Here is a 230,686-nt window from a genome sequence, read left to right on the forward strand (position 1 = left end):
CCGCGGTCTGTGAGTATTCTGCAAGCTATTTCCTGAAAACAAATAAATATTCATGAGCAATCAGCAAAAAATTTTATAGAAAATAAAAACACAAAACGCGGCACAGAAACGTAGGTTATGTAAAAAACTACGTACTGTACCGCGTATTTGCAAAACAGCTTAATAATGTATTTTATTAAGCGGCAATAGTTAAGGCGTTCGCTGCTTTACGTTTTGCAATGAAACGAAGCACGCATTTACGCAATTCGGAAGCAATTAACACGACCATTGAAAGACCAAGGCACTCAAACCATTCCGTTACACTCAAAGGAACAGTGCCAAATGGCTCATTCAAGAACGGTATGTAAATTACAGCCAACTGAAGCACAATAGAAACTGCTATAGCACCCCAAAGCCAACGATTTGCAAATAAGCCTACAAATACGCTTTGTGAGTCTGAACGAGATGCTAACGCATTCAGCATTTGCGCAAACACAAGAATTGTAAAGCCCATTGTGCGAGCGTGAGTAAGCTGAGCAGCGTGATCCATAATTCCAACAGAACGGTCCGTAAAGAATCCACCTGCCAAATGCATATCCATACCGATTAACGTAATAGCAGCCATGATTATGCCGATAAATACAATATCTCCCCACATTCGTCGGTCAATAACGCTATCGGTAAGCTTTCGAGGCTTTCGATCCATTACGTCGTCAGTTTGCGGATCAACGCCCATCGCGAGTGCAGGAGCTGCATCCGTAAGCAAGTTAATCCACAAAAGCTGAGTTGCAAGCAAAGGCAAAGTTACACCAACAGAGTTTGGCTGTGTAATTCCCAGTGCGCCAGCGAAAACAACGCCGCCGAAAACAGTACAAACTTCGCCAACGTTAGAACTGAGCAAGTATCGCAAGAATTTACGAATATTGTCGAAAATTCCGCGACCTTCGCGCACTGCTGCAACAATTGTAGAGAAGTTATCGTCAGCCAAAATCATCTTGGCAGACTCTTTAGTTACTTCTGTACCAGTAATGCCCATAGCAACGCCAATATCGGCAGACTTTACGGCTGGAGCATCGTTTACGCCGTCACCAGTCATAGCAACAATGTTTCCTTGACGTTGAAGCGAAGAAACGATAGCTAACTTGTGCTCAGGGGCTACTCGCGCGTACACGCTAGTTTTACTGATAGCTTCATCAAAAGCAATATTATCGTCGTTGCGTGAAAGCAATTCGTCAAGTTCGTCGCCTGTAAGTGCATGCTCATCTTTTCCAATAATTCCAAGATCTCGAGCAATACGCGTAGCCGTAAGAGGATGGTCGCCTGTAATCATAACAGTACGGATTCCAGCGCGATGAGCTTGAGCTACACTATCTCGAACTTCAATTCGCGGAGGATCAATAATTCCAACCATACCATTCCAAATCAAATCAGATTCTAGTACGTCACTTTGTTCCGCAACGTCCGCGATTTGACCTGCAGCGTTAGAAACCATGCCATCAACTTTTGAAAGACTATCGACTCCAAGCGGCCTATAAGCCATTCCAAGCGTGCGGTAGGCTTCTCCAGAAAGACGTTCAACAGTTGCTAAAATATCTTCGCGATCGCCGTCAGTAAGCGGACGCACGGCACCAGCTACTGCAATACGCGTGCAATAAGAAAGCAACACGTCCGGAGCGCCCTTAGCGCAAACAATCAGATTTCCAGAATCTGAACCATCTTTAACAACAACAGACATACGTTTGCGTTCAGAAGTAAAAGGTACTTCCGCAACTCGAGTCAAATGAGCGTAACGTTTGTCCGCTTTTGTTTTACGAGCTGCTACTACTAGCGAAACTTCTGTAGGGTCTCCCACGGGCTGCCAACTTTTAGTAGTTTCGTCATAATGCAAATCGCCGTCGTTAGCCAAACATCCGGAGCCTAACGCGCCTAATACTTCTGTAGCAAGATTTTGTGGTACTGCTAAATCTGCGTCCGCAGAACCAATTAATATCATGCGTCCTTCAGGCTTGTAACCGCTTCCTGTAAGCTGAACTTCGCCGCTAGGTGTTACTACGCGTTCAACAGTCATCTCGTTTCGAGTTAAGGTGCCTGTTTTATCGGAGCAAATAACAGAAGCAGAACCAAGTGTTTCCACGGATGAAAGCTTTTTTACAACAGCATGATGCTTCACCATTCGTTGCACGCCAAGCGCAAGAACTACTGTCAAAATCGCAGCTAAACCTTCTGGAACAGCAGCAACAGCTAGGGAAACAGAAAGCAGCAGAGAATCAATAATATCTTGAATACTGTGGAAGCCTTCAATCAGCCACATGGAAGCAAGAACAACAGCTGCAATAATGCACACCGCAATTCCAAGAACTTTAGAAACGTGTACCATTTCTTTCTCGAGAGGTGTTGCTTCGTCATCTGATTTTGAAAGCATATCCGCGATTTTGCCAACTTGTGTGCGCATACCTGTAGAGGTGACTACAGCGCGACCGGTTCCTTGCGTAACAGCAGTTCCGTTGAAAACCATATTTGTGCGATCGCCTAAAGCTTTTGCAGACGAAAGCGTATTCGGACGTTTGCTTACTGCAACAGATTCGCCTGTAAGACTTGCCTCAGCTACGCGTAATGAAGCCGCTGCTATAAGTCGACCGTCTGCAGACACGGCATCTCCTTCGCCAAGCACTAAGATATCGCCTGGCACAACTTCTGCAGTATTAATGCGCACCACGCTACCATCGCGCAAAACTGAAGTTTGCGGAGCACTCATTCTAGCTAAAGCTTCGACTGCTTCTTCTGCTCGCGACTCTTGAATGTAGCCAAGCACTGCGTTTGCAATCAAAATAATGATAATTACGATTGAATCAAACGGCAGAATCTCTCCACCGCTGTTTCCTTTATGTTGTGCGCGCTCAACAAACCACGCAATTGCAGAAATAATAGTTGCTGCAATAAGCAAGTAAACGAGCGGATCTTTAAATTGATCAAGGAACCGTTTCCATGCTGGAATTTTAGGAGCAGCAGCAAGTGCATTTGGGCCGAATTGATTAAGTCTTTTTGCAGCTTCCTCAGAGCTTAAACCGCATGTAATATCTACGTTAAGTGATTTAGCTACTTGCTGAACATCGCACAATGATGGATCTTTGCTATTAGCTGAAGAGTCAGCTGTTTTATTGGATTGATCAAGAGCGTGATCAACCATATCTTCCCCCTTGGGAGTGCCGCGGAGTAGTCAATAATCGCAATGCTAACGCTATTTTTAGCGCTTCGTATTGTAACTATTGCGCGGTTGTGGAATATTGCAATAGTTTGCAACAATTAAGTACCGTTCTATTATGCCATACAACGCGCCGAGCTTAGAATCAGCAGACTTTGCCAGCTTCAGAAAGCTATTAAACAATGCCTTGGGGGCATGTGAGAATAGGAGTATGACTACGAAAAAAGGGCCGACCAAGGGGTCGGGTGGAAAACATCGCAATGCTTTGCGCGGAAAAGGTCCTACTCCGAAGGCTGAAGATCGCGTGTATCACAAAGCTTATTTTGCTAAGAAAGCTGCTATTAAGCGCACATTTGCAGATCCGCGTTTGGCTGCGCGCCGCAGAGTGGATAAGCTTGGTAGTGATTCAGATGAGTTAGTAATTGGTCGCAATGCTGCTTTAGAGGCGTTAAGAGTTGGAGTTCCAAGCACTCAATTGTATGTGGCTAATCGCATTGAGCATGACGATCGCACGCGCGAAATCGTGAAGTTAGCAGGCATGCAGGGTTTGCGTTTGCTTGAAGCGGATCGCCTTGAAATGGATCGTATTGCGCATAGTACGAATCATCAGGGCATTATTTTGAAAGTTCAGCCTTACCAGTATCACTCTTTGCAAGAATTGGTTGAACGAGCGGAAAAGAAGGCGCGCGCAATGGAAGCTGCTGATTCAGATTCTGCTCGCATTAATGCTCGACCATTGTTTATTGCTTTGGATGGCGTTACGGATCCTCAAAATTTGGGTGCTGTTATTCGTTCTGCAGCAGCTTTCGGTGCTAATGGTGTGATTTTGCCTGAGCGCAGAAGTGCTTCCGTAACTGCTGCTGCTTGGAAGGTTTCTGCTGGTGCTGCAGCTCATTTGCCAGTTGCTAGAGTTGTTAATTTAAATAAGGCAATTCAAGGTTTGCGAGAGCGCGGATGGTATGCAATTGGTCTTGATGGCGGCGGCGATAAGCTTGTTGGAGAAACTGGCTTTGAAACTGATCCGTTAGTTGTTGTGCTCGGCTCTGAAGGTAAGGGCATGAGTCGCCTTACGAGAGAAGCGTGCGATGCTATTGCTGGAATCCCAATTTCTAGCGCGGTTGAATCTCTTAACGCTTCTGTTGCAGCAGGCATCAGTTTATACGCTGTTGCTAACGCTCGTCGTTTGGCTGCATTGAATCAAAACTGAAATTTTCAAACTTTAAAATCACGCTTGCACTGTATTGTTACGGTGTTAGCGTGATTTTATTTGGTTGGGGCTTTGGATTTGCTGAAGTTTAGTACTTACGCAATTTTGAAAGAAATAATTAAATAGAAATATGCATATTAGCGAAAATACTATAGAAGAAAATAAAACACTTATGAACGAAAATACTGTTACAAATACAGGTACAAATACGAACACAAGTACGTCAAAAACAAAAAAAACTTTAAATGTGACAAAAACTTTAAAAACAACAAATAAATTATGGTTCGTAAAGAATGCTCGTTCGCTTATTTTTATTGCATACCTATCTGTCGTCGTAGCAGTTATGTGCTTCCACGAGCCTTGGTTTGATGAAGCTCAAAGTTGGCTTATTGCACGCGATTCTTCGTTTGCTGATTTGTTAACTCTTCGACCACATTATGAAGGCCATCCGCCGCTTTGGACTTTGCTTCTTTCCATACCTGCAAAAACAGGAGTTCCATACGAAATTGGTCTTAAAGGCGTGCAACTTCTATGCACTGCGCTTTTGGGTGGCTGGCTTATTTTCCGCGCGCCTTTTAGTAAATTGGCTGTGTTTTTGCTTCCGTTTACGTATTTTTTGTGCTTCCAATATGGCGTTACTTCACGCCCGTATGCTCTTCTTTGCGCAGCTTTGTTCATGGTTGCGCATTATTGGAAACAATCTGATTCTAAGTCTTCTGATACTTGGAAACTCGCTTTAAGTCTTGTACTTTTATGTGCAATCAGCGCGTATGGCATTGCTTTAGCAGCAGGTTTTGCTTTTGCGTGGATTTGGAGAGTTGTAAAATCTGCAGGAATTAAAAAAGCCTTCGCTGAAATAGTCTCTAACACTAACAGATTAGTAAGCTGGATAATCCTTGCTTTAGTTGGAATTGCAAGCATTATTTGCATTTGGCCTGCTGCTAACGCTTTCGCATCGCGTGAAACATTCGACGGAAATTCTCCTCTTACGCAATTCTTGTCATTTATTTTCGTTATGCCATCAGAAAGTATGTTCACTCAATTTGCCGGCGATGTTTCTTTACGTAGACTTATGCTAAGCGTACCTTCCGCGATTATTTGCGTTATTATTTCGATTTTAATATGGTCTTTCGCTGTAAGAATCGCTTATCGAAGAGGCATGCTTGTTTCTTTGATACTTCCTTACTTGACTTTTGCGGCAATTGCCACGCAATATTTCACTTTGCATCACGCAGGAATCGTTTTTGCATTCTTCGTATCTCAACTTTGGATGTGTATTGCGCGTAAGCCACTGGAATCTAAAGATATTCCGGCGATTATTTTTAGGTTGTTCAAAGCTGCAAATAAAGCTGAAAATAGCAATAGTAAATCTGCAAGTAAATCTGCCGGAAGTAAAGTTATTGCTGGCATTATTATTGTTGTTTTATTGTCCCCAAGCTTGATTTGGAACGTGTATTCTTGCGTTAACGATATTCGATTCGACTATTCGGGCTCGCGTGCACTTGCGCAATTTATTAAGCAAAATCATGCTGAAAACATGCGATTCGTAACGTCTTGGCTACATCAAGATGAAAAAACGGATAAACAAGGTAATGTTATCGTTCCTGAATTTGAAGATATTCATCAATATTCGTGGCAGCTTATTACAGCAAATCCTTATTTCTCAAAGAATCTTATTGATTGCAGTTATAAGAATAGCTCGTTTATTACAAATGAGCAGCCATCTCAAGAACAGGCATCAAATGAAATGGGTGCTTGCAAAGCAAAGAAAGAACCTAAATTCTTTGTCACAGAATCAGATAAGCCTTGGTATTATTTTGTGTATTTAAACTACAATATCGACCATTATACTGAGCATACTATTGCTAAAACAAAATCATCTTGGAAAGCAGGAGTCTCAGAAGGAAGAATTATTGTATATGAGCGCAAAAAATAATTAGCGCATTTATATAATTATATTTAAATATATTTAATTACATTATGAAAATGCCCCTGCGTAAGTTAACTAACTTATTTAGGGGCATTTTTATTACAGTGTCTTACTTTTTAATAGTAAAACATGCGGTTTTATTTACCAGAAACCGAATGGATCAAATATTCCACCATCGTCACCATCGTCATCTCCACGTTGTTGTAAATCGTCATCGTCACCATCGTACGAGTTACTTCCGCGTTTTTTACCAGGCTTCTTTTGGTTTTTCTTTAATTTCTTTTCTTGCTTATTTGTGCCATTAACAGCAGTTTCTTCTTGGTTGAATGTAACTTGCAACTTAAGTGTGTTGCCGTTACGAACTATTGTGAGCGTAGCTTTTTGATTGAACGCTGTTGCTCTCACATACCCGAGGAGTGCGTAATTATTGGATACAGGCTTATCGTCAAAGGCAACAATAGTGTCATTGGCTTTGAGTCCGGCTTTTTCAGCAGGGCTTCCTTGATTGACAGAAACAATTTGAGCTCCTCCGCGAGTAATTCCTTCGGACTCAACTGCTGTGCTTTTAATCATGATCCCTAGTGCTACGTGCTTTACAGAACCATTCTTAATAATTTCTGTAACTACTCGTTTCACCAGATTTGCTGGAATTGCAAAGCCGATGCCGATAGATCCTGTAGTCTCCCCTTGAGCTGATGTCGCTGCAATAGAAGAATTAATACCTATGACCTTTCCGGCAGCGTTAAAAGTTGGGCCGCCTGAATTTCCTGGATTAATAGCTGCATCAATTTGTACTGCATTAGTTACAATTTCAGAGCGGCTTTGGTCGTCCATAACTGATACTGGACGATTTAAAGCCGAAACAATGCCTGTGGTAGCTGTATCGTCATATCCAAGCGGATTTCCGATTGCCATAACCGGTTCGCCAACGGAAAGCAGATTAGAATCTGCAAATTGGACTGTCTTTAAATTATTTGGTGAATTGTCTAATTTAAGTACTGCCAAATCAGTAGTTTTATCTGCTCCGACTAATGTAGCTGAATAAATTTGACCATTAGAAAGGGTTACTTGAATTTCTTTTGCATTAGCAATTACGTGATTGTTTGTTACAACATAACCTTTTGAATCAATAATTGCTCCAGAACCCTTCCCCATGCCTTTCTCTAAACGAGTTTGTATAGAAACAACGGCTCCGGAAACATTTTTTGCAACTCCTTGCCAATCCGGAGATTGTCCGCCTTTAACTACTGCGGTCCCAGGGCCAGAAGAATGAGAGCCGATGTTTGCGAAAGAGCCGCTTTGTGGAATTGAAATAAGACCTTGCGAGATTACAAATAGAACTACAACTACGCAAACTATTGCAGAAATTGCGGAGGATAAAATGGCAACAAAAGCAGTTGACGAAGAGCTTTTTGTTTTTCTTTTGTTACCTTTTTTGTTTGTGTCGTTTGTATTTGCTGCATTTGTGCTAATAATGCTTGTTTTTGCTATATTTTCATTTTCTTCGTTACTTGCATTATTGTTAAAATTCTGTTGCGCTGGTGTTTGATTGCCAACTTCATTATTTGGGTAAGAATTATTGTCTGTGCCGTAATTATACGGATTTCCGAAGCCGTTAAAATTATTATTTCCGTAGTAATTTTGTGATCCAATGTATTGCGTAGGAGCATTGTTGATATTTGTATTATCCGCATCGTTATTTTGGTTTACGGCGTAATTGTTAGCTGGATACTGTGTAGTGTTTGTACCAACTTCATTTTCGTTATTTGTTGGGCCGTAAGCTCCGAATTCAGGAGCTGGGCTATATGTTTGTGCTGGTTGCGTTGTTTGCGTTGGTTGTGCTGGTTGCGTCGGTTGTTCCTGCTGCTCGTAATATCCATTATTTGCAGTTTCATTGGATTCCTGCTGATTTGCACCATACATATCGTCAGCCATTCATCCTCCTTACAAAAGACTCTTAACACACCATAATAAACCATGCCATTATCTATGTAAGAGATAGTATGTTTTTTTATAATTTTTTAAATAATTTGCCTTGTAAATTTCATAAATTTTGCAAATTAATTTGGATATTGTCACAGAAAAATATAAATTGTGTGTGTTTTTTATTTATACTCGTCATGCCTTCTAATAAAGTAAATGCTATGACAAGTCTTCTTGAACATCCACGCGGAGCTGAGCCTGGGAAGCCTGGTGACCGCAAAGAATTTTCGTTTACAACTAAAACGCGACTTTCCAATACTGCTGAAGGTAAAGGTCGTGACGGTGCTCGCTATGGGCGCACCGGCGTAATTCACACGCCTCACGGAGATATTCAGACCCCAGCATTTGTACCTGTTGCAACGCAAGCTGCAATGAAGGCAGTGTTGCCAGAAAGCATTAAGGATTTGGGCGCTCAGTGCATGCTTTCAAACGCTTTTCATTTGTACGAACGTCCTGGCGCGGATGTTCTTGACGAAGCTGGCGGATTGGGAAAGTTTATGAACTGGGATAAGCCAACCTTTACGGATTCTGGCGGTTTTCAGGTTCTTTCTTTGGGTGCTGGTTTTAAGAAGACCCTTGCAATGGACGTTACTGGCATGAAGTCGGATGATGTTATTGCAGCCGGTAAGGAGCGTATGGCTTTTGTTGACGAGGATGGCGTAACTTTTAAGTCTCCTCTTAACGGAGCTAAGCACCGTTTTAGTGCTGAAATTTCTATGGGAATCCAGCATAAGCTGGGCGCGGATATTATGTTTTCTTTCGACGAGCTTACTACTTTGATGAATACTCGCCGATATCAAGAGGAATCTGTAGAGCGCACTTTCCGCTGGGCAAAGCGTTGTGTTGCAGAGCATCAGCGTTTAACCGAGGAGCGTGTAGGCAAGCCGTATCAAGCATTGTATGGCGTTGTGCAGGGTGCTAATTATGAGGATTTGCGTAGGCATGCGGCCGAGCAGATTGCTTCTTTAGATTTTGATGGCGTAGGCATTGGTGGCGCTATTGAGAAGCGAATTATTGGTGATACTTGCGCTTGGATTTGCGATGCTATGCCGGAAAATCGCCCACGCCACGTGCTTGGTATTGCAGCCGTGGATGATATTTTTGCTTGCGTTGAAAACGGCGGAGATACTTTCGACTGCGTGGCTCCAGCTCGCTGCGGAAGAAACGGAGCAATTTTTACTCGTCATGGTCGCTACAACGTAAAACGTGCAGAGTTTAAGCATGATCAGCGTCCGCTTGAAGAAGGCTGCGATTGCTACACTTGCACGCATTATTCCAGAATGTATGTGGATCATTTGTTGCGCGCTAGTGAAATGAATGGATTTACGCTTGCAACCATTCATAATGAGCGTTTCTTTGTGAAGCTGCTCGACGATATTCGAGCTTCTATTGACGGCGGATATTTTGAAGAGTTCCGCGATGAGACTCTTGCACACTATTACGAAAACGGTTCTAAAGGCTGAGAGTAGTTTTGAGCGCAAAATGCTAGGTTAAATATTGCGAATTTATGTTAAATATGATAGCCTTGCACTTTGTATGCGAACGTGGCGGAATGGTAGACGCGCTGTCTTCAGGTGGCAGTGAGCGTATGCTCGTGCGGGTTCAAGTCCCGCCGTTCGCACTAGTTAAAAAGGCTGGAATTGCAAGGGCTTTGCCTCTTACTATTCTGGCCTTTTGTGCAAATATAAGGCAACTATATTGCAACTGCAATGCAAAAAAGTGCGAGTATTGTACAAACTTTTATTTATTACAAGCGACGGTGATGTAATGAACACTAACGATGAACTAAATATCAATAATGTAGGTGACAATTCTTACGATCCACATATTGGTCGCGAATCTCACGTTGTGCCGGGTCGTTTTGGTGAGCCTTTAAAAGTTATGAATGCACAGTATTCGCAAGGGAATGCTTCAGCTCATCCAACGCATCCGCTGCTTTTGCTCCTTCACGGTTGGGGTTCTAACGAGGAAGATTTATTGGATTTGTTGCGAGTAGTTGCACCATATAATGATGCAATCGCTTTACGTGCTCCACTTAAGCTGGCAGAAGGCGCTTACAGTTGGTTCCACGATGCTGTGCCGCAGCGAGAAGATTTAGATTACGATATGTATGCTGCTGCTGTAGCAATTGACGAATGGGTGCATGAAAATATTCCAGCGAATCGCGACATTGTGCCATTTGGTTTTTCGCAAGGCGCTGCGCTCGCGGTGCACGTTTTGCGTTTGAATCCTTCGCGCTACCGTGCGGCCGTTTCGCTTTCCGGGTTCATAGCGCCTAGTGTTCCTGCTTCCTCGGAAGAAATCGCATTACAAGATAACGATTTAGCTGAGCGTAATACTCCTGTATTTTTCGGCTACGGATTAGAGGATGGCGTGATTCCTCCTTACGAATTCTCGGCTGCTGCAGCGTGGCTTGAGGAGCACACTTGGCTTGAAGAACGTCGTTATCGCGGGTTGGATCACGCTGTTGATATGAACGAAATTGGCGATATTCGCAAGTGGTTCGTAACTCACGATATTTCTTCTGGGCTTATGTAAATTTACTTAGATTTATGTAAATTTATTCGATTTTGTTTTTTCTTAATCTGTAAATTAATTTGTAAAGTGATTTCATGAATATGCGCGATGAGATAGTATTTGCAATGAATCAAGCCTTGAATTTGGCTCGAGAGTCTGCTTCTGCAGGCGAAGTCCCAGTTGGAGCAGTTGTGCTTGATGGTAGCGGTAATATTATTGGCAAAGGCGCAAATATGCGAGAGCAGAGCGCTGATCCTTTGGCTCATGCTGAAGTGCTTGCTATGAAAGATGCTGCTACCTCGCGTAAATCTTGGAATCTATCTGACTGTACTCTGGTAGTAACTCTTGAACCTTGCCCTATGTGTGCTGGAGCTGTGCTGCAAACGCGCCTTAAACGCGTGATTTTCGGGGCGTGGGATGCCAAACTTGGTGCGTGTGGTTCTGTATGGGATATTTTGCGAGATCCTCATGTTGGCTCACGTCCGGAAGTCATTGGTTCAGTATGCGAATCTGAGTGTGCTCAACCCTTGCGAAACTTTTTTGCGCATCAACGTTAGATAAGTGTTGCATTATTTTTTAATGTTGCGTTTAATTCAAGATAACGCAGTGCATGAAAAGTAATTTTTAGCGTGTTCCCCTTGTGTTCATTCTAGCAAAATGTTATAGTTGCGGTAACGTTACCGCATGAGGTAAGTTGAAGAAACCGACAATTGTGGGAACGTTATCTCAATTGCGGATTCTATTCAGCGCTGATGAAGCTGCTCATTGAGAATAAGATTGCACAGAGGCTCTTATGCATGGTTGCATAGTGCTGTTTTTCTCCAACGAGAGGAGTATATGGAAAAACGTAGTATAAAACATGGAGTACAAGCTAAAATCAAAACATATCGATAACAGTGCAAAATTGTTAACACTGGTTGAGCATAAGAGATGAGCTGGAGGTGTCATGTCGTACATTACGATTCGCGATGTTGCGCAACGTGCTGGTATATCAGTATCAACTGTTTCTCGCGCATTGAATAATACGGGTCGTATATCGGCAAACACTAAGGCGAAAGTTGAGCGTGCAGTTGCGGAACTAGGTTATATACCAGATTCTCGCGCTCAGGCGATGCGGTCATCTCGTACTAAGACAGTGGGGCTACTTGTGCCAGATATACGCAATGCGTATTTTGCTGAGCTTGCGTATACTGTGCAAGACTCGTTGTTTGATGCCGGCTATTGTGCGTTTATTGGAACATCTTCTGAGAGTGCAGCTCGTCAAGATTCATTCATTACAAGTATTCTTTCTCAACGCATTGATGGTGCGATTATTGTGCCTCAAGGTGAGGAAACTGATGCTATGAGAATGTTGATGGAGCAGCATCTTCCACTTATGTTTATGGATCGACATGTGGAGTCTCGGACTGGCGATTTGACGCATGTGCCAGTTGTGGATTCGGATCCAGAGCAAGGTATTCGTGAAGCATTATTGGATGTTAAACAACATGGTTTTTGCTCAGTTGGCTACGTGTCGGGTCCAATTATCGCTTCACCGTCACTGCAAGAACGTGAACAAGTATTTCGTACAGTGGCTTCGGAGATATTTGGCGAAGAACATGTATTTGTAGAATCTACGGGATTTGAACAATCCTCATGCGCTAGCGTGTTGCATCGCATGATTAGCGTTGGTGTAAAAGCACTTATTGTCGGTTATTCGCCAGATGCGCTGCGAGTGATGGATGTAATGGCTCGTGAAGGATTAGTGATAGGCAGTGACATTTCACTTATCTCGTTTGATGATGTTGAAATATTCCGCTTAGCAACGCCGCGTATTTCTACTATTTCGCAACAAGTTCAGCGCATTGGTCGTACTAGTGCCGCACTTTTTTTGGATATGTTAGAACATAATGTTGATGTTCAATCGCAGCGAGTAGAAACTATGTATATTCCGCGTGAATCGTTAGGAAATGCGTAGCTGTAAGGCTGTTATTCTATAGCTTGACACTATTGTTATTGATTTTTGTACCGTGACTTTGTAAGCGTGTGCAGCAATCACCTGAGCGTACCGTTGTTGTTACGTTTTTGCATGCACATTGCGGCATAATTCTCATCCAAAGTACAAGCGTAATGTAGCGTAATTTATTGCATTTTCGTGGCAGCAGTGGTGCTGTAGCGAAGAAAGAGGTAAGACATGACGGAACTATCGCTAGTAGGAGTATCGAAAATATTCGGTAATTCTACGGTAGTTGACAATGTGTCTGTAACAGTAAAACCAGGTGAAGTGCATGTTCTCCTTGGTGAAAATGGTGCGGGCAAGTCAACAGTTATTAAGATGATGAGCGGCATTTATCAGCCAGATAAAGGTCATATTGAGATCAATGGTGAAACAGCGCGAATTCCTAATGTGGATACTGCTCGCAAATTGGGCATTGCTGTGATTCACCAAGAGTTAAATTTGGTGCCAGAACTTTCTATTATGGAAAATTTGTTCCTTGGTATGCTTCCTACGAAAGCTGGTTTTGTTAGTCGGGCGACGATGCGTGCTCGTGCGGAATCTGCATTGCAAGTTATCGGTTTAGATGAAGATGTCAATAAGCCAATGGGACAACTTGGTGTAGCTCGTCAACAGATGGTAGAAATAGCCAAAGCACTTATGCAGCATGCATCTATCCTTATTCTTGATGAACCAACAGCTGCTCTAACAAAACCAGAATGTGAACAGTTATTTAACATTATGGAAGATTTAAAATCCAAAAATGTTGGAATGGTGTTTATTTCTCATCATTTAGATGAAATTGCGCGTATTGGTGATGTTGTAACCGTACTTCGCGATGGCAAATACGTCGATACTGTTGATGCGCAAGTTCCTGAGAAGGAACTTGTAAAACTCATGGTAGGTCGTGATATTACAAATCAATTCCCTCATGGCAAACGTAGTCAAGGCAAAGAGCTGCTAAAAGTAGAAGGCTTAACGCGAAAAGGTACGTTAGAAAATGTATCCTTCAGCGTTCATGCTGGCGAAGTTGTGGGTCTTGCAGGTTTGGTAGGTGCTGGTCGTACCGAAGTTCTTCGTGCAATATTTGGTGCAGATAGTTATGATTCAGGTTCAATAACTGTTGATGGTAAATCTATTGCAAAAGCGAATATTGCAGGAAGCATCGCAGCTGGTCTTGGTTTAGTCCCAGAAGATCGTCGAGTACAAGGGTTGATTCTTGAAGCATCTGTTGCAGAAAATTTGGGAATTTCTACATTAGTTCCTACAGCACATGCAGGATTTGCGGATTTGAAAGGGCAGCGTACTCGCGAGGAAGAAACTGCAAAAAAATTGCGTATTCGTATGGCAAACATTGATCAACTCGCTGGTTCGCTATCTGGCGGTAATCAACAAAAAATCGTGTTCGGCAAATGGTCTATGGCGAACGTGAAAGTGCTATTGCTGGATGAGCCTACTCGTGGTGTTGATGTTGGTGCTCGTGTAGAAATTTACGAGTTGATTAACAGTATCGTAGAAAATGGAGGTGCTGTGCTGATGGCATCCTCAGATTTGCCTGAAGTGCTTGGTATGTCAGATCGCGTATTGGTGATGTCGAACGGCAGAATCAGCGGTGAATTAGCTGCAAGCGAGGCTACGCAGGAAAGTGTGATGGAACTTGCAGTGACTCACCTTAATACATCTGGTATTTGAGCATACAGGAATGAGTAAAACCTTACTGCTTTCAATATGAAACTGATACATGAGCCATATTGAAATCTTAAAAATTAAAGTTACCAATCAAACGTAAAACTTGCATACAACAATTTATTGCACACAGCAGTGCAGTGAGTTATAGCAAAATTTGTTAAAGGAGTATAAATTATGGCTGCTACGAGTAGTGCAAAATCTGAGCATTTGGGATACGGTGCAGTTGATAAAGGATTTTTGCCTGCAGCGAAAAAGTTTGCATCACGCAATGGTGCTCTTATCGGCTTGATTATCTTGTGTGCTGCGCTTTCGTGCGCCACGCCAGCATTTTTGACAAGTGTGAATATTCTCAATGTGGGTATTCAAGCTGCGACAGTTGCTATTTTGGCATTCGGTCAAACCTTTGTTATCGTGTCCGCTGGTATTGATTTGTCAGTAGGTGCGGTGGCTGCAATTTCTAGTATGTTGGTTGCGTATACAGGCGTTTCTATGGGTTTGCCACCAGTGTTAACTGTTGTTGTAGGCATAGTAACCGGTGCGCTTTTTGGTCTTATTTCAGGTGTTGCAAACGCTTTTCTTAAGTTACCGTCGTTTATTGCTACATTGGCAATGATGTCTGTTGCGCGTGGACTTACCCTTGTTGTTTCAGACGGTCGTCCTATTTCCACTTCTGGCATGGTGAATTTCTTTGGTGCCAACATATTAGGTATTCCAATGCCAATTGTGATGATGATTATCATGGGTGTTATTGCTGCAATAATACTGAACTTCACCACTACTGGTCGTTCTATGTATGCTGTTGGTGGAAATATGGAGGCTTCTCGCCTTTCTGGTATCAATATTCATAAAACACAAATTATGGTATTTGTTTTTTCCGGTATTTTCGCTGCCATCGCTGGTTTAGTTATTGCCGGTCGTTTACATTCCGCTCAGCCTCAGGCTGCCACTGGCTATGAAATGGATGCTATTGCTTCTGTTGTTATCGGTGGTGCTTCGCTTTCGGGCGGTAAAGGTAAGATTTCTGGCACTTTCGTAGGAGCAATTTTGCTGGCTGTAATTCGTAATGGCTTGAATATTTTGAATGTTTCCTCCTTCTGGCAGCAAGTAGTTATTGGTTTGGTTATTGCCTTTGCTGTGAGCCTTGACACTTTGCGCCGCAAGGAAGATACGCACTGACAGCAAATTAATACTTTTTATAAACTTGATCTTCTCGTAGGAAGGAGGTGAATCTTGCAAATGTTGATTCGTAAGTGGCGAGTAATCAATATTTTCAGCAAGAATTGAGACGATTTGGAATATTATAACTGAACTTTATAACTCAAAACTACGTAACAATAAGGTAAAGAGATGGTGAAACATCAGCCTTATGCCACTGCAACATTGCGGATTTATCGAACTAAAACTTGCGGTAGCACAGGGCAATAATCAAAGGAGATATGATGAATTATCCAATTATGCGTCGAGGTGTAAAGATTGCTTGCGCGGTTGCAGCAGCATCTGCACTTATTGTCAGCATGAGTGCATGTGGTAGTACTAATGGTGGCGATAAAGTCGCATTGTTAGTTTCTACTTTGAACAATCCGTTCTTTGTGGATTTGCGTGATGGTGCCCAAGCTGAAGCAAAGAAACTTGGTGTTGATTTGCAAGTTTCCGACGCTCAGAATGATTCTGCAAAGCAGCAGGATCAAGCGCAGAATGCTCAATCACAAGGTGCAAAAGCTGTTATTATTAACCCTGTAGATTCTGATGCTGCTGGTCCTGCAGTTGCCCCGTTGCTAAGCGCGAACTTGCCTGTGATTTCTGTTGACCGTTCTGTAACTGGTGAAAAAGTTACTTCGCATATTGCTTCCGATAACGTTGCTGGTGGTGCTCAGGCTGCTGACACGCTAGCTAATAGTATGGGCGAAAAGGGTGAAGTTTTGGTTTTGCAAGGTATTCCTGGAGCGGCTTCTACTCGCGACCGTGGCAAAGGATTCAAAGATCGTATTAAGAAATATTCAAATATTAAAGTTGTAGCAGAACAAACTGCTAACTTTGACCGTGCTGAAGCATTAAATGTGGCTACTAATTTGTTGCAATCGCACCCGAATGCAACCGGCATTTACGCCGAAAATGACGAGATGGCATTAGGTGCCATTCAAGCATTAGGAGCTAAAGCTGGTAAAGAAATTAGAGTAGTCGGTTTCGATGGCACTGCTGACGGTATGAAAGCTATTAAGGCCGGCACAATGGCTGGAACAATTGCTCAGCAGCCAAAGGAACTTGGTCGTTCTGCCGTTGCTGCTGCTGTAAAAGCTATTAAGGGGCAAAGTGTTCCAAAGACTGAACCAATTACTGTGAAAACAGTGACAGTAAAGAATGTGGGTGATTTTGAGTAATACATATTTGCATAAAACTATGTAATTCTGTATATAAACATTAAAGTTTATGTTGAGTAGTTTTATGGATTAATATAGCTAATGCAAAATTTATATGGTGTTGAGAGCATTCATGATGCTTTCGTGAAAATAATCGCAACAGTAAAATTTATTAATACCGTATGCTTTAGTGTTCTCAACGCCATTGTTTTCTTAATAAGATTTTTTATCATATATGTTCGTGGTGGCGCACTTGTTATGAAGGTGATGATCATTGTTGATGTCACTTTCATGAGCCACGATATGGGGTGAATTATGTTAACTCATGGTATCTTGAACGCACAATTAGCAGCTGCTATTGCAAAATTGAGGCATAAGGATCAATTTGTTGTTTCTGACTGTGGCTTGCCTGTCCCAGCGGGCGTAGAAGTTATTGATTTAGCTTTGGTTTTTGGAATACCGCGATTTCCTGATGTGCTTGCATCAATAAAGGATGATCTTGTTCTTGAGTCTGGTATTATGGCGGAAGAAGCTTGTGATGATGTTCCAGAAACATGGATCAAGGATTTGCTTGGTGTGCCATTGACTTATGTGCCGCATGATGGCGAACGAGGGTTTAAGGCTCTTGTTTCGCAAGCTAAATTCGTGATTCGAACGGGTGAGACTACTCCGTATTCTAACGTGTTGCTGCGTTGTGGCGTTCCATTCTAAGCTTTGTTTTGCGCAATATTTAGGGAGAATTATGTGTAGTTATCATATGCTTGACTCGTTAGAGAGTTTAGAAAAGATTAAAGTCATTCAGCCTGTTAACGTGGCTTTGCAACATGAGACATTGCCTGCGTTACGAAATATGAAGATGCCTACTGTAGCGATAGTTGGTTCTATGAATGCGGATTATACTATTGTTGCTAATCGTCTTCCTATGCCTGGTGAGACCATTAAAGGTAACGAAATACGAATACTGCCTGGAGGCAAGTCAGGTAATCAGGCAGTATCTGCTGCAAAGCTTGGTGCGCACGTATGTATCTTCGGTGCTGTAGGTGATGATGCTAATGCTGATTTTCTTACTGGTGCTTTGCGAGAATCTGGTGTTGATACGACGTATGTACGTCATGTACCCAATTGCAACAGTGGCGCAACAGTGATTACAGTGGATGCGCAAAGTGGCGAAAATACTATTGTTTATGCGCCTGGGTCTAACTCGCAAGTTGATATTGATTATATTCAGTCGCCATCTGTGCAAGCTGCTATTACTAATGCAAAAGTATTAGGGCTTTGCTTGGAAAGTCCATTAGAATCGGTTACGATGTGCGCTCGCTTAGCGCATGAACATGGCGTAAAAGTTTTGCTTAATAATTCGCCTTTTTTGGATACATTACCGCAAGATCTTATACGATCTGCAGATATCTTACTGGTCAATGAGCATGAAATGGCACAGCTATTGCATATTTCAGAACCAGATAGCGGTGATTGGGATTCATTTGATTGGAAGCATACGCTTCATGCAATGCATGAGTTTGGCTTTAATGAGGCAATAGTAACACTTGGCTCACGTGGGTCTATGGTTTTGGATTATGCTGATAATTCGGTGCATCGAATTATGGCTCAGCATGTCAATGCCGTTGATACTACGGGTTGTGGCGATGCTTTTATGGGTACTGTGCTTGCGTGTTTGTCTGTGGATATGCGGTTGGTTGATGCAGCGTCACTCGCTTCTTATGTAGCGGCATATGCTGCTACTGGATTTGGTGCCCAAGCTTCTTACGGTACAGTTGCTCAAATTCGTCAATTTTTTCACTTGTAAGTAGGTGATGCATGCATAAATTGTAAGTATATTCAGTTGACGTTCGCGCCTTGCCGATGTACAGAATTTTGACATTCTTCTAAAACTGTGTAATATGCTATAAAAACCAAAAAGCAGTTGGCTGATTTTAGTCACTACAATCAGCCTTACTGCTTTTTACTATATTTACAGTCGCTTCGACGAATTTTCATGTATGCACGAATTTCGCCTAAGCACATTTTTACCTAAAAGGAGGTGTCACTATGAGTGGCATGAAATATGCAATGATCGGTTCGGGAGCTATGGGATATCGCTATGGCGTTTTGTTGCAGGAAACGGCTGGCATTCATGTTGATTTCATTGATGCCTGGGATGAGAATGTGAATAAAGTTCGCGAGCAAGGCGGCGTAATGGTGAGCCGTGACCATGAAAACCGTCATTTGGTACCGATTAATATGTATACGCCTGAAGATTATGATGGCGATCCAGACGTGTGGATTGTGTTTATGAAGCAAATGCAGCTTGCGGAAATGTTGGAGCGTTGTAAGCATTTGTTTAAAGAGCATCAGGTAGTGTTTGCTGCTATGAATGGCTGGGGTCATTTTGAAAAGTTGCAGCAGTACTTCCCGGATGATCATATTTACGGCGGAACTGCCATGATTGCAACCGTTTTGAACGGTCCGGGCGACGTTGATTTTATTGGTAAAGTTGGCGTTGGAACTATGAATATGTGCGCGTTGAACGAGCAGGTGAGTGACGTTGAGCTTGCTATGCGAGACGACTTTAAAGCTGCCGGATTGAATCCTACTATTACGGAAGATTTCAAGGGTACGTGCATGGCGAAGGTAGTTTTCAATTCCGTAGTTAACACTTTGTGCACAATGTATCAGATTCAAATGGGTCAGTTTATTTCGTACCCTGGGGCTATGGATATGGCTCAACAGCTTATTAACGAAGCGTACGACGTGTGCGATCGTGCCGGAATTCGTATGGTTAATACGCGTCAGCAGGAGCTAGAGGCTATCGATTACGTAAGTCGCGTTGCAAATCCTCTGCACTATCCTTCTATGTACCAAGATATGAGTCGCGGACGAAAGACTGAAGTCGATTACATTAATGGTTACATAGCGAAGCTCGGTCGCGAAAATGATTACGTTTGCCGCACTCACGAATTCTTAACGCATGGAGTTCATTTGGCAGAACTCGCGTTCAAACTTCATAATCAGCAATAATTTAGAGAGTATCCCTATAGCTCTTGCAATGAATGAGAAGGAGGCGCGGCTCGCGGTTTTTACTGCGGGCCGCTTTTTATTATCCGCGCGTAACATCTAGTATGATGATAAAGTTTAGAGTCTAAAATCATAAATATTATTAAGTAAATAGAATTATTTGTAATAAATAAAACTGCAATAAAAATACTTATCAATGTAAATTAATGGGGATTAAATGACTACTTTTGACAGAGCAAACTTGCCAGAATCCGTGCGCACGAACGGCGCTACTCCAAACCCTTGGTGGGCGAATGCAGTAGTGTATCAGATTTATCCGCGAAGCTTCCAGGACACGAACGGTGACGGCATTGGAGATTTGAAGGGAATTACTTCTCGCCTTGATTATTTGGCTGATTTAGGCGTTGACGTGCTCTGGCTCAGCCCTGTTTACAAGTCCCCACAAGACGATAACGGTTACGATATTTCCGACTATCAAGATATTGATCCGCTTTTCGGAACTTTGGAAGATATGGACGAGCTGCTGGCTGGAGCTCACGAGCGCGGTCTTAAAGTCGTGATGGATTTAGTAGTAAATCACACTTCTGACGAGCACGCTTGGTTCCAGGCTTCAAGAGATGCTTCTAGTGATTACGCTGATTGGTATTGGTGGAGGCCTGCGCGTGAAGGTTGTGTGCCTGGTGAGCCGGGTGCGGAGCCGAATAAGTGGGGTTCGTATTTCGGCGGTTCCGCGTGGACTTACGATCCGAAGCGCGGAGAATACTTCCTTCACCAGTATTCACCAAAGCAGCCAGATTTGAATTGGGAAAATCCTGCTGTTCGCGCTGCCGTGTACAAGATGATGAATTGGTGGATGGATCGCGGAATTGATGGCTTCCGCATGGATGTGATTACGCAAATTTCCAAGCATGTTGATTCTGAAGGTCGTTTGCCGGGTGAAGATGGCTGCCAAATTGAAGATTTGCCAGCTGGTGCTGACGGCTATTCTTCGCCATTCCCGTTCTGCTCGGACGGTCCTCGTTTAGACGAATTCTTGCGTGAGATGCGTGCAGAAGTTTTCGACGGTCGCGAAGGTTATCTTACTGTTGGCGAGGCTCCGGGAATTTCTCCGCACCGTAATACTTATATTACTGACCCTGCTCACAGCGAACTTGACATGTTATTCCTGTTCAATCATGTGGATATCGATTGCGAAAACGGTACTAAGTGGAATCCTGTGCCGCTAAAGCTTACGGCATTAAAGAGCGTGATGGCAGAGCAGCAACAAGCGGTAGCGGATGCTGGTTGGGCGAGCCTGTTCTTTAATAATCACGATCAGCCGCGTGCGCTTTCTCGCTGGGGTAGTGAGGCTAGCGAGGAGATGCGCGTGCGCTCTGCTAAGGCGATTGCCATGCTTCTTCACATGCACCGCGGCACGCCTTACGTGTACCAAGGCGAGGAAATTGGTATGACTAACGCGCACTTTACGCGTCTCGAGCAGTATCGCGATTTGGAAGCGTTGAATATGTTTAAGCAGCGCGTAGAAAAAGCGCATATTCAGTCTGCTGAGTCGATGATGGATGCGCTCGCAAAGCGCGGCCGCGACAATTCTCGAACTCCAATGCAGTGGAATGCTTCTAAATACGCGGGATTCATGCCTTTTAATGTTCAGTCGGTAAATAACGCAGAGCCGTGGATTAGTGTGAATCCTAATTATGTGGATATTAACGCAGCAGAGCAGATGGAAGATTCAGATTCCGTTTACGCTTTCTATAAGTATTTGATTGCGCTTCGTCATTCGGAGACGATTGTTTCTGCTGGTTCTTGGGATTTGGTTGATGCAGATGACGAGTGCGTGTATGCTTTTGTGCGCGAGCTTAAATCTGGTTGCGAAAAGCAGGAAGATTCTGCAGAGACTGCTGCGGAATCTGCTGCAAATTCCGCGGAATCTACAGAACGCATGCTCGTAATGGTTAATATGACTGACTCAACTGTGCCTATCCCTACGCAGAGCGCGCAATTATTGCAAAATCGCGCCTCTAACGCTTTTGTGGGGCGTGACGTAATGGTTACAACCTACGACGTGAATCACGCGCTTACATCGCTTAAAAACGGTACGCTTGCGCCTTGGGAAGGTATAGCTGTTACTTTGCAATAGTTTTAATAGCATTAATTTGCAATAATCACTTTGCAATAGTTTCGTCTACTAACTTTGGCAGAGCTTTCGCAATATCTTCGCGAATAATACGCTCTGCCAAATAGTCGTATTGCGTAGAGCCCAGGTTCATTATCGTAATCGGCACTCCAGCGCGCGCAGCTAACGGCACGAGGCTGGCAGCTGGAAATACTTCCAGCGTGGAACCAATAACCCACAGCTCGTCCGCTTTAACTATTGCTTGCGCACTGCGTTCCATAGCACCTTCTGGAAGCGCTTCTCCAAAATAAACAACGTCTGTTTTTATGAGACCGTTACAAGGCATATTGCTGCGGTACGGCAGAGTGCGTCTGCAATGCGGATCCGGGTGCTCATCTAAATCTGCCATAATATCGGCAGTTTTATAGCTCGCGTGGCAGCTCATGCAGTGCGAAGTTCCGATGCTTCCATGCAAGTTCACTATAATATTTGGGTTATTGCCAGCTTTTTCGTGAAGCGCATCAAAGTTTTGGGTGGCTATAAGGTCGAGCATTCCTGCCTTCTCGAGTTTTACAAGTGCTTTGTGCGCAGTCCCCGGCTGTGCGTTCCAAACGGGAGACTCTTTTTGCCAGCGCCAAGAGTAGACGCGTTCCTCTTTACTGCTTAAAAATGCGTCTATGTCATAAACGTTCATTTGCTCTGGGTGCTTAGTCCAAACTCCATCTGGACCGCGAAAGTCGGGAATGCCTGCGCTTGTGGAGATTCCTGCGCCTGTGAGCACAACAATGTGGTGTGCTCTATTGCTCGATTGCTTGTTGCTCATTCTTCTGCTCCTTCTTTTATTAATGTCTGTTAATACCCTATTCTTATTTTCTTATTTTTCTTTATGCGCTTTACGCTTTTTGTGTTTTTATGTGCTTTGTATTCTTTATAAAAGTTTATTTAATAAGTATCTATTTATATAGGTATTTCTTATTTCATAAATAGAGCTCATATATTTTGTATGTACTGCTGCTGAGTTTGTGCGAGCGTTGTAAAGCAAGCGCTACCGCATTAAGCTCACTTTAAGTTAATCTTCTTTGGTCGTCAGATTACGCTTTCTTAATTAGTTTAAAGAAAGCGTAATTGTTTGCGCGCTTGCGCGGAAAGCACACTGTGCTTTCTGCATAAGCAAGCGCTACCGCATCGGGTTGCTTTTCGCGCTACGCTTTAAGCGAAAAGCAAGTCGATGCGACACTCCCGGTTTTGATGTTTTTGGGGCTATTCTTGATTATTTTTTGTTGGTTTTGATTATTGTTCCTGGTCTTGTGTTGGTTTTTTGGTGTTTTTTCGTGGTTTTCGACACGCCGGTGTTTTGGCTTGTTTTCAATGGTTTTGGGGTGTTTGTTTTTGGTGGGTTTGCGTTTTAGCGTGGGTTGGTGTAAGTTTATCTCTTGCTGCTCAGCGCGGCTGGTTCTCCTCGGTTGAGGTTGATGGGCCGGCTGGTGTGGTGGTGGTTTGAGAACTCAAGAGCGTGTCTGTACTACTTATTAGTTAATTATTGCCAGTTCATTGCCTGCCTTGCAGATTGCAGGGTGCCTGAGAGATGGTTAAATGGTGGTGAGGTTTTTGTTGGGATGTTCTTTCCTTAAAGAATGTCTCGTCTTTTTCTTTTTAATATTGGAGCCTTTTGTTGGCTCTTCATTGAAGTTTTTCGTGGAGGGTTCGATTCTGGCTCAGGATGAACGCTGGCGGCGTGCTTAACACATGCAAGTCGAACGGGATCTGACCAGCTTGCTGGTTGGTGAGAGTGGCGAACGGGTGAGTAATGCGTGACCAACCTGCCCCATGCTCCAGAATAGCTCTTGGAAACGGGTGGTAATGCTGGATGCTCCAACTTGACGCATGTCTTGTTGGGAAAGTGTTTAGTGGCATGGGATGGGGTCGCGTCCTATCAGCTTGTAGGCGGGGTAATGGCCCACCTAGGCTTCGACGGGTAGCCGGCCTGAGAGGGCGGACGGCCACATTGGGACTGAGATACGGCCCAGACTCCTACGGGAGGCAGCAGTGGGGAATATTGCGCAATGGGGGAAACCCTGACGCAGCGACGCCGCGTGCGGGATGAAGGCCTTCGGGTTGTAAACCGCTTTTGATTGGGAGCAAGCTTTCGGGTGAGTGTACCTTTCGAATAAGCGCCGGCTAACTACGTGCCAGCAGCCGCGGTAATACGTAGGGCGCAAGCGTTATCCGGAATTATTGGGCGTAAAGAGCTTGTAGGCGGTTCGTCGCGTCTGGTGTGAAAGCCCATCGCTTAACGGTGGGTCTGCGCCGGGTACGGGCGGGCTAGAGTGCAGTAGGGGAGACTGGAATTCCCGGTGTAACGGTGGAATGTGTAGATATCGGGAAGAACACCAATGGCGAAGGCAGGTCTCTGGGCTGTTACTGACGCTGAGAAGCGAAAGCGTGGGGAGCGAACAGGATTAGATACCCTGGTAGTCCACGCCGTAAACGGTGGACGCTGGATGTGGGGCCCATTCCACGGGTTCCGTGTCGGAGCTAACGCGTTAAGCGTCCCGCCTGGGGAGTACGGCCGCAAGGCTAAAACTCAAAGAAATTGACGGGGGCCCGCACAAGCGGCGGAGCATGCGGATTAATTCGATGCAACGCGAAGAACCTTACCTGGGCTTGACATGTGCCTGTCGACTGCAGAGATGTGGTTTCCCTTCGGGGCAGGTTCACAGGTGGTGCATGGTCGTCGTCAGCTCGTGTCGTGAGATGTTGGGTTAAGTCCCGCAACGAGCGCAACCCTCGCCCTGTGTTGCCAGCGGGTTATGCCGGGAACTCACGGGGGACCGCCGGGGTTAACTCGGAGGAAGGTGGGGATGACGTCAGATCATCATGCCCCTTACGTCCAGGGCTTCACGCATGCTACAATGGCCGGTACAACGGGATGCGACATGGTGACATGGAGCGGATCCCTTAAAACCGGTCTCAGTTCGGATCGTAGTCTGCAACTCGACTACGTGAAGGCGGAGTCGCTAGTAATCGCGAATCAGCAACGTCGCGGTGAATGCGTTCCCGGGCCTTGTACACACCGCCCGTCAAGTCATGAAAGTGGGCAGCACCCGAAGCCGGTGGCCTAACCCTTTTGGGATGGAGCCGTCTAAGGTGAGGCTCGTGATTGGGACTAAGTCGTAACAAGGTAGCCGTACCGGAAGGTGCGGCTGGATCACCTCCTTTCTACGGAGTTTTTGTGCACGCTCGGTTTGAGTGTGGTTACTGGTGTGGAAAACAATAGTTGACGTTTTTTTGATGAGTTTGTTGGGCATGCTTTTGGGTTCCCGGATTGCCACCCCCCTTTGTTTGGGGTTGCGGTCCTTGACTCACAGGATTTCAGGTTGATGCTTTTTGAGTGTTTGGCTTGGGTTTTGTGGTGTTGTGGTGGTTTGAGAACTGGATAGTGGACGCGAGTAAAATGCGAAACTTTTTTGGTTTCGATTTTTTTGCTTTTATCAATTTCAACCGGCTCCTTTTGTTGGAGTCGCTTGATCGTTTTGTGATCGTTTAGTGTGATGATTTTTTGTCTAGAGAATTTTGCTGATGGGTTCTTACTTTAGTGTTTGTCACTGGTAAGGGCGTATGGTGGATGCCTTGGTAGACAGGACCGATGAAGGACGTGACGGGCTGCGATATGCCTCGGGGAGCTGCCGAGTGGGCTTTGATCCGAGGATTTCCGAATGGGGAGACCCGGCCACTGTTATGAGTGGTCACCACAGTTTTTGTGGGGGGTACGCAGGGAAGTGAAACATCTCAGTACCTGCAGGAAAGGATACTCCGTGAGTAGTGGCGAGCGAAAGCGGATCAGGCTAAACCGGGTGCGTGTGATAGCCGTCAGGTGTTGCGCATTCGGGGTCGTGGGATGGACTGTTCAGCCTCTGACGGGGTTGAGGAGAGTGATAAAATGTCGTGCTAGGTGAATGGGATTGAATTCCCAGCCGTAGAGGGTGATGGCCCCGTAGCTTGTCGTGCGATGTCTCTTTATGTTTATTCCCAAGTAGCGCGGGACTCGTGGAATCCCGCGTGAATCTGCCCAGACCGTTGGGTAAGCCTAAGTATTCCTGTCTGACCGATAGTGTACTAGTACCGTGAGGGAAAGGTGAAAAGCACCCCGGGAGGGGAGTGAAATAGTTCCTGAAACCGTGCGCTTACAATCCGTCGGAGCCTTCTTTGTGGGGTGACGGCGTGCCTATCGAAAAATGAGTCTGCGAGTCAGTGGTATGTGGCGAGGCTAACCCGGGTGGGGGAGCCGTAGCGAAAGCGAGTTTTAAAAGGCGTTTGAGTCGCATGTCCTGGACCCGAAGCGGGATGATCTAGCCCTGAGCAGGTTGAAGCGCGGGTAAGACCGTGTGGAGGACCGAACCCACCTAGGTTGAAAACTGGGGGGATGACTTGGGGTTAGGGGTGAAAGGCCAATCAAATTCCGTGATAGCTGGTTCTCTCCGAAATGCATTTAGGTGCAGCGTCGTGTTATTGCTTACAGGGGGTAGAGCTACTGGATGCTTGCGGGCCCATACCGGGTACCAATAGCAGCCAAACTCCGAATACCTGTTAGGTTTATCACGGCAGTGAGTCGGCGGGGGATAAGCTCCGTCGTCAAAAGGGAAACAGCCCTGATCGTCGTCTAAGGTCCCGAAGCGCGTGCTAAGTGGGAAAGGATGTGGAGTCGCATAGACAGCCAGGAGGTTGGCTCAGAAGCAGCCATCCTTGAAAGAGTGCGTAACAGCTCACTGGTCTAGTGGTTCCGCGCCGACAATGTAGCGGGGCTTAAGCACGCCACCGAAGACGCGGCTGCATGATTTGTTTCATGCGGGGTAGGAGAGCGTCCTGTATGGGGTGAAGCGGCAGTGTGAACTTGTCGTGGACTTTACAGGAGTGAGAATGCAGACATGAGTAGCGAGAGACGGGTGTGAATCCCGTCCGCTGAATGACTAAGGGTTCCGGGGCCACGTTCGTCGTCCCCGGGTGAGTCGAGTCCTAAGGCGAGGCCGACAGGCGTAGTCGAATGGATGAACGGGTTGATATTCCCGTACCGGTGTTACACCGTTCGAACTGAATCTGAGAGTACTAACCTTCATTTGCTGGTTGATTGCCTTTCGGGGTTGTTGGCTGGTTTGTGTTGGGACTGTATCGGTAGTAGGTTAGCGTGGGAGTGACGCGGGTAGGTAGCCGGCTGCGGAGGTGGTTTTCCGTGGCTAAGCGTGTGGGCTGTCTCCTAGGTAAATCCGGGGGATGTTAAAGCTGAGGCGTGATGGGTAGGCTGTAAGGCTGATTCCGGTGATCCTGCTTGCCAAGAAAAGCTTCAACGTGAGGTGTGATTCCGCTCGTACCCTAAACCGACACTGGTGGTCTGGTAGAGTATACCGAAGCGATCGGGCGAATCCTGGCCAAGGAACTCGGCAAATTACTCCCGTGCCTTCGGCATAAGGGAGACCTCTGATGGTGATATGGTTTTACACTGTTGAGCTGTTGGGGGTGGCACAAGCTAGGGGGTAGCGACTGTTTACCAAAAACACAGGAGCGTGCGAAGGCGTAAGCCGCTGTATACGCTCTGACGCCTGCCCGGTGCCGGAAGGTTAAGAGGATCCGTTAGCTTCGGTGAAGCGGTGAATTTAAGCCCCGGTAAACGGCGGTGGTAACTATAACCATCCTAAGGTAGCGAAATTCCTTGTCGGGTAAGTTCCGACCTGCACGAATGGCGTAACGACTTCCCCACTGTCTCGGCCAGGAGCCCGGCGAAATTGCAGTACGAGTAAAGATGCTCGTTAAGCGCAGAAGGACGAAAAGACCCCGGGACCTTTACTATACCTTGGTATTGTCGTTAGGTGTGGATCGTGTAGCATAGGCGGGAGGCTGTGAAGCGTGGGCGCTAGCTTGCGTGGAGTCGACAGGTGAAATACCGCTCTTTCCATATCTGGCGTCTAACCTCGACACGTTATCCGTGTCAGGGACAGTGCCTGGCGGGTAGTTTAACTGGGGCGGTTGCCTCCTAAAGAGTAACGGAGGCGCTCAATGGTCCGCTCAGCCCGGTTGGCAATCGGGTGTTGAGTGTAATCGCACAAGCGGGCTTGACTGTGAGACTGACGGGTCGAGCAGGGACGAAAGTCGGAGATAGTGATCCGGTGCCGGCGTACGGACGTGGCATCGCTCAACGGATAAAAGGTACCCCGGGGATAACAGGCTGATCATTCCCAAGAGTCCATATCGACGGGATGGTTTGGCACCTCGATGTCGGCTCGTCGCATCCTGGGGCTGGAGCAGGTCCCAAGGGTTCGGCTGTTCGCCGATTAAAGCGGCACGCGAGCTGGGTTCAGAACGTCGTGAGACAGTTTGGTCTCTATCCTCTGCGCTCGTTGGAATGTTGAGGAGACCTGCCCATAGTACGAGAGGACCTGGGTGGACGAACCTCTGGTATGCCGGTCGTCACGCCAGTGGCGCTGCCGGTTAGCTACGTTCGGAAGGGATAACCGCTGAAAGCATCTAAGCGGGAAGCCTGCTCCAAGATAAGCATTCCTTGCACTTTAGTGTGTGAGCCCCCATGTAGAACACGTGGTTGATAGGCTAGATGTGGAAGCCCTGTAAGGGGTGGAGCTGACTAGTACTAACGGGCGATGGTGACATTCTTCCTCACTTTTGTGAGTGGGGAGGGTGAGTTCCTCATGAGTATTATTCTTCTAGCGTTAATGAGTACTGAATGTTTTGCTTAACGATCAGTTGGTAAGAGAGTTTTTATTCGCGTTCATGTCCGGTTCCCAAACCGCCACGTGTTGCCACTCACAGCTCGTGAGTGTATAATCTAGTTTTGCGGTGGTCATGGCTCAGGTGAGACGCCCGGTCCCATTCCGAACCCGGAAGCTAAGGCCTGACACGGCGAGGGTACTGCACTCGATAGGGTGTGGGAGACTAGCACGCTGCCGCATTATTTTTCTAGCGGGGAGTTTTCACTCCCCGCTTTTTTATTTTCGTATACTGTTATTTATTTTCTATTATCTGTAATTCTCCATTTGTGAGAACGTCCTCTCATGAAGGGAGCGATTAATTGAGAGAACAACTCCATTTACGAGAACAACCTCTCGCAAATGGAGGGTTATAGGCCAAAAAGTGTGTAAAGCTAAGCTGATGAGTATTCTGTGGCATAAACTAGTCTCAGCACTGTTAAAAACTCAGTCAAGTATCTTAAGAAAGTAACGGTCATATGTTACTCGCGCAGTACGTAATCTGCGTTAGTAACAGCCTTTGACGATTTATTGTTAAATACTCAGCTAATACATGCTTCGAACGCCGCTTAACATAAGAAATAACCCACATTCGATATACCGCGAGCCCTACTGCTATAAGGGTTATGAGCTTATTTTTTACACACTTTTTGTCCAGGTGGCGAATGTGCAGAAAACAGATTCGATTACCGCAAAACCCTTGTATTGCAAGGTCTAAGACATGATTTCTTACACACTTTTTGGCCTATAACCCGTTTTTTGTAATCCTCCAAACTCTGGACAACGCTCGCGCTATAAGCGCTCACTGCTGAGCTTGCACAGAAAGTCCACTGGACTTTCCGTCTGAGCAAGCTCACGCTCCGAATTGCTTTCGCGCGTGCAATGCTGCGCTCAAGCAGGTTGTCGCGCAAACGCCAGGAAAGTACTGCGTGCGTATTTGGTGCGATATACTAAAAGCATGACTACACAAACTTTTGAAGTACTCGCAAAGTCGCGATTTTCTGTACGTGATTTTCTAAATAAGCCAGTCGATTCTAAAATACTTGAAACTATTTTGCAAACAGCTGCACAATCACCGAGCTGGTCCAATACGCGTGGCTACATGCTCGCTATTGCTCAACGAGAACTAAAGCAACAGCTAATCGACGCATATGTGCAAAAATGCAAAGCAATGTTTCGCACTAAAGACGCTACCCTTAGCGAAGAAGAACGCCTTATAGCCCAGAAAATGAGCCAGCCGGATGGAGATTTTCCTGTAATGGCTCCGTATCCACAATCGCTTAAAGAACGCAGCGCTCGTTTAGGATTGGCGTTGTATAAACATTTAAATATTGATCGCAAAGATTTTCCTGCTCGAAATGCTCACACTTTGCGCAACTTCCAGGCGTTCGGTGCGCCAGTTATGGGATTTGTGCTTGTGCGCCGTGATTTTCTGCCGTTTGCTGCGCTGGATGCTGGAATTATGCTGCAAACGTTACTGTTGGCTGCCAAAGAGCAAGGCGTAGATTCATGCCCGCTTGGCGTTCTTGCTACATGGCGTTCGCCGCTTGACGAAGTATTCGACATTCCGCCGGAGTATGCGCTGATTACTGGTTTTGCGTTAGGGTATGCGTCTGAAGCGCACGTAAATGCTTTCCCCGCGGAGCATCCGCCAATCGAGCTTGCGCAAGAAAAGTAACTTCGAATAAACCAATCTATCTCGCAAAATCCAAAGTACTTTGGAAAATATCAGATAGAAGTGCCGGAAATACCAGGATTGTTTACTCAAGTACGTAGGCTTGACCAGGTTGCAGCAATGGTAAAAGATGCTGCTGCAACGTTAAATGTTAAAGTCAATGGCGTGAAAGTAACTCCGAAACTTAGTGAGCAAGATGAGCTTATGCTTCAGCGCATGCTAGATGCAAAATCTGCAGCTATAAAAACTCAGCAAGAGGCATCTATGCTTATGCGTGAAACGGTTCGCATACTAAGGAATCAGGGCTTGACGGTTCGTGATGTTGCAGAGCTTACGGGGGTTACTCCGCAGCGAATAAGTTCGCTTAAAGCTTAGTGATTTAATCGCAATGTGGTTGAGGTTATAAGCAAATAAATTGTTCAGTAACATATAAACTCTATGCAAAACAAATCATTAACAGATAAATAAGTAAAGGTCAAGCCGTAGGATGTGTGGCTACAACTTGACCTTTGAAAATTGTGATATGTTTTTTATGTTATAAAATCGCAGTCTAATGCTTTTATTTATTCTTGGCAATTCCAAGAGCTTTTGAACTTTCATCCTTGTCAAGGCCTATAAATAAAAGCACGATTATACCAATAATCAGCGGAACATAACCGTATCCAGATCCGTGGATTATGCCGAATATTTCCATAAGCCCATTTGCTATTACAGCTAGTGAGGATACGATAAAATATAGTTGCGCGCACCACGGTTTTTTAATGAGAAACATGGTTGCAAGTCCAAATAATCCAGCGATAATTTGAGGCACTCCCCATAGATAATCATTACGCATTACAATCAGCGCAATTCCGCTAGCAAGAAATACGCCATTGGCTATTGTCCAAAATACGGATGGAATTTGTGCTTTTGTATATTCTGAATTACTCATATTTTTCCTACTATAGCAGCATCATAATTGCTTTTGTTACAACCCAAGCCATCCAATCTGGCATCCCTGCTGATTTGCAGGCATTATAAATTCCGTCTTCAATCTTTCCAGTCCAATGCTCCAAAAATTTTATAAGCTCATTTAATCCTAAATGACTTTTAATGAATTGTTTAACTTGCTTAGGTAGTTTATGATAAATAGTTTTAATTGTTTTAACTACAAGACTAATTTTTCCACGTTCTTGTAATATGTTACGAAGCTCTGCTTGCGTTGGTTCTGCGTTAGATGCTGGAATTTTAATGAGATATCCATTAACTACATACACGCGGTAACCATCTTTTGTTGTGATGTGTTCGCATGTTATGTTTTTTTCAACGGTGCTATCTGTTGGCTCAAGAGCGAGTGCAGTAGAAGAAGGAACAACAATACTGCTAAAAATTAATGAAGCAGATAATACGCATGCTATAGCTAACTTCTTCATAATATGCCTTTCTGTACGAGAAGTAACTGTTTATGCCAAAAATCTTGACAATTTATAAATTAATGGCGTGCTAAAAGGTAAACAATATCTTGTATATGAAAACCTTTACAAATAATTACTATCTAAAACTGTTTAAGATTCATTAATCTTTTAAACTGAATCAGTAAGGCATACTATCTATATAGTTATGTTTATTTTTTAAAGGTATAACTGCATTACATTCCCAATACTTACCAAAGGCTCGAAAATAGAGTGAACCGCCTAAATGCTTTATGGTATCGCGATGAAGCAGAAGTCCTTTTTGAGATACTGAGCGAATTGCATCTTTACTTTTCCCGCCCAAAAATCGAACATTGAACTGTTTTATAACAATTTGTTTTTTACGTATCGAAATTCTGATGTAATAAACTAAAGAAGCATATTTTCGCATGTTCAAATATAGTTCTTCGATTAATTCAATAACTTCACAGATGATTTCATCGCTAATGTCTTCAGGAATATCGTTACTAGATATATTGCATATGGATCTTCCTTTTAATCCACAAGATGTATTGATTGAGTCGTTCATTTGTAGTGTATCTTCAATGTGCTGAATGAACTCGCTTCGAGCATCTTGCTTAGCAGTATTTCCACGTAGAATGTCGATAATATTATGTCCTTCTTCAAAAGCCTGATCTGCCAAATCATTTATTGCCTCAATAGCACTTCGCTGTTTTTTAGAAATAGACTTGTCAAGTAATGCTATTTTACTTTGTAGTGCAATATCTGCAATCTTATTAGTTAATCTATCGTGCATTCGCACAGCCAGATGAAGATTATTAATTGTTTGCTTATCTTTTTCATAAAGAACCATTTTTTGGTGAGAAATGCGCAAAATAATACCAGTGCAAACGCAAAATATATTTATTAAAAGGTAAGCAATAAGATACTTGAAAGACAAAGTTGATAAGTATCGGTATGCAACGTAGTGTAATGCATCTATTACTAAGAATAAAGGTAGTGTAAATTGAATCGGATATAAATACGAAATAAAAACAAATGATATGATGAGCCCGAAAGTTACTGGTGGAAGATTCAGACTAGGAATAGCAAGAATGCTGAGATGCACAAAAATATAGCACATGCTCATAAAATGCGGAAGCAAGCAAAGGAACAGATTTATAACAGCAAGAATCATGTAAACTATAACAAGTTGTATTGTGCTATTGTCGCTATTCGAGTAAATATACGCATCCATTGCGCTCGACAAACATCCCAATAGTAAAAATGTTTTATTGTCAATAAGCTTTTCTCGTAAACGACGCATTAAGAAAATAATCATTGTGTATCATTTCCTAAATATTCATCATGCAGCCATGTAGTAATAAGTTGTGAACGATTCGTCACATTCAGTTTTTTGAACACGCGACGAAGGATAGTTTCCACAGTACAAGTTTCAACAAATAAACGTTTAGCGATTTGCGCATTAGTCATTCCTCTACTGCACAACTTTACAATTTCAGTCTCATGATCCGTTAAAGCAAGGCGTCCATTTTTTGGCTTATTTTGCAAACGTTGAAATGCTGTCGTCGTGTCGTCAAAATGAAGATTGCCTATTATTTGTGGCTTGAATGTGCCATGGGCAATACTGCTAAGCATGGCGCAAATAGTTTCTGGGTGGTTCTTTCCAACAATGCCTTGTGCGCCTGCTGTTGATGCTTTTAAAGCATAATCGTTTATAGGGAATGAAGTTATAGCAATTATTATTGGGAGTGAGTATCTTCTTCGCAATTCGTATAATATTTTAATTCCCGAAACCCCAGACATATACATGTCAATTAGCAGCACGTCTGGGCATTGATTTTGACAAAATTGAATTGCTTGATCGGCGTACGCGGATAACCAGCAAATACTGCAGGACGGAACAACCTGTTCAATATATGTTTTTAGGCCGTGTAGACAAAAACAATCATCATCAACAATGCCAACAGTAATATGCTTTGCTATCATATTGCTCCTTTAGAAAAGCATTATTTAAGTAATAATAGTACTTGAATTTGTATGATGAATATCTTGTCTAGGAAAACCTTTACAAAGCAGATTGTATAAAGGTAGTTACTGGAGCTTACGAGGGTTACTCCGCAGCGAATAAGTTCGCTTAAAGCTTAGTGATTTAATCACAATGTGGTTGGGGGCTATGCGCACGGAAGTCGCTCAGTAGTGTATAAACTCTATGCAAAACAAATCATTCTCTGGTATTACGCAAGCTCCAAGAATCATAAATAAAATCATCATTTAGTCTGATGCAAACTCTTTACGGCGATTATAGGCTATTAAGCAAAAGCTTAAATCTTCAATAAAGTGACAATCATAAAAACGTCAATTGTAGCATTACCAAGCACTTTATTTATTTTGGATCAGTTTGAGAGGCTTGTTTCGACGCATACTATGTGTCTACGAGTTTGGTGAGTAAGGAGATTTGTGTTATGAGTAAGTTTATGAAAGTACTTTTGCTTGCTGCTCTGCCAGTGTGTTTGCTTACTGCATGCTCTGGTAGAGCAGTTGATAATAGTCAACAGCAGGCATCACATGATTCAGTTCCACTTGTTTCAGTCAAAAAACAGCCTTTAACACAAGTTGTGTCGGGTAAAGCAGCAATAGAACAATCGTCTACCTTTGTTATCACTGCTGTAAGTAGAGGGAATTTTTCTCCATCGGTAAAAGCAGGCAGTACTGTAAAAGCTGGAAGTGTTCTAGGCTACAATGCTAGTAACAAAATTATTGCTCCCGTAGACGCTAAAGTTGTGTCAGTAGCTGAATCGTCTGCGGACGTGCCTAAATCTTTCCCGCTATTTACTCTTAAATATGAAGGTTTTTCAATAAGCCTTAACGCAAAAGCTTTACTTCGTTCTGCGGATATTGCAGATGTTAAAGGTCGCTTCCAAGTTGAAGATGGTGTTGGGCCAACCAATTGTTTGCAAATAGTACAAAGCGGTGGAACTTCTACAGATGTTGCAGCTTCGGGTAGTAGCAAGAATGATAATGCTGATTCAACTCAAACAGATGAGTCGAGTGCGCAAAGTACGCCTAGTGTATCGTCAAAAGTTTTAACGTGTTTAATAGATAAAAGCACAGAAGTAGAATCAGGCCAAAATGCGACGCTTGTTTTTAATGGCAAGCATAAACAATCGGTTCTAACTCTGCCTGTTAGTGCAGTTGCTGGAAGAGTCCAAAAAGGATTAGTCTCATACAAGAAAGGCGATAATTGGGAGCGTAAAGAAGTTGGTCTTGGAATCAGTGACGGCGCTAATATTGAAATTACGTCTGGTTTGCATGAGGGTGATGTTGTAGCAGGTGTTTCTCCTGATCTCATTCCAGGAGTGCAATGATTATGGAGAACAATCCTGTTCCACTGGTTGAACTACAAGACGTGTCAGCGCGTGTAAAACTAGGCAATGGCGAATGGCTTACCACTGTCAACTCTGCTTCTATGTTACTTAATCAAGGTGAAACATACGCGGTAGTTGGCAGGTCTGGCTCCGGCAAAACAAGTCTTATTTCTATTATTGGATTTTTGAATAAAAATTTTACTGGAAAATACTATTATTCTGGCAAATCAATCCAAAAGTGTAGTGATGCTACAGTATCGCATATGCGCGCTCGAAATATTGGTTTTGTTTTTCAAAACTATTCGCTTATTAAGCATTTAAGCATTAGAGAAAATGTTGAGTTGCCGCTTTTATACGCAGGACTACAACAAAGCAAGCAGACAAGAAGAAAAACGATAGAAGAAGCATTATGTGCTGTTGGATTGCAAGATAAACTAAATGAATACCCTGGAAGGCTATCAGGCGGTGAACAGCAGAGAGTTGCGATAGCGCGTGCTCTCGTTACTAATCCCGAATTACTTATTTGCGATGAGCCAACTGGTGCGCTCGATAGTAGTACGGGAGAAAAAGTGCTTCAAGTGTTGCATGATCGTGTTCAAGAATCTGGAACAACATTACTATTAGTCACTCATGATATGAAAGTGGCTCGTTCTTGCTCTCACATTTTTACTATGGAAGGCGGTGTTCTTTATGATCATGCTGCTTAAAGATTTGCGCCTGTCTCCTATGAGATCCTTCCTCACAGGTTTTTCAATGTTTATAGGCATCATTGCCGTTATTGCGTCAGTGCTTATTGGCACGGTTGGTAAGGACTATCTTATTGCAACTAACGAACAGCTAAACGGTCGTAGACCAACATACGAGATTACTTTTTCAGCACAAAATTTTGACGAATATTCAGTATTTAACAAATTCTTAAATCGCATTGAATCCGCAAACCGTAACGCTAATGTTATGCTACAACCAAACACTGGACTACTGTTTAGCGCTTCTATGCCAGCCTCGAAGAGTGTAAAAATAAGCAAAGAATATAAGACTGGCAATCTTCAATATGTTGACGCTGTTTACACTACGGCAGGATACAACAAAGTTTATAACTTACCCATTGTAAGTGGAAGATGGTTTAGTAATAGCGCTAAAAGCAACGCATTAGAAATGGTAGTAAACCAATCTGCTAGCAAAAGATACAAGATTGGTGAAGTAGCATTTATTACTTCTCGTAAAACAACACAAATGAGTCCTATAAGGATTGTTGGAGTTGTGAACGATGGCGTAGACTCAGCAAAAGTATACGTGAATATTCTAGGATTATTACGTTACGCTCCAACTCTTTGGGAATATTCTGGAAAAGAAGCTCAAGGCTCAATCTACTGGTTGAATAAAGAAAATCGTCCTCAAAAATCAATTAAATCTTATGTTTCAGATGCTCTTTACGACTGTTGTGGTGGACAAGTAAACGAAATTAGAAGACATGATAATAGTGATGATTACGAGAATGTGATAATAGTATTGCAATTAAGTTTTGCTATCGTAGCAGCATTATTGCTTTTTGTTTCCGCGCTAGGTTTAATCAATATTGGTTTAGCATCGTTGGAGCAGCGCACGCATGAACTGCTTATACGCAGAGCTTTGGGTGCTACTAAATGGTCGATTGCTTCACTCGTGTTAGGCAGTGCGATTATTTTAGCACTAATAGTTTCGATTGCTGCTGTTGCTGTTTCTTTTGGTCTTGTGTCTATAGCATCAAGTTTTTGGGATGCAGCAAGCCCAGTTAGTCCGCCAGTTTACCCATATGAAGCTGCTATTGGAGCTGTTATTGCGGCTTTTATCACAGCACTTGCTGGAAGTGTGGTGCCGGCAATAAAAGCATCGCGTTTACAGCCAGCATTAGCATTGCGTTAATTTTCAAAAAATAAGAAAGAAGGAATAATGAATAATCATACTATTGGTAAAGCAACTCTTATTGTTGGTGTGCTTAGTGCGCTTCTTATGCTTAATGCGTGTGGAGGAATAGGCAACAATAATGCGAGTGGTGTGGATGGTGCGCGATCGCAAAATAGTTCGTCTAGAGAGATTGTTGATTTTGCTCATATAGAGAAGGAGTATCAGGAATCTGTGGCAAAGCTTAGTTGGCCTGAAAAATATAAAGCTCCTGCAAACTTGGTTGGAGAAGAAAAAGACAGCCAGTTCCAGAGTGGATATGGTGATACGCAAGCATCTAATTATTATCAGTGTGCTTGGGAACGGCAATGGTTAGACACGTATGCTAGTGATGAGCAAGCGGCAAGTAAAGCTTTGCATGAGCTCGAAAAAGTGCCTAGCATGCCGTTTATGGGTCCAGACCGTTGTGATGATGCAACGCGAAACTTTTTCAAAGAGCATATGCGTAAAGCAAAACTAGGAGATCCGTCAGGATTCCAACAGGATGTGCAAACTAATTGTCCTGTGATGTAATTGCATTTGCATAGCTTTATTGTGCTTTTGCACTAAATGGCTTGTTATATGCTTCTTTTTACCCATGTTGATGGTGTCCAATAATCTTTGGTAAGCATTGATGGGTATGTTTGTTTACGAGCTTGAATAATCCATAAGGCTATACCTGTTGAAACAAGTATTACACCAGCTGCAATCATTATGAATAATGATGAATTTAGATTTCCCCATGCTAGTACGCTTGCATATCCCACGATAATTCCGCATTGCTCCATAATGGAAGTAAAAGTAGTAGTCGCGCCGAGAATGCGTGTTGGTATGCCGTCGAGAAGAGCTGTTTGCCCATAGACGATAGTTGCGTCAAAAATAATACCTGCAATGAAAGCAGAGCAAAGAAAAAGAGCAATCCAATTATTAAGTGCGAAAATAAGTAAAGGAATAGAAAGGAATCCAGGTAATAAAATAGAGTATAAAATCTCATAATGTAGCACAATGTATTTGCATAATACTGAACCTACAATCATGCCAATGTTAAATATGCTGACTATTGAACCCCACGTGGATGCCGAATGAAAAAGTGTAAGACAATGGTGTGCTCCCATTAGTCTGAATGCAGCAAGCCATGAGCCTGATTGTAATGCTGATACTACTCCTAAGACTATTAACCATGGTGTAGATTTCATATAGTGTAGAGAAGCTGCAAAACCAGCAGTTTTATTGCTTCCTGTCTTCGTATTGTTTGTGCTATTTTGTGATTGCTGGTTTAGATTAACTAACAGTAGAGGTAGCGCCGCTAGTATCATCACAATAGCAATGCTCGTAAAGAAAATGAGAGGATTGCATATATCAACAAATATGCCAGTAATCGCAGGTGCAGCAAGCCTGCTGAGATTAATCCACATGCGCATGCTTGCTAAAAATTTGGTTTTTTCGCCAGTCGGTACGCTATAAGCCATCAATACTTTTTGATTAGGTGAAGAAAATGCAGTAAAGAACCCGAATATTATGCCGAGTAGCGTAACCATAATAGCAATAAGGTTATGCTGTGCTACTAAAGCGAAACCATATCCAGTGCACAGCAAGGCAAAGCAGAACGTTAGAGCTATAAACAATCTAGTTGGTGGATATTTATCTGCGATAATGCCGCCAAGTGGTGCTGCTATGCAGGTCATAAGTGCTACGGACACTGCGTTAAGTGCTGCGTGAGATAAGTCAACATGCATTAAAAGATATAGACTCACGCCAAATCTACAGCTTGTTAAAAGAAAAGCATTAAGCGATAAAACGGCAATAATAAGAGTTGTGCGAATCCGTGCCGCAGCGTTCATTTCCTTCTCTTTTTCTTTCATGTTATGAATATCTTTCATATTCTGAATGATATATGCCTATTGATATACACCTTTTTCTGGACTGCGAGTGAAATTAGTGTTTTATTGCTGTTTATAGGCAGGGGCTGCGGCTACTGGCGATAGTAGGAGAGGAAGTTAGAGAGTTTGCCCATTGCGTCACGAAGTGTTTGCAAGCGTAGCAAGTAGATAACATGTAATTATTTTAAGGGATTGACGTTTGTTTAACAATGTAGTAAATTGATTTACAAGAGTTTAACATTACGGTTCAAAGGAGACTGAAATGAACTCTCGAGCGATGAAGTTTAGCGCATTTATGCGTAGGTTTTTATTTTTTATAGTTTCATTTTTTATTAGTTTAATGTTACTTTTTAATTCACCTACTTCTGCTTTTGCGAACACTGCTCATAGTGTGCGACCATTGGAAGAAGGTGATGTTATTTATCAAGTCTTAGTTGATAGATTTGCGGATGGTGATTCATCCAACAATGATTTTGGTCATGGTGAATATAACCCTAATGATTTAGGTTTTTATCATGGTGGCGACTGGAAAGGTCTAACTAATCATTTGGACTATATAGCAGGGTTGGGTGTTACTGCAATTTGGATTTCTCCTGTGTCTGAACAAGAACCGTTGTCAAAAGACGGTAAAGAAGCAAGCTATCATGGTTATTTCACTAAAGATTTTGCAACACCAAATAAACATTTTGGTAGTAGAGCTGATTTGCAAAGGCTTATTAATGAAGCTCATAATCGTGGATTAAAGATGATTCTCGATGTTGTGCCAAATCACACGTCAGACTATCTTGATGCTTATGCTCGTAAATATAATGGGGCATATCATCCAGAAGGGTTTTTGAATAATCCAGCATTTTATCATCATTTTGGTGATTGTAAATTCGATAATACTGAATCGCAGTCTGATATAGAGCAATGTGATCTTGGTGGTTTAGATGATCTTGATCAGTCTAATCCGCAAGTCTCTAAATATCTTATTAAGACATATAAAGATTGGATTGATATGGGCTTTGATGGAATGAGAGTAGATGCTGCTCGTTCTATCCCGAAACCTTGGTTAAAGAAATTTGAGAAAGAAGTTGGGGTTCCATCATTTGGAGAAATATTTGTTGGCGATGTTGATTATGTTGCTGATTACCAAAACTACGAATGGGGTGCATTAGATTTTCCTTATTTCTTCACTGTGCGTAGAACTTTTTCAGCAGACACGGATATGCGTGACTTAGGGAAGCTATTTTCGCAGGATACGAAATATAGGAATCCAAACCAATTAGAGACATTTATTGATAATCATGACAGAGCAAGGTTTTTGACTTGGGCAAATGATGATTATCAACGTTTACGTTCTGCCTTGTCGTTTATGATGACTACCCGTGGTTTGCCAATTATTTATTATGGCACTGAACAGGCTGATGACGGTAATGGCAATGGTTCAGAAGTCCCTATTGCAAATAAGGATAATCGTAAAGATATGAAATCGTTTAACACTAAATCTCCGTTATACCAGCATATTAAACGATTAACAGAGATTCGTCGTAAGCACACTTCATTGAGGACAGGTCGTCAACTTGAGATGTGGTCTGCCAAAGATGTGTATGCTTTCTCTCGTATGGCCAAGGATAATAGCGATGAGGTTATTACAGTTGCTCATAATACTTGGGGTGAAAAGATGGTTACTATACCTCTTAGAGCAGAAAGTCATATCTCTGTAGGAACTGTTTTGACAGATATGATGAATACGAATCGTAAGGCAACTGTTGTGCCAGGAGGAGTAACCGGTAAACAGATTAAGGTGCTATTATCTTCGCATGATGTCGCTATTTTTGCCGCAGAGACGTCTACTTCTGAGTATCACCCAGTTCGTCGGAATCTTACGAAGATTATGGTTCATGCGAATGTTCCTTTAGGTCATTCGCTAACTGTAAGAGGAGATACTTATCCACTTTCTTGGAATTATGGTCGTGCATGTCATTATTTGGGTAACGACATATGGGAATTTGAAATGGAAAGAATACCTAAAGGTAAAAAGTTCCAATTTAAGGCATTGTTTGATGACAAACAGTGGGTGTCTAAAGATAATGTCTTCGGAGTTGGAGGGGAGGAGGTAGAAACAAGCGTGCATTTTTGATTTGGTGTCTGTGTGAACATGACATGTAGATTTATATGAGCCAGTGTTTGTGGCAATTAAAAAACTGTTTGCTTGTTATGTAGTCATACAACAAAGAATACAAAAATTATTAGTTTGTTTTCTGATGCTTTAGAGAATAGTTCGTCATCCATTTTCTAAATGCAAAATGAGTGCAAGTTAACATATGAATATAAAAAGAAGGTTACAATGAAGAAACTTACAAAAATATGTGCACTGATTGGTGCTGCTGCAATGATTATTAGCGTAAGTGCGTGCGGTAGTGCAAAATCGTCCGACGCTAATGGTGCAACATCGCTTACCATTTGGCATTATTGGGATGGTGCTAATGCTGATACCTTTGATGCAATGGTGAAGGATTTTAATGCTTCGCATAAAAATATTAATATTAAGACTGCGAGCGTCCCGAATTCTGATTTTATGACGAAGCTTCGTGCATCGGCTTCGTCGAAGAGCTTGCCAGATATTTCTATAAGTGATTTGGTATGGGTGCCACAGATTGCAAAAATGGGCAATTTGACTGATCTTTCTAAGGTTATCAGCTCGAAAACGCTCGATGATGTGACTCCTGCATTGATTGACTATGGTCATATTGGCGGCAAACAAGTTTCTGTGCCAGTGACTGCTAATAATCTTGCGTACATGTACAACAAGGATGTTTATAAAGAAGCTGGGTTAGATCCTAACAAGCCACCGCAAACATGGGATGAGTTGAAGAAAGTTGCCAAGACAATCAAGGAAAAGACGGGCAAGCCAGGGTATGATTTGCTTACTCAAGCAGGAGATAACGGCGAAGGTTTAACTTGGAACTTCCAGGTCAACTTGTGGCAAGCTGGTGGCGAATTCTTGACGAAGGATAATTCTAAGGCTGCATTCAATACGCCAGAAGGCAAGAAGGCTATGAACTTCTGGATGGATCTTATCAAGAGCGGCGTGAGCCCATATGCTAAGTGGGGCGAATTTGAAAAGGGCAAGGGTGGTTCTGCTCAGGAAGGTAGCTGGATGGTTGGCATCTGGGCGCCAGATCCACCGTTTGATTTCGGTGTAGCAAAAGCCCCTCATCCAAAGGATGGTAAGGAGGCAACCAATCTCGGTGGTGAACAAGCAATCGTCTTCCACAATTCTGACGCTCGTGCCAAGGCTGCTGGCGAGTTCTTGAATTGGTTCTTGCAGCCAGAACAGGTGATTAAGTGGTCGCAAAAGACTGGCATGCTTCCTGTAACGAAGAGTGTTGCAAAGTCTGATAAGTATTTGGATTGGGTTAAGAAAGAACAGCCTCGTTTAATTCCGTTTGTGGAACAAATGGAGATTGCTCATACACGTCCAAATACGCCATTGTATCCAAAGATTTCCTTCGAATTTGCAAAGGCTGTGGAGAAGGCTTTCGCTGGAGAGCAGAGTGTTGACGAAGCGCTTGCGAATGCTGAAAAGGCAGTAAACGACGTGATTGCCAAAGGCTGATTGCATAAATACTGTGCCGATAGCTGGGTCGAATGAAATAAAGTTGGCTCAGCTATCGGAGTTCTTTGTATCAAGGAGTATGTAATGAAAAAACGTCATTTTCTCAAGTCTGCGCACAGGCACTACCAGAAAGATCAGGTAATTTGTGCTGCGGTATTCTTGTTGCCAGCAGTGCTTATTATTGGTGGTTTCGTGCTGTACCCTGTGTTGTCTGCTGTATATATTTCACTAACATCGTGGGATGGATTCTCTCCGGAAAAGAAATTTATTGGCTTGGGAAACTATGCTCGTCTTTTCCAAGATCCTGAGTTTTTCAACAGCTTAATGGTAACAATTATTTATGCTGCTGGTGTATGTGTATTAAGTGTGCTGACTGGGTTATTTCTCGCACTTTTGCTTGATGCACCTATACGAGGTAGGAGTATTTATCGTAGTATTTACTTCCTTCCAGTGGTTACATCTTCTGTAGCTGCAGCCATTGTGTGGAAATATATGCTTGATCCTTCTGGATTTGTGAACAGTGTGTTGATGAAATTCAATATACACGGACCAGATTGGTTACAAAATCGCTGGCTTGCGCTTATTGCATTAATTCTTTTGACCGTGTGGAAAAATATTGGTTTTAACGCTATTTTGTATTTAACTGCGTTACAAGCATTGCCAAAAAGCGTGTATGAAGCGGCTGCATTAGATGGAGCTACTGGGTGGCAAAAATTATGGAAGATTACTTTCCCATTGCTGTCTCCAATGACGTTTTTTGTAGTAGTTCAGGCATTGGTGACGAGCTTCCAATCCTTCGACCTTGCATACATGCTCACGGGTGGCGGGCCTCGCGGAGGCACGGAAGTGCTTGGCATGATGATGTATCGGGATGCGTTCAAGCTTGGTGATTTTGGCTATGGAACAGCAATAGCGTTTATTACACTTGCGCTAGTGCTAGGCGTGACGATGGTTCAATGGAAAGTTTCTGGAGCACAAGGAGAAGAATAATGAAATCATCATTATGGTCGCGTTTAGCGCGTCATGCGATTCTGATTTTAGGTTCAGCAACAGTAATCATTCCATTTTTGTGGATGTTCACTACTTCTTTGCAAATGCGTGCTGAAACATACACGAATACTTCAATTTTTCCTACATCATGGCATTGGGAAAACTATATTCACGCTTGGCAAGCTGCGCCGTTTGCACAATATTACTGGAATACGCTATTGATGACAGTAGGAATTGTTGTAGGACATTTAATATTTGATGCCTTTGCTGCCTACGCTTTTGCGCGCTTAGAATTTCCTTTGAAGAAAACAATATTCATTCTGCTGCTTTCTGCATTGATGATTCCTAATTTTGTGATTGTTATTCCGTCCTATGAGATAGTCGCTAATTTGGGGTGGGTTGATACGCTGTATGCTTTGGTTGTTCCTAGACTTGCAGATGTGTTTGGCATTATTTTACTTCGCCAATATTTTGCAACAATTCCTCGAGAGCTTGATGAGGCAGCGCGCATTGACGGTTGTGGCAGGTTTGGAATATTCTTCAAACTGATTGTTCCATTGTCATATCCAGCGTTTGCGACGCTTGGTATTTTCAGTTTTCTCTTTGCGTGGAATGATTTCCTTTGGCCGTTATTGGTTACGAATACGGATGAAACTCGTACAATCCAGATTGGTTTAGCATCCTTCGTAGGGCGTTATGGAACCTCTTGGAATTATTTGATGGCAGGAACTTTGACTGCAACAATACCAAGTATCATTGTGTTCCTTTTCTTCCAACGTGCGCTCGTTAGAGGAATTGCAAATACGGGTATGAAAGATTAGAAATTGTAGAAATATTAAGGATGGGGTTTATTATGTCTATACCACAGTGGTTGCCTGATGCAAGATTTTATCAGATTTTTCCTGATCGTTTCCATCGTTGTGAAGGCTACGGTATGCTAACTGAAGGTCATGTGCCGCTTGATCCATGGGATGCTGAGCCTACGCGTGAGAATTTCTTAGGCGGTAATATTGCTGGAATTACAGAAAAACTTGATTATATTCATGATTTAGGTTGCAATGCGCTCTATTTGAATCCAATTTTTTCTGCTGCAACAAATCATCGTTATGATGCAAACGATTATTTTAAAATCGATCCACTTTTAGGAACTCTTGAAGATTTCCATACATTAGTAGATGAAGCGCATAAGCGGAATATACGTATAGTACTAGATGCAGTTTTAAATCATTGTGGTAAAACTCATTGGATGTTTCAAGATGTTGTTAAAAATGAAGAGAATTCAGAATATGTGAATTATTTTTCAGTGAAAAACTTTCCAGTTAAGTCATTGCCTGTGCCTAATTATAAAACCTGTTCTGGTTGTGAATATCTACCGAAGTGGAATGTGTTTAATCCAAAGGTGCGTGAGCATCATTTTAATGTTGCAAGATATTGGATTGATCAAGGTATCGATGGTTATCGTCTTGACGTTCCATATTTTATTTATCCAGAATTTTGGCAGGACTTTAGGCAAGTTGTTAAAGCAAAAAATTCGGAATTATGTTTGATAGCTGAAGAGTGGAGAGACCCTGCTCAATGGTTGCAAGGAGACACTACTGATAGCACAATGAATTATACTCTGCGTGATTTAGTTTTAGGTTTTACTGCGACAAAGCGATTCAATGCATACGATTTTGTTAACGGTATTAACCGTTTGCAGGAGCGCATACCGTATGGATATCACCATGGAATGATGAATTTGTTGGGTAGCCACGATACTGAGCGTGTTTTAACTGCGCATCAAAATAATACTGAGGATTGCATAACCGCGTACTATTGCATGTTTGCCTGCGAAGGTGCTCCAATGATTTATTACGGTGATGAGCTTGGTATGGTTGGCGATAATGATCCAGGGTGCCGTTCTGGTATGCAGTGGGATAGTCTTGATGCAAATGCTGAAATATTCCGTACAATTGTTCAATTAAATGCATTGCGGCGTGATCATATTGCGTTGCGAAGAGGCACGCAAAGTTGTTACGCTGTTGACGAAGATACTGTCATTATTTCTCGAGAGCATAAGGAAGAATCTCTTTTGATGATTATTTCACGTAATAATTTGGTAGAATATAATTCATCGAAGCTACCTCAACAATTGCAAAATCATAATTGGCGAATTATAAATGGTGTAACTGTTGGAAATAGTTGGCGCCCCAATAAAGATAATTCTATGATTGTATTGCAAGCTCAACAGTAAAAATAATGTAGAAGTAAGAAGTGTGAGACATGGGAAAGAAAATTACAATGCAGGATATTGCTGATGCAGCGCGTGTCTCTAAATCTGCTGTCTCCTTTGCGTATAATACTCCTGATCGCTTATCATCAGAAACTGTAGAACACATATTTTCAGTTGCAAAGGAACTAGGATATGTGCGTAATCCTGTTGCTTATATGCTGCGAACTCAAAAGACAAATAGTTTGGGATTGTTACTACCACAGCAATTAGGGCGAGTGCTAGAAAATCCATACTATTCGGAATTTATTCAAGGTATTGGGCAAATCTGTGAGCGAGAGGGACTGACGCTTCTTTTAGTGCCTCCACTTCGTAATTCTATGTTAAAAGCAATTCCTTATGCTGCAGTTGACGGTTTTATAGTAACTGGTTTAGAAGAAGATCGTGGTGAAGTTGAAGCTCTTATGCAGCAAGGAAAGCCATTTGTTATTGTTGACAGTGAGGTGCATAGTCAGGCTCCAAGTATCAATATTGATGAGACGCGCGCTATGAAGGAATTAACTGAGCATCTTATTTCATTGGGCCATCGCAATTTTGTGGTGATTTCTCCAGAATCAGGCAATGATGATGGGTATCTTTCTTGGCATGGAACAATTCGTCGCCGTATTGATGGTGTGATTTCTGCTTTAGAAGAGAATGGAATAGCCCCACTGGTCGATAAGAAAAATGTTATTGAAGTGCCATGCACTCGTGCTGGAGGAAAAGAAGCTTTTGCACAAATAACTAAACAAAATAATTCTGCATTCCCAACTGCGTTCATCTGCTTTAGTGATGTTATTGCGTTTGGAGTAATGGATGCTGCTAGACAGTTTGGTTTGCAAATCCCACGTGATATTTCTGTTACAGGTTTTGATGATCTAGATGAGTCTGCATGTAGTAATCCACCGTTGACAACAGTTAAACAGCCTGTTACAACTAAAGGACGTTTAGCTGCTGAATATATAGTAGAGACTTTGAATGCTGGGTATGAACGAGCATCATCCCGTCACGTATGTCTACCTATTACTGTGCTGCTGCGTGAGTCAATTGGCCCAGCAGCATCTATAAGAGAATAGGCTGCGTAGTAAATACTTTGATTCCTTCCTCCTATGAAAAATATAGTGCCACGTTAAGTTTTTTTAGCGTGGCACTATATGCATAATTTTTTTGTTTATATAAAATTATTTTTTCTACTGGCGATAGTAGGAGAGGAAGTTAGAGAGTTTGCTCATTGCGTCGCGAAGCGTTTGCAAGCGCGGCAAGTAGACTACGCGGAAGTAGCCTGGAGTCTGCCAATTAAAGCCTTTGCCGTGCACAATCAGCAACTTCTGATCGCGTAGCAAATCAAGAGCAAACTGTTCATCGTCGTGAATGTTGTATCGACTTGGATCGAGCTTTACAAACATGTAGAAAGCAGCGTCTGGCCGCTCAACGCTTACGCCATCCATCTCTTGAAGCGCGTTATAGCAATACTCGCGCTGCTCATACACGCGTCCGCCTGGCTCCAAATACTTTTCAACGCTCTGGTATCCGCCCAAAGCAGTCTGAATAATCGACTGCGCAGGAACGTTCGAGCACAAGCGCATATTAGACAGCATATTAAGACCCATAATGTAGTCGCGAGCCTTGGATTTATCTCCCGAAAGACTCATCCAACCAATACGGAAGCCAGCAATCATATGCGACTTAGAAAGTCCGCTGAAAGTTACGCAGAACACGTCTGGAGCAAGAGAAGCAATCGAAATATGTTTCTTGCCGTCCATAACAAGACGGTCGTAAATCTCGTCTGCAAAAATAATCAAATTAAACTCGCGCGCAATCTTAACAATCTCTTCCAAAACTTCGCGACTATACAGCACACCCGTAGGATTATTTGGGTTAATAATCACGATTGCTTTAGTGCGAGGCGTGATTTTAGAGCGAATATCGGCAATATCTGGGTACCAATGCGACTTTTCGTCACACATGTAGTGCACAGGAGTGCCGCCGGCCAGGCTCGCGCACGCAGTCCACAGAGGATAGTCCGGGCTTGGGATAAGAATCTCGTCGCCGCAATCAAGCAGCGCTTGCATAGAAAGATTAATCAGCTCGGAAACTCCGTTTCCAGTGTAAATATCTTCCATTTGCACGCCTGGAATGCCCTTAAGCTGATCGTATTGCATAATCGCCTTGCGAGCGGAGAAAAGTCCACGACTGTCCGAGTAGCCTTCGCAGTCAATAAGCTGCTGTTGCATGTCGTAAATCACTTCGTCTGGAGCGCGGAATCCGAAAGGCGCAGGATTTCCAATGTTGAGCTTTAGAATATGCGTTCCGTTCGCTTCCATGCGGTTTGCTTCTTCAACAACTGGGCCGCGAACGTCGTAAAGCACGTGCTCAAGTTTGGTGGATTTGTTGAAGGTTCTATGTTTGAGTGTTTGGGAAAGTTCAGCTTCTGTAAGCTGTGGCTGATTTAATTGTGGTTCTTCTGCAGACTGGCAGTTCTGCTCGATTTTTGCGCAAGAATGACCGCTTTTAATTCCGTCGCCGCTGATTCCAAGAATTTCAGCTAGTATGTTACGTACGTCTTTGCGAGGCTCGGTTTTGCCGCTTAAATACTGGCTTAACTGGCTTTTGCCAAGCTTATGACCGTTTTTTGCTGCAAGCTCGATTACGTCAATCTGCTTGTACCCCTTACGCTTCATAGCTTTTTTAAGCTCATCAGCAAAATTCTGTGCCATAATCTGTCTTTCTTGTAAAATCGGCATTTATAAATTGAACAAGTTTATAGCAAAGTTCAAAATATAAGTATTAAATTGAACTATTTATATTTTTAGTGATGATTTTACGCGCAAATTTGTATTTTGCAAAGTAAAAATTGAATTTATTTTGAATTTATATTGAACTTTTGAACAAGTTCCTCTTTATTTTTAAATTATTTTGCATTTCAATAAATTTTATATTAGTTGCCATGTTTCGATAAGCTGAAAAATAAGGTAAATAAACAGGGGGAGTTATAATAGTATGCCAGTTTTTGAGCTAATTCTGTACATCATGGCGGTTGTAGTGCTGTCGTCATTCTTGGAGCGTTTTATACCGAGAGTTTCAGTGCCGCTTGTGCAGATAACCATGGGTGTTATAGCTTCAGAACTGCCTTTCTTCCCAAACGTTACTCTCGATCCAGAGCTTTTTATGATCGTAATTGTTGCGCCTTTAATTTATTTTGAATCGCGTGAGATAAATAAGTTAGCGTTATTGTCTTCATTTAAATACTCAGCAACTCTTGCTGTTGGTTTAGTACTGGCAACTATGGTCGCAGTTGCTGTGCTTTTACCTGCAATATGGTCATTTATACCGATTGCCGCTGCAGCTGTGTTAGGGGCAGCTTTGGGACCGACTGACGCTGTGGCAGTAAGTGCGTTAAGTCATGAAGTATCGCTTACTGACAAACAATTTAGCGTACTACAGGGTGAATCACTGTTTAATGATGCGTCCGGAATCGTAGGCTTCCAGTTTGCAGTTCTTGTTGCTGCGTCTGGTGTTTTCGATATCACGCCAGCACTAAGCAGTTTTGCATCAAAATTCTTTGGTGGAATTGCAATTGGCGTATTTGTAGGATTAGCTGCAAACTGGCTTTTTGAAAAGATTAGATCTTTAGGTTGGGAAACTACAAAAACAAGAATATTAATGGAACTATTTTTGCCGTTCCTGCTCTACATGGGTGCTGAAGGTGTTGGCGCTTCTGGAATGCTAGCGTTAGTTACCGCAGGATTACTAGCAAGATTTGATCGTTCTGGAGTAGGTCCGAATGTTTCGCGCACTAATATTGTTGCCAATAGCGTGTGGAGTGTTCTTTCGTTTGGGCTGAATGGTGCAGTTTTTGTTCTTCTTGGCATTGCTTTGCCAAAAGTTGTAAGTTCAAGTTGGAATGATTATGGTGTTAATAACCTGTTGCTTGTGGCTATTATTGCTGTAACGTTGCTTGCGGTTGTTGGCATGAGGTTCTTATGGATGGTCACCATGGTTCGCATCGCAAGATCTTCTCAATTCCAATTAACAGGCGGATTAAAATCTGCTGTAATTATGACTTTAGGTGGAGCAAAAGGAACCTTAACTTTAGCGTTAATGTTCACATTACCGGTGAAGTTTCCACTTAGGAATGAACTTATTTTTATATCGGGAGTAGTGATCGTGGTTACGCTACTTATGGCGAACTTCTTGTTACCCATGATTTCTCCCAAAAAGAACGATACTGAACTTGAGGAAGTTACTCCTATTGCCATTGAAGTGCTTAGACGTACGGTTGAAGAATTAACCTCTAGTATTACTAACGAAAATCGTCGTGCAGTATTGTCTGTTGTTGACTCTTATACCGAACGAATTGAACGTTTAAAGCAAAATATTGGGCATAGAGACTCCAAAGAATATTTGGATTTGCGCATTGAAACTCTTAACTGGGAAAAAGATTATATTAAGCAGCGTTTGCGTAAGCTGAAGCAAGCTTGTTCTTTATCGAAACAGGAATTGCTGGAGGTTGAAGCTTGTGAGCGTCTGTTGGATCAAATTATGAATTCTTTACGTCACATTCACACTGATAGGCAGTTGGGAACCCTCATGTGGCATGTTCGCGGAAGGTTAAGAGCATTACAGCGTCGTATTGGAACAGTCATAATGCGAGTAAGTAATATGATTCGCAGAACAGCTCCACTCTTACAAGAAGACGTTATTTTTGTGCATATTCGTCAGTTGCATATTGAAGTTATTCAGCACGTTATTGAACGACTATATAATGTCATGAGCAATCAGGAATACGCAGCTGAGTACTGTTCTGCACTTTTGCGCGAGTACAGGAGTGTTGAACGATTGTTGCGTTCTAGACCTAATGTGAGCTTGAGCGTGCGTTTAATCGAAAATATTGAAGAAGTAAAGCGTGAAAGTTACGCAATAGAGTTACGTATAATTCATGACATGTACGAAGATGGGGATATTACGCGAATGCAAGAGCGGCAATTGCGCAATAACGTGTACGTTATGAACGTTGATGCTAACGTGGATATGTAATTATTGGACGTATCATAAACTGTTAAGCGGTTTGCTACCATAAAAGCTATGTATTTCTTTACTCCGAGGCGCTGCGAATCTACCCAAAAAATCATGTACAAGAATAAAGGGCAGGCTCTTATGGCAGCGGAGCAAAGTTTGCGAGAGCGTGGAACACAGTTATGGGTTTATGCTTGTGAATATTGTGGTTGCTGGCATTTGACGCATAAAAACCCGGTAAATCGCATGTATTCCGATATGCGCTCGCCATCCGCAAGCACGAAGCCTAAATCTAGAAAGCGCGGGTACAAGCCAAGACGGCGTTAAGTTAAAACGGCACTAAATTAAAACGGTGTTAAATCTTATGCAACATTAAAACCTTGCCTTGCAACCTGCTCAACATCTTCTGCTTCGTGTTTTTTGGCAATATCGTCTGCTGCTATAGCAAGAATTTGCGCGCTGAAAGCGTCAACCGGTCTGCTAGTATTTCGCAAATCGTAATATTGATGCACGCGATTGTCGAAATCGGCAAGATTCTCTAGTAATTCAGCATCGTCAGCAGGGTAAGTGTTTTCAAAAATCTGCATGCTAGTACTCATGCGCGGCTTTAATTCCGGATTTTGTGCAGGCTTACCAATTGCCAAGCCGAGCACGGGATACGTGTATTCAGGCAAATCCAAAATATCAATAAGCTGAGTTCTACTGTTCAAAATTGAACCGAGGATTACGCAACCAAGACCCAAAGATTCCGCGGCAGTTTCCATGGTGTGAAGTGCCAAAATGACGTCGTTTTGAGCTTGAGTAAAGCGGTAACGAGTTTTAAGCATAAATTCGTCGCTGCCTGTATCGATGCCATTTTTTTGTGCAATTGCAGCGTTTTTGTGCTGGTCAATAATAAAAACGTACAACAGCGGAGCTGTAGCAATATATGTTTGATTGCCAATTTCGGAAAGCTTCTGCTTAATTGAGCTATTCGTAATTTTAATCGCTGACCAGTCGTTCAAAAACTGGCTGCAAGCAGCGCGTTGAGCCACGGTTTCAAGAGTCGCGACTGTATCTTCGTCAATTGCTTCGTTGCAAAAAGCGCGAATAGATCGGCGGTTCAGTAGAGTATCAATAGTTTCGTTGTGACGTAAGTTTTGCACGTTATTCTTATTCCTTACTTTCCTTATTCTTCGATTATTTCTGCATTGTAGTTTCATTTGTTCAAAATTAGAATTTATTTTTTCGAAACTGTCGCTTTCTTTGCCTTCGCGCAACATAAGACAAGGTTCCGTGACTTACTAAGCGACCAACAATCGTAGTAAGAATCGCAGAAAATACTGCAAACCCAAGAGACATTAGCAATGGTTCTTCTTGCTTAACACGTTGCTTTTGTGTGATTTTTTCTTTAGAAAGATTGTTAGGACGATTATTAGAGTTTAAATTGATTTTTCTAGTATCAACATGTTTTTCCCATATTAAGTGCGCAATCTGCCCAGCTATAAACGTTGCAAAAGACGGAAGTGCGGCTTTAAGCAACGAATCTCCTAAAGTATTTGGATTTTTTAATCGGCGCTCGCGAAGCGCATCAATCTTACGATTCGCTGCATTCAGTCGTTGTACGGTAGCTTGAGTCGCACGATGGTTTCGTTGAATTTTAGTATTAGCCGATGATAATTGCGTCATATTTTCTATGTTAGTGGTAACGAAATACCAATTTTGGCGGTACCATGGAACAGTAATCTTGATTCGCGGCAAAGTGGCTGCAAGTTAAGAAATGCTTACGTAAAGCAATCGTGCTGCTAGGCGTCCAGTGCGATGTGTGTACATGGCGCTGGTGAGGAATGTGAAGACTATGCAAAATAACGGCACTAAAGAATCCTCTCAGAAAGAATGCTCGAAGCAGGGTTGCTTGGTGTTACTTCGTCACGGTCAAACCGCTTGGAGTGTGTCTGGTCAGCATACTGGGCGCACGGATTTGTCTCTTACTGAAGTTGGTGTTGAGCAAGCAAAAGAGGCTGGTGCTAGATTGCAGTGTGTGTTCACAAAAGGTTTTGATGAGGATTGTGTGCTTGTAAGCCCGCTTCGTCGCGCGCAGCAAACAGCTCAGTTTGCTGGATTTGCTTCGTATACAATTTGTGATAGCGCGCTGGAGTGGGATTATGGTGCTGCTGAGGGTCGCACGCGCGCTGATATTTCTAAACTAAGTGGAGTTGAGGCGTGGGATGTGTGGAAACATGGTCCTAAAGTTCTTCCTTCTCACATGGTTAGTGATGCTAAAGAAGTGCTTCCTAGTGGAGAGACAGTGGATGTGCACAGGACTTCTGGAGAAAGCTTGCAAGAGGTTTCGGATCGTACTCAAAAGATTATTGATATGGCAATGCCTAAATTGAAATTAGGTAAGGACGTGCTTGTTGTTGCGCATGCTCATGTGTTGCGTATTCTTACTGCGCGCTGGCTTGGAGTAAACCCAGATTTTGCGCGACTTCTTCGTATGGATACCGCGCATTATTCTGTGTTGGGCACGTATAAAGGCGACAATGTAATTGTGCATTGGAATTGTTGAAATACGGTTTAAAATTTCAGATATTTCCATATATTTTAGTGCGATTTGCGCAAATTTTTTTGCAAAGATATTTATATATTTGAGTCTTGCGTTTGCTGTAATATTAGTTCACTACGGTGATTTAAATAGTATTCAATAGCAGTAATTAGTTAGTTCGTAAGAGGTTAGCAGTATATGGAAAGGTTCGATGATGAGTCGTTCGGTTAAGTCGATTATTGCGCTAGTGGTTTGCGCTGTTTTGGCGGCTTGTGCGTTTACTGCTTTTGGTTTTTCTCAGTCTTTTGGCGCAAATGCCGATAGGTCTGCTAATGGGAAGGTTATTTTCTTCAACTTGAAGCCTGAAGCTACTGCTATGTGGGAAGAAGTTGCTAAAGAATACACAAAACAGACTGGTGTTACAGTAAGCATAGTTACGCCAACTGGCGGTCAGTATGAAAAGAGGCTTAAAACCGAAGTTGAGAAATATAAAGATAATCCAGATAGCATGCCTACGTTATTCCAGATTAACGGTCCTGTTGGCTACGCTAACTGGAAGGATTACACTGCTGATTTAACTAATTCCCCTCTTTATACGCAACTTAGCAATAAAAATCTTGCTTTTATGGATAACGGTAAGCCGGTTGCTGTGCCATATGTTACTGAAAATTACGGCTTGATTTACAACAAGGCTTTGCTTGCTAGGTATGCGGATCTTAAAGATGCAAAGTTGCAGCCAGAAGAAAACGGCAAATCTTTTGAAGATCAAATAACTAATTTCGCTGCGTTGAAGGCTGTTGCAGACGATTTGCAAAAGCGCAAGGATGAGCTTGGTATTGACGGTGCTTTTGCGTCCGCAGGTTTTGATTTAAGCTCCGACTGGCGTTTTAAGACGCATCTTGCAAATATGCCTTTGTATTATCAATTCGTTAAGAATAACGTTAATGGTCAGCCTCAGTCAATTAATTACGACTATGTTGATAATTTCAGGAAGATTTTTGACCTTTATATTTCTGATTCCACAACTCCTGTAAGCCAGTTAAGTACTAAAACTGGCGAGGATGCTGTTTATGAGTTTGCTCTTAGTAAAGCTGTGTTCTACCAGAATGGTACTTGGGCTTGGGGTGATCTTTCAAAAGCTGGCATAAAGCCTGACGATGTTGGCATGCTACCAATTTATATTGGTGCTAAGGGCGAAGAGAAACAAGGCATGGCTACCGGTTCGGAAAATTATTGGTGCATTAATAAAAAGACTTCAAGGCGGAATCAGGAAGCAACTAATGCCTTCCTTAATTGGTTACTTACTACAAATTATGGTAAGGATGCTTTAGCTAATAAAATGGGCTTTGCTGCTCCTTTCAAAGGTTTCCCTAAAGCAGAAAATCCTCTAGTTCAGGCTGCTGTTGATTACACTGCTAAGCCTGGCAAATTGCCTGTTAAGTGGGTGTTTGTTACTATGCCATCTAACGGTTGGAAAGACGATGTTGGCTCTGATTTGCTTACATACGCTCAAGCAACAAAAGACGGTATGACTTCTATTGGCGCTAATAAGGCATGGGCTACTCTTAAATCCGCGTTTGTTGATGGCTGGGCTAAGGAATATAAGATTGCTCATGGGCAGAGTTAGTTTAATTAAATAATTTGTTTTGAACTATAATCCTCAAGGGGTTGCACAATCGTTTGCTAAATTGTTGTGCAATCCCTTTAATTATTGCCAAAAATACGTGCTAATTTTATCGAATATATTAGTGGGTGGTGTTTTTATAATGACACGCGTCAATTTACTTATGCTATCGTTTGCAATATTGCAGCAGTTGAGGCATAATAAATATTGTCGATAAGGACACCGAGAGGTGTGGCAGTCCAATGACGGGATTGTCGGCATAGGAGAAAGGTTCGATGATGAATCGTACAATTAAATCAACAATTGCACTGGTAGCTTGCTCGGCAATGGCTTTTGGCGCGCTTGCAGCTTGCGGATCCTCCTCAAGTGACAGCTCTGCTAAAGGTAAGGTTTACTTCTTGAACTTTAAGCCAGAAGCTGCAGATCAGTGGAAGGAAGTAGCTAAGGCATACACCAAGAAAACAGGTGTTGAGGTTAAGGTTCAAACTGCTGCTTCCGGAACTTATGAGCAGTCTTTGAAGAGTGAAATCAGCAAGGGTAATGAAGCTCCTACACTCTTCCAGATCAACGGTCCAGTTGGTTACGCAAGCTGGAAGGATTACACTGCTGATTTGAAGGATACTGAGCTTTATAGCCAACTTCAGAACAAGGATATTGCTTTGAAGGATGGAGATAAGGTTGTTGGTATTCCATATGCAATGGAAACCTACGGCTTGATTTACAACAAGGCTTTGCTTAAGAAGTACACCGAGCTTAAGGATGCTAAGGTAAAGTCTGCTGAAGAAATCAACTCCTTCGATAAGTTGAAGGCTGTTGCAGATGATATTCAAAAGCACAAGTCAGATCTTGGTGTTGAAGGCGCGTTTACTTCTGCTGGTTTTGATTCCAGCTCTGATTGGCGTTTTAAGACACATCTTGCAAATCTTCCTTTGTACTATGAGTTCAAGGAAGATCATGTTACCAAGCAGCCTGCAAAGGTAAAGGGTAGCTTCCTTGACGGTTATAAGAAGATTTTCGATCTTTACATTACTGATTCCACTACACCAGCAACAAAGATTGGTTCCAAGACTGGTGAAGATGCTAATGCTGAGTTCTCCCAGGGTAAAGCTGTGTTCTACCAGAATGGTACTTGGGCTTGGGGTGACCTCTCCAAGGCTGGTATGAAGGCTGAAGACCTTGGTATGCTTCCAATTTATATTGGTGCTAAGGGCGAAGAGAAGCAAGGCTTGGCAACTGGTTCTGAGAACTATTGGTGCATCAACGAGAAGACGTCTGACGCTAACAAGAAGGCAACTAAGGACTTCTTGAAGTGGTTGCTTACTTCCGATGCTGGTAAGGATGCTTTGTCTAAGAAGATGGGCTTCACTACTCCATTCAAGAGCTTCGCAGATATCAAGTCTGACAACCCATTGACTCAGGCAGCTGTTGAAGATGCTAAGTCTGGTAAGACTCCAGTAAGCTGGAACTTCACCGTAATGCCATCTGATAACTGGAAGAACGACCTCGGCTCTGCTTTGCTTGAGTACGCTCAGGGCACTGGCAAGTGGGATAAGGTTAAGACAGCGTTTGTGGATGGTTGGGCTAAAGAATATTCTCAAGCTCACGAAGATGACTAATAAACAAACAGACGTTACACCTGCTGACGTAAGCAAGCAAAGGTGACGTAAGAAAATCCGCTAGGATACTGGCACATCACAGTGCTAAGTCCTAGCGGATTTTGTTATTTCGATATTTTGTTATTTCGATATTTTCTAGAAAACTATAAAAGGTCTATTCTTTTAATAATGCAGCTGTGCTTGAACGCACAATAAGTTGCGCTGGAACAATGCGATACTGATCTTCAACTTTCTCTGCGTTTATAAGCGCAAGCGTGATATTTGCCGCAGTAGAAGCAATATCAACTGGATCCTGTCTAATAGTAGTTAAGCCAGTTTCATGCGCGTAAAAACTATCGTCAAAACCAATAATTGACACATCTTTTGGAGTAGAATACCCGCTGCGTGCAAGCTGAAACATAAGCGGTATTGCAATACCATCTTCTTGGCATGCAATTGCTGTTGGCATAATTGAACTTCCAAGAAGCATAGAAACTATGGCACTTATGCGATCAGAATTAGCAGGTGCCACAATTTCTGTAGGTGTGATCCCGCTATTTTGGCATTCATCAATAAAAGAATGGTAACGTTGCAATACGCTGAAATGTAGTGAAACGTCACGAGTTGTGCGTACATATGCAATATTGCGATGCCCTAAACCGATTAAGTGGCGTGCCATAAGTCTTGCACCTTGGTCATCGTCAATATTGATAGTCGCGTCAAAATCGCATTTTTGTGGATATAAGCAGTTTATGCCAACAATTGGCACACCTGTTGATTTAAGTTGTGCGATTTCATCGGTATTTACGTCAAAGGAGCACACAACAACAGCGTCAGCATTACGTCTAGTTGGGAGCATTGTGAAAAATTCGCTACGCTCTTTGCTGCTGGAAATCTGAAAAATTGACAAATCGTATCCAGCTGTGTGGAATACTTGATTCAATCCTTGAATAATAGATGCAGAAAACCATAGACGAATTTGATCGCTAATCAATAAAGCGATGCGCAAGGTTTTACCAGATTTTAGTGCTGCTGCAGATTTCGAAATAGAAAAATTCAATTGTTCAGCAATGGCCAATACTTTATTGCGAGTGGATGCAGATACTAAGTTTGGTCGTGTAAATGAACGCGACACAGTAGAAACTGACACATGAGCTTTATTCGCTACATCTTGAATATTTGCCGACATGTGAACTCCTTTATTCGCGTATAACAAACGTGTAGCACAGCCTTGTGTTTAATTGTTTAGTGCGAACTTTTATAGTTCGAAACAAACAAACGTTTGCAGACATTTCTATTCTAGCAAATTTTGCTGGAATGCCAACGATAATAAGCAATTTTTTTAAAACTAAATTCTGATATTTGTTTGAAGTGACATATCGAAAATGACAACGTTTGACATAGCTAATTCATGTAGTAGAATGAAGTTATTGGTTCGGGACAGCGATGTCTACGTGGATGTCGCGCTCAAGGAGGAGAAAGTGACGAGTCATGATTAGTATGAGCGGAAAAGCAATACGTAAATGGTGGTGGTTATTTGCGCTGCCAACGTTTGCTGCGTTTATTGTTGGCTTCTTAGTGCCATTTATTATGGGTGTGTACTTGAGCTTTAGAAAATTCACTACTGTGACTGATGGTAAGTTTGTGGGTTTTCGTAACTACTATAGAGCTTTAAAAGATCCGCATCTTGTTTATTCGTTTTTGTTCACAACGCTTTTTGCAGTTATTACAACAATAATTATTAATGTTATTGCTTTTGCAATTGCGTACATGCTTACTAAGAAGTTCAAGGGCACGACGATATTCAGAGCCGTGTTCTTTATGCCAAATCTTATTGGCGGTATCGTTTTAAGCTATATTTGGCAGCTCTTGTTAAATGGTATACTCGGCTACTTCAATCGTACGATTACGTTCTCTGAAGTATTCGGTTTCTGGGGTCTTGTGATTGTTGTTTGCTGGCAGCAAATTGGCTATATGATGATTATTTATATCGCAGGAATGCAGGCTCTTCCAGGAGATGTTATGGAAGCAGCTGCTGTCGATGGTGCAAGCCCAAGGCAGACTTTATTCAAGATTACTATTCCATTGATGATGCCTTCTATTACTGTTTGCACATTCTTAACAATTACCAACGGCTTCAAGCTTTTCGATCAGAACTTCGCATTAACTAACGGTGGTCCGTCAAGGAAAACAGAGATGTTAGCTCTTAATATTTATAGAACTTTCACTACTCCAAGATGTGAAGGCGTTGGCCAGGCTCAGGCAGTCATGTTCTTCATTGTTGTGGCTGTTATTGCTATGGTTCAGAATATGCTCACTAGGTCAAAGGAGGTAGCGGCATGAACGAGAAAACAAAGCATCCTGCGTTATGGACGGTGCTGTTCACTCTTATAAGCTTGTTATGGATTTTTCCTATAGCTTTAGTAGTGCTGAATTCTTTCAAGTCTAAGGTTGATATTGCCAGCAATCCTTTTACTTTTAGTTCAAAATCGTTTGTTGGAATGTCTAACTACGTATTAGGCTCAAATCGTACTGATTTTCCGATGAGTTTCCTCTGGACCATTGTTGTAACTGTTGGTTCTGTGATTCTCATTCTTCTGTGCACGTCAATGTGTGCATGGTGGATTGTTCGTGTGAACAATTGGGCAGCAAAACTTCTATACGTTTTGTTCCTGTTTAACATGATTGTGCCATTCCAGATGGTTATGTACACCCTTGCTTACATTACGAACACTTTAAAGTTGAATACTCCATGGGGATTGTGGATTATTTACTTAGGCTTTGGTGCAGGACTTGCAGTGTTTATTTTCACTGGTGTGATTAAGGGTATTCCGCAAGAACTCGAAGAGTCTGCAATGATTGATGGTGCTTCTGTACCACGTATATTCTTCCAGATTATTGTGCCGATTATGCGACCTGCTATTATTTCGGTTTCAATCTTGCAGGCAATGTGGATTTGGAATGACTTCCTGCTTCCATTCTTGACGCTCGATCTCAACAAGTATAAGACTATTTCTATAGCTGTTCAGTATTTGAAGGGCGGCTATGGATCTGTCGAGATGGGCGCAATGATGGGCTGCTTGGTTATGGCAATTGTTCCAATCATAATCTTCTACCTCATCTGCCAGAAGTACATTATTAAAGGTGTTATGTCTGGTGCAGTAAAGGGATAAATTAATTCTCCTCCAAAATTCAGGTGGCAGTGAAAGCGGCGGTGTGTGCATACTATTACGTTTGTGCACGCCGCCATTATTTTTAATAGTTACGTTAGTTTGTAATTAGGTGGTAGAGTTCGTTATTAGAGTATCTATAGATAGTAAAGCATAGGAATTGCGTCATAAAACCAGGAGATAGTATAGAATGATTTTCTCGTTTGGAAGCCCAGATTCAAAGTTTGCGCAAAGCATGGAAACATTTGCTGATGCCGTGTGGCTTACAATATTGATGATTTTAACAAGCTTTCCTTTAATTACTATCGGCGCTTCTCTTTGTGCTGGTCATGATGCTGCAAGACGTACAGAGCAAGGTGAAGGACATATTACTGCAGCTTATTTTCGCGCGTTTGCTAGCAATTTTCTGGAATCTACTATTATTTGGGCTGTAATGGGACCAGTTTTGCTTGCTATTATTTGGCTATGGCTTTGCGTGTGGTCTACTCCACTTTTAATTATTAAATTTATTCTAAGCATATTGTGGGTTATTGTTGCCGAATGGGTGTTTGCACTACAAGCGCGTTTTAAAAATTCAATTGATAAAACAGTGGTTAATTCTCTTATTTTTGGTATTTCGTATTGGAAAGAAACTCTTATAATGACACTGCTAGATATAGTGTTTATTGTGTTAATATTTGCATCAATCGTATATTTGCCGCAGGGTTTGCCTTTGTTGGTATTCATTGGTTGGGGATCGCTTATTATGCTGCATACTCCGATTTTAGAGCGTGTATTTGCAAAGTATATTAAGAAGTAATTTCTGCGTTATGGCGTGACGACCTGCTTGAGCGCAGCATTGTGCGCGCGAAAGCAACTCGGAGTGCCGAGCTTGCTTAGGGTTGAAAGCACGGTGTGCTTTCAACGCAAGCGGGGTCTGCCTTCGTCAATAAAGACGAAGGCAGGGCAGGTTTGTGTGGCTGTGCTTTAGAAATTAGGTTGTGACTGGTGTGCGCTGATGACCTGCTTGAGCGCTGCGATTTAGCGCGCGAGTGTTGCTGCTTATTTGTGTTATTGACGCAGATTACGTACTGCGCGAGTAACGGTGTTGAGGCAGGGGGTTTGCTGCTTACTCCATAACCCCCCATAACCCCATAATTAATGAGGCGAGCACTATTATAGATGCTCGCCTCACATAGGACATCATGTAAGAAATATTTTGATTTGCTACTATGCAAATCATATTCCTTACGAGGGGGGGGAATAGAGTCAGTTCATCGGTAAACCAACTATTAAATTATACATGCTTCCGTGTATTTTCGCCGCGCATAACTGCCGTCATAGATAGCACTCGTGGTGACTTAAATACTTCATCGGTGTGAACTACACGACCATCAGCATCAGCAAGTGGAATACGCCAGTTTGGATACTCTGTACTAGTTCCAGGCTGATTCTGTGAACGCTTCTCGCCGACAGCATCAACCAAAGCTACTTGCAAAAGCAAAGATGGGGAAGTGAGCATAATTGCATGCATAGCTTCCACAATTTCTTGTGCATGACCTTCAACATCCTCAGCAGCATCTTTGCTAATCCAACCGTTCTCAAGAAGCATCTTCATCATTGCATCGCGTTCAGCTTGAGCAGCCTCCTGGAACGTTTCTACGGAGTCTGTAAGCAGATGAAGTTGCTCGCGAAGCTTGACATGCTCAAAGGCAAGATAACCAGCTGTAGGTGGCATATCGTGCGTAGTAACGGAAGCAAGAGCATACTCTCGATATGTAGACGGATTAGCAAAAATAATTTGCTTCTTTCCAGCCTTCTTAGTAGCGGCTTCAGCTTCGTCGTCGTGGGTGAACCACTCAACAACAGTGCCAAGCACGCCATGAGATGCAAGAACCTTAGAAACATACTTCGGCACAGTGCCCAAATCTTCGCCAATAACAACACCGCCTGCGCGAGTTGCTTCAATAGTGAGAACTGCGAGCATTGCATCTACATTGTAGTACACATACGCGCCGTTTCTAGCGCCCTGTCCTTGTGGAATCCACCACAAGCGGAACAATCCAAGAACGTGATCAATACGAGCAGCTCCTGCATGCAAGAACACGTTATGAACCATGTCTCGGTAAGCAATATAGCCAGTTTCATCCAAATAATTTGGATCGAATGGAGGTTGACCCCAATCCTGACCTTGCTGGTTGTAGAAATCAGGAGGAGCACCAACGCTTACACCATTAGCAAATCGTTCCGGACTCCACCAAACGTCAGCACCGTAGCCGTGTACGCCAACTGCCATGTCTTGCATAAGACCAATTGCCATACCAGCAGCTTTAGCTTCAGCGTGAGCTGTAGCAACTTGCTCATCAGCAATCCACTGAAGCCAACGATGGAACTCAAACAAGTCAGCATGTTCGCGCTTAAGTCGCTCAATTTGCGGAGTGCCTTTGCCTGTAGTGTCAAACCACAAATTCTCGCCCCAAGGAGCACCCCAAACCTCAAACGCAACACACCAAGTTGCAAAGGCGTCAAGATCTTCACCAGAACGATGCTTAAACTCACTAAACTCGCGCTCGCGCTCGGTAGAACGAGGTTGCTTGAAAATAATACGCAACGCAGGAAGCTTGGCATCCCATGCAGCGTTGATATCTATAGGATTTGGATTATTGTTTTGAGGAGCAATAGACTCATGCAATTGCTCTACTTTAGCAAGATCTTCGCCACTTAATTCAGCATATTCCGGAATATCTTGCGGACGAATATAAGTGACATTCAAGAACCTACGAGACTCAGGTAAGTACGGTGAAGGCTCAAGAGGTGTTACTGGAGCGCACGCATGAATTGGATTAATCAGCATAAAATCAGCCTTGCCGATTTCTCCAGCATCCTTAAGTAGGCGACGCAAATCGCCATAATCGCCAATTCCCCAAGAATCTTTTGAACGCACAGAATACATTTGCGTCATGAATCCCCAACGGTGCTTTTGCTTAACGCTTTCAGGCAATGGAATACGCGCAGGTGCGGCAATCAATGTGACATCAGCATGTTGAGCCGTCTCGCCATTCGCGCTGATTACTTTGGCATGCAAAGTGTGGTAGCCCATTGGCAAATCATCCGGAAGTTCAATGAACAAGTCTCCATCGTCTTCGGATTGAATATCGCCTAACGAGTCTTCATAATCTGTTCCATCTTCGAGTGTAAGAGAAATGTGAATTTGCTCTTTTTTGGCATCTCCTGCGTGAATTGGTACGCAAGTTTTTGCGCCATTAAACGAAACGACAGTTGGTGGCAATAACTCGCTAGAGCGTTTGCGCTGAACCTTCTCGTATGAAATTGCAATATTGTCTTGAGTGTCGGCAGGCATGCCTAATGCATCAAGTACTCCAACTAATGCTTCATCTGTAATTTCGGTGTAGCTTCCTTGCTGATCAATATAAAAAGTGGCAACGCCGCACGCCTTAGCAAGCTTAATAAGTGGACGTGCAAGACGTTCTGCGCTTTCTTCCATAGGCTTATCAGCATCAGCTTTGCCAGTAGCTGTTGTTGTCATGGTGCTCCTTCTACTTTATGATTTGGCACATTCCTAACATCGTCGTAAGCGTGCCAAATGTGCAACTATGGCGATAGCGTGTAAATCAATACATCTCTGGATTGAAATACACCCTGCCTGTCAATTATATAAATACCTGACATCGTTTGCAAATTAGCGTTGCGACATATTTGCTAGTTTTTATAAGTAATTGCAACTAAACACAAGTGTTGTGATTACTCATGTTTAGTTGCAATCGTCTGACAGTTTATTATTTTTTTTTACTTACTAAAACGCAATTACTTGTTGCTAAGCACAACAAAAGTTCTGATAGGCAAGTGTAGGGTAGCAGCGCTTTTTTCAGTTGTAATATTTACCGCGGTGTCAGGTTGTTTTCCAGTCCACTTAGCAAAATAATCACTTGAATTAAGTACGCAATGCCACTCTTGAGCCTTTGCGCTATGAATAGCAGGTAGCTGAATAGTTGCATCTTCATGATACATAGGATTTGCGCAAACAATTAAATTATTGCCAATGCGCGTAGCCAAAACAGTATGGTTAGACGTTTCAAGTTGTTTGCGTTTGCCATCATACAATGAGCTATATTCAGCGCGAAGCTTTATAAGTGCACGATACCATTGAACAAGCGGATTGAAACGTTCAGCGCGCGCCCAGTCAAGCTGGTTCATTAGTACACCGCGATTATAAGAATTATCGCAACCGTGCTTAGTGCGTCCAAACTCTTCTCCGCTTAGCATAAACGGCGTGCCTGCAGAGCACAAAACAATTCCAGCTGCAAACATATTAGCGTTCAAAATATCCGCAACTTGTTGTGCATCTTGAGCGTCAAACTCAAAATCGCTAGCATTCTCGCGCATAGAGATACAAAGCTTATCCCAGAAAGTCAAATCGTCGTGAGCAGAAGTATATTGAACAATCTGTCCAACTTCTTTACCTGCAGAAGGCGTATCACGCCATGCATTAAGAGTTTGGCGAGCCGCATCTGAGCACCAGAGCTCATTGCCATTTACATACCCGCGGTCGAGATGGTTCATGACGTTGCCTTTGAGGGAATCGCGAGACTCGTCACTAAACCAGCCTATGCGCTCGTTAAGAGTGCTTCTGCCGTCTTTATCTCCCATCGGAACTTTTTCATCAACAGCAGGATCCGAAGCACTCCACGGTTCTCCATACATAACAATATCTTTACCGCCAGGAAGCTCATCTAATGCAGCTCGTGCCTGATTTAAGGTTTCAGTATCAGTCAATCCCATAAGATCAAAACGGAAACCATCAATGTGATAGCAGCGTGCCCAATGCAGCAAAGATTCAATAATAAACCTGCGGAACATAGGATGTTCAGAAGCCATTTCATTTCCACAGCCAGAGCCGTTAGCAAAAGATCCGTCAGAGTCTCGCCTGCAGAAATACCCAGGAGCCATGCATTCGAAAGCGTTTTCTGCAGACTTGTACATGTGATTATAAACAACATCCATAATTACGCGTTGGCCATTAGCATGTAATGCCGCAATCATTGCTTTGCATTCGCGAATTCGCGCAGTGCCGTCGTAAGGATTGCTAGAATAAGCACCTTCAGGAACGTTGTAAGCGTGAGGATCATAACCCCAGTTGTATAGAGAATCTAATTCTTCTGCTGAAGCACCGTTTTTGCGCGCATTGTCGATTGCGGATTCGTCAACTGTTGCAAAATCGTAAATAGGTTCGAGTTGCACATGAGTAATGCCAAGCTGCTTTAAATAATCCAAGCCAGTAGGGAAGTTGCATTCAGAAGAATCTGGATTTTGCAAAGATGTATGTTCATCAGTAAAAGCGAGATATTGGCCTCTATGCTCTGGCTTAAAGCCGCCATTAGGATTGCTGCTGAAATCTGCAACATGCGTTTCCCACACAACCATTGCATGACGCACAAACTTAGGAGACTTATCTTTATGCCAATTGGCAGGAGACACTCGCTCATCGTCTATGACAAGGCTGCGCTCACCATTTACACCGCTCGCTACACCCCAAGGGTCACTAGTTCGATTTACTGTGCCATCTTGGAAAGTAACAAGATAATCGTAGTATATGCCGTCTAAACGCTTACGGAAATTAATCCGCCAAGCTCCGTCATGCAACGGTTTCAATTCGTGTGTTTGAATTGGCTCACTGTTGTTTCCGGTTTCAAAAAGTCTTAACGTCACATTCTGTGCAGTTGGTGCCCATACAGTAAATGTTGTAGATTTAGCGTTTAAAGTAAATCCAAGAGGTCCTTCGTATACAGGCCATGTTGCCGAAGATGGAGTCGTCATATAGGGTATCCTTCTTCCTTCGCTATTTTGCGAATTGTCTAAATTTTCTAAATTATTTAATCGTATTAGTAATTATACAGTTTTTAAATTTTATTATTTACTTATTGTTCTGTTATCAAGTTTTTTTATGTTTTGCGGCACTATTTGGCTAAACACGGTAGGGTTTATGCGATAGCCATTATCGTATTAAGTCAAACGGCGAGTGTGTTAAGTTATTTTTTATTTTTACGTGTTCGTGTTGTCTAGCGAAAGAGAAGGCTGAAACGCTCGAAAGCGTCTCAGCCTTCAGTAGATTTATATCCTGTAAATTATCAGCCTTTAACGGAGCCAGACATGGACTCTTCGTAGAAGCGCTGCATAATAATGAACAGGATTACGATTGGTATGGAAATGCACACAGCGCCTGCCGCGAATGCAGCGTACCAATCAGGTAGATACTTTTTGGTAAGCATCTCCATTAATCCGTAAGCAACTGTGTAGTTTTCCTTATTGTCTCTCACTACTGTCTTCACCATAACGAAGTCTAGCCATGGTCCCAAGAATCCAGTAATTGCTTGGAACACAATCATAGGCTTGCAGATTGGAACAATAATCTTCCAGAATACTTGCCACTTTGTGCATCCATCCAAGTATGCAGCTTCATCCAAAGACTTTGGAATAGTATCCATGTAGCCCTTCATAATGTAGAAGCCGGCACCGCTACCTGCAGAATAAACGATAATAAGTGCGATTAATACAATCGAACCTTTTGTTAAACCAAGAGCCTTCAAAATGAAGTAGATAGCAATAACAGCCATGATACCTGGGAACATACCAAGAATCAGAGCAAGATTCATGAATGTCTTACGTCCTTTGAAACGGAGACGAGACATGCAGAAGGACACCGCTAACACAAACACCAAAGAAATAATGCACACGAAAATTGACACAATCAAAGTGTTGAGGAACATTCGTGGGAAATTAATGTCATCGGTATCGGTAAATAACTTTATATAGTTATTTAGTGAGTATTCAGTTGGGAAGAAGGTTTTCTGATAGGAACCAGTGTTCTTGTTGAAGCTTTCTAACAAAACCCACAAGATTGGAATCAGCCAAATAACTGACAACACCAGCAAGAACAAATGTGAGAAAGTATCTCCAATTACTCTTCTGACATGTTGATCTTTAAGGAAAGAAACACTACGAGTGCTCTTTACAACAGCTTCTTCGTTCTTAGTTGTAGTTTTATCACTCACCGGAATCCCTCCTCATTCTTGTAAGATCCAGAGTTGCGATACGTAATCAGTGCTACGACAGCAAGCACAATGAACGTCAAAATACCAATTACTGCACCTGCGTTGTAGTTTTGCTGGTCAACAGTCAACTTGTAGAGCCATGTGATAAGCAAGTCGGTGCCGCCTGCACTGTTGACTTTGCTACTTGCTGGACCACCTTTTGTTAAGAGGTAAATAACGTTGAAGTTATTGATGTTGCCAGTAAAGGTAGTAATCAAATATGGAGTCATAACAAAGATGATGTACGGCATTGTGACGTTCATGAAACGTTGCCACCAACCTGCGCCATCGAGCTCTGCAGCTTCGTAAAGTTCTGCAGGAACGTTTTGCAAGATACCTGTAATCTGCATGATGGTGAATGGAATACCAACCCAAAGATTGATAAGAATTACCGTCACTCGAGCCCAAGTTACATCCGTAAGGAAAGGAAGCTCCTGATGTATCCAACCGTTTTGCTTAAAGACAATGTTAATAACACCGTTCTGGCTAAGCATATTGTTCATAATAAGCAATGAAACAAACTGTGGAACTGCAATTGTAAGGGAGAAGCAAGTTCGCCACAATCCCTTAAGACGAGTGGACTTTCTATTGATTATCATTGCAATGAACATGCCGAGGAAGAAGTTCAGGAAGGTTGCAAGGAATGCCCAAACAAGAGTCCAGATTAATACGTCAAAGAATACGTCAGCTTTAATTAAATCACTTTTTCCGGTTAAGAATTGAGAAAAAACGTCTAACCCAATCCAACTGAATTTTTGTTGATGATTCTCGTCATAGCTTGTGAAAGCCATAGAAATCATGAAGAACAATGGCAAAATTGTGAATAACACAATGCCAGCAGTTGGAAGAGTCATAAAACCGACGTGTGCTTTTTCGTCAAGAAGAGTCTTCGCATCATCAATGAAATTAAGTGGCTTCTTGCCGTCTGCCATTACAGATTGCGCTTTGTACGCGCTGCGAAGAGCGAGAGTTGCCAGATATACAAGCAATACAATCGCTAATATCGACATAACTCCATACAGTAAAATTTCTACAGAATTATCGCCTGCACTGTATCGCCAGAATCCGTTGACTTTAACTCTGCCCTGTTCTACTGTGCCAAGAGTGTTGATTTTTGGAAGATAATCCAATCCAATTGTAAATAAGAATACGAATAAAGTTGCTTCGCACGCTAAGAATATAACGCCTTTGATGTATTGCTTGCGGACAAAATTGCCAAAGCCAAATATGACAACAGAAATCCATGAAAGAATGTCCGCATGTTTTGCAGCCTCTTTCAGTGAATAAGGTGAAGGAGCAAAGCGTTCTGCAGTTGACGTCTTCTTCTGGCGTCTTTCTCGCTTTGTGGATGTCGTGCCAGTCATGACATGCCTTTCATGTAAACAAAATTATTTTGTAGAAGATAAACAATGCGCCCCACCCCTTGCCGGAGCGGGGGCTGGGGCGCATTGTTTTACTCAAAGTGCATAAAACACTGCTTATGCATCTATTTAGATTTGTTGGCTAGAGTAAGTTTTGTTTACTTACTTCTCTAAGCCCTTAGCAAATTCTGCGGTCTGCGCGGCAGCATTATCGCCAGTAATCTTACCGGTGGAGATAGAAGTGCCGAATGCTTGAACTGGATCCCAGAACTTACCCATTTCAGGAATTGCTGGCTGCAAGACAGAAGTCTTAGCAATGGTTTCCATCTGAGCAACAGCAGCTGGCTCTGCCTTTACGCTATCAGCAAGGGACTTGTCAGAAGGAATTGCACCTTCCTTTTCGAAAGCAATCTGCTGGGACTTCTTGGAGCCCAAGAATGCAGCGAACTTAGCAGCCATCTCTGGAGACTTGGTGTTGGTGTTGTAAGCAACAGCCTTAGAACCAGCGAAGGACTTCATCTGGTGCTCGCCAGACTCAGTCTTGAAGGTTGGAAGAGCAGCTGCAGCATAGTTATCCTTCAAGGCGTCCTTAACCTTGGCTGCATCCCAAGAACCGGAGAACATTGCATCAACGGAGCCGTCCTTCAAGCCAGCCAAGCCGCGACCATTTCCATCAAGTACGAAGTGCTTTTCGTTTCCAACGAGCTTTGTTGCAATGTACTTGGTAACTTCAGCAGCCTTATCACTGAGCTTCATGCCAGCCTTAGCATCGTTTCCATTTTCGCCGAAGAGCGTCATATTGCCATCGAGGTAGAAGCCTGGGAGATACCAAGCATTAGCAAGATCGAATGAAACCTTGCCCTTTTCAAGCATCTTGTCGAGGGACTTAACGTCATCAGCGGAGAACTTGGACTTGTTGTAGTACATGAACCAAGTGTTGCCGGTGTAAGGAACGCCGTAAAGTTTACCGTCCTGAGCGGTAACAGACTTGATCAAAGTATCTTCGTTCTGTTCCTTAACTTGCTTTGTGGCGTCATCGCTTAATTCGCCGATTGCTCCAGCCTTTACCAAGTCGCCGAGCTGATCGTTAGGGAAGAGGAACACATCAGCAGCAGCCTTAGCATCCTGCTTAACAGCCTTAGCAGCGTCTGGTGGCTCAACAACAGCGTTCTTGAAAGTAACGTTTGGATTTTCCTTCTTGAATTCTGCTTCAACAGTCTTAATCCAGCCGCCATCTTTCTGATCGTCAGCAGAACCCCAAACGGTGAGCTGAACAGGTGCTGAATCAGCAGCCTTCTTAGCGCTATTGTTAGTGCTTGAACCGCAAGCTGCAAATCCAAACAAAGTAGCAACTGCAAGACCTGCACCCAGCATCTTCTTAATATTCGTCATCCTTGACCTCCTATATCATGCCAAAAACTGGCATATCATTTGGTGGCGTAGTAACGGACTCCGTTGTGGCGCAACATCGCGATTGCTGCGTAGAGCAGCGTCACAAGTCTCACAAATCCGTTCGTAAGCACTGTGTAGTATACACGGATATCGTGTCGTTTGCAAATGAGTGGCGGGTTAATCTGTATATTTCGCCCTATAAATTTTTTCAAGTGGTTGCGTGTAAACTAAATAGCACAACGCTAGAAGGGTGAAATAATGGCATTATACGATCATGCTCAGTGGCTTAAAGACGCGGTTTTTTACGAAATCTATCCGCAAAGTTTTTGTGATTCCAATGGCGATGGCATAGGCGATATTCAAGGAATTATCGAAAAGTTAGACTATGTAAAATCGCTTGGTTGCAACGCAATTTGGCTTAATCCTTGCTATGACTCGCCTTTTAAAGATGCGGGCTATGACGTGCGCGACTACAAAAAAGTAGCTGCGCGTTACGGAACGAACGAAGATTTAAAGCAGCTTTTTAGTGAAGCTCACAATCGAGGAATCCGCATGTTGCTTGACTTAGTGCCGGGTCATACGAGTGAAGAACACGAGTGGTTTAAGGAAAGTTCGAAAGCTGAAGAAAACGAGTTTAGCAAGCGATATATTTGGACAGACAGTGCGTTTAGCGGCTATTCTATGCCGTTTATTGGCGGTGAAACTGAGCGTGACGCCACTTATATTCTAAACTTCTTCAAATGTCAGCCTGCATTAAACTACGGTTTTGCACATAGGGATCGAGCTTGGCAATCCGCTCCAGATTCCAAAGAAGCGGCAGAAACTCGCGCTGCGATGGTTGATATTATGCGATTTTGGCTTTCGCTTGGTGCGGATGGCTTCCGAGTCGATATGGCTGATTCGCTTGTAAAAAACGATGACAATAATGGCGAAGGAAGCCTTGGAAAAGACAATACAATTCGCGCATGGCAGGAAATGCTTGGCACTGTAAAAGAAGAGTATCCGCAGGCTGCTTTTGTGTCCGAATGGGGCAGACCGCGTCAGGCTCTTACTGCAGGATTCGACATGGACTTCTATTTGAATTGGCGCTGGGATGGCAATCCTAATGGTTATGCGCGTTTACTTCGTGACGTTGATAACGCTTTAGATAACAATTCTGAGCGCGATCACAGCTACTTTAATGCGCACGGTGGCGGAAGCATTTGCCCATTCTTGGACGACTACTGCCCGCAGTATGAATCAACCTGTAATCAAGGCTACTTTAGTTTCATCACATGCAATCACGATACGCCGCGTCTTGCTCCGCGTCTTGACGATCGTGAGCGTCGCGTGGCTTTCGGCATGATACTCACTATGCCAGGCGTGCCATTCGTGTATTATGGCGACGAAATTGGCATGAAATATCGCGATATCCCAACAAAAGAAGGCGGCTACGCTCGTACGGGCACTCGTACGCCAATGCAATGGGATGATGCAAAGAATTTTGGCTTCTCAATGGCTGCAAAATCTAAATTATACTTGCCTGTTGAAGCGCGAGCAGACGGAAGAACTTGCGCAAATTCTCGAAAACAAGCAGTGGGGAGTGGTGAAATTCCAACTGTTTCTGCGCAAATTAATTGCGAAGATTCCTTCCTTTCGTGGGTGCGCTCGCTTATTGCGCTTCGTCATAGCCGCAAATCTTTGCAAGCTGACGCTTCTTGGAGAGTGCTGTATGCTCCTGTTGACGGGCGCGGCTTTGCTTACGAGCGTTGCGCAAAAGGTGACGCAGGAGAATCAGCTGTGGAACGAAGCATTGTGGTTATGAACCCAGATGTAAATAGTGAAACAGTTTCATTAGAAGCATTAGCGAATCTTACGCAAGAATCTGCTTACAATCCATTACTTAAAATTGGAGAAATATCGGTTAATGGTGATTGCTTAACACTCGGCGCTCAAAGTTTTGCAGTGTTTGGAATGTAAATTACAGGTTAGGTAGATACGCGACTACGGATAAAATTTATATAAACTAGGTATGCGCAAATAAACAAGGACGTGCAATGAGTATTAATAGTGGTAAAGCAATAATGCGTGATAGCGGTAACGCGAATAAGGAAATGCTTGATGCAAACGGCAAACCAATTCGTGCTGACCGTAACATAAAAACTGGAATCACGCTCAATAAACTCAAAATGCTCGGCGCTTTTATGCTTATGCTAGGTGCATTTAGTAACACAGTAATTGCACGAATGTTCGGCGGAACAGTAACCAATAATATGTTTGCATTGACAGTCATATTAGTTTGTGAATTTATAAGCTGGACTGCAGTGCCATGGTATGCGTGGATACTAGTACGCGGATACCATAACACGCATAATTTGAATCTTTACATGTTGAGATTGCTGATTTTAGCAGTGGTTTGCGAAGTTCCATACGATTTGGTGAATTCAAAATGTTTGTTCGACATGCGTTCGCAAAATCCTGTATTTGCAATGGTTATTTCCCTATTCGTACTTTCGAGTATAGATACAATTAGGGAACGTTTAAGCGGATTTAGTAAAGGTTTTGCTATTACCGTGCTTATCATTGCGGGTCTTCTTTGGAATTTGATAGGAAAAGTTTTTGTGCAGCATGGAATTTTCTTCGGCGGCGTAACTTTGCTTATTTTCGTACTTCTTTTTGAATTATTAAAAAAGCGCGAAATTACTATGGAGATGACTGCAGGAATGTTCGGCGCTATGTCGATGCTTACACCTGGTATTGGTGTAGCTGTGTTGCATTATCGTAGCCCTTATGGTGATGGTCCTAAAAACTCGACGACGTTCCGTTGTGTTATGTATGCGTGGTATCCGCTGATGTTGATCATTGCGTCAGTGTTTGCAGTATACATTCATTAAAGTTATAAGTTGTAAGCAAACAAAATAATACATAAAATAATACATAAAATTGTTAATAAGCAAAGTTGCAAGGTAACAGCAGAGATGTGCAGTAGTATGGACTCTTCCAAGTTGGGAATTTTTTATAAGTACGCAACTGATTCAAATGCAAAGGCGCAGGATAGTCAGGTAATTAAGGGCGAAAAGTGGCGAATTACGGTTATTACAGATTCGCTTATTCGTCTTGAATGGAGCGATGATGGAAAGTTTGTTGACAATCCTACGCAAACTGTAATCTGCCGCAATTTTGCTCACAAAAGCGCGGACGCTCAGCCGCAATTTAGTGCGCGCACAAACGAAAATGAATGGCTGGAAGTCGAAACTGAAAAGCTGCATCTTACTTATAATTGCGAAGCTTTTAGCAAAGAAGGTTTAAGTATTGTTGTGCGCGGAGTGCCGTGCACGCAGTTTAATACGTGGCATTACGGCGACGCGTGCCCGGGAAATCTTCTTGGAACTTTTAGAACTTTGGATCAGGCGAATGGCCCGGTAAAACTTGGTAAAGGAATACTTTCGCGCGACGGATGGTCTATTTTAGACGATTCTGCAACTTGCGAAATTGCTCCGGCTGAGGAAATAAATGGCAAACCAAACCCGTATGGGGCTTGGGTTAAGTCGCGTGCGCAAAAAGTTAGCGAGCAATCAGGTAGATACAAGGACTTGTATTTCTTCGGTTACGGACACCGCTATATTCAAGCAATTCAAGACTTTTATAAGCTTACGGGCGCTCAGCCGCTGCTGCCACGTTTTGCGCTAAGCAATTGGTGGAGCCGCTACTATCGCTACCGTCAAGACGAATATTTGCAATTGCATAATCGTTTTAAGCGCGAAGGCATACCTTTTAGCACGGCTGTTATTGACATGGATTGGCATGTTACTGATGTTGATCCGAAGTATGGATCCGGTTGGACGGGCTATACGTGGAACGAGGAACTTTTCCCGGATCATCGTGCTTTTTTGCGTAAACTTAACGCTGCTGGATTGTCTCCAACTTTGAACTTGCATCCGCGCGACGGCGTGCGTGCGTTTGAAAAAGATTATCCGCAAGTTGCGCAAGATGCTGGCATTGATCCGGCAAGCGGCAAAGCTGTGGAATTTGATTTAACGAATCCGCAGTTTGTGAAGGCTTACTTCAACATGCATCATCGTATGGAAGATGAAGGCGTGCGATTTTGGTGGATTGACTGGCAGCAGGGGGGAGTTACGCGCGAGCCTGGCTTGGATCCTCTTTGGATGCTGAACCACATGCATTATGAGGACGCTGCGCGCGAAGGTCGATGGCCTATTACGTTCTCTCGTTATGCTGGCCCTGGTTCGCATCGCTACCCAGTTGGATTCTCGGGAGATACCGTTACTACTTGGGATTCGCTTGCTTTCCAAACTTACTTCACTTCTACAGCTTCCAATATTGGCTACGGATGGTGGAGTCACGATATTGGCGGACACATGCTTGGCGTTAGAAATAACGAGTTGGAAGCGCGATGGTACGCTTTCGGCGCGTTTAGTCCTATTAATCGTTTGCACTCTACTTGCTCGCCATTCGCTGGAAAAGAGCCGTGGAATTTCCCTCGGGAGACTCGCGAAGCAATGGTGAAAATGCTTCGTTTGCGCGCGGAACTTTTGCCATACGTTTATACGATGAATTATCGCGCGGCTTTTGATGGCAGGCCGATTATTGAGCCAATGTACTGGCAGTCGCCGGAAGTTGGAATGGCTTACGAAATTCCTAACGAGTACCGTTTTGGAAGCGAGCTTATAGTATCGCCGATTGTTTCGCCTAACGACGCGGCTGCTTTGCGCGGATGTGCTGGAGTTTGGTTGCCGGAAGGCGATTGGTACGATTTGTTTGACGGACGCAGGTATGTGTCTCGCGGCTGGAATGGCCGCAGATTTGAAGCGTGGCGCTTACTTGACCGCGTGCCGGCTTTTGCGCGCGCTGGAGCGATTGTGCCTCTGCAAGTTTTGCCGGAAGTTGCAGATTGCGAGCGTAGTGCTGAGACCGCTGAATCTGTTAATAGCATTGAAAATCCGCGGGCTTTGCGAGTTCTTGCATTCCCTGGAGCTGACGGCGAATTTGTGATGCGAGAAGATAACGGCGATTTTGCTGCCGCGTCTGCTGGAAATACTGCTAATACACGTATGAATTTTGTGTGGCGAGACGGCAATGGTTCTTCGCAATTTATTATTTCCGGTGTTGCAGGATGTGATGCTGCCGTAGAATCTGTGCCGCAAAAACGCAACTGGAACGTTGTATTTAGAGGAGTTGCTTGCATAGATTTTGCTCACGTGCGCGTGTTTGTTGGGAGCCGAGAGCTTAACGCAAGCGAGTTTGCGGTTTCTTACGAAGGCGAAGAGGCGACTTTGAGCTTGTCGGTTTCTGTGAAAGACGTGCCAGCTCGTTCGGAAGTTTGCGTAATTGTTGACGGTGGATTGCAAATCGCTGCCGACCCTAAAGTTGGCGACGCTTACCGATTCCTGCTTCAAGCGCAAGTGCCGTACAGAGGCAAGGAAATGGCTTTTGATGCAGTGCGAGATTCTGGCGGAAGTGCAAGTGCTATTGCTGAAATCTCAACTCTTGAATACGAGAACGAATCGGAAGCAGAAAAGTATCGCAACAGCGTTGATATGCTTAACGCTTACGCAACCGACCAGCCTTCCGTAGTTAAGTGGGCGCAATGGCGTTGCACACTGCCTGTTTCGGTAAAGCACGCGCTTGAGGAGATTTTGCTGCGCTCGGTTGAGTAATTCCGTCAGCGCGAGCGCGACGACCTGCCTGAGCGCATAGAGCGTAGCGCGCGAAGGCAACTCGGAGCGGAAACTCGCTTAAGTTGGAAGTCCAGTGGACTTCCAACGCGAGTTTCGCGCGCGAGCGTAATCCGCGCGAGCGTAATCCGCGCGAGCGTAATCCGCGCGAGCGCTGTCTGCGCCAGTAACGAAAAAACGGAGTTATACGTTACTCGCGCAGAAACCGTACTGCGTCAGTAGCGAAATTGCTTAGTTTTGCGATTTGACATGCCATCTCAATTAACCAATTTTTCACAGAAGTGCTAGAATACTACACGGTAGTGTGACGAAAATCACATATTTTCGTTGCGTCTATCTGTAGCGTTTGTAATATCGCTAAAGTTGGCAATATTACAGCTTTACAATCGCAGTTTTGAAAGTCAAAGCTACGAAACGCGGGAGCTTGTTCTATACAGGCTGAGAGGGCGAAAGCCGACCGTAAACCTGATGCGGGTAATGCCGCCGTAGGGAAGGAGTATTATGCGAAATATTCGTATTATTGGTGCAGGTATTATTGGTTTAGCAACAGCGTGGAGACTTACGGAAGCTGGCGTAAAAGTTAGCATAATTGATCCAGATCCAGTCTCGGGCGCTTCTCACCATGCTGCTGGCATGTTAGCTCCTACCGCAGAAATGCAATATCAGCAAGAAGCGTTGTATCCTCTTATGTTTGAGTCTGCAACTATGTATAAGGAATTGGTTGATTCGGTTGCAAAGTACACCGATAAGCCAACTGGCTACTTAGAGTGCGGCTCTTACGTAATTGGCGGTGACGCTGCAGATAACGAGCATGTAAACGAGTTGCTAAACTTGCAGCATCGTTACGGCCGTAGAGCTGAGCATATTTCTGTGAGTAAGCTTCGTGAGATTGAGCCTGCTCTTTCGCCAACTATTGCTGGCGCTGTAAGCGTGCCGGACGACCATCAAATCAACCCTCGTCTTTTCACTGCAGCAATGATTGATGCACTCGAAAAGCGCGGTGTTGTTATTGAGCGTCGCGCAAGCACTCCAGACGATTTGGGTCCAGACACAGTTTTGGCATCCGGCTTGGGTGCTAAGGATATGCTTCCTCAGCTTAAGCTTCGCGCTGTGTGGGGCGATATGATTCGTATGACTATTCCAGAGCCTTTGCGCCCAATTTTGAGCTCTGTGGTTCGTGGATTTGTGCATGATCGTCCAGTTTATTTGGTTCCTCGCGCTAAGGAAACAGGCGAGCTTGTGCTTGGCGCTACTTCTCGCGAAGATGACCGCGATATTCCAAAGGTTGGTGGCGTACTCGACTTACTTCGCGATGCTGCAAGCGTGCTTCCTGGCATTCAGGAATGCTCGATTACTGAGGTTACCGCTGGCGGCCGCCCTGGAACTCCGGACGATTTGCCATTCATTGGTATTGATCCTAAGACGCATACCACGATTTCCACTGGTTACTTCCGCCACGGCATTTTGCTCACCGCTTTGGGTTCTTCTTTGACTACAAAGCTTGTGCTTGAGCAAGAGTTGACTGAGAAGGAAAAGGGTTTCTTGGAGAGCTGCAATCCTGCTCGCTTTTAATCGCTAATTCCAGTGAATTCGTTATATTCCGCTGCGAATTGTGTGAAGCGTTCAAATATAGACGTAAGTGTGATGCAGAAAGTACTTTTAGTAATTCAGCTTTTAGTTAGTAAAGGTTAGATTATGCAAATCGTAGTCAATGGTGAAATTGTTGAAGCGCAAGACGGATTAACTGTTGCTCAGCTTATTGCGCAACGTTATGGTTCGGATGCAGGACTTGGTATAGCGGTCGCAATTGGCGACGATGTGCTTTCTCGCGCACAATGGGAATCAGCCGTCATATGTGATGGTAATCAAATCGAGATTCTTAGCGCAGTTCAAGGCGGCTGAAACACCACAAAATTAAGCGTGAAATTAGTGCGCTTAATTATTTAATTTTAATTAAGTTTAAATATTAAATAAAAGGCTTAAAATGACAGAAAATAATACAGAAGAAAGTGCCGATACTTGGCAGCTTTGCGGTAAGACTTTACATTCAAGGCTTTTGCTTGGCACTGGTGGCATGACGAGCATTGACATTATGGAAAAGTCACTTGTAGCTTCAGGTGCGGAAGTGGCTACGGTTGCAATGCGCCGTCACGCAAAAACAGGCGTGGATATTTACGGCATGTTGCAGCGTCACAATATTAACGTTTTGCCAAATACTGCAGGCTGCAAAACTGCGCATGACGCTGTGCTTACAGCAAAAATGGCTCGTGAGTCGCTTGGAACTGACTGGATTAAGCTCGAAGTAATTGCAGACGACGATACTTTACTTCCAGATACTCGTGAAGTATTACTTGCTGCAGAAAAGCTTATTGAAGAAGGCTTTAGTGTTCTTTGCTACACGAATGACGACCCGATTGTGGCTCGCCGCTTGGTTTCGCTTGGTGTGAAGGCTGTTATGCCTGGTGGTGCTCCAATTGGAACTGGTCTTGGTATTTTGAATCCTCGAAATATTGAGCTGATTGTCCAAGAATGCAAGGAAGCTGGCGTTCCTGTGATTTTGGATGCCGGCGTTGGCACTGCTTCCGATGTTGTTAAAGCTTTCGAAATTGGCTGCTCTGGCGTGCTTCTTGCAAGCGCTGTAACTCGCTGTCCAGACCCAGTGAAGATGGGTCGTGCAATGGCTGCTGCTGTAACTGCTGGAAAGCTTGCTCACGATGCTGGCCGTATTCCTAAGCGTGAACATGCGCTCGCTTCTTCGCCTGTTGAAGGTCGCGCTTGGGCTGATTCTGTACTGTAAATTTTGTACTGTAATTTTTCGGCATATTATTCAACATGACGATTAATAAAATTTACGACAACCTGCAGGAGCTTGAGGTGGAACGCACTAGCCGCCACTTGCTCCTGCCGGGCTTTACGCATGAACATCAGCAGTTACTTCGCGATGCGAAAATCTGCATGGTCGGAGCAGGTGGACTTGGTTCGCCATGCTTGCTTTCGCTTGCTGCAGCAGGAGTTGGCGAAATTACGATTTGTGATGACGATGTTGTTGAGCTTTCTAATTTGCAAAGGCAGACTTTATATACTGTCGATCAGTGTGGCAAATCTAAAGCGCAACTTGCGGCTAAGCGTCTGCAAGCGTTATCTCCGGGTTTAAAAATCAACCTTGTAGATAGATTTAATGAAGACAACGCAAAGCAACTTGTAGAAAGTCACGACTTAATAATTGATGGTTGCGATAATTTTGCTACTCGCTTTTTGATTGCGGATGCTGCTTGGAGTGCTGGTACGCCAGAAGTTTACGGATCGGTGCTTTATTATGAAGGTCAAGTAAGCGTTTTTATGCCTGGGGAGGGACCAGGATTGCGCGACTTGTACCCTTGTCCTCCGCCTAAAGAAAAAGTGCCAAAATCGGCAGTATTGGGCGCGACTGCAGCTATTGTTGGCGCAATGATGGCAACTGAAGCAATCAAACTCATAACCGGTATTGGCACGCCGCTTATTGGTGTTTTGGCGCGCTACAATGCTCTGGATAATTCTTTGCGTCGTTTTAAGTTCAGCGCGTGAATGCTACTGAATTTTGCAGAATTTCCCCTTAATTTTGCTTAAATTGCAAAACTTGAGTCTAGTTGTATAAAGTTTTTTGTAATTTTTGGGAATAAAAGTTGACTTTTACAAGTTGAGTGTAGTAGGCTCAAGTTTTGGAAAGTAAAAAAGCTGGTGATTTACCTAGTTTCCAATAAGGAATCTAAATAAAGCTCAGCTCACGTAACTGCAAAACTTGAAGGAAAGCGTAATTGCACAAAAGGTGCAATACCTAGTTAAGGAGAAATTATGGGACGCGCAGTAGGTATTGATTTGGGAACAACCAACTCTTGCATTGCTACTCTTGAAGGTGGCAGCCCAACCGTTATTGTGAACGCTGAAGGCGCACGTACCACGCCATCTGTTGTGGCATTCAGCAAATCCGGCGAAATCTTGGTTGGTGAAGTTGCTAAGCGTCAGGCTGTAACAAACGTTGATCGCACGATTAGCTCAGTAAAGCGTCATATGGGCACTGATTGGACTGTTGATATCGACGGCAAGAAGTGGACTCCACAAGAGATTTCTGCACAGGTTTTAATGAAGTTGAAGCGCGATGCTGAAGCTTACTTGGGCGAGCCGGTAACCGATGCCGTTATTACATGCCCAGCTTACTTCAACGATGCTCAGCGTCAGGCAACTAAGGATGCAGGTAAGATTGCAGGCTTGAACGTGCTTCGTATTATTAACGAACCAACTGCTGCAGCTTTGGCTTACGGCCTCGAAAAGGGCAAGGAAGACGAGCGCATTTTGGTATTCGACTTGGGTGGCGGTACTTTCGATGTGTCCTTGCTTGAAATTGGTAAGGATGATGACGGATTCTCCACAATTCAGGTGCAAGCAACTAATGGCGATAACCACTTGGGTGGCGACGACTGGGATCAGAAGATTATCGACTGGCTTGTTGGCGAAGTTAAGAACAAGTATGGCGTTGATTTGAGCAAGGATAAGATTGCTTTGCAGCGCTTGAAGGAAGCTGCTGAGCAGGCAAAGAAGGAGCTTAGCTCTTCTACTTCCACCTCAATTTCTATGCAGTACTTGGCAATGACTCCTGACGGCACTCCAGTGCATTTGGATGAGACTTTGACTCGTGCTCACTTTGAGGAAATGACTTCCGACTTGCTCGGCCGCTGCCGTACGCCATTTAACAACGTTCTTTCTGACGCTGGAATTTCAGTAAGCCAGATTGATCACGTGGTTCTTGTTGGTGGCTCTACTCGTATGCCAGCTGTGAAGGATTTGGTGAAGGAACTTACTGGCGGTAAGGAAGCTAACCAGTCCGTGAACCCAGATGAAGTCGTGGCCGTTGGCGCAGCCGTGCAGTCGGGCGTTATTAAGGGAGACCGCAAAGACGTTCTGCTTATTGATGTAACTCCACTTTCCTTGGGTATTGAAACCAAGGGTGGAATTATGACAAAGCTTATTGACCGCAACACTGCAATTCCGACGAAGCGCTCGGAAGTATTCTCCACTGCTGAAGACAATCAGCCATCCGTGTTGATTCAGGTTTACCAGGGTGAGCGTGAGTTTGCTCGCGATAACAAGCCTCTTGGCACTTTTGAGTTGACTGGTATTGCTCCAGCTCCTCGTGGCGTTCCTCAGATTGAAGTCACTTTCGATATTGACGCTAACGGCATTGTGCATGTTTCCGCTAAGGATAAGGGCACTGGTAAGGAACAGTCTATGACTATTACTGGTGGTTCCGGTTTGCCAAAGGACGAAATTGACCGCATGGTGAAGGAAGCTGAAGCTCACGAAGCTGAAGATAAGAAGCGTAAGGAAGAAGCTGAAGTTCGCAACCAAGCAGAAGCCTTTGCTTACCAGACTGAAAAGCTTGTGAACGACAATAAAGACAAGCTTTCCGATGAAATCTCTAAGGAAGTTACCGACAAGGTTAATGCTTTGAAGGAAGCTTTGAAGGGTGACGACGTTGAGAAGATTAAGTCTGCTCAAAGCGAGTTGATGACTTCTGCTCAGAAGATCGGTCAGCAGCTTTACGCTCAGCAGGGTGCTGCTGGTGCCGAAGCTGGCGCTCAGTCTGCTGCTGGCGCTCAGGCTGGCTCTGCAGCTAAGGATGATGATGTAGTTGACGCCGAAGTGGTGGACGACGACAAGGACGATAAGGACAATAAGTAATGTCCGACTTTAACGCCAACGAATATTTGCAAGATATGGAAGATGCTGACTCGCTGGGTGTAAAAGCTACAGGTGATTCTGCGAAATCGTCTGCGCAATCTTCATCGAAAGCTGCTGAAGATGCAAATCCTGCAGAAACGAAAGCTGATGCACAAGCTGATGCTAACGTTTCTGCGGATTCCGCAAATTCTGAGGATACAGCGAATTCCACTGAATCCTCAGAATCGAAAGACAGCCAAGACGCGGATAGCGGCAGTTTAACTCCCTTAGGTAAAGCTAAGAAAGAAGCTGCAGAGTACTTGGAAGCGTTACAGCGAGAGCGTGCTGAGTTTATAAACTTCAGAAATCGTTCTGCCAAAGAGCAGGATCGTTTCAGACAGCATGGAATTATTGACGTGCTGACAGCATTGCTTCCGGCATTGGATGACATTGACCGCATTCGCGAGCATAGCGAAATGGATGATTCATTCAAGGCTGTTGCAACTAAGATAGATAAAGCTTTTGAAAAGTTTGGTGTGGAAAAGTTTGGTGAGAAGGGCGAAGATTTTGACCCGACCAAGCATGATGCAATTTTGCACAGGCCAGATCCAGACGCTACAAAAGAAACTGTTGATGCTGTAGTTGAAGCAGGATATCGAATAGGAGATCGCGTTATTCGCGCCGCTCGTGTGGTCGTTTCTTCGCCAAGTAATGACTAACGAAACTCTTAGTCGTGACTTTATTGCATAACTTGCTCGTGCTGACTCATAAGAGTTAGCACGAGCAGACTATATTTGGTCAAAAGCGAAATAGCCAATGTGCTTGTGAAGAAAGGAGGCACAAATGGCTGAAAATGAATGGTTAGCTAAGGATTTTTATAAGGTTCTCGGTGTCTCCAAAGACGCAGATGAGGCAACGATTACCAAAGCGTATCGCAAACTTGCTCGTAAATATCACCCTGATTTAAACAAAACAAAAGAAGCTGAAGAAAAATTTAAGGATGTTTCTGAAGCTTACGACGTACTAAAAGATAGTCAAACTCGCCAACGTTACGATGCTATCCGCCAATTTGGTGCTGGTGGTGCTCGTTTCGCTGGAGGAGCAGGTGGTGCTGGCGGTTTCGATGCGTCGAGCTTCTCGGACATTTTCTCTATGTTCAACGGCGGCTCTGGCATGGGCAGCATGGGTGGCATGGGCGGAAACGGTTCGCGCATTCGCTTTACATCCAACGGTGCTGGACCAAATATGAGCGACATTTTCTCTATGTTTGGTGGAGGTCAGCGCTCTCAAGATTCAGCAGGATTCCAGGGTACGAGTGGCTTTGGTGGTGAGAGGTATTCTCAACCGCAGGAAGCTAATGTGCCTGAAGTTGGCGAAGATATAACAACCGATATAAAGCTCACATTTAAGCAAGCTTTTAAAGGCGCTACAGTATCGTTGCGTGCGGCTGGTGAAACTTTTAAAACGCATATTCCAGCTGGTGTAAAAACCGGACAGAAAATTCGTTTGAAAGGAAAAGGCAAGCCAGGCAAGTTCGGTGGTGCTGCAGGTGACTTGTACTTGCATGTTCAAGTAGAAGCATCAGATAAATTTACTTTGCGAGGCGACGATTTGATTTCTACATTGCCGCTAACGTTAAGTGAAGCAGTGCATGGTGCAAAAGTTAGTATAAACGACCTAGACGGCAACCCTGTTACTTTCAAAGTTCCAGCTTGTGTTTCAAGCGGCGATGAAGTTCGTATAGAAGGTGCTGGAGTGCCGGGGGAAAATGGCGATTTTGTTGGCGTTGTGCAGATTCGTTTGCCAAAGCGTTCAAGTATGTCTCTTAGACGCGTTGCAAAAGAATTTGATAAAACTGCTGGCGAAACTTATGCTGAAGAAATTAAAAAATTAAGACAAAACTAAGTTAACAATAATTTAGTAGGTTAAACACTGTTGAATTGCTTGTAACAGTGCTTTAAACATACTAAAAAGGGCAAAGGAAGGCGTGCTATGACACCAATAACGCGTGAAACTAAAGCACTGTATGAAATGTGTGCAGTTGCTTTAGTGCGTGGTACTGCAACGCTTGACGGGGCAGATGAAGTAGGATTTGTTCTTGATTTGCCAATATTTACCGTAAGCCACGTGGCACGCCTAACTAATACGCATCCGCAAACTTTACGACAGTATGATCGGCTTCATTTAATAATGCCGCATAGAACTGAAGGTGGCGCTCGCCGCTATTCTTTGCGAGATATAGACAGGATTGTGCAAACTCAGCATTTAAGCCAAAATGAAGGCATTAATCTTGCTGGCATCATGCAAATACTTGATTTGCAAGAAGAAAATCGACAGCTGAAAAGACAAGTACGGCATTTGTTAGATTCTGCAGAGTCTTCAGAGCGCAATATTTTTGCTGCAAATGCAGATGGTGACATTGTGGAAATGCAGCGTTCTCGCAATGCGCGTCGCTGGAGGCGGGATATTCTTGCAGAGAGACGAGCGTTACCTTCGTCGTATTCTTCAGAAAGCTATAACAGTAATTATAAAAATCGAAAGTCTTTGGATGAAAAATCTGTGGTGTTGTGGAGAGCGTGGAGCATATAGTAACGTAGGCATGGCTACTTATTGTGCTTAAGTGAGAAATTAGCGAGAAGAATTAATAGTGCGAAAAGTAATACAAAATTAGTGCGAAATAATGCGCTACAAAAGCTAAAGCAAATATATGCAATATAAAGGATTGTGAATGGCTGAACAGACGACGAATGTGTGTGTAAGTACTCTTAACTCTAGTGAAGAAAAACATGTGTTGCGTGCAGTTTTTTGGGACATGGATGGCACTCTTATAGATTCCGAGCCGTATTGGCATGAGTCGGAATTTTATTTAATAAAAAAATACGGTGGTTACTGGGATGAAGATTTAGCTTGGGAATGTTCCGGCGGATCCCTTGAAACTGTTGCCAATAAAATGATTCCAAGCGGTACAAAACTTACTGTAGAAGAAATCGGCAAAGGTATGGTTGATTACGTTGCTGCTCGTGAAGCTGAATCCGTGCCATGGGTTCCAGGAGTTTTAGACGTACTTAAAAGCCTTACGGATGCTGGCATTCCTTCAATTTTGGTGAGTAATTCGCCGCGTTGTTTGGTTGAAAATATTGTGAATCACGCTCCAGAAGGCGCTTTCGCTGGGTATGTGTGTGGAGATGATGGATTTAAACCGAAGCCTAGTGCTGAGCCATATCTTGCTGCAGGAAAAATGGTTGGCATTGAGGGTACGGACGAGGAAGTTGCAAAGCAGATGGCTAATTGCATTGCCATAGAAGATTCTCTATCTGGTCTTACTGCCGCAATTAATTCCGGAGCAACTGTAATTGCACAAACAGGTTTTTCGCGCGCAAACATATCTGAAAGCAAGCATCACGCAGAACTTAACGGTTATGAAAATGTGACTGCTAAAATGCTTGAGAACATTGTTTTGAGTCGAAACTAATTAACAAACAAGCAAAACTAATTAATAAACTATTTAGTTATTTATTTAGATAGCTATTCGCATATCTGTTTGTAAATTAGTTACAGTTGATTTACTAGTTTCCTCCAGTTGTGTCATAGTTATTGTCATAACCATGACCGCCAGAATTATTATCGTAACTGCCAACGCCGCCCGATGATGAATCGTCACGACCATACAGCTGGCTATCAAGGTCTAAATCGTTGTCGTTGTCCTTGTCTTTATCTTTGTCCTTGTTTTTATCCTTATCTTCATTCTCAGTTTTTGCGTGCGTGAATGTGTGTTGTTCGCCTAATCCCCATTTTCCATCAGGTCCGCCAATTTTGCCTGTGTCTTTTGCTTCAGGGAATTTAGTATTCGGGGTTCCTATTACCGCTTGACGCATGTATCTTGTAAACAAGTGTACAGGGTAGTCGCTTCCGCCAAGATATCCGTGGAACGGTTTAATTACTTGTGGGCTACCTTTTGCGTCTGGATTCCATATGGCAAATGCGGTAACAATATTTGGCGTAAATCCTACAAAGCTACCAGCAGTTTCATCGTTTGCTGTTCCAGACTTTCCTGCAATTTCTCTACCTACAGCGCGAGCTTCAGTTGCTGTACCATGTTGCACTACGCCAATCATTGCTTTTGTAGCTAAAGCGGCATCGGCTGGTGAGAATACTTGCTTTCCAGCTGTTGGTGCACGGTAGAACTCTTTACCGTCGGGATTTTTTACGCTGGCAACAATATGCAAATCTGGGCGTCTTCCTTGGTTTGCAAATGTTGCATATGCGCGCGCAATTTCGCTTACATGTACAGAATCGTTTCCGAGCACAGTAAACGGATTCTCACCATTGACTCGTTCAGGATTTAAGCCTGCCATAACTGCGGTATGAGCAACTTTTTTAGCGCCAAGTTTACTTTGCAAATCCATATACACTGTGTTCACAGAATTTGCAGTTGCATTGTATAAGTTAATGGTGCCATAGCTCATGTTTGCAAAGTTTCCAACAGGTTTATCGATCCCATCAAACTTGCGTGGAGAATTGCCATTGAACATCGTATCCAAGCTAGTGCCAGCCTGAATTGCTCCCATAAGCGCAAAAGGCTTCATAGTAGAGCCTGGCTCATAAAGCGCTTGTGTGGCGTTATTAAGCTGTTTCTTTAGATAATCGTCTCCTGCGTAAACGGAAATGATTGAACCATCTTTTGCATTTATTGAAATTCCGCCAACTTGCAGTCCTTCTGGCACAATTCCTCGTCCATCTTGAGAAGGACTTGCAACTTTGAACATTAAATCTTGCTTAGCTTTATCGATAGTAGTAATAATGCGATATCCACCACTGTCGAGATCTTCCTGTGTAAAAGCACCATTCCTAGTTAACTCATCGCGAACCATATGCAATAAGTAACCTTGTTGACCTGCGTAAATGTTTTGAGTCGTCTGAGTAATAGTTTTAGGCATTTTTGCTTGCGCTGCCTGAGAGGCTGTAATGTAGCCATCTTCTTTCATAATGCGTAACACGCGCTTAAAACGAATGCCTGCTTCTTTTGGACCAATTGCAGGATCCCAGCTACTTGGTGCTGGAATAATACCTGCTAAAAGTGCAGCTTGCGAAAGTGACAAATCTTTTGCTTCTATGCCGAAATATGCTTTGGCTGCAGCTTGAATTCCGTATGCTCCTCTACCCAAGTAAATAGTATTCATATAATTGCAAAGTACTGTATCTTTATCTTGAGTTTGCGCAATTTTCAAAGCTAAAATAGCTTCTTTTAGTTTTCCAAAATAAGTTTTTGTTTCACCGAGATAATATCTTTCCGCATATTGTTGCGTAATAGTTGAGCCGCCCCAACGCCCGTGCTTTGTGATGTTATGAAGTAGTGCGCGTCCAATTCCTTTAAAATCTATTCCGCCATCGTGGTAGAAGGAACGATTTTCTGAAGCAACTATTGCTTTACCAACATATTTAGGTAGTACTGAACAATTGATAATTTCGCGATTTTGCTCAGCGAACGAACCTAATTCAGTTTTGCCATCTGAATAATACACTTTCGTCTTATCTGCCATAGCAACTTTGTCTGGTGCCGGTATGTCTGTAGTTGCATACAGATAAGCAAAAACAATTGTGCCTAGCAAAATTGGCACAAAAATAACGATAAGCGCCCAAAAAATAATAGGATGTCTGCCTCGCCAAGTTCTACGACGCCTTCTGCGTGTTGCTGCGCGAGAACGTTCGAATCTTGAATTACGGCTGCTTTTGTTTGATTCAAAAGAATACGAATTTGGACGATATGATTCTTGTCCGCGTGGTGGGACAGATGAAGGCATATTCGTATTTTTTTGTGATTGTGACGATATGCTTCGAGTAGCTTTCTCATGCGAAGTAGACGCTCGTCTTCCATCTTTACGTGCAACCATACATTCCACCGTAGCGTCCGGTGTTGAATTTTTCTACAAAACAGCATGTTTTTGTTTAGAAAAGATTAAAAATATTGAATATTAGTACATATTTGTTAAAGCAATAGTATTATGAAATGTGTATGGTGCGGCATAATGTAATGTCGCTTATTTTGCAGGGCAAGGAGTCTATATGAGCATCCGCGTTGCCATTGCCGGTGTCGGCAATTGTGCTTCGTCGCTGGTTCAGGGCGTTGAATATTACAAAAACGCTGATGACGGTGAGAAAATTCCAGGGTTGATGCACGCTGTATTTGGTCAGTATCGTGTGCGCGATATTGAGTTTGTTACGGCGTTTGATGTTGATTCTCTAAAGGTTGGGCATGATTTAAGTGAAGCAATTGGCGCTTCACAAAATAACACAATTCGTTTTGCTGATGTACCAAATTTGGGTGTAGAAGTATTGCGTGGTCCAACTTATGACGGCTTAGGTGATTATTATCGCGAGATGATTGACGAGTCCGAGGCTGAGCCTGTTGACGTAGCTCAAGTTTTGCGAGATAAGCATGTTGATGTGCTTGTTTCTTATTTGCCAGTCGGATCTGAGCAAGCCGATAAAGCTTATGCAACTGCTGCAATGGAAGCTGGATGCGCATTTGTAAACTGCCTGCCAGTCTTCATTGCTTCTGATCCTGAGTGGGCGCAAAAATTCCGTGATGCTGGAGTTCCTATTATTGGCGATGACATTAAAAGTCAGGTAGGTGCAACTATTACTCACCGCGTTATGGCTCGACTTTTTGAGGATCGCGGTGTGCGTTTGGATCGCACGTATCAGCTGAATGTTGGTGGAAACATGGACTTTATGAACATGCTTCAGCGTTCAAGACTTGAGTCTAAAAAGATTTCTAAGACTCGTGCAGTAACTTCAATCGTGCCTCATGAAATGGATGAGCATAATGTTCATATTGGGCCTTCTGACTACGTAGCTTGGTTGGATGATCGCAAGTTTGCTTTCGTGCGTTTGGAAGGTACTACTTTTGGTGATGTTCCTTTGAATTTGGAGTACAAGCTTGAGGTTTGGGATTCTCCAAATTCTGCCGGAATTGTTATCGATGCTGTTCGAGCCGCAAAAATTGCTTTGGATCGCAAGCTTTCTGGTCCGGTTTTGGCTCCAAGTTCATATTTTATGAAGTCTCCTGCAGTTCAGCATGAAGATAGTGAAGCTCGTCAATTAGTTGAACGCTATATTGCTGGTGATGTTGAAGCTAACGAGTCTCAGCTTGATGAAGATACTGAATTTGCAAAAGAGCACGGCAAGAGCGTGTGGCGCGCATAATTTATTACTACTCGACATGTAGCGAAAATCGTGTAATATAGATAGAGCCTCCGTGTGGCACTAAGTCACCCAATCCCCCCAGGGCAGAAATGCAGCAAGGGTAAGTGGCCTCTGGTGGGTGCGCGGAGGTTTTATTATGCGTAAAACTAGCGCGGTCGTAAATACTGTCGTAAAGTCTAAAGTATGAGTGAAGAATTTGCAGGAATTCAATCCAATAGCATTGACAATCAGCATGATGATTCTGCTGAGAAAAATGATGCGCTGCCGGTAGGTGGAACTTCGCAAGATGTTAATCGCAACAGTGAAGGTGGTGACTATTCGCATCCTTTGGATTCGATTAATACTATTACGCCATTTTCTCCAATCTCATCTGAAGATAATGACGAAAAAATATCGCCTTTATTTCCAGAAAATAATGAAGAAAAATCTTCTAAACAGTCTGTAAAACAGTTTGTGAAACAAACTAAGCGTCAATCTGATTTGTCTGGCTCGTCCGATTTGTCGTATTCGACTAATCAGTTATCTTCTAAAGATTCTCTATCAGATGCAGATGATATTGATCAGCTTGGTCAGCTTGTAAAGCGTCCTAGAATATCTACCATATTGTGGTGTGTTGCTATTGCAATTGTTTTCTTGGCTTCTGCTGCGTTCATATGGTTTATTAGTGTGCAAACAGTACTTGGTCAAAGCTATGAAGAAATGGTAATTGATGGATTTGGTTCTCATGGTACGCCATCTTGGCTTGCATTTTGCTTGCGACCTATAAGCGTTTCTATGGTTGTTATAGTTACTAGCATAATAATTGCCCTTGTTTCACTCATAGTAGTTTGTATTCGTAAACGTTGGTGGCTTCTTGGTCAATGTGCTGGAATTATTATTCTTTCGGCTGCTGCTGAACCATTGAAAAAAATTCTTCCGCGCCCAATGCTTATAAGTATTGAATATTTGTCTGCAAATTCAGCACCTTCAGGTCATACCCTACTTATTACTGCATCATGTGCGTTGCTTATTTGCGCAGTTTCGCGTGTTTGGCGCGCATGGGCAGCGGTAGCTGCAGCTTTTATAAGCGTTCTTGTGGAACTTTCGTTGGTTGCAGCGCATTGGCATAGAGTTTCTGACGTCCTTATGTCATTACTTATCGTTGGTGCTGTAACGCTTATTATGCTCGCATGCACTCGCAGTAGTGGAATGGATATGCCAGCTTATCGACGTTCCTCAATTAGCGTTCAAATTGTAGGAAGCTCTATGATTACGATTGGTGTGTTGGCGTGTTTGTATGCACTTTATTTAATATGGCAAATTCTTCCTGGTGTTGATATTTTTGCTCAATGGGCTGCAAGCGTATCTTATGTAGCAACTTATTGGCTGATTATAGGCGTGTCTTTGCTTGTTTTTGGCGTAATTATGGTAATGCGTCACTCTACAGCTTCGCCGTTGAGTAGGCTTGGATTAGTAGGCGCTCCGCCGACGCCGCCATCTGCTTCTAAGTAATATTGTCTACTCTATCTGCTTTTATCCACCGAGGTGGAATGTAATGGACGTATAACTTAAGTTGCGATACAGTTAGCGTGAAACATATAGTTCGGAATTATATGTTCGATTGTGTTAGGAAAGGAGCGAATATGGCAGCACAGAATAAGCTAGTCATTGTGGAGTCTCCCACGAAAGCGCGAAAAATTGGCGGGTATTTAGGAAATGGCTACACCGTCATGGCTTCAGTTGGGCATATTCGCGATCTCGCTCAGCCAAGCCAAGTTCCAGCCTCACGCAAAGCAGCGTTTGGCAAGTTTGGTGTAGATGTCGATCATGGTTTTGCGCCATATTACGTAGTTGGCTCAGATAAAAAGAAAACTGTTTCCGATTTAAAGTCTGCGCTCGCAAAAGCTGACGAATTATATCTGGCAACTGATGAGGATCGCGAAGGTGAAGCTATTGCGTGGCACTTGGTAGAAGCGTTGAAGCCAACTGTGCCAGTAAAGCGTATGGTGTTTCATGAGATTACTAAGGATGCAATTCAAGCCTCGCTTAGTAATACTCGAAATGTTGACGACAATATGGTTGATGCGCAAGAAACTCGTCGTGTGTTAGACCGTTTGTATGGATATGAGCTTTCTCCTGTTTTGTGGAGGAAAGTTGGTCCTGGTCTTTCTGCTGGACGCGTGCAGTCTGTTGCTACTAGGTTGATTGTTGAGCGCGAACGCGAGCGTATGGCGTTTACTAAGGCGTCTTACTGGGATATTAGCGCGGTTTTAAGTTCTAAAGGCTCAGATGGCGAAAATGTTGATTTTGAAGCGCGCATGAGCGAGCTTTCTGGTCGTCGTTTGGCTGGTTCTAAAGATTTCAATTCAAAAGGTGAGTTGGTCTCTACAAAAGATGAATCACAAAAAGCTTTGCATGTTGATGCTGATTTTGCATCTAAGCTTTCTAAAGCTCTTGAGAATTCAGATTTTGTAGTTGACTCTATGGAAACGAAGCCGTATCGTCGTCGTCCTTTGCCACCTTTTACTACATCAACTTTGCAGCAAACTGCTGGAAACCGACTTTCAATGAGCTCTCGCCAAACTATGCGAGCTGCACAATCTCTATACGAAAACGGCTATATCACTTACATGCGTACGGATTCCGTAACGCTTTCCAAAGAAGCTATCGAAGCTGCGCGTAGTGCTGCTCGTGCAGCATTTGGCGACGAATATGTTTCGCAATCTCCTAAGCAGTACGCAACTACGTCTGCAGGAGCGCAGGAAGCTCATGAATGTATTCGCCCTGCTGGAGCGCGTTTCTTAAGCCCGGACGAGCTTGCAGATAAATTACCTGCGGATCAGCTAAAATTGTATACGCTTATTTGGCAACGAACCCTTGCGTCACAAATGGCTGATGCTACAGGTTTTACAGCAACTGTTAAGTTAAATGCTTCTGCTGGAGAATATGGAGAAGCTTTGTTCCAAGCTTCTGGAACAGTAATTACTTTTGCTGGTTTTATGAAGGTTTTTGGCAATGCTCATGCAACTGAAGGTGAAAGCGATAAGGCACTTCCTCAAATGCAAGCTGGGGATGTTCTTGAAGCTAAAAGTGTTAGTGCGGATTCTCACGAAACTCAGTCTCCTGCAAGATATACTGAAGCTTCTTTAGTTAAAACTTTGGAAGCTAAGGAAATAGGACGCCCTTCTACTTACGCAACGATTATTTCTACAATTATTGATCGCGGATACGTGTATGAGCGTGGACGTGCGTTAATTCCTTCTTGGCTTGCTTTTGCTGTAATTAAACTTTTGGAAGCGAATTTCCCAAAGTATGTTGATTACGCGTTTACTGCTGATATGGAAAATGGTTTGGACAGAATTGCGCACGGTGAAGAAACCGGTCGCGATTGGCTAACTAGATTCTATTTCGGTTCCGGTGAGGGTGCTGCTAATTCTGCTGATGAAGCTCATATTGGTTTGCAACAGCAGGTTGCAGAGCTTGGTGAAATTGATGCGCGTGAAATAAATACCATAGACATTGGCGATGGTTTGCATGTGCGTATTGGACGCTATGGTCCGTACTTGGAAGACATTAAGAATCTTGATGCTGAAGGCAACCCTCGTCATGCTTCTTTGCCAGAAACTTTAGCTCCAGATGAGTTAACTGTTGATGCTGCTCGAGAATTGCTTGAGAATAATGCTGAAGGTCCACGTGTGCTTGGAGTAGATCCAGAAACGGGTGGGAACGTAGAAGTGCGCAATGGTCGTTTTGGTCCGTACGTGGCACTGGTAGAAGAGCAGGATAACGCGGAAGATTCTAAGTCTTCTAAGGCTTCTAAAGCTCGTCCAAAAATGGCTTCTTTGTTTAAAACCATGGATCCAGCGACTTTGACTTTGCAAGAAGCGTTGCAACTCTTGAATTTGCCACGTTTGGTTGGTGAGTATGAAGAAGTTGATGCCGAAGGCGTTGTAAAACTAGCTCGTATCGAAGCAAATAATGGTCGTTACGGTCCATATTTAACTAAAACATATTCTGCTGTAGATACTTCTGCTGGAGAAACTGTGGAATCTAAGCCGGATACGCGATCCCTTTCTAGTGAAGATGCTATTTTTACTGTTACTTTGCAAGAAGCGAAAGATTTATTTGCGCAACCAAAGTACGTTAAGCGTACTCGTGGTGCCGCCAAGCCGCCTCTTCGTGAGCTTGGCGCAGATCCTGAAACTGGAAAGCCAGTAGTGATTAAGGATGGTTTCTACGGAGCTTATATTACTGATGGTGAAACGAATCGCACTTTGCCAAAGCAGTATACGCCTGAATCGATTGATCCGCAGGATGCGTTTGCACTTTTGGCGCAAAAGCGTGCCGCAGGTCCCGTAAAACGCAAAAAGCGCGCGACTAAGAGCACTGCAAAATCTTCTGAAAAGAAGTCTACTGCGAAAAAATCTACCGCAAAGAAAACTTCTACAAAGAAGACTACTTCAAAGAAATCTACCGCTAAAAAAGCATAGGAATGAAATCTAAAGATTAAATAAACCTTGCATATGGAGTCAAAAATATGGCATCTAAAAATGACGATTTTTCTGGTGGCTGCGCTTGCGGAGGAAACTGCGGCTGCAGAAGTGAGCAATCTTATGCAAATAAAGGCTTATTTATTTCTTTCGAGGGCATTGATGGCGTTGGTAAAACTACGCAAGTTGAGGCTCTTAAGGATTATTTGCAATCTTTGGGGCGAGAAGTTGTAGTGACGCGTGAGCCTGGCGGTACGCAGTTGGGTAAAACTTTGCGCGAAATACTGTTGCATGGCACGAGTGTATCTGCCAGAACAGAAGCTTTGCTTTTTGCTGCGGATCGTGCACAGCATGTTGCGCAAGTGATTCGCCCGGCACTTAGCCGTGGTGCAGTAGTAATAACGGATCGTTATATTGATTCTTCGCTTGCTTACCAAGCAGGCGGTCGCGAATTGACTAAGGATGATGTGCGAACTTTAAGTGAGTGGGCAACGGATTCGCTATGGCCTAATCGCACTTATTTGCTAGATATGCAACCGGAAGATGCTTTTAAGCGTTTGCATCGCGAGCAAGATCGCATGGAATCAGCTGGAATAGATTTCGCTCGTCGCACTAGAGAAGCATTTTTAGATTTAGCGCAGGAGTCTGCAGATCGTTATCGCGTATTAGACGCAACGTTCTCGGCGAAATCATTATTTGAACTTATTGTGCAAGACGTACATAACTTAATTGAAGAAATTGAAACTAAATAAAATGGCGAACTTTATAAAGTGAAGAAGTAGAGAAGCTATGCAGGGGGTGAAGCGATGAGTGTGTGGGATAGCGTTATTGGGCAAGAACAGGTAGTTTCGCGATTGCGAAACATTGCTTGTGCGGACGCTAGCAAAATAGCGCAATCTTGGCTGATTTGCGGATCTGCTGGCTTCGGTAGTGCGCAAGTTGCGCGCGCTTTCGCTGCAGCTCTCGAAAGTCCGGATCATGGAGAAGGCAGTGATGGAATTAGTGGCGAAGGTGAGCTTAGTAAAACTGCCAAAGAAGTTTTAGCAGGATCGCATCCTGATGTGCATACGCTTGCAACAAAAGGCGTAACTCTTAGCATTGACGATGTGCGTGAGGCAATTGGGATTTCTGAGCAGATGCCTAGCACTGCTCCTTGGCGAATCATAATTATTGAAGATGTTGACCGAATGTTGGAACGTAGCACGAACGTTCTTCTTAAAGAGATTGAAGAGCCAAGTGAGCATACGATTTGGCTTTTATGCGCTTCAAGTGTTATGGATGTGCTTCCAACAATTCGTTCGCGTACACAACTTGTGCAATTAGCTACTCCAAACGAGCAGTCTATAGCAGAATATCTTACTAAAAAAACGGATGCGGATAATAAGCTAGCGAGTCGTGCAGCCAGGCTTTCTCAAGGAAATATAGCAACTGCTTTTATTTACGCAAGCGATGAGCGTGCTTTAAGTAGGCGAGATGAGCTTGTTGCAGGATTGCTTCGTATGCATGATGCTGCCGACGCAATTATGCTTGCTGCAATGCTTATTGACGATGCAAAAGCACAAGCAGAAGATGAGGTTCAGCGAAATGTTGAGGATCAACAAAAAGAATTTCGCAGAATTAACGGATTAGGCGATGAGGATCGCATTCCGCCCAAATTGCGCGCAAACTACAATGCAATTGGAAAAAAGGATGATGTAAAACGTAAAGTAACTCGTGTAAGCCGTGACGTGTTATGCCGTTCTCTTGACGCAATCGATAGCGTGTATAGAGACGTTTTAGTTGTTATTAACGACGCGCAAAAGTCTTCGCCAATTATAAATCAGGAATACAAGTCTAGAATTGTCCAGTTGGCACAAAGCATGACAGCAAGTAGAGCCTTGGATTGCGTTGACAGTATTGCTACTGCTCGTCGTCGGCTTTCGAGAAATGGTAACGCAACTCTTGTTTTTGAAGCGCTATTTTGCTCACTTTTGCAAAGTCAATAAAATGCAAAAGTATCATATCCTCCACGGAAGTGACATATCGCTTGTGCCTATTCTTGGTGAATTTGTTGATTCGCGTCGCATGATTTCCGGTCTAAACTCCATATGTGCAGGTAACCAATGTTGCTCTGATTTGTTGACAGCGGTTAGGCGGATTGCTTCGCGTGCAATTTGCTGGTACGGAGGACGGATTGAAGAAAGCTTTGGTTCAGATATTTCTGCCTGTCTGCTATCTCCGTAACCTATTACGAGAACATCCTGCGGAACTTGCAAAGAAAGCTCATCTAAAGCTAGAAGTGCTCCAAGTGCGACAGCGTCATTTGCGCAAATAACAGCGTCTGGTTTGCGAGATTGCTTAGCAGTAGAATCAGAAAAAAGCCGCATTGTATCCTTGAATCCACGTTGATAAGTAAGTTCTCCAAAAGTTGTCCAATCTGGCTCAGAAAGTAAACTTAATCGGCTTGCAGCAGTCTGAAAATTGGCAAATAGGTTTGCGCTTTGTGTGGAGTCAACATTTCCACTTAAATAAGCAATATTATGGGCATCGTGATGCGAAAGATGTATTAAAGCAGCTTCCATCATTGATTCTTGATCCATGCCAACCCAATTGACGTGGAATGAAGTAGCAGTGCCACCAATTTGCACAATGGGAAGATTGTCAACGTAGTTTTCAAGTGTTTTTGTTAAATCACTATTGTTAGATGGCATGACAATAAGACTGTCAACATTATGACCGATAAGCTCTTCTATGCGTTCTTCTTGAGCTTCTGCGTCTTTTCCAGTTCCAACAAGAAGTATTTTATCTATTTCATGAGCTGCTTCATCCAATGCAGAAAGCATATTTACACTGAATGAATCATCTACGTTGCTTGTGCCTATTACTACGCCGATTGTATTAGTTGTGTCACTTCTTAATGCGCTTGCTGCATAATTTACTGAATAATTAAGCTGCTCTGCAGCTTTTCTTACGCGTTTTGCAATATCGTCATCTTTGGCTCGTCTACCAGAAAGTACACGAGATACTGTTGCAATTGAAACTTTTGCAAGAGCTGCTACATGAGTTATGGAGGCGTTTTGATTAGTTTGATTTGTCATATTTGCCCCCGAATAAGTGCGGTGCTGTAATTATTGGTAAACAGCACCGCAAATTGAATATTATTTATTTGTCAGTTTATGTACACTTATTTATTTATATTATTCGCCTTTCGTGACTACATCGACAAGATTGTTAGCTACATTTTCAGCGTCTTCACCATCAACGGTAATTGTGATTGAATCTCCTTTAGTAATACCCAATCCCATAATTGAAAGAATGCTATTCGCACTTACAGGGGTACCTTCGCCTTTCGCAATCGTTACAATGCAATTTGAGGACATCGCGGCTTGAGAAAATTCTGACGCTGGGCGAGCATGTATTCCAACTGGGTCTTCAATAGTAACAGTACGAGTTGCAATTGCCATTTTTTCTCCTTTGAATAATAATTAACAAATTCTGCTTTTATTTTTATTTTTCATATAAAAGCAAACCATATTTTTTCTTAAGGTTTTTTGTTTGCTATTTTCAACATTAAGTGTAGCATAATTAATTGAAAAATACAGAAAACGTTTTCACTTGTTGTAACAACGTTTTTAATGGTGTATAGTTTCATTAGTAAGAAACGTTTACCTACAAGAAATGCTTATGCGGCGTTGCGGCCGTAATAAAGTTTCTAAACCTAAAGGAGGGTTTTAAGTATGGTAATCACTGGTGTTGGCATTGGGCGCTCGATGGCATATGGTGAAGTATTGTGTATGGCACCTGCTTTGCATGAGCCAGAGGATTCTCCTCGTGCTGTTAGTGTGTTGGCTGAGGATGCAAAAAAGGCTGTTAAAAATGCTTTAAATGAAGTAAATAAAGACCTAAACCATCGTGCAAGTGAGGCTCTTGAAGCAAAGGATGAGGGGACTCGAAAAGCAGCACCAATTATGCAAGCTCTTGCACAGATGGCATCGGATCCAGCGTTAATAAGTGCAATTGAATCTGGTATTGATAAGGGGAAAACAGCTGAACGTGCCACTTGGGAAGGGTTCGCACAATTTGAAGACATGTTGCGTAATCTTGGTGGTTACATGTCTGAGCGTGCAGGAGATTTGCATGATGTTGGCCAGCGTGTTATTGCATCTTTGATTGGTGTTGAAGCTCCTGGGGTGCCGGAAAGTGATTCGCCTTTTGTGCTGGTTGCTAGGGATCTTTCACCTGCTGATACAGCTTCACTTGATTTAAGCAAGGTTCAGGCAATTGTCACTCTTGATGGTGGTCCTACAAGTCACACTGCTATTCTTGCTCGTGCTCGTGGAATTGTTGCTGTTGTTGGAGCACACGATGCCTCTCAGCTGAAGAATCATCAAATTGTTGTAGTAGATGCCGTTAATGGTCATGTTATAAGCGGTCCTAGTGAAGAAGAGATCGCGCATGTTAAAGAGTCTCGTGAGCGTTTAAGCCGCGCTCATGAATTGCGTGGATTGCCTGGAAGTACAAAAGATGGTCATTTGATTCCTCTTTTAGCAAATGTAGGAAAGCCCTCAGATGCTGCAACTGCTCATGAGTATGGAGCAGAAGGAGTAGGTCTATTCCGAACGGAATTTCTGTTTATTGGTAACGAGCAACCGCCTAGTATAGAAGAACAAACAGAATCTTATACAGAGTTACTATCTCAGTTTGAAGGCAAGAAAGTTGTTATTCGATTGCTTGATGCTGGAGCAGATAAACCGTTACCATTCTTGACTCCTGAAGATGAACCAAATCCTGCCCTCGGACTTCGAGGTTTGCGTACTCTAAGACAGCATATGGATGTTCTAGATGGTCAGCTGGAGGCATTATCTCGTGCTGATGCTGTGACGAATGCTGACTTATGGGTGATGGCTCCAATGGTTTCAGACGAACATGAAGCAGCATATTTTGTAAAACTTGGTAAATCTAAAGGTCTTAAAAAGGTTGGCATTATGGCAGAGGTGCCTTCTATCGCTCTTGTTGCCGAGGAGGTTGCTCAAGTTGCTGATTTTGTATCTATCGGAACGAATGATTTGACGCAATACACTCTTGCAGCAGATAGAACCCTTGGGTCTGTTTCTAATTATCAAACTGCTTGGCACCCTGCAGTGTTGCGCGCGATCAAAATGATTGCAGACGCTGGTAACGCACATGGTATGCCAGTCGGAGTGTGTGGAGAAGCTGCAGCAGATCCAGACTTAGCGATTGTTCTTACAGGTCTCGGTATTAACTCGCTTTCTATGACGCCAGTTGCTTTGGACGATGTTCGAGCAGAACTTGCTCAAACTACATTTGATGAAGCTAAAGCTAAAGCTCATGAGGCTTTAGCTGGAAAGTTCTACCACTCAATCATGCAAGAATAAGCCAAGGGAGTAATTCAAAATATGATCATTACGAAAAACATTAAAAATTCGATTACCAATCAGAAATAATCAAGAATAATTAACATGCTTAGAAAAGAGAAAATATGAGTGCTGATATTGATGAGCTTCTCCCGGATTCTGCAGTAAACCTTGATATTCCAGCGAAAGATTGGCGTGATGCTATTTGTCTTGCAGGCAATGCTTTGAAGGAGTCTGGCTTTACTACTGATGAATATACGAATCAGATGATTGAAACAGTTGAGAAAATGGGCCCGTATATTGTTATTGCCCCAGGCTTGGCTTTGGCGCATTCGCGCCCGTCGGAAGCAGTGTTAAAAAGTGGTTTGAGCTGGATTCGTTTAAGTACGCCTATTAAATTTGGTAACACTGCCAACGATCCGGTCTCTTTAGTAATTGGTCTTGCAGGTCACGATGAAAATGAGCATATTGGCGTTATGTCCGCGGTTGCTGCAGCTTTGTCTAATCCTGTGAAGACTAGAGAACTTGCGCAAGCAAAAAACGCTAAAGAAATTCGCGCAATTCTTAAAAGTTAAATACTAAAGAATTAGTTAATTTTGCAAAATTAAAAAAATACAACTCAACGAAAGAGGTTATCTATGAATATTCTATGTGTATGCGGAAACGGCATTGGCACGTCTGTACTTTTAAAAATCAATGTTGAGGCTGCGGCAGCAGACTTAGGTCTTGATGTTACAGTTACTACTTCCGATGCTGGAAGTGCAAAAGGTACTGCCAATATGAATGATCTTGTGCTCACTTCTCCTCAGCTTGCTCCAGAGCTTGAGGGCACTACCACTCCTGTAGAAACAATTGAAAATTTCATGGATGTTGAAGAGGTGAAGGGTGTGCTTGAGCGTTACGCATAAATTATGTGTAACAAATAAACGTTTGATTATGCTGATTACGTGCTTACTGCTTTGGCATAGTCATACTGTTATTTCATGTGCTATTCGCTTTTTCTAAATAAAAAGAAGGAAATAAGATGAACATTGTAGTTCAGGTTTTAAATTTCATAAGTCAGCAGATTTTGAATGTGCCGGCTTATTTGATTGGTATTATTGCAGCAATCGGTCTTATCGCACTCAAGCGTAGTGCAGGACAGGTGATTGCAGGCGGCTTAAAGGCTGCTATGGGTTACCTCATTTTGGGTGCAGGTGCTGGCGTTGTTGTTGGCGCCCTTGCTCCATTTGGCGACTTGGTTTTGAAGTCTACTGGTGCTCATGGTGTTGTACCTACAAATGAGGTTATTACTGCTCAGGCTGCAGGTCAGTACGGTGCTACTTCTGCGTACATTATTGTGCTCAGCTTCGTTCTTATGCTTCTTGCTGCACGCTTTACTCCTCTGAAGTACATATTCTTGACTGGTCACCACATGGTGTTCATGTCTATGCTTTTGGCTCTAGTTCTTTCCGTTGGTTTTGGCGCAAGCAACCAGTTGCTTATTGTTATTGTCGGCTCTGTCATTATGGCAACGGTTATGGTTGTTCTGCCAGCTTTTGCGCAGCCTTTTATGAACCGTATTACTGGTAGCGATAAGCTCTCGATTGGTCACTTTAACTCCTTAAGTTACATTGTTTCTGGTGCTGTTGGTGCTGCTGTTGGTAAGAAGTCTAAGTCTACTGAAGATATCAACTTCCCTAAGGGATTGAGCTTCTTGCGTGATTCAATGGTCTCCACGACTTTGTTGATGGTTGTGCTGTATTTGGTATTCGCAGTGTGGGCTTCGGTTGTGTTGCCAGTAAAGGAACTCTTCAAGATTTTCGCGTCTCATCCTACGGACTATAGTGCCTTCTACATGGCGGCTTTTGCTCAGGCTTTGCAATTTGGAATTGGTGTTAGTGTCATCCTCTACGGCGTTCGTATTATTTTAGGTGAATTGGTTCCTGCATTCCAGGGTATTGCTAACAAGGTCGTTCCAGGCGCTCGTCCAGCATTGGATATTCCAATCGTATTCCCATACGGTGCTAATGCTTCTCTTATTGGCTTCTTGTCTTCCTTCGTTGGAGGTCTTGTAGCTCTCGGACTTATTGCAATTTGGATGGGTCCAGCTTGGGGATTGGCATTGATTCTCCCAGGAATGGTGCCTCACTTCTTCGATGGTGGTGGTGCAGGCGTGTTTGGTAATGCAACCGGTGGTCGTCGTGGTGCTATTCTCGGTGGTTTTATTAACGGTTTAATTATTACATTCCTTCCAGCAGTATTGCTTACTGTTATGGGTTCCTTCGGCTTGGCAAACTCCACCTTCGGCGATGCTGACTTTGGTTGGATTGGTACTGTTGTGGGTAACTTCGCTCACCTCGGTGCTGGCGTTGGTGCTATAAGCTTGATTATTGTTGCTGTTATTCTGTTTGCCTTGGCTTGGGTATGGCAGGTTAAGGTTGTTAACACTGGCTGGCTTCCTGCAGTAAAGCATGCTGAGTTCATTGAAGAAATTAAGAAGCAAGAGCGTGCTGCTAAGAAAGCAGCTATGGCAGCTAAGGCTGCTGAAACTCATGAGGAGGCTGTTACAAAATAAATAGAGTACGGTAAAAAATTACATTTTAGTTAATGCGCCCAGTTTAGATTTTTCTGGGCGCACGTTTTATATTGACCGTCAAATTATGCAGTTAGCGTTGTTTCTGTAGTGTTTTTTTGCTTGAGCGCCACGATCCGCTTGAATAATTAGATTGCACAAACGTTGCGTTTATTTGTTACTCGCGTAGTTGATTAGTGTTGTGTAATGGTAGATACTTAAATTATGAATATTTCTACAGATTTCACTACCATTCCGGATGATTATTCTAAAGCTGCGCCGGAGCAGAATAAGATCAGTGGAGTGCCAGTAGTTTCTTTCCCGTTTTACGTTGATAATATGCCATCTTTCGTGCATTATTTGCATTGGCGTTTTGTTGACGACGACGCAATACCGGTATGCGGTTTTGAATGGATTCACTGGACTGCCGCGAACGTGCCTGTTGAAGCGTTAATGTTTGATTTTAACGATTCTCACGCTTTACAAATACCGGAAGATTTTTCTCGCACAATGACTTCTATGATTCCGGAAGCTCTTCAAGGTCGTAATTCGCAAGCAAGCAGATTTATTGGTTGCAATGATTCAGCAATTACTATGCGATACAACGGTCCTCAACCTCCTGATAAAGATCACGAATACATGTTTGAAGTTTTTGGTACAGAAAAGCCTTTGCCAAATCTTAAGCCGGGATTCTACATGAATGAATTGTTACGCGAAGTAAGAAATGTGACTTCAGGTGTAGATGCTGGTGGAATGTTCCTTACTGGTAAAGCCTAAACGCAAGCACGAGAGCAACCAATTAGGTTAGCAGTTAACGCCTAAGCGTTAGAATCAAACAGTAACAAATCTAAAAATAAAATATAAAATCTAAAAACAGAGGATGCAAATATGGCATGCACAACAATTCTTGTTGGTAGAAAAGCAAGTTACGACGGATCCACGCTTATTGCGCGTAACGAAGACTCGGCAAATGGCGAGTTTAATCCGAAGCGTTTAGTGGTAGTAAAGCCGGAAGATCAGCCTCGCGTTTATAAGTCTGTTCTTAGCCACGTAACAGTCGAGTTGCCGGATAATCCAATGCAATACACAAGCGTGCCAAATGCAGACTTGCGTGAAGGAATTTGGGGAGAAGCTGGCGTTAACGAAGCAAATGTTGCAATGAGCGCAACTGAAACGCTTACGTCCAACGAGCGCGTGTTAGGCGCAGATCCAATGGTTGAACTTCAAAAAGAACAAGGCAAAGTTGGAGATGCTGACTACAAGCCGGAAGTGCCGGGTGGAATTGGCGAAGAAGATTTCTTAACGCTTGTTTTGCCTTATATTCGTAGCGCTCGCGAAGGCGTTGAGCGTTTGGGTGCATTGCTTGAAAAGTACGGCACTTATGAGATGAATGGCGTTGCATTTTCGGATGTGAACGAGATTTGGTGGTTTGAAACTGTCGGTGGTCATCATTGGATTGCTAAGCGTGTGCCGGATGAAGCTTATGTTGTTATGCCAAACCAGCTTGGAATTGACGAGTTCGATTTAGATGATGCTTTTGATCTTCAAGAAGAGCATATGTGCTCGGCTGATTTGCTTGAATTTATTGAAGAAAATCACTTGGATTTGTCGGTTGAAAACGCTTCTCCTTTCAATCCTCGCGACGCTTTCGGCTCTCATTCGGATGCCGACCACGTTTACAACACTCCTCGTGCATGGTTCATGGAGCGCTTCTTGAATCCGTATGACGAAGTGTGGGATGGTAAAGACGCTGATCATCGTCCGGACAGCAACGATATTCCTTGGGCTCGCCAGCCTGAGCGCAAGGTAACAATTGAAGACGTTAAGTACGTTTTGAGCTCTCACTATCAGGGCACTGAGTATGATCCTTACGGCAAGCTTGGAGATGAGCATACTCGTCACATGTTGCGTCCAATCGGCATTAACCGTCAAAGCGAGCTTGCTGTAATGCAAATCCGCCCTTACATGCCGGAAGCAATGCGTGCAATTCAGTGGATTACTTACGGTTCTAATCCTTTCAATTCTTTGATTCCGTTCTATCCAAACGTAAATCGCACTCCAAAGTATTTGGAAGATACGACTACTCGCGTAACAAGCGAAAACTTCTATTGGGAGAATCGCATTATTGCTGCTCTTGCGGATGCCGCATTTAACGACACTGCAAACGCGATTGAGCGCTACCAAGAAGTTGTCGGTTCCCTTGGTCACGCAATGGTCAAGTCTACGGATGCTGCCGTGGCAGATCTTCTTGGCGTTGATTTGGCTGATTACGAGCCAGAGCGTGAAGGTGATGAAGGTGAAGATTACGATGATTTAGTTCGCGATCCTGAAGCTATTATTGCAGAGCTCCGTAACGACAAAGTGCGTGAGGCTTTGGCTGAAGCAAATGACGACATGGCAGCAAAGTTGAAGAAAGAAACCGATTCTTTGCTTGACACAGTTCTGTACATCACTAGCATGCGTATGAAGAATGGTTTTAATCGTTCCGATCACTGAAATGCAATTAAATAAGTTTTCTCGTAATTGATATGGAAAAACTTACGAAAATAATTTAATAACTCAGATGCCTTCCTAAGAAATGAACTTTTTATTTCATGTGGAAGGCATTTTTGTTATCTTTTGTTATTTTGCTATAGACGTTGCTAATAGCGCGTATAGATATTGCGTGTGGTGCCTATGCTGCGAACAAACAATCGTATAGTATGAATCATGTAATTAACATTATCCGCATGCATAGTTGTGCCAATATGCCTATGAAAGAGGGGTACATGAGCATTCTTGATTCATACACTACAACATTCGGTTTGGTTAAAAAAATTGATGCCTTTGGGTACTTGGATTATTTAAAGCAACATCCAGAGGAGCCTAGGAAGCGCGGTAAAGTTCTGCTTGTTACTGCTGATACTCCTTTGAAAGCTTCTCGCGGAGAAGGTAAAACGACTACAACTATTGCGTTGGTTGATGCTTTGCGTGAGCGAGGTGTGGACGCAGCTGCAGTTCTTCGTCAGCCAAGCATGGGCATTACAGCTGCTGGTTCTAAAGGTGGTGCAAGTGGTGGCGGTAAGTCTTCGCTTTCTCACCCTGAGTTGATTGACTGGGGTTTGTGTGGTGAAATGGCTGCTATTGCTTGCGCGCAGAATTTGCTTGTGTCGTTTGCGGAAAAAGCAGTCGACGAGGGTGCCCTTGATACTATTTTAGTTCCTCGAGTTAGCGAAGTTCCTTCGCGATCTTTGCGAAGCATTGCTGTTGATTTTGGCAAGGGGACTGTTCCTGAGCGCGTCGTTTTGACGCCAACTTGCGAGCTCATGCAAATCGTAGTGTTGTCGCGCAGTATGGACGAGATTTCTCATCGTGTTTCTTCAATGATTGCTGGCACAAAAGACGGTAAGCCTGTTCAGTTTGGCGAGTTTGTGGATTTGTGGCGAATCACCAATATTCTTGCCGACGCTGTAAAGCCTGCTAAAACTGAGACGATTAATGGTTCTCCAATTTACGTTCATTGTGGCCCGTTTGCGAACGTTTCGCTTGGTATTCCAAGCCTTGTAAGTGTTGAAATGGCTTGCGCTGAGCATGATGTTGTGGTTGTAGAAGCAGGTTATGGTACGGATGCTGGTGCTCAAAAGTGGTTAGATATTGCTGCTCGCGAGTTTGGTGCAAAGTGGCCTGCTGCTGCAGTTGTAGTTACTCGCGCAACTACTTGGCGAGATGACGAAACTTTGGCTTGGCGTTACCCATTCCATGTTTCTCGTTTGGAATCTCTTAATATCCCTACGTTCCCGTTGATTAATTTGTGGGAAGGTGAAGATAATCAAGTTCCTGAATTGTTGGAACAAGCTAAGTCTTTAGGATTCAGAAAGCCGATTGTTGGCAATTTATTCCGCGATGGTGGCGATGGTTTGGCAAATCAGCTGGACGATTTTGTGTCTGCAATAACTGATGATGTTGAAACGAAAGTTCCAGAAAGTAGGCGTGGAAAGACGCTTAGGGAGCGAATTAACTTGCTGTGCGCAGAAGCTTACGGTGTTCCTACTGAGCGTGTGATCGATAAAGCAGGTTTTGCTGATTCATTGAAAGAAGCGCAGAATTTGTGTGCAAATTCTGGAGTTGTTTTCGATGACCTCGCGCTTGTTGCTGTAAAGTCGCCAGCAACTATGACTGACGATGATCATGCACCTGAAGATTCTCGCACTGTGACATTGAAGAAAGTGGAAGTTCACGCTGGAGCTGGAGTTGTGCAAGTAAATCTCACATCTTCACTAACTACTCCAATGCCAAAAATAGTGTGAAATATTAATAGTGTGATTTTCTCTTAAATATTGAGATTAATTAAAATTACTTATTAATAGCAAGTAACAAAACGTCGTCGACATATCAATCATGGTGTGTGGGCGACGTTTTGTTTTTGCTTTGTTTACCAAATGGGTTAAAAAGGGAACAAACGCGGGAGAGTTGAAGTTAAATTACGCAAAAGTGCGATGCAACCAATCGCAAGCAAGCTTAACCCACTGCTGAACTTCTGGCTGCACAAATTCAGTAAGCACATTTCCGTTTTCGTCGCGTTTTGCTGTTTCTTTAACTGCCAAAGCTAAGCCGTGAGGTCCTTTAGGGAACAGGTGCGCTTCAACACTTACTCCAGCTTCAACGCAAGCGTTCACAAACATTATTGAATTTTCTACTGGAACTGTTTGATCAGTAATGGTTTGCCATACAAATACAGGTGGAGTTTTACGATCCACGTGATTTTCCAGCGAAAGTTTATTGACAAGTTCAGTTCGCTCTTCGTTGCTAACTTCTCCAAATAGACGATCGAACGTTGGCTTATGCGCATATTTCCCAGCAGAAATAACAGGATATGCGAGCATAAGAGCATTTGGTCGCACGTCATCAGCAGCATACCCGTTTGCTTCCTCAACTTCGTCGCTAACGCTAGTTGCAAGGTTTGCAGCCACATGCCCTCCAGCGGAGAATCCAATAATTGCAACTTTTTGCGCATCTACGTGCCATTCTTTTGCGTTTTTGCGAATTAAGCTCATCGCTTCTGCTGCTTCTAAAAGCTGAGTTGGGTATGTGCTTGGAGTAAGCGAGTATCGCAACACAAAAGTGTGGAATCCTTCTGCAGCAAACTTCATGGCAACAGGCTCTGCCTCACGATTCGATACGCGCAAGAAGCCACCGCCTGGCAAAATTAGAATTGCAGGACGGTTTTGCAAGCCTTTGCTATCTAAATTATCGTCTAAAATATACCCAATAAGCTGCGCATCGCTTCCATCTATACTTTTTATTTTCTGATTTATAATCTTCATAGTGTCTCTTTTCGTTTCGCTTATATTGCAATTACACTAAGCATAATTCTAATCAAATACCTCGCTTTGTAAGTGCGTTCTTTTATAAATTCGTGTAGAGTTTTAAGAAGTTTTATAAGGAGATTCAAGATGTGTAACGAAGAAGATAGTTTAGGTAAAGTTGTTTTAGCTGCTACGCCTATTGGGAATATGGCAGACGCTTCTGCACGATTAATTAATCTTCTTGAAACTGCTGATATTGTTGCTGCTGAAGACACGCGTAGGCTTTATGATTTAGCGAATCGCCTTGGTGTGCATGTTTCTGGTAGCGTAATCGCATACCACGATCATAATGAGCGAAATAAGGCAGATGGCTTGCTAGACAAAGTTGAGCAGGGTAGCACTGTTCTTGTTGTTTCAGACGCAGGTATGCCTACCATTAACGACCCGGGTCTTGCTGTTGTTCGACGTGCAATAGAGCGAGATTTGCCTGTTACTTGCGCGCCTGGTCCTAGTGCAGTTTTAGATGCGCTTGCTCTTTCTGGATTGCCAACCGATCGCTTCTGTTATGAAGGCTTTTTGCCTCGTAAATCTGGTGAGCGTCAACAGCATTTGCGCTCACTTAAAGCCGAGCGACGAACAATAGTATTTTATGAGGCTCCACATCGTATTGCAGAAGCAATGGAAGACATATTGGCAGTACTTGGTTCTAATCGTCCAATGGCGTTATGCCGTGAACTTACAAAAGATTTTGAGGAAATTCGTCGTGGAACTGTGCAAAGTATTCACGATGGTGTTTTAGCGGATCCTCCTCGAGGTGAAATAGTTTTAGTTATCGGTGGTGCAAGTGATGAAGAAGTGCAGTCTGAAAGCACAGATTTAAGCATTGATGCTCTTGCAAAGCTTTCGCTTGAATGTGCAGAATCCGAAGGTTTGCGCATAAAAGAAGCAATTACAAAAGTAGTAAAAGAGCATCCGTTTGCTGACGGATCTTTTGCTAATCGTAAGCAAGTTTATGCGTCTTGTCTTGAGCATAAACCTGATCAAAAATAAGATTTCTGCTTTTGCTACTATTTTTTTGCTTTCTATTCATTGCTGTCATACGCAGAAAATAGCACTTCAAAACTGTAACGAACGTCAGGTCCACCTTGTTGAGAAATATATTCTAAAATTTGCGCGTCTGCTGAAGGGTTTGCAATAATCCATTTTCGAAGTTCCGGTATTTTTTGCGCGATGTACCATAGCACTTCCATTTTTGTTGCAGGGTCGATAGCAACAGATGGCGTGAGTATTATAGGTGGTTTTGGAGGGCTGTTTGTTTTAGTTGCATAAGAGTTCTTCATTTCCATGGTTTGTTTGCTTCTTTCGCAATGTTTCGTATCCAATTTCTTGCATGTATTGAGCCTGGGAAATATGGGTTTCCGTCAATAGTACGTTTGCATTTTCGCAAGTCAATGCTGTATTTAGATATCAATAGGTGAGCAATATCTTTTCTATAAGGTTCGTGCTCTTCGTTTTCGCTTGGAGTGTACGCTAAATCGCAAATTGTTCGTTCTGGCGTTGTTATTCTAATTTTTCCAAGTATTACGTATTCTTCATTGTTTAAGTGTCTTCGAAATGCGCGAATCGCATGACCGTGCGGCTTTTTTCTTCTGTGCCCATAATCAATAACATCTATATTTTCAGGAAAATGACCCCCTATCCAAACCCATGCTGCAGTAAATAAACAGGCTATGCTTTCTGTAGGCATAAGATTGCTCACAATATTGCTTCTTCCTTGAGTGGAAATAGCTGCCTTATTTGAATATCCTGCATTTAAATCAAGCCTATTGAATACACCAATTTGAGAAAGTTTTTTCATGCACATTGGACCTGGTAAATGGTTGTCGTCAAGTAATTCTGGGAATTGCGTTTGTGTTTCTTCGCAAATATCCAATAAATTGCGCATATTTTGTTGGTTTTTCAATTTTCTTTAATCCTTTCTTTTTGCATATTTATTTTTCAGCGCGATTATTTACGATTCGTATTGTGCATATTGTTGTTTTTTAGTGCATGTTTTCTAGTGCATTAGTTTCGTAGTGCATAAGTTGAGATTATGTTTATATTTGCTTCAATTCCAGGCTGGTTTTATAACTTGTGGATATGTGGATGAACTCGTGTGAGGCTTGTTATCCAGCGTGTTTTTCTCGTATATTTGGGATTCTTTTTGCAATGTTCTTATGTACTGTCCGCGTTGAACAAGATAATAATTGTCTATGAGTCATATTTTGGTGAATGTTGCTTGGCCGTATGCTAACGGCCCTCGTCATATTGGTCACGTCGCAGGCTTCGGGGTTCCATCAGACGTATATGCGCGTTACGAGCGCATGAAAGGTAATGACGTATTAATGGTGTCTGGCACGGATGAGCACGGTACACCTATTTTGGTTGAAGCAGATAAGGAAGGCGTTTCTGCACAAGAGCTTGCTAATCGTTATAATCGTGTGATTACTAAGGATTTGTGCGATTTAGGTTTGAGCTACGATTTGTTCACGCGTACTACCACTGCAAATCACGAGCATGTTGTGCAAGAAATGTTCCGTCAGTGCTTAAAGAACGGCTATATTTACAAGGGCACTCAGAAGGTTGCTATTTCTCCTTCCACTGGTCGTACTTTGCCAGATCGTTATATTGAAGGCACATGCCCATTGTGTGGCGCAGATGGTGCTCGTGGCGATCAATGTGATGCTTGTGGAAACGAGCTTGATCCGGATGAGCTTATTAATCCAGTTTCTAAAATTAATGGTGAAACTCCGCGCTTTGAAGAAACTGAACATTATTTCCTAGATTTGCCTGCTTTGGCTGAAGCGAATGTTAACTGGCTTCATTCTCGCGAAGGTTGGCGCACGAATGTTATTAATTTCTCGCTTGGATTATTTAATGAAGTAAAGCCGCGAGCTATTACGCGCGATATTGATTGGGGCATTCCTGTTCCTGTTGAAGGATGGATTGATAATCCAAATAAGCGTTTATATGTTTGGTTTGATGCTGTTATTGGCTACTTGTCTGCATCTATTGAATGGGCTCGTCGACAAGGCAAGCCAGACGCTTGGCGTGATTGGTGGTGTGATCCTAAGTCTCCTGGATACTACTTCATGGGCAAAGATAACATTACTTTCCATTCTCAGATTTGGCCTTCGGAAATGCTTGCCTACAACGGTGCTGGTTCTAAAGGTGGTGAGGCTGGCATTTATGGCCCATTGAACATGCCTGAACAGGTTGTTGCTTCTGAGTTCATGACTATGGAAGGCAAGAAGTTCAGCTCTTCGCGCGGAATCGTGATTTATGTGAAGGATATTTTGGCACGTTACCCTGTAGATGCTGTGCGTTACTACATTTCTATTGCGGGTCCAGAAAATTCTGATGCTGATTTTACTTGGGCTGAGTTTGCTCGTCACAATAACGAAGAACTTGCTGCAAGCTGGGGTAATCTTGTCAATCGTGTGGCAAATCTTATTAATAAGAACTTTGGTGCAATTCCTCCTCTTGATGAAGATTCTATGACTGCAATGGATCGCGCTCTTCTCGATCAAACTTCTGATGCTTTTGCTTTGGTTGGTAGTTTGATTGAGCGTCATCGTCAGAAGAATGCTCTTACTGAAGCAATGCGAGTAGTTGCGGATATTAATAAATATATTTCTGCAACTGAGCCTTGGAAAATTAAAGATGATGAGGATCGCCTTGGTACTGTGTTGCATGTTGCAGCTCAGGCTGTTTCGGATGCTAATCATCTGCTTGCGCCATTCTTGCCTCATGCAGCTCAAAAAGTTTGGGAAGCACTTGGTGGCACTGGCGTATTCTCGCCTTTGCCTCATATTGAAGAAGTTGAAGATTTGGATAATCCAGACTTCAAGTATCCGATTATTACGGGCGATTATCGCTTGGGGGAAACTGTTCATCCTTGGGAGAGTGAGGAGTTGGTAGCAGGTACGCCTGTGCCTAAGCCAAGTCCTATTTTTGCCAAGATTCCAAAAGAAGCAGTTGAGGAGGAGCTTGAGCGTTTTGCATCTGCTTTGTCCGAGCGTCAGCGTGTCGAGGCGGAAAGACTTGCTGCAGCAAAAAAATCTTTGGAAAATAGTGAGAAATAGGTTGAAATTCTCAATAAATAAATTGTAAAATTAAAGAACATAGCAAATGGTTCTCTAAAAGAAAATATTTTAAGGAAATTTTAAGGAAAAACTCTTTTCTTTGGACGAATGTTTAGCTATACATAACATATGTTAATGGTTCGCCATTAGCGAGGTTCGTTTTCGAACCCCATAATTGAAACCTTCTTCTCTCTTTCTCTCTGCCCCGGCGGGTTTCTCTTCCCGCCGGGCTTCTTTTTAATTTGTGAAAAAAGTAAAACAACAATAAAAGCGCAGACTGCAAAAACAATCTGCGCTCACATAGTTACCAAACTTAATTTTAATGGTAACGATTTAACGGCAACGCTTCGAAAGTGGCGCCCACGGTTCAAGCATTACTGGTTCTTGATCCAATACAGCTAAAGTTTCTTTGTCAAGGTACTTTTTGTTGATGATTATTTCGTTCACATAACGATCGAACCACTCTGCTGAGCCAACATAATAGCCATCTTCGCCAGCATCCTTGCCCCAGCTGTTCTCGATCTTCCAGCGATCTGGCTCGCCATCTTTGTTAAGATTCACGCCAGTGAATGTCATTGCGTGATTTCCTGGGCAATCCATATATTCCAAGCCGTGAGCTTTATCGAATGTAAACTTCACGTCAAACAATTCATCTACGCGCACAACTGCAGGATCGAAGAATCCACTGTCACGCAAGGAGAACTGCGTGCAATCGCATGCAAACCAGATTGGATGACCATCTTTTAATTGGTCTACAGCTGCTTTTTTGAATACATCGAGAGGCACATTAACAAATTCCATTTCCTTTGTTTCAGCTACGTTGGTGCTGTACTTAAATTGGTAGAGCTTGTTGAATGGTGTGCGTTCCATAGGTGCGTTGCATATTGTTACGAAGTCGTTTACGTCAACTGGAACGTACTTCTTTGCGAACTCAAGTGGAGTAATTCCGTATTCACAAATCATTGGACGCTCATCTTTGCCGGTTTTTGGCTTGTCAGCTTTGCCGGTTTTCTCGCCATCTTTCTTGGTTTCGTCTTTTTCGCCGTCCTTCTTATCGTCATCGTCATCTTTAGTTCGTGCGAAGAAGTCAAACTGTGCAGGTGGTTCACCCAGGGCAATAGTTGTCATACGATAAACGGTTTCCAAATCGCGAACTTTCATTTCGCGCAATTCTTCCAAAGAAGTTCCGTTCTTATGAGCTTCACGCAATTCGTATGCAAACTCGCGCAACTTGGTATTGATGTATTGTACGAATGCATCAGAGTCGACTGAGTTCTGTGAATCTGGATATGCACTCTTTGGCACAAGTCCGTACTTGTTTACCAAGTTGACGAACATTTGCCACCAGCCGCCGTCATCGATTGGACCATAGTTAATGCTCTCAAAAAGTCGGCTATTAACATCTTCATCAAGTGTTGAAAGCACATTTTCCAAATAAGCGTTTGCTTTTTCAATCTTGTCCCAGAAGAATAGGTAGCTTTCTGAAAACTCAAAGTCGTCTAAATTCCACTTATGCATTACTTCGTATCGCAAAGTATTAAGTGAGGCGAACATCCAGCAGCGTCCGGAGCGTTTCTGATTGGTAATGCTGCCTTGTTTTAATTCTATTGAGAATTCGCGAGGAAGAGCACGCTTGCCTTGGTAGCTTGTTGCGGCTTTAAGCACACCATTTGTTACTGCTGCATTCGCGGCGAGAAGATTTGCGCGCTGTTCGTTAAAATGTTTGGAATAATTTTTTACATGTTCCAGAGTTACGGCTTTGACGTTTTCAGCCATGAGCTTATTCATTCTCCTTTTAGAGTTGAAAGTACGAATAAAAAATATTGTATACTGCTCAATGTCTCGCGTGTGTTTCTTGTCTATGCCTATTTTCGGCATTTGCTTGAATACTATTAATTATTTTAGTAAAACTACAATTTTTTCGGTAAATATTCAGTTTTTGTAATTAAATTTTGAATTTATTATATTTGCTTATAAAACGTATTTTGTATGTATAAAAATACTTTTTTGATTTTAAAATACATGTCTTTGTGTAAAAATATAGCTAGAAATCACTGATATTTTGCGTTTTTTTGCATGTTTAGATATGTATAATGTAACTTATATATACGAAATTTTTCCCTTGGGTATTGAGAAAAGTGTTGTGCAAAAATATTTTCTGTTTGTCTCTTTGTACATAGCTTGGCTAAAAATATACTAATTATGTGTCCCGGATTGACAAGGGTTGATTCAAACACGCCCTTTTCAAGGTCGAGTGTTAGATCGGCAATACTGTAAATCACAAGATTTATGGATGCCGAATGGAGGTAAAAAATGGCTAGTCGTAGAAAAGAGTCACAATGATACGATACATCGTTAAACGATGCCTGAATTATGTGGTGATGTTGTTTGTTGCCGTATCCATGACGTATTTCTTGACAAGTGCTTTTATGAGACCGCGTTCGAACTACATGTCTAGGCATCCGCATCCACCTATTGCATCAATCAACCGTTCTTTGGATTTGGCAAATATTAACGACCAGACTCCAGTGTTTACTCGTTATTGCCGTTGGATTTACAACATTTTTACTAAGTGGGATTGGGGATTGAGCCCAGATCAGGCTCCAGTTGGCCCGGCAATTATGTCTCGTATTGGCGCATCTGTTCAGCTGGTTACTGGCGCTACAATTCTTGGCATTGTTCTCGGTGTTAGCGTTGGTGTTTACACTGCTATCCGTCAGTACAAGTGGCAAGATAGAGTTCTTAATTCCACCGCAACCTTCCTGTTGGTTGTTCCTGCAGCAGTTTTGGGTTTGATGGTTGTGCTTGCTGCTATTAGCATTAACCACGCAACAGGCGTGCGACTTTTCTACGTTACTGGTTTGCACTCTTACCAGGGTTCTGACCCGTTCATGTTCCTTCTTGACTTCCTTCAGCATTTGATTTTGCCGACGATTGTTATGACAATTCCTGGCATGGTTGGGTATCATTTAACGCAGCGCACGTATCTTCTCGATACTATGAATGCTGATTACGTTCGTACGGCTCGCGCTAAGGGCTTACCTTTGAATTTGGCTATTCGCCGCCACGCTTTGCGTACTTCTTTGATTCCAACAGCTGTTGACGTCGCCTTCTCTATTGCAGGCGTGTTTACGGGTGCTGTGATTACTGAAACCGTGTTTGCTATTAACGGTCTTGGTAGCTACTTCGTTCAGACCATTATGCAGAACGATATTAACGGTTCTGTTGCTATTGCAGCGTTTGGTGCTGTATGTACCTTAGTTGGTGCTCTGCTTGCAGATATCTTCTCTGCTTGGCTCGACCCACGTATTCGTTTGAACTAGCAGAACAGTGTAGGTGAATTTGATATGAATAAAAAAGATGTATCTTCAAAACCTCAAGAGTCTGCTGCAGATAGAAAAGCTACTGCTGGTGCCTGGGGCAACTTTAAGCGCACTGGTAAGATGACGCTTTATACGCGTCGATTCTTCCGTCGCCCGTCTGCAGTTGTGGGCTTGGTTATGCTCATAATTTTGATTCTTTTTGCTTTGTTTGGCTCAAAGATTTCAAAGTGGAGCTACGACGAACCAGACTTTTCTTCTTTAGCAACTCCTCCTTCTGCAGAGCATTGGCTGGGAACTACGCCAGGCGGTTCAGACATGTACGCAATGGTTGTGCGCGGACTTGGCCGTTCACTTTCCATTGGTATTGTTAGCTCTATTACCATTACAGTTATTGCTGCTTTGGTTGGTACTGCTATTTCTTACTTCGAAGGATGGTTTGAGCAGGTTGGTATGTGGCTTTTGGACATGCTGCTGATTGTTCCTTCCTTCCTGCTGATTGCTTTAATCATTAGTGCTTCTAGTGGTGGTAGCGATTGGCTGTGGTTGGCATTTGGCTTAACAGCTTTTGGTTGGATTGGTTACGCTCGTACTCTTCGTACGTTGACTTTGAGCTTGCGCGAACGTGAGTATGTTCGTGCAGCTAAGTTCGAGGGTGTTTCTTCGTTCCGCATTATTGTGCGCCACTTGGTTCCAAACTTGGGTTCTGTATTGATTATTAACACGGTTCTTGGTGTTATTGGTACGATTAACGGCGAAACTGCTTTGAGCTTCTTGGGCCTTGGTATTAAGGCTCCGGATACTTCTCTTGGTACTTTGCTTAATGCTGGCCAAAGCGTTGTGCAGACTTCTCCGTGGGTGCTTTTGGTGCCGTCTGCAGTGCTTGTTTTGCTAACCTTCTCCGTGCAGCTTATTGGTGACGGTTTGCGTGATGCCATTGATCCATATTCTAGGTCTGTTGGTAAGGCCGACTAACGAGCGTTTGGAGTGATAAACATGACTGATATTGCAAATAACGCTATTAAGGAAGAAACCACGATGGAAGATCAAAACAACGAACCGTTGCTTTCAGTACGCGACTTGCAAGTTAGCTTCGCTTCTGAAGCTGGTACTGTGCATGCTGTGCGCGGAATGAATTTTGATTTGTACCGCGGAAAGACTATTGGTATCGTTGGCGAGTCCGGTTCCGGTAAGTCGGTTACTTCTTTGGCTGTGATGGGCTTGCTGGATAAAAACGCTAGCGTTAAAGGCTCTGTAAAGTATAAGGGCGAGGAGCTTTTAACTAAGTCTGATGCAGAAATGAGTAAGATTCGTGGCAAGAATATTGCCATGGTTTTCCAGGATCCTCTTTCTGCTTTAACTCCAGTTTTCTCTATTGGCGATCAGCTTAAGGAAGCTTTGGTTATTCATAATCCTGACATGACTGAAGAGCAGATTCGCGAGCGTTCTATTGAATTGCTTGATTTGGTTGGTATTACTAAGCCGGCTGAGCGTTTGAAGGCTTTCCCTCACGAGTTTTCTGGTGGTATGCGCCAGCGCGTGATGATCGCTATGGCTATTGCCAATAATCCTGACATTATTATTGCCGACGAGCCTACTACCGCTTTGGATGTGACTATTCAGGCTCAGGTTTTGGAAGTTTTGAAGAAAGCTCAGCGCGAAACCGGCGCTGCAATGATTTTTATTACTCACGATTTGGGCGTAATTGCTGGCGTTGCAGACGAAGTTATTGTTATGTATGCGGGTCATTTGGTTGAGCATAATAGCGTTGAAGAGATTTTTGCTCATCCAACTCAGCCGTACACTATTGGCTTGTTGGGCGCTGTTCCTCGCGTTGATCAAAAGCGCACTCGTCGTTTGACTCCAATTTCTAAGCCGACTATGGATATGCTTATGGCTGAAGAAGAAAGCGGCGACGACAGCACAATGATGGGTCTTGAAGCGGAAAGCGAAACTGTTCGCTCGTTGCTTCATGCGGAAACCGAAAAGCCAATTAAGCCAATGTTTGAAGGCATTCCTCGTGAACAACGAAAAGTTGTTTTGGATGTTAAGAACTTGGTTAAAACATTCCCAATTACTAGCGGCGGCTTCTTGCGACGTAAGGTTGGCGAAGTTCGCGCGGTTGATGGTGTGAGTATTGAGGTTCGTGAAGGCGAAACAGTTGCTTTGGTTGGTGAGTCTGGTTCTGGTAAGTCCACGACTTTGATGGAGATTATGGGCTTGAAGAAGCCTGAGTCTGGTTCTATTACAGTTTTTGGTACTGAGTTGAACGATAAGTTGACTCGTGAGCAGCGTCGCGAACTTCGTTCTAAGATTCAGTACGTGTTCCAGGACCCAATGAGCTCGCTTGATCCTCGTATGCTTGTTTACGATATTTTGGCCGAGCCTTTGCTCGTGCAAAAGAAGTCGAAGGAAGAAATTCGCCAGCGTATTGCTGAGCTTATGCAATTGGTTGAGTTGAATCCTGATCAAGTTGATCGCTTCCCAACGCAGTTCTCCGGCGGCCAGCGTCAGCGTATCGCTATTGCTCGCGCTTTGGCTGTGAATCCTAAGCTTTTGCTTCTTGATGAGCCAGTTTCGGCTTTGGATGTTTCTATTCAGGCTGGAATTATTAACTTGCTTGAAGATTTGCAAGACAAGTTGGGTGTTGCTTACTTGTTCGTGGCGCATAACATGGCTGTTGTTCGACATATTTCTAGCCGTATTGCTGTTATGTATCACGGTCGAATTGTTGAATCTGGTGAAACGGATGAGGTGTTTGATAATCCAAAGCACCCTTACACTCAGGCTTTGATTAGCGCTGTGCCAATTCCGGATCCTACAATTGAGAAGAACCGTAAGCGTATTATTCTTTCTGAAGAAGATAATTTTGACGATGTTAGGTAATTCATGACTTGTTGATTTTAGTTAATCTTCATCAATCTGAATAAATTACTTAGTCGCGCATGTTTATTACAACATGCGCGATTTTTTATTGTGTAACATAAATTTAAAAAACGTAATATATTTTGTTTTTTAGCCAAAATAAACTAAAAAATTTTCTGTTCTGCTCATTGTAGATAATAAATTATTCTTTTTTGCCTAATTTTCATAAAGTTGAAAAGAAAAAAATCAATATTTTGTGAAAACGATTTGTCGAATGTCATAGAGTTGTATATACTCATACAACATACCGGAAGACGGACATCATCCGGGGAATGAGAGGAATCATGAAAAATACAAATGCAGGTAAACTGACTGTATTTGCCGCAGCTGCACTTTCTGTTGCAATGCTGCTCGGCGCTTGCGGCGGTGCTACTAACAATGCTGGTAAAGCAGGTATGACTGAAGAGCCAGCTGCTGGTGTTGACACTTCTTACACTGGCGAACTTCCAATGCCAGATGTCAACAAGCGTTACGATAATCCACAGTCACGTGACAACGTTAAGGACGGCGGCACTTACACCGTTGCTCTTCCTGTTCTCGGCCCAAACTGGAATTACGCTTCTAACGACGGTAACTCTGGTTACATGAATACTTTGTGGGGCTTCTACCAGCCAGATCTTATGGCTTATGACACCGTTAAGGGTGAAAAGCTTAAGTACAACCCTGACTACATCACTTCCGTCAAGAAGGTTAGCGATAAGCCACTCGTTGTTCAGTACAACTTGAACCCAAAGGCCAAGTGGAATGACGGCACTGATATTGATTACACCGCATTTAAGGCTACTTGGCAGGCTTTGAACGGAAAGAACAAGGATTACTCCGTCCCAAGTACTGAAGGCTATGACTGCATCAAGAGTGTTGAACAAGGTTCCACTCCAAAGCAGGTTATAGTGACTTATGAGAAGCCATGCGCAACATGGGAAATGCTTTTCGCTCCACTGGTTCATCCAAAGGCCGGTGACGTTAAGACCTTCAACCAGGGTTGGGTAAACAATCCTCACAACGAGTGGGGTGCAGGTCCATTCCAGATTGAATCCGCAACCGAAAATCAGGTTGTTTTCACCCGCAATCCAAAGTGGTGGGGTAAGAAGGCAAAGCTCGATAAGGTCGTTGTAAAGCGTATGGAAGATACTGCAGCTTTGAACGCTTTCCAGAACGGTGAAATCGATGCTGTAACCGATACCATTTCTTCTAAGGACGCAATCAAGTCTGCTCGTAGCGTTAAGGGTGCTCAGCTGCGTTACGGCTACAGCACCAAGGTTCGCGTGCTTAACTTCAACGCTAAGTCCAAGCCACTTAACGAGCTTGCAGTTCGTAAGGCTGTTGTTCAGGCATTCGACGTTGCTACCTACAACAAGATTCAGTTCCAGGGCATGAACTGGAAGAGCGAGCAGCCAGGTTCTGAGCTTCTCTCCATGTTCCAGGCTGGCTACAAGAACAATCTTCCTGCTGACGGCAAGTACAACACCGAAAACGCTAAGAAGACCCTTGAAGCTGCTGGTTACAAGATGGGCAAGGATGGCTACTACGCCAAGAATGGCAAGACTCTTGAGATTTCCTTCACCTTCTTCGGCGATGATTCTACTCAGGCAGCTCTTGCTAACGCATTCCAGGCCATGATGAAGAAGGCTGGAATTAAGTGCAAGACTGTGAACCATGCTGTTGCTAAGTTCTCCGAGGTTGTTGCTTCGCACGAGTACCAGGTGCTTCCATTGGCATGGCAGTCCACATCTCCATTGAGCTTCTTGTCTGCAGCAAGCCAGGTTTACAAGTCTGATAGCGATTCCAACCTCGGTCTCGTTGGCAATAAGAAGATTGATGCTATGCTCAACAAGATTGGCAAGACCTACGATTACAAGGAACAGACTGATTATGCAAACAAGGCAGAGTCTGCAGCTCTCGCACTCTACGGAACTCTTCCAGTTTCTGCTCCTCCTATTTACCAGGTGTTCAAGAAGGGCTTTGCTAACAACGGCCCTGCTGGTTACGCAAGCACCTACCCAGAGGATATGGGCTGGCAGAAGTAAGTAAATTTGTAGCGATAATTCGCGCAAGTTTACTAAGCTGATTGCTTAACTTATAGCATGTGGCGTGTAGTCTTTTGGCTACACGCCACATCTTTTTGTGTATGCTAATGTGAGAAAATAGTATAAATTTAAAATTAAGTCTCAAAAAGCAAAATCGGAAACAAAGGAGAAGCTGGCGCATGTACGTCAATCCGAATAAACGCAAAGATGCGAGTAACGTGCGCTGGGTATTGCAATACTGTAAGCCGGACATGTGGAAAGTTTGGCTTGCTATTTTTCTATTTATTATCAATGACACGATGGCAATGACAATGCCGTTGCTTTCGGGCTTTATTGTAGACAAAATCATTATTGGCAAACAGCATAATTTGCTTATAAGCGTATGCGTTTTGATGGTAGCAATGATGATTGTTCGCGTTGGCTCAAGGTATATTTACCAGCTTTTAATGGAAAAGTTTGGTCAAAATGCCGTGTATCGCCTGGTGAGCGACGAGTACGAAAAGCTTCATTCTCTCGATTTTACGTACTTTAATCACACGCGCACAGGCGACATTATGAGTCGTATGACATCGGATACTGACGCGATTCGTCATATTTTAAGTTGGGTTTCGTATATGGCGTTAGATTGTGTAGTAATGTTCGTGCTAGCGCTGGTTATAATGTTTTCAATTCAGTGGAAGCTCGCTTTAGCACTTATGTCAATTACGCCATTTTTGTTTCTGCTCGCAAAAATTATGGGCAAAAAAGCTAGACCGAAATTCCTTGCAATTCGTGAATCCTTTGCGCGCATGAATTCAATGGTGGAAGAAAATATCGAGGGGAATCGCGTAGTAAAAGCTTTCGTGCGTGAGGATTACGAAACTAAGAAATTCGATAAGTGCAACGAAGACTACTTTAATTGCAATATTACGCTTGCAAAAAATACTCAAAAATACATGCCTTGGCTCGATGGCATGGGTTTTGTGCTTGAGCTTATAACAGTTGGTTTCGGCGGATGGCTTGTTTTGAATGGCAACATGACTTTAGGTGCATTCGTCACTTTTAATAGCTTCCTTTGGATGCTACACATGCCTGTACGAATGGTGGGCTGGCTTATTAATGATTGGCAGCGTTTTAACGCAGGATGCGTGAATATTCGCAAACTTCTTACGCAAGAATCGCATATTAGACATCCAAAAGAAGCGGACGAAACCGTTAAAATTAGAGGTAAAATTACTTTTGAGCATGTTGATTTTTCATTCCCAGACGATCAAGACTCTCCAATCTTAAAAGATATTGATTTAGACGTTCCTGCTGGAAGCAAACTGGGTATTCTTGGTGAAACTGGTTCCGGCAAATCAACTCTCGTAAGTCTTATAGCAAGATTCTATGATCCTACGCGTGGTCGTGTTTTAATTGACGGAAAAGACGTGCGCGAATGGCCGTTAGAAACTGTTCGTAACCAAGTTAGCATAGTTGCGCAGGAAACATTCCTATTTTCGGACACTATTGCAGGAAATATTAGTTTTGGATTACCTCAAACTAAAGAAAATTGTAAGGAATTAGATAATACCATTCGCACGATGGCAACAATTGCTGCAGCAGACGATTTTATTATGGATATGCCAGAAGGCTATGAAACAGTAGTAGGCGAGCGTGGGGTAGGTCTTTCTGGTGGGCAAAAGCAGCGTTTGAGCTTAGCTAGAGCGTTGGCAAATAATCCTGCAATCTTGATTATGGACGATACAACTTCTGCTGTAGATATGGAAACGGAAGAGCATATTCAGCAGGAGCTGAAAAAGCTTGATGGCACGCGCACAATAATCACTATTGCGCACAGAATCTCATCCGTTAAAGATGCAGACATGATTGTTGTGCTAGATCACGGGAAAATTATTGAACGCGGCACGCATGCTCAGCTTGTTGCAGCGCACGGGAGGTATTGGGAGATCTATAGAAAGCAACTTGGCTTTAAAACTGGCAGGTCTGCAGGATTCGAAACGAAGGGGGAGTAGAAATGGCACAACGTAATACTTATCGTGAAGACGAAGGTCAAGAAGAACACATAAACGTGCACGAACTTATGCGCGTTAGAAAATATATGAAGCCGTATGCTACTAAACTTCTATTCGTAATTATGGTAGTTATTAGCGGCAGCATCATTATGACAGCGATGCCAATGATTACGAAAACGCTAATCGACGTTGTATTGTCTCAGAAAAACGTCAATTATTTATATACAATTATTGCCGTATTCGCACTGCTCATTATATTGTATGAGCTTGGTTTAGCGTACAGAACTTTAGCAATTACGCGCATCGGCCAGATGATAATCAAAGACATGCGACGCGATATTTTTACGCATGTTCAATCATTATCTTTTGATTATTTTGATTCGCGTCCGCATGGGAAAATTCTGATTCGCATCGTAAACTACATCAATACGCTTTCTGACACGCTTTCGTCTGGTTTAATTAACGTATTTTCCGACGTTTTTGTGCTTATTATTACATTAATAACAATGTTTGTTATAGATTGGCGAATGGCTTTGTGGAGCTTAGCGCTATTCCCAATATTTATAATTTGGACGCGAACTTTACAAATTTTGCAAAGAAAAGCGTCTAAAAAATTATCAAATAAACAAAGTAATTTAAATGCGTATTTGCACGAATCAATCGCAGGAGTAAAAACAACGCAAACTTTTGCGCGAGAAGCTACAGCATACGCTACTTTCCAAGAGCAACAAGCAGAAGTAAGAAGTGCTTGGATGCGAAACGTTAGAGTGCAAATGTTACTTTGGCCTGGTGCTTCAATTATTGAGACTGCAGCAATAGCGCTTTTGTATTACTCTGGCATAGCAAACTTAGGTGCAATGAACGTGAGCACGGGAACACTTATAGCATTTGTTTGGTATTCGACTACTTTCTGGGATCCAGTAGTAAATATTGGAAACTTCTATACGCAACTTGTAACGTGCTCAGTTTATTTGGAACGAATTTTTGAAACTCTACGAATTAAGCCAAATATCGTAGATAAGCCAGATGCTATTCAATTGCCTCAAATCGAAGGAAAAGTAGACGTAAACGACGTTGTTTTCCGTTACGAAGAAGATGGAAGGCCAATATTAAACTTGGTTGATTTGCATGTTAATCCTGGCACTACTGTAGCTCTTGTGGGACCTACTGGTGCAGGAAAAACAACTCTCGTAAGTCTTCTTTCTAGATTCTACGACGTTTCAGAAGGCTCGATTACTATAGACGGGTACGATGTACGTTCAGTAACGCTCGCATCTCTTAGAAAACAAATGGGCGTAATGTTGCAAGATAGTTTTATTTTCAGTGGAACCGTACGCGAGAACATCCGTTATGGAAAGCTCGATGCCACTGATGAAGAAATTGAGATTGCAGCGCGTGCAGTTCATGCTCACGAATTTATTGAAGGATTACCGAACGGATACGATACTGAAATTGAAGAGCGCGGAGCCACTCTTTCTGCAGGTCAGCGTCAGCTTATATCGTTTGCGCGAGTATTGCTTGCGAATCCGCGAATTCTTATTCTAGATGAGGCAACAAGTAATATTGATACTCGTACAGAAGAAGCATTACAAGCAGGATTAGCTCAATTACTTAAAAATCGCACATCTTTTGTAATAGCGCATAGGCTTTCGACGATTGAGAATGCGGATTTGATTTGTGTAATCGATCATGGAGAAATTGTTGAAAAAGGCACTCATAACGAGCTTATGGAGGCAAGAGGAGCGTATTATCGTCTTGTAAAATCGCAATATGATGCAATTCGCAAAGCAGTTTTATAAATACTTATCATTCAATAAAAATTGACAGTTGAGTTTGCGAGTAGACTTAAAAATATGAGTAAACATCATCGCGAACATAATTGGGCGCCGGCTTTAGCAACGCAATCTGCAGTATGGGAAAATCTGCTACAAGAAGGAATAACAATTGCAGACGATCACACGCACATGATTAGCGTTGTGGATTTTGCACATAATTTGAATCAAGAATTAGCAGAAAAAGGTCGCGATGTAATAGCGGAACCTACTGCAGACGATTTAGTTGTTCAAGCAAAATCATCAGGCGTTTCGCACATGCTAGAAGTCGGATGTGAATATCCAGATTGGGAGCCGACGATTAAGTTTGCTCAAACGCATGAAAATTCAGTTCGCGCAGCAATAGCAATACACCCAAACGAAGCAGTATTACACGGTCACAAAGGAGCTAAAGGCCCTGACGGACTGCCGATAGTTTACAAGCCGTATCACGATATTCCATTTGACGAAGCTATGCAACATTTGCGCTCGCTAGTAATTGCTCATCCAAAAGAAGTAGTGGCAATAGGTGAAACCGGTTTAGACTACTTTCGTACGGGAGAGCCTGCGCGAGAAGCACAAATAGAGGCTTTCCGCGACCATATTGCGCTCGCAAAAGAGCTGAATTTACCTTTACAAATTCACGATCGTGATGCGCATGAAGACGTAGTAAAAGTCTTACTAAAAGATGGTGCTCCTGAGCGAACAGTATTTCACAGTTATGCTGGTGGTGTGGATTTAGCCGAAATATTGAAAGAGCACGGTTGGTACGCAAGTTTTTCTGGAACGATAAGTTACAAAGGCAATGATGAATTACGCGAATCTGCGCGAATTATTGGCAAAGACCATATAACTGTTGAAACGGATGCGCCTTATTTAACGCCAATGCCGTATCGTGGACGGCCAAACGCGCCTTATATGGTTCCTTATACGCTAGAAACACTTTCTGAAGTTCTAAATATATCGTTATTGCAAGCAGCGAAAGTTACACGCGAAAATACGCGAAAAATTTACGAATTTTAGGAATATAAAATCCTTAATTTTCAAGGATTTTTTAATATTTTTTGCGCGATGCACTATTGTTGTATACAATATCCAAGTACGGAAATAAAACTGTGAGGTGTGAGGTTTATGCGACTTCTTGTTGGCATCAAGAAGAAACCTCATATATGGAGGAACAATTAAGCATGACTAAGTCACGCACTACTGTACCATCAAACGATAGTACAAAGGATCCTCGCAACGGCGCGAAAGATTCCGAGAAAAGCACTAAATCCTTAAAAGGTACTAAGGATGCTATATTGCGAGCTGCCTCGTTTACTAAGGCTCCTCAGGTGTCAAAAAAAACGACAACACGCGAAGAGCGCAAAGTAATAGCTCAGCAGCAAGCGCAAGAGGTAAAAGAAGCAGAAAAGCTTGTTGCTAGTGCAGTACGAGGTCCGTTAGGTAGATGGTGGGCAAAATTGCAAACCAGTTCCGATCGTTTTACATTGGGAATGGCAATTGTTGCTCTTGGCGTTGTCTATGGCGATATTGGTACTTCTCCGCTTTATACTGCGCAAACATTTTTAGCAGGTCAAGGCGGCTTACAAAACATAAATCGCGCGACTATCTACGGAATGCTTTCGCTACTGTTCTGGTCAATCACATTAATTACAACCGTAAAATACGTATTTGTTGCAATGAGAACAGACAACAAAGGCGAAGGCGGCATTTTTGCTTTATATTCGCTTCTACGTAAAAAAGGCGCGTGGCTTGCAATACCGGCAATGATTGGTGGAGCCGCGTTTTTGGCAGATTCTGTGCTGACTCCTGCAGTTTCCATCTCTTCAGCAGTTGAAGGTTTGCGCACTATTGCAGTGTTTAAGCCAATATTCTTAGAAAATGAGAATTTGTCGATGATGATTACGGTTATTATAATCGTCATACTTTTCTCTGTACAGCAACGCGGAACCGAGCGAATTGGCAAAGTATTTGGCATTGTTGTGATGCTTTGGTTTGCTTTCCTTGCGCTGGTTGGTGTCATGAACATTGGCCAAGATTGGACTATTTTTGAAGCACTTAACCCGATTTATGGCATAAAATTCCTGTTTAGCACGCATAATGTGCAGGGATTAGCGGTTATGGGTGTGATCTTCCTTTCTACTACCGGTGCTGAAGCGTTATATTCTGATATGGGTCATGTTGGTAGAGGCAATGTGTACGCAACCTGGCCGTTTATTAAAATTGCTTTGCTGCTGAATTACTTTGGGCAAGGCGCTTGGATGTTGAAAAATCAAAACGATAAAGCATTATGGTCAATAGAAGGTTTGAACCCGTTCTTCCAAATGCTTGAACCGAATGTGCGATATGTTGCCGTTATTCTTTCGGTTACTGCTGGCATTATTGCTTCTCAAGCGCTGATTACAGGCGCATACACAATGGTTTCTGAGGCAACAAGCCTAAATTGGATGCCACATTTGCAAGTGCGATATCCTGCTAGAACTCGTGGACAGCTGTATATTCCAGTTGTGAATGTTGTGCTGTGTGTTGCCACTATTACGGTTCTTGCAGTATTCCGCGATTCTGAACATATCTCTGGCGCATACGGTTTAGCTTTAACTCTAACTATGCTTGCTACGACTATTTTGCTTACAGTGCACATGTGGTATCAGAAGAAGCGATTTGGTGCCTTCATATTTGCAATCGTATTCCTCATGATTGAGATGATGTTCTTTGTGGCTTCCATGGCGAAATTCATGCACGGTGGCTGGTTTACTATGCTGCTCGGTGTTTCAATTTTGATCATTATGGTCACTTGGAAAGATGGAACTAAAATTGAGCGTTCGCAACGTTTGCACATGAAACCGAAAGATTTCCTACCTGTGCTAGATAAGTTGCACGGAGATTTCCGTATTCCGTATTTCGCTGACAATATTGTGTATTTGACTTCCGATTGTGAAATGAAGCGTCTCGATACTGGAATCTTCTTCTCTATTTTTGCCGACCATCCAAAGCGTGCTAGAGCTTGGTGGGCTGTTTCTGTAGAAACAGATGACGCTCCGTTTACTCGTGAGTATTGTGTAGAGAATTTCGGTACGGACTACTTATTCCGCGTAAAAATTAAACTCGGATTTAAAGTGTCGCCTTCTATACCAGCGTATCTTCACCAAATTATGCATGACTTGTCGCACACGGGCGAACTTCCTCAGCAAAAATCCGTGTATCCGAAGGTTGATGCAGATCCAGATATTGGACCAATTCGATATGTTCTGTTGCACAAAGCGTTGATGCCGGAATCTAATATTTCTGTGCGTGGAGCGTTATCTTTAAAGATGAAATATGCAATTAGACATGTTGCTGGTACGCCTGTTAAATGGTTTGGTTTGGCTCCTTACAATCCGGTTGTTGAAGTGCAGCCGTTGTTTATTTCTACTCGCAGACCTCCGCGTTTGAAGCGTGAAGACTGTTCTCAGCGAGCAGTTCAATCTTTGCAAGGTGCCTCAGCGCTTGAAACTAATATTCACGTTGTGAAAGATATCAGACCTACTGATGCTGAGCAGACTGCTGTTATGAACGCACGAGATATTGCTGCTGCTAATGTGATGTTTGCTAACGAAAAACTTGCCAATACTGGGAAAATTAGCCCAGTTCCAATTAAAGAGACAAAAAAAGTTAGCGTGGAGAAGCTTAATAAAGATGGGGCAAATATCGATGCAGCGAATGTAACGCATGCTGTTGTGCAGGCTGTGGAGGATGCTGCTCGTGCCAATGATGCGAATAGTGTGAAATCTGAAAAGAGTGCAGCAACTGAAAAGAGTGCAAAAAATAATCTTAAGTAAGAATCTTAAGGAAGAGCCTTAAAATGGAAAATGGTGCAGAAAGTATACTTAATTGCAACTCGATAAAACTCGCTGATTTACCTGATTTTGGTGAAGTAGAGAAATTGCATAGTGCAACTGCACCATCTTCTGCTGCTTATGAGCTTATTCACGGTCATTGTGTTGTAATCTCAACAATTGCTTGGCAAATTGCTCATCATTGCAATATGCTTTTGTCCGCTGAAAATCGTGCTGCTCAAATGAGTGAAACTTTGCGTAAGCGTGCTGAAATAGCAAAAAATTGCCTTCAGGAGCTTGTCGGAGATAGTTATGCAATATTACCTGCGCTTAGTGGTGGCTTAGCTCCAAAACAGTATATTGATGAATACGCAGCTTTAATAGGTGGATTGTTGCACGATATTGGCACGTATTTTGTGCTTGAAAGTGATGGCAGTAGCAACGCTGGTGGCATATTACGCTTTGATGGACCGAATTATATTTTGCATGGTTTGCGTGGATATAAATATTTAATTGATAATGGTTTTAGTGAGGATGCTGCGCAATTTGCGCGCAATCATACTGGAGTTGGCTTAACTCGAGAGCAAGTTATTGCGCAAAATTTGTCTCTTCCTGCTGAAGACTATATTCCGCAAACAGTTGAGCAAGAAATTGTTATGGTTGCGGATAAATATAACAGCAAATCGATACCTCCTCGTTTTTTGACAGTCGATTCTTATCGTCGCAAGGCTGCGCGATTTGGTGAAGACAACGCTAATCGTTGGATGCAATTGGTTGCGAAATATGGTGAGCCAGATATTGCAGGTCTGGCAGAAATCTTTAATATGCGTGTTGATGCGTGAGCGTTATTGATTTTTTGCGTATTTTTATCCTATTTTGTGTATTTTTTAAGAAATCTATTATTTTTTAAAAAGTTTTTATAGATTCAATATCAGATAGCATGCTTTTTTGGTGCTTTTTCGTGGTTTTCGACACGCCGGTGTTTTGGCTTGTTTTCAATGGTTTTGGGGTGTTTGTTTTTGGTGGGTTTGCGTTTTAGCGTGGGTTGGTGTAAGTTTATCTCTTGCTGCTCAGCGCGGCTGGTTCTCCTCGGTTGAGGTTGATGGGCCGGCTGGTGTGGTGGTGGTTTGAGAACTCAAGAGCGTGTCTGTACTACTTATTAGTTAATTATTGCCAGTTCATTGCCTGCCTTGCAGATTGCAGGGTGCCTGAGAGATGGTTAAATGGTGGTGAGGTTTTTGTTGGGATGTTCTTTCCTTAAAGAATGTCTCGTCTTTTTCTTTTTAATATTGGAGCCTTTTGTTGGCTCTTCATTGAAGTTTTTCGTGGAGGGTTCGATTCTGGCTCAGGATGAACGCTGGCGGCGTGCTTAACACATGCAAGTCGAACGGGATCTGACCAGCTTGCTGGTTGGTGAGAGTGGCGAACGGGTGAGTAATGCGTGACCAACCTGCCCCATGCTCCAGAATAGCTCTTGGAAACGGGTGGTAATGCTGGATGCTCCAACTTGACGCATGTCTTGTTGGGAAAGTGTTTAGTGGCATGGGATGGGGTCGCGTCCTATCAGCTTGTAGGCGGGGTAATGGCCCACCTAGGCTTCGACGGGTAGCCGGCCTGAGAGGGCGGACGGCCACATTGGGACTGAGATACGGCCCAGACTCCTACGGGAGGCAGCAGTGGGGAATATTGCGCAATGGGGGAAACCCTGACGCAGCGACGCCGCGTGCGGGATGAAGGCCTTCGGGTTGTAAACCGCTTTTGATTGGGAGCAAGCTTTCGGGTGAGTGTACCTTTCGAATAAGCGCCGGCTAACTACGTGCCAGCAGCCGCGGTAATACGTAGGGCGCAAGCGTTATCCGGAATTATTGGGCGTAAAGAGCTTGTAGGCGGTTCGTCGCGTCTGGTGTGAAAGCCCATCGCTTAACGGTGGGTCTGCGCCGGGTACGGGCGGGCTAGAGTGCAGTAGGGGAGACTGGAATTCCCGGTGTAACGGTGGAATGTGTAGATATCGGGAAGAACACCAATGGCGAAGGCAGGTCTCTGGGCTGTTACTGACGCTGAGAAGCGAAAGCGTGGGGAGCGAACAGGATTAGATACCCTGGTAGTCCACGCCGTAAACGGTGGACGCTGGATGTGGGGCCCATTCCACGGGTTCCGTGTCGGAGCTAACGCGTTAAGCGTCCCGCCTGGGGAGTACGGCCGCAAGGCTAAAACTCAAAGAAATTGACGGGGGCCCGCACAAGCGGCGGAGCATGCGGATTAATTCGATGCAACGCGAAGAACCTTACCTGGGCTTGACATGTGCCTGTCGACTGCAGAGATGTGGTTTCCCTTCGGGGCAGGTTCACAGGTGGTGCATGGTCGTCGTCAGCTCGTGTCGTGAGATGTTGGGTTAAGTCCCGCAACGAGCGCAACCCTCGCCCTGTGTTGCCAGCGGGTTATGCCGGGAACTCACGGGGGACCGCCGGGGTTAACTCGGAGGAAGGTGGGGATGACGTCAGATCATCATGCCCCTTACGTCCAGGGCTTCACGCATGCTACAATGGCCGGTACAACGGGATGCGACATGGTGACATGGAGCGGATCCCTTAAAACCGGTCTCAGTTCGGATCGTAGTCTGCAACTCGACTACGTGAAGGCGGAGTCGCTAGTAATCGCGAATCAGCAACGTCGCGGTGAATGCGTTCCCGGGCCTTGTACACACCGCCCGTCAAGTCATGAAAGTGGGCAGCACCCGAAGCCGGTGGCCTAACCCTTTTGGGATGGAGCCGTCTAAGGTGAGGCTCGTGATTGGGACTAAGTCGTAACAAGGTAGCCGTACCGGAAGGTGCGGCTGGATCACCTCCTTTCTACGGAGTTTTTGTGCACGCTCGGTTTGAGTGTGGTTACTGGTGTGGAAAACAATAGTTGACGTTTTTAGATGAGTTTGTTGGGCATGCTTTTGGGTTCCCGGATTGCCACCCCCCTTTGTTTGGGGTTGCGGTCCTTGACTCACAGGATTTCAGGTTGATGCTTTTGAGTGTTTGGCTTGGGTTTTGTGGTGTTGTGGTGGTTTGAGAACTGGATAGTGGACGCGAGTAAAATGCGAAACTTTTTTGGTTTCGATTTTTTTGCTTTTATCAATTTCAACCGGCTCCTTTTGTTGGAGTCGCTTGATCGTTTTGTGATCGTTTAGTGTGATGATTTTTTGTCTAGAGAATTTTGCTGATGGGTTCTTACTTTAGTGTTTGTCACTGGTAAGGGCGTATGGTGGATGCCTTGGTAGACAGGACCGATGAAGGACGTGACGGGCTGCGATATGCCTCGGGGAGCTGCCGAGTGGGCTTTGATCCGAGGATTTCCGAATGGGGAGACCCGGCCACTGTTATGAGTGGTCACCACAGTTTTTGTGGGGGGTACGCAGGGAAGTGAAACATCTCAGTACCTGCAGGAAAGGATACTCCGTGAGTAGTGGCGAGCGAAAGCGGATCAGGCTAAACCGGGTGCGTGTGATAGCCGTCAGGTGTTGCGCATTCGGGGTCGTGGGATGGACTGTTCAGCCTCTGACGGGGTTGAGGAGAGTGATAAAATGTCGTGCTAGGTGAATGGGATTGAATTCCCAGCCGTAGAGGGTGATGGCCCCGTAGCTTGTCGTGCGATGTCTCTTTATGTTTATTCCCAAGTAGCGCGGGACTCGTGGAATCCCGCGTGAATCTGCCCAGACCGTTGGGTAAGCCTAAGTATTCCTGTCTGACCGATAGTGTACTAGTACCGTGAGGGAAAGGTGAAAAGCACCCCGGGAGGGGAGTGAAATAGTTCCTGAAACCGTGCGCTTACAATCCGTCGGAGCCTTCTTTGTGGGGTGACGGCGTGCCTATCGAAAAATGAGTCTGCGAGTCAGTGGTATGTGGCGAGGCTAACCCGGGTGGGGGAGCCGTAGCGAAAGCGAGTTTTAAAAGGCGTTTGAGTCGCATGTCCTGGACCCGAAGCGGGATGATCTAGCCCTGAGCAGGTTGAAGCGCGGGTAAGACCGTGTGGAGGACCGAACCCACCTAGGTTGAAAACTGGGGGGATGACTTGGGGTTAGGGGTGAAAGGCCAATCAAATTCCGTGATAGCTGGTTCTCTCCGAAATGCATTTAGGTGCAGCGTCGTGTTATTGCTTACAGGGGGTAGAGCTACTGGATGCTTGCGGGCCCATACCGGGTACCAATAGCAGCCAAACTCCGAATACCTGTTAGGTTTATCACGGCAGTGAGTCGGCGGGGGATAAGCTCCGTCGTCAAAAGGGAAACAGCCCTGATCGTCGTCTAAGGTCCCGAAGCGCGTGCTAAGTGGGAAAGGATGTGGAGTCGCATAGACAGCCAGGAGGTTGGCTCAGAAGCAGCCATCCTTGAAAGAGTGCGTAACAGCTCACTGGTCTAGTGGTTCCGCGCCGACAATGTAGCGGGGCTTAAGCACGCCACCGAAGACGCGGCTGCATGATTTGTTTCATGCGGGGTAGGAGAGCGTCCTGTATGGGGTGAAGCGGCAGTGTGAACTTGTCGTGGACTTTACAGGAGTGAGAATGCAGACATGAGTAGCGAGAGACGGGTGTGAATCCCGTCCGCTGAATGACTAAGGGTTCCGGGGCCACGTTCGTCGTCCCCGGGTGAGTCGAGTCCTAAGGCGAGGCCGACAGGCGTAGTCGAATGGATGAACGGGTTGATATTCCCGTACCGGTGTTACACCGTTCGAACTGAATCTGAGAGTACTAACCTTCATTTGCTGGTTGATTGCCTTTCGGGGTTGTTGGCTGGTTTGTGTTGGGACTGTATCGGTAGTAGGTTAGCGTGGGAGTGACGCGGGTAGGTAGCCGGCTGCGGAGGTGGTTTTCCGTGGCTAAGCGTGTGGGCTGTCTCCTAGGTAAATCCGGGGGATGTTAAAGCTGAGGCGTGATGGGTAGGCTGTAAGGCTGATTCCGGTGATCCTGCTTGCCAAGAAAAGCTTCAACGTGAGGTGTGATTCCGCTCGTACCCTAAACCGACACTGGTGGTCTGGTAGAGTATACCGAAGCGATCGGGCGAATCCTGGCCAAGGAACTCGGCAAATTACTCCCGTGCCTTCGGCATAAGGGAGACCTCTGATGGTGATATGGTTTTACACTGTTGAGCTGTTGGGGGTGGCACAAGCTAGGGGGTAGCGACTGTTTACCAAAAACACAGGAGCGTGCGAAGGCGTAAGCCGCTGTATACGCTCTGACGCCTGCCCGGTGCCGGAAGGTTAAGAGGATCCGTTAGCTTCGGTGAAGCGGTGAATTTAAGCCCCGGTAAACGGCGGTGGTAACTATAACCATCCTAAGGTAGCGAAATTCCTTGTCGGGTAAGTTCCGACCTGCACGAATGGCGTAACGACTTCCCCACTGTCTCGGCCAGGAGCCCGGCGAAATTGCAGTACGAGTAAAGATGCTCGTTAAGCGCAGAAGGACGAAAAGACCCCGGGACCTTTACTATACCTTGGTATTGTCGTTAGGTGTGGATCGTGTAGCATAGGCGGGAGGCTGTGAAGCGTGGGCGCTAGCTTGCGTGGAGTCGACAGGTGAAATACCGCTCTTTCCATATCTGGCGTCTAACCTCGACACGTTATCCGTGTCAGGGACAGTGCCTGGCGGGTAGTTTAACTGGGGCGGTTGCCTCCTAAAGAGTAACGGAGGCGCTCAATGGTCCGCTCAGCCCGGTTGGCAATCGGGTGTTGAGTGTAATCGCACAAGCGGGCTTGACTGTGAGACTGACGGGTCGAGCAGGGACGAAAGTCGGAGATAGTGATCCGGTGCCGGCGTACGGACGTGGCATCGCTCAACGGATAAAAGGTACCCCGGGGATAACAGGCTGATCATTCCCAAGAGTCCATATCGACGGGATGGTTTGGCACCTCGATGTCGGCTCGTCGCATCCTGGGGCTGGAGCAGGTCCCAAGGGTTCGGCTGTTCGCCGATTAAAGCGGCACGCGAGCTGGGTTCAGAACGTCGTGAGACAGTTTGGTCTCTATCCTCTGCGCTCGTTGGAATGTTGAGGAGACCTGCCCATAGTACGAGAGGACCTGGGTGGACGAACCTCTGGTATGCCGGTCGTCACGCCAGTGGCGCTGCCGGTTAGCTACGTTCGGAAGGGATAACCGCTGAAAGCATCTAAGCGGGAAGCCTGCTCCAAGATAAGCATTCCTTGCACTTTAGTGTGTGAGCCCCCATGTAGAACACGTGGTTGATAGGCTAGATGTGGAAGCCCTGTAAGGGGTGGAGCTGACTAGTACTAACGGGCGATGGTGACATTCTTCCTCACTTTTGTGAGTGGGGAGGGTGAGTTCCTCATGAGTATTATTCTTCTAGCGTTAATGAGTACTGAATGTTTTGCTTAACGATCAGTTGGTAAGAGAGTTTTTATTCGCGTTCATGTCCGGTTCCCAAACCGCCACGTGTTGCCACTCAATGGTTTTGAGTGTATAATCTAGTTTTGCGGTGGTCATGGCTCAGGTGAGACGCCCGGTCCCATTCCGAACCCGGAAGCTAAGGCCTGACACGGCGAGGGTACTGCACTCGATAGGGTGTGGGAGACTAGCACGCTGCCGCATTATTTTTCTAGCGGGGAGTTTTCACTCCCCGCTTTTTTATTTTCGTATACTACTGTTTTTGTAATCCTCCAAACTCTGGACAACGCTCGCGCTATAAGTGCTCACTGCTGAGCTTGCACGGAAAGTCCACTGGACTTTCCGTCTGAGCAAGCTCACGCTCCGAATTGCTTTCGCGCGCGCAATGCTGCGCTCAAGCAGGTCGTCGCGCAAACGTGATGAAAACTTACGGCAAATGTAGTTAAAAACAGACAACAGAGACACGCGCGCAGAAACTGTACTGCACCAGTAACGAAAAATTCCCGGCAAACGTTTTGTAGCATCATTTGCCGCAAGGTAGTGATTAAATGATGATAGTCGGTGCAGAAGCAAGTGAGCTTTGAGTATTCTTTGAATATTGAGGTATTGCGCCGATCGCAATTGGGCCAGCAATTGAGTTGATAATTGGGCTATCAATTGAAATAAAATCAAGCAATTAAGAATGCGGAATATTGTAACTAAAGCGATTATGCTATTGCAGTAGAGCTATTTGCAATAATGCTGTTAGCAGTAATGCTATTTGCGATTATTCTGTAAATTTCATACAAGGAGTAGGTATGAATAAAGCCCTTATTAACATTGATTATACGAATGATTTTGTGGCAAGCGATGGCTCTCTTACTGTGGGCGAGCCTGCGCAAAAGCTCGAGAAGCGTATTACTGAGATTTCGCAGGAATTTCTTGACGCCGGTGAGTTCGTGGTTTTTGCGATTGATACGCACCATTTGAACGATCCGTATCATCCTGAAACTAAGCTTTTCCCACCTCACAATATCGCAGGAACTCACGGTCAGAAGCTGTACGGCGCGCTTGGTGATTTTTACGAGGAGAATAAAGATAAAAGCAATGTGTATTACATTCATAAAACTCGCTACTCGTCGTTTAATGGCACGGATTTGCTGATTAAGCTGCGCGAACGTCATATTGAGGAGTTGCACTTGGTGGGTGTTTGCACGGATATTTGCGTGCTTCACACTGCTGTTGATGCGTATAATCTTGGCTTCAAAATCGTAGTTCACAAAGATGCAGTCGCAAGCTTTGATCCGCAAGGTCACGAATGGGCTTTGCGCCACTTTAAGACTTGCCTTAATGCGGATATTGTAGAAGGCTGAGAATTTTAGCTAAAAATATTTAAATAAGTATTCAATAGTTATTGAGAATAATAGACGCTGGTTGCTTTAAGCTACCAGCGTTTTTGTTTATTCGGAGTGTCGACTTGCTATTAATGAGAATCATTATTATTATTAATAGACGTTGTTAAAAATCTTCCATAATTATTTGCGAAAAGAAGAGCGCATATAACGATAAGAAGATGAAGTGTAGAGAGCGAAATAGTAATTATGACTCAGGTCATTAGGGATATTGTGAAACGTGCTTTTGCAATGGCAAGTGTTGCAATACTTGCCATTGCCGTGCTCGCATCAGGATTTAGTGCAGCTTTACCGGCAGTTGCATTAGAAAATAGTAATCCTGGCGAAAAATACGATCCTACAAAAAAGGAAGTGCTAAGTCACGGCCATACGGACGTATTTTACCCAATTCAATACAACGGTAAATTCATTATGGCCGTCGAAAAAGACGGTGCCACTTTCTTAAAGCCTGAAAACACTACTTTGCGTGTAGCAAAAAACACGTATACTACAAAATCGCAGCTTCCTGCGCTCGCTACTGAATACTACTATCTCGATGGTTCCGGAAATCAAAAAGGAAACCCCCTCTTCCCGGGTTGGGACACAGGTTATGCTGCAACTTTAGTTGGCGCACCTCACGCAGATGACGCAACAGCAGATATTGCAATTCAGCAAGTTACTGGACCAATGAACGGGCGCATTCTGCTTTGGACTACCGATGGTGCTGGTAAAAATTCGAAGAAATTATCGTTTGAAGAGAACGATTTAGACGACGAACCTGATACTGATGGCAGTCGATTTATGCTACCTGGCGTAATTCACCAACATACTGCTGGCCACGTGCATGCAAACTGGGGATTTACGCAGCCTGGCGTTTACAAACTAAAAGTAGCAGCAACTATTACAAATAAGAACACTAAGAAGCAGATTACAACCGAACCTGCAGAATACACTTTTGAAGTAGAAGATACATATTCAGGCGAAGTACCTGCTTCTGGCATTACGGAAACGCTTGATTTGCACCGTCGCGGTGATTCTATTAATCCTGACGATGATGAAGAAGCACACGAAGCTTCCAAAGATCATAAAGACACGGATAAAGACGATGGCGGCGATATGCGCATCGGCAATATTCGTGATTCCGGACCTCATCCGCATTATCATTCATACGAAGGTTATGGTGGTTTAGACTTAAAAGTAGTTAACAAACCAAAGGGTGCTCGTATTGAGTGGAGATATGTGCGTGCTGACGAAGGTCCTGACGCGTATGGAACCACTCTTTTTGCTGAGAGATTGCAGCTTCCAGCTGAGCCTGCAATGAACAAGATGAAAGTGTATGCTCACGCAACTGAAGGTGAAACGCAAGTTGGCAAAGATACTGCGTCTGCAACCATCGCCGTTGAAGATCACGGTGCTGACGGACATCCTGTAGTAAAAGCAATTGCTCCTTATAAGCGTTTCAAACCAGGGGATACTTTACACGCGAAAACAGTATTGCTTAACCCTCATGTTGCAACCGACGGTGTTACCGGTGCGCCAATTGACGATCCGACAAGTCCAGTAACTTCCATAGTCAAAGATTATGTTTGGTTGATAAAAAAGGAAGGAGAAAGCGAATTTAAGCGCATTCCTGGTGCCGTGAACAGCAAGTTGGAGCTAAAACTTGATGCGTCAATGCAAGGTGCAACGATTCGTCCTTCCTTAGTTTTAAAGAACGGTGAACTTTACCGTAATAAAATGTTTGATGAGTTTTGCGATTATGTTATTGAGATGAAAGGTGTTCCTCACTCTCATAACCATGATGGCGATGATGATCAAAGTGGTTCTGATTCTGAAGATGATGAGAACTCTCACGGGAAAAAGCACCATGAGAAGCGTCGTAATAAGCGCAAAAATAAGACTAAGCATTTTGTTGGTGGAAAGAACTTTTTGAAAGGTGTATTCGGCGGCACTGCAAATTCGGGACTATTTGGATCTAGTTCTAATGGTGGATTCCAATTCGAATCTAATTTCTTTAAGAAATCCAACAGAAAATTCAAGCGCACAAAGAAGAATCGCAATAAGACTAACCGCACTAATCGTAAGAATAATTCTAAAAATAATACGCAAAGTGGTGCTAGTTCTGCTTCTAGTTCTTTTACAAGAACAGAAAATTCAAGCGGAACATCGTTACATAATTCATCGCGACGAACTTCTGGCGGAACTCATACTAAGAACAAGAGCTCTAAGAAAAGTGGACAGACTATTCGTAATTTCGTAAGAACAGATAATAATTCTGGCAATAAGTCTAAAAATAGTTCTGTCAATAACTCTGATTTTGTTAAGAATACTGAACGTCATGCTTTGCAAGGTGCAAGGCAATACAACGAAGAATCTGATGAAGCGTATGAAGATGATTCAGATGATACAAAAGGTGATGGTTCCTCGACTAAGTGGGTTGCGGTTGCAGCTTCAGGTGCGAGCGTCGGCTTATGCACAATAACTGGCGCATGCGGAGCATTGATACGTTCTAAATTGAAATTGTTGTAAATGGTATTCGTATTATTACTAGAAAGTTTAAATAATGAATTACAAACAAAATGAAACATTGCAAGTAAAACGAAAGCATGTATATTCTACTGCGCTGCTTGCGCTCATATTTTCTTTAGTAACTTTGGTTGCATCTTTATGTGCACCAAATCCAATGCAGGAAACTGCTTATGCTAATGAAGGCAATCAGCCAGTTATGATTCAAGCAGGTCATGCTGATTTTGGACCAACGCTAATCGACGGCAAATGGAAATTGAAGATTCGTGATGATACTGGTGACGAACCAGTGTGGCGAGACCCAGAAAATGTGGTATTTAAATTAGGTGGCAATTCAATAATTCCTATGCCTGATGATGCTGCCTACAGTTTTATTGGCGAAAAGCCTGGAACCAAGCTTTACGTAATTCCACAAACTCAAAATCCTGATGTGCCGTGGCTTGGTTGGAATACGCAGGAAGGTGGCGTGCTTAACGAGCTCGATCGCGGTGCAAACCTTTCTCTTGAAGGAGTAAGCGGCCCGGGTAAACTGCATGTTTACTTAGAAAATGGCAACAACAATCCACAGCAACTTTGGGATAGTACTAAAGGATATCCGCAAAACAGCTGGATTGAAGCCAACGCTCATACTCACGTGAATTGGGTGTTTTCTAAGCCTGGAATTTATCATGTGAAGCTTACTTTTTCAGGAAAGCTTAAAAATGGACGCGCAGTAAGCGATACGCGTGTTCTTAATTTTGCAGTTGGAGATAATACCGATCCTAATGCTGCTTTAGGTGCGGGTGCTGCTGGAGCAAGTGGCAACGAGGGCGACGAAGAGGGTCAAGATGAAGAAGATAACGATGAATCCGAAAAAGATGAAGCTAATCATCATCACGAACTCCTTCACAACAAGCATAAGCATTCTCACAAAGTATCTGAAAAAAGTGACGATACAGCTTTAGTTCTTCAAATCGTAGGTATTTTCGTGGCTATTATTGCCGTAATTATTGTGATTTTTGTACTAATAGCTGTAGTTAAAAGCAAGAAAGCACGAAATCTTGCGCTTGCTAAGCAAGTTTCTGCACAAGCTAATCAACAGTATGCAAATAATGCAAATTCTGTGAATAATGCAAATGGTGACAATACCTTGCCAAATCTAGTGCGTGATCAAGAAACGACAGTAATGTCACCAATTAATAATTCTCAATATTCTCAATCAGACAATGTGCAATCTGATGGCATTCAGTGGAAATAATGGTGTGACGAAAATGGTTCGTAATAGTATAAAGAAATTATCTCGCGCTTTGTTGGTGGGCGTGTGCTTGTGTGGCATGATGATGGGAACTCCCACGGCTTTTGCTGACAATGGCAGTGACGCAACTGTTGTAAGCGGAAAGAAATCTTCTAAAGATTTTACTGCCATAAAAAAAGCCAATTTTGCAGCGTGTACTGCTGCTAGATTAGATAAAACTGCTTCACAACCTGCGGCTGATAGTAAAGTTGCAATGTGCCACGCATATAAAGGTCATGCTGATGTTTTTGCAACTTTCTTTGATAGTGCAAGCAGGCGCATGGTATTAGGAACCTTGGGAGATGCGTTTGAAAGTGAAGATCATAATGGCACTCGTTACGATACGAATCGGCTTATTTTTGAAGTCGGTTCTAAAAATATCATGCAGTTTTCCAAAGATGAGAACGATCCGATAATAAAAGAAATCTACGCAACAACTCGCGAAGGTGTAGTCTGGTTCTTTGATCAATCTGGAGCTGGAAATACTGGTGCATTATGGCCTGGTTTAGATACTAGACCGTTATATAAGGGAGCTGGTTCTACAACAAAAGTTAATCCAACAGTTAAATTGTCGCTAACTGGTATCGAAGCACCCCACAACGGCGAAGTTTTTATGTACACTCGCAGCGGTGACGATTATGAGAAAATGCTTGGTTCTGTTGACGGATGGCCGAAAGATGTTGACATCACTGAGACTGGTGGCAAGCATTCGCACATGTATTGGTCTTTTAACCGTCCTGGTGTGTACAAGTTAAAAATGAAGGCTACTACTACCGTTGGTGACGAGGAGCAAAGTTCTGAGCAAGTCTATACATTCCACGTCACTAATCATGATGTAACAGCTGGGGATTTTGCTGATTATGATGGCGTATCTTTTGACGGTGATGACGGTGATGAAGATGGTGAAGATGACGAAGAAGATTCAGATGATAATGATGATTCTCAAGGTGAGGATCACAGCATTAATGTGCAACAAAGTAACGGATCTTTCTTCATTAACGGTAACAACAACACTGTGTATGTGACTCCATGGTCTGGAGCAAAAATGCAACAACAAGGACTTTTTGGGAGTAATAACGGTGGTCTTATTCATGGGGAACATAACGCGAAAAGCGGAAAGCAAGATTCTCAAAGTCAGCAATCTGCTGCGACAAAGTTCAAAGACATCAAGGGTGACAAACTCGTTATAGACCACGGTCATGTTGATATTGCTGTATATACTGGCGATTCAAATAAAGTTGATATGGCTGTGCAAGAAGATGTGACAGGAAGTCACGTATTTAGAGACACAGATACAGTTGTGTTCGCAGTTGGTGATGCTGGCAAAACTAACGGCGTGTATCGTATACCTCAAACTCAAATTGATGGTGTGCCATGGATGGGTTGGAATAATCAGTCTATGAATCCGCATAAGCCAACTCAATTGAGCCTAACAGGAGTTGAAGGTCCTGGAAACGTACGCGTTTGGATGTTCGGCGGCTTGGGCGGTGGAGATCAAGAGATTTTCTCCACTCAAGGAGCAACAGATTATACGATACCTGCGAATACGCATGCTCATGCGAATTGGGATTTCGACGAACCGGGATATTACACATTGCAATTCCAAGCTTCTGACGGAAATTCTACAGTAACTCGCAATATTCATGTTGCTGTTGGTGTTGATCCACAAGAAACGCCAATGGGGTATGCTGACGGCGGGCCAAGCAAGGGGAAAAAAGATACACAAGGCAAAAAAGTTGGTCCTCCTGCACCTTATAGTCCAGCAGAACCTAATAAGTTGCTTCGTCCTAGCGGCAATAATGGTAGTGGCGGAAATCCTTTTGTTGGTGGTCGTGGTTTAGGATTGAACAATTCACACTCTGGAAAACAATTGCCAAGAAAAGCTAAAAAGCATAAAGGTCTTGTTTCAAAAATTAGTAACAAGAGGCTCGCTAAAAGTTTGTACCGACAGAAATTGAACGATAATGACGATGTTGCGAAGTCTGAAGCAAAAGGTGTAACAGGATTATTTAAGCGAAATCCTTTACTTGCTTATTCGCTTCTTGCTGGTGGAATTATTGCTGTGCTTGGCGTTTTGGGTGCAGGGATTTGGTATCTCTACAATCGCGGACTTATTAACTTCAACTGGCTGTTGCGCTATTAGTAGTAGGAGTGTGTGAGGGTGATTCATAGGCCCAGAAGAGTAAAGCAAACTTTGTTTTCTTCGATTGGTGCAATTGCAGTCGTCGCGCTTATTTTGCCGCTTTCTGCTTGTGGTAGTGTTAACGGGAATCGTGCAGGACATCGCGATGGTCGCATTAATGTAGTTACAACTACAGGCGTTTTGCGTGATATGGTGGCGAATGTAGCAGGGAATGCTGCAAATGTGAGTTCAATCGTACCTGATAATGCAGATCCGCACTCTTACGAGCCACGATTGCGTTCAATTCGAGACGTTGTGTATGCGGATGTGGCTTTTAGTAATTACATGATGCTTGAGGAGCATGGTGTTATTACTGCTTTAGACGCAAATTTGCGAAAAGGCGTGCCAAATGTGCAACTTGCTGAAGAAAGCGTGAAACATGCGGCGGATATTATTCCAATGGTCGAAGATGTGTCGTTGGACACTATTTGGCTTGGTCTTGCTACAGAACGCCAAACTTCGCAGACGGTTGAGGAAGCTAAAGATGCTAAAGAGCAACAAAAATCTCAAGAGAAACCTGATAAGTCGCAGTCTTCTCAGGTTTCTCAATCTTCGCAATCAAACGCGCCTTCCACTGTAACGAAAGAAGGACGCGCTACTGTAATAAAGCCAAAAGCATACAACATGAAGCGTTCGGACAGGATCCGCTTAACTGCAACTAAAGTAACTGGTCCTGGTTCGCTTTTCGCTTACCTTACTGGCACTTTTGGAAGTGTAGAAACTTACGTTAATTCAGCAAACGGAATTAACGATGAAGATCATGTAGATTTGCCTGCGGACGCGCACACGCATTTAAGTTGGGCTTTTAGTAAGCCAGGAGAATACACTCTCGACTTTCATGCAGATATGCTCAATGCTCAAAACGAAAGAGTTGCAAGTTTAGGAAACGCAACTATGCGTTTTGCTGTCGGCATTAACGCGCAGAAATTAGCGAAAAAGCGTGGAGCTAGCGTAGTTTTGAATCAAGGCCATGCAGATTTGGCTTACGATTTAGCTAAACGCGGATTTTTGTACAGAGTTGACACTTTGCAAGAAAAGCGGTCGGTTGCGCCAAAGCGCGTGTATTATGAGCCGCGAGATGTAGTAGTAGAAGTGCCGACTAATGCTTTAAAAGAAATTCCAGCTGAACAAGGCTATAGATTCCTTGGATTTGCGCGGCAGAAAATCTATCAACTTCCACAAGCTGTTCTTGGAAAACATGTTCACGGAGATATTGATCCGCATTTATGGCAGTCAGTGAAAAACGGAATTGCTTATGTGCGCACAATAGCTGACCGCTTGTGCGAAGTCGACCCTAAAAATGCTCGCAAATATCGCGCAAATGCGGACCGATACATTAACAAGCTGTTAGATGTAGACACGTATATGAGGCAGAAAGTGGCGTCAATTCCAAAAGAGCGTCGCAACTTGGTTACAACGCATGACGCTTTTGCATACTTAGGTAAAGCTTATGGCGTAAATATCGCAGGATTTGTAACAATCAACCCTTCAAGTGAGCCGAGCGTGCAAGATAGGCGCAGACTTTCGCAAATTTTGCGCGACTTGGAAATCCCTGCAGTGTTTTTAGAGCCGAATTTAATTTCTCGCTCGTCTGTGCTTAAAGAGCTTGCGTCTGAAGCGCATGTGAAAGTTTGCCCAATTTATGGTGACGCTTTCGACGTGAATGTGCGAACTTACGCGGATATGATGCGAGCTAATGCGAATTCTTTAGCGAAATGTTTGAAGTGAAAGTGTTAAAGGTAGTAAATATGGAAGAAAATGCAGTAATTTGCGCACACAATTTGAATATTTCGTACGGGAATCGCGCTGTAGTAAAAGACGTTTCTTTTACCATTAATAGTGGCGAATTCGTGGGATTACTTGGCGCAAACGGTGCTGGTAAAACGACGCTATTTCGTGCAATTATGGGTTTGATTCCACATACTGGAAAACTCGAAGTGCGTGCTCCTCATATGGAAGGTGCAAAACTTAATTCTCGCGTATCTTACGTTGGGTATGTGCCTCAACGTCACGATATTGCGTGGGATTTCCCACTTTCTGTTTTAGATGTAGTGATGATGGGTAGGATTCGTCATATTGGTTACGTTCGTCGCGCTAAAAAAGAAGATTACGAGATCGCATTAAACTCGCTTGAACGCACAGGAATGGCTGATTTCCAAGATCGCACGATTGGTGAACTTTCTGGAGGTCAGCGGCAACGCGTTCTTGTTGCGCGAGCATTGGCTGGAGAGCCGCGTTTACTTTTGCTAGACGAACCGTTTACTGGACTTGATATGCCTACTCAGGAGCTGCTTACCGATTTGTTCTTAAAATTGTCTGCTTCTGGTGAAGCAATTCTCATGAGCTCGCACGATATTATTGGTTCAATTAACTCATGCTCGAGAATAATGCTATTTGATGGCACTATTGTGGGTGACGATGAGCCGCAACATTTGCAAACAAAACAGTGGGTACGAACCTTCCACGTAGCTCCGCAAAATCCGCTTATTAAAGCAGTTGAGCGCGTAATTGGTAAGGAAAGTGTGGTGAAAGAGTAATGTTATCTCCAATAGAATTTATACAAGATTTAACAAATCCAGACCTTTGGTTTTTGCTAAAAGCGCTTATTGTAGCGTGCCTTTCTAGCGTAATTTGCGGTGTAGTTGGATGCTACGTAGTACTTAGAGGAATGGCGTTTATTGGAGATGCTGTAGCTCACTCAGTATTCCCAGGACTTGCTATAGCCTTCGTATTGCAAGGAAATCTGCTATTTGGAGGAGCGCTCGCAGGAGTTGCAACCGCGCTAATCGTATCTATTTTTAGCCAAAATCGCAGGCTTCGCGAAGACTCATTTATTGGCGTATTTTTCGTATCTGCTTTTGCTCTTGGAATTGTGATTATTTCTAAAGCATCTGGCTACGCCGGCTCTTTGGAATCCTTCTTGTTTGGCTCGATTACAGGTATTCCTGATTCAGATATTGCTGTTGTTGCTTTTACTGGTTTGATTATTTTGGCTATATTATGCATGTTCCACAAAGAGCTTGTGTGCGTATCGATGGATCGAGAAACTTCGCGCGCAATGGGATTGCCAGTTGCATGGTTAGATGGAATGTTGTACGTGTTAGTGGCTATCGCTGTAGTTGTTTCCGTGCAAATTATTGGAAACGTGCTTGTGCTTGCTCTGCTTGTGACTCCTGCTGCAACTGCGCGACTGCTTACGGATAGGCTGCCAAGAATGATGATTTTAGCTCCTGTTATTGGGTGCGTTTCTTCGATTGTTGGAATGTATATTTCGTGGAGCTTTGATACAGCAACAGGCGGAACAATTGTGCTCGTAGCAACCGCTTTATTCGTGCTCGCTTGGGCGTGCTCTCCTAAACATGGGTTGATTGCAAAAGTGGGTCGTAGCGTAGGTTTATAGCGTGCGGCACAATAGACGTATGGTATCAAAAGGAAAACCTTCGCCAAGAAGTGCAGTAAAACCACTCAGTGATGAGCAAGTAAAGCTTTTAGCAAGTAAACACAATTTAGTTGATCCAACGTATTACTATCCAACAGGAAAACGTAAGCCAAACCAGGCAGAAATTGACGCGCAAAATCCTAAAGCCGCAGAAAGGTTGCTCGAAGGAACGTCGCGCGTATTGCGTTCGCGTTGCAAAGTAAAGGCGTGGGGATTAGAAAACGTGCCAGAAGAAGGCGTGTTTATTACCGCTTGCACACACGTGACGATGTTTGATGTTTTCATACCTATGACTGCACTATTCCACCAAGGTCGTCGTCCGCGCTACATGGCAAAAGCGGAACTCGCTCACTGGCCAATCTTAGGCAAATGGTTCCAGCTTGTAGGCATGCAGCCGGTTCCTCGCAGAAGCGGAAAAGCGCGAGAAATAGAAGAAGAATCTATTAAAATCCTCACCAATGGCAGACCTTTAAGTGTATGGCCTGAAGGAACAGTTACGCGCGATCCTAAAAAATGGCCTATGAGCATGAAGCCCGGAATTGGTATAATTGCTCTCGAAGCATCGCGCAGACTCGGACATCAGATTCCGCTATTTTGCGCGGTTACATGGGGCGCGGCAAGCATTAACCACTGGTGGCCATGGCCAAAGAAAAATGTTGTAATGTGCTACGATACTCAACTTGATTATGCTGACTTGCTAAAGGGGAGTGAAAATTGGGGAGAGCTACCTCCTCTTGAATCTGCTGAAGAGTTGGCTCGTCGCGTGCGTGTGCGTATGACGCAGATTATGGAAGAAATTCGTGGAGAAAAATCTCCTGCAGGATACTTTGATTACAGGCAGATGAAACGCGTTACGGAAGAATAAAAAATATACAGAAGAATAAAATAAAGTATCTTTTAAAAATCCCGTAAAGCGGCATGTGTAGAATTATGTAATAGTGTGATTACAAATAAATAGCTATACAGTAGCTTATAAAACTCACAACCGAAAGGCAGGACGTAAAACATGAACATTACGGTGTTGGGTGCTGGTGCTTGGGGAACTGCGTTTGGACAAGTACTTGCGGATGCAGGAAATCAAGTGACAATGTGGGCAATAGAGCCAGAAATTGTTGAAGGAATTCGCGATCATCATCATAATGGCGTGCGTCTGCCTAGCGTAGAAAAACTTCCAGAAAACATGACTGCAACTGGGGACCGAGCAGAGGCTGTTGCAAATGCGGATATTGTAGTCGTGGCGATTGCGGCACAGTTTGCTCGCGTTGCGTTGGAAGGTTTTGTGGGTTTGATTCCACAAAATGCGATCGTTGTTTCGCTGATGAAAGGCATTGAGCGCACAACCGGCAAACGTATGGATGAAGTTGTGTGCGAAGCTTTGAACTTACCGCGTAACCGTTTTGCTGCACTTTCCGGACCAAACTTGAGCAAGGAAGTTGCATCTCGCCACCCGGCTGCAGCAGTAGTTGCTTGCGCAGAAAAATCTCAGGCAGAAGTAGTTGCAAAAGCATGCTCAAACAGCTACTTTAAAGCATTTGTGTCAACAGACGTAATCGGTGTAGAAATGTGCGGATCGCTTAAAAACGTGGTTGCGCTCGCAGTTGGCATGGCTCGAGGCGCGGGATACGGTGAAAACACGGCGGCTATGATTGAAACGCGCGGTTTGGCAGAATTGACGGCATTGGGCGTTGCAGAAGGCGCAGATTCGCGCACTTTTGCAGGTCTTGCTGGCTTTGGTGATTTAGTTGCAACTTGTGGATCTCCTCTAAGCCGAAATTACACTTTTGGGTCAAATCTTGGTAAAGGCATGAGCGTTGAAGAAGCAACAGCTGTGAGCAATGGTGTTGCAGAAGGCGTGCCAACTACAAGCGCAGTAGTTGCAATGGGCAAGCGTTTGGGCGTTGCGACTCCGCTCGCAAGTGCAATGGCTCGCGTGCTTGAAGAAGGAATCTCCTGCCAAGAAATGCTCGCAATGCTTTTCGACGACGACGTTTGCGAAGAGTAAGTAGCGTTTGCGAAAATAATCAAAACTAGTCCAAAATAATTAGAATAATTCAAAATATATAAAGGAAAAAAATGACGAAAAAGCGTGTAGTGTTCTTGTATGGCGGTAAGGCAGACGAACATTCGATTTCTTGCATATCCGCTGCTGGAGTGCTCAGTGCTGTAGACGAAAATCGTTTTGACATTGTGCGGATCGCAATCACAAAACAAGGCGAATGGATTGTTGGTGGTGAAGATCCTCGTAACTTCCACATGGAAGAGGGTGAGTTGCCAGTAATCACAAAAACCGCTGGAACGCGCGATGTTGTGCTTGACCCTGCCAAAGGCGCAGACGGATTTTTAGCCCGCGAAAATGACGGTACACTTACAAGTTTGGGTCATATTGACGCAGTTTTCCCAGTTCTTCACGGTCCAAACGGTGAAGATGGCACTTTGCAAGGCTTGCTAGAAATGATGCAAGTTCCATACGTTGGTTGTGGAGTGTTGGCTTCGGCTGCGTGCATGGATAAATACTATGCAAAGCAACTGTTTAAAGCTGCCGGAATTGATGTTGCTCCTGGAATTGCACTTGATGCGCGCAAGTTTGCAAGCGACGCGGAAAATCGCTTTGATGCATACGCAGAAGAAATTCTTGCTCAAGTTGAAGCAGCAAAACTCGAGTATCCGCTTTTTGTAAAGCCAAGCCGCGCAGGATCTAGCTTTGGAGTTACAAAAGTTGAATCGCGCGATGCTAAAGCCTTAGCAGAAGCTATTTTTGAGGCTTCAGAGCACGATTGGCGAGTGTTAGTAGAGCAGGGAATTGACGCTCGAGAAATTGAGTGCGCGGTTCTTGCAGCTCGCGACGGCGAAGAACCGAAAGCAAGCTGGCCTGGAGAAGTTGTGCTAGACAAGCGCGAGGCTGGTGAAGACCAGTTCTACGATTTTGACAGCAAATACATGGATTCCGCAGCTTCGCACGTTGAAGTTCCAGCAAACTTGCCAGCGGAAACTTTAGAGCGCGTTCGCAAAACGGCGCTTGCAGCGTTCAAAGCGGCAGATGGGCGGGGACTAAGTCGCGTAGATTCTTTTGTAACTAAAGATGATCGCGTAATTCTTAACGAAATCAACACGATGCCTGGATTTACGCCAATCTCCATGTATCCAAAAGCTTGGGAAGCAACTGGAATAAGCTACAGCGATTTAATCACAAAGCTTATTGAAGGCGTTTTGAAATAATTTAATCAACTGTAAAGCAGAAACAAAAGCAGAAACAAAAAGCAGCAATTAAATCAGCAGCAAAAGCAGCAATAAAAAGGAATAAGTATGCAAGATTTGCAAAATTCATGGCGCGACGACACTTATTTGTTAGCGCGCAAACGTCAAGGAACTATTGGCATGTCTTTATGCGTATTCCTCGTAGTTTGGATTGCTGTTGCCTATGTTCTTGGAGTCCTTTCTTCACAGTTTGTGCCTAAGAGCATGCTAAGCGACTCTCTTAACACATTACTTGTGTCGGATATTTCGCAGTATTTAGTCGCTTTGCCAATCGCAATGCTTATTATGCGCACTGTTCCTGCGGCAAAAACCCGACAATTCTCTATGAAATTTAGCCAATTTGGCGGATTCTTTGCTGTGTGCATACCGATTATGTACATTGGTAATATAGTTGGCGTTTTCCTAGCAACAGTTCTTAGCGGTGGCAAAGCAGAAAATCGCGTATCAGACACTATTGCAGCGGGAAATATGTGGGAAACCTTCATATTCGTGGTAATTCTTGCGCCAATTGTGGAAGAATGGCTTTTTAGAAAACAGCTGCTTTCTCGTTTGCGCGCGTACGGAGAAAAGCGAGCTATTGTATTTTCTGCACTTGCTTTCGCGCTTTTCCATATGAACATTTTCCAATTCTTCTACGCATTTGGACTTGGACTTGTTTTTGGCTACATTTATATTCGTACGTCCAAGTTGAGCTACAGCATATTCCTTCATATGATTGTGAATTTCCAAGGAAGCATAATTGCCCTGTGGCTGGAAAAGCAGCTGGTTGATGCAAGCGGAAATATGGTTGACGTAGAAAAGATGTCGCGTCAGGAATTAGCTAGCCTACCAACCGGTTTTATTCTAGCTGGAATTTATGGGATGTTTATGATTGCCATGCTTATAGTAGGCGTGGTTTTGCTGGTTCGTCGCCGCAAGTATCTCGTATTCTTCGATGCTCCGCAAGAACTTCCAAATAAAGTTGGAAACAAAGCATTGTACGGAACTGTTGGAGTAATAGCGTTTTTGATTATTTCAATACTTCTTAATTTGCTAATGTTATTTGCGTAAAAGCGAATAAAAAATAATCGCATAAAAATAAAATATAAAATAAATCAACGAAGGAGGCGAAAGTTATGCAAAGCAATCAATCGACTAAAACTATTCGCGTAGGTCTACTTGGGGCTGGAACTGTTGGGTCTCAAACAGCGCGACTAATAGTTGAACAGTTCAATGAGCTTAAGAAGCGAACTGGTGCTGAGATTGAGCTCGCAGCAGTTGCGTGCTTACGCCCAGCGGAAGTTAATGTGCCTTGGATTAAGCGCGATTTGCTAACTACAGACACCGCCTCTTTATGTACTCGCGAAGACATTGATATTATAGTCGAGCTTATTGGCGGACTTGAGCCGGCACATACCTTTGTAAAAAGCGCGCTGAGCCACGGAAAATCCGTTGTAACAGCTAACAAAGCACTTCTTGCAAAGTTCGGTCCGGAATTATACGAGTGTGCAGAAAGTCACGGAGTTGACTTGTACTTTGAAGCGTCTGTTGCAGGAGCGATTCCTATTCTTCGTCCGCTTCGAGAGTCTCTTATTGGTGACGAAATTACGCAAATTTTTGGCATAGCAAACGGCACTACAAACTATATTCTTGACGAAATGACAGTGCGAGGACTTGATTTTGATTCGGCTTTGCGCGCAGCTCAAGAAAAAGGCTACGCGGAAGCGGATCCAACCGGAGATGTTGAAGGATTCGACGCTGCAAATAAGGCTGCTATTCTTGCAACTCTTGCATTCCAAATGCCGGTAAGTATTGACGATGTTTCCGTTGAGGGAATTAGCGCGATTACGGCTGAAGATATTGCGGCAGCGAGCGCGGAAAAGCGCGTGATTAAGCTTCTTGCGGCAGTTGAGAGGCACTGCGACGACGATGGCGACGGCGAGCCAAACTCGTATGGAGGAGTAAGCGTTAGTGTGTATCCTGCGCTTGTTGGTGCGGAACATCCTTTGGCATCGGTTCACGGCAGTTTTAACGCTGTATTTGTTAAGGCTCAAGCTGCAGACGACTTAATGTTCTACGGACGCGGTGCCGGCGGCGCTCCAACAGCAAGCGCTGTTGTTGGAGATGTTGTTAGTGCGGCTCGAAATCTTGTGCGCGGATGCTCCGGTTTTGGCGTGCCAATGTACAACAAGTATGTGCCAGCTTCTAGTGAGCAGACTAGGGCAGATTTTGTGATTCGTTGCAATATGGAAGATACTTCTTTGGCTTTGCGCGGCGAAGTTATGGATGTTTTTGCAGGTCATGGTGTTGCGGCTGAGCGTTTGGCTTCGGCGTGCCAAGCTAAGTATGCGCAAACTGAAGCTGATTCGGATTGCCCACAGTGCGGTCTTGGTGGACCTGGCAGTGTGCGCGTGCTTGTGCGCGAATGTTCGGAAGCTGCAGTTCAAGCTATTTGTGAGGATTTGCAGAAGTTGGATGTTGTGTGTGGAAAGCCGCTAGTTTTGCGCGTTATAAAGTAGAGAAGCTGCAGGTGATCGTATGAAGCCAGTGTGTAACAGTGTTTCCGTGCGCGTGCCAGCGACTAGCGCAAATCTTGGTTCTGGTTTTGATACAGCCGGTATTGCGCTTGATTATGCGGATTCTTTAGTTTTTACTCTGGATGATAATCATTCTAAAAATTCGCTTGATTCGCTCGATTATGCTGGAAACGTGCGCGTAATTATTCACGGCGAAGGCGAGGATACGCTTCCAAAAGATGAAACGCATCTAGTTGTAGCGACTTTTCGCAAAGCTTGTAAAATATTTGGTCTGCCAAACTTGCGATTTACGTTAGAAGCGCATAATCGGATTCCGCAAGCGCGCGGTATGGGCTCTTCTGCAGAAGCGATTGTTGCTGCAGTTGCTGCTGCTTGGGCTTTTGCGCACGAAGGTGATCTTAACCGCGAAGCAATTTTCGAAATCGCGGCCGCAATTGAAGGTCATCCAGACAATGTTGCTCCTGCAGTTTTTGGCGGTTTGACGATGAGCTGGAAGCTTGATGCTGGGGAAGGCAAAGGCTCTGTGCGCGTGGCTGGAGATTGCGAAGCTCCGCTTTCTACCGGTTTTCATACTGTACGATACAAAGTTTCGCAAGATATTTCCGTGTCTGTATTCGTTCCTGATTTCGAGCTTTCTACAGAGCTTGCTAGGCGCGCGCTTCCAGCAAAAGTGCCGTATGGTGACGCAATATTTAACGTGTCGCGAGTTGCAATGCTACCGGTTGCTTTTGGTGAGTTAAATAGCGATTCTGAAAATGAATTAGGCACAGTAAAATCTGATATTTCGAGAAATGCGTTACTTTTTGCAGCAACTCAAGATGCTCTTCATCAACCGTATCGTGCAAATCTTATGAAAGATTCATGGAAGCTAGTGGAAACGTTGCGCGAGCATGGTTTTGCTGCAGCGATTTCGGGAGCAGGATCGTGCGTTGCTGTATTTTATGCAGGAGACGCTGAGTGCAACAAGAGTGCAGCTCAAAAAATCGACTCAATTGCTGAGCCGTGGCTTTCGCGGGCTGGCTGGCGTGTTTTGCATGTGCAGGTTGATTCTATTGGCGTTGCAATAACTCGCGAATAACCTATGTGAAGTTGTAATGAAGCAACAAGTCAATAAATTGTGGTACAATTAGTTAATGGTTATTAGATTTGATCCCAAATCTGCATACAAACATTTTGATGAAGATCATCTAAATGAGGAAGAGATGCGAAAAGCTATGGCTGAACCTATATGGTTTGCTTTAGTTAATCCTAATGATGTGTCAAATCCGCCTAGTTCAAACGGAACATTCGTTGCGCTAGTCATATGTTTAAGGCATCCAGGTGCGTGGAAGGATGATTTAATTGAAGTGCTTGCAAGACCTCAAGGTAAAGATTTTTTGGTGTTTCACGTAGAGCATCTGACTGATAAATGGTTTAAATATTGGAAAAGATGGGGCAAATGAGGTGAGTGAAATGGATATGTATGAGAATTTAGCTGATGAAAATGTGTCTGTTCCAAATAATCCTCCTGTAATGCAATTTTCTGGCGAAGAAGCTGCAAAAATTATGCAAACTTTGCTTTCTGAAGATTCTGATGCAACTGAAATATTTGCATCCTTATCTGGACCAGGAAGACCAAATTCAAAAGAAAGGCGCGAAAGCAGTGTTCAAGAGCGTTTTCGTGTACCTAAATCTTGGAGTGAATATATTTCTCGCGCTGCTAAAAGAGATGGCATGCCAAATAAAAGCAAGTATTTACAGTCTTTGATTTTGAGAGATGCTCAGATGCATAATGAACAATGCCAGCTACAGGCAGTATTGCAGTAACCAGAAAATAGACTGTGTGAAGGATAAAAAGGAAGAGTAAGGTATGACAGTTTCGTTGATTTTGGCCTCACAGTCTCCAGCGCGTAGGGCTGTTTTGGCGGCCGCTGGCGTGATTCCGGTAATTCACGTAAGCGAAGTGGATGAGCCGGCGGCTTTGCGTGATGCCGCTAGTGAGCGAGGTACGAGCGTTGAGCAGTTGAACGTTGAGCAGCGAGTTTCTATTTTGGCTCGTGCAAAAGCTCAAGCTGTGTACCATGCGTGGAAGTGTGTGGCGGATGCGGCTGCTTCGGCTAGTGGCGATTTAGTTGTGGGGTATCCGCTGGAAGCTGAACCTGCGGGATCTGAATCTTCTGAATCTGCTGGTAATGCTTTAGCAAGCGATTCGCAATCAGACGTAACGCATAACGTAGATACGGCGCAAACTCGCGATTTTTCAGGCGTTACTGTTCCTACAAAAACTTTCGATATTCACGATTTTGCATATACGAGTAAATCTTCTCATGATTGTAGCGGTGTGCTGATTGTTGGCTGCGATTCCATGTTCTTACTCGATGGTGAGTGCTACGGAAAGCCGCATACTCCTGAAGTGGCATTTGAGAGAATCAAGCAGATGAGTGGAAAAACAGGACAATTGTGGACTGGTCACTGCTTAATCGACGCAAAAACCGGCAAAACTATTTGCAAAACAAGTCATGCAAGCGTAACTTTTGCGCAAATGAATGACGCGGAAATTCGCGCGTATGTAGCAACTGGTGAGCCTCTGGAAGTGGCAGGATCCTTTACGCTAGAAGGTTTTGGCGGAGCTTTTATTGAAAGCATTAATGGAGATCCTCACGGTGTTCTTGGAATCAGCTTGCCGCTGCTGAGACAAATGGTTTCGGAGCTTGGATACGCTTGGCCGGATTTGTGGAATAAGGAAAGCTTGGAAGAAACTGGCGAAAAGAATGATCCGACTTCCACGGAAGTGCCTAAAGAAAATGTGCATCAGCCGGGAGATGGCTGGGTGCATTGCGATTGTGGCCGCAGACATTGGGGTCATAACGGAGCTGCTGGAGTGCTGCTTGCTAGGCGAGATGCTGAAACTGGTCGCGTGACGCACGTTGTGATGCAACATCGTGCTCTTTGGAGCGCTGAAGGTGGCACTTGGGGCATCCCTGGGGGCGCAATTTCCGACGGAGAAAGCGCGATTGAGGGCGCGTTGCGTGAGTCTTTCGAGGAAGCAAATATCACTTCGGGAGATATTGAAGTTGTTGGAGCTTACCGCGAAGATCATGGAAATTGGTGTTATACAACGGTTTTTGCGTTTGAAAAGCCGGGGCATAGTGTGGATCCTTGCGCGCACGACGACGAGAGTATGGAAATTAAGTGGGTGCCGATTGACGACGTGCCTAAGCTGAAGCTGCTTACGGCAATGCGCACTGATTGGCCGTCGTTCCGCGCTCGTCTCGATTCTCTTGCCTCGATTCGCTAGTTGCGCAAAGGTAAGTGCGCAAAGATAGCTTCAATTTGGAAGTAGACTTCCAACTTGCGAAATTTTATTTAGAGTATTGTTTTGGGACTTAACTTTTTTATTTTATCTACGTGTTTGCGTTGCTTTTAATCTATGAAATCTTATAAAATACTACTTATGCGCTGGTGCATGCTAGTTTTCTGCTAGTTGTTAGATGTTTTGTGGCTTGTGCTTGATTTTGTAATTTTGCTTGTGATTCATGGGTTTTGTGTTAAGCGCATAGAAATAAAGTAAACAAATCAAATAAAGCAACTAATTGCGTAAATTTGCGTAAATATTAGGGGGCAATTATGTCTAATGCATCAAATATTAAAAAAGATATTATTACAGCAAAAGGCTTTACAATTCAGGTTTATACGGAAGATTTTAGGAATGATTACGTTAGTTTAACCGATATTGCGAGATATAAAAACAAAGAAGAGCCTAAAGATGTTGTTAAAAACTGGCTGAGAGTGAAGAATACTATTGAGTTCTTGGGATTGTGGGAGAGTATTAACAATCCTAATTTTAAAGGGGTCGAATTCGACTCCTTTAAGAATGAGGCTGGTTCTAATGCTTTTACTTTATCTTCTAAAAGATGGGTAGAATCAACAAATGCTATTGGCATAGTTTCCAAATCTGGTAAGAATGGCGGAACTTACGCTCATAAAGATATAGCATTTAAGTTTGCGGCTTGGATCTCAGCAGAATTTGAACTATATATTATCAAAGATTATCAAAGACTTAAATCTGATGAGGGTTCCAGGCTTTCGTTGAATTGGAATTTGAACCGTGAGATTTCGAAGATTAATTACAAGATTCATACGGATGCTATTAAAGAATATTTGTTGAAGGATTTGACTTCTGAGCAGTTGATGTATAAGTATGCAAATGAAGCAGATTTGTTAAATGTTGCATTGTTTAATAAGACTGCTAAGCAATGGAGAGACGCAAATCCTAAGTCAAAAGGAAACATTCGAGACGAGGCGAGTATTAATGAACTTCTGGTATTGGCGAATATGGAAAGCTATAATGCTGTTTTGATTTCTAAGGGTTTACCACAGGAAGATCGAATGGTGGAACTTAGAAATTTGGCGCGAGCGCAGATTTTATCCCTTGAGAATTTGAATAATTCTGGAATAAAGAGTTTGGATTCCGTGTTAAAAAGTTGAGTTTAATCACTTTTTAATTCTGCACTTAATGCTGATATTTACCTCGTCTTCTGGTACGTGTGCAGTACAGTTTCCGCGCGTGTCTTGATTCTCTTGCCTCGACTCGTTAGCTGTGCAAAGATAGCTGCGCAAAGGTAGCTTCAATTTGGAAGTAGACTTCCAAGTATGAGTTAGTTTTGCGGAATCTGAGAGCAGACTTCCAACTTTTGCCAATTTGCATTAGGCTTTTTGCATGCTTTTATTAGTTCGATTAGCCATATTTTGATAATCTCTGGCACAATGTGATAATATTTCGTATACGAAAGTATTGAGAGTTGGGAGATAATATTTATGAAGGTTTTAGTGCATCCTAGAGTTATTCGAAAACGACCTTGGTTCAGCGAAACTGAAGTAATAAATATGTGGAACTCATCTTGTAGAGAGCTTCCCAGGCAAGGTGAATATGAGCTCTTTCCGCTTTTATTGACAATGAGAATCTTCGAGCTTCCCAGGCAAGGTGAATATGAGCCTAGTCAGATGCTTTCACTTGCTTGGGATTCTCGCGGAGTTATTACGGAACTTATTGCATATAAGGGCGAAGATGGGGAATGGATTATTTTTCATGTAGTGCCTGCAACTAAAAGGTTTCTTGCTGAAATGGGATTTAGTCAAGAAGAAATTAGACAAATTTTTGGTAGAAGATAGGTAGGAGTGATTATGGCTAATTTTCGTGGTGAAGGTGGCGTTGATGTCACTGATGAAATGCTTGATAAATGGGAAAGTGATGCTGAAAAAGGCAAATATCACGGTAAAGCTGGTAATTTGCGTATTAAAAAGCCGCTCGGCAGACCGCCTCTTTACAAAGAAGCTATGTTGCCTATAACTTTTCGTATATCTGCTGAAGATGCTGATGCTCTAAAAGCTTCTGCGGATAAGCAGGGTGTGAAGATTGGGGATGTTGTGCGCGAAGCATGCAAACTGCTTCTTGCTCAAAAAGCAAGATGATTACAAAGTGTTGTGATTGCAAAGTTCTACGATTGCGCGCGGATTAATCACCCCAAAATAGCGGCGATTACTGCTATGCAAATTGGGCTAGTGACAGTAGAAAACAGTATGCCGTCGCGCGCAAAACTTAAGCCGACGTTGTAGCGCGCAGCATAATTGTAAACGTTTTGACCGGTTGGAAGTGCCGCCAGCACAACGCACGCATACAAAGTCGCCCCGCGAAAACCCATAACAAAATAAGCTAGCAAAAATGCAATTGCAGGCATAATAAGATTTTTTAGCACAGCAACAGTGGCAATAGCAGCGCGATTGGAATCTTTTCGTAAAGGTTTGCTTCCGTAAAGCGACATTCCAAAAGCCATTAAAATCATTGGAACTGCAGAATCGCCAATCATCTTAATTGGATCGTAAAGAAAATTAGGAACAGGGAAGTAGCCAACTTTTGCGGAAATTGCAGAAATAATAATTCCACCAAGCGAACCAATTAAAAGTGGCTGTTTTAAAGGCTGCTGAGCGATGCGTTTAAGCGAACATTTTCCAGTAGTTGTAATGTCGAGAACCGTCAAACCAACAGGAGTAAATACAGCCTGTTGCATAACTAAAATCGGAGCAACAAGCGCAGGATTTCCCAAAATATAAGTCGCAACCGGCAAGCCAATATTGTTGGAATTTAAATAAAGAGAATTGAGAGCACCTACAGTGCAGTCGGCTGCAGGAAGATGGAAGCAAAAGCGATTAAGCAGCACGAACGCAACTCCAACAATCATTGCAGAAAAGAATGCAACAAAAATCGAAGAGTGAAAAATCTCAAAAATAGGCTCTTTAGAAAGTATTGCAAACATTAAGCAAGGGCTGGAAACGAAAAAACTTACGCGATTTAGGACCATTTGAGCCTGTGAACCGCCAACGCGCATGCGAGCAGTAACATAGCCTGCAGCAATAACAATGCCAATTACGCAAAAGCCTTGCATTGCGCTGATTAAGCCCATTTCTTGCCTCCAAAATTCGTTAATTGCACGCAAATTGCATGCGTGCGAACCTATGCTGTAACTATAGGAGAGATACGCAACTTTTATGTGCGTTATGGATGAGTTTGAAATTATTGGAATTTTTAGTAACTGCTAATTGGCTTAAAACAGCGATGCAAATTTTAATATTCAACGAGTCATATATTTGACTCGGCAATATGGCATACTAGAGAGCGGTGGCACTGCAAGCCGCCAGGCAATCGATGGCGTCGATCCCCTCGTGAGCGTTTTCCGAGGCTGGCGTCCGCTGTCGCGCAGCTAGACTTTGTAAAGAGCTTTGGGGTGGCTCGCGCACGTGCGTGCTCAACTTAAAGCCAGGGATGCGAGGCGATGCAGCGTCTCGTGAGGAGCATAGTGCCCAGAATAATAAGAGAACGCTTCAATGAATCTGAAGCTGAAAATAGTAGAACTGTGTCTAAAACCGCTACTTCTGCGGAAATGTCCGGAATAATGCAATCTACAGATTTTGCGGAAAGTAATATAGCTGCCGGCGATACTTTGCAGCAAAGCTCTGGCGTTACGCGTCGCCGTCGCGGTCGACGAGTTACTCGTGGTGCCGGTGCGGCTGGAGAAGCAATGGAACTAAAAGTTGAGGATTCTAGTACGAAGGATTCTGAGCCGCATGTTGTTAAATCGCGCCCGATAACTTCGCTCCTATTCCAGGAGCCAGTTCTTCCTAAGGTAGTGAACAATCGTAGTGAAGAAAGCAGCAGTTCGCGTGATGACTTGCGTGACAACTCGCGTGATGTCTTGAATGATGATTTGCGTGATGATTTACGTGATATTTCTCGCGGAAGGCGCGGTGGACGCAACAGCCGCGATAGCCGTGATAGTCGCGATAGTCATGATAGCCGTGATAGTAGCGAACGCAAGTCACGTTCTGAAAGACGTGAGAATTCAAGCGAAATAAAGCGTGATAGTGGCAGAGGGAATAGTCGTGAAACATCGCGTGAAACAAGTCATTCTATGTATTCTCAAGATTCTGGGTACGCTAAGAATTTTCAGGATTCGCAAGATGATCGCGATGAAAAAACTCGCAAAAGCCAGCGTTCTCGCCGTTCTCGCAGATTGAATGCTGTTGAGCGACGTGCTGCAGCTGAAGTTGAGCAAATTGAAGAGGATCTTGCATACGACAATATTGTTTATGCTCCCATTGATACGCGCATCGATGAAACTCTTGATATTAGCGATATTTTATCTGCGGAAAATGCTTCAAATAGGCGTTCTAATCGTCGCAATATGTCGAATAACATCTCTAATGATGATGACGCTCGAAATGAAAATGGTGCAGTAGGCAGCAGAGATGGTAGCAATATCAGAGATAACAGAGATAGCCGCAATAGCAGTGACGAAGGCGATAACAGAGGTATAAACGACGATTATAATGCGAATAATGGCAACGATGACGATGAAATAATGATTACGCGTCGCCGTCGTCGCCGTCGTAGCTCTCGCGCTGATCGCAACGAAAGTCGCAACGAAAGCCGCGATTTTGACATCGATATTTCTAATGATATTGACGATGACGCGAATTCTCGCACAAAACGCGCAAGAATAGATGAAGTTTCTCAAGAAGATCGCGATTTAATTCCAGATCCAGAAGAACTTCGTGAGCAAGATGAGGAAGAAACTCTTTATACGCGTCGCCGTCGTCGCCGCCGTTCTAAATCCTCCGATGACGCAAATTCCGCGTCTTCTCAGGAAGAGTCATCCGACTACACTAATGCGAACGAGGATGACTTAACTTCTCGCCGCTCGCGCAAGCAGCAGTATATAGACGAAATTACGGATATTGAAGGCTCTACGCGACTTGAGGCAAAGCGCCAACGACGTAGAGATAATAGACGTGAGCGTAGCCGTCAGAACCTTCTTATGGAGCAAGATTTCCTTGCTCGTCGCGAAAATGTTGAACGATTAATGGTTGTTCGTGAGCGCGATCGCCACACGCAAATTTCCGTTATTGAAGACAATATTCTTGTAGAACATTATGTTTCTGATATTCAAGAAGTTGCTACTGTTGGAAATATTTATCTTGGGCGCATTCAAAACGTGCTTCCAAGCATGGAAGCGGCATTCGTAGATATTGGTCAAGCCAGGAATGGCGTGCTTTATGCAGGCGAAGTTAATTGGGATATGGCTCGTCTTGAAGGTCAGCCTCGTAGGATTGAGCTTGCGTTTAAGTCTGGTGATCCTGTGCTTGTGCAGGTTACTAAGGATCCAATTGGGCATAAGGGTGCTCGATTGACTTCGCAAGTAACTCTTGCAGGGCGTTTCTTAGTGCTTGTGCCATCTGGCGGCATGACCGGTGTGAGTCGCAAGCTTTCGGATCGAGAGCGCTCGCGTTTGCGTGCTATTGTGTCGAAGATTGCACCAAAAGATATGGGCGTTATTATTCGTACTGCTGCTGACGGCGCAAGCGAGGAGTCGATTGAAAAAGATTTAGATTCGCTTGTTAAGCAGTGGGAGCGCATTGAAGCTAAGCGCGAAGAATACTTGCATGGAAAGCGCCCTAAGCTGTTACAGGGTGAGCCTGATGTGGCAATTCGTGTCGTGCGCGATATTTTCAACGATGACTTCCAAAAGCTTATTGTTGAAGGCGAGGGAGTGCGTCAGCGAATTGATGAATATCTTGAGATGATGGCTCCAGATTTGCGCAGCAAGGTTGAATATTGGGATCCTGCTGAGCATGAAAGCAAGGACGTTTTCGATAAGTGGCAGATTGATAGTCAACTTCGTAAGGGTATGGAGCGTCAGGTTTATTTGCCGGCTGGTGGCTCTATCGTGATTGACCGTACGGAAGCAATGACTACGATCGATGTGAATACTGGACGATTTATTGGGCGTGGTAAGTCTTTGGAAGAAACGGTTACTCGTTGTAATTTGGAGGCTTCTGAAGAGATTGCGCGCCAGCTTCGTTTGCGCGATATTGGTGGCATGGTCATGATCGATTATGTCGATATGGTTATGCCAGCGAACCGCGATTTAGTTTTGCGTAGGCTTTTGGAATGCTTGGCTAGGGATCGCACGAAGCATCAAGTTGCTGAAGTTACGTCTCTTGGTCTTGTGCAAATGACGCGTAAACGCGTTGGTCAAGGCTTAGTTGAAGCGTTCTCTGAAGAGTGTCCAACGTGCAAGGGACGTGGGTTTATTTTGCACGATGAGCCTACTGTTTCTTCGGAATATGCAGATCCTTACGCGCTTAAGGGCGGAGATCCTTTTGTTAAAACAAACAAGTATGGTCACGGAAGCGCAACGGAACAGCCTGCGCCTGTTAAGCAGCAGGGTTCTAGTGCGGAAGTGAGAGCTAAGTTAGCGCGTATAGCTGCCGCGTCTGTAATTACTGACGCAGCTCATAAATCTGAAGAAGAAACGCAGTATAGCAATTTTTTGAATTCTGATGAAGAGTCTGTATCTTCTAAGGCGGATGAAACTAGCGAAGTTGCGGATGCTGGCGAAACCGCGGAAACTAGTGAAGTGGATAAAACTTCTGAAGACTTAGTTGAAAATAATTTAGAGGATACTACGCAAGAGATTGCTGAGTATACTGCGGAGCAACCTACGCAAGAAACTATGCAGGAAACTGCGCAAGATAATACGCAGGAAATTATGCAAGAAACTACAGAAAGTGATGATTGAGCCTCTGAATAGTGACTAAGTATATGCCTTGAGTACAATATTGAATATTGTCTGCATTGACTCATGAATCTAGCGACTTGACGTTAGTACATGGGTAGGTGTATTTTTGATAGTCGGTGTCTTGCCGCGCGTGTTTTGCTGTGCGCAAGGCAAAAGTAAGCTTTCAATTGAGCTAAGGAACGAATTATGTACGCGATTGTGAAGGCCGGTGGCCATCAAGAGAAGGTCGAGGTTGGCGACGCCATTCTCGTGAACCGTCTCGATGCAAAGAAGGGCGATACCGTGGAATTCCCGGTCGCGCTCGTTGTTGACGGTGCTAAGGTAACCTTGAGTGCCAAGGATCTTGCTAAGATCACGGTGAAGGCAGAAGTCTTGAACGACGAAGCCAAAGGTCCAAAGATTAGCATTATGAAGTATAAGAACAAGACTGGTGTGGCTCGTCGCAAGGGTCATCGTCAGAAGTTGACTCTCGTCAAGATCACGGCCATCGCCTGATTGACGGTGTTATAAACCTGAAAGGACAGTGAGATGGCACATAAGAAGGGTGCGTCTAGCTCGCGCAACGGTCGCGACTCACAAGCGCAATATCTTGGTGTTAAGAAGTTTGGCGGTGAAGCTGTAGTGGCTGGCAACATTATCGTTCGTCAGCGCGGCACTAAGTTCCACGCAGGTCAGAACGTTGCTTTGGGCAAGGATCACACGCTGTACGCTTTGGTGGACGGCAATGTGAAGTTCGGTATTCGTCGCGACCGCAAGGTTGTTGACGTTGTTACCGCCTGAATCTTAGCTAAGCCTAAACAGATTCGACAATAAGTCGACAATAAAACGTTTAAGCCGCACCCCCGTTCGGTGCGGCTTTTTTGTTCTCGCATGTTCCCGAGAATTTAAGTGTTTATCTTCGAGTAAGGTAGCAGTATGAGTGATTTTGTAGACCGAGTAACAGTGCATGTAAAAGGCGGAGATGGTGGAAACGGATCTGCCGGAGTTCGTCGCGAAAAGTACAAGCCATTAGCAGGTCCAAATGGCGGTAATGGCGGTGACGGTGGTTCCGTTATTTTTGTAGCTGATCGTAACGCAAACAGCTTACTTGACTACCGCTTCATGCCTCACCGTACTGCAGAAAACGGTACGATGGGCTTAGGTGACACTAAAGACGGTTCAAAAGGTGCAGACTTAGTGCTTCCGGTGCCTGTTGGAACTGTTGTTTTTACAGCACGCGGTGCCGCAGGCTCTCAAAAGCGACCTGGCGAAGTTTTGGCGGATTTGCAACATGTTGGAGACAAATTCGTTGTGGCGCAGGGGGGTGCCGGCGGTCTTGGCAACGCAGCACTCGCAAACAAAACTCGTCGTGCCCCAGGATTCGCGCTTTTAGGCGAGCCTGGCGAAGAACGCGATGTAATTTTGGAACTCAAGTCTATCGCAGACGTAGCTTTAGTTGGATTCCCTTCTGCAGGAAAATCAAGCTTAGTTGCTTCAATTAGTGCAGCTAAGCCGAAAATTGCTGACTACCCGTTTACTACTTTGGTGCCAAACCTAGGTGTTGTAAGCTTCGGCAACTATCGCTACACAATTGCAGACGTTCCAGGCTTAATTCCAGGAGCTTCCGAAGGAAAAGGCTTAGGTCTTGAGTTTTTGCGTCATATTGAGCGCACAGAAATTATTGCGCATGTAATCGATTGCGCAACGCTGGAGCCAAATCGCGATCCAATTAGCGATTACCACGCTCTTGAGCATGAGCTTGCGCAATACGCTGATAAGCTTGAGCTTCCGTTGGGTGCAATCCCAATTCCAGAGCGTCCGCGCATTATTGTGCTAAATAAAGTCGATGTGCCTGAAGCTAAAGAATTGGCTGATTTTGTACGCGGTGAATTTGAAAAAATGGGATTGACTGTATTTGAGATTTCTACCGCGTCTCACGAAGGCTTGAAAGAGCTCGGTTTTGCGCTTGGACGATTGGTTGAAAAGATGCGAGAGAAACTCGCTGCCGAGGAAGCAGCGCGTGAAGAAGAGCGTGTTGTCATTCAGCCTCTTGAGCAGCAGACTTCAGCTTTGCGTCGTCGCCGCGATGATGGACGTGGAAATAGTGCAGACTTTGAAATTAAGCGCGAGGAAGACAGGAATGGTGATTTTTGGTTCACTGTTACTGGCGCAAAACCTGAGCGCTGGGTTATACAAACGAATTTCGACAACGACGAAGCCGTTGGTTATTTGGCGGATCGCTTGGCAAAGCTTGGCGTTGAGGATGAATTGCGCAAGAAGGGCGCGCGTCCAGGAGACGAAATTCGTATTGGCACTAGGAATCATATGGTTTGCTTCGACTGGGATCCAAGTATCGCTGCCGGTGCAGAAGGATTGGACGGCGCTAACTTGGGTGCGCGTGGCAAGGATTTGCGAATCGAAGCGAACGATCCTCGCGGAGCAAGGCGCACGAATGCTGAGCGTAGACGAGATTATCACAGCATGATGGATGCAAAGAGCGCAGTTCGAGACGCGATGATGGCTGAGCGAAAGTCGGGTCACTGGGCGGATCCTTCTGTGGATGACGATCGCCATGATGAAAATAGTTTGTTTGGTCGTGGAGAAGAGCAGAAAAACTAGAAAAATCAAGGTCAAGGGGAATCTTATGAATAATCCAGAAATTGAGCTTACCGAAGATGGGGTTCGGTGTTCAATTCGTGAGGCGCGCACAATCGTTGTAAAAGTTGGCTCAAGCTCACTTACGAGCGCGTCTGGGCAGCTGGATGTGCAAAAGTTGCGCGCTCTTGTGACTGCAATAAGTCACGCGCAAATGCAAGGTGCTCGCATTGTGCTTGTGTCTTCTGGTGCAATTGCAGCTGGATTTGGTTTGCTCGGCTTTAATGAGCGTCCTAAAGATGTGCCAACTCAGCAGGCAACAGCTTCAGTTGGTCAAGGATTGCTTATGGCTCAATACGAAGCAGCATTTTCGCAATTTGGTTTCAGAGTCGGGCAAATGCTTCTTACTGCGGACGTTACTATTTCGCCGTCTCGCTACCGTAACGCTCAGCGCACAATGCTGCGGCTTCTTGAACTTGGCGTAATTCCAATCGTAAACGAAAATGATGCGCTTTCTAGCAACGAAATTCGATTCGGTGACAACGACAGACTTGCAGCATTAGTTGCGAATATTGTGCGTGCAGAAGCGCTTGTGCTGCTTACAGATGTGGATTCGCTTTATACTGCGCCGCCTAGCGAACCTGGCGCAAAACGAGTGAGCTTTGTGCCAGATGTGACGCGTGCTTTAGAAGAAGTGAAAGTTGGCGCAAGCGTTTCGGGTGTAGGTACTGGGGGTATGGTGACGAAGCTGGAAGCCGCGCATGTGGCGGCAGTTTCGGGTATTCCAACCGTGCTTACTTGCGCTGGAAATGCTGGTCCGGCACTGGCTGGAGATGCTGTTGGCACTGTGTTTGCGCCGGTGCATACGCGCGATTCTTCTAGGCGACTTTGGATTGGGTTTGCGTCTAATCCGCACGGAACTTTGGTGGTTGATTCTGGTGCTGCTAAAGCTGTGCGCGGCGGACGTGCGAGCCTTCTTGCGGCTGGTATTGTTGGTGTGCGCGGCGAGTTTTCGGCGACGGATCCTGTGTGGATTGACGATGAGCAGGGTAACCATTTGGCTAAGGGTTTAGTGGCTTTTGACGCGGAGGAAATTCCGGAGATTATGGGGCGTACGAGCGATGAGCTTGAAGAATCACTCGGCCGTCAGTATGCGCATCCGGTGGTTCATCGCGATAATCTCGTGCTTGTGTAATTGCTAGCGGCTTGTGTTTTGTCGATTTCATCGGTTGGTTTGGTGTTTTCGACAGTTTCGCTTGTTTCGCCCGTTTCGCGGCTTAAGGTTACACTGTAAATCATGGCAGAGAATATTGCAGAAACTTCATCCTCAGAAAATTGGCGCGTATTAAGCGAGCGTATTAACCGAGTCGCTCCGAGCGCAACTTTGGCAGTAGACGGCAAGGCAAAAGCTATGAAAGCTGACGGAATTGACGTCGTAAGCTTTGGTGCAGGAGAGCCAGATTTTCCTACTCCTTCTTACATTGTTGATGCTGCAACACAAGCGTGTAAAGATCCGCGCAACTATCGTTATACTGCTACTGCAGGTTTATCTGAGCTTAGAGAAGCAATTGCTCGTAAAGTGCAGCGAGATTCCGGATACGAAGTTTCCTCAAATCAAGTCGTAGTTACAAACGGCGGAAAGCAAGCTGTGTACGAAGCTTGCCAAATTCTTTTAAATGATGGCGACGAAGTTATTATTCCAGCTCCGTATTGGACGAGTTATCCGGAAGCAGTAAAGCTTGCAGGCGGCGTGCCTGTGCCGGTTTTGGCAGGTGCAGATCGCGGTTTTGAGCCAGATGTTGAGACAATTGAGTCCGCTCGCACTTCACGCACGCGCGCAATTATCGTAACTTCGCCTTCGAATCCTACAGGTGCTATTTGGAGCGCGCAAACTATTCGCGCAATCGGCGAGTGGGCTGTAAAACACCATATTTGGGTTATTTCTGATGAGATTTACGAGCACTTGCATTACGACGGCATTTCGACTTCGTATATTGGCGTCGAGGTGCCGGAAATTCGCGAGCAGCTGCTGATTTTGAATGGTGTTGCTAAAACTTACGCAATGCCTGGCTGGCGTGTTGGCTGGATGGTGGCGCCGGAAGATGTTGCTAAAGCTGCAATTAAGCTTCAAAGCCATATGACTTCTAATGTTTCTAATATTTCGCAGCGCGCAGCAATTGCTGCAGTCGGCGGTTCGCTGGATGTGGTCGCCACTATGCGTGAGGCTTTTGATGCTAGACGCAAAGCAATTGTGGAAGCGTTGAACAATATTGACGGCGTTACTTGCCCTCTTCCTCACGGCGCTTTTTATGCGTTTGCTAACATTGAGGCGTTGCTTGAGCGTCCGCTTGGCGAGAAGCGCGAACTGCCGCATACTTCTTCTCGATTTGCTGAAATGTTGCTTGACGAAGCGCATGTTGCTGCGGTTCCGGGAGAAGCTTTTGGTGCTCCTGGCTATTTGCGATTCTCTTGCGCTCTTGCTGACGACCAGCTTGCTGAGGGCATGCGTCGCATGAAGAAGTGGGTTGAAGCTTAAGCAAGTATGTATTGCAAAATAAGAACTTGCTTGCCGTTGCACAATGCGACACTCGCTTTTTGTGTGACGATATAACGAAATCATGCCCATGAGATAGTATGTCTATCTGGCGGTTTGCTATTTCGTTCCTTTTGGGGTATGATGAGCGAGTTCACCTTAGGGATGTGGCGCAATTGGTAGCGCAACGGTCTCCAAAACCGTAGGTTGTGGGTTCGAGTCCCGCCGTCCCTGCCAGTTTTTTGTTCAAGTTTTTACACGAAGGATTCAAGCATGGCGCAGGCACGCAGTACTAAGAAAGCAGTAAAGCATAACTTGTTCGTGCGTATTGGCATGTTCGTTAAGCAAACTATTGACGAGACGCGCAAGGTTATTGCACCTCATGGCAAAGAGTTGTTTGCTTGGTCGTCTGCAGTTTTCATATTTGTTGTATTTTTGATGGCTTTCGTCACCTGCATGGACTTCGGTTTGGGTAAGTCCGTAATGTGGCTGTTCGGCTGAGTTGAAATTGGCTGAGTTGAAATTTTGAAGGTGTATGCAAGATGACTGATGAATTCAATTTCGAAGAAGCGAGTGAAGCTGATGAGGCTTTTGCTTCTCATGATGCTGACGAAGCAAACGAGTCAGCTGTGAATGATGAAGCTGCTGCTTCTAGCGAGTCTGTTGAAGCTGATGTGGATGAGGAATCTGCTGATGTTGCAGCTGATGTAGCTGATGGCGCTGCTGCTGACAGTGTTGCTGATGTTTCTAACGAAACTGACGAAACTAGCGATGCTGATGAAACTACTGATGCTGACGATGCGAACGAAGCCGACCCAACTGATGCCGGCGCAATCGCTGTAGCAGAATTTTCTAAGAAACTTCGCACTTTGGAAGGCAAGTGGTACGTTCTTCACACGTATTCTGGTTACGAAAAGCGCGTGAAAACTAACGTTGAATCCCGCGTGCAGAACTTTGGTTTGGAAGATAAGATTTTCCAGATTGAAGTTCCTATGGAAGAAGTCGAGAAGCATACGGAAAAGGGTAAGAAGGTTATTACCCGCGTGCGTGTGCCAGGATATGTGTTGATTCGCATGTGGCCGGATGAGAACGCTCGCCGCATTGTGCGCGAGACTGAGGGTGTGACTGGTTTCGTTGGTCCTTCTAGAGAGCCTGCACCATTGAGCCGCAAGGAAGTTGTGTCAATGATGGCTCCGATGATTGCTTCCGAAGCTTTGAAGAATGCTGGCGATAAGCCGGCTGCGGCACGTAAGCGTAAGGTTGAGGTTGCTTACAAGGTTGGCGATCAGGTAACAGTTACCGACGGTCCATTCTCAACGATGGCAGCTGTGGTTTCGGACGTGGAGCCTACAACTCAGAAGCTTACGGTGTTGGTTTCCATCTTTGGACGTGAAACTCCTGTGGAGCTTGGGTTTAACCAAGTTGAGCCGATTGTTTGAGCTGAAAGCCTAGGCTTTTGTAGCTAGCTTTTGTAGATTTTACAAACCGGGGTGCGTATTGCACTCCGGTTTTTTGTTTAGTTTTTGTTTAGTTTAGTTTTTTTGGTTTTGCTTGGTTTTTCGTTTTAGTTAGTTCGCTTATTTACTACGACACGCCGTAAAATGGGGAAATAATCCTAAATTTTCTTGCAATTACAGTGCTTTTATCAATATAAATAATAAATATTTCCAAATATTTAGTTTGGCTTGCAAATAGGCGTGGGGGGGGGGGTATAGTGCTGAGTGTTTGGGAAGAGCGTTTTTAGCAGAGAATTTTAGCGAGAATTCGAGTTTTTCAGTGCCGTTGTAATAACGACATTATGATATAAGAGGGCGAATTAGAAGGTAGGTGTATATGTTTAATTCGCATATATTTAGCCGTTTCCTTCGACTAGTGCGCTCAATTCGCCGTTCGTTATTTGCTTTTTTTGTGGCGATTGCAATATTGCTTGCTACTTTTGTGATTGCTCCAACTTATGCGTTGAGTGCTGGCGAAAGTGCTACTTCTACTGAGAAGGCTGAGGGTGCGAAGGCTGGTTCTACTAAAAACGATGGTGAATCGAATAAGCAGTCTGAGCAGAGTGAATCTAATAATACTACTGAGCCTAATAAGAAAAATACTGATACTTCAAGTACTTTAAATAAAGATAATAAGGAATCGCAGTCTGTTAAGCGGCAGAAGTCTGATAGTAACAATGGTGTTGATAAGGCTAAGTTAGCTGAGACTGCTGTAAAGAAAAGCGTTAAAAAGAAAGACATTGATTCTGCGGAAGCTGTTAAAGGCACTGACAGAGGCGCGAATGAAAAGCCTGAACTTCCGGAAGCGTGCAAGAATAATAGAAGGTATAATACTCCTGAAAAATGCTACAGCATTACTTATGGTAATAAAACAATAAACATTAAAAGTAAGAATGGCGAGCCTTATAATAGGGTTCCTCAGATTCTTACTCCAACAATAAAAGTTGCAGGTAAAGTGCAGCAAACATTACCTGCTGGCGTGTGGCTTGGGTTGGAAAAGTATAGTGGAAATAATGATTCCGTAAAGTATGCTTTTTTCAAGGGTGAGAATGATAGCTACACTGCTAAATCTACGAAAAATAGCGATGGTTCTATACGTTTTTTTGCGAGCAAATGGTTAGTAGCTAATACATATAGGTTTTATGTTGTAATACATTATCCAGGTGGTTCTAAATCCAGCACTAGGATTAAAGCGATATTTGCTAAGGATGATTTGCCTAAGGCTCAGCCCGATGATTTATCGCTGAGCTTATACGATTTTGGGAATGCGCAGGATGGTGTTGCGGTAAGTGGTAATAAAATTATTATAAAACCAAAGTCTAAGGGTTCAACTCCTAGCGTAGGTACTGTCGTCAGTGATGATAATAAAGACGTTTACGATCCTATTAATAAGCTTTTTATTGAATCGAAATCGACAGATAAGCCTGGTTCTATCTATCACCGTATGATTTGCCATGAAAGTGGTAGCGATAATTATACGTCAGACCGTGTTAATGATTTGAGTTTAGTTACGCAGACTCAGTTCAAGCATATGGAAAATCAGAATCGACCTGATAAAAATGCAGAGAATTCTGCTGTGTATGAGAATGATGATTATACTGAGCGCTCTCAAAGCTGGATTAGTGGCACGCCTAAAGAGGCTGGCACTTTTGAGTGCAAAGTGTTTGCTATTAAGGATGTTGACTTAAAACAAGACTTATCAACTCATAAAAAGCCACAATCGTCTAAATTGGCAGAAGAGTTTGGCAAAAGAGTCAAAACTAATACAGATATGAAGTTATTGTTCGATAATCCAGAACGAAACATTGTTGAAGATAAGTGGGACAATAAAACATCTATTGCGAAAGGCGTTGACTGGGATTATAAGACTGTAATAATCCAGTTTGGAGATAAGCCAAAGCCAAAAATTAGTGATAATGATCTTACGCTGAAAGTGTATCCGTTTAAAACCAGCGATGGTTCGTTGCCGGCGGCATTGTCTAGCAGCAATAACAATATTTCTGCGATACTCGGCATGAGTCTTAAGCCGTTTGTTGATGCTACTTCTGCGGCGGATAGCACGAATAAGATTACGTTGCGCGTGCTGTGCTCGAAGGGCGAGAAGAAGAATAAGTCTCTTGAATACAATACTTGGAGCAGAAATCTTGACGAGCTTGGGTTGAGTGTGCCTGGGGATAAGGATCAAACTAGATGCAATAAAGCAGGAAAAGGCGATAACGAATGTACTGCGGATAAGATTGCGTCTCAAGCTTCTATGGAAGTGAGCATAAAGCCGACTAAGGTTGGCGATTACAGTTGTGTTGTATACGCGCTGAAGCCTGAAGCTCTAAATAAGTTTGATGCTTTAACAGGTACCTTAACTCCTGATTCAATAAAATCTGCGCTAACTTCTGCAACTCCTACTGCTTTTAAAGAAAAGAAGGAGTTTGCTGCTTTTACGTTCAATATTCACTTGGCGAGTAATTTTACTTTGCCGAATACGGGCGGTCAGAGTTGGAATTTGCAGTTTGGTATTCTTGCTGCTCTGTTGGTAAATCTGCTGGCGGCTGGCTTCGTGGTAAGTCAAAGTGAGTGCGCTCGCAAATTAATTTTTGGAAGGCGGCGAGGCTTATGCAATCACGTATGAAGCAGTTGTATATGCATTTACTCGCCGTGCTTCGCATAAGGCGACTACGTACGCATTTGCGCATCAAGCCTTCCTGTTTCGCGCATTGTTTTATTGCGTATTGTTTTATTGCGCAGTCTTTCGGGATTCGGGAGCGTGATAACACAAAGTAAATGCCAAAAATTTTAAAACTCTACTCGTCAAGAGCATTATCAATGCAAACTAATTCTCTACTTGCCGTAAAACGGCATACGAAAGGAGTGAACATGAAAAAGTTCACTAATAAATTCGTGGCGGCGGTTGCGTCGCTTGCGATGGCTGGCACGCTGTGCGTCGCCGGCGCTGTAACTGTGGCTGGAGTTGCGTGGGCTAGTAGTAAGCCGGGTGTTCCACAACCTTCTGTTAAAATGGGTCCTAAGGCTCCATGGGAGAGTGAAGCTCCGACAACCGGTAGTTTAACTATTGTTAAGTGCAAGAAAAAGGATGTCTCTACAACTACTACTACCGTTGCTTCGTCTAGTACTGCTAATGCGTCCGCATCTAATGAGACAGGCAAAACGCAAGATACATCTTGCCCTGCTGGTTTTGAACCTCTTAAAGATGTTAGTTTCACTGTAACTAAAGTTGCATCCATTAAGGAAGGAACTAATGATGTTACTTTGAATCTTGCTCAGTATGATTCTTGGCAGAAGATTGCTGGTATTGTTTCTAAGCTAAACGCTCATCCGGAAGAAGCTGGAGTTGTAACTCTTGGAACTAGAACTGATGTGCACAATATGACTGCTACAGACAAGGATGGTAAGTCTACACTTAATAATCTTGCTGTTGGTTTGTATAAGATTGTTGAGAAGGTTCCTGATGGTTATGGTGCTTACGATTTCAGTAGTTTCTACATGACTTTGCCTTTGATTGAACAGAAGACTGATAATGGCAAGACCACAACTGTGTATGAGTATAATCCTGTAGTTAAGCCAAAGAATATTGATCTTTCTTCTGCAATTAAGAAGAATGTTGATAAATCTCACATTTTTGCTGGTGTAAAAGATAAAATTTACTACACAATTACCGCGAAGGTGAACAAGACTAAGATTGACAAGGATTTGACTGAGAAGAATCTTAAGGATTACGCGGTATTCGATGATGCTCCAACCTCAGCGTTTACAGAACCTAATAATCAGGGACTTGATGCTGCTGTGCAGTCTGTAAAGTTCGGTACAGGTAGTGATTCTACCTTTACTAAGGGTGAGAACAACGACTACACCGTTACTGCAATGGCTAATTCTGATAATGCTGAGATTACTACAGCTGGAGATACTAAAGGTCTTGCTGCTGGTCACACTCGCATTCTTGTGAAGTTCACTGAAGCAGGTTTGAAGAAAATTGCTTCTAAGTTGAATAACGTTGCTGCTGGATCTGAGGCTCCTCAAGTTGAGGTTGAGCTTGCGTTTGACATAAGTAAAGCCTTCAAGGATTCTACTACAGATAAGACTATTACTAATAAGTCTGGCTTCTTCCCAGCTCATGATGAGGGTACTACTGCACCGAATCCTATAATTCCTAATGTTGATGGCAGTAAGCCTACAGTCAAGTTTGGTTATTTGCAGGTTGATAAGTACAATTCTGAAGATGAGAGTAAAAAGCTTTCTGGTGCTGAATTCAAGATATTTACCGACAAAAATAAAGCAGATTTGTGCACCAAGTCTCTTAAGGAAAATACAGCAGTAGATGCGGAAGATAGTCCTTGCAAGGCCGCTTCTGCATTTGATGAAACTACTGTTGAAGGCGGTAAATTCTCTAATCCTTACAAGGCTGAAGCTGGTTCAACGCTGTATGTTGTTGAGGTTAAGGCTCCTGAAGGATTTGCTTTGTCTCCTGTGGTTAAGGAAATAACTGTTAAGGATACAACTACCAACGATAATCCTGATACTTTGGAATTCCCTAACATTCCATTGCATGGTGAAAAAGGCGGTAACAAGTTCTGGTTCAATCTTCCTGCAACTGGTGCTGCTGGCGTGATTCTGTTTGCGCTTGCTGGCATAGGCTTGATTGCAGCAAGCGTGTTCCTCTACATGCGCAATCGCAAAGAAGAGGAACAGCAGCAGAACGCCTGATCCGCTTTCTAAAGCTGGTCTTGTAGTCTAATAGCAAAGTGTGAGTCTAGGGTTTACTGAACTAAAATCCTAGACTCACTTGCTCTAAAAACGTGTGTTTTCACGCGTAATTTGAAACAAAATTTACGTGTATAAACGTTACAAGGAAGAAGCATGAAATTAAACGACGCTGTTGTTAAAGTATATGCTTTCTTCAAGCAACTCAAAGCAAAACCCGTCGCTCAAGCAAAACCCGTCGCTTCCGCAACCGAAACAACACCAGCCTCCACAGCAGCGCAAACCGCAGCCTCCGCAACTGCAACAAAACCCGCTAAAAAACCCAAATCCAAACTCCGCCGCACTCTCGAGCCAATTGCCCTCGCACTTGCAGCAATTTTGTGCTTCACGTACCCGGTTGCGTCAACGTTGTGGAATAACAAGGTGTCGAAGGAGATTTCTACCGCGTATGATCGTTTGAATCGTAAGCAGATTGCGAGTGCTCGCGAGAAGATTTTGAACGCGGCTCGTCGTTATAATGCGCGCCACAAGTCGATTATTACGGCTGATCCGTACAATGGCACGACGGATTATATGAAGACGCCGGAGTATAAGGAGTATGCGAAGCAGCTGGATGAGCCGATGGGGATTATGGGTATTGTGAAAATCCCGAAGATTGGCGTTAAGCTGCCGATTTACCACGGTAGTTCGCAGGAGGTTTTGGCGTATGGCGCTGGACACTTGTATGGCACAGATTTGCCGGTTGGGGGTAAAACGCGTCACGCTGTTGTGACGGCGCATACGGGTTTGCCAAATGCGACCATGTTTGATGATTTAGTGGAGTTGAAGAAGGGTGATTTCTTCTACTTTGACGTGCAGGGGGAGACGCTGCGTTACAGGGTATTCCGCATTAGCGTGGTCGATCCGCATGATATTAGGTTACTTCAACGCGAGAATGGGCGTGATCTGGCGACGCTGCTTACCTGTACGCCGTATGGTGTTAATACGCAGAGATTGCTGGTGACAGGCTATCGCGTGCTGCCGGATCCTGTTTCCGTGCCGGGCGATAAGTTGCAGTGGCCGCTTTGGATGACGATGTTTGTGCTCGCGCTTATTGGTTGCGCTGTGATTCTTACGACGATGATTATTGCCGCGGTTCGCAAGCGCCACCGCCGTGCTGCTTCACTTGCTCATGCCAAACATATAACTGCTTAGAATTGCTGTAATGCAGCGTGTCGCGAAGATTTAGAGAAATAACACCTTGATTTTCGTGAAAATTCGGCATATATTTACCCCTGATTTCGTGAAAATTTAGCATAAATTGACATTGATTTTCGTGAAATATATACTATAAAACAATAGTATTTTCAACGGTTTTGTGGTAATTAAGAGTGGTGTTATATGTTAAGGCGAAAATTTTATCAAAAAATGCTCGATTGGAAGAATGCTGATCGCGGTTCAACAGCGCTTTTAGTAACAGGTGCTCGAAGAGTTGGGAAAAGTACTATAGTTGAAGAGTTTGCAAGAAACGAATACAAGTCTTATATTCTTATTGATTTTTCGCAAGCATCAAAAGATGCGCTTCGGCTATTTGAAGATTATCGTTCAGATTTAAGCACTTTCTTTACATACATATCTGCACTATATGGTGTGAAACTTTATAACCGTGAATCGGTAATGGTTTTTGACGAAGTGCAATTTTTCCCACAGGCTAGAGAATTTGTAAAACAACTAGTTGCAGATGGCAGATACGACTATATAGAGACTGGCTCGTTATTGTCTATTAAACACAATGTTGAAACAATATTGATTCCATCTGAAGAACAAGAAGAACGCATGTATCCTCTTGATTTTGAAGAATTTTTGTGGGCTTTTGGAGAAGAAAATCTATCGAAAGTTATTAAAGATTCATTTGATGAGTTAAATCCTTTGCCAGATGTTTTACATAAAAAAGCGATGCGACTTTTTAGAGAATATATGCTAGTTGGTGGCATGCCGCAGTCTGTAAATGAATATGTTGATTCGAGAGATTTTGCTCGAGTAGATAGGGTTAAGCGTCGTATTCTTTCGCTCTATAGGCAGGATGCTGCAAAGTTTGCAAAAGGTTATGAAATGAAAGTTATGTCTGTGTTTGATGGAATACCAGCACAGCTTTCCAGACATGAAAAAAGATATAGGATTACTTCCTTAGGTAAGAATGCTCGTATGCGTGACTATAAGGATGCGTTTTTTTGGCTTTCGGATGCGAGTATTACAAATAATTGCTACAAATCTACAGATCCAAATGTGGGATTGAATCTTAATGCAGATGATGCGTTAGTAAAATGTTATATGGCTGATACCGGTTTGTTGACTTCTATGATACTTTCAGATAGTAGTATTGCGTCTAATGATCTGTATAAAGAAATTTTATTTGGAAAAATCTCAATTAATGAAGGAATGCTAGTTGAAAACGTTGTTGCGCAACAGCTAATAGCATCTGGACATCGCCTATTCTTCTATTCAAATAGAGACAAAGAAAATTCGGAAAATACTATGGAAATAGATTTTTTGATTTCTAAAGCTTTTCAGGATTCTGCTGGCAAAATGCGTATATCTCCTATTGAAGTTAAATCTGGGAATGTGTTTAAAACAGTTTCTCTTGATAAATTTAAGAACAAGTTTTCAAAAAGAATTGGAACTAGTTATGTATTTGCTCCTAAACAGCTTAGCGTTAGAAAAGATTTGAATCTCGTAATATTACCACTTTATATGTGTGGATTGGTGTAGCGTTCCGACCTGCCTTCGCGCTGCTATGTAGTGCACTTATTCCTCACGGCTTAGCCGTTTGGCTGATTTGGCATGACATGCCGTAAATCAGGTACAAGCGCACTACATAAATGTGCTGTGCGTTTGTATTAAAACCGATTTTTTTGTTGCTTTTTATTTGTGGAATCTTATAGAATTATATTTATGCGCTGATGCATGCTAGTTTTGCTAGTTGTTAGATGTTTTATGGCTTGTGATTGATTTTTGGGAATAACCCTGATTGCTTGCGATTCATGGGTTTTGTGTTAGAAATGTAGTTTTTGTTGTACAGCGCTAGGTTTTACGCACATTTTTTAGGAGTGATCTTATGGTAGAGGGGAATAAAAATCTAATTATCGCTGACTCTAAAAACGCGTCTGTTGGAATGATAATAGACGCTGAAACAATAAAAGAGAAAATCTACAACATTCGTAATCAAAAAGTCATGCTTGATTTTGAGCTTGCTGAAATATATGGGTATGAAACGAAAAATTTCAATAGACAGATTAAGAATAATATTGAAAAGTTTGAGGGCGAAGATTTTATGTTTCGGCTAACTGCTGACGAGTTCAAAAACTTGAGGTGCAAAAATTTCACCTCAAGTTGGGGTGGCTCTCGATATTTGCCTTATGCTTTTACGGAGCAGGGTATTTATATGCTCATGACTGTGTTAAGAGGTGATCTTGCTGTTAAACAGAGTAGGGCATTAGTTAGAACCTTTAAGCAAATGAAGGATTATATTGTTGAAAATAAGGATTTTATTGGCGCGAAGGAATTAGCTAAGCTTGCGATTCAAACGAATCAGAATACTAATGATATAGCGGAAATAAAATCTCAAATGGCAACGAAGGAAGATTTTAATAAGGTAATGGATAATTTTATTAATCCAGATTCGTATAAACATTTTCTTCTTATGGACGGCAATAAAATAGAAGCGGATCTTGCGTATTGCAAAATATATAAGTCAGCTAAGAAAAGCATTTACGTTGTTGATAATTATATTGGTCTTAAAACATTGGAACTATTACGGTTTGCTGGTGAAGGGGTTGAAATCGTAGTTTTTAGTGATAACGCTAGGAGCAAGAATATGCTTACGGAAAGCATGTTGGGTGATTTTGTAAGCGATTGTCCTGGTGTTGATTTGAAGTTTAAGACTGCTGGCAGAAAGTATCACGATAGGTATGTGGTTATAGATTATGGAACGGATGATGAGGCTGTTTACGTTTGTGGCGCTTCGTCGAAAGATGCTGGCGGCAAAATTTCGACTATTACGCGAATAGAGTCTTTGAATTTGCGCTTGTATCATGCGATGTTTGATGAGTTGTTAAAGAATCCTGAGTTAGAGTTTTAACATTTTATAATGTTCTAGTGTTTTGCGCTCAACTTGGAAGTAGACTTCCAACTTTTGCTGTTGCGCAAATGTAGTTGCGCAAAGGGAGGTGCGTATGACAACAATCTTTAACGTGGCATCGTACATCCTTGATATTGCTGGAACTATTACTACTATGAAGCTTCAGAAGTTAGCTTACTATTCGCAAGCGTATTCTTTGGCTACTACTGGATATCCATTATTTAACGAGGATTTTCAGGCATGGAGAAATGGTCCTGTTTGCCCAGAATTATTCGCATTGCATCGCGGTAAGTTTTTGATTCGTAAAGGGGAGTTTGTGCTTCCTAGCACTGATAAGTTGAATGATGATTCTTTAACAGATGGTCAAAAGCTTCTTGTGGAAAAAGTGTGCAAAAAGTTTGCTGAGTGTTCTGGTAGTGATTTGAGTGCTATGACACATCGTGAGGATCCATGGAAGAGTGCTTATGATGCTACTAATAGTTCGGCAATATGCGTTCAAAAAATTACTAAGGATTCTTTGAAAGAGTACTATTCAGTTCATAATTTGCTTAAGTAAATGTGATATTCTCTTGTTCTCTTATTTGCTCTGAGTTAGTTATAGCGTTGCTCGAGATTTGTGGAGTTTGTATTAAGAGCATAGAAGTAAAGCATGATATGGTAGCTTGAAAACAACGCAATACTTATAATTCATGCGAATCGTCTTACAAAGGGATTTTTACAAGAGATAAGGGATGCGAGATGAGTAAGAATACGTATACTGCGGAAAATGGGTTCGTTATTACTGACGATATTGTTGATAAGTGGGCTGAGGAGGCAGAAGATAATTTTCCTGGTGCCACTATTACACAGTTTGCTGGAAGAGCTTAGGAAGATGAAACTCAGCCGTTGAAACCGCGTACTGTTAGGTTAAGTGATACCGTTTGGCATTTAATCGAAGCCGATGCAAAGCGCAGAAAAATGACTGTGAGTGCGTGGACTAGAAACGCTATACTTAACGAATTGTCTACTGAGATAGCTGCGCAAAGATAGTTGCGCAAAAATAGCTATGCAAAGATAGTTGAAGCTTTCGTAATAGTGCGTGTCGCGAAGATGTGGCATAATAGGAAGGCTTGTGACTGGAGGAGGAATCCGCTAGCACAGCACAGCAATACAAGATGCGGGAGGAAGCTGCAAAACAGCTTTATAGCAACGTTTCGTAAGTGCTTTACTTCTGTAAGAAGCGACTATATCAGCGTTTGCAACAACCGTTTGAACCGCTTGTACAAGAAAGAAGAACCATATTATGGCTCCGAAAAAGAAAGTCTCCGCGCTTATTAAGCTCGAGATTCAGGCTGGTAAGGCAAATCCAGCCCCACCACTGGGTCCAGCATTAGGCTCCCACGGCGTGAACATCATGGACTTCTGCAAGGCGTATAACGACCAGACGAAGGACAAGATGGGCCAGATCGTCCCAGTTGAGATCACCGTTTACGAAGATCGTTCCTTCACCTTCATTTTGAAGACCCCACCAGCCGCTGCTTTGTTGCTTAAGGCTGCTGGCATTCAGAAGGGCACCGAGAATCCATTGACTCACAAGGTTGGTTCTGTGACCAAGGCTCAGGTGCGCGAGATCGCCGAAATTAAGATGCCTGACCTCTCCGCACGTGACGTCGAGGCCGGTATGAAGATCATCGCGGGCACCGCTCGCTCGATGGGTATTACCGTTACCGACTGAAAGGGAGTGTAGAAATGGCTAAGCGTTCTAAGAAGTATCGTGAAGCGGCTGAGAAGATCGACCGCAATAACCTGTACACCCCAGCTGAAGCTATCGCTTTGTTGCAGAGCATGCCAAAGCACGCTTTCGACGAGTCCGTTGAGGCTGTTATGCGCCTTAACGTGGATCCTCGCAAGGCTGATCAGTTGGTTCGTGGCGTAGTTAACTTGCCAAACGGCACCGGTAAAACCGCTAAGGTTTTGGTGTTCGCTCGTGGCCCAAAGGCTACTGAGGCCCAGGAAGCTGGCGCCGACATTATTGGTGATGACGAGCTTATCGAAAAGGTTGCCGGTGGCTTCCTTGACTTCGATGCAGTCGTTGCAACCCCAGACATGATGGGTAAGGTTGGTCGCTTGGGTCGTGTTCTCGGTCCTCGTAGCTTGATGCCAAACCCAAAGACTGGCACCGTGACTATGGATGTAGCCAAGGCTGTTGCTGATATTAAGGGCGGTAAGATTGAGTTCCGCGTGGATCGCCAGGGCAACCTGTCCTTCCTCTTCGGCAAGCTCTCCTTCGATGCTAAGGCTCTTGAAGAGAACTTCAAGGCTGTCGCAGACGAAATCCGCCGCTTGAAGCCAAGCACCATCAAGGGTCGTTACATTACTAAGGTAACTGTGACTTCTACGATGGCTCCTGGTGTTCCAGTGGATATTGCAAGCATCGCTGCCTGATTTATTGCCTGCGTAGCTTATGCGAAAGCATGGCTGGTAAGTAGTAAATTAAGTTTAGAACTTATAAACGCTGAAAATGTGCTCTTTTGAGTCATGTTTTCAGCGTTTTTTGTTACTTGCGTTACTGCATTTCTGCGTTAATAACGAATAATTGATGTTTTGCGTTACTGGCGCAGTACGCTATCTGCATTAATAACGAATAGGTGATGGGAGAGGTTACGCCTCTAGAGAGTTCGCGGCGCATGTAGGCGCGCGGCGTGTCGTCCAGGAATGGCGGTTTTGCAACGTTTTGTGGCGCGATGGCCTGCTTGAGTGTAGCATTGCGCGCACGAAAGCAACTCGGAGCGCCGAGCTTGCTCAAAGTTGAAAGTCCAGTGGACTTTCAACGCAAGCGAGGACTGCCTGAGTCAGTAAAGACGAAGGCAGGGTAGATTTGTGTGGTATTGCATTGGGAATTCGGTCGCGCTTACGCAAATGTAGTTTCGGCGTGTCGCGCAAGAGTGGCTATATTGCAACGGTTTTGCGGCTGGTCTGGGGAGTATTCAGGAGTTTTCTGAAAGTTTTCTGAGAAAAATCTTTAAAAACCTTGAAATTGACATTTTTACGAAAAATAATGCGTAATACTGTATTTTTTACTTTTAAAAATAGTTTGACTGAAATATTTCCGTAAAAATATAAATGTTTTCTGTTAATGAGTTGTGCGTCTGCTCTTGACTTTTTCGAACGGGGGGGGGTATGTTAATAACAGCTTTCAGCTAGATGCTCTATCTGAAAGTTATCCACAAGAGATTGATTTTGTGGGTTTATGTTTTTCACCATGTGTTTTAAGCGTGGTGGAGAAGAAGAAAGGAAAATATTATGTTGAATAAGAAGGCTATCGCCGCATTCGCTGCTGGCGCAACTTTGCTTTCCGGTCTCGCTTTCGCGGCTCCAGCTTTCGCTGAGGGTGCCGGTGATCAGACTACTCCAAAGACTGATCAGACTACTCCAAAGAATGATCAGACTGCTAACGATGATGATAATTGGCTCTATGAGACTGAGGACCCTGGTGCTCTTGCTGATCGTTTGAATGCTGAGAAGGCTGCTAAGGTTGCGGCTGACGAGAAAGATAAGTATGAGCATACTCCATTTGGCAATATGGACACGGATTACAAGAAGTGTGTGAAGCTTTACGGTGAAGATTCTCTCGAGTGCAAGGCTGTCGCTGACTACCTCAAGCGTCATGGTCAGAAGGTTGATGACAAGGCTAACGACAAGAAGTCTGATAAGAAGTCTGAAGCTAAGAAGTCTTCCGAGAAGAAGGCTGCTCCATTGGCTAAGACCGGTGCTGCTGTAGCTTTGGCTGCTGTTGCTGCTTCTGTGCTTGCTGGCATGGGTGTTGCTCTTCGCAAGATCCGTCACTAAGCTTTTAGCACATTAAGTGTGTTGATTGTTTAATGATTTGTGAGCGCACTGTATGTGAGTATGGTGCGCTCACTTGTTAAATCTTTCACTCAACGTGCTGCGAATGCTGTTTAGTGTTTTGTGGCGGGTTTGCTTTCGGGCTTTTGCATGATTCTACTGTTTTGCCAAATCTCTTTCTTCGCAGTGGTGTTGTGCGCTGGTTTTCGGGGGCGTGACTGTTGAGTGTTTGGCTGGCTTGTTTGTTAGGGAAACGAGTCGGTTTTGTTAAAGGGCTTGGGTTTGGTGCTACTAGGGGCATCAGTCTCCAAGCCCTTTCTTCGTATGTGTCTGTTTGCTGTGTTGTGAGTACTGCTTGTTGTTGCGATGTGACTAAAACGACTCAGCGGTGAGTAGTTTAGGTCGCCTACGCAAGAAAATCCGGTCTAAACATCACGCGCGCGAGTAGTTTAGGCCGCGCGTCTTTATTGTCGTGCACTTCGTCTTAGTGCGAATCACGAATTCTACCAATTGTTATAGCTGTTTGCAGCACATAAGCGGCGCGCGGATCCGTAGCATCCCATCCTGTAGTTTGCGCAACTTTACGTAAACGGTAACGAACAGTATTTGGATGCACATTAAGTTCGTGTGCTGTTTGGTCAAGAGCTCCACCAAAGCGCAAGAACATGTCAATAGTTTCCAGAGTTGGATCGTCATGATTGTAAGGAGCCAAACTTTGATACACCTTGTTGTAAAGAGTATCAAAAGCTGTGGCATCGCCAATAAGCGCTCGTTCTGGAAGCAAATCATCTGTGTGAATGATTTGCGGCAAATGCTTTACTGCTGGAGCAACAGCAATCGCGGCAAGAGTAGCAGTAAGAGCGGAAGAAATTTGCTCAACGCCTTCAACCATGCTGCTAACACAAATCGTCTTATGAGAATTCTCAAAAACTTTGCACAGCTTCTCTAAAGCCTGATCGCTAGGATTTTCGCGCACAGCAAGCAGAATAATATGAGAAGGCGCTGCAAAAGTAGAAGAATTTTTCGTAGATGCTGATATCAGTGCTTGCGTTTTTTGCCAAGCTCCCGTAATGCGCTGCAAAGCACTACTTTGTGTGCGCTCAACTATTGCATCATACGCATTGCAACTACCAAGCTGTGGCCAAATATTTCGGCGCAAAGTGTCAGTGTTATCAGGTGGAATATCTGGTGCTGGCTTGCGATTTGGTCCGTCATCTGGCTTAATTGCAGTGCCGAAAGTTCCTGCAATAACAATAACTTTTGGCGAATCTGACCATTGAAGTAAATGCATGAAAGCGTCAATACGAGCGTCTGCAATACCATTCATTAAACACGTGGCAATAATCGAGTGTAATTGCAAGCGCATCGCCGCGTCAAAAACTTGGCCATCACGATTGTCGAAAATTCTAAGCGGTTCCGAGCTAGTTGATTTTTGCGCGCTGGGCAATGGAGTAAAACTCGGTGAATTATTACCTTTAGTATTTTCAGAAGATTGACTTGAATGACTCGAACGACTTTGATTTGATGAAAGACGATGCCACAAGTGGTGTTTGTGCTTTTCTTCGTTTTCTTGCTCTGCTTTAGATTGCTTTGCTGTAGAAGAGCTTTCTTGATCATTTGATACAGCGTTTACTTGCGTTTTGTTTAACTGTTGATTTTCAAGAGAATTGGCAATATTAGAATCCTCCGCGTGCTTTTCTGCTGCCTGTACGCTTGCTAGTATCGAAAGAAAATCGTTACTAAGTAAGCTGTTTCCTGCAAGTTTATCTTCATAATTTTCTTCGGACATAACAGAAGAAGCAGCGCTGCTATCTTGCGCAAACTGAGGTGTATTCTTCTCGTCCATCTTATGCCTTTGATCCTAACATTCTCTACTATTATAGCGCGATTGAGTAAAAGTATCTCGCCAAAAAGTAAGTGCTACAAAGCAGAAAACAAAAGCTAACGGTAGCATGTGTCGCTCAAAATTATTAGCTGGAGCAAGAATCATAACTCCAACCAGCAAGGCAAGTGGAATGTGCCATAACAATGTGCGCCAACGGCGAAGAATAATTTCTGCAACACCAATAAGTAGTGTAAAAATAACGAAGGTATTTCCGTGAATTGGCCAACTTAAAACAGGAATATCACTAAACGTGCTAATGTCTTCTGCAAATTTAGTTCGCCACTTAGGATTCCAATATTTAATCCAATCAGATTTGTGTATGCTGTCAGTGTCTACGTAATATTCTGGTCCAACATACGGGCGGTCAAAAATATCAAAGTATCCGTAAGTCTTCGCAAGAAAAGCGTCAGTTGCAACGAGTGGACTATGCGTAATCATTTGCCACCAAGCGAAATCTAATTTACGAATATTATCTTTAGTAACGTATCGCCAACGATAACTCACTTTTTTAGACTGCAATCCGGAAGATTTCACAGGGTCTGCGTCATAAGGTTTGTATGCTTCTGCAGTTTGATCCAGATTAAAAATTGGTGCAATAATGCGCTTTGCACTACGCGGTATGCTATGCGGATCGAGCTTAGCTATACGTGCAATTTGTTGTAACTGAATGCCGCGACTCTCAATAGGATCGCCGCTAATAATAGCACCGCTCGAAATAAGCATAATTAACGAGCCGTGAATCACAACGATTGGAAGCAAAATTCCGCAAACCCACAAACGCCAGCGTTTGCGCTCAAAAATAATCAAAAGCACGAATTGAACAACCAGAATATACCAAGCGTATTTTGCAGCAATAAGCATTACGCACACTGAAACAATTAATTCCAAAACAGTGTGAAGTCTAGGCTTTTGCGCATTTGGCTTTGTGCTAGGTGTATTTTTAGTGTCCTTCGCATGATAGCAATTAGTTAACTCGTAATTTATACCAAACCACCAAACAAAAGCGAACGCAAAAAGCGGAGATTTTGTAAGCGCAATAGTTGAGCACAACACAAGCGGATTAAGTAAAAACATAAGCAGAATAACGAATCTTGCAAAAGTTGTTGTGCTGCAATTTGTTGAGCTAGATTCTGCATCAAGCCAAGGTTTGTTTAAGAAGCGGTGTGCTGTTGCAGAAACGCACCATGCTGCAAATACAAATTGTGCAAAGGCAAGAACTACAATTCCAGCGTCGTTTGAGTCGGTAAAGTATCTGGAGACTGCTGTTGTTGCGCCATAAATAACAGTTAGAACAATGTTGTGCTGATTTGTTAAATAAGTTGGATAAGTTGGCCACAAGTAGTGCGCAGTTGGGTAAATATCCATTGGGACAAAGCTAAAGAAGCCGATATAAGGCTGATCTAAGCCTGTAATTTTATTCCAAGTCCAACTGTACTCACGAATTTGCGAGCATATATCTGCACCGTATGCGGCAAGTAACGTAACTGGAACCCAAATCCAGCCCACGAAAAAAGTAAGAAGTAGGTTTCTTCTGTTGCGAGTGGAGTGGTTAATGAACCATTTAGCGCAATTAAAAAATAGTTTTGCAAATTTTAAAAGAAAATGCGAAATATTGCGGAAAATAGTGTGTTTAGTAGTAAATTTTTGTAATTTTGACTGTTTTTTATTTTCGCTATTTTTTCTTAACGCAATTGATTTTATTAATTTCGTAAAACGTTGATATTTAGGCAAAAACTTTTTATTTTTACCGTAGTAAATAAGCGCAGTCAGTATTAATGCGTATATTATGAAGGCAGCGACGAAAATAAAAGCATTAACCAACGAAAAATCAGCGATTGATCCTAAATGAACTTTAATATCTTGACTGCGGAAAATTGGTCCCAAGCTAGTGCAAAAAGCAAGTACAAAGCATAGCAAAGCAGCAAGAGTGTAATCTAAAAAACGTGCTACAACTGCACGCAATTTGCGCGGCTTTTCGTACTGCGTTTTGCGACGTATGCGCTCCATGTGTTAACACCTGCTTAATTGATGCTCAGCTACTTTGTTTGCTATTGCACGCAAAACATGCAATGACGCGCGCAAAAATATAATCTGATGTAAATTATACATATGACTATTTTTTCTTCGCAAAGTGTGGCATTGATGCCGCAGACCTCAGAAGTAGCAGATCTGGTAAAATATTTCGCAATTACAGATTCTACGCAAAATATTGCGCGAGAAATGATACAAAAAGGCGAAATAATCGCGCGAGATGACGGAAAGCCAGCAATAGTTGCGATTGTGGCAGACGAGCAAACAGCAGGAAGAGGACGATTAGGGCGTGCGTGGGTAAGCCGTGCGGGAGAAAGCTTTTTAGTTTCATTCGTAACGTTGCTGCCGAAGTCAATTGTTATGGACGCAAGTCACAATGGGTGGCTGCCTATTATTGCAGGGCTTGCAGCGCGTGACGCACTTCTAGAAACGTTTAAAGAGTGCGGAAGCTCGCCGATGCACGGTGATGCTTGCGCGATAAAACTTAAATGGCCTAACGACGTGTTTTTGCACGATTGTAAAGAAGGCGGAATATTAACAGAAATTGTAGCTGATCCAAGCAAAGATGATGTTGTTGGAGTAATTTTTGGAATCGGATTGAACTTGTGTGTGCCTAAAGAAGTGCTGCCAATTAAAATGGCAACTTCGCTGCAAATGCATATGACTGATTTGCCGGAAGCTAAAGAATTGCGTGATACGATTGCTGCGAAAATCGTTACTGGATTGCGTTCTAGACTTGGTGATTTTATGCGCGATTATCCAAGCAACGCTGCAGATTTGCTTCAAGAAGTAAATGGTGTGTGTTGGACTCTTGGGCGCGAAGTTAACGTGCATCCAGTTGACGGAAGCGTGGTGACAGGAACTGCTGTGCGGCTTGGAGAAGATGCGTCGCTTACGATTCGTGAGGCATCTGGCGAGGAGATTGTGGTAAAAAGCGGCGATGTGCACGCGGTTGCGTATGAAGCGCGACGACATGCTTGAGCGCAGCACAGCGCGCGCGAAGGCAACTCGGAGCGCCGAGCTTGCTCAGAGTTGAAAGCACGGTGTGCTTTCAACGCAAGCGAGGTCTGCCTTCGTCAATAAAGACGAAGGCAGGGCAGATTCGCGTGGTAGTTTATTAGGAATTCTGTTGTGTTTTGTGTGCGCTGACGACATGCTTGAGCGCTGCGATTTAGCGCGCGAAAGCAACTCGGAGCGCCGAGCTTGCTTAGAGTTGAAAGCACGGTGTGCTTTCAACGCAAGCGAGGTCTGCCTGCGTTGAAAAAGACGCAGGCAGGGCAGGTTAGTGTAGTTGTGCTTTAGAAACTAGGTTGTGACTAGTGTGCGCTGACGACATGCTTGAGCGCTGCGATTTAGCGCGCGAAAGCAATTCGGAGCGTGAGCTTGCTCAGACGGAAAGTCCAGTGGACTTTCCGTGCAAGCTCAACAGCGAGCGCTTAAAGCGCAAGCGTCAGCTGTTTGCTAGTTATCTCAGTCAAAGAGCAAGTGCGCGGCAATCTTATACAAAACGGCATTCCCTTTACAGTCGTGTAAAGGAAATGCCGTTTTTCTGCAATATAACGTTTCCGCTATGCGCGCTTTTTGTTAAGTGCGTTGTACAAGCCAGAGCAAGCTGCGCTCGCAACAAAAGCCTTAATCAAATCGCCAATCATGAAGATAATCAAGGTTGCGGCGGCAGTTGAAAGTGGCATGCCAGTTAGGTAGCTTTGGCCGAAAATGCCGAATGCGTAAATCACGATCGTGCCGATTATAGAAGCTACAGAGTAAGTGCAGAAGCGTGCGAAAGTCTTCTTGAAGGAGTTTTCTGGCATCATTGCGTCAAGAGCTACGTCAAATACGCGCTTCAAAGCTGCGGTTGCAGCAACGCCAAAAATGAAACCGGCTAAGAATCCTGCAGTAGGGCCAACAAAAACAGCCCAGCCGCCCTTAAAGCCAGCAAACACAGGCAAACCTGCTGCGCCAACAGCAAGATACATAACCACAGAAGCTACGCCTTCGCGCCAGCTCAACGTTAAACCAATAATGCACAAAACAAGAGTTTGCAACGTAATAGGCACAGGAGTAATAGGAAGATAAATTGCGCCTGCCATAGTAGAAAGAGCCAAAAGCACAGTGAGAAGCGCTGGCTTTGCAAGCCATGCTGCAGCTACTTTCAACTTATTCGCAACGTTTGAATTTGCTGATGCTGTTGTTGCATTATTTTGATTTATGTTAGTCATGAAAACCTTCTTTTGGTTATTTCCGGTTCGCCGTTTGCAGCTCATAGGTTGTCAATTAAACGGTTTTGCCGGTTGTTTTCCGTTTCGCTAATCACATTACGTGTTATAAAAATCATGTGCATTGGAGAAGTGTACAAAATTTTGCTCTAGCTTTTGTGTATGTCGACTCATCCGTAAACGCAACTTTTCTAATATCTTGTAACGTATGGTTACGAATATCAAAAAAATCCTCATCGCAAACCGCGGTGAAATTGCCTTGCGAGTTATTCGCACGGCTCACGAAATGGGCATTTCTACCGTTGCTATTTACGCACCGACTGATCGCAACGCGCAGTTTGTAGAAATGGCAGACGAAGCGTACGCACTTTCCGGAGACACATATCGCGATACTTATTTAAACGAAGATGCGATTCTTGACATTATTAAAAGAAGCGGCACGGATGCTGTGCATCCGGGTTACGGTTTCCTTTCGGAAGTTGCGTCTTTTGCGAAAAAAGTTAACGATGCTGGGGTTATTTGGATTGGTCCTCGTCCGGAAGCGCTTATTGATTTGGGAGATAAGATTACGGCTCGTCGCGTGGCAGTTCGCGCGAAAGTGCCGCCAGTTCCAGGAATTTCGGAGCCTGTGAAAGATATTCGAGAACTTTTAACTTTTGCGCAAACTCACGGCTATCCAGTGATGATGAAGCGCACGGATGGCGGCGGCGGACGCGGAATTACAGTCGTTCGTAACGATGACGAGTTGCGAGGCTTTTATATGAATCACGACGCTCTTCAGGGCGGCGACTTAGACGAATATTTTATTGAGCGTTTTATTGATAAAGCTCGCCACGTAGAAACGCAGTGCGGCCGCGACGCTCACGGAAATTTCACCGTATATTCCACGCGCGATTGCTCGGTGCAGCGCCGAAACCAAAAGCTGGTTGAGGAAGCTCCTGCACCGTTCTTGACTGACGATGAAAAGGATCAGCTTTACAGATATTCTCGTAACCTATTTGAAGCTGTTGATTACGTTGGTCTTGGCACGTGCGAATATATGGTGACTTCTCAGCATAAAGTCTACTTCTTGGAAGTTAATCCGCGATTGCAAGTTGAGCACACGGTTAGTGAGGAAGTTAGTGGACTTGATTTAGTGCGAGAACAGCTCAATATTGCTGACGGCGGCGAGTTGATTAAGGATCCAGAACCTCGCGGACACAGCTTCGAGCTTCGCATTACTTCGGAAGATCCTGCTACGAATTTGACTCCAAGTTCCGGCACTTTGACGAAAATAAAGTGGCCTTCCGGTCCTGGTATTCGCGTCGATTTTGGTGTTGAAGTTGGCGATAATATTTCGCCAAAATTCGATTCGATGATGGGCAAACTTATTATTACTGCGCAAAGTCGTGAAACTGCTGTCGCTCGTGTGCGTCGCGCTTTGAAGGAACTTTGTATTGAGGGCGTGCCAACTCCAGCAAAACTTTTTGAGCAGATTTTTAACGACCCTGAGTTTACTGCGGAAAATCACAGTTTTGACGTGTCTACTAAGTGGATGGAACGCAAGTATTTGAACCGCGTTCCTGCAGCTTCTTTGGGTGGCCAGCCGGCTTCGCTTGTTTCTGGAAAGTCTGCGGATGAATCCGAAAATAAGCAGCCTGCAATGGAATCCTTCATTATTGAGGTTGATAATAAGCGCGTAAAGCTTACGATTCCGCAAGATATTGTTGACAATTTGACCGGCTCTGCGCGAGTTCGTAGCGTTTCTAGAGCTTCGCAGCCTTTGCGTGGACGTTCGCTTCGCGGAAGTACTCACAAATCTGAAGAACAAAAGCAGATTCCTGGCGTAATCGCAGCACCTATGCAAGCTGTTATTACGCGCGTGAATGTGGCTGAAGGTCAGCAGGTTGCCAAGGGTGATTTGCTTGTGGTGCTTGAGTCTATGAAAATGGAAAATTACGTTTACGCTCCTGCAGCTGGTACTGTTACTGGAATTTTTGTGGGTCCTGGTGACGGCGTGGAATCGGGTGCAAAGCTTGTGACGATTGATCTTGCTGGAGATAAAAGCGCGGATAAGAGCGCAGATAAGTCTTCTGAATCTTCTGAAAAGTCTTCTGAAAAGCCGGAAGGAGAGCAGAAATGAGTACTTTAGCAAAAGAAAAGTCTGAAATCTCTGAAACTTCAGCGAAAATAGTTAATAACTCTTCTGTTAATAGCTCTGCTGACGATACAAACTTGCAGCCTCGTCGCGGAAAAGCTGCAGTTCAGCACGCAGCACAACTTGCTCGTGACGCAGAACAAAAAGCTTTAGAGCGTCAGCACGCAAAAGGTAAAAGCACTGCTCGCGAGCGTCTTGACTTGCTTTTTGACACCGGCTCATTCGTGGAAATCGGACGTTTTAACGGCGGTGACATAAATAACGACGTTGCCGGATGCGCTGTAATCACCGGCTTTGGCGAAGTTTATGGCAGAAAAGTTGCAGTTTACGCACAAGACTTTTCTGTGCGCGGTGGAACTTTAGGCAAAGCTGAGGGCGAGAAAATCTGCCATCTTTTAGATATGGCTGTTGAACTTCGCGTGCCAGTTGTTGCCGTAATTGATTCCGGCGGCGCTCGCATTCAAGAAGGCGTGAGCGCGCTTATGCAATACGGGCGTATCTTCAAAAAAACTTGCGAAGCGAGCGGCTTGATTCCGCAAATCTCAATTATTCTAGGTCCTTGCGCTGGCGGTGCTGTGTATTGCCCTGCGTTAACAGATTTGATTATTATGACTCGCGAGCACTCAAATATGTTCGTAACTGGTCCGGATGTTGTTAAAGCTGCAACCGGCGAGGCTATTAGCATGGACGATTTGGGCGGCGGTCTTGTGCATAACGCAACTTCCGGTGTCGCTCACTATTTGGGAGAGGATGAAGCTGACGCAATCGACTACGCGCGCACAGTTTTGGCTTATTTGCCATCTAGCTGTGAGGTAGAGCCTCCAACTTTTGCCTACGCTGCAACGCGCGCGGATCGCGAAACTGCGCGCGAGTTGGTGAATATTGTGCCGGATAACGACCGTCAGCCTTACGATGTGCTTGACGTGATTCGCAGAATAGTTGACTACGGTGAGTTCGTGCAAGTGCAGGAATTGTATGCTGCTTCTGCAGTGGTTGGTTTTGCTTGCATTGAGGGTCATCCTGTTGGAATCGTAGCAAATCAGCCGAAGGTGAACGCTGGTATTTTGGATGTAAATTCTTCCGAAAAAGTCGCGCGATTTGTGCGATTGTGCGACGCGTTTAATTTGCCTGTGGTGACTCTAGTGGATACTCCTGGTTATAAGCCTGGTTCAGATCAAGAGCACGCAGGAATTATTCGCCGAGGTGCGAAAGTGATTTATGCGTACGCGAACGCGCAAGTTCCGCTGGTTACGGTGATTTTGCGCAAAGCTTTCGGTGGAGCTTATATCGTTATGGGTTCCAAGTCGATGGGCGCGGACGTAAATTACGCGTGGCCAACCAGCCAGATTGCGGTTTTGGGTGCGCAAGGTGCCGTAAATATTATTCATCGTAAAGATTTGCAAAAAGCTAAAGAGCGTGGACAAGACGTTGCGGCTCTTAGAAAACAGCTGGTTGACGAGTATGAGGTGACTACTGTTAACGCAAATCTTTCGTTGGAAACTGGTCAGATTGACGCAATGATTGACCCGGAGCAGACTCGCGATATGATTGCTGGCTCATTGAAACTTTTGCGCAGTAAAAAGCGAGTTTCCAGAACTGGAAAGCATCACGGAAATCAGCCAATGTAAGTGATTTATAAAAATTATAGGAATTATCAAACTTATAACTAAAAACTATAGAACTTACAAAACTTATAAACCTTACAAAACTTACAGAATTTATAAAACTTATCCAAATCAACGAGAAGGAAACATCATGACAACATACTTTTTCGACCAACTCGCTAATAATCCGCACGCACTCGTGTTTGCAGGTCAGTCAACTCCGTGGGTTGAAGCTTTGCGCGAGCTTGGTTCAGACGAAGAATTAAACGCAGAACTTCACGAGTACGAAGTAGGCGCAAAAGCTTTGCTATCGCCAATTTATTCTGAGCTTTTAGCAAATGCAGGCGGCGACATAAACGTGTTTGACGCGCTAGAAAATAAGCATATTAACGCTGCAAACGCGCTTCTTAGTGTGCCTGGAATTACGCTTGCACAGTTCGGTGCAGTGCGCGACTTAACAAATCTTGGATACAACTTTGAAGTAAACAAGCCGTGCGCAGTTTTGGGTCATTCTCAAGGCGTAATCGCAGCAGAAATGGTAAAAGCTCGCATAAAAGCAAAGTCTTGGCAAAAAGCTCGCGCGCAAATCGAAGAATTACTTGCAATTGCCTACTTAATTGGAGCTGCAGGAGATCGTGAATCTCGAATGCTTGAAATTACTGGTGACGGCGAGCACACGCCAATGCTGTCACTTAAAGGAGTTACTAAAAAGCAGGCAGAAGCGTTAATTTCACGCGTAGAGCGCACGCGCGGTGAAGTGTCAATTGCTGTTAAAAACGCTTACAATCACGTGGTTATTGCAGGATACCCGGAAGATATGGAAGCTGTTGCAAACGAAGCGCAAAAAGAAACAAAGCGTTCGAAAAAATTGCGCGAAATGAAAGTTCGCGGTGGAGCTGTATTTGCGCCAGTTGCTGAATATTTGGATGTTACAGTGCCATTCCATTCGCCAATGCTTCAATCTGCAGTTGAGCAGGTAGTAGAGTGGGCGAGCGAGGCTGGCTTGAACACTACAGTTGCTCGCGAATTGGCGGATGCAGTGCTTGTAACTCCTGTTGATTGGGCTGCGCAAATTGGCGAAGTTTTGGAGCAGAACGACGCGCGCTCGCTTTGGATTTTAGACATGGGTCCTAGCGAGGTGCTCGGAAAGCTTACTGGAGTGCTTGTGCAAGGAACCGGCGCTGGAATCGTAGAGGCTGCTACATTGCGCTCTCGCGCTGAGCTTTCAACAGCTGACTCAGCTTCTGAACCAGAGCGTACAGGCTGCTGGGCTGATTTTGCGCCTCGAGTAATCAACACGCCTGCAGGACGCAAAGTGCTTACCAAATTTAGCAAGCTTACAGGCAAAGCTCCTGTGCTTCTTGCAGGAATGACACCAACGACAGTAGAGCCGGAAATCGTTGCTGCAGCAGCAAATGCAGGCTACTGGGCTGAGCTTGCTGGCGGCGGTCAAGTAACTGCAGAAGTTTTCGATCGTCATATGAAGTCGCTTGAAAATCAGCTTCGCGAAGGCGCAACTATCGAATTTAACGCCATGTTTATGGATCGCTATCTGTGGAATTTGCAATTTGGTTCGAAGCGAATCGTGCCAAAAAAGAGGCAGTCGGGAGCTCCTATTGATGGTGTAGTTATTTCTGCTGGCATTCCAGAACTTGACGAAGCCAAGGAATTAGTAGCATCTTTACAAGCTGATGGATTCCCTTACGTAACGTTTAAGCCTGGAACAGTTGACCAAATTCGTCAAGTTGTGCGAATTGCTAAGGCTGTTGCTCCAGCCACGATTATTGTACAGGTTGAGGGCGGTGCTGCAGGTGGTCACCATTCGTGGGAATCTCTTGACGATTTGCTTATGACAACTTACGCGCAAGTGCGCGAGTGCGAAAATTTGGTGCTTGTTGCAGGCGGTGGTATTGGCACTCCTGAGCGTGCTGCAGACTACATTTCTGGCGAATGGGCGAATGAATACGGTTTGCCAAATATGCCAGTTGATGCTGTAATGATTGGCACAGCTGCAATGACAGCTAAGGAAGCACATACAAGTCCTGAAGTAAAGCGTATGCTTGTGGAAACTCCGGGTATTGCGATGCCGAAATCTTCTAGCATTGAAGGTTTTGATGAGGATTCGTTCGCACCTTTGGGTGAGCGTTGGGTGCCTTCTGGCAAAGTGATTGGCGGTGTGACGAGTGGTTTAAGCCATTTGCACGCAGATATTTACGAGTTAGAAAACGCTTCTGCTCGCTGCGGTCGATTGCTCGTTCATATGATGAAACATCCTGAAGAGCTTGAAGCGCGTCGCGATGAAGTAATCGAAGCACTTAACTCTACTGCAAAACCATATTTTGGTGACGTAGAAAGCATGACTTACGCACAATTTGCTCAACGTTTCCTAGATTTGGCATACCCTTGGGTGGATCCGACTTACGTAGATCGCTACATGCATTTGTTGCAGCGTATTGAAGCGCGTTTAATTAATCAAGATTCAGGCGAATTTACTTCTATTCTGCCTTCTATCGAAGAAGTTTCTAAGCACCCTCAAGCTGCTTTATATACGCTGATTGACGCGTTGCCTCAAGCTCGCGAGATGAACGTTGTGCCAATGGATGCCGCTTGGTTCCCAACTTTGGTGCGCGAATACCCTAAGCCAATGCCATTCGTGCCAGTTATTGACAACGATTTGTTGCGTTGGTGGGGTCAAGATCAGCTTTGGCAGTCGGAAGATTCGCGTTACTCGGCAGACGCTGTGCGTGTAATTCCAGGACCGATTTCCGTGGCTGGAATTACGACTATGGATGAGCCGATTGCCGATATTCTGGGACGTTTTGAAGCAGCTATGCTCAATCGTGCAGAATCTGGCTCGGAAACTGGAGTAGAAGCAGAAAATAAGGAAAATGCGGCGAGCAAGTCTTCAAAATCTGCTTTTAGTCAGATTGCTGATGCTAAAAACGTTGAAGCTTACGTGCGCGCATGCCCGAATATTTCTTGGGTTGGTCATGTAACTGCAAACCCTGCTTACGGAACGTCTTTAGGAGACGAAAATTACGTAATTACAGTAACTTCTAGTAATAATGACGTAATTTCGCTTGATTTAGATATTAAGCTAGATACATTCTGGGATAATCAAGAAAATCAGGAAGCAAAACACTCTACAAAAAACGCTGCAAACTCGCCAAAACGCAAGCACGCGGTACGAGATATTGTAATTCCGCTAACTGTTGATGCAAGTCAAGCTGGAATCATACCAGTAGTTGACCGCGAACGTTTGCCAAAGCACGTGTACGAAATGCTTGCAGCAACCGCAGGTATTGGAAATACTGCGATTACTGGCGATGTGCTTGATGCTATGCCTAAGGTTGAAACAGTAAAAGAAGATGGCAGTTTGGCAAAATTGCCGGAAGATTTGCTTGCAGAAGGTTATAGAGATTTCCCGTTTGGATTGGTTCATTCTTCCTATACTTTCTCAAGAAATCTTGGAATTGACCACGAGTCTGCTACTGCTGGAAGACTTCCAGATGGATTGCTTGCTTCTCGCATTGTGCCAGACGCGTTAGTAGGTCCTGCTTGGCCAACTATTTACTCAGCTTTGGGTTCCGTAATGGTTGATGGCTACCCGATTATTGAGGGTCTGCTTAACGCTGTTCACCTAGATCATTTAGTAGAGCTTGACGTCGATGCTGAAGATTTTAAAAAGTACGTCGACAAGCGAATTAATTTGCTCGGCTGGGCTGAGCCGTATGCAGAATCTGCTTCCGGACGCGTGGTAACTATTCACGTTGTGCACACTGCAGCTGACGGCACGCGACTTGCGCACGAAACTGAGCGTTTCGCTATTCGTGGACGAAGCTTCAGCAACGCGCTTCCTGCTCCAGCTGCGCAATATGGCGAAGCTGCAGGATTGCATGGATATGAAATTGAAGACACGCCTCGCAGAGCTTTGCGCAGAGTAGTAGTTCGCGCTCCTCACGATATGACCGCTTTTGCGCGTACTTCTGGAGATTTCAACCCAATCCACACTTCTAAGCGAGGTGCTGCAATTTCCGGTCTTTCTGCTCCTTTGGTACACGGTATGTGGCTTTCTGCAACAGCTCAACATGTGGCTCAAGCAGTTGATGAAAAAGGTGCTCGCTACGAGCTCATTGGCTGGTCCTACAACATGTACGGCATGGTTCAGCTTGATGACGAAGTAGAAATCACAGTTGAGCGCGTTGGAAAAGTTCGTCGCGGCGGACTTGCTTTGGAAGTTACGTGCAGAGTTGATGGGCAAATCGTGTCTAAAGCAAGCGCGCTTACACGCGCTCCACGTGCAGCATTCGTATACCCAGGTCAGGGTATCCAAAAGCAAGGAATGTCGCTGGATGAGCGCGCAAAGTCGCCTGCTGTGCGCGATACTTGGGAGCGAGCAGACAAGCTTACTCGCGAAAAGCTTGGATTCTCAATCCTCGCAGTCGTGCGCGATAATCCAAAGGAGCTTACTGCTCACGGCGTAACTTATCACCATCCTGAAGGATTGCTTAACTTAACACAATTTACGCAAGTTGCGCTCGCAACAGTTGCCTTTGCGCAAACCGCGCGTTTGCGTGAAGCAGGATGCGATATTTGGCCTGCTTACTTTGCAGGACACTCGCTTGGCGAATACAATGCTTTGAGCTCCTTCGCGCAAATTATTCCACTCGAAACTGTGCTTGAATTGGTGTTCCACCGCGGATCTACAATGCATCACTTGATTGAGCGCGATGCACAAGGTCGCTCGAACTACCGCATGGGTGCGCTTCGACCAAACCAGTTTGGAGTGTCAGACGAAGGCGTGAATGCTTACGTTGAGGGCATTTCCAAGGCTACTGGCGAATTCTTGCAAATTGTAAACTACAACTTGGCAGGTCAGCAGTACGCAATTGCTGGAACTATTAAAGGTTTGAAGGCATTGGCTGCAGACGCTTCTAAGCGCGCTAAGGAGTATGGCGGCAAGCCTCCATTCATGTTTGTTCCAGGAATTGACGTGCCGTTCCACTCTCGAATTCTTCGAAAGGGAGTGCCGGAATTCCGCGACAAGCTCGATTCGCTGCTGCCGAAGCATATTGATTACTCTGTGCTTGTAGACCGTTACATTCCAAACCTCGTGGCTTGCCCGTTTGAGCTTACGCGAGAATTTGCGCAAAAGATTTTGGATGTTGTGCCATCTGAGCGCATTGAAGCAGCTTTGGAAGATGAAACTACATGGAAATCTTATGCAGAGGATGAGCAAAAGCTCGGTAGATTGCTTCTTACGGAGCTTCTTTCATGGCAATTTGCTTCTCCAGTTCGCTGGATTGAAACGCAGGCTCTTATGTTTGCCGATCGCGCTCGCGGCGGTCTTGGCGTTGAAGAGTACGTTGAAGTTGGTTTAGGAAACGCGCCAACTTTGGCAAATCTTGGCGCTAAAACTCTTGCTTTGCCGGAGTTTAGTGGCGAAAAAGTGACTGTTTACAACGTTGGTCGTGACGAAGGTCGCGTTTATATGACTGACACGGATTCGCTTGTGCCTGAAGTGTTTACTGAGGAAGATAGTCAAGAAGTAAGTAGCACTGCTGATGCAGCTGCTGCTCCTGCAGCTCCTGCCGCAAATGTTGTCTCTGCTGCTCCTGCGGCTGCTCCTTCTGCTCAAGTTGCTAACGCAGCAGCAAGCGGACCTGTAGCAGACTTGCCATTCAAAGCATCCGACGCAATCTCAATGCTGATTGCGTATAGTGCAAAAATCCGTCTTGACCAAATCGGCGACACTGACACAACTGATACGCTTACAAACGGCGTATCTTCGCGCAGAAACCAGCTTCTTATGGATATTAGTTCCGAGCTTGGCGTGGCTAGCGTGGACGGTGCTGCAGAAGCTCCAATGAGTGCGCTTAAAAAGTTAGTTGATTCGGTTGCTCCGCGCTATAAGGCTTTTGGTGCAGTGCTTTCCGATATTGTGCGCGAACGTTTGCGTGCACTTTTCGGTGCAGCAGGTGTGAAGCCAGCGCAAATTGACAAGCGTATTTCGGAAGTCTGGCAGCTTGGCGAAGGCTGGCGTGCGCACGTGCTTGCGGCTTTGGTTTTGCAAACGCGTGAAGGTGCTAGCGTGCGCGGTGAAAATCTTGCGCAACTTTCAACTGATCCTGCAAAGAATACTGCTGCAGCTGACGCTTTAATCGACGCAGCAATTGCGCAAGTTGCACAAGCTCACGGCGTTAGCGTTTCTCGGCCTGGCGCTGCTGGCGCAGCCGGTGGTGCTGTTGTTGATTCTGCAGCTCTTGACGCTTTTGCGCAGCAAGTTGTTGGCGCAGACGGCGTACTTGCTGCAACTGCTAAGTTTGTGCTAGCAAAGCTTGGTGTTGAAGCTCCTAAAGCAGAAACTGAAAGTGACGAAAATGCTGCTGTTGTAGCTGCTGTTGAAGCAGAATTAGGTGCGGATTGGCCAAAGCAAGTGGCTCCTCGATTTGATGAGCGAAAAGCGATTCTTTTCGACGACCGCTGGGCTTCGGCTCGCGAAGACGTTGCTCGCTTGTACTACAAGTATGCCGGAAAGAATGTTGATATTCAGGTAAATGAAGTTTCTGAAATCTTAAATGATTTTGGTAGTTTCCTCGGTGCCGGGGAAGCAGTAGCTTCGGAAGCTGAGTGGTTTGCAAGTCTTTCTAAATCTCGCGAATTAAACAATCTTGCAACAATATTTAATGGTATTGCTCGCGATTCTCGCACTAAACTTGCACAAAACAACGCCGATACTGCTCAAGCAACTCGTTTTGCAGGAGAAGTTGCAGTAGTTACAGGCGTTGCTCCTAACTCGATTGCTGCTCGCGTAGTAACGGGTTTGCTTAAGGGTGGAGCTACGGTTATTGCAACTTCGCACAGTTTCAAGCCGAGCGTTAAGTCTTGGGCGAAGAAAGCGTATCGCGAAAACGCTCAAATGGGCGCAAAGTTGTGGCTTGTGCCAGCAAACTTGTCTAGTTATCGCGATGTCGATGCGCTTGTAAAGTGGGTTGGCACGGTTTCAAAGAAAGTAAGTGGCGCAACTACTACTATTTTGAAGCCTGCTTATGAGCCGAGCATGTTCTTCCCGTTTGCAGCTCCTCCAGTTCACGGTACTTTGTCTGATTCTGGTTCGCTTTTTGAATCGCAATCGCGCTTAATGCTGTGGGGAGTGGAGCGTGCAATCGCTGGATTTGCGCAGATTGGAGCAGATACAGATGTACAACATCGTATGCACGTTGTGTTACCTGGCTCTCCAAACCGAGGTATGTTCGGCGGCGACGGTGCTTACGGCGAAGTCAAGAGTGCTTTCGACGCGATTGTGAACCGTGCGCATGCGGAAAGCGTGTGGTCGGATCGCGTGACTTTCGCGCATCCTAAGATTGGATGGGTGCGTGGAACCGGCTTAATGGGCGGAAATGATCCGCTTGTGGCTGTAGTTGAGCGTCACGGATTAACTACCTACTCTACGCAAGAAATGGCAGATCGTTTGCTCGATTTGTGCACGAAGGAAGCGCGAGAGCAGGCAGCAATTGCGCCTTTGGATGTTGATTTTACGGGCGGATTAGGCAAGGAGCCTCTTGATTTGAACGCGCTTCGTGCAGAAGCACTGGAAGATCAGAAGCGTGCTGAAGTTGCGGAAGAAGCGGTGGAAGCTGTAGAAGAAGCTGCAGAATCTTCTGCTAAATCAACCAACAAAGCACTTCCAACTCCTTACGTGCCAACTCAGCCGCGAGTCAACTTGGCTGATTGGAAGAACGTAACAGCGCGTCCAGAAGACGAAATTGTGATCGTCTCCGTTGGCGAGCTTGGACCATGGGGTTCCGGACGTACTCGTTTCGAAGCAGAACTTGGAATTCGCGAAGACGGTTCCGTGGAGCTTTCTGCAGGAGCAGTACTGGAATTGGCTTGGAATATGGGCTTGCTTACTTGGCAGGATTCGCCAAAGCCAGGCTGGTATGATGCGGACGGCACGCTTGTTCCAGAAGAAGATATTGCAGAGAAATATCGCGATGAAGTAGTAGCACGTTCCGGTATTCGACCATTCGAAACCGGTATGGGCGGCGATTACAAGGATGGAGCAAACGAAGAAGAAGCAGAAATCTTCCTCGATCACGACGTGAGTTTCAGCGTACCAACAGAAACAATTGCGCGCGAATACGTGGCACTTGACGAATCGCATACTGAGATTACTCGCGATGCAGAATCTGGCGAATGGACTGTTACGCGCAAGGCAGGTTCTATGATTCGCGTGCCGCGTAGGGCTGCAATGACCAGAACCGTCGGTGGACAATTCCCTAAGGGCTTCGATCCGCTGAAGTGGGGTATTCCAGCTTCAATGGTTGGAAGTGTTGACACGATTGCGCTGTGGAATATTGTCACAACTGTAGACGCTTATATTTCTGCTGGTTTCACGCCTTCGGAGATTTTGCAATCTGTGCATCCGTCGATGGTTGCTTCCACGCAAGGAACCGGTTTCGGTGGCATGAGTTCAATGCGAAAACTGTATTTGGATCGCTTCCTTAACCACGAGATTCCTACGGACGTATTGCAAGAGGCGCTTCCAAACGTTGTTGCAGCTCACGTAATGCAAACCTATATCGGCGGCTACGGAAATATGGTTCAGCCGGTGTCTGCATGCGCAACTGCAGCGGTTTCGCTCGAAGAAGGCGTCGACAAGATTGCTCTCGGCAAAGCTGACTTCGTAGTAACTGGCGCAATTGACGATATCGGTGTGGAATCCGTAGTTGGCTTCGGCAATATGAACGCAACTGCCAATAGCGAAGAAATGTATGCGAAGGGCATCAATCCACGATTCTTCTCTCGCGCAAACGATCGCAGACGTGGAGGCTTCCTTGAAGCACAAGGCGGCGGTACGATTTTGGTTACGCGCGGCGATATTGCTTTGAAGCTTGGCTTGCCTGTTGCTGGTGTGGTTGGTTTCATTCACTCCTACGCTGATGGCATTCACACTTCTATTCCTGCTCCGGGCTTGGGTGCTTTGGCTGCGGGCATGGGTGGAGCTAAGTCTAAGCTCGTGCGTGATTTGGCAGCTCTCGGCGTTACTCCGGACGATATTGCTGTGGTTTCTAAGCATGATACGTCTACGAATGCAAACGATCCGAACGAATCTGAGCTGCACAATACTCTTGCGCACGCAATCGGACGCACGGACGGAAATCCGCTGTTCGTAATCAGCCAAAAGACGCTGACTGGACATGCAAAGGGCGGCGCGTGCATCTTCCAAATCAACGGTTTGACGCAACTGTTTAGAAGTGGCGTAATCCCTGGAAACGCATCACTTGACTGCGTGGATCCTAAGCTTGCGCGCGACGACCACATGGTTTGGTTGCGTGAGCCGATGCGCATTGGCGATGGTGCAGGTTCTTGTGCAGTGAAGGCTGCTCTCGCAACTTCGCTCGGCTTCGGTCATGTTAGCGGATTTGTGGCATTGGTTCATCCTGGTGCTTTTGAAGCTGCTGTAGCTGCTAGCGCAGGTGTTAATGTGCTTAAGAATTGGCGTACCAAGGCGAATGCGCGTTTGGCTGCGGGCCAGAGGCGATTTGAGGAAGGCATGATGGGTCGATCTGTACTGTTCGAGCCTGTTGAGAATCGTCACTTGCTGAAGGATGGCACGCGCCTTCCGGATGGCACTCGCTACGATGGTCACGAGGCAGAAAAGGCGATGTTACTTAATCCTGAAGCTCGCCTTAATGCGAACGGATACTACTGCTGAGTCGCTGCTACTGCTGAGCTGCTGCTTTAGCTGGTTTTGACTTACAAACGCCGGGGAATTTTCTCCGGCGTTTGTAGTCGTTTTGGCGTTATGTGGAAACATTTGCTGTGAATATTCCCGGCATTTGTTTTCGCTCTGGCTTTATTTGACCACATTTGCAGGAAAAATGTAAGGCGATTGGAGTTGCGTTAACAATCACGTAAGTAGCTCTGTAGTTCAGTATGCCATATTTAGTACGTGTAGCATTGCGTATGTCGCCTGATATTACCTAATGCCAGTAGTACGCTGTCATTATCGCAGTGGTGTGCTATCTCGCTACCAGTACTCGCTATCAGTACCCAGATCATTTAATGGCATCTATGTATCGCACCTATACCTCTGTAGTCTATGTCTCTATAGTCTATGCCTCTATGGCCTACAGCTCTACAGATTTACTACAGATATAACAATGCTCCGTGGTTGAAGAGTTGTCGTAAATTTTGCGAACCCTTTTATCACGGAGCATATGTATATTATTTATTCAATTTTAATATTTGTTGCAACACCAACGTTTAGTCGCGCTTCTTCCTGCGAATAATGACTGCGAGTGCAGCACCTATTGCGGCTGCGAGTGCAGCAACAGCGCCTGCTGCAGCAATTGCAGAGCCTGTATTGGTTAACTTTGATTGCGCAACCTGGCCGGAGGAGTGACGTGCAGGAGACTTAGGAGCTTGTAACTGAGTGTTATTGCTCTTATTCCTGTTGTTTTCACTGTTGCCAGTGTGTTCATCAGAATCATGAGAACCAGATTCATGTTCTGGGGTTGGCGCAGGTGTCGGTGCAGGTGCTGGTTCCGGTGTCGGCGCCGGTTCTGGTGTTGGTTCTGGTTTCTTGGTTGGGTTGTTTCCGACTTTACCGTTTGCCATGTTGGATGGTTGACCATTCTTCTTGGCTTGCGCGGTAATCGTACTACCATCCTTGATTTGGGTTGCAGGGATGGTGACTTTACCAGTCTTAGGATCAACAGTCACGCCGGTTGGAGTGTTACCGTCAATAGTCCAGTTACCATTCTTATCTTTCTTCACGGTAATTGTTACAGGAGTCGTTGTATCGCCTTCTGGAGTATACGTGATTTCGAGAGTATCAGCATCTGCTGGTGGGGTAACAGTTGCGGAACCTTGCTCAACACCATCTTGTGGCGTGAGTATAGTCGGCTCACCCGCAGGCGTTGGCGTTGGTTCTGGTGCAGGCTTCTCCTTTTCGCCAACTTTAGCAGTTACCACTTCTGACTTGCTCTTGCCAGTCTTATCGCTACTGTCTTCTGATTGCGCAGTAATAGTGCTACCGTGCTTAATCTTGTTTGCTGGAATCGTAACAACGCCAGTTTGCGGATTAACGGTTACGCCTTCTGGAGCGTCTCCGTCAATCTTCCACTCATGCTTGTCGCCTTCAGCAACAACAGTAATCGTTGCGGTTGTTTCACTGCCTTCTGGAGTGTAAGTAACTACAACCTTGTTCACGCGCGTATCCGTGAGATCAGGCGTCACGCTAGCACCACCCTCGGCTGGAGTGTCAATCTTTGGCTTAGTTATATTTCCGTTGACAGTAATATTTACGCTATCGCCTGTCTTTGCACCATCACCCTTACCGTTGGTTGGTGTGAGGGTGACGATGGCACCAGGCTTTTGCTTGTCGATAGTAATAGTGAAGTTGCCATTCTTATCTGCAACGCCTGTTCCGATTTGCTTTCCATCTTTGTCGGTAACAGTTACTGTTGCGCCCGGAAGAGTCTTTCCAGTGATGATTTGTTTAGTAGAATCATCTGGATTGTCTTTTAGCGTTTGCTCGCTAATCTGTGGAGTCTTAAAGCCAGTCACAGCAGTAGCAGGATCAGATGGTTTATCTGTCTTGTTCTTAGATACTGCAGTAATAGTGCTGCCATCCTCCAAATTCTTTGCTGTAATAGTAACAACGCCAGTCTTTGGATCAACAGTTACGCCATCTGGAGCGTCTCCGTCAATCTTCCACTTACCATCGTTATCCTTCTTAGCAATAATTGTGCGAACTGGCTGTTCTGGACCATTGATTGAATTTGGCTTAGCATTGATTTCAATCTTTACAACCGTTGTGTCGCCAGTTGGCGGAGTTACAGTTACGTTTCCGTCGTTCTTCTGGTTGTCGGTTGGTACCGTAATCGTTGGCTTTTGTGGTTTAGCAGTGACGATTACAGTAGTTGCATCACCATCAACTCCACCCTTGTTTGGAACAAGCTTGAGTGTTGTGCCAGGATCCTTCTTATCGATTTCGATAGTGAAGTTTCCGTCTTTGTTGGCATCTCCAGTACCAACAGTATTACCGTCATTGTCTTTGACAGTTACTGTGTTTCCTGGCTGAGTTTTACCAGTAATAGTTGTCTTATCAGACTTATCTGGTGTGTTTTCTGCCTTGCCACCATTAATAAATGGCTTATTCTGTGCCACAACGTTTACTGTTACTGGTACGTTCACAGGATTTGCGATACCCGGAATAGTTACCACGACAGTGCCGCTCTTATTGTTTCCAGCTGTCTTGGTATCTGGAGTACCGTTAGTTGCCCAAGCAAACTTGGTTCCGTTAGGTAACTCATCCTTATTGGCAATGCTGTTTTCTGCGCTTGGAGAATCACCAACATGTACGCTCACCGTTTTACCGGCTGGATTTGGCACAACGAGCACGTTGACTGGAATGTCAACATCTGGCTCGCCTGGCACCTTAACGGTCACAATGCCTGGTTGGTTGCCAGTCTTTGACGTATCAGGCTTCTTCTTCCAAGAAGTCTTGGCATTCTCAGGCAAATCGCTATTATTCTTAATAACATCCTTTGGCTGAGGAGTGTTGTCCTTGCCGTCAGTCTTTTGCAGCACAGTTACGTCTTTTCCTTCAGGAGATGCTGTAACAGTAATTTTTACAGGCACTTCTTGAGGCTCTTGTCCTGGAATCTTTACAATCACAGTGCCAGTAGTGGTGCCTGGCTTGTCTGTCTTTGGAGCAGCATCTTTCTTCCACTCAAATGTGGTTCCTTCTGGCAACTTATCGTTGTCTTTAATGCTGTTCTTAGGATCTGGATCGCTGTTCTGAGCAACGGAGGTTTCCTTCGCTATAGGCGCAGGATTTACGTTCACAGTTACAGGAACATCAATCGTATAACCAGACTTGCCATTTACGCCTGGAATGGTGACTTTTACTTTACCGCCTGTCTTTTCTCCAACGGTATCTGTAGTTGGTTTGCCACTATCTTCCCACTCGAACGTAGTGCCATTAGGGAACTTATTCTTATCGGTAGAATCCTTAATAACATCCTTAGCTTCTGGCAGTGTGCCATTTAGTGGAACGTTCACAACATTCGCTTCTGGCTTTGGCAAAACGTTCACTGTTACAGGCACTTTCACAGGAGCCTGGCCTGGAATAGTAACAATAATCTTGCCATTCTTCGTGCCGGGATTCTTGGTATCTGGTGTATCTTCCTTACTCCACTCGAACTTAGTTCCTTCTGGGTACTTGGTCTTATCAGTGGAACCATTAATTACATCTTCAGGCTTTGGCAAATCCTTACCTTGCGGCACATTGATTTGTGGAGCACTTGGGTCAACAACGTTCACAGTTACTGGCACTTCCACAGGAGCTTGACCTGGAACTGTTACAACAACAATGCCTGACTTGTTTCCTTCCGAAGAAGTATCTGGTTTGCCAGTTTCCTTGCCGTTGTCTTTCTTCCACTCGAACTGCGTACCCTCAGGGAACTTATCCTTATTGGCAATGCTGTCTTCTGGCTTAGGCTCCACGCCCTTTGGCACAGTCACAACTTTAGTCGTAGCAGTTGGAGTCTTAATAGTTACAGGCACGTTAATCACGGTTGTTGATCCATCCGGATACGTAACTGTTACAGGCACTTCAAACTTGCCAGCCTTATCTCCATTAGGGATCTTAGACTTATCGCCATCAGCAATAGAGTAAGTTGGCTTATTTGTTTCGTTCGTTGGCCAGGTAGGAATCGTAACCTTACTTGTAATGTCACTGTCCGAAGGCTTTTGACCATTATCTTTTTCAAGATTATCTGCCTTAGGTGGGTAAAGTTCAGACTGTTTGTTGCTAATAGTTACTGGAACTTCAACAGTGTCAGTTGTGCCATCTGGGTAGGTGACTTTAACCGTAACAGTAGAGTCTCCAGGAGTTTGACCATCTGGCAAAGCTTTGTTAGGATCGTTCAACTCAATCTTTAAGTCATTCTTTTTGTTTTCTGGCCAACCAGGAACAGTTACGTTCTTAGTTACATCTTCAGATGTAACCTTCTTGCCATACTGCTTAACAACAGGTGTTGCCTTTGGCTCAAAAGTATCCGACTGCTTGTTCTTAATAGTCACATCAACAGTAACTTTATCAACAGTTTTGTCAGGGTACTCAACATCTACATGTACATGATAAGTACCAGGCTTTGTGCCGTCTGGAATATCCTCATCTTTGCTGGTGATAGTGACTTTTGGCTGTGGCTTAGTTTTATCATCTTTATCTGGCCAATCAGGAACAGTTACAGCCTTCTTAACAGCTTCCTTAGTATCGTTTCTGCTGGTACCATACTGCTCTTCCACAGGGTCAACGTTTGGAGTGTATTCGTCTGCGTTTGTATCCGTTACAACAACAGGAACCTGTACGGTTGTGGTAGTGCCGTCTTCATACTTAATAGTTACAGGAACATTAGTTGTACCAGTCTTGTTTGTATCTGGAATCTTATCCGTGTCTACAGTAATGGTTGGCTGCTTCTCAGTTTCAGCAACTCCAGTTGTGACATGCTTTTTAATGTCATCTTCATTTGGCTTATTTGTATTGTCTTTATTGCGCTTCAACTCTATAGGCGTTGCAGAAGCCTTATGAGTCACGTTATCTGGATTGCCAACTGTTACAGGAACTTCCACGTGATCCTCAGAACCGTCAGGGTAGGTAACAGTAACCTTAACGTTTACGGTTCCAGGAGTCTTAGTGTCGATAGGTGTTTGACCTTTATCAACTGTAATTGTTGTACCGTCTGTTGGAGGTTTGTTGTTATCGTCAAACTTGACTTTACCTTTGATTTCTTCATCAGAAGGAACCTTACCGTTATATCCAACGCTGATTCCATCAGGCTTATTTGGCTCATACTTCTTATTCTGAGGCTCGCCAACCTTAACGGTTACCGTTGCGTGATCCGTTGAACCATCGCCATAGGTGATTGTTACAGGAACAGTAAAATCGCCAGGCTGAGTGCCATCTGGAATAGTGCTATTGCTGTCAATGGTCACTGTTGCGTCAGTAGGCAAAGTCGTGTCAGCGCCATTTTTCTTTAGCTTAATGCCATTCTTCTTTACACTATCCTCTATGGTAGTGTTCTTCGTCTTACTGTAGTCAACCTTAATAGTTTGGCCTTCTGGCGTGTAATCCTTGTTTTGTGGATCCAAAACTTTAACAGTTACTGTTGCAACGTCACTAGAGCCATCCGAATACGTAACCTTAACCTGCACTTTGCTTTCGCCAGGCTTATCGGTGCTTGGAACGTCTTTTGTGTTGACGATTTCTACTGTTGGATTTTGCTTTGGAGAGTTTCCATTCCACGTCAAGCCATTGCCATCGCCAAACGACTTAATCTTATTTGCAATATCTTCCTTAGAATTCCAATGAACAGTAATCGTCTTACCAACAGGGTCATAGTTGTTGGACTCCCTATTAACGACAATAGGCACTTCAACTTTGCTTGAAGATCCATCTGGATATTTAACAGTTACAGGAACAGTGTAATTTCCATCATCTGTAGGAATTTTTCCAACTTCAAATGTTATACCAGTCTTATCGATTGGCGTATTTGGATTATCATATCTTGTTATTGTGATCGCGTTGGTAATTGCGTTGTTATCCTTAGGATTATCAACTTGCTTAGCTGTAGCAGTATGCTCTTCAGCATCCGTGTACACGGAAATCTGAACCTTAATCCTAGACTCGTTGCCAGCTTCGTCCTTAACAACAAGATCGCGAGACCACTTGTTTGCATCAGGATTCGTATTATCAGCGCGCTTAGCAGTACCTGTAATAGTAATTTTTGCAGGCTTTTCCGCAGAATTATTATCTTTATCAGCGATGCTAATATTGCTGCCAGTTATGTTTGTAGGTAAAGCCGAATTAAATTCCGCACTCTTGATCTTGCCGCTGTTATCGTAAGCGTTGATATCAATGCTGAACTGCTCGCCCTTATGCACCTTGAATTGGTAGTACATTTGTTTATCGTCATGTTTCACCTGATTTGTAGCAGGTTTCTCAATAACAGGCGCGATATTGTCCTTAACGGTAACTTTTGTCTCCACGTCTTTAGTTGAGCCGTCTGGGAACGTTATGCGGACTGTAGCGGTTGTATCTTTGCCAGGCTTATTCCAATCTGGTTCTTTAGCCCAAGAATACTTAGCGTCCTTAGGCAGTTTCTTCACTGCTTCTGGATCAATGCCGCTCTTAGGATCTGGATGCTTTGTGCCGCTACTCATGTTGTACGTAACAGGCGTGCCTGTGACTTTGCTGTACTTATCTGATTGCGGCTTAACAATAAACTTCACAGCCACGTTTGTAGTGTTGCCCGAAGGATCCACCGCCGTGATAGTACGCTTATACTCGCCAGGCTCAGTGTTGAGTGGAGTAGTGCCATCAAGCGTTAAAGTCTTAGGATCTGCAGTTGTGCCAGTTCCAGTAGGATCTTTTTCTGTCTCGCCTGGAGTTTTAGGCGTTAAAGCAAGAGTTGTAACGTTTCCGCTGTTGTCGGTTGCAGTAATCTTAATATCGTTCTTATCACCGCGGTATGTAGTGATAGTGAATACTTGTGCGTGTTTTGGCCCATCAGGATATTCACCATTAATGGTGTTATATGTGCCACCTTCGCCTTTTTGCTGAATCGTAACTTTAGGACTTTCGCTATCCTTAACAGTTACCTTAACGTCAACAGTTTCAACTTGTGGATTATTTGGGTCGTTAGTAGGAATAGTTACAACAACTTTTCCAGGCTTTTCCTTGCCAACGGTGGAAGTGTTTGGAGTTCCGCCAGTTTCAGTGCTCCATGCGAACTTAGTCCCTTTTGGTAAGCTCCTGTGGTTGGCTATAGTTTTCTTTGCCCATTTTTCGTCTAGCGTTTGACCCAAGTTAACAGTAATAGGCCTAGTCTGAAGATCTTCTTTCTTCTTAACTGTTACCTTTACAGTTACAGGCGTTGACTCGTTTCCTGCAGAATCGAATGCCTTAAATGTTAAGTCGTATGTGCCAATTTCTTCAGTCTTAAAGCCAGAGAATGTATAAGTAAGTTTCTTCTCTTTGTCTGTGTTCTTAGAATCGTACTTTGATCCAGCGCGAGTCAGGTTACTAAACAGCTTTGTTTGGTCATTTTTAAACAGAGTCATCGTAGCTGTTGATGTGTCGATTCTATCAACTTTCAAATTGTCTTTTGCTGTAAGGTTGATAGTTAAATCTTTGCCAACTTCGACTTCAATATTGGTTTTATCGGCAGTAAGCGTTGGAGCTTTGTCGTCTTTAGTAGCATTCTTAGGGTCGCTTACTGGCGACTGGACCGACTGCTCCTTAGTTGGATCTGCAGGATTTGTAGATGTTACGGCAGTTACATTTCCAGCAGGAATGCCGTCTTCAACAGTAATCGTAACTTTGCCATCGGCTCCAACTTTTCCAGTGCCGATAACTTTATTATTATTGTCTTTACTTTTAAGAGTTACAGTGCTTCCTTCGGTGCCAGGGCCAGCGTCAACTACAACTTCCTTGTTTTTTACGCCTGCAACGCCAGTCAAATCAGTTTCAATTGTAGGCTTCTTAGGGCGCACAGTGAAAGTGACCTTTTCTTCCGCTGTGCTGCCGTCATTAAACGTGACTTTAGCAGTGTAAGTTCTCTTTCCTGCAACGTCTGTTGAAGGCTCGTCGTTCACCCACTCTGCGCTCTTGATGCTCTTATTAGTAGCGTCGTCAAGCTTGCCAAGATATTGCTTAGCGTCAACTTTGTTGGTGCCTTTTATCTTTTTAAGATCTTCGCCAACAGTAGCATTAACGGTATTTCCATTAAGCTTATGTTGCAAAGAAAGTGGCTTCTTAACATTCACAGGAACAGTCACATTGTGATACGAGCCATCGCTATACGTCACTTTTCCAGAAGCGTACGCAGGAGCAGTGTCTTTGCTGTTAAAGGCAATGTCAGGAAGCTTAGTTTCTGGAATAGAGTCAAAAGTAAGCGTTCCGCCGTCCGCTCCAGAAACATGCTGCTTGAGCTCATCTGCAGTTGGCTTATGACCCCAATCAACAGTAATTGGGGTAGCGGTTGGAGCCTTATGCTTAAGATTTTGGTTCTTAAGATGTACAGTGACTTTCTTTTCTGCTTTGTTGCCGGAAGCATCGGTTGCAGAAACAGTAATCGTGTAGTCGGAGTTTATTGGCGTATTGCCGTTCTTGTGCTCAAACTTAACATCTTTAATTTCGTGTTTGTAAGGATTCTTTTCAGTTGCGTCAAAACCTTCGGCTTTATCCTCTGTAAAGTTTGCGTTATTTATGTTATTAGGGAATCCATTTACAGAGAACTTCGTCACCTTTTCGCTATTATCGGACGTGCCGAAAGTAATCTTTGGCGACTCGCCCTGATATATGGTAATGCTACTGGAGTCGTCTGTAAGCTCTTTGCCGTTCAAATATAACTTTGGAGGCAAATTGTCGCTTTTTGTAGGTGGCACATTTTCATCTTTTGTGCGACCAGAAATAAAGGTGTAAGCAGAATGAGTAGTTCTACCATAAGAGCTGCTATTTGCCCAAGTAAAGGCATTTTTGATTTCTTCATCGGTTACGCCTGGGCGAAGCTTCAACTCGCAATGCATGTGAACAGCGTAATCAATGTGAGTTGTTGTTATGCCAATGCCATAGTTGTAGCCGTTATAAGGTCTTTGGTTTGGTGGGAGAGCCTTTTTAATAGCAGAATCCAAAGCATCTGGGTTAACATGGAAGTTATCTTTTATGTCTTGATCACCTGGTCTGCCAGGGCGTACACCTATAGAGTAGTGATATGTTGAGTTATTGTGATCCTGGCTATCTTTCAAGAAGTCTTGGCTGAACGATTTGCTTGCGTCGTAATCGAACAAGGTAATATCGTGAGAAAGATTTGCATACGTCTGAGGTGATTTGTCATTTCGCTTGTAGAAGTCAAATCTAAGATTGCGCATAGTGTCACCCTTGTAGCCGCCGTTGCTTAAATCGGCAATTGCATAAGGAATTTGCCACACGTATTGATGCTTTTTTGATGCAGAAATCATGGATTTACCGTCGTTGTTAAAGAACACGTCGAAAACCATGTATTTGTTATTGCCTTCGCCTTGAACGTGTGCATACATGTCGGTTTTGTTGATGATTCTATCCCAGTCGCCGACTTTATCGTCTCCAACGTAGCCAAATTCGCCTTTACTGTTTAAGTAACGGTAGCGCTGATACTCAAGAATGTTTGGCGTATGTAGCCAAGGAGTAGGGTCTGCGTTACGCACTTCTTGCGCAAATGCCGCAGTAGTTGGAGGAAGAAGAATATTAGAGGATGCGAGGATTGGCTGACCGCCCAAGCAAGTGGCGGCAGTAAGAACTGTGGCAAGTGTGCTCAATGACACCTTTCGCATGGTTGCATACGCAGAAGATGAATCAACGTTTTTAAACGAGCTCTCAACTTGCTCGTGTGCGTGCTTTTTGCGAGTGTTATTTGCCATAATAATCTGTAATCCTTTATTCTTGTGCTTTTTAATTTAGCGTTCCCTAATGTGCGTCGTATATAAACGTGTGTCTAGTTCTTCTTCAAATACTAATTCTGTGTTTGCATAAAGCAACGGTAGACAATAAGTACGCTTATACACATGTTGCATAATATTATATCGTATTTTTGCTATTTTGTCGTAATTTTTTTATTGTTAAGTATTCCATAACTGTAAAATTTCCTGCCGGGGGGGGGGTGCTCTATGTATAAAATATTGTCATAACGACGAATTATTTAAAATTATCTAAAAGTTTATCGTTTTATAGTAATTTATTCGTATATGAATTAATCACGCTTGTAGCGTTTCTTGTGCACATGCTTAAGCAATTTGTCGCGTGCGTAATTTTCTGGTGTTTGTTGCGGTTTTGTAGTTTTGGAAAACATTTGCCGGTGACTTTTTCGGCGTTTGTTACTGCAGTAAAAGCGCGTAAGTGATTGTTGATTTAAATATATTTTATACAAGATTTTATATAGTATTTTTGCGTAGAACATAAAAAAGTAGGTATGTGTGTTAAAAGTAGGTGCGTATGATTGCAGGAATAGGGCACGACTTGGTAAACGTTGCGCAGTTTGCTGAGCAGATGCAGGATGGCAATGGTTGGCGTGCGCTGTTTTCTGTGCGAGAGCTTCGACAATGTGATCTTCGTGCGCAAGTGAAGAATGATGAGAGAGCTTTACATATTGCAGCACGCTGGGCTGGCAAAGAAGCTGTGATTAAAGCGTGGTCCGAGGCGTTATGCACAATAAATAACCCTTATCCATATACTCTGGATAACATGCCATGGGCGAGTATTGAGATTCTTAACGATTCCCATGGTTGCCCACGCATTATTCTCAGCTCAGATGTGCATTCGCAACTTGTAAAATCGCTTTTCAGTGCGTCCAGCGAGTGTGTAGATAGTAGTGAGCACATAGATAATATTCGTTGGCATATTTCGCTTAGTCATGACGGATTATTAGACGATAATTCAGCTTTTGCATCAGCTGTTGTAATGCTTGAAGTCTTATAAGAAAAGCTACATTATAAGAAAAATATGTTTTGTGCACTTGTGTCGATGTCACAAGCATCTGTATACTTGAACGAGTCGATATTTGTGCGTGAATATTTCGTGCAAATATGGTGCGTAATTGCGGACGTAGCTCAATGGTAGAGTCTCAGTCTTCCAAACTGATTACGCGGGTCCGATTCCCGTCGTCCGCTCCATTTTTTTATTTTTGCTTTACGTTTTGCAATTTTCTTTTTAATGGTTTATTTATTTCAGTTTTTTGTGAAAATCACATGTTTTGCATATTATTTTCACATTTTCATTGAATTTATGCTTGCTATTAGGGTGCTATTGCTATGGTAATAGCGGAGAGACACGTAAAAAACATGTCTGGAGGACTCGTGGGACAGATTATCGTACGTGTATTAGCTGGATTAGTGTCGGCTGCTACTGCTTTCACTATGAATGTCGTTGCGCCGCAAAAATCTTCATCGATTGAACATGTGCATGCAAATGTGCGTGCTAATGTGTATACCAATGTGCATACTAAAAGTGTTGTTAAACCTATTATTCAATCACATTCTGGCACTGTGTATCAAAGCTCGTTTATTGATAATGAGTATGGTGCGCATTGGAGTGATGCTGATGGCACTACGGCTTTTATTGATGGAAATGATGATGTGTTCGTTAATAACGCTAAGGCGGTTATTGATGTTTCTGAGCATCAAAAAGAAATTGATTGGGAAGCTGTAAAATCTTCTGGCGTAGATGGTGCGATTATTCGTATTAGCTACGGTTGGGATAATGGATATGACAAGCAAGCTTTGCGCAATATTAGCGAATGTAAGCGTCTTGGTATTCCGTTTGGTATTTACATGTACTCTTATGCTGAAAAAGCTGAAGATGGTGCCGCTGAGGGTGCCGATATTGTGAAGCTTTTGAAGGGTGCTGGAGTAAGCCCTGACGATTTAACGTATCCTGTTTATTACGATTTGGAAAAGTGGAGCTGGAGTGGTCATAAACCACCAACATCACCATACGTTTACCAGGATATTGTTGCTTCCTGGTGGAATCAGTTAGTTTCTGCAGGCTACCATAAGCTCGGCGTTTACTCTTATGCAAATTATTTGAGAGGACCATTAAATTCTCAGTATATTCACGAGCGTACAAGCTGGGTTGCTAGCTACGGTTCTCGCGTAGGCTTCCCTATTTCTACAGCATTGCGCGGATGGCAGTACACTTCCGACGGCAGCGTTGACGGAATTGATGGTCGCGTCGATTTGAACGCATTCGGCATGGCTGGTGGCGGCGAAATCAATGGTGTTTCTGAGTTTGGTAATACGATTACCAAGCCTAATTCTTCTAAGCCTTCTGGAGAAACCCGCAACTATGGTGGCTGGACTGTAAAGAGTTCTGGTCGTCGTGAAGTATGGACTAGTGGAGACAAGAAGTTTGCGCTCCAGTATGAGCTTCGCGATTCATACTATGCTCATGGCGGTCCTGGTCGTCTTGGTGCTCCTGTTGCTGATGAGGAGAATATGGGTGCTGGCTGGTGGCGTCAGCGTTGCCAGAATGGTGATGTTTGGACGCATGGTAAGGATAAGAAGATCGCTATTATGTATGAGCTTCGTGATTCTTACTATAGGCATCGTGGTGCTGGTTGGCTTGGTGCTCCTGTTGCTGATGAGGAGAATATGGGTGCTGGCTGGTGGCGTCAGCGTTGCCAGAATGGTGATGTTTGGACGCATGGTAAGGATAAGAAGTTTGTTATCATATGTTTGCTCTTCGTGATTCTTACTATAGGCATCGTGGTGCTGCTTGGCTTGGCGCTCCTGTTGCTGATGAGGAGAATATGGGTGCTGGCTGGTGGCGTCAGCGTTGCCAGAATGGTGATGTTTGGACGCATGGTAAGGATAAGAAGTTTGTTATCATGTTTGCTCTTCGTGATTCTTACTATAGGCATCGTGGTGCTGCTTGGCTTGGCGCTCCTGTTGCTGATGAGGAGAATATGGGTGCTGGCTGGTGGCGTCAGCGTTGCCAGAATGGTGATGTTTGGACGCATGGTAAGGATAAGAAGTTCGTTATCATGTTCAATCTTCGCAAGGATTATTATGCGCGCGGTGACTTTAAGAAGCTCGGCGCGCCTATTGAAGATGAACACAATGATGGCAATGGCTTATGGCATCAAAAGTGCCAGAATGTTGTGTTAGAAGCCCACTGATAGCATTTGGCTCCATGCAATAAAAGCATCTGGATTTGTGTATTGTATTTCATTCGCAGCTTCTGTGTGATTTGCAAATACAAGCAAGAATCCTAATACTATCGTTAATGTAGTGCATGCAACGATTAGAGTTTGAGTAGACATTTGGTTCCTATTCAATTCGATATTGTTGCATGCATTTTCTTTATCTAATTGCAACTGCGCATCTTGATTAGCTGAGCAATTTCTTCTAGCAAAACCAATAGATGCAATAATCATAAGAATTATTATTGAATCGCAATAATAACGGTAAAGGCTGCCGCCTAAGCAGTAGTTTACGTAGATTAACATAATCGAGAATGTTATTCCGCTTAAGCACATTATGTATTCGATTTTTTGCATGTACTTGCGTCTTATTAAGAAAATGCCCCAAATAAGTGGTATTGATAGCAGACCAAATGTCATGTGATTAAAGAAACTATTTCCATAATCCGAAATGTTTGAGCTGGTTATTGTAATATACGGGAATTCCGTATCTATGCTTGGTGGCTTTATAAAGAAGTTTATTAACAAGTCTTTGATTTTTAGAGGGTCAAATGCTATACGATTAAATCGCAAGTCAAAATTTGTTAATTGTTCTTCGTTACCAAAGTTAAAGAATGAACCAAAACGCAAGTAGTTATATACTAAGATTCCGGCAAACCCAGCTATTGCAGGAGTTAGGAAGCTTAAAGCTGCAGATACTTTATTTACTACGCTTCTGGAGTTGTTAAGCAGTAAAGCAATAAACAGTGGAGCTATAAACGCAACTGTGGAAATGCAAGAATTTGGTCTACAACCGCATTGCAAAGCTAAGCTTAATCCAGCTAAAGCAAATAATGCATACTGAGTAAATTTAGTCTTAAGCCTTACGGCTTTCAGTGATGCGTAAACAAATAATGTTCCGAAAAATATAGCGCTTACCATAGGAATGTAGTAAATCGATGCAGATGCTTGCAGATAAAAAACAAGGCATCCAAATGGTAAGGCTGCTCCTATAAGCAGCATTGAGCAGTAGTTTATTCGTATTTCAAAGAATGTTATTATTTCTTTCCACAATGCAAATAATGCTGGTATTGTAATTGCTGCAAATAATGTTGTGACCATTATTGCGCTCGGCATCCAAGCTGGGAACAAAGCGTTAAACGGCAAATAAGTTAAAATAAACGGTACTATTCCAAAGTAGCAATAATATTTGCCATTATGCAGCACAACATCCCATATTGCAGGAGTTCCCTCGCGCACTAATTGCATTCTTTTGCCAATGCTAAATGGGTTTGTTGAATGCAATAAGCCATTTGGTGGGTCTTGTAGCAAAGATAGCGATCCTTGTTTCCAGGCTTTTAACTGCTCTGTATATGGGTTTCCGTCTATAAAATCGTATTTATCGTAGGAGAGTGGAACGCGTATTCGATTATAAGTGTTTAATCGGAGCCAAATATACAGTGAGAATCCGGTTACTATTGCGCACAAAGCCCAAAAAATTATAGTTTGAACTCGATCTCCTTGAATATAGGCTATTTTGTGCCATTTTTTCTTACGTATAGTTATAATCGCGGATCCAAAAACGAATAATATAGCCCATTTCGCATAGTTTATGTGCAACTTGTATTTTGGATTAATTGTTATATTTTTAACAACGATTCCGTTTGGCGTTTCATTAAAGTGTAATTTTATTTTGTTTAGTTTTCCGTGACTTTCTAAACGTACTTTAGTTGTATTGAATTTTCCTGTTGTTATTTTAAATTGGCTAGCTAAAGCGTATCCAGGAGCTACACCAAAGTCTTCTAATTCTACGCTTCCAGTTACGTAATAAACTGGTTTTGTTTGTTGTAGCGAAATCTCTAATGTTTTGCTGTACGTGTTTAAGTTTGTGAATTCTACATCTGCGCCATTTTTAGATATATGTACGCCGTCATTTTTGTATTTTGCATATATTTCATCACGGCTTGCGTTTGTAGAGTCTTCTGCTTGTTCAGCTTTTACTTCTTTTACTGTGCTTAAATTTATGCTTTGTGTTTTAAATCCTAATTCGGATGCTTGAAATAAGTTACTAAAAAACATTAGTGTTATTAGTCCGCTTATAACAAAGCACACTATATATGGCAAATAAGTTTTTAGTTTAAGATTGTTTTTTATGACGGCTCGCACAGGTTGCTACTTTCTATTTCTTTTTATGTAATCAAAAAGGTTTACTTGTTCTATAAAACGTTTGCGCTCATTTTTGGCTAAAATCTCAAGAATAATTCCGGAAATAAAGAATAGTAATCCTGTAATAATTAGCATTACAGCACCAATTAGAGTAGGGAAGCGTGTTACTAGGTGTGTGCGCCAAAATTCTATGAATGGAAGCATGCATGCTCCTACTCCGCACAGTGTTATTATTACGCCAAGTGTTCCAAAGAAAGGCATTGGTTTGTATTCGCGAATCATGTGAAAAATGGTTGAAAGCACTCGAATACCGTCTCCAACTGTGTCTAGCTTGCTAACTGATCCTTCTGGACGGTCACGATACTGAATTGGCATTTCGTACAGTTTTATATTGTTGTTGAGTGAATGAATAGTCATTTCTGTTTCAACTTCAAATCCGCGCGAAAGTACAGGATAAGTCTTTACGAATGAAAAAGAAAAAGCGCGATAGCCTGTCATAATATCAGTTACTTTTGCGTGGAAAAGCGTGTTGATTGCGCCTCTAACTAAACGATTTCCAAAATTGTGGAATGGTCGCTTATTCTCTTGGAAATACGTAGAACTTAGACGGTCGCCAATAACCATGTCGTAGCCTTCAATAACTTTGGCGACCATGTTTGGTGCCGCTTCAGCGGGATATGTGTCGTCGCCGTCTGCCATTACGTAAACATCTGCGTCTATGTCTTGGAACATTGCACGAATCACATTGCCTTTGCCTTGTCTAGGTTCTTTGCGAACTACAGCACCTGCTTCTTTGGCTATTTTTGCAGTATTGTCCGTTGAGTTGTTGTCGTACACGTATATTGTTGCTTCTGGAAGTGCCGCCTTAAAGTCTTTAACAACTTTTTCAATGGTGATTGCCTCGTTATAGCACGGCAGCAGCACTGCGACAGAAGTCATAATATGTCCCTTCATAATGGCGAATGGTGCGCATGGAATGAGCAGTAATGTTCTTATACTATGTGCATATCACTGTTATCTTACCTATTGTTGTGGATTGTAGTGCAACAATCTATTTGCGTTTATGTGGCAGTGTGCAGTACTGTGCGTAGTACTTGCGCATATAGTCTGCTATACTGCGTGGCAAGTGTTATGTAATTTTTTCAAGTTATGTAATGAATGTGAGTATTAAGAATAGTTATGGTGCCATGCAATACGTATAAAAGTGTATGCTGCAAACAGTGTCAAATGTTCAAAATAAACTAATAATAATTATTTTTGAACACCTTTGTGCATACTATACTAATGCAACAAAATGTATAGAGCCATCATTATGCACCTCGGCTAGTGCATGGAGACACTGTTATGGAAGCATATTCAGCATTAACTCATAACGAATTTGCTGTAATATCAGCATTGCAACGTTTGTCAGGAAGTAATCAACGTACTATAGCTGAGCATACGAAGCTTTCATTAGGCACAGTAAATAGTGCGTTACGCGATGCTATTCAGCATGGGTTTGTTGTTAATGGTGAAGTTACATCAAAAGGTCTTACCGCACTCGAACCGCATCGCGTCCACAATGCGGTGATTATGGCAGCTGGCCTTTCCTCCCGCTTTTCCCCGATTTCTTACGAATTGCCAAAAGGTTTACTCACTGTGCGCGGCGAAGTGCTTATGGAACGACAAATTCGTCAATTACAAGAGGCGGGAATTAACGATATTAGCGTGGTGGTTGGATACAAGCAGGAACGTTTCTTCTATTTGGAAGACAAGTTTACTAAAGGCGATTTTTGCGTAAAAATCGTGCCAAATAAGGAATATCGTGAGCGCAACAACAACAGTTCAATCATGGCTGTTGCTCACCTTTTAAGTAACACGTATATTTGTTCTTCTGACAATTATTTCGACGAAAATCCTTTTGAACCATACGTGTGGAAGGCTTACTATTCTGCGCAATATCAGCAGGGCCGTACTAAAGAGTGGTGTATGAGTGTAGGTGCGCACGATCGCATTACTTCGGTAACTATTGGTGGCAGTGATGCGTGGTACATGATAGGTCACGTGTATTTTGACAGCGAATTTTCGGCTAAGTTTGTGCGAATTTTGCGTGCGGAATATGATTTGCCGCAGACTGCTGGCAAGCTGTGGGAAGACATTTTGATTGAGCATTTAGACGAGCTTGATATGCGCATGCGCCGCTACGATCCGCCGATTATTCACGAGTTCGATTCGTTAGATGAACTTCGCGAGTTTGATCCGCTATTTTTGGAAAATGTTGACAGTGAAGTTTTTGACCGCATCGTTAAGGTGCTTGGTTGCAAAAAGTCGGATATTCGCGACGTTTACCCGTTGAAAAATGGTTTGACGAATCTTTCTTGCCATTTTACGGTTGGTTCTAACGAGTATGTGTACCGTCATCCAGGGGTTGGCACGGATGTGTTGGTGAATCGCCAGGCTGAGGATGAGGCTTTGCGTGCGGCGCAGCACCTTGGTTTGGACGGTACGTTGGTTGCTGATGATCCGAAATACGGCTGGAAAATTTCGCATTTTTTGAAAGGTTGTCGTACCGCTGATTTTCACGATTCTTGCGATTTGCGCGAAGGTATGCGTCTGATTCGTAAGCTTCACAACAGTGGCGCTACGGTGAGTAGACGGTTCGATTTTTATGAGGAATCTCAGCGTTATTTGCGCGATTTGTGCGCTCGCCGTGTTGCGTTGCCTGAGGGTGCTGACGCTTTGCTTCATAAGGTTGATTGTTTGCATGAGTGCGTGAGTAAAGATGCTTGCCAAAAAATTTGCTTGGCGCACAACGATATATTGGGTGCGAATGTGCTTGTGGATGTTTCTGGACGCTACCATCTGATTGATTGGGAGTATGCGGGGATGTCGGATTATGCGCAGGATTTGGGTACGTTGTGCGTGTCTGACGCACTTAATAAGCAGGAATTTGACGCGGTTCTAGTGGAGTATTTTGAGCGCAATCCTACTTGTGCTGAGCGTCGTCATTGCATGGCGTACGTTGGTTTTGCGGGGTGGTGTTGGTATTTGTGGTCGTTGGTAAAAGAGGCTGAGGGGGAGCCTGTAGGTGACTGTCGTTATTTGTATTACCGTTATGCGAAACGTTATGTCGACCGCGCTTCGAGCGAATATGGTGCCGTATCCGCTGAATCCTCTGAATCTGCTGGTTGTGACGGGTCTGCAGGCTCTGTAGCAAAGGTGTGATTTTATGAAATATTCCTTAATAAGCGGACTGCTTTGGGGACTTGATACTGCTTTGCTTGCGGTATTGGTTGCGTTATCTGTTCATGGTTTAACACCTTCTGCAGTATGGTATGTGGGCGTTGTGGGCGCTTGCGTTCACGACGTTGTGTGCGCTGTAATATTGTGGATTTATATGGCTTGTCGTTCAAAGTTGCGCGAAACTGTTGCTCTTTGCAAACGTACGAAATTGATTGTGCCTATTGTGTTGAGTTCGCTTCTTGGAGGCCCAATTGGTATGACCGGTTACGCTATTGCGGCAAGCAATATTGGTGCCGGTTACGCTGCTGCGATTTCCGCACTGTACCCGGCTTTTGGCATAGTGCTTTCTTCTATTGTGTTGCGCGAACGCTTAAATGCGTTGAAATATTGTGCTTTTGCTGTAACGCTTATTGCGGTAGGAGTGCTTGGCTACTGTTCTTGCGTGGAATCTTCAACCGCAACTGTCTTCTCTCCAGGCAGCATAATCTTAGGTTTGATTGCGGCTATTTTCAGTGTTATTGGTTGGGGAAGTGAAGCCGTTGCTTGCGCGTGGGCTACCAGAAAGCAAAGCGTGGACGACGAAGTAATGCTGCACGTGCGCGAAACTGTTTCCGCACTGTCGTACGCCTTACTCATTGTGCCGTTGTGTACGATACTGCCGGTTTTTAGTGTAAAGATTATGCAATCAGCTGGCTTTATTGCGTTAGCTATATTTATAGCGTTACTTGGTACTGCTTCCTACTTGTGCTACTACCGCGGTATTGCTCAGGTTGGTGCGACGCGCGCTATGGCTGGAAATATTACGTACGCGGTGTGGAGCATGATTGCAGCAGCGTTACTTTCTCAAACGATTCCGCCGCTTATTGCGTGGGTTTGTTGCGTGGTGATAATTGCGGGGACGGTAGTGGTGGCTTCCGAAAAATAATCGCAACGGAGTATGATAAACCTGTATTGCATTGTGGCAACAGTTTATAGCAGTACGCTATAGCAAGTATGTTTTTAAATAATGAGGGAGTAATGAACTTATGGTTTCGCAGTTACGTCGCATAGTGAGTTGGATAATAGGCAGACTCCCTTCGTCAAAACGCTCTATTGTGGAAGTGCGCGAGCAGCTGAGCACTATTCAAACGCAAATTTCTCGATTGCAAGAATGTGTCGACGCTCGCTGCGCTCATCTTGAGGTTGGACAGTATAACGTTGAGAAGTCGTTGCGTGCGGAGATTTTGACGAATCGTGAGCAGTCTTCGATTATGGCTTGGTCAAACTATAGGAAAGATGGCGAAAGTAGCGTGGATGCACATAAGCGTTTCTTCCTTAGTTTGCCGAAAGCTACAGGTTCTATGCGCGTTATACAACGTGGTTGCGCGTCGCTGCTGAGCGAGTTTACGCAGATTGCGCAGCAGCATAATCTTCAGTATTGGGCTGATTTTGGTACGCTGCTCGGTTGCGTGCGTCATCGTGGGTTTATTCCTTGGGATGACGATGTTGACTTGGGTATGATGCGAGAGGATATCGATAAGCTGTTAACGATGTTGCGTGAGGATGCCGCGTTGTGCGCGCGCTACCGTGCGGTGCTCGTGTACGATCCGTACGTGTGCTGCCGTCAGTTGCGGTTCCGTTACGCGAATAATAGTAATCCTTGTTTTTTGGATATTTTCTTCTACGATTACGCGCCTGATTTGACGTCTGAACAGCAGCAGAGTTTTGTGTCTTTGCGTAAGGATTTGCAGCAAGAGTTGCGTTCGCAGACTTTTTTCAACACATGGCTTGACCGCGGTTATGTTGAGCAGGGCGGCGAATACACTGCTGATATTGAACAGATTTTTCAGAGTTTCCAAAAGAAGGCTGTAAACCAGGGGCTTGTGGTGAGTAAGTCTTGCGCGCGCAACGTGGTGTACGGTTTGGATAATGTTGATGCTGAGAATTTGTATATTGCACGATGTGCCGAAATGTTTCCAGTAAAAATGGCAACTTTTGAAGATTTTTCTGTTGCTATACCGCAGTTATCGGAAGATATTTTGGAACGCGTGTATGGTGATATTTATCAGCTGCCGTCGGATATTATTACGCACTTCCGTCATGTTGACTGCGAATCCTTGCATAGCAGTCATACTGACGATGTAATCGAGCAGGATATTCGTTCAAATCCGTATGCGATCGATTGTGGCAGACTTGAGTGAGTTATGTAACGCTACAAAACGGTAACTCTACAAAACAGTAACGTTAAGAATGGCAATAGTACGAAGGAATTAACAGGTGTGCATATGGGCGATACGAGCAATAGTAACGGTAATGCGACTGCTGTAAATGATGTGGCGGCAGAAAGAAACGTAACGATGGCGGGTAGTGCAGTAAGTAGCACAATAAGTGGTGCAATAAGCAGTGCGATACAGTGCAGTCGCGATTGTGCTCGCGCTATGCGTTCTGTTTTACGACGCATATCGCTAATTATGCCGCTTATTATTGTGCTTCTGCTGGAACTTGTATGGTTCAACTTTCCGGCAATCGAATCGTCAGGATTCAAGCCAACTCCTGTTCAGAGAGTTTCAACCGGTGCAGGTTTGATGCGTCACGGCGACGTGTACACAGTTACCGGCAAAAACGATCAATACATACAATTGCATTACGCTCAGCCTTCTCAAATAAATAATATTTACGTCGATACGCGTTCGCCTCACACTCGCACACTCGATATTGCTGTGTATGTGTTGGATGGTGGCAACAGTGCTTCTTATATTCAAGTTGCGTCTCAGCCTGTTACGTCGAATGTGAACGATACGAAGTATGTGCGTGTGCATGCGGTTGATAAAGTTGCGGGCTTGCGTTTGAGTACGAAGCTTCAGAAAGGTGATTCTTTTACAATTGCTAATCTTGCGTTGAATCAGCGTAGGCCGTTGCATATTTCGCTTGTTCGCGTCGTGATGTTGTTGCTTATTGCTTATGCGATATACGTGTTGGCTCCGCGTTCGCGCATTTATAAAGAAGCGCTTGATTTGCGCGTGCGTAAGCAGCAGTTGTGGCTTGTTGCGTTAGTGCTAGTGCAGTGCGCAATACTTATTGGAGTAACGAAAGTTACTGGTACTCAACACATGTTTACAGCTGGTGTGTGTAATAACGGCGGCTTTATATGTGACGCCAACCAGTACAATCACCTCGCCAACAGTCTGCTCAAAGGTCACCTGTACTTGGATCTGCCGGTTCCTGACTGGCTGCCGAATATGAGCAACCCTTACGATGCAGGCGCGCGCTACGCCATGTCGATAAAAACTGGTCAACCAACTTACTGGGATTATGCGTTCCACGGAAGCCACTACTTTACTTACTTCGGCGTACTTCCGGCACTGTTACTTTTTGTGCCGTTCAAAGTACTTACCGGTCATGATTTGCGTACAGATTACGCCGTCGCCTTCTTTGCTGTCGCTTTCGCAATTGCTTCTATCTATCTTATGGTGCAATTACTTCGACGCTTCTTCCCAAAGCGATCCTTCGGTTTCCTCGTGCTGTCGCATCTCGTTATGCTCATGTCCAGTGGAGTGCTAATTCAGGCGTATCTGCCGCAAATCTACTCGCTTCCTATGCTGTCATCATTGTGTTTCACCTGCTTAGGACTGGGATTGTGGCTACAGGCGCGAACTACTCAAGATACTCTTTCTAAAACCCCGTACTTACGGAAGTCACTACTCATTCTGGGAGCAGTATGTATTGCACTAAACCTAGGGTGTAGGCCGCAATTTATTCTGGCGTCATTGTTTGCTTTTGTAATTTTTAAGGAAGAAATCGTAAAGTACCGTCTATTTTTTGCCTTCAAACGGAGCAGCGTAATCAATACTATATGCGTAATCGCACCAATGATTCTTATAGGCTTAGCCGCCTGCTGGTACAACTACGCGCGTTTCGGTTCTCCACTCGATTTTGGTGCAACCTACAATCTCACCGGTTTTGACATGGTTCACCGCTCCTACTCTTGGGCGCGAATCCCATGGGGAGTATGGATGTACCTGTTCCAGCCTATTACTATTACGCCAGTTTTTCCGTTTATGGAACAATCCGTGCTGCCGTCAATGTTCCACGGGCAAATCATTATGGAGCCATTCTTTGGAGGCCTACTCGCTTACTCTCCTGTATGCGCAGCCGTAGTACTGTACCCGGTAGTAAAGCAACAATTACGCAAAAAGCAGCTTGCTGGATTCTTTACGCTCGGCTTAACGTTGTCGATACTGCTTATGGTATTAGATGCGGAAGTGGTAGGAATTTCCAGCAGGTACTTTAGTGATTTCGGCTGGCTGCTAGCGTTGTGTGCAATTATGGTGATTGCAAGTCTTATAGACAAAGTCTCGTCTTGTGTGCACATGGTTGACGTTCCTTCTGATTGCGTCAACGAAACAGGCGAGGAGTTGCCTTCTAAAGCCAACCTTAAGTTAATGCACAAAGTTCTGATTATTCTGGTGATTTCCAGCGTGAGCTTGTGTTCCTTAAACCTCCTTGCTAACGGACGATACTCAGACCTTCAAGGTACTAGGCCGAGCATATACAGAAGTATCGAATCCTGGTTCTCGCCACTTACGTAACAGACGAATCAGTTGCAATTTGGTTACTATTAGTAAATTACAATTCAGATAATTTGAAGAAGAAAATTTTGAAGAAGAAAAATATGGTAGTAGAACAGAAACAACCAGCGCAAAAAGTAGCGTGTTCTGCACAAGCTCAAGCGGTATTACAATCGAGCAAAGACCTGCAAAATGGCACGCAAAAAGACCTGCAAGTTGAAGTCTTGCGAATTATTGCAATGCTTATGATTGTGGCCTGCCACATGATCATACATTTGAACATTCGCGAGCACAGTTTCAATATGGAACTTTTGCCGGCTCCAGGCTTGCGTTCAGCACTTAAATTCTTAGTCGTACAATACGGTCAAGTTGGTGTCTCAACCTTCTTTATTATTTCCGGCTACTTTTTATGTCGCAAAACCTTCCGCTACCGACGCGTTTTTGCAGCGTGGGTGCAAATGTTCTTCTACTGCATTATCGTGCTGGCAGTAACCTTCGTAGCAGACTGCTTTGGCTTACTTCCGGAAAATTTGAGCAACTTACTTCACGGAAAAGAACTTGTCTACACGCTGTTGTGGAATGTGACGCCATTTACTTACCGAAGCTATTGGTTCATGAGCGCGTACTTAATCATGCTCATGTTCATGCCTTTTATCAACATTCTTATAAGTCACATGACTCAGCGCAATCATGCTATGCTGCTGGTACTTCTTGCGTCAATCTCACTTATTCCGCTATATTTTGGCAAAAATTATACTTGGAACGATATTATTTACGCAATTTTTGGATATTTAGCCGGAGCTTTTATTGCGCAGTACGGTAGCGGAATAAAAAAACTTACTACGAAGCGACTTTGTGCGTGCGTAGCAATATCTACTGTTCTTATGCTCGCTTTCGACTATGTTGCTTCGTCCGGAAATAAGTTTGTGCGAGTTCTTACGTGGGATCAGCAGGTCCACGGCGGCATTGGAATACTGCCAATGATTATTGCAATGTGTATTTTCATTCTCGTACACCGAATAAATATGTTGCGAATTAAAGGACTAGCAAGAACTGTAATTTTGCGCGTTTCCAAAGCAACTTTCGGAGTGTACCTTCTTCACGAGCACATGTTTATTTTCATAGCGTTGTGGACGTTCGTGGCGTGGATGCTTCCTACAACTTCCTCAAGCGCACTCATAGTGCTACTTTACGCAATTACTTTAATTTGTACGTACGCAGCACTTTCAGTTGTTGCAGTTGTAATAGATCTCGTTATCAAACCAATTTCCAACCGAATTGCGCTAACTTTGGAGCATGTCGCCAATTGCGTATGTTCTGTGCACAAAACGGATTCGCAATCCAAAATGGAGTAAGTAACTGGTAAACTATATATCTTGTGAAAAACATTGTAGATAAGTTGCGCGCAAGATACCACTATTCGTGGGTGGTTCTTAAAGAGCTGGTGAAAACTGATTTCAAATTGCGCTACCAAGGGTCTTTCTTGGGAGTTGCGTGGTCGGTTTTGCGACCGCTTATGCTGTTTTGCGTAATGTATGCAGTGTTTGCAAAGTTTTTGCGAATGTCGGATGGCACGCCCACCTATCCAGTTGTGCTTTTGCTTGGCATTAGCGCATGGCAGTTCTTTGGCGAGGCTACTTCGATTGGTTTACGTGCGGTGGTAGACCGTGGAGATTTGCTGCGTAAAATCCATTTTCCTAACTATATTGTGGTGGTTTCGGCAACTGTTGGCGCGTTAATCAGTTTTGCAATAAATCTTGTGGTAGTAATCATTTTTGCCATCTGCTCAGGCGTGCAATTTACGTGGTGGGTGCTATTAGTTCCTTTGAATTGTATACAGTTGTACGCATTAGCATTAGGCGTAACGCTGCTGCTAGCAACTATGTACGTGTATTTTCGCGACATTGCGCACTTGTGGGACGTGGCGCAACAAGTACTGTTTTACGCAATGCCAATCATTTACCCTCTAAGCATGGTGATTGGTAATAATTCTTTAGGAAGATGGGGAACGGTTATTGCAAAAGTGCAGTTACTTAACCCTATTGCACAATGTATTCAAGATTTGCGCCACAATCTTGTAGCACCTCTTACTCAGCCTACTGTGTGGAATTTAGTAGGGTCTCCTTTGCTGATGATGGTTCCGGTAGTATTAACCGTAATCTTGTGTGTGCTCGGCGTCGCAGTGTTCCGCAAGTGCAATCGTAAGTTTGCTGAGGTGATGTAATGAGCGAGATTGAGTTGACAAATACTGAAAAAGAAGAGTTGCAACCAGTCGTACTTTCAGTAGAACACGTAGGCAAATACTTTAAGCTACCAACTGAGCAAGCAAGCGGTTTGAAACAGGCGTTTATTAATTGGACGCGTGGTATCAAAGGCTACAAAGAACAGCACGTTCTGCGTGATATCAACTTTGAAGTACGCAAAGGCGACTTCTTCGGCATCGTAGGACGCAACGGAAGCGGCAAATCAACCCTACTCAAACTCATCTCTGGAATCTACGTACCAGACTCCGGACGCATACACGTCAACGGAAAACTCGTGCCATTCATTGAGCTTGGCGTAGGCTTCAACCCAGAACTAACCGGTCGCGAAAACGTGTTTTTAAATGGAGCACTATTAGGTTTTACGCGCTCGCAAATTGAAAACATGTATGACGATATAGTGCATTTTGCAGAACTTGAAGAGTTTATGGATCAAAAACTTAAAAACTACTCTTCTGGTATGCAAGTGCGTCTTGCATTTTCAGTTGCAATTCAAGCTCAGGGAGATATTCTAGTACTTGATGAAGTTCTTGCAGTTGGAGATGAAGCTTTTCAAAGAAAATGCGATGAATATTTTGCAAAGGTTAAAAAAGACGTAAGTAAAACAGTTATTCTCGTTACGCACGATATGAACGCAGTAAAGCGTTATTGCAATAAAGCTATTCTTATTAAGAATGGCGAAGTGATTGTTAACGGAGATAAAGACGATGTTGCAAATCGTTATACTCTAGAAAATCTTTCTAGCCAAAATGGCGGAGAAAGTGAAGATAGTTATGCTGTTGGCTTGAATGAGCGAGTGCCATTTATGCGCATTGTTCCTTTGAGTAAGCAGTTGCTTAATTGTAAAGAAAAATTCCGTTTTGCTATTGAATATGAATTCAATGAGCCTGGGAAATATTTTATAGCTGTAGCAATGCACGACATAAAACGTGGAGGAATCACGTATGATTCTGGAGCAGATAAAATTGAGCTCGAAGGAACAGGAAGACAAAAAGTTGAATTTGAAGTGCCTCTTAAAATCTTAAATAATGGCGAATTTAAGCTTGTTGCCTCTCTTCGTACTAGAAGCAAAACTGATCCTGAATTAACAGATATGGTTGCGTTTACTAACGACAGTAATTCGTGCATGTTTGCTGTAAGAGATAGTCAAAACCGTGAGTATGCGCTCTTAAATGACAATGCAATGACTTTTACTTGCTTAAAGCATTATAAATGCTAGCTTTATTTATTGCTGGTTTTATATGTGCTAAAGGCTAAAAATAAGGGTGTTTTAGTAATGAATTTCTTTAATCTAGATGTTAATGCAAAAACTTATATAGACTCTTTAAGCGAGCGTCAACGCAGGCTTATTGTGGGCGCTATAAACTATCATTCATTAACTGCACCGTCTAGAACTTTGCAATATCAAGTTTACATGGGTCAAAAATGGCAGTATCCTCGTTTAGCTGATTTCTCAGTTTTTGACGGTGCTTGTACAAAAAACGAAGGATTGAAACCAATCGCAACTTTTAGTGCACAATCAACTGTTAAAACTAATAGCGAATACACAAAAGAATTTTGGAATGAAGGCAAACTGTTTAAAGATAATGGCGTTAGGTATTTGTTGCTGACACCAGATGATGCAACCGACGATGATGTGATGTCTCACTGGGCTTCTGATACGTTAAAGCAGCACATTTACAAAGAGTGTGAATTACACGCACCTTCTATGTTTGATGTTGTTAGGGAAGTAATGCGCAAAAAACGCGAGTGTGATTCGAAGAAACTTGTTGAAGCGTATTGTCCTTGGAATAAAAAGAAGTTTGATTATGTTGCAAATGCTCACCAAAGAGAAATTGCAAAACAAGAAAATTGGGATTTATCAAATATAAAAGATGCTAGATTGGACTGTGTTTCTCCTGCTAAAAGAGTTGAAGGAGCTAAAAAAGCTATTATTATAGGTTTGCATTGGCTGCAAGCTGGTGGTGCAGAAAGATGGGCTGTAGAAACAATAAAACTTGCCAAAAAAGCTGGTTTTGTGCCAATTGTTATCACAGATAGAGACGGTCACCAGCCGTGGATTACGAAAGATTTCTGTGATGATGCTCTTGTATTACCACTTACTCCACCAATTAGAGAATATTGGGCGGATGTTCCACTTTTAAGATCTTTGTTTGAGCAATTTGACATTAAAGCAATAGCAATACACCATTGCCAATGGCTTTACGACCATATTTGGTGGGCTAAACAATTCTCCCCAGAAACACATATTATTGATTCGCTGCATATTGTTGAATACATAAATTGTGGAGGATATCCGCATGAAGCTGTAACACACGATAAGTGGATTGATTTGCACCATGTTATTTCTCCACAACTTGAAAATTGGTTGCATGATGTGCATGGTATTGAATCTTCCAAGATTGTTGACGCTCCACTTATTGGTCTTACTGCTGGAATTGGAAACGATTGCGTATCGCCGAGAAAAAATAAAAATGTTCTGAATGTTGCTTTTGTTGGAAGGATTGCAAGACAAAAACGTCCAGAAGCGTTTGTTCTTGTTGCAAAAGCTTTAAACAAAAAATATCCAGGAAAATTCCACTTCATTTTGCATGGAGATGGCGAATTAGACACATATGTTTCAGAACTTATATCTAGGTATGGTCTTGAAAACGTTATTGAGCGCAGATCTATGAAAATTCCAGCTCAAAAAACGTATGATGATGCGGACGTGCTACTTATTAGCTCTGTAAACGAGGGTATTACGCTTACAACTATTGAAGCGCTTTCTAATGGAGTTCCAGTAATTTCATCGGATGTTGGATCGCAAAAAACTGTTATAGCAAAAAGTGCGTTATTGCCAAGAATGACTTCTAGTTTTGTTAAAGCGTCTGTAAAGGAATTGTTTAAGATTATGGAGAATGATTCATATCGTTCATTATTGTTAAAAGAAGAAGTTGAAAAATTGCGCAATTTTGCAAAACTCGAATCTGCAGAAACGTTATTTACTAAGTTATTTGAAGAATGGAGCAAGTAATGTCAAATGCTCAAGTAGTGGATGCTAATAAATCAAAAGATAGCGTTAATGTTGCGGCTGTTGTAGTAACTTTTAACAGGTTAGAGAAACTAAAAACCGTATTGGCTTCGTTAGAATCTCAAACGCGACTTCCAAATCAACTAATCATTGTCAACAATGCTTCAACTGATGGCACGGATAAATATTTGGAAGAGTACACTCGCGATTTTGCGAATGGTCATTTGGAGAATCGAGTAAATCTTACTGTTGTAAATTTGCCAGAAAACGTTGGCGGCGCAGGCGGTTTTAGTGCTGGTATGCGTAAAGGGTACGAGCTTGGCGCAGATTTCGTGTGGATTTTTGACGACGATGGCTATCCTCAGCCACAAGCTTTGGAAAAGCTTCTAGATGGATTTAATGCTGCCGTAGGTGAGCTTGGTGCGGATGTTCCGTATGCTTGCTCAATGGTGAAGTTCGTGGACGGATCGATTTGCGAAATGAACAATCCAGTACCAACGTGGGATTGGGGAAGGCTTATTGCTAAAGGATTTAACAATCTCGTTATGGTTACAAGCTGTTCGTTTGTGTCGGTGCTTATTCCTCGTTGGGTTATAGAAAAGTACGGATTGCCATTTAAAGAATACTTTATTTGGTTCGATGATGCCGAATATACACTTCGTATTACGCGTGTATGCCCGGGCGTGCAGGTTCTCGATAGTGTAATTATGCATGACATGGGAGCAAACAAGGGTGTGAACTTTACAATGATTGACAAAAAGAATGCTTGGAAATTCGCATACGGCGTGCGTAATCAAGCATCTTACCGTTTGCATCACGAAGGTAAAGCAAAATACTTGCTTTTCTGCGCAAATGTAGTTCGTCAAATGCGAAGAGGGCATGTTGAGAGAAAGTTGCGCCGCAAAATGATTGGTCAAATGCTAAAAGCGATTAGATTTAATCCAAAAGTTGATTTTCCTAAAAATAAGTAGCGCAACAAGCGAAATGCTAGGTTAATAACTGGAATATGTTAATAACTGGAATAGCTTAATAACTGGAATATATAAAGCATAATTTCAAAATAGACGTATCTTATAAAGGAATAAAATGTACGAAAAAGCAAAATCAGCAACTTACCCAGATTTAGTAGTTGTTGGAGCAGGATTGTTCGGCTTAACTGTAGCTCAGCAAGCAGTGGAGCATACGGACGCTCGCGTTGAAATTATTGACGTTCGAAATCACATTGGCGGCAATGCTTACTCGTATTTTGACGAGCGCACAGGAATCGAAATTCACAAGTACGGTGCGCATCTTTTTCACACAAGCAATAAGCGTGTGTGGGATTATGTGAACCGTTTTACGTCGTTTACTAACTACGTGCATCGCGTGTACGCAACTCATGACGGCGAAGTGTATCCGTTGCCAATCAACTTGGGTACGATTAACCAATTCTTCCACGCGCACTACACGCCAGAGGAAGCGAAGGCTTTGATTGCAAGCCAAGCGGGGGAGTTGGCTGGCAAAGATCCGCAAAATTTGAACGATAAGGGCATTAGCTTAATTGGTCGTCCGCTTTATGAAGCGTTTATTAAAAACTACACGGCAAAGCAGTGGCAGACGGATCCTTCCGAGCTTCCTGCTGGAATTATTAAACGCTTGCCTGTGCGATTTAACTACAATAATCGCTATTTTAAAGACACTTGGGAAGGCTTGCCAACGGACGGCTACACAGCTTGGATGCAGCGCATGATTGACGATCCGCGTATTCACGTTTCGCTTGGTGTAGACTTTTTCGACGAGTCGCAGCCGTTTAATAAGCGCGCGTTGGCGGAGGCTGGAGTGCCGGTTGTTTATACCGGTCCGGTTGATAGGTATTTTGACTATGCGCTCGGCGAGTTGAAGTGGCGCACTGTAGACTTTAAGGAAGTGCGTTACGAGGAGAGCGACCATTTTGGCTGCCCAGTTATGAACTATTCGGATGCTGATGTGCCATTTACGCGCGCGATTGAGTTTAAGAACTTTAATCCAGAGCGTGAAGAAGTTGGCGGAGAGGCTAGTGGTGATGCTGACGATTGCGCAACTTTCGTGCCGGGTAAAAGTGTGAAAGCTGGGGAAACTGTAGTGTGGCAGGAGTATTCTCGCGCTGCAACTCGCGACGATGAGCCTTACTATCCTGTGAATACTGATGCAGATAAAGCCTTGTACGCGCGCTATGCGGAGCTTGCTGCGGCTGAGCCTCGCACAGTTTTCGGCGGTCGCTTGGGAACTTACAGCTATTACGACATGCACAACGTAATCGACATGGCTTTGCGCGCTTACGAATCTCAAGTAGCGCCGTTGCTGGCTTAGGTGGTTTGGTGGGCGTTCTTGCGATTAGCCGCCGCGCGCGTAACCTGAAAGCACGTAACCTGAGCGCGCGCTAAAACGGCAATCAGGGACACGGATGCAGTTTGCTGACTGCGCGAGTGTCCCAAAACAAGCAAAATCCGGCCCTAATGCAGAACGCGATCTGCGCGAGTGTCCCCAAAAAGGTTGTCGGCGCGCGCGAGTTTGCAATATCCGCGATTCGTGGTATTCTATTTAAGTTGTTTGCTTGGCAAGCAGTTTGATTGCTAAGTTAGCAGTTTGGAGAATTCGCCTAGTGGTCTATGGCGCACGCTTGGAAAGCGTGTTGGTGTAACAGCCTCACGAGTTCGAATCTCGTATTCTCCGCTCCTAGGGTTTCTAGCCAATCGCTAGAAGCCCTTTTTTCATGCCGAAAACCCGATTGCCGCTTACCCGACGTCGCGCATGTTACACTCTAATCACTCAGGCAGGTCGTCGAGCGCAATTTCGTCACCCAAATTCAGTGCCCTAATTCAGCGTAATGCTGCTCGACTTGCGCTTTAATAGGCTTCCATAAATCGGCGTGAGAGTCGTACCACGATATTGTTTCTTGCAATTCTTGCTTCAAATTATCGTGCTTAGGCTCCCATTTTAATTGTGTTCGAATTTTCGTAGTATCTAGTGCGTAACGCCTATCCTCGCCTATTCTGGGATTTACATACGTTATATTTGTTTCTGGCACGCCCATGAGTTGCATCAAAATCCGCAAAATATTTATGTTGTTAACTTCACAGTTAGCGCCAATATTATATGTTTCACCGATTGTTCCACGCGTTAGAACGTGCCATATTGCGTCGCAATTATCTTCAACGTGGATCCAATCGCGTATCGAATCTCCTACGCCGTACAATTTTGCTGGCATATTGCACATAATATTTGTAATTTGGCGAGGAATAAACTTTTCAATATGCTGTCGTGGCCCGTAATTATTGCTGCTATTCGAAATAGTTGCGCGCAAACCGTAAGTTCTACACCATGCTTTTACCAAGAGATCGCTTGCAGCTTTGCTTGCAGAATATGGACTAGATGGACAATATGGGCTTGACTCGTTGAATTTAAGCACGCTGTCAATAGGAAAATCTCCGTAAACTTCATCGGTACTTACTTGATGGAAGCGAATATTATATTTGTGTGCAAATTTAATGAGTGTATGCGTTCCTAAAATATTTGTGCTTATAAACGGGTCAGAAAACTCGATTGCATTATCGTTGTGTGATTCTGCAGCAAAATTTACGATTGCGTCTATAGCAGGAAGTGTTGTTCCTTCTGCAGTTTTAATTGGATTATGCGGATCTAATAGCTGATCAACTATATTTTCGTCTCGAATATCTCCGCGAATAAAAGCGTATCGGTTGTTTGCAAAATCTTGAGGTAAGTCGTAAAGATTTGCCATATTCCCAGCGTAAGTAAGCAAATCAAGTACCGTAACAGCAACCGTTACATGATATTTAGCTATGTAATGCACAAAATTAGATCCAATAAAACCTGCGCCGCCAGTAACTAAAATGTGGTGTGGTTGAAAAATATTACTGTTTGATGCGTAGTTGTGCATGTTTCCGCCTTCATATGACTAGTGCGTTGGTTTATGGCTTAAGTCACGTTGTTATTTTGGTTTATTTCGTTGATTTTATTGTTTAATGCGCGCATTTTGAATTGTAATTTTTTAATACTATACATTTCTTTCGTGTGTGCAAGTAGAGTATGTTTTTCTAAAGTGTTGTTTACCAGCAAATTAGTTGAGTAGATGTGCAATAATTACTGCATGTTTGCTTGTTTTGGGGATGCGAGGTGAATCTAATAATGGTTAAGTTTTCTTGGCGTAGCAGTGCGCATGATTTGGATTCATCAAATATTGATTCCTCTTCAACAAAAAAGCAACAATCTTCAAAATTGCAATCAACAGGTTCAAAGACTTTTGACACATCAAAATCTGCAACAAAAGCAATCGAAGATACTCCAAATAAACCTAATCCAGCGTTAAATCATTCTACAAACGCTATTCTTGTAGGAATATTTTTAACTCTTTTAGGTGGCGCATTTTGGGGTGCAAACGCAACAGTTTCGAAAATCCTCATGTCGACGTATCGCGTATCTCCTTTGCAAATCGCTTGCGTTCGTCAAATTGCTGCTGGCATGTTATTTGTCATTACTGCTGCAGCTTGCACTCCTAAGCAGTTAAGTGGTGCTGTGAAAACTGGTCGTACTTGGATTTCAATGGCTATTACGGGAATTGTGTGCGTTCTTCTTACGCAAGTTTCGTATTTATGTACTATTGATTGGACTAATTCTGGCACTGCTACTGTGCTTCAAAGCCTTAACTTACTGTTTGTTTTGGTTTATGCGTGTTTCCACACTCGCCG

General features: G+C 43.8%; 155 protein-coding genes, 4 tRNA genes, 6 rRNA genes, 1 other RNA gene and 1 pseudogene (1 of these 167 running past the window's edge). 135 read left to right on the forward strand and 32 right to left on the reverse strand.

The genetic code is table 11. The features are described 5' to 3' along the window. Positions 1 to 175 precede the first annotated feature (175 nt). The gene (locus HXT32_RS00240; protein WP_004109440.1) at positions 176 to 3,166 is read right to left on the reverse strand and encodes a cation-translocating P-type ATPase; all 2,991 of its coding nucleotides are present in this window, start codon (positions 3,164 to 3,166) and stop codon (positions 176 to 178) included. 226 nt (positions 3,167 to 3,392) lie between these two features. Here HXT32_RS00240 and rlmB point away from each other — a divergent pair, with 226 nt between their 5' ends. Together rlmB and HXT32_RS00250 are read left to right on the forward strand one after the other, a co-directional pair. Then, the gene (rlmB, locus tag HXT32_RS00245; protein ID WP_064621762.1) at positions 3,393 to 4,388 is read left to right on the forward strand and encodes a 23S rRNA (guanosine(2251)-2'-O)-methyltransferase RlmB; all 996 of its coding nucleotides are present in this window, start codon (positions 3,393 to 3,395) and stop codon (positions 4,386 to 4,388) included. 130 nt (positions 4,389 to 4,518) lie between these two features. Continuing rightward, on the forward strand, positions 4,519 to 6,324 hold the full coding sequence (locus HXT32_RS00250; RefSeq protein ID WP_422118969.1) for an ABC transporter ATP-binding protein: 1,806 nt from the start codon (positions 4,519 to 4,521) through the stop codon (positions 6,322 to 6,324). Positions 6,325 to 6,459: 135 nt separating this feature from the next. On the opposite strand, the gene HXT32_RS00255 is transcribed toward HXT32_RS00250, so the two are convergent. Then, positions 6,460 to 8,253, reverse strand: coding sequence for a S1C family serine protease (locus HXT32_RS00255; RefSeq protein WP_004109433.1), 1,794 nt, complete (start codon positions 8,251 to 8,253; stop codon positions 6,460 to 6,462). Positions 8,254 to 8,438: 185 nt separating this feature from the next. On the opposite strand from HXT32_RS00255, the gene tgt reads away from it, so the two are divergent. From tgt to HXT32_RS00315, 12 genes are all read left to right on the forward strand, one after another. Continuing rightward, positions 8,439 to 9,764 carry a tRNA guanosine(34) transglycosylase Tgt gene (gene tgt, locus HXT32_RS00260; RefSeq protein ID WP_004109431.1) on the forward strand — a complete coding sequence of 442 codons (1,326 nt, stop codon included), beginning with the start codon at positions 8,439 to 8,441 and terminating at the stop codon, positions 9,762 to 9,764. A gap of 75 nt (positions 9,765 to 9,839) precedes the next feature. Further along, positions 9,840 to 9,922: transfer RNA gene (locus HXT32_RS00265), tRNA-Leu, on the forward strand. Between the two features lie 146 nt (positions 9,923 to 10,068). Next, positions 10,069 to 10,839 (forward strand): alpha/beta hydrolase, encoded by a 771-nt coding sequence (locus HXT32_RS00270; protein WP_004109429.1) that lies wholly within the window; start codon positions 10,069 to 10,071, stop codon positions 10,837 to 10,839. 74 nt (positions 10,840 to 10,913) lie between these two features. Next, entirely contained in the window at positions 10,914 to 11,375 is a 462-nt protein-coding gene (locus HXT32_RS00275) for a nucleoside deaminase (protein ID WP_064622043.1), read from the forward strand. Between the two features lie 389 nt (positions 11,376 to 11,764). Beyond that, on the forward strand, positions 11,765 to 12,775 hold the full coding sequence (locus HXT32_RS00280; RefSeq protein ID WP_004109425.1) for a LacI family DNA-binding transcriptional regulator: 1,011 nt from the start codon (positions 11,765 to 11,767) through the stop codon (positions 12,773 to 12,775). 216 nt (positions 12,776 to 12,991) lie between these two features. Beyond that, entirely contained in the window at positions 12,992 to 14,485 is a 1,494-nt protein-coding gene (locus tag HXT32_RS00285; protein WP_033888531.1) for a sugar ABC transporter ATP-binding protein, read from the forward strand. 171 nt (positions 14,486 to 14,656) lie between these two features. Beyond that, on the forward strand, positions 14,657 to 15,658 hold the full coding sequence (locus HXT32_RS00290) for an ABC transporter permease (RefSeq protein ID WP_422118970.1): 1,002 nt from the start codon (positions 14,657 to 14,659) through the stop codon (positions 15,656 to 15,658). A 263-nt stretch (positions 15,659 to 15,921) separates the two neighbouring features. Then, positions 15,922 to 16,860, forward strand: coding sequence for a D-ribose ABC transporter substrate-binding protein (locus HXT32_RS00295; protein WP_422119085.1), 939 nt, complete (start codon positions 15,922 to 15,924; stop codon positions 16,858 to 16,860). Positions 16,861 to 17,154: 294 nt separating this feature from the next. Then, complete coding sequence (gene rbsD / locus HXT32_RS00300) at positions 17,155 to 17,550, forward strand: D-ribose pyranase (RefSeq protein WP_004109421.1); 396 nt, start codon at positions 17,155 to 17,157, stop codon at positions 17,548 to 17,550. 46 nt (positions 17,551 to 17,596) lie between these two features. Continuing rightward, entirely contained in the window at positions 17,597 to 18,643 is a 1,047-nt protein-coding gene (locus HXT32_RS00305; RefSeq protein ID WP_421783226.1) for a ribokinase, read from the forward strand. A 242-nt stretch (positions 18,644 to 18,885) separates the two neighbouring features. Further along, a complete protein-coding gene (locus tag HXT32_RS00310; RefSeq protein WP_064621534.1) occupies positions 18,886 to 19,854 on the forward strand; it encodes a ketopantoate reductase family protein in 969 nt (322 codons plus the stop codon). Positions 19,855 to 20,068: 214 nt separating this feature from the next. Further along, on the forward strand, positions 20,069 to 21,988 hold the full coding sequence (locus tag HXT32_RS00315; protein WP_064622138.1) for an alpha-glucosidase: 1,920 nt from the start codon (positions 20,069 to 20,071) through the stop codon (positions 21,986 to 21,988). A 25-nt stretch (positions 21,989 to 22,013) separates the two neighbouring features. Here HXT32_RS00315 and HXT32_RS00320 read toward each other — a convergent pair whose 3' ends face one another. Next, positions 22,014 to 22,787: an SIR2 family NAD-dependent protein deacylase gene (locus HXT32_RS00320; protein ID WP_064622136.1), complete on the reverse strand. Its 774-nt coding sequence runs from the start codon at positions 22,785 to 22,787 to the stop codon at positions 22,014 to 22,016. Between the two features lie 531 nt (positions 22,788 to 23,318). Here HXT32_RS00320 and HXT32_RS00325 point away from each other — a divergent pair. The 6 genes from HXT32_RS00325 (at position 23,319) to HXT32_RS00350 (ending at position 30,766) form a co-directional block, all read left to right on the forward strand. Further along, positions 23,319 to 23,465, forward strand: a complete 147-nt coding sequence (locus HXT32_RS00325) for a hypothetical protein (protein WP_162720529.1) — start codon at positions 23,319 to 23,321, stop codon at positions 23,463 to 23,465. A 191-nt stretch (positions 23,466 to 23,656) separates the two neighbouring features. After that, positions 23,657 to 25,183 (forward strand): 16S ribosomal RNA (locus HXT32_RS00330). 379 nt (positions 25,184 to 25,562) lie between these two features. Beyond that, positions 25,563 to 28,624 (forward strand): 23S ribosomal RNA (locus HXT32_RS00335). A gap of 179 nt (positions 28,625 to 28,803) precedes the next feature. Continuing rightward, positions 28,804 to 28,920 (forward strand): 5S ribosomal RNA (gene rrf, locus HXT32_RS00340). Together the 16S, 23S and 5S rRNA genes form the textbook arrangement of a ribosomal RNA operon. A gap of 754 nt (positions 28,921 to 29,674) precedes the next feature. Beyond that, complete coding sequence (locus HXT32_RS00345) at positions 29,675 to 30,394, forward strand: nitroreductase family protein (protein ID WP_422118971.1); 720 nt, start codon at positions 29,675 to 29,677, stop codon at positions 30,392 to 30,394. 6 nt (positions 30,395 to 30,400) lie between these two features. Continuing rightward, positions 30,401 to 30,766: a hypothetical protein gene (locus tag HXT32_RS00350; RefSeq protein WP_064621606.1), complete on the forward strand. Its 366-nt coding sequence runs from the start codon at positions 30,401 to 30,403 to the stop codon at positions 30,764 to 30,766. Positions 30,767 to 30,950: 184 nt separating this feature from the next. On the opposite strand, the gene HXT32_RS00355 is transcribed toward HXT32_RS00350, so the two are convergent. From HXT32_RS00355 to HXT32_RS00370, 4 genes are all read right to left on the reverse strand, one after another. Continuing rightward, positions 30,951 to 31,322 carry a hypothetical protein gene (locus HXT32_RS00355; RefSeq protein WP_116712672.1) on the reverse strand — a complete coding sequence of 124 codons (372 nt, stop codon included), beginning with the start codon at positions 31,320 to 31,322 and terminating at the stop codon, positions 30,951 to 30,953. A 10-nt stretch (positions 31,323 to 31,332) separates the two neighbouring features. Beyond that, entirely contained in the window at positions 31,333 to 31,803 is a 471-nt protein-coding gene (locus HXT32_RS00360; protein WP_119522943.1) for a hypothetical protein, read from the reverse strand. A 160-nt stretch (positions 31,804 to 31,963) separates the two neighbouring features. Continuing rightward, positions 31,964 to 33,124 carry a histidine kinase gene (locus HXT32_RS00365; protein WP_119522944.1) on the reverse strand — a complete coding sequence of 387 codons (1,161 nt, stop codon included), beginning with the start codon at positions 33,122 to 33,124 and terminating at the stop codon, positions 31,964 to 31,966. Next, positions 33,121 to 33,792 carry a response regulator transcription factor gene (locus HXT32_RS00370; protein ID WP_119504703.1) on the reverse strand — a complete coding sequence of 224 codons (672 nt, stop codon included), beginning with the start codon at positions 33,790 to 33,792 and terminating at the stop codon, positions 33,121 to 33,123. Before HXT32_RS00370 ends, HXT32_RS00365 begins: the two co-directional genes overlap by 4 nt. 476 nt (positions 33,793 to 34,268) lie before the next feature. On the opposite strand from HXT32_RS00370, the gene HXT32_RS00375 reads away from it, so the two are divergent. From HXT32_RS00375 to HXT32_RS00390, 4 genes are read left to right on the forward strand one after another with little or no spacing between them, the layout of a single operon-like run. Continuing rightward, positions 34,269 to 35,171 (forward strand): efflux RND transporter periplasmic adaptor subunit, encoded by a 903-nt coding sequence (locus HXT32_RS00375; RefSeq protein WP_119522946.1) that lies wholly within the window; start codon positions 34,269 to 34,271, stop codon positions 35,169 to 35,171. Beyond that, complete coding sequence (locus HXT32_RS00380) at positions 35,168 to 35,878, forward strand: ABC transporter ATP-binding protein (RefSeq protein WP_102703485.1); 711 nt, start codon at positions 35,168 to 35,170, stop codon at positions 35,876 to 35,878. Before HXT32_RS00375 ends, HXT32_RS00380 begins: the two co-directional genes overlap by 4 nt. Next, positions 35,862 to 37,073 carry an ABC transporter permease gene (locus HXT32_RS00385; RefSeq protein WP_119522947.1) on the forward strand — a complete coding sequence of 404 codons (1,212 nt, stop codon included), beginning with the start codon at positions 35,862 to 35,864 and terminating at the stop codon, positions 37,071 to 37,073. The genes HXT32_RS00380 and HXT32_RS00385 overlap by 17 nt, the downstream gene beginning before the upstream one ends. A 27-nt stretch (positions 37,074 to 37,100) precedes the next feature. Continuing rightward, on the forward strand, positions 37,101 to 37,625 hold the full coding sequence (locus HXT32_RS00390; RefSeq protein ID WP_119522948.1) for a hypothetical protein: 525 nt from the start codon (positions 37,101 to 37,103) through the stop codon (positions 37,623 to 37,625). Positions 37,626 to 37,669: 44 nt separating this feature from the next. On the opposite strand, the gene HXT32_RS00395 is transcribed toward HXT32_RS00390, so the two are convergent. Next, complete coding sequence (locus HXT32_RS00395; RefSeq protein ID WP_064621614.1) at positions 37,670 to 38,932, reverse strand: MFS transporter; 1,263 nt, start codon at positions 38,930 to 38,932, stop codon at positions 37,670 to 37,672. Positions 38,933 to 39,311: 379 nt separating this feature from the next. On the opposite strand from HXT32_RS00395, the pseudogene HXT32_RS00400 reads away from it, so the two are divergent. From HXT32_RS00400 to HXT32_RS00425, 6 genes and pseudogenes are all read left to right on the forward strand, one after another. Beyond that, positions 39,312 to 40,319 (forward strand): annotated as a pseudogene (locus HXT32_RS00400) (alpha-amylase family glycosyl hydrolase); the annotation flags it as partial. 984 nt (positions 40,320 to 41,303) lie between these two features. Next, positions 41,304 to 42,575, forward strand: coding sequence for an extracellular solute-binding protein (locus tag HXT32_RS00405; protein ID WP_162863161.1), 1,272 nt, complete (start codon positions 41,304 to 41,306; stop codon positions 42,573 to 42,575). A gap of 84 nt (positions 42,576 to 42,659) precedes the next feature. Next, positions 42,660 to 43,565 carry a carbohydrate ABC transporter permease gene (locus HXT32_RS00410; RefSeq protein WP_064621607.1) on the forward strand — a complete coding sequence of 302 codons (906 nt, stop codon included), beginning with the start codon at positions 42,660 to 42,662 and terminating at the stop codon, positions 43,563 to 43,565. Further along, positions 43,565 to 44,386, forward strand: a complete 822-nt coding sequence (locus tag HXT32_RS00415; RefSeq protein ID WP_004108195.1) for a carbohydrate ABC transporter permease — start codon at positions 43,565 to 43,567, stop codon at positions 44,384 to 44,386. Before HXT32_RS00410 ends, HXT32_RS00415 begins: the two co-directional genes overlap by 1 nt. 32 nt (positions 44,387 to 44,418) lie before the next feature. Next, complete coding sequence (locus HXT32_RS00420) at positions 44,419 to 45,798, forward strand: glycoside hydrolase family 13 protein (protein ID WP_004108193.1); 1,380 nt, start codon at positions 44,419 to 44,421, stop codon at positions 45,796 to 45,798. Between the two features lie 29 nt (positions 45,799 to 45,827). Continuing rightward, positions 45,828 to 46,889 (forward strand): LacI family DNA-binding transcriptional regulator, encoded by a 1,062-nt coding sequence (locus HXT32_RS00425; RefSeq protein ID WP_004108190.1) that lies wholly within the window; start codon positions 45,828 to 45,830, stop codon positions 46,887 to 46,889. A 114-nt stretch (positions 46,890 to 47,003) separates the two neighbouring features. Here HXT32_RS00425 and HXT32_RS00430 read toward each other — a convergent pair whose 3' ends face one another. Further along, positions 47,004 to 48,530: an aminotransferase class I/II-fold pyridoxal phosphate-dependent enzyme gene (locus HXT32_RS00430; protein WP_102704542.1), complete on the reverse strand. Its 1,527-nt coding sequence runs from the start codon at positions 48,528 to 48,530 to the stop codon at positions 47,004 to 47,006. Between the two features lie 283 nt (positions 48,531 to 48,813). Between HXT32_RS00430 and HXT32_RS00435 the strand changes: the two genes are divergently transcribed. Both HXT32_RS00435 and HXT32_RS00440 read left to right on the forward strand, forming a co-directional pair. Then, entirely contained in the window at positions 48,814 to 50,850 is a 2,037-nt protein-coding gene (locus tag HXT32_RS00435) for a cation:proton antiporter (RefSeq protein ID WP_033888413.1), read from the forward strand. Positions 50,851 to 50,898: 48 nt separating this feature from the next. Continuing rightward, positions 50,899 to 51,156, forward strand: coding sequence for a hypothetical protein (locus tag HXT32_RS00440; RefSeq protein ID WP_076003106.1), 258 nt, complete (start codon positions 50,899 to 50,901; stop codon positions 51,154 to 51,156). A 35-nt stretch (positions 51,157 to 51,191) separates the two neighbouring features. Here HXT32_RS00440 and HXT32_RS00445 read toward each other — a convergent pair whose 3' ends face one another. Together HXT32_RS00445 and HXT32_RS00450 are read right to left on the reverse strand one after the other, a co-directional pair. Next, positions 51,192 to 51,974: a nitroreductase family protein gene (locus tag HXT32_RS00445; protein WP_422118972.1), complete on the reverse strand. Its 783-nt coding sequence runs from the start codon at positions 51,972 to 51,974 to the stop codon at positions 51,192 to 51,194. A 67-nt stretch (positions 51,975 to 52,041) separates the two neighbouring features. After that, on the reverse strand, positions 52,042 to 52,497 hold the full coding sequence (locus tag HXT32_RS00450; protein ID WP_421784332.1) for a DUF4235 domain-containing protein: 456 nt from the start codon (positions 52,495 to 52,497) through the stop codon (positions 52,042 to 52,044). A 169-nt stretch (positions 52,498 to 52,666) separates the two neighbouring features. On the opposite strand from HXT32_RS00450, the gene HXT32_RS00455 reads away from it, so the two are divergent. From HXT32_RS00455 to HXT32_RS00465, 3 genes are all read left to right on the forward strand, one after another. After that, positions 52,667 to 53,377, forward strand: coding sequence for a histidine phosphatase family protein (locus tag HXT32_RS00455; RefSeq protein WP_033888412.1), 711 nt, complete (start codon positions 52,667 to 52,669; stop codon positions 53,375 to 53,377). 187 nt (positions 53,378 to 53,564) lie between these two features. Beyond that, positions 53,565 to 54,980: an ABC transporter substrate-binding protein gene (locus HXT32_RS00460; protein ID WP_422118973.1), complete on the forward strand. Its 1,416-nt coding sequence runs from the start codon at positions 53,565 to 53,567 to the stop codon at positions 54,978 to 54,980. A gap of 272 nt (positions 54,981 to 55,252) precedes the next feature. Then, entirely contained in the window at positions 55,253 to 56,593 is a 1,341-nt protein-coding gene (locus HXT32_RS00465) for an ABC transporter substrate-binding protein (protein WP_004108164.1), read from the forward strand. A gap of 154 nt (positions 56,594 to 56,747) precedes the next feature. Here HXT32_RS00465 and HXT32_RS00470 read toward each other — a convergent pair whose 3' ends face one another. Further along, positions 56,748 to 57,761: a LacI family DNA-binding transcriptional regulator gene (locus tag HXT32_RS00470; protein WP_422118974.1), complete on the reverse strand. Its 1,014-nt coding sequence runs from the start codon at positions 57,759 to 57,761 to the stop codon at positions 56,748 to 56,750. Positions 57,762 to 58,063: 302 nt separating this feature from the next. On the opposite strand from HXT32_RS00470, the gene HXT32_RS00475 reads away from it, so the two are divergent. From HXT32_RS00475 to HXT32_RS00485, 3 genes are all read left to right on the forward strand, one after another. Then, positions 58,064 to 58,915 carry a carbohydrate ABC transporter permease gene (locus tag HXT32_RS00475; RefSeq protein ID WP_004108156.1) on the forward strand — a complete coding sequence of 284 codons (852 nt, stop codon included), beginning with the start codon at positions 58,064 to 58,066 and terminating at the stop codon, positions 58,913 to 58,915. Continuing rightward, positions 58,912 to 59,745, forward strand: a complete 834-nt coding sequence (locus HXT32_RS00480) for a carbohydrate ABC transporter permease (RefSeq protein WP_004104804.1) — start codon at positions 58,912 to 58,914, stop codon at positions 59,743 to 59,745. Before HXT32_RS00475 ends, HXT32_RS00480 begins: the two co-directional genes overlap by 4 nt. Before the next feature lie 187 nt (positions 59,746 to 59,932). Next, positions 59,933 to 60,541, forward strand: a complete 609-nt coding sequence (locus HXT32_RS00485; RefSeq protein WP_119522954.1) for a DUF624 domain-containing protein — start codon at positions 59,933 to 59,935, stop codon at positions 60,539 to 60,541. A 477-nt stretch (positions 60,542 to 61,018) separates the two neighbouring features. Here HXT32_RS00485 and malQ read toward each other — a convergent pair whose 3' ends face one another. The 5 genes from malQ to HXT32_RS00510 all read right to left on the reverse strand — a co-directional run bounded on the left by malQ (position 61,019) and on the right by HXT32_RS00510 (position 69,583). Beyond that, positions 61,019 to 63,268 carry a 4-alpha-glucanotransferase gene (gene malQ / locus HXT32_RS00490; RefSeq protein ID WP_004108143.1) on the reverse strand — a complete coding sequence of 750 codons (2,250 nt, stop codon included), beginning with the start codon at positions 63,266 to 63,268 and terminating at the stop codon, positions 61,019 to 61,021. 278 nt (positions 63,269 to 63,546) lie between these two features. After that, complete coding sequence (gene pulA, locus HXT32_RS00495; protein WP_004108138.1) at positions 63,547 to 65,556, reverse strand: type I pullulanase; 2,010 nt, start codon at positions 65,554 to 65,556, stop codon at positions 63,547 to 63,549. 311 nt (positions 65,557 to 65,867) lie between these two features. Then, positions 65,868 to 66,791: a sugar ABC transporter permease gene (locus tag HXT32_RS00500; RefSeq protein WP_004104797.1), complete on the reverse strand. Its 924-nt coding sequence runs from the start codon at positions 66,789 to 66,791 to the stop codon at positions 65,868 to 65,870. Beyond that, entirely contained in the window at positions 66,788 to 68,194 is a 1,407-nt protein-coding gene (locus HXT32_RS00505; RefSeq protein WP_004108136.1) for a carbohydrate ABC transporter permease, read from the reverse strand. The genes HXT32_RS00500 and HXT32_RS00505 overlap by 4 nt, the downstream gene beginning before the upstream one ends. 159 nt (positions 68,195 to 68,353) lie before the next feature. Further along, positions 68,354 to 69,583, reverse strand: coding sequence for an extracellular solute-binding protein (locus HXT32_RS00510; RefSeq protein ID WP_004108134.1), 1,230 nt, complete (start codon positions 69,581 to 69,583; stop codon positions 68,354 to 68,356). Between the two features lie 258 nt (positions 69,584 to 69,841). Here HXT32_RS00510 and HXT32_RS00515 point away from each other — a divergent pair, with 258 nt between their 5' ends. From HXT32_RS00515 to HXT32_RS00570, 12 genes are all read left to right on the forward strand, one after another. Next, positions 69,842 to 71,542 carry an alpha-amylase family glycosyl hydrolase gene (locus HXT32_RS00515; RefSeq protein ID WP_422118975.1) on the forward strand — a complete coding sequence of 567 codons (1,701 nt, stop codon included), beginning with the start codon at positions 69,842 to 69,844 and terminating at the stop codon, positions 71,540 to 71,542. Positions 71,543 to 71,619: 77 nt separating this feature from the next. Beyond that, positions 71,620 to 72,456 carry a TraX family protein gene (locus HXT32_RS00520; RefSeq protein ID WP_004108130.1) on the forward strand — a complete coding sequence of 279 codons (837 nt, stop codon included), beginning with the start codon at positions 71,620 to 71,622 and terminating at the stop codon, positions 72,454 to 72,456. Between the two features lie 96 nt (positions 72,457 to 72,552). Beyond that, the gene (locus HXT32_RS00525; protein ID WP_421788575.1) at positions 72,553 to 75,240 is read left to right on the forward strand and encodes a TIM-barrel domain-containing protein; all 2,688 of its coding nucleotides are present in this window, start codon (positions 72,553 to 72,555) and stop codon (positions 75,238 to 75,240) included. 519 nt (positions 75,241 to 75,759) lie between these two features. Further along, positions 75,760 to 76,830 (forward strand): glycine oxidase ThiO, encoded by a 1,071-nt coding sequence (thiO, locus tag HXT32_RS00530; RefSeq protein ID WP_004104781.1) that lies wholly within the window; start codon positions 75,760 to 75,762, stop codon positions 76,828 to 76,830. Between the two features lie 123 nt (positions 76,831 to 76,953). Continuing rightward, positions 76,954 to 77,160: a sulfur carrier protein ThiS gene (gene thiS, locus HXT32_RS00535; protein WP_004108127.1), complete on the forward strand. Its 207-nt coding sequence runs from the start codon at positions 76,954 to 76,956 to the stop codon at positions 77,158 to 77,160. An 82-nt stretch (positions 77,161 to 77,242) separates the two neighbouring features. Beyond that, positions 77,243 to 78,055, forward strand: a complete 813-nt coding sequence (locus HXT32_RS00540; protein WP_004104776.1) for a thiazole synthase — start codon at positions 77,243 to 77,245, stop codon at positions 78,053 to 78,055. Between the two features lie 35 nt (positions 78,056 to 78,090). Beyond that, positions 78,091 to 78,822 (forward strand): HesA/MoeB/ThiF family protein, encoded by a 732-nt coding sequence (locus HXT32_RS00545; protein WP_033888410.1) that lies wholly within the window; start codon positions 78,091 to 78,093, stop codon positions 78,820 to 78,822. 267 nt (positions 78,823 to 79,089) lie between these two features. Then, the gene (dnaK, locus tag HXT32_RS00550) at positions 79,090 to 80,973 is read left to right on the forward strand and encodes a molecular chaperone DnaK (protein ID WP_004104772.1); all 1,884 of its coding nucleotides are present in this window, start codon (positions 79,090 to 79,092) and stop codon (positions 80,971 to 80,973) included. Next, the gene (gene grpE / locus HXT32_RS00555) at positions 80,973 to 81,671 is read left to right on the forward strand and encodes a nucleotide exchange factor GrpE (protein WP_012914519.1); all 699 of its coding nucleotides are present in this window, start codon (positions 80,973 to 80,975) and stop codon (positions 81,669 to 81,671) included. Before dnaK ends, grpE begins: the two co-directional genes overlap by 1 nt. Positions 81,672 to 81,795: 124 nt before the next feature. Continuing rightward, complete coding sequence (locus HXT32_RS00560) at positions 81,796 to 82,857, forward strand: DnaJ C-terminal domain-containing protein (protein WP_012914518.1); 1,062 nt, start codon at positions 81,796 to 81,798, stop codon at positions 82,855 to 82,857. Between the two features lie 87 nt (positions 82,858 to 82,944). Next, positions 82,945 to 83,541 (forward strand): heat shock protein transcriptional repressor HspR, encoded by a 597-nt coding sequence (locus HXT32_RS00565; protein WP_004108108.1) that lies wholly within the window; start codon positions 82,945 to 82,947, stop codon positions 83,539 to 83,541. A gap of 139 nt (positions 83,542 to 83,680) precedes the next feature. After that, positions 83,681 to 84,424, forward strand: coding sequence for an HAD family hydrolase (locus HXT32_RS00570; protein ID WP_116773618.1), 744 nt, complete (start codon positions 83,681 to 83,683; stop codon positions 84,422 to 84,424). Positions 84,425 to 84,518: 94 nt separating this feature from the next. On the opposite strand, the gene HXT32_RS00575 is transcribed toward HXT32_RS00570, so the two are convergent. Then, positions 84,519 to 86,843 carry a transglycosylase domain-containing protein gene (locus HXT32_RS00575; protein ID WP_033888409.1) on the reverse strand — a complete coding sequence of 775 codons (2,325 nt, stop codon included), beginning with the start codon at positions 86,841 to 86,843 and terminating at the stop codon, positions 84,519 to 84,521. 172 nt (positions 86,844 to 87,015) lie between these two features. Between HXT32_RS00575 and HXT32_RS00580 the strand changes: the two genes are divergently transcribed. The 6 genes from HXT32_RS00580 (at position 87,016) to HXT32_RS00605 (ending at position 94,612) form a co-directional block, all read left to right on the forward strand. Continuing rightward, entirely contained in the window at positions 87,016 to 88,158 is a 1,143-nt protein-coding gene (locus HXT32_RS00580; RefSeq protein ID WP_033888408.1) for an inositol-3-phosphate synthase, read from the forward strand. Positions 88,159 to 88,199: 41 nt separating this feature from the next. Then, an RNA gene (gene ffs, locus HXT32_RS00585) (signal recognition particle sRNA small type) lies at positions 88,200 to 88,296 on the forward strand. Positions 88,297 to 88,341: 45 nt separating this feature from the next. Then, positions 88,342 to 89,649: a phosphatase PAP2 family protein gene (locus HXT32_RS00590; protein WP_119522958.1), complete on the forward strand. Its 1,308-nt coding sequence runs from the start codon at positions 88,342 to 88,344 to the stop codon at positions 89,647 to 89,649. 131 nt (positions 89,650 to 89,780) lie between these two features. Continuing rightward, complete coding sequence (gene topA / locus HXT32_RS00595; protein ID WP_116432079.1) at positions 89,781 to 92,627, forward strand: type I DNA topoisomerase; 2,847 nt, start codon at positions 89,781 to 89,783, stop codon at positions 92,625 to 92,627. Positions 92,628 to 92,674: 47 nt separating this feature from the next. Beyond that, complete coding sequence (gene tmk, locus HXT32_RS00600) at positions 92,675 to 93,379, forward strand: dTMP kinase (protein WP_415697798.1); 705 nt, start codon at positions 92,675 to 92,677, stop codon at positions 93,377 to 93,379. 54 nt (positions 93,380 to 93,433) lie between these two features. Beyond that, positions 93,434 to 94,612 (forward strand): DNA polymerase III subunit delta', encoded by a 1,179-nt coding sequence (locus HXT32_RS00605; protein WP_064621982.1) that lies wholly within the window; start codon positions 93,434 to 93,436, stop codon positions 94,610 to 94,612. Positions 94,613 to 94,624: 12 nt separating this feature from the next. On the opposite strand, the gene HXT32_RS00610 is transcribed toward HXT32_RS00605, so the two are convergent. Together HXT32_RS00610 and HXT32_RS00615 are read right to left on the reverse strand one after the other, a co-directional pair. Then, entirely contained in the window at positions 94,625 to 95,704 is a 1,080-nt protein-coding gene (locus HXT32_RS00610) for a LacI family DNA-binding transcriptional regulator (protein ID WP_004108041.1), read from the reverse strand. 99 nt (positions 95,705 to 95,803) lie between these two features. Then, a complete protein-coding gene (locus HXT32_RS00615) occupies positions 95,804 to 96,070 on the reverse strand; it encodes an HPr family phosphocarrier protein (RefSeq protein ID WP_004108039.1) in 267 nt (88 codons plus the stop codon). A gap of 273 nt (positions 96,071 to 96,343) precedes the next feature. Here HXT32_RS00615 and ptsP point away from each other — a divergent pair, with 273 nt between their 5' ends. The 7 genes from ptsP (at position 96,344) to HXT32_RS00650 (ending at position 104,821) form a co-directional block, all read left to right on the forward strand. Then, positions 96,344 to 98,002, forward strand: coding sequence for a phosphoenolpyruvate--protein phosphotransferase (gene ptsP / locus HXT32_RS00620; protein ID WP_422118976.1), 1,659 nt, complete (start codon positions 96,344 to 96,346; stop codon positions 98,000 to 98,002). Between the two features lie 104 nt (positions 98,003 to 98,106). Then, complete coding sequence (locus HXT32_RS00625; protein ID WP_288231325.1) at positions 98,107 to 98,556, forward strand: PTS sugar transporter subunit IIA; 450 nt, start codon at positions 98,107 to 98,109, stop codon at positions 98,554 to 98,556. A 63-nt stretch (positions 98,557 to 98,619) separates the two neighbouring features. After that, positions 98,620 to 98,889 (forward strand): PTS sugar transporter subunit IIB, encoded by a 270-nt coding sequence (locus HXT32_RS00630; RefSeq protein WP_004104746.1) that lies wholly within the window; start codon positions 98,620 to 98,622, stop codon positions 98,887 to 98,889. A gap of 116 nt (positions 98,890 to 99,005) precedes the next feature. Continuing rightward, entirely contained in the window at positions 99,006 to 100,538 is a 1,533-nt protein-coding gene (locus HXT32_RS00635) for a PTS ascorbate transporter subunit IIC (protein ID WP_012914509.1), read from the forward strand. A gap of 222 nt (positions 100,539 to 100,760) precedes the next feature. After that, on the forward strand, positions 100,761 to 101,312 hold the full coding sequence (locus HXT32_RS00640; RefSeq protein WP_004104740.1) for a YbhB/YbcL family Raf kinase inhibitor-like protein: 552 nt from the start codon (positions 100,761 to 100,763) through the stop codon (positions 101,310 to 101,312). 111 nt (positions 101,313 to 101,423) lie between these two features. After that, the gene (locus HXT32_RS00645) at positions 101,424 to 103,031 is read left to right on the forward strand and encodes a C69 family dipeptidase (protein WP_422118978.1); all 1,608 of its coding nucleotides are present in this window, start codon (positions 101,424 to 101,426) and stop codon (positions 103,029 to 103,031) included. A 272-nt stretch (positions 103,032 to 103,303) separates the two neighbouring features. Beyond that, positions 103,304 to 104,821, forward strand: coding sequence for a formate--tetrahydrofolate ligase (locus HXT32_RS00650; RefSeq protein WP_076003090.1), 1,518 nt, complete (start codon positions 103,304 to 103,306; stop codon positions 104,819 to 104,821). Positions 104,822 to 104,995: 174 nt separating this feature from the next. Here the strand turns inward: HXT32_RS00650 and HXT32_RS00655 are convergent, their stop codons facing one another. Continuing rightward, the gene (locus HXT32_RS00655; RefSeq protein WP_004108020.1) at positions 104,996 to 105,838 is read right to left on the reverse strand and encodes an alpha/beta hydrolase; all 843 of its coding nucleotides are present in this window, start codon (positions 105,836 to 105,838) and stop codon (positions 104,996 to 104,998) included. Between the two features lie 129 nt (positions 105,839 to 105,967). Here HXT32_RS00655 and rsmI point away from each other — a divergent pair, with 129 nt between their 5' ends. Then, entirely contained in the window at positions 105,968 to 106,870 is a 903-nt protein-coding gene (gene rsmI, locus HXT32_RS00660; protein ID WP_004108018.1) for a 16S rRNA (cytidine(1402)-2'-O)-methyltransferase, read from the forward strand. A 32-nt stretch (positions 106,871 to 106,902) separates the two neighbouring features. Here the strand turns inward: rsmI and HXT32_RS00665 are convergent, their stop codons facing one another. Further along, positions 106,903 to 107,166: a hypothetical protein gene (locus tag HXT32_RS00665; RefSeq protein WP_004108011.1), complete on the reverse strand. Its 264-nt coding sequence runs from the start codon at positions 107,164 to 107,166 to the stop codon at positions 106,903 to 106,905. Further along, positions 107,157 to 107,765 carry a hypothetical protein gene (locus HXT32_RS00670; RefSeq protein WP_004108009.1) on the reverse strand — a complete coding sequence of 203 codons (609 nt, stop codon included), beginning with the start codon at positions 107,763 to 107,765 and terminating at the stop codon, positions 107,157 to 107,159. Before HXT32_RS00670 ends, HXT32_RS00665 begins: the two co-directional genes overlap by 10 nt. A gap of 307 nt (positions 107,766 to 108,072) precedes the next feature. Between HXT32_RS00670 and metG the strand changes: the two genes are divergently transcribed. Continuing rightward, a complete protein-coding gene (metG, locus tag HXT32_RS00675) occupies positions 108,073 to 109,944 on the forward strand; it encodes a methionine--tRNA ligase (RefSeq protein ID WP_004108005.1) in 1,872 nt (623 codons plus the stop codon). 333 nt (positions 109,945 to 110,277) lie between these two features. On the opposite strand, the gene HXT32_RS00680 is transcribed toward metG, so the two are convergent. Further along, complete coding sequence (locus tag HXT32_RS00680) at positions 110,278 to 111,720, reverse strand: aminopeptidase C (RefSeq protein ID WP_033888419.1); 1,443 nt, start codon at positions 111,718 to 111,720, stop codon at positions 110,278 to 110,280. Between the two features lie 563 nt (positions 111,721 to 112,283). On the opposite strand from HXT32_RS00680, the gene HXT32_RS00685 reads away from it, so the two are divergent. The 32 genes from HXT32_RS00685 (at position 112,284) to HXT32_RS00840 (ending at position 154,231) form a co-directional block, all read left to right on the forward strand. Continuing rightward, positions 112,284 to 113,267 (forward strand): ABC transporter permease, encoded by a 984-nt coding sequence (locus HXT32_RS00685; protein ID WP_033888405.1) that lies wholly within the window; start codon positions 112,284 to 112,286, stop codon positions 113,265 to 113,267. A 24-nt stretch (positions 113,268 to 113,291) separates the two neighbouring features. Next, entirely contained in the window at positions 113,292 to 114,239 is a 948-nt protein-coding gene (locus tag HXT32_RS00690; protein WP_004107999.1) for an ABC transporter permease, read from the forward strand. Positions 114,240 to 114,260: 21 nt separating this feature from the next. Further along, complete coding sequence (locus HXT32_RS00695) at positions 114,261 to 116,150, forward strand: ABC transporter ATP-binding protein (protein WP_004107998.1); 1,890 nt, start codon at positions 114,261 to 114,263, stop codon at positions 116,148 to 116,150. 323 nt (positions 116,151 to 116,473) lie between these two features. After that, positions 116,474 to 118,216 (forward strand): ABC transporter family substrate-binding protein, encoded by a 1,743-nt coding sequence (locus HXT32_RS00700; RefSeq protein ID WP_165845956.1) that lies wholly within the window; start codon positions 116,474 to 116,476, stop codon positions 118,214 to 118,216. Positions 118,217 to 118,395: 179 nt separating this feature from the next. Next, positions 118,396 to 120,210, forward strand: a complete 1,815-nt coding sequence (locus tag HXT32_RS00705) for an ABC transporter ATP-binding protein (protein WP_033888404.1) — start codon at positions 118,396 to 118,398, stop codon at positions 120,208 to 120,210. Between the two features lie 2 nt (positions 120,211 to 120,212). After that, the gene (locus HXT32_RS00710) at positions 120,213 to 122,009 is read left to right on the forward strand and encodes an ABC transporter ATP-binding protein (RefSeq protein ID WP_004107992.1); all 1,797 of its coding nucleotides are present in this window, start codon (positions 120,213 to 120,215) and stop codon (positions 122,007 to 122,009) included. 54 nt (positions 122,010 to 122,063) lie between these two features. Continuing rightward, complete coding sequence (locus HXT32_RS00715) at positions 122,064 to 123,044, forward strand: TatD family hydrolase (RefSeq protein WP_421783530.1); 981 nt, start codon at positions 122,064 to 122,066, stop codon at positions 123,042 to 123,044. A 164-nt stretch (positions 123,045 to 123,208) separates the two neighbouring features. After that, positions 123,209 to 125,842 (forward strand): KUP/HAK/KT family potassium transporter, encoded by a 2,634-nt coding sequence (locus tag HXT32_RS00720; protein ID WP_415685023.1) that lies wholly within the window; start codon positions 123,209 to 123,211, stop codon positions 125,840 to 125,842. A 23-nt stretch (positions 125,843 to 125,865) separates the two neighbouring features. Next, positions 125,866 to 126,681, forward strand: a complete 816-nt coding sequence (locus HXT32_RS00725) for an HD domain-containing protein (RefSeq protein WP_004107986.1) — start codon at positions 125,866 to 125,868, stop codon at positions 126,679 to 126,681. Between the two features lie 142 nt (positions 126,682 to 126,823). Next, positions 126,824 to 126,970, forward strand: a complete 147-nt coding sequence (locus tag HXT32_RS00730) for a hypothetical protein (RefSeq protein ID WP_162720529.1) — start codon at positions 126,824 to 126,826, stop codon at positions 126,968 to 126,970. Between the two features lie 191 nt (positions 126,971 to 127,161). Further along, positions 127,162 to 128,688: ribosomal RNA gene (locus HXT32_RS00735) — 16S ribosomal RNA — on the forward strand. Between the two features lie 377 nt (positions 128,689 to 129,065). After that, positions 129,066 to 132,127, forward strand: a 23S ribosomal RNA gene (locus HXT32_RS00740). Between the two features lie 179 nt (positions 132,128 to 132,306). After that, a 5S ribosomal RNA gene (gene rrf, locus HXT32_RS00745) occupies positions 132,307 to 132,423 on the forward strand. A 593-nt stretch (positions 132,424 to 133,016) separates the two neighbouring features. After that, entirely contained in the window at positions 133,017 to 133,571 is a 555-nt protein-coding gene (locus HXT32_RS00750; protein ID WP_012914495.1) for a cysteine hydrolase family protein, read from the forward strand. A gap of 228 nt (positions 133,572 to 133,799) precedes the next feature. Then, on the forward strand, positions 133,800 to 136,118 hold the full coding sequence (locus HXT32_RS00755) for a choice-of-anchor M domain-containing protein (RefSeq protein ID WP_422118979.1): 2,319 nt from the start codon (positions 133,800 to 133,802) through the stop codon (positions 136,116 to 136,118). Between the two features lie 34 nt (positions 136,119 to 136,152). Beyond that, positions 136,153 to 137,352: a choice-of-anchor M domain-containing protein gene (locus HXT32_RS00760; RefSeq protein WP_422118980.1), complete on the forward strand. Its 1,200-nt coding sequence runs from the start codon at positions 136,153 to 136,155 to the stop codon at positions 137,350 to 137,352. 13 nt (positions 137,353 to 137,365) lie between these two features. Further along, the gene (locus tag HXT32_RS00765) at positions 137,366 to 139,531 is read left to right on the forward strand and encodes a choice-of-anchor M domain-containing protein (protein WP_004109104.1); all 2,166 of its coding nucleotides are present in this window, start codon (positions 137,366 to 137,368) and stop codon (positions 139,529 to 139,531) included. Between the two features lie 51 nt (positions 139,532 to 139,582). Next, positions 139,583 to 141,298: an anchored repeat ABC transporter, substrate-binding protein gene (locus HXT32_RS00770; protein ID WP_422119067.1), complete on the forward strand. Its 1,716-nt coding sequence runs from the start codon at positions 139,583 to 139,585 to the stop codon at positions 141,296 to 141,298. Between the two features lie 20 nt (positions 141,299 to 141,318). Next, on the forward strand, positions 141,319 to 142,107 hold the full coding sequence (locus HXT32_RS00775) for an anchored repeat-type ABC transporter ATP-binding subunit (RefSeq protein ID WP_162863108.1): 789 nt from the start codon (positions 141,319 to 141,321) through the stop codon (positions 142,105 to 142,107). Further along, positions 142,107 to 142,970, forward strand: coding sequence for an anchored repeat-type ABC transporter permease subunit (locus tag HXT32_RS00780; protein WP_102703271.1), 864 nt, complete (start codon positions 142,107 to 142,109; stop codon positions 142,968 to 142,970). The genes HXT32_RS00775 and HXT32_RS00780 overlap by 1 nt, the downstream gene beginning before the upstream one ends. Positions 142,971 to 142,989: 19 nt before the next feature. Further along, complete coding sequence (locus HXT32_RS00785; protein WP_116431517.1) at positions 142,990 to 143,874, forward strand: lysophospholipid acyltransferase family protein; 885 nt, start codon at positions 142,990 to 142,992, stop codon at positions 143,872 to 143,874. Between the two features lie 141 nt (positions 143,875 to 144,015). Next, the gene (locus HXT32_RS00790) at positions 144,016 to 145,011 is read left to right on the forward strand and encodes an NAD(P)H-dependent glycerol-3-phosphate dehydrogenase (RefSeq protein WP_422118981.1); all 996 of its coding nucleotides are present in this window, start codon (positions 144,016 to 144,018) and stop codon (positions 145,009 to 145,011) included. Between the two features lie 71 nt (positions 145,012 to 145,082). Next, a complete protein-coding gene (locus HXT32_RS00795; protein WP_064621651.1) occupies positions 145,083 to 146,225 on the forward strand; it encodes a D-alanine--D-alanine ligase family protein in 1,143 nt (380 codons plus the stop codon). A gap of 87 nt (positions 146,226 to 146,312) precedes the next feature. Continuing rightward, positions 146,313 to 147,314, forward strand: a complete 1,002-nt coding sequence (locus HXT32_RS00800; protein WP_064621650.1) for a CPBP family intramembrane glutamic endopeptidase — start codon at positions 146,313 to 146,315, stop codon at positions 147,312 to 147,314. 65 nt (positions 147,315 to 147,379) lie between these two features. Then, entirely contained in the window at positions 147,380 to 148,762 is a 1,383-nt protein-coding gene (locus HXT32_RS00805; RefSeq protein ID WP_004109120.1) for a homoserine dehydrogenase, read from the forward strand. Between the two features lie 19 nt (positions 148,763 to 148,781). Beyond that, positions 148,782 to 149,858 (forward strand): homoserine kinase, encoded by a 1,077-nt coding sequence (gene thrB, locus HXT32_RS00810; RefSeq protein WP_064621517.1) that lies wholly within the window; start codon positions 148,782 to 148,784, stop codon positions 149,856 to 149,858. 124 nt (positions 149,859 to 149,982) lie between these two features. Next, entirely contained in the window at positions 149,983 to 150,222 is a 240-nt protein-coding gene (locus HXT32_RS00815; RefSeq protein WP_254597180.1) for a hypothetical protein, read from the forward strand. Positions 150,223 to 150,232: 10 nt separating this feature from the next. After that, positions 150,233 to 150,586: a hypothetical protein gene (locus HXT32_RS00820; RefSeq protein WP_064621518.1), complete on the forward strand. Its 354-nt coding sequence runs from the start codon at positions 150,233 to 150,235 to the stop codon at positions 150,584 to 150,586. Positions 150,587 to 150,629: 43 nt separating this feature from the next. Beyond that, complete coding sequence (locus tag HXT32_RS00825) at positions 150,630 to 152,057, forward strand: Maf family nucleotide pyrophosphatase (protein ID WP_064621515.1); 1,428 nt, start codon at positions 150,630 to 150,632, stop codon at positions 152,055 to 152,057. A 329-nt stretch (positions 152,058 to 152,386) separates the two neighbouring features. Further along, on the forward strand, positions 152,387 to 153,247 hold the full coding sequence (locus HXT32_RS00830) for a KilA-N domain-containing protein (RefSeq protein ID WP_004109131.1): 861 nt from the start codon (positions 152,387 to 152,389) through the stop codon (positions 153,245 to 153,247). A 330-nt stretch (positions 153,248 to 153,577) separates the two neighbouring features. Next, positions 153,578 to 153,931 carry a hypothetical protein gene (locus HXT32_RS00835; RefSeq protein WP_064621514.1) on the forward strand — a complete coding sequence of 118 codons (354 nt, stop codon included), beginning with the start codon at positions 153,578 to 153,580 and terminating at the stop codon, positions 153,929 to 153,931. Positions 153,932 to 153,943: 12 nt separating this feature from the next. Next, on the forward strand, positions 153,944 to 154,231 hold the full coding sequence (locus tag HXT32_RS00840) for a hypothetical protein (RefSeq protein ID WP_004109139.1): 288 nt from the start codon (positions 153,944 to 153,946) through the stop codon (positions 154,229 to 154,231). Positions 154,232 to 154,278: 47 nt separating this feature from the next. Here the strand turns inward: HXT32_RS00840 and HXT32_RS00845 are convergent, their stop codons facing one another. Next, positions 154,279 to 155,220 (reverse strand): AEC family transporter, encoded by a 942-nt coding sequence (locus HXT32_RS00845; protein ID WP_012914484.1) that lies wholly within the window; start codon positions 155,218 to 155,220, stop codon positions 154,279 to 154,281. 393 nt (positions 155,221 to 155,613) lie between these two features. Between HXT32_RS00845 and HXT32_RS00850 the strand changes: the two genes are divergently transcribed. From HXT32_RS00850 to HXT32_RS00940, 19 genes are all read left to right on the forward strand, one after another. Then, positions 155,614 to 158,895 (forward strand): Rne/Rng family ribonuclease, encoded by a 3,282-nt coding sequence (locus HXT32_RS00850; protein WP_285089394.1) that lies wholly within the window; start codon positions 155,614 to 155,616, stop codon positions 158,893 to 158,895. 186 nt (positions 158,896 to 159,081) lie between these two features. Continuing rightward, on the forward strand, positions 159,082 to 159,390 hold the full coding sequence (gene rplU, locus HXT32_RS00855) for a 50S ribosomal protein L21 (RefSeq protein ID WP_004111933.1): 309 nt from the start codon (positions 159,082 to 159,084) through the stop codon (positions 159,388 to 159,390). A gap of 33 nt (positions 159,391 to 159,423) precedes the next feature. Next, positions 159,424 to 159,675, forward strand: coding sequence for a 50S ribosomal protein L27 (gene rpmA / locus HXT32_RS00860; protein ID WP_004106248.1), 252 nt, complete (start codon positions 159,424 to 159,426; stop codon positions 159,673 to 159,675). Positions 159,676 to 159,810: 135 nt separating this feature from the next. After that, the gene (gene obgE / locus HXT32_RS00865) at positions 159,811 to 161,493 is read left to right on the forward strand and encodes a GTPase ObgE (protein ID WP_116440655.1); all 1,683 of its coding nucleotides are present in this window, start codon (positions 159,811 to 159,813) and stop codon (positions 161,491 to 161,493) included. A gap of 25 nt (positions 161,494 to 161,518) precedes the next feature. Then, positions 161,519 to 162,664 carry a glutamate 5-kinase gene (proB, locus tag HXT32_RS00870; RefSeq protein WP_004109151.1) on the forward strand — a complete coding sequence of 382 codons (1,146 nt, stop codon included), beginning with the start codon at positions 161,519 to 161,521 and terminating at the stop codon, positions 162,662 to 162,664. Positions 162,665 to 162,766: 102 nt separating this feature from the next. Continuing rightward, positions 162,767 to 164,005, forward strand: a complete 1,239-nt coding sequence (locus tag HXT32_RS00875; protein ID WP_076003075.1) for a pyridoxal phosphate-dependent aminotransferase — start codon at positions 162,767 to 162,769, stop codon at positions 164,003 to 164,005. A 158-nt stretch (positions 164,006 to 164,163) separates the two neighbouring features. Continuing rightward, positions 164,164 to 164,239, forward strand: a tRNA-Trp gene (locus HXT32_RS00880). A gap of 36 nt (positions 164,240 to 164,275) precedes the next feature. After that, the gene (gene secE, locus HXT32_RS00885; RefSeq protein ID WP_004106254.1) at positions 164,276 to 164,503 is read left to right on the forward strand and encodes a preprotein translocase subunit SecE; all 228 of its coding nucleotides are present in this window, start codon (positions 164,276 to 164,278) and stop codon (positions 164,501 to 164,503) included. A 41-nt stretch (positions 164,504 to 164,544) separates the two neighbouring features. Continuing rightward, on the forward strand, positions 164,545 to 165,441 hold the full coding sequence (gene nusG / locus HXT32_RS00890; protein ID WP_004109157.1) for a transcription termination/antitermination protein NusG: 897 nt from the start codon (positions 164,545 to 164,547) through the stop codon (positions 165,439 to 165,441). Positions 165,442 to 165,835: 394 nt separating this feature from the next. Continuing rightward, positions 165,836 to 168,124: a hypothetical protein gene (locus HXT32_RS00895; RefSeq protein WP_422118982.1), complete on the forward strand. Its 2,289-nt coding sequence runs from the start codon at positions 165,836 to 165,838 to the stop codon at positions 168,122 to 168,124. Between the two features lie 245 nt (positions 168,125 to 168,369). Next, positions 168,370 to 170,214, forward strand: a complete 1,845-nt coding sequence (locus HXT32_RS00900) for a SpaH/EbpB family LPXTG-anchored major pilin (protein ID WP_422118983.1) — start codon at positions 168,370 to 168,372, stop codon at positions 170,212 to 170,214. A 153-nt stretch (positions 170,215 to 170,367) separates the two neighbouring features. Next, positions 170,368 to 171,405: a class C sortase gene (locus HXT32_RS00905; RefSeq protein WP_004109166.1), complete on the forward strand. Its 1,038-nt coding sequence runs from the start codon at positions 170,368 to 170,370 to the stop codon at positions 171,403 to 171,405. A 186-nt stretch (positions 171,406 to 171,591) separates the two neighbouring features. Beyond that, entirely contained in the window at positions 171,592 to 172,959 is a 1,368-nt protein-coding gene (locus HXT32_RS00910; protein ID WP_033888488.1) for an ATP-binding protein, read from the forward strand. 346 nt (positions 172,960 to 173,305) lie between these two features. Next, entirely contained in the window at positions 173,306 to 174,328 is a 1,023-nt protein-coding gene (locus HXT32_RS00915; RefSeq protein ID WP_116440658.1) for an ORF6N domain-containing protein, read from the forward strand. A gap of 94 nt (positions 174,329 to 174,422) precedes the next feature. Then, positions 174,423 to 174,884 carry a Panacea domain-containing protein gene (locus tag HXT32_RS00920; protein WP_422118984.1) on the forward strand — a complete coding sequence of 154 codons (462 nt, stop codon included), beginning with the start codon at positions 174,423 to 174,425 and terminating at the stop codon, positions 174,882 to 174,884. Between the two features lie 182 nt (positions 174,885 to 175,066). Then, positions 175,067 to 175,195 (forward strand): hypothetical protein, encoded by a 129-nt coding sequence (locus tag HXT32_RS00925; RefSeq protein ID WP_410310297.1) that lies wholly within the window; start codon positions 175,067 to 175,069, stop codon positions 175,193 to 175,195. 415 nt (positions 175,196 to 175,610) lie between these two features. Then, positions 175,611 to 176,042: a 50S ribosomal protein L11 gene (gene rplK / locus HXT32_RS00930; RefSeq protein WP_004118588.1), complete on the forward strand. Its 432-nt coding sequence runs from the start codon at positions 175,611 to 175,613 to the stop codon at positions 176,040 to 176,042. 14 nt (positions 176,043 to 176,056) lie between these two features. Continuing rightward, the gene (gene rplA / locus HXT32_RS00935) at positions 176,057 to 176,752 is read left to right on the forward strand and encodes a 50S ribosomal protein L1 (RefSeq protein ID WP_119522624.1); all 696 of its coding nucleotides are present in this window, start codon (positions 176,057 to 176,059) and stop codon (positions 176,750 to 176,752) included. A gap of 858 nt (positions 176,753 to 177,610) precedes the next feature. Next, positions 177,611 to 178,156, forward strand: a complete 546-nt coding sequence (locus HXT32_RS00940) for a peptidase (protein ID WP_422118985.1) — start codon at positions 177,611 to 177,613, stop codon at positions 178,154 to 178,156. A 481-nt stretch (positions 178,157 to 178,637) separates the two neighbouring features. On the opposite strand, the gene HXT32_RS00945 is transcribed toward HXT32_RS00940, so the two are convergent. Together HXT32_RS00945 and HXT32_RS00950 are read right to left on the reverse strand one after the other, a co-directional pair. After that, a complete protein-coding gene (locus tag HXT32_RS00945) occupies positions 178,638 to 179,999 on the reverse strand; it encodes a PucR family transcriptional regulator (protein ID WP_004109186.1) in 1,362 nt (453 codons plus the stop codon). A 15-nt stretch (positions 180,000 to 180,014) separates the two neighbouring features. Then, positions 180,015 to 182,045, reverse strand: a complete 2,031-nt coding sequence (locus HXT32_RS00950; RefSeq protein ID WP_422118986.1) for a DUF6020 family protein — start codon at positions 182,043 to 182,045, stop codon at positions 180,015 to 180,017. A gap of 102 nt (positions 182,046 to 182,147) precedes the next feature. On the opposite strand from HXT32_RS00950, the gene HXT32_RS00955 reads away from it, so the two are divergent. Beyond that, positions 182,148 to 183,050, forward strand: a complete 903-nt coding sequence (locus HXT32_RS00955; RefSeq protein WP_116440665.1) for a biotin--[acetyl-CoA-carboxylase] ligase — start codon at positions 182,148 to 182,150, stop codon at positions 183,048 to 183,050. Between the two features lie 587 nt (positions 183,051 to 183,637). Here the strand turns inward: HXT32_RS00955 and HXT32_RS00960 are convergent. Continuing rightward, complete coding sequence (locus tag HXT32_RS00960; protein ID WP_004109189.1) at positions 183,638 to 184,288, reverse strand: biotin transporter BioY; 651 nt, start codon at positions 184,286 to 184,288, stop codon at positions 183,638 to 183,640. A 205-nt stretch (positions 184,289 to 184,493) separates the two neighbouring features. On the opposite strand from HXT32_RS00960, the gene HXT32_RS00965 reads away from it, so the two are divergent. The 3 genes from HXT32_RS00965 to HXT32_RS00975 all read left to right on the forward strand — a co-directional run bounded on the left by HXT32_RS00965 (position 184,494) and on the right by HXT32_RS00975 (position 197,744). Next, the gene (locus HXT32_RS00965; RefSeq protein ID WP_004109191.1) at positions 184,494 to 186,407 is read left to right on the forward strand and encodes a biotin carboxylase N-terminal domain-containing protein; all 1,914 of its coding nucleotides are present in this window, start codon (positions 184,494 to 184,496) and stop codon (positions 186,405 to 186,407) included. After that, complete coding sequence (locus HXT32_RS00970) at positions 186,404 to 188,050, forward strand: acyl-CoA carboxylase subunit beta (protein ID WP_422118987.1); 1,647 nt, start codon at positions 186,404 to 186,406, stop codon at positions 188,048 to 188,050. Before HXT32_RS00965 ends, HXT32_RS00970 begins: the two co-directional genes overlap by 4 nt. Before the next feature lie 127 nt (positions 188,051 to 188,177). Further along, entirely contained in the window at positions 188,178 to 197,744 is a 9,567-nt protein-coding gene (locus tag HXT32_RS00975) for a fatty acid synthase subunit beta domain-containing protein (protein ID WP_422118988.1), read from the forward strand. A gap of 551 nt (positions 197,745 to 198,295) precedes the next feature. On the opposite strand, the gene HXT32_RS00980 is transcribed toward HXT32_RS00975, so the two are convergent. Next, the gene (locus HXT32_RS00980; RefSeq protein WP_422118989.1) at positions 198,296 to 207,499 is read right to left on the reverse strand and encodes a Rib/alpha-like domain-containing protein; all 9,204 of its coding nucleotides are present in this window, start codon (positions 207,497 to 207,499) and stop codon (positions 198,296 to 198,298) included. 571 nt (positions 207,500 to 208,070) lie between these two features. On the opposite strand from HXT32_RS00980, the gene HXT32_RS00985 reads away from it, so the two are divergent. The 3 genes from HXT32_RS00985 to HXT32_RS00995 all read left to right on the forward strand — a co-directional run bounded on the left by HXT32_RS00985 (position 208,071) and on the right by HXT32_RS00995 (position 210,739). Then, positions 208,071 to 208,553 (forward strand): holo-ACP synthase, encoded by a 483-nt coding sequence (locus tag HXT32_RS00985; RefSeq protein ID WP_004109204.1) that lies wholly within the window; start codon positions 208,071 to 208,073, stop codon positions 208,551 to 208,553. A 120-nt stretch (positions 208,554 to 208,673) separates the two neighbouring features. Then, positions 208,674 to 208,747 (forward strand) — tRNA-Gly (locus HXT32_RS00990). A 168-nt stretch (positions 208,748 to 208,915) separates the two neighbouring features. Next, a complete protein-coding gene (locus HXT32_RS00995; protein WP_422119864.1) occupies positions 208,916 to 210,739 on the forward strand; it encodes a GH25 family lysozyme in 1,824 nt (607 codons plus the stop codon). Here HXT32_RS00995 and HXT32_RS01000 read toward each other — a convergent pair. Together HXT32_RS01000 and HXT32_RS01005 are read right to left on the reverse strand one after the other, a co-directional pair. Further along, positions 210,736 to 212,832 carry a hypothetical protein gene (locus HXT32_RS01000; RefSeq protein WP_219705477.1) on the reverse strand — a complete coding sequence of 699 codons (2,097 nt, stop codon included), beginning with the start codon at positions 212,830 to 212,832 and terminating at the stop codon, positions 210,736 to 210,738. The two genes, HXT32_RS00995 and HXT32_RS01000, sit on opposite strands and share 4 nt — an antisense overlap. A 93-nt stretch (positions 212,833 to 212,925) precedes the next feature. Continuing rightward, entirely contained in the window at positions 212,926 to 213,858 is a 933-nt protein-coding gene (locus HXT32_RS01005; protein ID WP_012914461.1) for a glycosyltransferase family 2 protein, read from the reverse strand. A gap of 405 nt (positions 213,859 to 214,263) precedes the next feature. Here HXT32_RS01005 and HXT32_RS01010 point away from each other — a divergent pair, with 405 nt between their 5' ends. The 11 genes from HXT32_RS01010 (at position 214,264) to HXT32_RS01060 (ending at position 228,653) form a co-directional block, all read left to right on the forward strand. Then, the gene (locus tag HXT32_RS01010; RefSeq protein WP_422118991.1) at positions 214,264 to 216,123 is read left to right on the forward strand and encodes a phosphotransferase; all 1,860 of its coding nucleotides are present in this window, start codon (positions 214,264 to 214,266) and stop codon (positions 216,121 to 216,123) included. A gap of 4 nt (positions 216,124 to 216,127) precedes the next feature. Further along, positions 216,128 to 217,066: a DMT family transporter gene (locus HXT32_RS01015; protein WP_422118992.1), complete on the forward strand. Its 939-nt coding sequence runs from the start codon at positions 216,128 to 216,130 to the stop codon at positions 217,064 to 217,066. A 100-nt stretch (positions 217,067 to 217,166) separates the two neighbouring features. Beyond that, entirely contained in the window at positions 217,167 to 218,321 is a 1,155-nt protein-coding gene (locus HXT32_RS01020; RefSeq protein ID WP_116440669.1) for a LicD family protein, read from the forward strand. An 84-nt stretch (positions 218,322 to 218,405) separates the two neighbouring features. After that, entirely contained in the window at positions 218,406 to 220,709 is a 2,304-nt protein-coding gene (locus HXT32_RS01025) for a hypothetical protein (protein WP_415697830.1), read from the forward strand. Positions 220,710 to 220,792: 83 nt separating this feature from the next. Next, the gene (locus tag HXT32_RS01030; protein ID WP_415697831.1) at positions 220,793 to 222,043 is read left to right on the forward strand and encodes an acyltransferase family protein; all 1,251 of its coding nucleotides are present in this window, start codon (positions 220,793 to 220,795) and stop codon (positions 222,041 to 222,043) included. Between the two features lie 23 nt (positions 222,044 to 222,066). Next, positions 222,067 to 222,912: an ABC transporter permease gene (locus HXT32_RS01035; protein ID WP_004109231.1), complete on the forward strand. Its 846-nt coding sequence runs from the start codon at positions 222,067 to 222,069 to the stop codon at positions 222,910 to 222,912. Continuing rightward, the gene (locus HXT32_RS01040; protein WP_102155635.1) at positions 222,912 to 224,168 is read left to right on the forward strand and encodes an ABC transporter ATP-binding protein; all 1,257 of its coding nucleotides are present in this window, start codon (positions 222,912 to 222,914) and stop codon (positions 224,166 to 224,168) included. Before HXT32_RS01035 ends, HXT32_RS01040 begins: the two co-directional genes overlap by 1 nt. A 57-nt stretch (positions 224,169 to 224,225) precedes the next feature. After that, the gene (locus tag HXT32_RS01045; RefSeq protein WP_102155637.1) at positions 224,226 to 225,965 is read left to right on the forward strand and encodes a glycosyltransferase; all 1,740 of its coding nucleotides are present in this window, start codon (positions 224,226 to 224,228) and stop codon (positions 225,963 to 225,965) included. Further along, the gene (locus HXT32_RS01050; RefSeq protein ID WP_064621478.1) at positions 225,965 to 226,933 is read left to right on the forward strand and encodes a glycosyltransferase family 2 protein; all 969 of its coding nucleotides are present in this window, start codon (positions 225,965 to 225,967) and stop codon (positions 226,931 to 226,933) included. Before HXT32_RS01045 ends, HXT32_RS01050 begins: the two co-directional genes overlap by 1 nt. Positions 226,934 to 227,048: 115 nt before the next feature. Next, on the forward strand, positions 227,049 to 228,290 hold the full coding sequence (locus HXT32_RS01055; RefSeq protein ID WP_422118993.1) for a UDP-galactopyranose/dTDP-fucopyranose mutase family protein: 1,242 nt from the start codon (positions 227,049 to 227,051) through the stop codon (positions 228,288 to 228,290). Positions 228,291 to 228,568: 278 nt separating this feature from the next. Beyond that, positions 228,569 to 228,653 (forward strand) — tRNA-Ser (locus HXT32_RS01060). Between the two features lie 133 nt (positions 228,654 to 228,786). Here the strand turns inward: HXT32_RS01060 and rfbB are convergent. After that, the gene (gene rfbB, locus HXT32_RS01065; protein ID WP_422118994.1) at positions 228,787 to 229,878 is read right to left on the reverse strand and encodes a dTDP-glucose 4,6-dehydratase; all 1,092 of its coding nucleotides are present in this window, start codon (positions 229,876 to 229,878) and stop codon (positions 228,787 to 228,789) included. 248 nt (positions 229,879 to 230,126) lie between these two features. On the opposite strand from rfbB, the gene HXT32_RS01070 reads away from it, so the two are divergent. Beyond that, positions 230,127 to 230,686 carry the 5' portion of a DMT family transporter gene (locus HXT32_RS01070; protein ID WP_422119860.1) on the forward strand. It continues 517 nt past the right edge of the window, so only the first 560 of its 1,077 coding nucleotides appear in the window; it begins with the start codon at positions 230,127 to 230,129; its stop codon lies beyond the right edge, outside the window.

This window comes from Gardnerella sp. DNF00747, assembly GCF_049262675.1.
GTDB lineage: Bacteria > Actinomycetota > Actinomycetes > Actinomycetales > Bifidobacteriaceae > Bifidobacterium > Bifidobacterium swidsinskii.

What these genes read in the sequence shown, in the direction of transcription:
- HXT32_RS00240 (WP_004109440.1), bottom strand. Translation starts at nt 3,166, where the DNA reads ATGGTTGATCACGCTCTTGATCAATCCAATAAAACAGCTGACTCTTCA.
- rlmB (WP_064621762.1), top strand. Translation starts at nt 3,393, where the DNA reads ATGACTACGAAAAAAGGGCCGACCAAGGGGTCGGGTGGAAAACATCGC.
- HXT32_RS00250 (WP_422118969.1), top strand. Translation starts at nt 4,519, where the DNA reads ATGCATATTAGCGAAAATACTATAGAAGAAAATAAAACACTTATGAAC.
- HXT32_RS00255 (WP_004109433.1), bottom strand. Translation starts at nt 8,253, where the DNA reads ATGGCTGACGATATGTATGGTGCAAATCAGCAGGAATCCAATGAAACT.
- tgt (WP_004109431.1), top strand. Translation starts at nt 8,439, where the DNA reads ATGCCTTCTAATAAAGTAAATGCTATGACAAGTCTTCTTGAACATCCA.
- HXT32_RS00270 (WP_004109429.1), top strand. Translation starts at nt 10,069, where the DNA reads ATGAACACTAACGATGAACTAAATATCAATAATGTAGGTGACAATTCT.
- HXT32_RS00275 (WP_064622043.1), top strand. Translation starts at nt 10,914, where the DNA reads ATGAATATGCGCGATGAGATAGTATTTGCAATGAATCAAGCCTTGAAT.
- HXT32_RS00280 (WP_004109425.1), top strand. Translation starts at nt 11,765, where the DNA reads ATGTCGTACATTACGATTCGCGATGTTGCGCAACGTGCTGGTATATCA.
- HXT32_RS00285 (WP_033888531.1), top strand. Translation starts at nt 12,992, where the DNA reads ATGACGGAACTATCGCTAGTAGGAGTATCGAAAATATTCGGTAATTCT.
- HXT32_RS00290 (WP_422118970.1), top strand. Translation starts at nt 14,657, where the DNA reads ATGGCTGCTACGAGTAGTGCAAAATCTGAGCATTTGGGATACGGTGCA.
- HXT32_RS00295 (WP_422119085.1), top strand. Translation starts at nt 15,922, where the DNA reads ATGAATTATCCAATTATGCGTCGAGGTGTAAAGATTGCTTGCGCGGTT.
- rbsD (WP_004109421.1), top strand. Translation starts at nt 17,155, where the DNA reads ATGTTAACTCATGGTATCTTGAACGCACAATTAGCAGCTGCTATTGCA.
- HXT32_RS00305 (WP_421783226.1), top strand. Translation starts at nt 17,597, where the DNA reads ATGCTTGACTCGTTAGAGAGTTTAGAAAAGATTAAAGTCATTCAGCCT.
- HXT32_RS00310 (WP_064621534.1), top strand. Translation starts at nt 18,886, where the DNA reads ATGAGTGGCATGAAATATGCAATGATCGGTTCGGGAGCTATGGGATAT.
- HXT32_RS00315 (WP_064622138.1), top strand. Translation starts at nt 20,069, where the DNA reads ATGACTACTTTTGACAGAGCAAACTTGCCAGAATCCGTGCGCACGAAC.
- HXT32_RS00320 (WP_064622136.1), bottom strand. Translation starts at nt 22,787, where the DNA reads ATGAGCAACAAGCAATCGAGCAATAGAGCACACCACATTGTTGTGCTC.
- HXT32_RS00345 (WP_422118971.1), top strand. Translation starts at nt 29,675, where the DNA reads ATGACTACACAAACTTTTGAAGTACTCGCAAAGTCGCGATTTTCTGTA.
- HXT32_RS00355 (WP_116712672.1), bottom strand. Translation starts at nt 31,322, where the DNA reads ATGAGTAATTCAGAATATACAAAAGCACAAATTCCATCCGTATTTTGG.
- HXT32_RS00360 (WP_119522943.1), bottom strand. Translation starts at nt 31,803, where the DNA reads ATGAAGAAGTTAGCTATAGCATGCGTATTATCTGCTTCATTAATTTTT.
- HXT32_RS00365 (WP_119522944.1), bottom strand. Translation starts at nt 33,124, where the DNA reads ATGATTATTTTCTTAATGCGTCGTTTACGAGAAAAGCTTATTGACAAT.
- HXT32_RS00370 (WP_119504703.1), bottom strand. Translation starts at nt 33,792, where the DNA reads ATGATAGCAAAGCATATTACTGTTGGCATTGTTGATGATGATTGTTTT.
- HXT32_RS00375 (WP_119522946.1), top strand. Translation starts at nt 34,269, where the DNA reads ATGAGTAAGTTTATGAAAGTACTTTTGCTTGCTGCTCTGCCAGTGTGT.
- HXT32_RS00380 (WP_102703485.1), top strand. Translation starts at nt 35,168, where the DNA reads ATGATTATGGAGAACAATCCTGTTCCACTGGTTGAACTACAAGACGTG.
- HXT32_RS00385 (WP_119522947.1), top strand. Translation starts at nt 35,862, where the DNA reads ATGATCATGCTGCTTAAAGATTTGCGCCTGTCTCCTATGAGATCCTTC.
- HXT32_RS00390 (WP_119522948.1), top strand. Translation starts at nt 37,101, where the DNA reads ATGAATAATCATACTATTGGTAAAGCAACTCTTATTGTTGGTGTGCTT.
- HXT32_RS00395 (WP_064621614.1), bottom strand. Translation starts at nt 38,932, where the DNA reads ATGAACGCTGCGGCACGGATTCGCACAACTCTTATTATTGCCGTTTTA.
- HXT32_RS00405 (WP_162863161.1), top strand. Translation starts at nt 41,304, where the DNA reads ATGAAGAAACTTACAAAAATATGTGCACTGATTGGTGCTGCTGCAATG.
- HXT32_RS00410 (WP_064621607.1), top strand. Translation starts at nt 42,660, where the DNA reads ATGAAAAAACGTCATTTTCTCAAGTCTGCGCACAGGCACTACCAGAAA.
- HXT32_RS00415 (WP_004108195.1), top strand. Translation starts at nt 43,565, where the DNA reads ATGAAATCATCATTATGGTCGCGTTTAGCGCGTCATGCGATTCTGATT.
- HXT32_RS00420 (WP_004108193.1), top strand. Translation starts at nt 44,419, where the DNA reads ATGTCTATACCACAGTGGTTGCCTGATGCAAGATTTTATCAGATTTTT.
- HXT32_RS00425 (WP_004108190.1), top strand. Translation starts at nt 45,828, where the DNA reads ATGGGAAAGAAAATTACAATGCAGGATATTGCTGATGCAGCGCGTGTC.
- HXT32_RS00430 (WP_102704542.1), bottom strand. Translation starts at nt 48,530, where the DNA reads ATGGCACAGAATTTTGCTGATGAGCTTAAAAAAGCTATGAAGCGTAAG.
- HXT32_RS00435 (WP_033888413.1), top strand. Translation starts at nt 48,814, where the DNA reads ATGCCAGTTTTTGAGCTAATTCTGTACATCATGGCGGTTGTAGTGCTG.
- HXT32_RS00440 (WP_076003106.1), top strand. Translation starts at nt 50,899, where the DNA reads ATGTATTTCTTTACTCCGAGGCGCTGCGAATCTACCCAAAAAATCATG.
- HXT32_RS00450 (WP_421784332.1), bottom strand. Translation starts at nt 52,497, where the DNA reads ATGACGCAATTATCATCGGCTAATACTAAAATTCAACGAAACCATCGT.
- HXT32_RS00455 (WP_033888412.1), top strand. Translation starts at nt 52,667, where the DNA reads ATGCAAAATAACGGCACTAAAGAATCCTCTCAGAAAGAATGCTCGAAG.
- HXT32_RS00460 (WP_422118973.1), top strand. Translation starts at nt 53,565, where the DNA reads ATGATGAGTCGTTCGGTTAAGTCGATTATTGCGCTAGTGGTTTGCGCT.
- HXT32_RS00465 (WP_004108164.1), top strand. Translation starts at nt 55,253, where the DNA reads ATGATGAATCGTACAATTAAATCAACAATTGCACTGGTAGCTTGCTCG.
- HXT32_RS00470 (WP_422118974.1), bottom strand. Translation starts at nt 57,761, where the DNA reads ATGTCGGCAAATATTCAAGATGTAGCGAATAAAGCTCATGTGTCAGTT.
- HXT32_RS00475 (WP_004108156.1), top strand. Translation starts at nt 58,064, where the DNA reads ATGATTAGTATGAGCGGAAAAGCAATACGTAAATGGTGGTGGTTATTT.
- HXT32_RS00480 (WP_004104804.1), top strand. Translation starts at nt 58,912, where the DNA reads ATGAACGAGAAAACAAAGCATCCTGCGTTATGGACGGTGCTGTTCACT.
- HXT32_RS00485 (WP_119522954.1), top strand. Translation starts at nt 59,933, where the DNA reads ATGATTTTCTCGTTTGGAAGCCCAGATTCAAAGTTTGCGCAAAGCATG.
- malQ (WP_004108143.1), bottom strand. Translation starts at nt 63,268, where the DNA reads ATGACAACAACAGCTACTGGCAAAGCTGATGCTGATAAGCCTATGGAA.
- pulA (WP_004108138.1), bottom strand. Translation starts at nt 65,556, where the DNA reads ATGACGACTCCATCTTCGGCAACATGGCCTGTATACGAAGGACCTCTT.
- HXT32_RS00505 (WP_004108136.1), bottom strand. Translation starts at nt 68,194, where the DNA reads ATGACTGGCACGACATCCACAAAGCGAGAAAGACGCCAGAAGAAGACG.
- HXT32_RS00510 (WP_004108134.1), bottom strand. Translation starts at nt 69,583, where the DNA reads ATGACGAATATTAAGAAGATGCTGGGTGCAGGTCTTGCAGTTGCTACT.
- HXT32_RS00515 (WP_422118975.1), top strand. Translation starts at nt 69,842, where the DNA reads ATGGCATTATACGATCATGCTCAGTGGCTTAAAGACGCGGTTTTTTAC.
- HXT32_RS00520 (WP_004108130.1), top strand. Translation starts at nt 71,620, where the DNA reads ATGAGTATTAATAGTGGTAAAGCAATAATGCGTGATAGCGGTAACGCG.
- HXT32_RS00525 (WP_421788575.1), top strand. Translation starts at nt 72,553, where the DNA reads ATGGACTCTTCCAAGTTGGGAATTTTTTATAAGTACGCAACTGATTCA.
- thiO (WP_004104781.1), top strand. Translation starts at nt 75,760, where the DNA reads ATGCGAAATATTCGTATTATTGGTGCAGGTATTATTGGTTTAGCAACA.
- thiS (WP_004108127.1), top strand. Translation starts at nt 76,954, where the DNA reads ATGCAAATCGTAGTCAATGGTGAAATTGTTGAAGCGCAAGACGGATTA.
- HXT32_RS00540 (WP_004104776.1), top strand. Translation starts at nt 77,243, where the DNA reads ATGACAGAAAATAATACAGAAGAAAGTGCCGATACTTGGCAGCTTTGC.
- HXT32_RS00545 (WP_033888410.1), top strand. Translation starts at nt 78,091, where the DNA reads ATGACGATTAATAAAATTTACGACAACCTGCAGGAGCTTGAGGTGGAA.
- dnaK (WP_004104772.1), top strand. Translation starts at nt 79,090, where the DNA reads ATGGGACGCGCAGTAGGTATTGATTTGGGAACAACCAACTCTTGCATT.
- grpE (WP_012914519.1), top strand. Translation starts at nt 80,973, where the DNA reads ATGTCCGACTTTAACGCCAACGAATATTTGCAAGATATGGAAGATGCT.
- HXT32_RS00560 (WP_012914518.1), top strand. Translation starts at nt 81,796, where the DNA reads ATGGCTGAAAATGAATGGTTAGCTAAGGATTTTTATAAGGTTCTCGGT.
- HXT32_RS00565 (WP_004108108.1), top strand. Translation starts at nt 82,945, where the DNA reads ATGACACCAATAACGCGTGAAACTAAAGCACTGTATGAAATGTGTGCA.
- HXT32_RS00570 (WP_116773618.1), top strand. Translation starts at nt 83,681, where the DNA reads ATGGCTGAACAGACGACGAATGTGTGTGTAAGTACTCTTAACTCTAGT.
- HXT32_RS00575 (WP_033888409.1), bottom strand. Translation starts at nt 86,843, where the DNA reads ATGGTTGCACGTAAAGATGGAAGACGAGCGTCTACTTCGCATGAGAAA.
- HXT32_RS00580 (WP_033888408.1), top strand. Translation starts at nt 87,016, where the DNA reads ATGAGCATCCGCGTTGCCATTGCCGGTGTCGGCAATTGTGCTTCGTCG.
- HXT32_RS00590 (WP_119522958.1), top strand. Translation starts at nt 88,342, where the DNA reads ATGAGTGAAGAATTTGCAGGAATTCAATCCAATAGCATTGACAATCAG.
- topA (WP_116432079.1), top strand. Translation starts at nt 89,781, where the DNA reads ATGGCAGCACAGAATAAGCTAGTCATTGTGGAGTCTCCCACGAAAGCG.
- tmk (WP_415697798.1), top strand. Translation starts at nt 92,675, where the DNA reads ATGGCATCTAAAAATGACGATTTTTCTGGTGGCTGCGCTTGCGGAGGA.
- HXT32_RS00605 (WP_064621982.1), top strand. Translation starts at nt 93,434, where the DNA reads ATGAGTGTGTGGGATAGCGTTATTGGGCAAGAACAGGTAGTTTCGCGA.
- HXT32_RS00610 (WP_004108041.1), bottom strand. Translation starts at nt 95,704, where the DNA reads ATGACAAATCAAACTAATCAAAACGCCTCCATAACTCATGTAGCAGCT.
- HXT32_RS00615 (WP_004108039.1), bottom strand. Translation starts at nt 96,070, where the DNA reads ATGGCAATTGCAACTCGTACTGTTACTATTGAAGACCCAGTTGGAATA.
- ptsP (WP_422118976.1), top strand. Translation starts at nt 96,344, where the DNA reads ATGGTAATCACTGGTGTTGGCATTGGGCGCTCGATGGCATATGGTGAA.
- HXT32_RS00625 (WP_288231325.1), top strand. Translation starts at nt 98,107, where the DNA reads ATGAGTGCTGATATTGATGAGCTTCTCCCGGATTCTGCAGTAAACCTT.
- HXT32_RS00630 (WP_004104746.1), top strand. Translation starts at nt 98,620, where the DNA reads ATGAATATTCTATGTGTATGCGGAAACGGCATTGGCACGTCTGTACTT.
- HXT32_RS00635 (WP_012914509.1), top strand. Translation starts at nt 99,006, where the DNA reads ATGAACATTGTAGTTCAGGTTTTAAATTTCATAAGTCAGCAGATTTTG.
- HXT32_RS00640 (WP_004104740.1), top strand. Translation starts at nt 100,761, where the DNA reads ATGAATATTTCTACAGATTTCACTACCATTCCGGATGATTATTCTAAA.
- HXT32_RS00645 (WP_422118978.1), top strand. Translation starts at nt 101,424, where the DNA reads ATGGCATGCACAACAATTCTTGTTGGTAGAAAAGCAAGTTACGACGGA.
- HXT32_RS00650 (WP_076003090.1), top strand. Translation starts at nt 103,304, where the DNA reads ATGAGCATTCTTGATTCATACACTACAACATTCGGTTTGGTTAAAAAA.
- HXT32_RS00655 (WP_004108020.1), bottom strand. Translation starts at nt 105,838, where the DNA reads ATGAAGATTATAAATCAGAAAATAAAAAGTATAGATGGAAGCGATGCG.
- rsmI (WP_004108018.1), top strand. Translation starts at nt 105,968, where the DNA reads ATGTGTAACGAAGAAGATAGTTTAGGTAAAGTTGTTTTAGCTGCTACG.
- HXT32_RS00665 (WP_004108011.1), bottom strand. Translation starts at nt 107,166, where the DNA reads ATGGAAATGAAGAACTCTTATGCAACTAAAACAAACAGCCCTCCAAAA.
- HXT32_RS00670 (WP_004108009.1), bottom strand. Translation starts at nt 107,765, where the DNA reads ATGCGCAATTTATTGGATATTTGCGAAGAAACACAAACGCAATTCCCA.
- metG (WP_004108005.1), top strand. Translation starts at nt 108,073, where the DNA reads ATGAGTCATATTTTGGTGAATGTTGCTTGGCCGTATGCTAACGGCCCT.
- HXT32_RS00680 (WP_033888419.1), bottom strand. Translation starts at nt 111,720, where the DNA reads ATGGCTGAAAACGTCAAAGCCGTAACTCTGGAACATGTAAAAAATTAT.
- HXT32_RS00685 (WP_033888405.1), top strand. Translation starts at nt 112,284, where the DNA reads ATGATACGATACATCGTTAAACGATGCCTGAATTATGTGGTGATGTTG.
- HXT32_RS00690 (WP_004107999.1), top strand. Translation starts at nt 113,292, where the DNA reads ATGAATAAAAAAGATGTATCTTCAAAACCTCAAGAGTCTGCTGCAGAT.
- HXT32_RS00695 (WP_004107998.1), top strand. Translation starts at nt 114,261, where the DNA reads ATGACTGATATTGCAAATAACGCTATTAAGGAAGAAACCACGATGGAA.
- HXT32_RS00700 (WP_165845956.1), top strand. Translation starts at nt 116,474, where the DNA reads ATGAAAAATACAAATGCAGGTAAACTGACTGTATTTGCCGCAGCTGCA.
- HXT32_RS00705 (WP_033888404.1), top strand. Translation starts at nt 118,396, where the DNA reads ATGTACGTCAATCCGAATAAACGCAAAGATGCGAGTAACGTGCGCTGG.
- HXT32_RS00710 (WP_004107992.1), top strand. Translation starts at nt 120,213, where the DNA reads ATGGCACAACGTAATACTTATCGTGAAGACGAAGGTCAAGAAGAACAC.
- HXT32_RS00715 (WP_421783530.1), top strand. Translation starts at nt 122,064, where the DNA reads ATGAGTAAACATCATCGCGAACATAATTGGGCGCCGGCTTTAGCAACG.
- HXT32_RS00720 (WP_415685023.1), top strand. Translation starts at nt 123,209, where the DNA reads ATGACTAAGTCACGCACTACTGTACCATCAAACGATAGTACAAAGGAT.
- HXT32_RS00725 (WP_004107986.1), top strand. Translation starts at nt 125,866, where the DNA reads ATGGAAAATGGTGCAGAAAGTATACTTAATTGCAACTCGATAAAACTC.
- HXT32_RS00750 (WP_012914495.1), top strand. Translation starts at nt 133,017, where the DNA reads ATGAATAAAGCCCTTATTAACATTGATTATACGAATGATTTTGTGGCA.
- HXT32_RS00755 (WP_422118979.1), top strand. Translation starts at nt 133,800, where the DNA reads ATGACTCAGGTCATTAGGGATATTGTGAAACGTGCTTTTGCAATGGCA.
- HXT32_RS00760 (WP_422118980.1), top strand. Translation starts at nt 136,153, where the DNA reads ATGAATTACAAACAAAATGAAACATTGCAAGTAAAACGAAAGCATGTA.
- HXT32_RS00765 (WP_004109104.1), top strand. Translation starts at nt 137,366, where the DNA reads ATGGTTCGTAATAGTATAAAGAAATTATCTCGCGCTTTGTTGGTGGGC.
- HXT32_RS00775 (WP_162863108.1), top strand. Translation starts at nt 141,319, where the DNA reads ATGGAAGAAAATGCAGTAATTTGCGCACACAATTTGAATATTTCGTAC.
- HXT32_RS00780 (WP_102703271.1), top strand. Translation starts at nt 142,107, where the DNA reads ATGTTATCTCCAATAGAATTTATACAAGATTTAACAAATCCAGACCTT.
- HXT32_RS00785 (WP_116431517.1), top strand. Translation starts at nt 142,990, where the DNA reads ATGGTATCAAAAGGAAAACCTTCGCCAAGAAGTGCAGTAAAACCACTC.
- HXT32_RS00790 (WP_422118981.1), top strand. Translation starts at nt 144,016, where the DNA reads ATGAACATTACGGTGTTGGGTGCTGGTGCTTGGGGAACTGCGTTTGGA.
- HXT32_RS00795 (WP_064621651.1), top strand. Translation starts at nt 145,083, where the DNA reads ATGACGAAAAAGCGTGTAGTGTTCTTGTATGGCGGTAAGGCAGACGAA.
- HXT32_RS00800 (WP_064621650.1), top strand. Translation starts at nt 146,313, where the DNA reads ATGCAAGATTTGCAAAATTCATGGCGCGACGACACTTATTTGTTAGCG.
- HXT32_RS00805 (WP_004109120.1), top strand. Translation starts at nt 147,380, where the DNA reads ATGCAAAGCAATCAATCGACTAAAACTATTCGCGTAGGTCTACTTGGG.
- thrB (WP_064621517.1), top strand. Translation starts at nt 148,782, where the DNA reads ATGAAGCCAGTGTGTAACAGTGTTTCCGTGCGCGTGCCAGCGACTAGC.
- HXT32_RS00815 (WP_254597180.1), top strand. Translation starts at nt 149,983, where the DNA reads ATGCGAAAAGCTATGGCTGAACCTATATGGTTTGCTTTAGTTAATCCT.
- HXT32_RS00820 (WP_064621518.1), top strand. Translation starts at nt 150,233, where the DNA reads ATGGATATGTATGAGAATTTAGCTGATGAAAATGTGTCTGTTCCAAAT.
- HXT32_RS00825 (WP_064621515.1), top strand. Translation starts at nt 150,630, where the DNA reads ATGACAGTTTCGTTGATTTTGGCCTCACAGTCTCCAGCGCGTAGGGCT.
- HXT32_RS00830 (WP_004109131.1), top strand. Translation starts at nt 152,387, where the DNA reads ATGTCTAATGCATCAAATATTAAAAAAGATATTATTACAGCAAAAGGC.
- HXT32_RS00835 (WP_064621514.1), top strand. Translation starts at nt 153,578, where the DNA reads ATGAAGGTTTTAGTGCATCCTAGAGTTATTCGAAAACGACCTTGGTTC.
- HXT32_RS00840 (WP_004109139.1), top strand. Translation starts at nt 153,944, where the DNA reads ATGGCTAATTTTCGTGGTGAAGGTGGCGTTGATGTCACTGATGAAATG.
- HXT32_RS00845 (WP_012914484.1), bottom strand. Translation starts at nt 155,220, where the DNA reads ATGGGCTTAATCAGCGCAATGCAAGGCTTTTGCGTAATTGGCATTGTT.
- rplU (WP_004111933.1), top strand. Translation starts at nt 159,082, where the DNA reads ATGTACGCGATTGTGAAGGCCGGTGGCCATCAAGAGAAGGTCGAGGTT.
- rpmA (WP_004106248.1), top strand. Translation starts at nt 159,424, where the DNA reads ATGGCACATAAGAAGGGTGCGTCTAGCTCGCGCAACGGTCGCGACTCA.
- obgE (WP_116440655.1), top strand. Translation starts at nt 159,811, where the DNA reads ATGAGTGATTTTGTAGACCGAGTAACAGTGCATGTAAAAGGCGGAGAT.
- proB (WP_004109151.1), top strand. Translation starts at nt 161,519, where the DNA reads ATGAATAATCCAGAAATTGAGCTTACCGAAGATGGGGTTCGGTGTTCA.
- HXT32_RS00875 (WP_076003075.1), top strand. Translation starts at nt 162,767, where the DNA reads ATGGCAGAGAATATTGCAGAAACTTCATCCTCAGAAAATTGGCGCGTA.
- secE (WP_004106254.1), top strand. Translation starts at nt 164,276, where the DNA reads ATGGCGCAGGCACGCAGTACTAAGAAAGCAGTAAAGCATAACTTGTTC.
- nusG (WP_004109157.1), top strand. Translation starts at nt 164,545, where the DNA reads ATGACTGATGAATTCAATTTCGAAGAAGCGAGTGAAGCTGATGAGGCT.
- HXT32_RS00895 (WP_422118982.1), top strand. Translation starts at nt 165,836, where the DNA reads ATGTTTAATTCGCATATATTTAGCCGTTTCCTTCGACTAGTGCGCTCA.
- HXT32_RS00900 (WP_422118983.1), top strand. Translation starts at nt 168,370, where the DNA reads ATGAAAAAGTTCACTAATAAATTCGTGGCGGCGGTTGCGTCGCTTGCG.
- HXT32_RS00905 (WP_004109166.1), top strand. Translation starts at nt 170,368, where the DNA reads ATGAAATTAAACGACGCTGTTGTTAAAGTATATGCTTTCTTCAAGCAA.
- HXT32_RS00910 (WP_033888488.1), top strand. Translation starts at nt 171,592, where the DNA reads ATGTTAAGGCGAAAATTTTATCAAAAAATGCTCGATTGGAAGAATGCT.
- HXT32_RS00915 (WP_116440658.1), top strand. Translation starts at nt 173,306, where the DNA reads ATGGTAGAGGGGAATAAAAATCTAATTATCGCTGACTCTAAAAACGCG.
- HXT32_RS00920 (WP_422118984.1), top strand. Translation starts at nt 174,423, where the DNA reads ATGACAACAATCTTTAACGTGGCATCGTACATCCTTGATATTGCTGGA.
- HXT32_RS00925 (WP_410310297.1), top strand. Translation starts at nt 175,067, where the DNA reads ATGAGTAAGAATACGTATACTGCGGAAAATGGGTTCGTTATTACTGAC.
- rplK (WP_004118588.1), top strand. Translation starts at nt 175,611, where the DNA reads ATGGCTCCGAAAAAGAAAGTCTCCGCGCTTATTAAGCTCGAGATTCAG.
- rplA (WP_119522624.1), top strand. Translation starts at nt 176,057, where the DNA reads ATGGCTAAGCGTTCTAAGAAGTATCGTGAAGCGGCTGAGAAGATCGAC.
- HXT32_RS00940 (WP_422118985.1), top strand. Translation starts at nt 177,611, where the DNA reads ATGTTGAATAAGAAGGCTATCGCCGCATTCGCTGCTGGCGCAACTTTG.
- HXT32_RS00945 (WP_004109186.1), bottom strand. Translation starts at nt 179,999, where the DNA reads ATGGACGAGAAGAATACACCTCAGTTTGCGCAAGATAGCAGCGCTGCT.
- HXT32_RS00950 (WP_422118986.1), bottom strand. Translation starts at nt 182,045, where the DNA reads ATGGAGCGCATACGTCGCAAAACGCAGTACGAAAAGCCGCGCAAATTG.
- HXT32_RS00955 (WP_116440665.1), top strand. Translation starts at nt 182,148, where the DNA reads ATGACTATTTTTTCTTCGCAAAGTGTGGCATTGATGCCGCAGACCTCA.
- HXT32_RS00960 (WP_004109189.1), bottom strand. Translation starts at nt 184,288, where the DNA reads ATGACTAACATAAATCAAAATAATGCAACAACAGCATCAGCAAATTCA.
- HXT32_RS00965 (WP_004109191.1), top strand. Translation starts at nt 184,494, where the DNA reads ATGGTTACGAATATCAAAAAAATCCTCATCGCAAACCGCGGTGAAATT.
- HXT32_RS00970 (WP_422118987.1), top strand. Translation starts at nt 186,404, where the DNA reads ATGAGTACTTTAGCAAAAGAAAAGTCTGAAATCTCTGAAACTTCAGCG.
- HXT32_RS00975 (WP_422118988.1), top strand. Translation starts at nt 188,178, where the DNA reads ATGACAACATACTTTTTCGACCAACTCGCTAATAATCCGCACGCACTC.
- HXT32_RS00980 (WP_422118989.1), bottom strand. Translation starts at nt 207,499, where the DNA reads ATGGCAAATAACACTCGCAAAAAGCACGCACACGAGCAAGTTGAGAGC.
- HXT32_RS00985 (WP_004109204.1), top strand. Translation starts at nt 208,071, where the DNA reads ATGATTGCAGGAATAGGGCACGACTTGGTAAACGTTGCGCAGTTTGCT.
- HXT32_RS00995 (WP_422119864.1), top strand. Translation starts at nt 208,916, where the DNA reads ATGTCTGGAGGACTCGTGGGACAGATTATCGTACGTGTATTAGCTGGA.
- HXT32_RS01000 (WP_219705477.1), bottom strand. Translation starts at nt 212,832, where the DNA reads ATGTTTTTTAGTAACTTATTTCAAGCATCCGAATTAGGATTTAAAACA.
- HXT32_RS01005 (WP_012914461.1), bottom strand. Translation starts at nt 213,858, where the DNA reads ATGACTTCTGTCGCAGTGCTGCTGCCGTGCTATAACGAGGCAATCACC.
- HXT32_RS01010 (WP_422118991.1), top strand. Translation starts at nt 214,264, where the DNA reads ATGGAAGCATATTCAGCATTAACTCATAACGAATTTGCTGTAATATCA.
- HXT32_RS01015 (WP_422118992.1), top strand. Translation starts at nt 216,128, where the DNA reads ATGAAATATTCCTTAATAAGCGGACTGCTTTGGGGACTTGATACTGCT.
- HXT32_RS01020 (WP_116440669.1), top strand. Translation starts at nt 217,167, where the DNA reads ATGGTTTCGCAGTTACGTCGCATAGTGAGTTGGATAATAGGCAGACTC.
- HXT32_RS01025 (WP_415697830.1), top strand. Translation starts at nt 218,406, where the DNA reads ATGGGCGATACGAGCAATAGTAACGGTAATGCGACTGCTGTAAATGAT.
- HXT32_RS01030 (WP_415697831.1), top strand. Translation starts at nt 220,793, where the DNA reads ATGGTAGTAGAACAGAAACAACCAGCGCAAAAAGTAGCGTGTTCTGCA.
- HXT32_RS01040 (WP_102155635.1), top strand. Translation starts at nt 222,912, where the DNA reads ATGAGCGAGATTGAGTTGACAAATACTGAAAAAGAAGAGTTGCAACCA.
- HXT32_RS01045 (WP_102155637.1), top strand. Translation starts at nt 224,226, where the DNA reads ATGAATTTCTTTAATCTAGATGTTAATGCAAAAACTTATATAGACTCT.
- HXT32_RS01050 (WP_064621478.1), top strand. Translation starts at nt 225,965, where the DNA reads ATGTCAAATGCTCAAGTAGTGGATGCTAATAAATCAAAAGATAGCGTT.
- HXT32_RS01055 (WP_422118993.1), top strand. Translation starts at nt 227,049, where the DNA reads ATGTACGAAAAAGCAAAATCAGCAACTTACCCAGATTTAGTAGTTGTT.
- rfbB (WP_422118994.1), bottom strand. Translation starts at nt 229,878, where the DNA reads ATGCACAACTACGCATCAAACAGTAATATTTTTCAACCACACCACATT.